The sequence below is a fragment of the Paraburkholderia sp. IMGN_8 genome (assembly GCF_038050405.1).
Classification (GTDB): domain Bacteria; phylum Pseudomonadota; class Gammaproteobacteria; order Burkholderiales; family Burkholderiaceae; genus Paraburkholderia.
Map to the genome: position 1 here is coordinate 3961978 of NZ_CP150900.1, position 230686 is coordinate 4192663.

Annotated in this window: 209 protein-coding genes, 1 tRNA gene and 4 pseudogenes (2 of these 214 running past the window's edge); 104 read left to right on the top strand and 110 right to left on the bottom strand. The window is 62.6% G+C overall.

Translation table 11 applies throughout. From position 1 onward, the window contains the following. Together WN982_RS17980 and queF are read left to right on the top strand one after the other, a co-directional pair. Positions 1-446, top strand: partial view of a 5'-nucleotidase gene (locus tag WN982_RS17980; protein WP_341313263.1) — the 3' portion only. 457 nt of this gene lie to the left of the window's left edge; only the last 446 of its 903 coding nucleotides appear in the window; the start codon falls outside the window, past its left edge; the stop codon is at positions 444-446. Further along, entirely contained in the window at positions 443-1267 is an 825-nt protein-coding gene (queF, locus tag WN982_RS17985; RefSeq protein WP_341313264.1) for an NADPH-dependent 7-cyano-7-deazaguanine reductase QueF, read from the top strand. The genes WN982_RS17980 and queF overlap by 4 nt, the downstream gene beginning before the upstream one ends. 937 nt (positions 1268-2204) lie before the next feature. On the opposite strand, the gene WN982_RS17990 is transcribed toward queF, so the two are convergent. From WN982_RS17990 to WN982_RS18000, 3 genes are all read right to left on the bottom strand, one after another. Continuing rightward, positions 2205-2591, bottom strand: coding sequence for a RidA family protein (locus tag WN982_RS17990; RefSeq protein ID WP_341313265.1), 387 nt, complete (start codon positions 2589-2591; stop codon positions 2205-2207). Positions 2592-2683: 92 nt separating this feature from the next. After that, positions 2684-4165, bottom strand: a complete 1482-nt coding sequence (locus tag WN982_RS17995) for a D-aminoacylase (protein WP_341313266.1) — start codon at positions 4163-4165, stop codon at positions 2684-2686. 3 nt (positions 4166-4168) lie between these two features. Further along, on the bottom strand, positions 4169-5059 hold the full coding sequence (locus tag WN982_RS18000) for a MurR/RpiR family transcriptional regulator (RefSeq protein WP_341313267.1): 891 nt from the start codon (positions 5057-5059) through the stop codon (positions 4169-4171). Between the two features lie 147 nt (positions 5060-5206). Between WN982_RS18000 and WN982_RS18005 the strand changes: the two genes are divergently transcribed. Then, entirely contained in the window at positions 5207-6484 is a 1278-nt protein-coding gene (locus tag WN982_RS18005; protein ID WP_341313268.1) for an amino acid deaminase, read from the top strand. 63 nt (positions 6485-6547) lie between these two features. On the opposite strand, the gene WN982_RS18010 is transcribed toward WN982_RS18005, so the two are convergent. Together WN982_RS18010 and WN982_RS18015 are read right to left on the bottom strand one after the other, a co-directional pair. Next, entirely contained in the window at positions 6548-7045 is a 498-nt protein-coding gene (locus WN982_RS18010; protein ID WP_341313269.1) for a MarR family winged helix-turn-helix transcriptional regulator, read from the bottom strand. Positions 7046-7076: 31 nt separating this feature from the next. Continuing rightward, positions 7077-8672 (bottom strand): MDR family MFS transporter, encoded by a 1596-nt coding sequence (locus tag WN982_RS18015; protein ID WP_341313270.1) that lies wholly within the window; start codon positions 8670-8672, stop codon positions 7077-7079. Between the two features lie 149 nt (positions 8673-8821). Between WN982_RS18015 and WN982_RS18020 the strand changes: the two genes are divergently transcribed. Beyond that, positions 8822-9664: an EcsC family protein gene (locus WN982_RS18020; RefSeq protein ID WP_341313271.1), complete on the top strand. Its 843-nt coding sequence runs from the start codon at positions 8822-8824 to the stop codon at positions 9662-9664. Here the strand turns inward: WN982_RS18020 and WN982_RS18025 are convergent. From WN982_RS18025 to WN982_RS18060, 8 genes are all read right to left on the bottom strand, one after another. Next, the gene (locus WN982_RS18025; RefSeq protein WP_341313272.1) at positions 9634-10608 is read right to left on the bottom strand and encodes an alpha/beta hydrolase; all 975 of its coding nucleotides are present in this window, start codon (positions 10606-10608) and stop codon (positions 9634-9636) included. The genes WN982_RS18020 and WN982_RS18025 overlap by 31 nt on opposite strands. Before the next feature lie 119 nt (positions 10609-10727). After that, complete coding sequence (locus tag WN982_RS18030) at positions 10728-11162, bottom strand: CHRD domain-containing protein (protein WP_341313273.1); 435 nt, start codon at positions 11160-11162, stop codon at positions 10728-10730. 505 nt (positions 11163-11667) lie between these two features. Further along, entirely contained in the window at positions 11668-16008 is a 4341-nt protein-coding gene (locus tag WN982_RS18035; protein ID WP_341315834.1) for a transporter substrate-binding domain-containing protein, read from the bottom strand. A 122-nt stretch (positions 16009-16130) separates the two neighbouring features. Further along, complete coding sequence (aqpZ, locus tag WN982_RS18040; protein ID WP_341315835.1) at positions 16131-16877, bottom strand: aquaporin Z; 747 nt, start codon at positions 16875-16877, stop codon at positions 16131-16133. A 250-nt stretch (positions 16878-17127) separates the two neighbouring features. Beyond that, positions 17128-17772: a response regulator transcription factor gene (locus WN982_RS18045; protein WP_341313274.1), complete on the bottom strand. Its 645-nt coding sequence runs from the start codon at positions 17770-17772 to the stop codon at positions 17128-17130. Between the two features lie 112 nt (positions 17773-17884). After that, positions 17885-18577: a response regulator transcription factor gene (locus WN982_RS18050; RefSeq protein ID WP_341313275.1), complete on the bottom strand. Its 693-nt coding sequence runs from the start codon at positions 18575-18577 to the stop codon at positions 17885-17887. Positions 18578-18728: 151 nt separating this feature from the next. Then, entirely contained in the window at positions 18729-19382 is a 654-nt protein-coding gene (locus WN982_RS18055) for a response regulator transcription factor (protein ID WP_341313276.1), read from the bottom strand. Between the two features lie 350 nt (positions 19383-19732). After that, on the bottom strand, positions 19733-21037 hold the full coding sequence (locus tag WN982_RS18060) for an MFS transporter (RefSeq protein ID WP_341313277.1): 1305 nt from the start codon (positions 21035-21037) through the stop codon (positions 19733-19735). Positions 21038-21134: 97 nt separating this feature from the next. Here WN982_RS18060 and WN982_RS18065 point away from each other — a divergent pair, with 97 nt between their 5' ends. From WN982_RS18065 to WN982_RS18095, 7 genes are all read left to right on the top strand, one after another. After that, positions 21135-22034 (top strand): LysR family transcriptional regulator, encoded by a 900-nt coding sequence (locus WN982_RS18065; protein WP_341313278.1) that lies wholly within the window; start codon positions 21135-21137, stop codon positions 22032-22034. A gap of 481 nt (positions 22035-22515) precedes the next feature. After that, a complete protein-coding gene (locus WN982_RS18070) occupies positions 22516-23232 on the top strand; it encodes a c-type cytochrome (protein WP_341313279.1) in 717 nt (238 codons plus the stop codon). Positions 23233-23312: 80 nt separating this feature from the next. After that, on the top strand, positions 23313-24596 hold the full coding sequence (locus tag WN982_RS18075; RefSeq protein ID WP_341315836.1) for a cytochrome c: 1284 nt from the start codon (positions 23313-23315) through the stop codon (positions 24594-24596). Positions 24597-24766: 170 nt separating this feature from the next. Next, positions 24767-24943: a hypothetical protein gene (locus tag WN982_RS18080; protein ID WP_341313280.1), complete on the top strand. Its 177-nt coding sequence runs from the start codon at positions 24767-24769 to the stop codon at positions 24941-24943. Between the two features lie 2 nt (positions 24944-24945). Beyond that, on the top strand, positions 24946-25518 hold the full coding sequence (locus WN982_RS18085) for a cytochrome C oxidase subunit II (protein WP_341313281.1): 573 nt from the start codon (positions 24946-24948) through the stop codon (positions 25516-25518). Beyond that, complete coding sequence (locus WN982_RS18090; protein WP_341313282.1) at positions 25505-27130, top strand: b(o/a)3-type cytochrome-c oxidase subunit 1; 1626 nt, start codon at positions 25505-25507, stop codon at positions 27128-27130. The genes WN982_RS18085 and WN982_RS18090 overlap by 14 nt, the downstream gene beginning before the upstream one ends. Continuing rightward, positions 27127-27939, top strand: a complete 813-nt coding sequence (locus WN982_RS18095; protein ID WP_341313283.1) for a c-type cytochrome — start codon at positions 27127-27129, stop codon at positions 27937-27939. The genes WN982_RS18090 and WN982_RS18095 overlap by 4 nt, the downstream gene beginning before the upstream one ends. Positions 27940-28877: 938 nt before the next feature. Here the strand turns inward: WN982_RS18095 and WN982_RS18100 are convergent. Beyond that, on the bottom strand, positions 28878-30527 hold the full coding sequence (locus WN982_RS18100; RefSeq protein WP_341313284.1) for a methyl-accepting chemotaxis protein: 1650 nt from the start codon (positions 30525-30527) through the stop codon (positions 28878-28880). A gap of 232 nt (positions 30528-30759) precedes the next feature. On the opposite strand from WN982_RS18100, the pseudogene WN982_RS18105 reads away from it, so the two are divergent. Beyond that, a pseudogene (locus WN982_RS18105) lies at positions 30760-30971 on the top strand (hypothetical protein); the annotation flags it as partial. Positions 30972-31140: 169 nt separating this feature from the next. Here the strand turns inward: WN982_RS18105 and WN982_RS18110 are convergent. Beyond that, positions 31141-31671, bottom strand: a complete 531-nt coding sequence (locus WN982_RS18110) for a single-stranded DNA-binding protein (protein ID WP_341313285.1) — start codon at positions 31669-31671, stop codon at positions 31141-31143. Positions 31672-31804: 133 nt separating this feature from the next. Further along, positions 31805-32992, bottom strand: a complete 1188-nt coding sequence (locus tag WN982_RS18115) for an MFS transporter (protein WP_341313286.1) — start codon at positions 32990-32992, stop codon at positions 31805-31807. A gap of 331 nt (positions 32993-33323) precedes the next feature. Between WN982_RS18115 and uvrA the strand changes: the two genes are divergently transcribed. The 3 genes from uvrA to WN982_RS18130 all read left to right on the top strand — a co-directional run bounded on the left by uvrA (position 33324) and on the right by WN982_RS18130 (position 38777). Then, entirely contained in the window at positions 33324-36197 is a 2874-nt protein-coding gene (uvrA, locus tag WN982_RS18120; protein ID WP_341313287.1) for an excinuclease ABC subunit UvrA, read from the top strand. A gap of 35 nt (positions 36198-36232) precedes the next feature. Further along, positions 36233-37318 (top strand): AI-2E family transporter, encoded by a 1086-nt coding sequence (locus WN982_RS18125; protein ID WP_341313288.1) that lies wholly within the window; start codon positions 36233-36235, stop codon positions 37316-37318. A 223-nt stretch (positions 37319-37541) separates the two neighbouring features. Next, positions 37542-38777 carry a PepSY-associated TM helix domain-containing protein gene (locus tag WN982_RS18130; RefSeq protein WP_341313289.1) on the top strand — a complete coding sequence of 412 codons (1236 nt, stop codon included), beginning with the start codon at positions 37542-37544 and terminating at the stop codon, positions 38775-38777. Between the two features lie 91 nt (positions 38778-38868). On the opposite strand, the gene purU is transcribed toward WN982_RS18130, so the two are convergent. The 5 genes from purU to WN982_RS18155 all read right to left on the bottom strand — a co-directional run bounded on the left by purU (position 38869) and on the right by WN982_RS18155 (position 44042). After that, positions 38869-39738, bottom strand: a complete 870-nt coding sequence (gene purU, locus WN982_RS18135) for a formyltetrahydrofolate deformylase (RefSeq protein ID WP_341313290.1) — start codon at positions 39736-39738, stop codon at positions 38869-38871. Between the two features lie 119 nt (positions 39739-39857). After that, a complete protein-coding gene (locus tag WN982_RS18140) occupies positions 39858-40706 on the bottom strand; it encodes a DUF4743 domain-containing protein (protein WP_341313291.1) in 849 nt (282 codons plus the stop codon). 33 nt (positions 40707-40739) lie between these two features. Beyond that, positions 40740-41354, bottom strand: a complete 615-nt coding sequence (locus WN982_RS18145) for a LysE family translocator (protein WP_341313292.1) — start codon at positions 41352-41354, stop codon at positions 40740-40742. Positions 41355-41399: 45 nt separating this feature from the next. Next, positions 41400-41966, bottom strand: a complete 567-nt coding sequence (locus tag WN982_RS18150; protein ID WP_341313293.1) for an adenine phosphoribosyltransferase — start codon at positions 41964-41966, stop codon at positions 41400-41402. Between the two features lie 72 nt (positions 41967-42038). Further along, positions 42039-44042: a cation:proton antiporter gene (locus WN982_RS18155; RefSeq protein WP_341315837.1), complete on the bottom strand. Its 2004-nt coding sequence runs from the start codon at positions 44040-44042 to the stop codon at positions 42039-42041. Between the two features lie 149 nt (positions 44043-44191). On the opposite strand from WN982_RS18155, the gene kdsD reads away from it, so the two are divergent. The 11 genes from kdsD (at position 44192) to WN982_RS18210 (ending at position 53641) form a co-directional block, all read left to right on the top strand. After that, complete coding sequence (gene kdsD / locus WN982_RS18160; RefSeq protein ID WP_341313294.1) at positions 44192-45175, top strand: arabinose 5-phosphate isomerase KdsD; 984 nt, start codon at positions 44192-44194, stop codon at positions 45173-45175. Then, positions 45175-45735, top strand: a complete 561-nt coding sequence (locus tag WN982_RS18165) for an HAD family hydrolase (RefSeq protein ID WP_341313295.1) — start codon at positions 45175-45177, stop codon at positions 45733-45735. Before kdsD ends, WN982_RS18165 begins: the two co-directional genes overlap by 1 nt. Then, positions 45732-46340 (top strand): LPS export ABC transporter periplasmic protein LptC, encoded by a 609-nt coding sequence (gene lptC / locus WN982_RS18170; protein WP_341313296.1) that lies wholly within the window; start codon positions 45732-45734, stop codon positions 46338-46340. The genes WN982_RS18165 and lptC overlap by 4 nt, the downstream gene beginning before the upstream one ends. Before the next feature lie 20 nt (positions 46341-46360). Further along, complete coding sequence (gene lptA / locus WN982_RS18175) at positions 46361-47032, top strand: lipopolysaccharide transport periplasmic protein LptA (protein ID WP_341313297.1); 672 nt, start codon at positions 46361-46363, stop codon at positions 47030-47032. Then, positions 47029-47814 carry an LPS export ABC transporter ATP-binding protein gene (gene lptB, locus WN982_RS18180; protein ID WP_341313298.1) on the top strand — a complete coding sequence of 262 codons (786 nt, stop codon included), beginning with the start codon at positions 47029-47031 and terminating at the stop codon, positions 47812-47814. Before lptA ends, lptB begins: the two co-directional genes overlap by 4 nt. Before the next feature lie 188 nt (positions 47815-48002). Further along, complete coding sequence (locus tag WN982_RS18185; protein ID WP_341313299.1) at positions 48003-49520, top strand: RNA polymerase factor sigma-54; 1518 nt, start codon at positions 48003-48005, stop codon at positions 49518-49520. 169 nt (positions 49521-49689) lie between these two features. Next, on the top strand, positions 49690-50049 hold the full coding sequence (raiA, locus tag WN982_RS18190; protein ID WP_115099572.1) for a ribosome-associated translation inhibitor RaiA: 360 nt from the start codon (positions 49690-49692) through the stop codon (positions 50047-50049). A gap of 313 nt (positions 50050-50362) precedes the next feature. Next, a complete protein-coding gene (locus WN982_RS18195; RefSeq protein WP_341313300.1) occupies positions 50363-50878 on the top strand; it encodes a PTS sugar transporter subunit IIA in 516 nt (171 codons plus the stop codon). A gap of 126 nt (positions 50879-51004) precedes the next feature. Beyond that, the gene (gene hprK, locus WN982_RS18200) at positions 51005-51973 is read left to right on the top strand and encodes an HPr(Ser) kinase/phosphatase (protein ID WP_007179412.1); all 969 of its coding nucleotides are present in this window, start codon (positions 51005-51007) and stop codon (positions 51971-51973) included. Between the two features lie 99 nt (positions 51974-52072). Continuing rightward, positions 52073-52966, top strand: coding sequence for an RNase adapter RapZ (rapZ, locus tag WN982_RS18205; protein WP_341313301.1), 894 nt, complete (start codon positions 52073-52075; stop codon positions 52964-52966). A 39-nt stretch (positions 52967-53005) separates the two neighbouring features. Further along, complete coding sequence (locus WN982_RS18210; RefSeq protein WP_341313302.1) at positions 53006-53641, top strand: LON peptidase substrate-binding domain-containing protein; 636 nt, start codon at positions 53006-53008, stop codon at positions 53639-53641. Positions 53642-53653: 12 nt separating this feature from the next. On the opposite strand, the gene mutY is transcribed toward WN982_RS18210, so the two are convergent. After that, positions 53654-54769 carry an A/G-specific adenine glycosylase gene (gene mutY, locus WN982_RS18215; protein WP_341313303.1) on the bottom strand — a complete coding sequence of 372 codons (1116 nt, stop codon included), beginning with the start codon at positions 54767-54769 and terminating at the stop codon, positions 53654-53656. Between the two features lie 7 nt (positions 54770-54776). After that, on the bottom strand, positions 54777-55607 hold the full coding sequence (mutM, locus tag WN982_RS18220; RefSeq protein ID WP_341313304.1) for a bifunctional DNA-formamidopyrimidine glycosylase/DNA-(apurinic or apyrimidinic site) lyase: 831 nt from the start codon (positions 55605-55607) through the stop codon (positions 54777-54779). 87 nt (positions 55608-55694) lie between these two features. Between mutM and WN982_RS18225 the strand changes: the two genes are divergently transcribed. The 8 genes from WN982_RS18225 (at position 55695) to hisC (ending at position 62915) form a co-directional block, all read left to right on the top strand. After that, positions 55695-57536, top strand: coding sequence for a tetratricopeptide repeat protein (locus WN982_RS18225; RefSeq protein ID WP_341313305.1), 1842 nt, complete (start codon positions 55695-55697; stop codon positions 57534-57536). Then, positions 57536-58168: a lipoprotein insertase outer membrane protein LolB gene (gene lolB / locus WN982_RS18230; RefSeq protein WP_341313306.1), complete on the top strand. Its 633-nt coding sequence runs from the start codon at positions 57536-57538 to the stop codon at positions 58166-58168. Before WN982_RS18225 ends, lolB begins: the two co-directional genes overlap by 1 nt. Positions 58169-58232: 64 nt before the next feature. Next, entirely contained in the window at positions 58233-59114 is an 882-nt protein-coding gene (gene ispE / locus WN982_RS18235) for a 4-(cytidine 5'-diphospho)-2-C-methyl-D-erythritol kinase (protein ID WP_341313307.1), read from the top strand. A 52-nt stretch (positions 59115-59166) separates the two neighbouring features. Next, a tRNA-Gln gene (locus WN982_RS18240) sits at positions 59167-59243 on the top strand. A 46-nt stretch (positions 59244-59289) separates the two neighbouring features. Beyond that, positions 59290-60246 carry a ribose-phosphate pyrophosphokinase gene (locus tag WN982_RS18245; protein ID WP_006048037.1) on the top strand — a complete coding sequence of 319 codons (957 nt, stop codon included), beginning with the start codon at positions 59290-59292 and terminating at the stop codon, positions 60244-60246. A gap of 161 nt (positions 60247-60407) precedes the next feature. Beyond that, on the top strand, positions 60408-61028 hold the full coding sequence (locus WN982_RS18250; protein ID WP_341313308.1) for a 50S ribosomal protein L25/general stress protein Ctc: 621 nt from the start codon (positions 60408-60410) through the stop codon (positions 61026-61028). A 141-nt stretch (positions 61029-61169) separates the two neighbouring features. Beyond that, positions 61170-61772: an aminoacyl-tRNA hydrolase gene (gene pth / locus WN982_RS18255; RefSeq protein ID WP_341313309.1), complete on the top strand. Its 603-nt coding sequence runs from the start codon at positions 61170-61172 to the stop codon at positions 61770-61772. Between the two features lie 63 nt (positions 61773-61835). Continuing rightward, positions 61836-62915, top strand: coding sequence for a histidinol-phosphate transaminase (hisC, locus tag WN982_RS18260; RefSeq protein WP_341313310.1), 1080 nt, complete (start codon positions 61836-61838; stop codon positions 62913-62915). Between the two features lie 83 nt (positions 62916-62998). Here the strand turns inward: hisC and WN982_RS18265 are convergent, their stop codons facing one another. From WN982_RS18265 to rsmD, 3 genes are all read right to left on the bottom strand, one after another. Continuing rightward, positions 62999-63256, bottom strand: a complete 258-nt coding sequence (locus WN982_RS18265; RefSeq protein ID WP_341313311.1) for a YfhL family 4Fe-4S dicluster ferredoxin — start codon at positions 63254-63256, stop codon at positions 62999-63001. A 63-nt stretch (positions 63257-63319) separates the two neighbouring features. After that, positions 63320-63835, bottom strand: a complete 516-nt coding sequence (coaD, locus tag WN982_RS18270; RefSeq protein WP_341313312.1) for a pantetheine-phosphate adenylyltransferase — start codon at positions 63833-63835, stop codon at positions 63320-63322. Positions 63836-63947: 112 nt separating this feature from the next. Then, positions 63948-64562: a 16S rRNA (guanine(966)-N(2))-methyltransferase RsmD gene (rsmD, locus tag WN982_RS18275; protein WP_341313313.1), complete on the bottom strand. Its 615-nt coding sequence runs from the start codon at positions 64560-64562 to the stop codon at positions 63948-63950. A 240-nt stretch (positions 64563-64802) separates the two neighbouring features. On the opposite strand from rsmD, the gene ftsY reads away from it, so the two are divergent. Next, complete coding sequence (gene ftsY / locus WN982_RS18280; protein WP_341313314.1) at positions 64803-65927, top strand: signal recognition particle-docking protein FtsY; 1125 nt, start codon at positions 64803-64805, stop codon at positions 65925-65927. A 67-nt stretch (positions 65928-65994) separates the two neighbouring features. Here the strand turns inward: ftsY and maiA are convergent, their stop codons facing one another. Both maiA and WN982_RS18290 read right to left on the bottom strand, forming a co-directional pair. Beyond that, positions 65995-66639 (bottom strand): maleylacetoacetate isomerase, encoded by a 645-nt coding sequence (maiA, locus tag WN982_RS18285; protein WP_341313315.1) that lies wholly within the window; start codon positions 66637-66639, stop codon positions 65995-65997. Positions 66640-66663: 24 nt separating this feature from the next. After that, positions 66664-67362 (bottom strand): fumarylacetoacetate hydrolase family protein, encoded by a 699-nt coding sequence (locus WN982_RS18290; RefSeq protein WP_341313316.1) that lies wholly within the window; start codon positions 67360-67362, stop codon positions 66664-66666. Positions 67363-67579: 217 nt separating this feature from the next. Here WN982_RS18290 and ybiB point away from each other — a divergent pair, with 217 nt between their 5' ends. Then, positions 67580-68551 (top strand): DNA-binding protein YbiB, encoded by a 972-nt coding sequence (gene ybiB, locus WN982_RS18295; protein WP_341315838.1) that lies wholly within the window; start codon positions 67580-67582, stop codon positions 68549-68551. 512 nt (positions 68552-69063) lie between these two features. Then, a pseudogene (locus WN982_RS18300) lies at positions 69064-70047 on the top strand (2-isopropylmalate synthase); the annotation flags it as partial. A 216-nt stretch (positions 70048-70263) separates the two neighbouring features. Here the strand turns inward: WN982_RS18300 and WN982_RS18305 are convergent. Together WN982_RS18305 and WN982_RS18310 are read right to left on the bottom strand one after the other, a co-directional pair. Continuing rightward, entirely contained in the window at positions 70264-70647 is a 384-nt protein-coding gene (locus tag WN982_RS18305) for a nuclear transport factor 2 family protein (RefSeq protein ID WP_341313317.1), read from the bottom strand. A gap of 43 nt (positions 70648-70690) precedes the next feature. Further along, positions 70691-71254 carry an acyloxyacyl hydrolase gene (locus tag WN982_RS18310; protein WP_341313318.1) on the bottom strand — a complete coding sequence of 188 codons (564 nt, stop codon included), beginning with the start codon at positions 71252-71254 and terminating at the stop codon, positions 70691-70693. 365 nt (positions 71255-71619) lie between these two features. On the opposite strand from WN982_RS18310, the gene rpoH reads away from it, so the two are divergent. The 5 genes from rpoH (at position 71620) to cydX (ending at position 76051) form a co-directional block, all read left to right on the top strand. Further along, positions 71620-72555 carry an RNA polymerase sigma factor RpoH gene (rpoH, locus tag WN982_RS18315; RefSeq protein ID WP_341313319.1) on the top strand — a complete coding sequence of 312 codons (936 nt, stop codon included), beginning with the start codon at positions 71620-71622 and terminating at the stop codon, positions 72553-72555. Positions 72556-72889: 334 nt separating this feature from the next. After that, positions 72890-73150: a cytochrome oxidase putative small subunit CydP gene (gene cydP, locus WN982_RS18320; protein ID WP_341313320.1), complete on the top strand. Its 261-nt coding sequence runs from the start codon at positions 72890-72892 to the stop codon at positions 73148-73150. Continuing rightward, on the top strand, positions 73140-74732 hold the full coding sequence (locus WN982_RS18325; protein ID WP_341313321.1) for a cytochrome ubiquinol oxidase subunit I: 1593 nt from the start codon (positions 73140-73142) through the stop codon (positions 74730-74732). The genes cydP and WN982_RS18325 overlap by 11 nt, the downstream gene beginning before the upstream one ends. Before the next feature lie 37 nt (positions 74733-74769). Further along, entirely contained in the window at positions 74770-75906 is a 1137-nt protein-coding gene (gene cydB / locus WN982_RS18330; protein ID WP_341313322.1) for a cytochrome d ubiquinol oxidase subunit II, read from the top strand. Between the two features lie 28 nt (positions 75907-75934). Continuing rightward, positions 75935-76051: a cytochrome bd-I oxidase subunit CydX gene (gene cydX, locus WN982_RS18335; protein WP_341313323.1), complete on the top strand. Its 117-nt coding sequence runs from the start codon at positions 75935-75937 to the stop codon at positions 76049-76051. A 117-nt stretch (positions 76052-76168) separates the two neighbouring features. Here the strand turns inward: cydX and nagE are convergent, their stop codons facing one another. The 5 genes from nagE to WN982_RS18360 all read right to left on the bottom strand — a co-directional run bounded on the left by nagE (position 76169) and on the right by WN982_RS18360 (position 83584). After that, the gene (nagE, locus tag WN982_RS18340; RefSeq protein WP_341313324.1) at positions 76169-77950 is read right to left on the bottom strand and encodes an N-acetylglucosamine-specific PTS transporter subunit IIBC; all 1782 of its coding nucleotides are present in this window, start codon (positions 77948-77950) and stop codon (positions 76169-76171) included. Positions 77951-78043: 93 nt separating this feature from the next. Then, positions 78044-80608, bottom strand: a complete 2565-nt coding sequence (gene ptsP / locus WN982_RS18345) for a phosphoenolpyruvate--protein phosphotransferase (protein ID WP_341313325.1) — start codon at positions 80606-80608, stop codon at positions 78044-78046. 39 nt (positions 80609-80647) lie between these two features. Beyond that, positions 80648-81655 (bottom strand): SIS domain-containing protein, encoded by a 1008-nt coding sequence (locus WN982_RS18350; protein ID WP_341315839.1) that lies wholly within the window; start codon positions 81653-81655, stop codon positions 80648-80650. Then, positions 81648-82751 carry an N-acetylglucosamine-6-phosphate deacetylase gene (nagA, locus tag WN982_RS18355; RefSeq protein WP_341313326.1) on the bottom strand — a complete coding sequence of 368 codons (1104 nt, stop codon included), beginning with the start codon at positions 82749-82751 and terminating at the stop codon, positions 81648-81650. The genes WN982_RS18350 and nagA overlap by 8 nt, the downstream gene beginning before the upstream one ends. Before the next feature lie 98 nt (positions 82752-82849). Further along, the gene (locus WN982_RS18360) at positions 82850-83584 is read right to left on the bottom strand and encodes a GntR family transcriptional regulator (RefSeq protein ID WP_341313327.1); all 735 of its coding nucleotides are present in this window, start codon (positions 83582-83584) and stop codon (positions 82850-82852) included. 375 nt (positions 83585-83959) lie between these two features. Here WN982_RS18360 and WN982_RS18365 point away from each other — a divergent pair, with 375 nt between their 5' ends. Continuing rightward, positions 83960-84886: a bifunctional helix-turn-helix transcriptional regulator/GNAT family N-acetyltransferase gene (locus WN982_RS18365; protein WP_341313328.1), complete on the top strand. Its 927-nt coding sequence runs from the start codon at positions 83960-83962 to the stop codon at positions 84884-84886. 110 nt (positions 84887-84996) lie between these two features. Here WN982_RS18365 and WN982_RS18370 read toward each other — a convergent pair whose 3' ends face one another. Both WN982_RS18370 and WN982_RS18375 read right to left on the bottom strand, forming a co-directional pair. Continuing rightward, entirely contained in the window at positions 84997-85809 is an 813-nt protein-coding gene (locus WN982_RS18370; protein ID WP_341313329.1) for a MetQ/NlpA family lipoprotein, read from the bottom strand. Between the two features lie 122 nt (positions 85810-85931). Next, the gene (locus tag WN982_RS18375; protein ID WP_341313330.1) at positions 85932-87512 is read right to left on the bottom strand and encodes a methyl-accepting chemotaxis protein; all 1581 of its coding nucleotides are present in this window, start codon (positions 87510-87512) and stop codon (positions 85932-85934) included. A 260-nt stretch (positions 87513-87772) separates the two neighbouring features. On the opposite strand from WN982_RS18375, the gene WN982_RS18380 reads away from it, so the two are divergent. Next, entirely contained in the window at positions 87773-88063 is a 291-nt protein-coding gene (locus WN982_RS18380; RefSeq protein ID WP_341313331.1) for a YciI family protein, read from the top strand. A 66-nt stretch (positions 88064-88129) separates the two neighbouring features. Here WN982_RS18380 and WN982_RS18385 read toward each other — a convergent pair whose 3' ends face one another. The 5 genes from WN982_RS18385 to WN982_RS18405 all read right to left on the bottom strand — a co-directional run bounded on the left by WN982_RS18385 (position 88130) and on the right by WN982_RS18405 (position 92242). Beyond that, positions 88130-88747, bottom strand: coding sequence for an SCO family protein (locus WN982_RS18385; RefSeq protein WP_341313332.1), 618 nt, complete (start codon positions 88745-88747; stop codon positions 88130-88132). A gap of 4 nt (positions 88748-88751) precedes the next feature. After that, on the bottom strand, positions 88752-89657 hold the full coding sequence (gene cyoE / locus WN982_RS18390; protein ID WP_341313333.1) for a heme o synthase: 906 nt from the start codon (positions 89655-89657) through the stop codon (positions 88752-88754). A 6-nt stretch (positions 89658-89663) separates the two neighbouring features. Continuing rightward, positions 89664-90773: a COX15/CtaA family protein gene (locus WN982_RS18395; protein ID WP_341313334.1), complete on the bottom strand. Its 1110-nt coding sequence runs from the start codon at positions 90771-90773 to the stop codon at positions 89664-89666. Positions 90774-90795: 22 nt separating this feature from the next. Continuing rightward, positions 90796-91458 carry a cytochrome C oxidase subunit I gene (locus tag WN982_RS18400; protein WP_341313335.1) on the bottom strand — a complete coding sequence of 221 codons (663 nt, stop codon included), beginning with the start codon at positions 91456-91458 and terminating at the stop codon, positions 90796-90798. Positions 91459-91525: 67 nt separating this feature from the next. Then, entirely contained in the window at positions 91526-92242 is a 717-nt protein-coding gene (locus WN982_RS18405; RefSeq protein WP_341313336.1) for an SURF1 family protein, read from the bottom strand. A 111-nt stretch (positions 92243-92353) separates the two neighbouring features. On the opposite strand from WN982_RS18405, the gene WN982_RS18410 reads away from it, so the two are divergent. Continuing rightward, complete coding sequence (locus WN982_RS18410) at positions 92354-92563, top strand: twin transmembrane helix small protein (RefSeq protein ID WP_007179452.1); 210 nt, start codon at positions 92354-92356, stop codon at positions 92561-92563. Between the two features lie 177 nt (positions 92564-92740). Here WN982_RS18410 and WN982_RS18415 read toward each other — a convergent pair whose 3' ends face one another. The 8 genes from WN982_RS18415 to WN982_RS18450 form a co-directional block, all read right to left on the bottom strand. Then, positions 92741-93598 (bottom strand): cytochrome c oxidase subunit 3, encoded by an 858-nt coding sequence (locus WN982_RS18415; RefSeq protein WP_341313337.1) that lies wholly within the window; start codon positions 93596-93598, stop codon positions 92741-92743. A 131-nt stretch (positions 93599-93729) separates the two neighbouring features. After that, complete coding sequence (locus WN982_RS18420; RefSeq protein ID WP_341313338.1) at positions 93730-93939, bottom strand: DUF2970 domain-containing protein; 210 nt, start codon at positions 93937-93939, stop codon at positions 93730-93732. 34 nt (positions 93940-93973) lie between these two features. After that, positions 93974-94588, bottom strand: coding sequence for a cytochrome c oxidase assembly protein (locus WN982_RS18425; RefSeq protein WP_341313339.1), 615 nt, complete (start codon positions 94586-94588; stop codon positions 93974-93976). Between the two features lie 43 nt (positions 94589-94631). Next, on the bottom strand, positions 94632-94766 hold the full coding sequence (locus WN982_RS18430) for a cytochrome oxidase small assembly protein (RefSeq protein WP_341313340.1): 135 nt from the start codon (positions 94764-94766) through the stop codon (positions 94632-94634). A 108-nt stretch (positions 94767-94874) separates the two neighbouring features. Further along, positions 94875-96488, bottom strand: coding sequence for a cytochrome c oxidase subunit I (gene ctaD / locus WN982_RS18435; protein ID WP_341313341.1), 1614 nt, complete (start codon positions 96486-96488; stop codon positions 94875-94877). A gap of 44 nt (positions 96489-96532) precedes the next feature. Next, positions 96533-98149 (bottom strand): cytochrome c oxidase subunit II, encoded by a 1617-nt coding sequence (gene coxB / locus WN982_RS18440; protein WP_341313342.1) that lies wholly within the window; start codon positions 98147-98149, stop codon positions 96533-96535. A gap of 66 nt (positions 98150-98215) precedes the next feature. After that, positions 98216-98689: a DUF2244 domain-containing protein gene (locus tag WN982_RS18445; protein WP_341313343.1), complete on the bottom strand. Its 474-nt coding sequence runs from the start codon at positions 98687-98689 to the stop codon at positions 98216-98218. Positions 98690-98981: 292 nt separating this feature from the next. Continuing rightward, the gene (locus WN982_RS18450; protein WP_341313344.1) at positions 98982-99947 is read right to left on the bottom strand and encodes a methyltransferase domain-containing protein; all 966 of its coding nucleotides are present in this window, start codon (positions 99945-99947) and stop codon (positions 98982-98984) included. 84 nt (positions 99948-100031) lie between these two features. On the opposite strand from WN982_RS18450, the gene WN982_RS18455 reads away from it, so the two are divergent. Together WN982_RS18455 and trmL are read left to right on the top strand one after the other, a co-directional pair. Then, positions 100032-100826, top strand: coding sequence for a ComF family protein (locus tag WN982_RS18455; RefSeq protein ID WP_341313345.1), 795 nt, complete (start codon positions 100032-100034; stop codon positions 100824-100826). An 18-nt stretch (positions 100827-100844) separates the two neighbouring features. Then, complete coding sequence (trmL, locus tag WN982_RS18460) at positions 100845-101315, top strand: tRNA (uridine(34)/cytosine(34)/5-carboxymethylaminomethyluridine(34)-2'-O)-methyltransferase TrmL (RefSeq protein ID WP_341313346.1); 471 nt, start codon at positions 100845-100847, stop codon at positions 101313-101315. On the opposite strand, the gene WN982_RS18465 is transcribed toward trmL, so the two are convergent. From WN982_RS18465 to WN982_RS18485, 5 genes are all read right to left on the bottom strand, one after another. Then, a complete protein-coding gene (locus tag WN982_RS18465) occupies positions 101288-101848 on the bottom strand; it encodes an O-acetyl-ADP-ribose deacetylase (RefSeq protein ID WP_341313347.1) in 561 nt (186 codons plus the stop codon). The two genes, trmL and WN982_RS18465, sit on opposite strands and share 28 nt — an antisense overlap. A gap of 96 nt (positions 101849-101944) precedes the next feature. After that, on the bottom strand, positions 101945-102943 hold the full coding sequence (locus WN982_RS18470; RefSeq protein ID WP_341313348.1) for an NAD(P)H-dependent glycerol-3-phosphate dehydrogenase: 999 nt from the start codon (positions 102941-102943) through the stop codon (positions 101945-101947). Between the two features lie 22 nt (positions 102944-102965). Beyond that, the gene (gene secB / locus WN982_RS18475; protein ID WP_341313349.1) at positions 102966-103436 is read right to left on the bottom strand and encodes a protein-export chaperone SecB; all 471 of its coding nucleotides are present in this window, start codon (positions 103434-103436) and stop codon (positions 102966-102968) included. Between the two features lie 159 nt (positions 103437-103595). After that, positions 103596-103859: a glutaredoxin 3 gene (grxC, locus tag WN982_RS18480; RefSeq protein WP_341313350.1), complete on the bottom strand. Its 264-nt coding sequence runs from the start codon at positions 103857-103859 to the stop codon at positions 103596-103598. Continuing rightward, on the bottom strand, positions 103856-104281 hold the full coding sequence (locus tag WN982_RS18485; protein ID WP_341313351.1) for a rhodanese-like domain-containing protein: 426 nt from the start codon (positions 104279-104281) through the stop codon (positions 103856-103858). Before WN982_RS18485 ends, grxC begins: the two co-directional genes overlap by 4 nt. A gap of 137 nt (positions 104282-104418) precedes the next feature. Between WN982_RS18485 and gpmA the strand changes: the two genes are divergently transcribed. The 3 genes from gpmA (at position 104419) to moeB (ending at position 107942) form a co-directional block, all read left to right on the top strand. Then, a complete protein-coding gene (gpmA, locus tag WN982_RS18490; protein ID WP_341313352.1) occupies positions 104419-105165 on the top strand; it encodes a 2,3-diphosphoglycerate-dependent phosphoglycerate mutase in 747 nt (248 codons plus the stop codon). A gap of 300 nt (positions 105166-105465) precedes the next feature. Then, positions 105466-107043, top strand: a complete 1578-nt coding sequence (locus WN982_RS18495; protein ID WP_341313353.1) for a S41 family peptidase — start codon at positions 105466-105468, stop codon at positions 107041-107043. Between the two features lie 140 nt (positions 107044-107183). Beyond that, positions 107184-107942 carry a molybdopterin-synthase adenylyltransferase MoeB gene (gene moeB / locus WN982_RS18500; protein WP_341313354.1) on the top strand — a complete coding sequence of 253 codons (759 nt, stop codon included), beginning with the start codon at positions 107184-107186 and terminating at the stop codon, positions 107940-107942. Positions 107943-107994: 52 nt separating this feature from the next. On the opposite strand, the gene ptsP (WN982_RS18505) is transcribed toward moeB, so the two are convergent. From ptsP (WN982_RS18505) to WN982_RS18535, 7 genes are all read right to left on the bottom strand, one after another. Further along, positions 107995-109743: a phosphoenolpyruvate--protein phosphotransferase gene (gene ptsP, locus WN982_RS18505; RefSeq protein WP_341313355.1), complete on the bottom strand. Its 1749-nt coding sequence runs from the start codon at positions 109741-109743 to the stop codon at positions 107995-107997. Between the two features lie 234 nt (positions 109744-109977). Beyond that, positions 109978-110247, bottom strand: a complete 270-nt coding sequence (locus tag WN982_RS18510) for an HPr family phosphocarrier protein (protein WP_341313356.1) — start codon at positions 110245-110247, stop codon at positions 109978-109980. An 84-nt stretch (positions 110248-110331) separates the two neighbouring features. Next, on the bottom strand, positions 110332-110820 hold the full coding sequence (locus WN982_RS18515; protein ID WP_341313357.1) for a PTS mannose transporter subunit IIA: 489 nt from the start codon (positions 110818-110820) through the stop codon (positions 110332-110334). Between the two features lie 334 nt (positions 110821-111154). Continuing rightward, positions 111155-112111, bottom strand: coding sequence for a glutathione synthase (gene gshB, locus WN982_RS18520; protein WP_341313358.1), 957 nt, complete (start codon positions 112109-112111; stop codon positions 111155-111157). 90 nt (positions 112112-112201) lie between these two features. Continuing rightward, positions 112202-113491, bottom strand: coding sequence for a glutamate--cysteine ligase (gene gshA / locus WN982_RS18525; protein ID WP_341313359.1), 1290 nt, complete (start codon positions 113489-113491; stop codon positions 112202-112204). A gap of 231 nt (positions 113492-113722) precedes the next feature. After that, positions 113723-115240 (bottom strand): ammonium transporter, encoded by a 1518-nt coding sequence (locus WN982_RS18530; protein ID WP_341313360.1) that lies wholly within the window; start codon positions 115238-115240, stop codon positions 113723-113725. Between the two features lie 44 nt (positions 115241-115284). Next, positions 115285-115623: a P-II family nitrogen regulator gene (locus WN982_RS18535; protein ID WP_006048089.1), complete on the bottom strand. Its 339-nt coding sequence runs from the start codon at positions 115621-115623 to the stop codon at positions 115285-115287. Positions 115624-116019: 396 nt separating this feature from the next. Between WN982_RS18535 and WN982_RS18540 the strand changes: the two genes are divergently transcribed. After that, on the top strand, positions 116020-116277 hold the full coding sequence (locus tag WN982_RS18540) for an accessory factor UbiK family protein (RefSeq protein ID WP_154564624.1): 258 nt from the start codon (positions 116020-116022) through the stop codon (positions 116275-116277). A gap of 123 nt (positions 116278-116400) precedes the next feature. Further along, a complete protein-coding gene (locus tag WN982_RS18545; RefSeq protein WP_341313361.1) occupies positions 116401-117984 on the top strand; it encodes a YifB family Mg chelatase-like AAA ATPase in 1584 nt (527 codons plus the stop codon). 332 nt (positions 117985-118316) lie between these two features. Here the strand turns inward: WN982_RS18545 and WN982_RS18550 are convergent, their stop codons facing one another. Further along, positions 118317-118976 (bottom strand): hypothetical protein, encoded by a 660-nt coding sequence (locus tag WN982_RS18550; RefSeq protein WP_341315840.1) that lies wholly within the window; start codon positions 118974-118976, stop codon positions 118317-118319. Positions 118977-119146: 170 nt separating this feature from the next. Here WN982_RS18550 and WN982_RS18555 point away from each other — a divergent pair, with 170 nt between their 5' ends. Then, complete coding sequence (locus WN982_RS18555; protein WP_341313362.1) at positions 119147-119677, top strand: TlpA disulfide reductase family protein; 531 nt, start codon at positions 119147-119149, stop codon at positions 119675-119677. 75 nt (positions 119678-119752) lie between these two features. On the opposite strand, the gene WN982_RS18560 is transcribed toward WN982_RS18555, so the two are convergent. From WN982_RS18560 to ugpQ, 8 genes are all read right to left on the bottom strand, one after another. Further along, positions 119753-121105 (bottom strand): sigma-54 dependent transcriptional regulator, encoded by a 1353-nt coding sequence (locus WN982_RS18560; protein ID WP_341313363.1) that lies wholly within the window; start codon positions 121103-121105, stop codon positions 119753-119755. A gap of 16 nt (positions 121106-121121) precedes the next feature. Next, on the bottom strand, positions 121122-123134 hold the full coding sequence (locus WN982_RS18565) for an ATP-binding protein (RefSeq protein ID WP_341313364.1): 2013 nt from the start codon (positions 123132-123134) through the stop codon (positions 121122-121124). 28 nt (positions 123135-123162) lie between these two features. Next, on the bottom strand, positions 123163-124443 hold the full coding sequence (locus tag WN982_RS18570) for a dicarboxylate/amino acid:cation symporter (RefSeq protein ID WP_341313365.1): 1281 nt from the start codon (positions 124441-124443) through the stop codon (positions 123163-123165). A gap of 407 nt (positions 124444-124850) precedes the next feature. After that, positions 124851-125921 carry an ABC transporter ATP-binding protein gene (locus WN982_RS18575; RefSeq protein ID WP_341313366.1) on the bottom strand — a complete coding sequence of 357 codons (1071 nt, stop codon included), beginning with the start codon at positions 125919-125921 and terminating at the stop codon, positions 124851-124853. A gap of 19 nt (positions 125922-125940) precedes the next feature. Further along, on the bottom strand, positions 125941-126732 hold the full coding sequence (locus WN982_RS18580) for an ABC transporter permease (RefSeq protein WP_341313367.1): 792 nt from the start codon (positions 126730-126732) through the stop codon (positions 125941-125943). Then, positions 126729-127667, bottom strand: a complete 939-nt coding sequence (locus WN982_RS18585; protein WP_341313368.1) for an ABC transporter permease subunit — start codon at positions 127665-127667, stop codon at positions 126729-126731. Before WN982_RS18585 ends, WN982_RS18580 begins: the two co-directional genes overlap by 4 nt. A gap of 104 nt (positions 127668-127771) precedes the next feature. Then, complete coding sequence (locus tag WN982_RS18590) at positions 127772-128884, bottom strand: ABC transporter substrate-binding protein (RefSeq protein ID WP_341313369.1); 1113 nt, start codon at positions 128882-128884, stop codon at positions 127772-127774. A 97-nt stretch (positions 128885-128981) separates the two neighbouring features. Further along, the gene (gene ugpQ / locus WN982_RS18595; protein WP_341313370.1) at positions 128982-129767 is read right to left on the bottom strand and encodes a glycerophosphodiester phosphodiesterase; all 786 of its coding nucleotides are present in this window, start codon (positions 129765-129767) and stop codon (positions 128982-128984) included. A 555-nt stretch (positions 129768-130322) separates the two neighbouring features. Between ugpQ and WN982_RS18600 the strand changes: the two genes are divergently transcribed. Further along, complete coding sequence (locus WN982_RS18600; protein ID WP_341313371.1) at positions 130323-131093, top strand: DeoR/GlpR family DNA-binding transcription regulator; 771 nt, start codon at positions 130323-130325, stop codon at positions 131091-131093. A gap of 66 nt (positions 131094-131159) precedes the next feature. Here the strand turns inward: WN982_RS18600 and WN982_RS18605 are convergent, their stop codons facing one another. After that, positions 131160-132827: a Na/Pi cotransporter family protein gene (locus WN982_RS18605; protein WP_341313372.1), complete on the bottom strand. Its 1668-nt coding sequence runs from the start codon at positions 132825-132827 to the stop codon at positions 131160-131162. Between the two features lie 212 nt (positions 132828-133039). Here WN982_RS18605 and WN982_RS18610 point away from each other — a divergent pair, with 212 nt between their 5' ends. Continuing rightward, a complete protein-coding gene (locus tag WN982_RS18610) occupies positions 133040-133723 on the top strand; it encodes an HAD family hydrolase (protein ID WP_341313373.1) in 684 nt (227 codons plus the stop codon). A gap of 34 nt (positions 133724-133757) precedes the next feature. Here WN982_RS18610 and WN982_RS18615 read toward each other — a convergent pair whose 3' ends face one another. Genes WN982_RS18615 through tauA form a run of 3 tightly spaced genes read right to left on the bottom strand, consistent with a single transcriptional unit; the run spans position 133758 to position 136494 of the window. Then, complete coding sequence (locus tag WN982_RS18615) at positions 133758-134627, bottom strand: ABC transporter permease subunit (RefSeq protein ID WP_341313374.1); 870 nt, start codon at positions 134625-134627, stop codon at positions 133758-133760. After that, complete coding sequence (locus WN982_RS18620; protein ID WP_341313375.1) at positions 134624-135430, bottom strand: ABC transporter ATP-binding protein; 807 nt, start codon at positions 135428-135430, stop codon at positions 134624-134626. Before WN982_RS18620 ends, WN982_RS18615 begins: the two co-directional genes overlap by 4 nt. Before the next feature lie 41 nt (positions 135431-135471). Beyond that, a complete protein-coding gene (gene tauA / locus WN982_RS18625; protein WP_341313376.1) occupies positions 135472-136494 on the bottom strand; it encodes a taurine ABC transporter substrate-binding protein in 1023 nt (340 codons plus the stop codon). Between the two features lie 276 nt (positions 136495-136770). On the opposite strand from tauA, the gene WN982_RS18630 reads away from it, so the two are divergent. Then, positions 136771-137214: a hypothetical protein gene (locus tag WN982_RS18630; protein ID WP_341313377.1), complete on the top strand. Its 444-nt coding sequence runs from the start codon at positions 136771-136773 to the stop codon at positions 137212-137214. A gap of 56 nt (positions 137215-137270) precedes the next feature. Continuing rightward, positions 137271-137405 (top strand): hypothetical protein, encoded by a 135-nt coding sequence (locus tag WN982_RS18635; RefSeq protein ID WP_341313378.1) that lies wholly within the window; start codon positions 137271-137273, stop codon positions 137403-137405. Between the two features lie 121 nt (positions 137406-137526). Here WN982_RS18635 and lipA read toward each other — a convergent pair whose 3' ends face one another. The 3 genes from lipA to WN982_RS18650 form a co-directional block, all read right to left on the bottom strand. Then, a complete protein-coding gene (gene lipA, locus WN982_RS18640; protein ID WP_341313379.1) occupies positions 137527-138540 on the bottom strand; it encodes a lipoyl synthase in 1014 nt (337 codons plus the stop codon). 13 nt (positions 138541-138553) lie between these two features. Next, positions 138554-139279 (bottom strand): lipoyl(octanoyl) transferase LipB, encoded by a 726-nt coding sequence (gene lipB, locus WN982_RS18645; RefSeq protein WP_341313380.1) that lies wholly within the window; start codon positions 139277-139279, stop codon positions 138554-138556. An 83-nt stretch (positions 139280-139362) separates the two neighbouring features. Then, positions 139363-139689 (bottom strand): DUF2917 domain-containing protein, encoded by a 327-nt coding sequence (locus tag WN982_RS18650; protein WP_341313381.1) that lies wholly within the window; start codon positions 139687-139689, stop codon positions 139363-139365. Positions 139690-139787: 98 nt separating this feature from the next. On the opposite strand from WN982_RS18650, the gene WN982_RS18655 reads away from it, so the two are divergent. Beyond that, a complete protein-coding gene (locus WN982_RS18655) occupies positions 139788-140756 on the top strand; it encodes a transcriptional regulator GcvA (RefSeq protein ID WP_341313382.1) in 969 nt (322 codons plus the stop codon). A gap of 22 nt (positions 140757-140778) precedes the next feature. On the opposite strand, the gene WN982_RS18660 is transcribed toward WN982_RS18655, so the two are convergent. From WN982_RS18660 to WN982_RS18705, 10 genes are all read right to left on the bottom strand, one after another. Beyond that, positions 140779-141048, bottom strand: a complete 270-nt coding sequence (locus WN982_RS18660) for a DUF493 family protein (protein ID WP_341313383.1) — start codon at positions 141046-141048, stop codon at positions 140779-140781. Next, the gene (locus tag WN982_RS18665; RefSeq protein WP_341313384.1) at positions 141020-141976 is read right to left on the bottom strand and encodes a D-amino acid aminotransferase; all 957 of its coding nucleotides are present in this window, start codon (positions 141974-141976) and stop codon (positions 141020-141022) included. Before WN982_RS18665 ends, WN982_RS18660 begins: the two co-directional genes overlap by 29 nt. Positions 141977-141989: 13 nt before the next feature. Then, a complete protein-coding gene (locus WN982_RS18670) occupies positions 141990-143219 on the bottom strand; it encodes a D-alanyl-D-alanine carboxypeptidase family protein (protein ID WP_341313385.1) in 1230 nt (409 codons plus the stop codon). Between the two features lie 321 nt (positions 143220-143540). Continuing rightward, positions 143541-144185, bottom strand: coding sequence for an alpha/beta hydrolase (locus tag WN982_RS18675; RefSeq protein ID WP_341313386.1), 645 nt, complete (start codon positions 144183-144185; stop codon positions 143541-143543). Between the two features lie 8 nt (positions 144186-144193). Beyond that, on the bottom strand, positions 144194-144517 hold the full coding sequence (locus WN982_RS18680; RefSeq protein ID WP_115099488.1) for a ferredoxin: 324 nt from the start codon (positions 144515-144517) through the stop codon (positions 144194-144196). Positions 144518-144699: 182 nt separating this feature from the next. Continuing rightward, positions 144700-145860, bottom strand: coding sequence for a VanZ family protein (locus WN982_RS18685; RefSeq protein WP_341313387.1), 1161 nt, complete (start codon positions 145858-145860; stop codon positions 144700-144702). Positions 145861-145891: 31 nt separating this feature from the next. After that, complete coding sequence (locus WN982_RS18690) at positions 145892-146518, bottom strand: ABC-type transport auxiliary lipoprotein family protein (RefSeq protein ID WP_341313388.1); 627 nt, start codon at positions 146516-146518, stop codon at positions 145892-145894. A gap of 29 nt (positions 146519-146547) precedes the next feature. After that, positions 146548-147522, bottom strand: a complete 975-nt coding sequence (locus tag WN982_RS18695; protein WP_341313389.1) for an MlaD family protein — start codon at positions 147520-147522, stop codon at positions 146548-146550. 16 nt (positions 147523-147538) lie between these two features. Next, positions 147539-148417, bottom strand: coding sequence for an ATP-binding cassette domain-containing protein (locus WN982_RS18700; protein ID WP_341313390.1), 879 nt, complete (start codon positions 148415-148417; stop codon positions 147539-147541). Further along, the gene (locus WN982_RS18705) at positions 148414-149547 is read right to left on the bottom strand and encodes an ABC transporter permease (protein WP_341313391.1); all 1134 of its coding nucleotides are present in this window, start codon (positions 149545-149547) and stop codon (positions 148414-148416) included. Before WN982_RS18705 ends, WN982_RS18700 begins: the two co-directional genes overlap by 4 nt. A 105-nt stretch (positions 149548-149652) precedes the next feature. On the opposite strand from WN982_RS18705, the gene WN982_RS18710 reads away from it, so the two are divergent. The 3 genes from WN982_RS18710 to WN982_RS18720 are packed head-to-tail and all read left to right on the top strand — an operon-like array spanning position 149653 to position 151664. Beyond that, on the top strand, positions 149653-150558 hold the full coding sequence (locus WN982_RS18710; protein ID WP_341313392.1) for a biotin--[acetyl-CoA-carboxylase] ligase: 906 nt from the start codon (positions 149653-149655) through the stop codon (positions 150556-150558). Next, positions 150555-151370 (top strand): type III pantothenate kinase, encoded by an 816-nt coding sequence (locus WN982_RS18715; RefSeq protein WP_341313393.1) that lies wholly within the window; start codon positions 150555-150557, stop codon positions 151368-151370. Before WN982_RS18710 ends, WN982_RS18715 begins: the two co-directional genes overlap by 4 nt. Before the next feature lie 54 nt (positions 151371-151424). Next, positions 151425-151664, top strand: a complete 240-nt coding sequence (locus WN982_RS18720; RefSeq protein WP_341313394.1) for a hypothetical protein — start codon at positions 151425-151427, stop codon at positions 151662-151664. 447 nt (positions 151665-152111) lie between these two features. Here WN982_RS18720 and rfaE2 read toward each other — a convergent pair whose 3' ends face one another. From rfaE2 to WN982_RS18750, 6 genes are all read right to left on the bottom strand, one after another. Further along, positions 152112-152594, bottom strand: a complete 483-nt coding sequence (gene rfaE2 / locus WN982_RS18725; protein WP_341315841.1) for a D-glycero-beta-D-manno-heptose 1-phosphate adenylyltransferase — start codon at positions 152592-152594, stop codon at positions 152112-152114. Positions 152595-152742: 148 nt separating this feature from the next. Then, a complete protein-coding gene (locus WN982_RS18730) occupies positions 152743-153615 on the bottom strand; it encodes a ferritin-like domain-containing protein (RefSeq protein WP_172171086.1) in 873 nt (290 codons plus the stop codon). 554 nt (positions 153616-154169) lie between these two features. Continuing rightward, on the bottom strand, positions 154170-154955 hold the full coding sequence (locus WN982_RS18735) for a PhaM family polyhydroxyalkanoate granule multifunctional regulatory protein (RefSeq protein ID WP_341313395.1): 786 nt from the start codon (positions 154953-154955) through the stop codon (positions 154170-154172). A 214-nt stretch (positions 154956-155169) separates the two neighbouring features. Next, positions 155170-156066, bottom strand: coding sequence for an enoyl-CoA hydratase/isomerase family protein (locus WN982_RS18740; protein ID WP_341313396.1), 897 nt, complete (start codon positions 156064-156066; stop codon positions 155170-155172). 58 nt (positions 156067-156124) lie between these two features. Continuing rightward, entirely contained in the window at positions 156125-157345 is a 1221-nt protein-coding gene (locus WN982_RS18745; protein WP_341313397.1) for an ABC transporter substrate-binding protein, read from the bottom strand. Positions 157346-157584: 239 nt separating this feature from the next. Then, the gene (locus tag WN982_RS18750) at positions 157585-158568 is read right to left on the bottom strand and encodes a fumarylacetoacetate hydrolase family protein (protein ID WP_341313398.1); all 984 of its coding nucleotides are present in this window, start codon (positions 158566-158568) and stop codon (positions 157585-157587) included. 155 nt (positions 158569-158723) lie between these two features. On the opposite strand from WN982_RS18750, the gene WN982_RS18755 reads away from it, so the two are divergent. The 7 genes and pseudogenes from WN982_RS18755 to WN982_RS18785 all read left to right on the top strand — a co-directional run bounded on the left by WN982_RS18755 (position 158724) and on the right by WN982_RS18785 (position 166167). Beyond that, positions 158724-159623, top strand: a complete 900-nt coding sequence (locus WN982_RS18755) for an IclR family transcriptional regulator (protein ID WP_341313399.1) — start codon at positions 158724-158726, stop codon at positions 159621-159623. A gap of 41 nt (positions 159624-159664) precedes the next feature. Continuing rightward, positions 159665-160933 (top strand): DUF3108 domain-containing protein, encoded by a 1269-nt coding sequence (locus WN982_RS18760; RefSeq protein ID WP_341313400.1) that lies wholly within the window; start codon positions 159665-159667, stop codon positions 160931-160933. 13 nt (positions 160934-160946) lie between these two features. After that, a pseudogene (locus WN982_RS18765) lies at positions 160947-161246 on the top strand (3-oxoadipate enol-lactonase); the annotation flags it as partial. 118 nt (positions 161247-161364) lie between these two features. Then, entirely contained in the window at positions 161365-161622 is a 258-nt protein-coding gene (locus tag WN982_RS18770; RefSeq protein ID WP_007179533.1) for a DUF3567 domain-containing protein, read from the top strand. Between the two features lie 304 nt (positions 161623-161926). Continuing rightward, positions 161927-162997 carry a homocysteine S-methyltransferase family protein gene (locus WN982_RS18775; protein WP_341313401.1) on the top strand — a complete coding sequence of 357 codons (1071 nt, stop codon included), beginning with the start codon at positions 161927-161929 and terminating at the stop codon, positions 162995-162997. Positions 162998-163082: 85 nt separating this feature from the next. Continuing rightward, entirely contained in the window at positions 163083-165800 is a 2718-nt protein-coding gene (gene metH / locus WN982_RS18780) for a methionine synthase (protein ID WP_341313402.1), read from the top strand. A 157-nt stretch (positions 165801-165957) separates the two neighbouring features. Beyond that, a complete protein-coding gene (locus WN982_RS18785; protein WP_341313403.1) occupies positions 165958-166167 on the top strand; it encodes an acid-shock protein in 210 nt (69 codons plus the stop codon). A 153-nt stretch (positions 166168-166320) separates the two neighbouring features. On the opposite strand, the gene WN982_RS18790 is transcribed toward WN982_RS18785, so the two are convergent. Then, entirely contained in the window at positions 166321-166647 is a 327-nt protein-coding gene (locus tag WN982_RS18790) for a DUF1840 domain-containing protein (protein ID WP_341313404.1), read from the bottom strand. A 430-nt stretch (positions 166648-167077) separates the two neighbouring features. Between WN982_RS18790 and argS the strand changes: the two genes are divergently transcribed. The 6 genes from argS (at position 167078) to WN982_RS18820 (ending at position 174041) form a co-directional block, all read left to right on the top strand. Further along, entirely contained in the window at positions 167078-168868 is a 1791-nt protein-coding gene (gene argS / locus WN982_RS18795; RefSeq protein ID WP_341313405.1) for an arginine--tRNA ligase, read from the top strand. Between the two features lie 71 nt (positions 168869-168939). Then, the gene (locus tag WN982_RS18800; RefSeq protein ID WP_341313406.1) at positions 168940-169752 is read left to right on the top strand and encodes an SPOR domain-containing protein; all 813 of its coding nucleotides are present in this window, start codon (positions 168940-168942) and stop codon (positions 169750-169752) included. A 160-nt stretch (positions 169753-169912) separates the two neighbouring features. Further along, positions 169913-170551 (top strand): thiol:disulfide interchange protein DsbA/DsbL, encoded by a 639-nt coding sequence (locus WN982_RS18805; protein WP_341313407.1) that lies wholly within the window; start codon positions 169913-169915, stop codon positions 170549-170551. Positions 170552-170567: 16 nt separating this feature from the next. Next, positions 170568-171341: an SDR family oxidoreductase gene (locus WN982_RS18810; protein WP_341313408.1), complete on the top strand. Its 774-nt coding sequence runs from the start codon at positions 170568-170570 to the stop codon at positions 171339-171341. Between the two features lie 3 nt (positions 171342-171344). Next, positions 171345-172163: a cobalamin-binding protein gene (locus WN982_RS18815; protein WP_341313409.1), complete on the top strand. Its 819-nt coding sequence runs from the start codon at positions 171345-171347 to the stop codon at positions 172161-172163. Between the two features lie 291 nt (positions 172164-172454). After that, positions 172455-174041 (top strand): ABC transporter substrate-binding protein, encoded by a 1587-nt coding sequence (locus WN982_RS18820; RefSeq protein ID WP_341313410.1) that lies wholly within the window; start codon positions 172455-172457, stop codon positions 174039-174041. A gap of 72 nt (positions 174042-174113) precedes the next feature. Here the strand turns inward: WN982_RS18820 and WN982_RS18825 are convergent, their stop codons facing one another. After that, positions 174114-175184, bottom strand: coding sequence for an MBL fold metallo-hydrolase (locus WN982_RS18825; RefSeq protein ID WP_341313411.1), 1071 nt, complete (start codon positions 175182-175184; stop codon positions 174114-174116). A 167-nt stretch (positions 175185-175351) separates the two neighbouring features. On the opposite strand from WN982_RS18825, the gene WN982_RS18830 reads away from it, so the two are divergent. The 12 genes from WN982_RS18830 (at position 175352) to bioB (ending at position 189575) form a co-directional block, all read left to right on the top strand. Then, positions 175352-175756, top strand: a complete 405-nt coding sequence (locus tag WN982_RS18830) for a MerR family DNA-binding transcriptional regulator (RefSeq protein ID WP_341313412.1) — start codon at positions 175352-175354, stop codon at positions 175754-175756. A gap of 212 nt (positions 175757-175968) precedes the next feature. After that, positions 175969-177816, top strand: a complete 1848-nt coding sequence (aceK, locus tag WN982_RS18835; protein ID WP_341313413.1) for a bifunctional isocitrate dehydrogenase kinase/phosphatase — start codon at positions 175969-175971, stop codon at positions 177814-177816. Positions 177817-177910: 94 nt separating this feature from the next. Continuing rightward, positions 177911-178687 carry a carbonate dehydratase gene (gene can / locus WN982_RS18840; RefSeq protein ID WP_341313414.1) on the top strand — a complete coding sequence of 259 codons (777 nt, stop codon included), beginning with the start codon at positions 177911-177913 and terminating at the stop codon, positions 178685-178687. Beyond that, positions 178680-179888, top strand: coding sequence for an acetyl-CoA C-acetyltransferase (locus WN982_RS18845; protein WP_341313415.1), 1209 nt, complete (start codon positions 178680-178682; stop codon positions 179886-179888). The genes can and WN982_RS18845 overlap by 8 nt, the downstream gene beginning before the upstream one ends. Positions 179889-179925: 37 nt before the next feature. Then, positions 179926-180603, top strand: coding sequence for an SDR family oxidoreductase (locus WN982_RS18850; RefSeq protein WP_341313416.1), 678 nt, complete (start codon positions 179926-179928; stop codon positions 180601-180603). A 12-nt stretch (positions 180604-180615) separates the two neighbouring features. Beyond that, positions 180616-181746: an acyl-CoA dehydrogenase family protein gene (locus WN982_RS18855; protein WP_341313417.1), complete on the top strand. Its 1131-nt coding sequence runs from the start codon at positions 180616-180618 to the stop codon at positions 181744-181746. Positions 181747-181753: 7 nt separating this feature from the next. Beyond that, entirely contained in the window at positions 181754-182203 is a 450-nt protein-coding gene (locus tag WN982_RS18860; RefSeq protein WP_341313418.1) for a YchJ family protein, read from the top strand. A 621-nt stretch (positions 182204-182824) separates the two neighbouring features. Beyond that, a complete protein-coding gene (locus tag WN982_RS18865) occupies positions 182825-184108 on the top strand; it encodes a CocE/NonD family hydrolase (RefSeq protein ID WP_341313419.1) in 1284 nt (427 codons plus the stop codon). Positions 184109-185204: 1096 nt separating this feature from the next. Then, positions 185205-186560 (top strand): adenosylmethionine--8-amino-7-oxononanoate transaminase, encoded by a 1356-nt coding sequence (gene bioA / locus WN982_RS18870; RefSeq protein WP_341313420.1) that lies wholly within the window; start codon positions 185205-185207, stop codon positions 186558-186560. Next, on the top strand, positions 186560-187744 hold the full coding sequence (bioF, locus tag WN982_RS18875; protein WP_341313421.1) for an 8-amino-7-oxononanoate synthase: 1185 nt from the start codon (positions 186560-186562) through the stop codon (positions 187742-187744). Before bioA ends, bioF begins: the two co-directional genes overlap by 1 nt. Further along, entirely contained in the window at positions 187741-188460 is a 720-nt protein-coding gene (gene bioD / locus WN982_RS18880) for a dethiobiotin synthase (RefSeq protein WP_341313422.1), read from the top strand. Before bioF ends, bioD begins: the two co-directional genes overlap by 4 nt. 35 nt (positions 188461-188495) lie before the next feature. Beyond that, entirely contained in the window at positions 188496-189575 is a 1080-nt protein-coding gene (bioB, locus tag WN982_RS18885; protein WP_341313423.1) for a biotin synthase BioB, read from the top strand. A 73-nt stretch (positions 189576-189648) separates the two neighbouring features. On the opposite strand, the gene WN982_RS18890 is transcribed toward bioB, so the two are convergent. Together WN982_RS18890 and WN982_RS18895 are read right to left on the bottom strand one after the other, a co-directional pair. Continuing rightward, positions 189649-190674, bottom strand: a complete 1026-nt coding sequence (locus WN982_RS18890; RefSeq protein ID WP_341313424.1) for a sulfate ABC transporter substrate-binding protein — start codon at positions 190672-190674, stop codon at positions 189649-189651. Between the two features lie 136 nt (positions 190675-190810). Next, positions 190811-191413, bottom strand: a complete 603-nt coding sequence (locus tag WN982_RS18895) for an alpha/beta hydrolase (protein ID WP_341313425.1) — start codon at positions 191411-191413, stop codon at positions 190811-190813. Between the two features lie 327 nt (positions 191414-191740). Here WN982_RS18895 and WN982_RS18900 point away from each other — a divergent pair, with 327 nt between their 5' ends. The 6 genes and pseudogenes from WN982_RS18900 to WN982_RS18925 all read left to right on the top strand — a co-directional run bounded on the left by WN982_RS18900 (position 191741) and on the right by WN982_RS18925 (position 195618). Further along, entirely contained in the window at positions 191741-192682 is a 942-nt protein-coding gene (locus WN982_RS18900) for a glyoxylate/hydroxypyruvate reductase A (RefSeq protein WP_341313426.1), read from the top strand. A 68-nt stretch (positions 192683-192750) separates the two neighbouring features. Continuing rightward, positions 192751-193677 (top strand): hydroxymethylglutaryl-CoA lyase, encoded by a 927-nt coding sequence (locus WN982_RS18905; RefSeq protein WP_341313427.1) that lies wholly within the window; start codon positions 192751-192753, stop codon positions 193675-193677. Between the two features lie 28 nt (positions 193678-193705). Continuing rightward, positions 193706-194227, top strand: coding sequence for a YbaK/EbsC family protein (locus WN982_RS18910; RefSeq protein WP_341313428.1), 522 nt, complete (start codon positions 193706-193708; stop codon positions 194225-194227). 4 nt (positions 194228-194231) lie between these two features. After that, complete coding sequence (locus tag WN982_RS18915) at positions 194232-194459, top strand: DUF1289 domain-containing protein (RefSeq protein ID WP_341313429.1); 228 nt, start codon at positions 194232-194234, stop codon at positions 194457-194459. A gap of 8 nt (positions 194460-194467) precedes the next feature. Then, positions 194468-194701 (top strand): annotated as a pseudogene (locus tag WN982_RS18920) (acyl dehydratase); the annotation flags it as partial. Then, positions 194698-195618: an MBL fold metallo-hydrolase gene (locus WN982_RS18925; RefSeq protein WP_341313430.1), complete on the top strand. Its 921-nt coding sequence runs from the start codon at positions 194698-194700 to the stop codon at positions 195616-195618. The pseudogene WN982_RS18920 and the gene WN982_RS18925, both read left to right, overlap by 4 nt. 335 nt (positions 195619-195953) lie before the next feature. Here WN982_RS18925 and WN982_RS18930 read toward each other — a convergent pair whose 3' ends face one another. Then, positions 195954-196853, bottom strand: coding sequence for a DMT family transporter (locus WN982_RS18930; RefSeq protein ID WP_341313431.1), 900 nt, complete (start codon positions 196851-196853; stop codon positions 195954-195956). A 114-nt stretch (positions 196854-196967) separates the two neighbouring features. On the opposite strand from WN982_RS18930, the gene WN982_RS18935 reads away from it, so the two are divergent. Then, positions 196968-197438, top strand: a complete 471-nt coding sequence (locus tag WN982_RS18935; protein WP_341313432.1) for an Lrp/AsnC family transcriptional regulator — start codon at positions 196968-196970, stop codon at positions 197436-197438. A gap of 31 nt (positions 197439-197469) precedes the next feature. Here WN982_RS18935 and WN982_RS18940 read toward each other — a convergent pair whose 3' ends face one another. Continuing rightward, a complete protein-coding gene (locus tag WN982_RS18940; protein ID WP_341313433.1) occupies positions 197470-198360 on the bottom strand; it encodes an alpha/beta hydrolase in 891 nt (296 codons plus the stop codon). A 335-nt stretch (positions 198361-198695) separates the two neighbouring features. Between WN982_RS18940 and WN982_RS18945 the strand changes: the two genes are divergently transcribed. Beyond that, positions 198696-199655 carry a nitronate monooxygenase family protein gene (locus tag WN982_RS18945; protein WP_341313434.1) on the top strand — a complete coding sequence of 320 codons (960 nt, stop codon included), beginning with the start codon at positions 198696-198698 and terminating at the stop codon, positions 199653-199655. 77 nt (positions 199656-199732) lie between these two features. Here WN982_RS18945 and icmF read toward each other — a convergent pair whose 3' ends face one another. From icmF to WN982_RS18965, 4 genes are all read right to left on the bottom strand, one after another. Continuing rightward, entirely contained in the window at positions 199733-203236 is a 3504-nt protein-coding gene (icmF, locus tag WN982_RS18950) for a fused isobutyryl-CoA mutase/GTPase IcmF (RefSeq protein ID WP_341313435.1), read from the bottom strand. An 83-nt stretch (positions 203237-203319) separates the two neighbouring features. Continuing rightward, on the bottom strand, positions 203320-204252 hold the full coding sequence (locus tag WN982_RS18955) for a LysR family transcriptional regulator (RefSeq protein ID WP_341313436.1): 933 nt from the start codon (positions 204250-204252) through the stop codon (positions 203320-203322). 157 nt (positions 204253-204409) lie between these two features. Continuing rightward, the gene (locus WN982_RS18960; RefSeq protein ID WP_341313437.1) at positions 204410-205498 is read right to left on the bottom strand and encodes a porin; all 1089 of its coding nucleotides are present in this window, start codon (positions 205496-205498) and stop codon (positions 204410-204412) included. A gap of 629 nt (positions 205499-206127) precedes the next feature. Further along, positions 206128-206685: a hypothetical protein gene (locus tag WN982_RS18965; RefSeq protein WP_341313438.1), complete on the bottom strand. Its 558-nt coding sequence runs from the start codon at positions 206683-206685 to the stop codon at positions 206128-206130. 561 nt (positions 206686-207246) lie between these two features. On the opposite strand from WN982_RS18965, the gene WN982_RS18970 reads away from it, so the two are divergent. The 9 genes from WN982_RS18970 (at position 207247) to WN982_RS19010 (ending at position 220459) form a co-directional block, all read left to right on the top strand. Then, positions 207247-208272, top strand: a complete 1026-nt coding sequence (locus tag WN982_RS18970; protein WP_341313439.1) for a bile acid:sodium symporter family protein — start codon at positions 207247-207249, stop codon at positions 208270-208272. 267 nt (positions 208273-208539) lie between these two features. Beyond that, positions 208540-210390, top strand: a complete 1851-nt coding sequence (locus WN982_RS18975; RefSeq protein WP_341313440.1) for a phosphodiesterase — start codon at positions 208540-208542, stop codon at positions 210388-210390. 202 nt (positions 210391-210592) lie between these two features. Further along, positions 210593-211579, top strand: coding sequence for a LacI family DNA-binding transcriptional regulator (locus WN982_RS18980; protein WP_341313441.1), 987 nt, complete (start codon positions 210593-210595; stop codon positions 211577-211579). Continuing rightward, positions 211576-212874, top strand: a complete 1299-nt coding sequence (locus WN982_RS18985; protein WP_341313442.1) for an AGE family epimerase/isomerase — start codon at positions 211576-211578, stop codon at positions 212872-212874. Before WN982_RS18980 ends, WN982_RS18985 begins: the two co-directional genes overlap by 4 nt. 5 nt (positions 212875-212879) lie before the next feature. After that, a complete protein-coding gene (locus tag WN982_RS18990; RefSeq protein WP_341313443.1) occupies positions 212880-213788 on the top strand; it encodes a carbohydrate kinase in 909 nt (302 codons plus the stop codon). A gap of 980 nt (positions 213789-214768) precedes the next feature. Continuing rightward, positions 214769-214999 carry a hypothetical protein gene (locus WN982_RS18995; RefSeq protein WP_341313444.1) on the top strand — a complete coding sequence of 77 codons (231 nt, stop codon included), beginning with the start codon at positions 214769-214771 and terminating at the stop codon, positions 214997-214999. 61 nt (positions 215000-215060) lie between these two features. Then, positions 215061-215306, top strand: coding sequence for a hypothetical protein (locus WN982_RS19000; RefSeq protein ID WP_341313445.1), 246 nt, complete (start codon positions 215061-215063; stop codon positions 215304-215306). 196 nt (positions 215307-215502) lie between these two features. Then, positions 215503-216471 (top strand): ion channel, encoded by a 969-nt coding sequence (locus tag WN982_RS19005; RefSeq protein WP_341313446.1) that lies wholly within the window; start codon positions 215503-215505, stop codon positions 216469-216471. A 400-nt stretch (positions 216472-216871) separates the two neighbouring features. Further along, positions 216872-220459 carry an indolepyruvate ferredoxin oxidoreductase family protein gene (locus WN982_RS19010; protein WP_341313447.1) on the top strand — a complete coding sequence of 1196 codons (3588 nt, stop codon included), beginning with the start codon at positions 216872-216874 and terminating at the stop codon, positions 220457-220459. A 67-nt stretch (positions 220460-220526) separates the two neighbouring features. On the opposite strand, the gene WN982_RS19015 is transcribed toward WN982_RS19010, so the two are convergent. Next, positions 220527-221228 (bottom strand): copper homeostasis protein CutC, encoded by a 702-nt coding sequence (locus WN982_RS19015; RefSeq protein WP_341313448.1) that lies wholly within the window; start codon positions 221226-221228, stop codon positions 220527-220529. A gap of 35 nt (positions 221229-221263) precedes the next feature. Next, complete coding sequence (locus WN982_RS19020; RefSeq protein ID WP_341313449.1) at positions 221264-222541, bottom strand: EAL domain-containing protein; 1278 nt, start codon at positions 222539-222541, stop codon at positions 221264-221266. 393 nt (positions 222542-222934) lie between these two features. On the opposite strand from WN982_RS19020, the gene WN982_RS19025 reads away from it, so the two are divergent. Continuing rightward, the gene (locus WN982_RS19025) at positions 222935-224590 is read left to right on the top strand and encodes a Na+/H+ antiporter (protein WP_341313450.1); all 1656 of its coding nucleotides are present in this window, start codon (positions 222935-222937) and stop codon (positions 224588-224590) included. 835 nt (positions 224591-225425) lie between these two features. Here WN982_RS19025 and WN982_RS19030 read toward each other — a convergent pair. From WN982_RS19030 to WN982_RS19045, 4 genes are all read right to left on the bottom strand, one after another. Further along, the gene (locus WN982_RS19030) at positions 225426-226733 is read right to left on the bottom strand and encodes a solute carrier family 23 protein (protein WP_341313451.1); all 1308 of its coding nucleotides are present in this window, start codon (positions 226731-226733) and stop codon (positions 225426-225428) included. 176 nt (positions 226734-226909) lie between these two features. Continuing rightward, complete coding sequence (locus tag WN982_RS19035) at positions 226910-228475, bottom strand: methyl-accepting chemotaxis protein (protein ID WP_341313452.1); 1566 nt, start codon at positions 228473-228475, stop codon at positions 226910-226912. A gap of 443 nt (positions 228476-228918) precedes the next feature. Then, positions 228919-229536: a DUF2239 family protein gene (locus WN982_RS19040; RefSeq protein WP_341313453.1), complete on the bottom strand. Its 618-nt coding sequence runs from the start codon at positions 229534-229536 to the stop codon at positions 228919-228921. A gap of 110 nt (positions 229537-229646) precedes the next feature. After that, positions 229647-230686, bottom strand: partial view of a sensor domain-containing diguanylate cyclase gene (locus tag WN982_RS19045; protein ID WP_341313454.1) — the 3' portion only. It continues 472 nt past the right edge of the window; only the last 1040 of its 1512 coding nucleotides appear in the window; its start codon lies off the right edge, out of view; the stop codon is at positions 229647-229649.

Consider the following 230686-nt stretch of genomic DNA (forward strand, 5'->3'; position numbering starts at 1 on the left):
CGGACGAAATCCGGATCGCATTCGACGGCGACGCCGTGTTGTTTTCCGACGAAGCCGAGCGCGTGTTTCAAAAGGATGGCCTGCGAGCGTTCGTCGGCCATGAGATTCACAACAAGGATTTGCCGCTGGCGGATGGGCCTTTGAAGCCGTTGCTCGAAGCGCTGCACCGGCTGCAGAAACTCGCGGACGAAGCCGCGCCGATGCATATTCGTACGGCATTGGTGACGGCGCGTTCCGCGCCCGCGCATGAACGCGCGATCCGCACATTGATGGCGTGGAACATCGAAATCGACGAAGCGATGTTCCTCGGCGGCCTCGACAAGAGCGCATTTCTGCGCGAGTTCGAGCCGGACTTTTTCTTCGACGACCAAATTGGCCATTGCGAATCGGCTCGCGTCGTGACGGCGACGGGGCACGTGCTGAGTGGCATTGTGAACGCATCATGACACCCGAACAATCACCGCTGGGTAAGCCTTCTGCTTACACCGAACAATATGACGCTTCGCTGCTCTTTCCGATTGCGCGCAAGAATGCGCGCGAAGCGATTGGGATTGGCGCGCAATTGCCGTTTTTCGGCACGGACATCTGGAATGCTTACGAGCTTTCCTGGCTGAACGCGCGCGGCAAGCCGCAGATTGCTGTGGCTACTTTTTATGTACCGGCTGATTCGCCGAATATTGTCGAGTCGAAGTCGTTCAAGCTGTATTTGGGGTCGTTTGCGCAGACGGCTTTTGAGTCGATGGACGTTGTGCGGGAGACGATCAAACGGGATGTTTCCGCTTCTTGCGGCGCTTCTGTTTCTGTTCATCTGGCTGCGCCGCATGAGTTCGGCAAGTTGCAGATGGAAGAGTTTGAAGGGCTGTCGCTGGACCGGCTCGATCTGGATACCGATGTTTATCGGCCTGACGCTTCATTGCTGAAGGCGGCGCTCGATGAGGCGCCGGTTGAGGAGACCTTGGTTTCTAATTTATTGAAGTCGAATTGTCCGGTGACTGGGCAGCCTGACTGGGGTAGCGTGCAGATTCATTACGTTGGACCGCAGATTGATCATGCGGGCTTGCTGAGGTACATCATTTCCTATCGGAATCACACCGGGTTTCATGAGCAGTGTGTCGAGAAGATTTTTATTGATGTTCTCAAGGCCTGCCGGCCGGTTAAGCTCGCTGTTTATGCGCGGTATACCCGCCGCGGTGGACTGGATATTAATCCGTTTCGGACGAATTTTAATTTGCCCATGCCAGACAATATGCGGCTGGCTCGGCAGTAGCTTTTGTTTGGTCGCCGTAGGCGGTGATTGGGGGTTTTGTTTGCCTTTCGCGGCGCTTTTTGTCTGTGTGCCTACGGCGTTGGCCTTTCCTTGTTTTCTTAGTGGTTTATTAGCTTCGCCCCTGTGCGGGGCGGGCACTTACTTTCTTTGCCGCCGCAAAGAAAGTAAGCAAAGAAAGCGGCTTCACACCGCTAATTCTTAAGCGGGTCCCCTGGCTTGGAGGAGGCAGTGGAGCATCTGGAATCGGTGTTCTCGCGCACTCCGCGCTGGTGACAAGGCAGTCATTCTTCCGGCGGCGCTGCGCGCGCCGTGGCGGTACTTCACAAAACCGCCTGGCGGTTTTAGCGCCTGCGCCTGGTTCGGCGCGGTGGCTCGTCCTTGTGTCCCCGATGCCTGGCTAAGGCAATAGCGCCTCACTCGGAGTGGTGACCGCACTCGCACCCCCAGGCACTTCGCCTCGGCGAGGCGCCGAAGTGATTTGCGGCTTGCGCTTTATGGATTGCTGGAAAAGTAACGCGCAGCAGTTTATTCGGCGGGACGCAGAAGATTGCTTCGGCTTGAAAAATGCCGCCGCGGTTGCTTCAACGCGGAGCGGAAACGACCAGAAGGTTTTGTGAAGCACCGCCACGGCGCGCGTAGCGCCGCCGGAAGTATGACTGCCTTGTCACCAGCGCCGAATGTGCGAGAACACTGATTCCAGATGCTCCACTGCCTCCTCCAAGCCAGGGGACCCGCTTAAGAATTAGCGGTGTGAAGCCGCTTTCTTTGCTTACTTTCTTTGCGGCGGCAAAGAAAGTAAGTGCCTGCCCCGCACAGGGGCGACGCTAATAGACCACTAAGAAATCAAGGAAAGGCCAACGCCGTAGGCACACAGACAAATACCGCCGCGAAAGGCAAACAAAACCCCCAATCACCGCCTACGGCGAATAAAAAAACCTCAACCCGCAGGTTTCTTATAAGCAACGCAATCAACCTCAACCCGACAATCAATCACCATAGAAGACACCACACAAGCTCTCGCCGGCGGATTCTCCCCAAAATACTCCCGAAAAACCTTATTAAAAGAAGCAAAATCTCGCGGATCATCGAGCCAAACCCCACAGCGGACGACATGCTCCGCCCCATACCCGGCTTCTTTCAGAATAGCGAAAACATTCTGAATCGCCTTGTGCGATTGCTCAACAATCCCGCCATTGATGACCTCGCCATTTTCCATCGGCGTCTGTCCGGAAACGAACAACCAGCCATCCGCTTCGACAGCCCGAGCAAAGGGCATATGCTGACCACCGGTTCCTTTCCCACCTTCAACGCCATATCGCTTCATCATCAAACTCCTTAAAAAGCCCAGCATGCACGAGCAACGCCACTACCGCATGCCGGATCAATCAGAAAACAGAAAACGAAAAAACCAAAAAATCAAAACGCGCCGTGCGCATCACCCTTCGACGCCGCGCCACGCGCCACAAAATGACCCGCGCGCTCGCCGGTCACGGCTCCATCGCGGTAAGACAACACGCCATTCACCCACACCGCATCAATGCCATCCGCCGCTTGCTGCGGCTTCTCAAACGTCGCGGCATCGCGAACCCGCGCCGGGTCGAACAACACCAGATCCGCGTGATAGCCGATATGCACCTCGCCACGCTGCGCCAAACCAAACCGCCGCGCCGACAAGCTGGTCATCTTGCGCACCGCCTCTTCCAGCGGCAACAAACCGGCATCGCGCACGTAATGCCCCAGCACGCGCGGAAACGCGCCCCATAACCGCGGATGCGGCAACGGATCGTTCGGTAAACCATCAGACCCGACCATCGTCGCGGGATGCGACAGAATCCGCCGCACGTCGTCCTCGGACATGTTGTGATACACCGCGCCAGCTGGCTGCAAGCGCTTGCCCGCCTCCTGCTGCGTGACGCCCCACTCGGCGGCAATCTCCTTCACCAGCTTGCCCGCCATCTCGGGATGCGGCTCGGACCACGTAATCGTGATGTCGATGTCGCCCGTCACCTGCTTCAGATCGAGCGTCGACGAACTGCGGTTATACGGATAACAGTCGCAACCAATCGGCTGCATGCGCCGCGCGCCCTCCAGCGAGTTCAGCACCTCCTCGCTACGCCCCCAATTCGACGGCCCCGCGCACTTCAGATGCGATATCACCACCGGCACATGGGCGTGACGGCCGACCCGATACGCTTCGTCCATTGCGTCGAGAATCGCGTCGAACTCGGTGCGCATGTGCGTCGTGTACAGCGCGCCGGCGGCAGCGAGCGGCTCGGCCAGCGCCATCACTTCCTCGGTCGGCGCGGAAAACGCGGAACCGTATGCGAGCCCCGAGCTCAGGCCCAACGCGCCATTCGACAAAGCCTCTTCGAGTTGCGCGCGCATGCCTTCGATTTCCTGCGGTGTCGCCGCGCGATCCAGCCGGTCCATCTGGTTGCTGCGCAATGCCGTATGCCCAATCAGCGCGCTGACATTCACCGCGGGCCGCGCGGCGTTGACCGCTTTTACGTATTCAGCAAAGGTCGGATACTGGAACGCGTCGCGCTCGCCGAGCAGGTTCATCGGATCGGGCGGATCGCCCTTCAACGCGACCGGCGACGCACTGATCCCGCAGTTGCCGACGATCACCGTCGTCACGCCCTGAGTGATCTTTGGCAGCATTTGCGGCGAACGGATCACGTGCGTGTCGTCATGCGTATGAACGTCGATGAAACCCGGCGCCAACGCGCGGCCATTGGCCTCGACCACCTCTTCGGCAAGCCAGTTCGACAGATTGCCGATCGCCGCGATGCGGCCGTCGCGAATCGCGACGTCGCGTTCGACCGGCGGTGCGCCCGTGCCGTCATATAGTTGCGCGCCGACGATCAGCGTATCGGCGGCTTCGGGATGCGAATGCATGGATCAGTCTCCTAACGGTTGTCGATCGCCACCGCCACGGTGCGCGTCGAGCGCGTGCTTCATGCGGCGGAGCAATTCTCGGCTCTCCTCACCCTGACTGACGGCAAGTTCGGTGACGAGTACATCGAGCGCCATCATCATCGCGTAGCGCGACGACGACGGCTTGTAAATGAAATCGGTCTCAAACGCGACGATCGGGATCACCCAATCGGCCAGTTTTGCGAGCGGTGAAGCCGGTGCAGTCAGCGCAATCACGGTCGCGCCGTAGCTGCGCGCGATCCGGCAATTCTCGACCATCTCCGGCACACGGCCCGTCGTCGACAGCGTGATCACGACGCACTCGCGCGATACCGTGCTCGCCACCATGCGCTGCAACAGGCCGTCCTGATAGGTCGCAACGGGCCGGCCAAGGCGGACCAGCCTGAAACGCATCTCGTCGGCGAGCGCGGTCGAGCCGCCGCCCATGCCGAACACGTAGATCATCCGCGCAGCGCGTAATGCGGCTGCGGCTTCGGTGAGCGGTGCCTGGCGCAGCAATTGATGGTTATGGGTAAGCGCGGTCTGCACTTCGTCGAACACGCGGGTGGCGATCGGCTCAGGAGCATCCGTGGGACCGCCCGCTTTCAGAAAGCGCTGGCCGACCGCGGCCGCCTGGGCGAGCCGCAGTTTCAGCTCCCGCACGTCGCGGCAACCCACGGCCTTGGCAAAGCGCGTCACGGTCGCCACGCTCACCTCCGCTTGCTGCGCGAGCGCACCGATGCTGGCGCGCGACGCGCCGGTCAGATCGTCGAGAATCAGCGCGGCGACCTTACGCTCGGCCGAGCGCAATTCCGGCGCGCATTCGGCAATGCGCGCGACGATGTCGAAAGCCAGCGGTTCAGCAGTAGAGTTCATTGCAGACGGTGGGATGCCCGCACAGCCGCCCGTGAGCATGGCCGAGCAAGCCGTGGTACTAAATAACATTTCTGCACCCATCGTACTTTCGGTAACATAGTAAAGTCAACTTTGATTCAATTTAACTGGACGATGGAGCAGGGAGACATGAAAGTTACAAACTATCAGGGCGCAACGATTGATCCTTATAGCAAGGGCTTGGGCATGGTTCCAGGCACCAGCATCCAATTGACGGATGCCGCGCGCCTCGAGTGGAATCTGCTGAACGAAGACGTGAGTCTGCCCGCCGCGGTGCTGTACGCGGACCGTGTAGAACACAACTTGAAGTGGATGCAGGCATTCGTCGCCGAGTACGGCGTCAAGCTCGCGCCGCACGGCAAAACGACAATGTCGCCGCAGCTCTTTCGCCGTCAGCTCGAAACCGGCGCATGGGGCATCACGCTCGCCACGGCGCATCAGGTGCGCGCGGCATATCACGGCGGCGTTTCGCGGGTGTTGATGGCCAACCAGTTGGTCGGCCGCCACAACATGATGATGGTCGCCGAGTTGCTGAGCGATCCCGATTTCGAGTTCTTTTGCCTCGTCGATTCGGTCGAAGGTGTCGAGCAGTTGGGCAAGTTCTTCACGTCGGTGCGCAAATCGCTGCAGGTGCTACTCGAACTCGGCGTGCCGGGCGGCCGCACCGGCGTACGCGACGATGCACAGCGCAACGCGGTGCTCGATGCGATCGCGCGCTATCCGGGCGTTTTGAAACTGGCGGGCGTCGAGTTGTATGAGGGCGTGCTGAAAGAAGAACACGAAGTGCGCGAGTTTCTGCAAAGCGCTGTTGCCGTCACGCGCGCGCTCGTCGACGAAGGGCGTTTTGCCCGCACGCCGGCCGTTCTGTCGGGCGCGGGCTCGGCCTGGTATGACGTGGTCGCGGAAGAATTCGTGAAGGCGTCGGAAACCGGCAAGGTCGAAGTCGTGCTGCGCCCCGGCTGCTATCTGACACATGACGTCGGCATCTACCGCAAAGCGCAGACGGACATCTTTGCGCGCAATCCGGTCGCGAAGAAAATGGGCGAAGGCTTGCTGCCGGCACTGCAACTGTGGGCGTATGTGCAATCGATTCCGGAACCGGATCGCGCGATCATCGGTCTCGGCAAGCGCGATTCCGCGTTCGACGCGGGCATGCCGGAACCGGCGCGCCACTATCGTCCGGGCAGCGAGGCGCCGCGCGATGTCGCGGCCAGCGAAGGCTGGGAGATTTTCGGCTTGATGGATCAGCACGCGTATTTGCGGATTCCCGCCGGCGCCGACCTGAAGGTGGGCGACATGATCGCGTTCGACATCTCCCACCCCTGTCTGACGTTCGATAAGTGGCGTCAGGTGCTGGTGGTCGACCCGTCGTATCGCGTCACCGAGGTGATCGAAACGTTCTTCTGACGACGTTGAAAACGGCGCGCTCAACACAAGGTGGCGCGCCGCTCGTCACGGCGGCGTACTCGCTTAAACCTGGCGCTCGGGGTCGGCGCCCACCGCTTCGGGCGCTTGCGTAGCGGCGGCACTGCTGGCCGTGGCCGCCACTTCGCCGATCCGCACTTCGAGCAGCTTCAACGCGCCCGACAGCGCCGCCAGCGCGTCGTCCGGCAACCCGGCCATCGTGTCGTGCAGAAATGCATTACGACGCGGCATGCTGGCTTCGGTCGCCGACAGCCCCGCTTCGGTCAGGCGCACGTTGGTCACGCGGTTATCGCGCGTATCCATACTGCGGGCGATCCAGCCGAGCCCTTCCAGCGTTTTCAATTGCCGCGTGAGCGCGCCCGGATCGACACGCAAGCGCTCGACCAGCCGCTTCTGCGACGACTCCCCAGCCTGTTCGTGCAGCGCCAGCAGAATGCGCCAGCGCGGCAACGGATGGCCGACGTGCGCCTCGAATGCCGACATGAACGCCCGATAAGTGCGGCCGAATTGCTGCACGACGGCGACGCGGTCCTGTTCTTCCATGACGTGTCAGTAAAACGGTAAGTCGAAAAATTCAGTCCGCGTGAATCACCGGCTCGAGCTTGCGCTGGAGCTTGACCGGCGGCACACGGCGGCTTTGCCACACCGACAACACAGCGATGATCGCCGCCAGCGCCAGACCCAGATGAATCGCCGCGACCAGCGCCTCGCGCGCGGTTTCCAGCAGCATCGCACCGTTGTGGCCGGCATGCGTCAACTGACCGAGCAAGGTGGTTTGCGCATCGCGATTGATCAGGATTTGCGGGTCGCCCAGATCGGCGAACCACTGGGTCGCATGATCGTTTTCCAGCGCGCTGCGCACGCCGCTCGCGTACATGTGGGTGACCAGCGTGCCGGTGAGCGCCGTGCCGATCATCCCGCCGATCATCCGCAGCGACTGTAGCAGCGCCGTGGCGATGCCGAGGTGCTCGCGGCCGGCCGTCTGCTGCGCGAAGATCGTCAGGTTCGGCATCACGAAACCGAGACCAAGGCCGCCGAGAACCATGAACGACATCAGCATCCATTGCGGCATCGAACGCGTGGCGACGACCGCGCCGAGGCACGAAAGCGCCACTAGCGCGAAGCCAACGTACAGCATCAGATTCGGATTACGCACGCGCGAGACGATCCGCCCGTTCGCAATACTGCCGACCGTGATGAACACGACGAGCGGCGTAATGACGAGCCCCGCTTCTTTCGGCGACATGCCGAAGCCGCCCTGGAACAGTAACGGCGCGTAGAACAGCAGCGAGAACATCGTGAAGCCGCCGAGCACCGCCAGCGTGAACAGCGCGGCGAGACTGCGGTTGCGGAACATATCGACCGGCAGAATCGCAGTCGGGCAGCGCTTTTCCCACTGCCACAGCGCGTACGCCGACGCGACGCTCAACGCCAGCAGCGCGAACGCGCCGAAGGTGACGCCATGTTTCGGCAACAACTCGACGAACAATTGCAATGAGCCGAGCGACACCGCAATCAGCAACGCGCCGGGCCAGTCGAGCCGCATCTTGCCTTCGTGCTCGACGTGCCGCAGATGCGGCAGGAAGCGCCAGACGAAAAACAGCGACAGCAAGCCGACCGGCAGATTCACATAGAACACCGAGCGCCAGCCGTAGTACTGCGTGAGAAAACCGCCGAGCGACGGACCCACCGCATTCGCAATGCCGAACGCCGAACTCATCAGCACCTGCCAGCGCAGACGCACGACCGAATCGGGAAAGAGATCGGGAATGCTGGCGAACGCGGTGCCGACCAGCATGCCGCCGCCGACGCCCTGCAGACCGCGCGCGAGCACGAGAAACAGCATGTTGTTGGCGGCGCCGCATAACACCGACGCCGCGGTGAACACGATGATCGATGCGATCACGAACGGTTTGCGCCCGTAATAATCGCCGAGCCGGCCGAAGATCGGCACAGTGATCACCGAGGTAAGCAAGTACGACGTGGCGACCCACGCGTACAGCTCGAAACCTTTCAGCTCCGACACGATGGTGGGCAAAGCGGTGCCCACCACGGTCTGGTCGAGCGCGACCAGCATCGTGACGAAGGAAATGCCGAGCATCGCCAGCAACGATTCACGGAAGGGTAAAACTTGCCCACTCGAGTGGTGAGCAGCGGTATGGACAGCCATTTTTGATAGCGCAACAGTTGACTCGTCAATCAATGGGGAATCATACCATGGTGCGACGTTCTAAACTGGGACGTTGGCGAGGTTCAGCGCGCCGCCAAATCGATTCAAATCGACTGAAGAACGGGAAACACATGACGCCAGGGAGGCACATGGAGCCGAGTTCGCTCGCGGCACTTGCTTTATCGAACGAAGATCTGATCGCGCTGCGGCGCGCGAAACACCAACTGGAAAGCCCCGCTCTGGCGATGAAACTGGCCAGCATCGTCGGTTCGCCGTTGGAGAAACTGATGTCGCGGATGCCGGCTTTCGCCAACAAAAAGGTCACGGATGCAACGGAACTGGCGTTGCGCAAGTGCCTGTCGATCGCGCTGCGCACGCTTGGACGGCAGGACGGCGCAGCGCCGCTGAGCGTGCCCGACAAGCCGAGCAACCTGCTGCATAAATTCGCCGTAGCGACCACCGGCGCGGCCGGCGGCGCATTCGGACTGTTCGCGCTGCCAGTCGAGTTGCCGGTGACGACCACGCTGATGTTCCGCTCGATCTGCGACATCGCGCGCAGCGAGGGCGAGGATCTGTCGTCGATCGACACGCAGCTGCAGTGCCTGACGGTGCTGGGCATGGGCGGCACATCGAAAGCCGATGACGACGCCGACTTCGGCTACTTCATCATGCGCGGCGCGCTGGCGCAGGCGGTTTCGAAAGCTTCATCCGAAATCGCGACGAAGGGCTTCACCGCGCATGGGTCCGCCGCGTTGCTGCGCCTGCTCAACACGATTGCCGCGCGCTTCTCGGTGCAAGTGAGCGAGCAGATCGCTGCCAAATCGATTCCGGCAATCGGCGCTGTGCTCGGCGCGATGGTCAACACGGTGTTCATCGACCACTTCCAGCAGGTCGCGCATGGCCACTTCACCGTGCGGCGGCTGGAGCGGCAATACGGTCAGGAAACGGTCGAGGCCGCCTATCAGACAATCGACATCGCACTCGACGGTTGAGCAGCGGCGTCGCGCCCGCCCGCTTCACTGGTTACGCGCCGCACGAAAGCCGCGGCGCGGTCGAGCGCGCGGTTCGCTTCCGGGATGAACGGTGTGAACAGCGGCCACACATGCGGCATCTTCTTCCACACTTCGAGCTCGCAGACCACGCCAGCGGCGCGCGCGTTGTCGGCGACGCGTTGCGAGTCGTCCAGCAGCACCTCGGTGCTGCCCGCCATGATGAAGAGCGGCGGCAGGCCGTGCAGGTCGGCGTAGACCGGCGAAGCGTACGGATGCGTTGCGGCCGCGTCACCGAGATAAACCTGCGCCGCGAGAGCAATTGCGGGGCCGCTGAACATCGGATCGAGACCGTCATTGGTGCGGATGGTGGCGCCGGCAGCGGCCAGATCGGTCCAGGGCGAGAACAGCAGGCCTCCTGCCGGTAGAGGATCGCCGGCATCGCGCAACGCGACGAGCGTGGCTAGCGCGAGACCGCCGCCCGCTGAATCGCCCGAGATCACGATCGACTCCGGCGGCGTGCCGTCGGCGATCAACTGGCGATAGGCCGCGGTAGCATCATCGAGCGCCGCCGGGAAGCGATGCTCGGGCGCGAGCCGGTAGTCGAGCGAAAAGACCGGCGCATTGGCACGCGTCGCCAGACCAAACACAAGCGAGCGATGCGTACGCGGCGAACAGAAGTAATAGCCGCCGCCGTGGAAATACAGCACCGTCGGCTGGTTCCTGACGCTGGACGCGCCATCGATGCGTTCGATCCACTCGCCGTGCAACGGTTGATCGCCCGGCCCGTACATTTCGCGCAGATTCCAGCCGGCGGGCACACGTGGCGACCAGACACGCTTGGCCGTCAGCGCGCGCGCTTTCTCGACATTGATGCGCGGCTTGAGAGTTTGCGGTAGAAACTGTCTGCGCAGATACCAGCACGCGAGCGCACTTTGCCAGCTCATCGGGACACGCTCCTTCGATAGTGTCCCGTCATGGTACGTGCGTTCGCCAAAACGTCGGTGGACGGCGGCTTCTAATCTTGAAAACCGCCTGTTCTACCGAAAGTGGTGTACACAACGCCCTAGTTAGCCGGCAAAACCTGCCCGCGAATCTCGCCCATCGGGTTCTGTCCCGTGTGGACGTTGAAGTACCACTGCCCCGCCATCAGGTCCGTCACCTGCTGTTCGGTAAGCACGGCCGATCCTTTGATCGGGCTGGCAAGAGCGCCCTTCTCGATCGGCACCTGGGGTTTGGCGTTCTGCCCGACCGGCGCGGGACCGTGAAAATGCGCGGCGGTGGCCGGCCCGCTCAGTCCTTCATAGGTAATCGTCCATTGCAGGGTTTTGGTCGACGTATCGAACGTGGCGTTCAACATGCCGTGCCCGTGACTCACACGCGGCGGCACTTCGCTCGACGGCTCGAGGTCCGCCTTCAACGCCACCGTATCCGCGAAGGCGACGCCTGATGCCAACGCCCACAACACCACAGCGAGATTCAATTTTCGAAGTGCAATCATTGTCTTCTCCGGACTTGATACACCGCCGCACCGAAAACCCGGTCACGCGCGGAGCCACCACATACTAGTGCAAATCCTTCCAACATGTTTGCGCCTAGGCCGCGTGACTTGACGGTGTTGGCCGCGCGCATCCGACAACGAGAAAAGCACCGCGAGCGGTGCTTTTCTTCCCACGGTGACGCGCTTCGCTTTGGAAGCGGTAATGGATACCCCCGTCGTCACCATAACCTGGCTTCGAAACAACACGCTGTCGACGCTTTCATCGATATTTCCAAACAGTTAATTGCGCATTTCGTAATAAATCTTTTGCGTGAGCCCGGTTATGCTTCGGCTTGCGAGAAGTGACTCCTTCATCGAGGGATGTCTCCAAATCTTTAACGCGGCTTCGGCCGCGTTTTTTTTGCCCTCTCGTTCTGCTCCTCACCTTGCCGCCTCGTCTGCCGGCGCCGAAGCCACCGGCCGCGGACCGTGCGACGGTACAACCGGGTCGCCGCACAACGACACATCATGTGAGCGTTGCGGCTTGCGCCTCGATTCCATCCAGCATCGCATTGCATTTACGCACCAGCAGCAGTCCGTCGCTGCGCACGCGTTCCGGCGTCTTGATGGCGATGTCCCGGCGATAGTCTTCCAGTGCGTTGAGCAGTGGCGAATATTGCAGCACGCTCGCCGCCCCGGCCACCCGGTGATGCCACTCACACAGACGCTCGACGTCACTACGCTCGAGGAGCGGCTCCAACGCCAGCACGTCTTCACGCACCGACGAAACAAACGCGTCGAGCAAGGCCTTGACAGTCGATTCGCTGCTCCACAGTTGCGTCATGTGACTCAGGTCGACCGGAACGAACGGCTCGGCACCGCCGCGTGCATCCGGTTCGGCGATCGGCGGCGTACTGACGGTTTCAGCAGGTGAGGCTTGCCACGCGCTGTCGCTGCCGAACCAGCGGCTCAGGTAGTCACGCAGCGTAGCGAGCCGGGTCGGCTTGACGAGGCAGTCGTCCATACCGGCGTCACGGCATAGATTCAGGTCCTCGGGCGCGGTGTTCGCCGTAATCCCAAGGATCGGCAGGCGATACGCGCCGCCCTGCTCCCGCTCCCGGATGCGTCGCGTCAGTTCGTAGCCGGACAGGTTCGGCATGTGGCAGTCCGTGATCAGAAAACCGTAGCTGGTTTGTTCGAGCGCCGCCAGTGCTTCGGCGCCGTCGTTCGCCACGTCGCAGGCAAAGCCGAGCAGAGTCAGTTGATGACGAATCAGCTCCTGATTGACCGGATGATCCTCCGCCACGAGGATCAGCCGGCCACTGGCGATCGCGCGCTCGCGGTCCGGTGGTACGGCACCGCCCTCCGGCGTGCGCGGCATGCCCGCTGCACGCGGCGCCACCGACGGCAGGCCGGTCATCGCGGCGGCGCACGCCACACCGAGACCGCGCCACGAAATGGGATTGACGCTGACTCGCACGTTGTCGTCGAGAATCCGGTAGCCGGTCGGCTTTGGTTTCTCGCTGAGGCAGATGAGTCGCGAACTCGCCGGCATCCCTGCTGGCAATGGCAACGTCACATCTTCGCCAACAAAGATCAGGTCGACGTTCGCCAGCGTGTCGGGCTCGGCCAGCTCCGCCGCATCGGGCGATACAAGGCGCAACTCGAGTCCAAGCGCCTCGCCGAAATGCATGAGCGCATGCGCCACTCGCGTGCCGCCCGTTACCACCACGCCGCGCTTGCCGCGCAAGCCGTTCACCGAGTAACGCGGTGACTCGACAGGCATGGTGAGGCGCACCGTTATGCGGGTGCCGGCACCGGGCTCGCTGTGCAGCTCGAGTGCGCCGTTCATCAGATCGGTCAGCTTGCGGCAGATCGTCAGGCCCAGACCCGTGCCGCCGAAACGGCGGGTGGTCGACGACTCCGCCTGCACGAACGGCTCGAACAGCTGCGCCTGCACCTCCGGTGCGATGCCGATGCCGGTGTCCTCGACGGTCATTTCGAGCGTCTGAGCGCCGCCGCTCCGCCCGGCGACCGCGACCCGCACTTCGACCTCGCCCTCCAGCGTGAACTTGATGGCGTTGCCCAGCAGGTTGAACAGAATCTGCCGCAATCGCACACTGTCGCCTCGCAGCTTGGCGGCGACCTCAGGCGCAATATCCACGCGCACCTTCAGGCCCTTCTCATGAGCCTGGCCAGCCAGCAGACCGACCGCATAGTCGACCAGTTCGCGCATGTCGATGGGCTCGGCTTCGATCGTCAACTGCCCTGCTTCGATTTTCGAATAGTCGAGCAGGTCGTCCAGAATCTGCAGCAGCGCGCCAGCCGACTCGTGAATCATGCTGAGCATTTCCCCCTGATCCACATTGAGCGGCGTGCGCTCCAGCACTTCGACGAGGCCAAGCACACCGTTCATCGGCGTGCGGATTTCGTGACTCATCATGGCAAAAAAATCATCTTTGGCCCGCGACGCTGCTTCGGCCACATCGCGCGCTCGCGCCAGTTCTTCCGAGCGCGCGTGCTCCAGACTCGCGTCTACCCAGTAGCCGCTCCACACGACGCTGCCATCGTTCTCGCGGCGCGGCACCAACTCCGCGCGCGCCCATTTGAGGTCATGTTCGCCGCCGAAGCGAAACGCCATATGGACCGGTGTTTCGCAGCGAGCCGATCGTTCCAGCTCCGCCAGCACGAAAGGCCGGTCTTCCGCGCACACGCGTCGGAAATCGATCCCGTCGCCGCCCAGCAGATGCCACGTGTTGCCGCCGATATACGGGAACGAGTACGCACCGTCCGCTGTGCGCCGTAGTTGAAACACGACCGCCGGCAATGAACGCGTCACATCGAACAGACGACGTTCGGTTTCGCGCGCGAGCATTTCGGCGCGCCGGATGTCGGTAATGTCGACCACGGTTCCGAGCACGCAATTCGCCTTACCGTCAGCGCCGTGACAGATCCGGGTCCAGAACAAGCCATGCCGCGAGTCGCCGGCGCGGTCTTCGAACTGAAGCTCCACCTTCGCCAGCTCGCTACCTGTCAGCATGTTGCGCATCATGTCTTCCAGGACGCGGCTGTTTGTGCCGCCCCATGCCTGGACATCCGAAGCGGTGCGCCCGATGACCGCTTCGCGGCACACGCCGCACGCCTCCTCATACGCGCGGTTGATCGCGATGTAACGGCCATCCAGATCTTTGGCGACGAGCGGATAGGGGATCATCTCCATCATGGTTTCCTGAAAGTTCAGCTGTAACGCGAGTTCGCGTTCGGTCTGTTTGCGCAGCCGCACTTCGCGTTGCAGCAGCAGATAAGCCCGCAGCGTGACCAGCAGCACGACGCCGATGGCGATCAGCAATGGCAGCAGACGCACCGCAGTGACGCTCCAGGTTCCCTGCGCACCCGTGTTGCCGGTCACCCACTTCTGCCGGATGCGCTGCTTTTCGGCGGGCGGCATGGCTAACAAGGCGCGGTCGATCAAACCGGCGAGCGGAGCGAGATCGGGGCGAACGGCAAAGCCGAGCGCGTCGGATTCGCTGACCGTTCCGAGGATCTTGAGGACGCTGGCGTAACGTTGCTTGAGCAGAACATCGACGGCGGCCACGTTGCCGACCACCACGTCTGCCTGGCCGTTCGCGACCATCCTTAACGCTTCGTCGAGACTGGGCGCGGTGACGACATGGGTTGCCAGAATATTCTCGAAGAGCGGAATCGAACCGGCGATATGCGGCGAGACCACGATGCGGCGCGAGGCGAAATCGTTGAGTGCTCGTGCCGCCGGCTCATCTTCGCGTCCGACGATCACCAGCGGATAGCTTTCGTACGCACGCGTGTATTGCGCGTTCTTCAGACGCGGATCATGGCCGGAGGATGTGAGGATGGCCAGATCGCCACGCTGGAAGGCTTCGATGGTCGCGGGCCAGTCGGCCGTGTGGGCACGATTGAACACGATGCCCAACGTACGGCTCAGGTAATCCAGATACTCGGCCGCGATGCCGGCAGGATGACCGGATTCGTCCACATAGCTAAAAGGCGGCCAGCCGCTGTCGAACCCCACCTGCAACGGCGGCAGCGAACGCAGCCAGGCCTGCTCCTGCGATGTCAGCAGAGGGCGCCGCGCAGCGGAGGCCGCTTGCGCGTCGAAGCTGCTGGATAGCCAGCGCATGCGGATCGCCGCATCGTCGGCCGGATTCATCGACGTGAGCGCCCGGTCGAGCTGGTCGCGCAGCGCGGCGCGATTGCGGGGCACCGCAAAGCGCAGGCCGGAGATTTTGCTGTTTTCCTTGAACGCGACGTGCAGGCTGCGAAACTCCTCGGTGGCCAACGCGTGCTGGACGGCCGGGGTAAAACCGAGATAGGCGTCGGCGTCGCCATGCGCGACCGCCGACAGCGCCGCATGGGTACTAGCGAAAGTTTCGATCTGCGCGCGCGGAAAGCGCTCGCGCAGCGATCTTTCGAGCGCGAAACCTTTCTCTATAGCAAGGTGGGCACCGGTCAGCTGGGCGGGACCCGCATACGCTTCGCGGTCCCGCCTGGCCACCACCGAGGTTGTTCCACGAAAATACGGTGCCGTGAAACTGAAGCAGCGTTCGCGCTCGGGCGTCCGGCCGACGCTCATCACGAGGTCGACGTTGCCGGCACAGGCCGCGGCCAGCAGTTGCGGCATGTCCGGAAACGCTTTGCCTTCGATAACGACGTTCGGGCCCACCAGTGCGCGCAGGTAGTCGGCGCTCAAGCCCGTCAGCTGGCCGTCTTCGAGAGCGTCTAACGGCATCCAGCCCTTAGCCAGCACGCCAACGGTCAATTTCGCAGGAAAAGCGCCGGCGACGTGCGGATGAGAGGAACCGGCAAACGACTGAGCGAACGCTGCCGACATCTGCGCGACAAAAAACGCGAACACGACAATCAGCCACCGCGATACGCGTCGTAGCGCCCGGCTCATGGCGACACCGTGTTGGAGCTTCATAGGGGATTCCAGGAAATGCTGTGACGCGGCGCTCACACGGTCTCGCCGTGCTCGCTGGAGGGCGCCGCGGGGCGGCCGGCCGACTTGCCCCGCAGAAGCGAGAACAGGGCACCTGCGGCGACGCCGCCAGACATAGGCGCGGCCCAGAACAACCAGAGCTGGTCGAGTGCCCAGTCGCCGACGAACAACGCCTGGCCGGTTGAGCGAGCGGGATTGATCGAGCCATTGGTGATCGGAATCGACACCATATAGACGAGCATCAGACATGCGCCGATGACGAGCGGCGCGATCGGTTTCAAGCTTCGCCGGTCGCTCACCATCAGACTTACACTGACGAAAACGAACGACAACGCAAGCTCGATTGCAAGCGCCGAGTGAAATTGATAGTCAGAAGGAGAGTGAGCGCCGAAACCATTCGCGCCGAACTCGCTCGCGGCCAGTTCGAAGCCGGGTCGGCCGCTCGCCACATAAGCCAATAGGGCTGCACCGGCAATCGCCCCGAGAATTTGGGCGGCAAGGTAGGGCAACAGATCCCGAATCGGGAAGCGTTGCGCGATCGCGAAGCCGACCGTGACAGCCGGGTTGAAATGCGCGCCGGAGATACCGCCGAACATGTAATTGGCCGTGGCCAACGCCAAACCGAACGCCAGCGACACATCGAGCACACCGTAACCCTGCTGGACGGCGCCGCTGTTCAATACGATGCTGCCGCAACCGACAAACACTAGCCAAGCCGTTCCGGCGCCCTCCACCAACAACCCCTTACCTAGCGCCACCATCCCGCCTCCCAGTCCGATCATTTGCCCACAAGGCAGGCGGCGCCGCGTTAGAACCACGAGCCTTCTGCTTAGATTGGTTAGCAGCTCAGTTCCGCTCAGCATGACGAAATGAAGCGTGTCGTCGGATGAGTGCGCAAGGAGCCGCCGTTAATCAGGAACTATGGAATGGCGAGGCCGCGCGACCAATCAGACGATTCCGAAATTCTTAAGAATTATCGGCAGAAACGTGTTGGTTGTTCTCACAAGCCTGTCAGGTCAGCCCTATCTGTCTCGCATATTCGATGAGGTCGTTTTCCGTTTCAAGGCCGAGCTTGCGCATCGCACTCCGCTTCTGCGTGCTGATGGTCTTGCCGCTGCGCTGCAGGCGCGCCGCGATCTCGTAGACCGCGAAGCCTTGCACATAGAGCTGGAAGACCTCCCATTCGCGCGCGCTCAGCACACCCATGCGAGGTTGCGGCGGAGTCTCGGCTGCTTCGATTGCGATGCGCGCTTGATCCGACAGATAGATGTCGCCGGCAACGACGGCGTTGATCGCGTCGATCAACGCCGTCGGGGTGTCACGTTTGTCGACGATGCCGGCCACACCGATATGCAACAGGCCCGAAAGCACGTGCGCGTGGCAGATCATCGTCAATACGACGACGCAGGGATAAGGCCGAACCCGCAATAGCCGGCGCAGGAACGACACAGCGTTGTTGCCACCATGAATGCCCGGCATGCCGATGTCCGACACGACGATGTCGCACGCATGCGCGTCGAGCAGTTCAGCCAAAGTTTCGGTATCGGCCGCCTCGCCGACTATCTCGACGTGCGGCACGGCTTGCAGCAGACGGATGACGCCAAGGCGAACGCAGGCATGATCGTCGGCCACGATGACGCGGATCTTCTGTGTCATTTTGTTGTTGTCATATCAGCTGGCACGCCCTGCACGCAATGTGCATCCCCAGGCGATACCAAGCGCATCTTTTGTTTGTCGCACTGCCTGCGCGGCACGACGCCTCACCGGCTCAGCGCCGGTTTTGCCCGCGATCGTCAGGCACTACGCCGTATTCGACGGCGAAGCGGAACAACTCCGCGTCGCTGTGGAGGTCGAGCTTGCGCATCGCAGTACATTTCTGCGCGCTGATCGTCTTGACGCTGCGCCCCACCCGCGCAGCGATCTCCGTTACGCCGAGTCCGGAGGCGTATTGGGTGAACACCTCCAGTTCGCGGCGCGACAATATCTGCCGGACAAAATCGCGCCGCTGCGCCACCGTCGCGTCGTCGATCAGCGAGCGAACCGCTGGCCCGAGATAGCAATCGCGCGCGAGAGCCGTGACCACTGCGACGTGAATCAGATCGATCCGGTCCCGCTTGCTCACCAGCCCATCCACGCCGAGCGCGATGACCTTTTTTAACGCGTCAGCATCAGTCTCCATGGTGAGTACGACGAGCGCGACACCGGGGTACCGCACCTTGAACTGTCTGACGGATTCCAGCCGGTCGCCGTAAAAGCCGCCTGGCATGTAAAGGTCCATCAGAACGAGGTCGCACGGAATTCGGTCGACTTCCATGAAAAGCTCCGTGGCGTCTGCCGCGCGACCGACGATCTGCATGTTCGGATAACCCGCCATCAGATTTTCGATCGCCAGCAGAACAAGCGGATGATCGTCTGCAATGATGGTACGAATAGGTTTACTTATGTCAACGTTGTCGTTCATCTTCTTTTTCTCCCCCGTACCTTGAATTCCCGTCGCTCTCTTCGGAGGAACGGGTCCTGTCGCGATCATTGAACGTTCCTCTGCCAATAGGAATAAGATCGCTCCGAATTAATCGATTTTTCTCAACCAGAGAATGGCTTAGATATACGATCTAACATTCATGCAACCCATGCGCCCGGACATAAGCAAACAGACCGGGGTCGTTGACGACACCAAGCTTGGCCATCGCGTCGCGCTTCTGTCGGCTAATGGTGCGGCGATGGCATCCGAGCGCTGCGGCAATCTCAGAGATCGACTGACCACGCACGAACATTCTTATGATTTCCGCCTGTCGTTGAGGCAAACGCAGAATCGGCGGCAGGTCGCACTCTTCGCGTTGGGGATGAGCAAGCGCTTCGACTATCGAGCGGCCGATGTGGATCTCACCGTTGCCACTCGCCCGAATCGCCTGCCACAGTTCATCCATTGCTTCCATTTTGCTTAGCGCGCTGACTGCGCCGTCTGACACGATGGCGCGCAAGATCGCGGTATTCGTCAGAGTCGTCATCACCACAATGCGCAGCGATGGCCAGCCATGCCGGATTCGCCTGATTAGCCGTAGGCCGTCTTCGACTGCACCGGATGCCTCGGGCATCGCGAAGTCGGTGACGAGCACATCGCATGGCGTACTCTGCAAAAGTTCGATCAAAGAAGTTGGCGTGGCAGCCTCACCTACAATTGTGACGCCGGGATGCATGTCCAGCGCAGCACGAACGCCGATCAGGACAAAGGGATGATCGTCCGCCAGAATGACTCGAAGGTTCACTATGATTTCTCCCGTTTGTTGTAGGTGTTTTCAGCACGCGCGTAGGCATAATGCAGATCGCGCCGCACATGCTTCCAGCGGCCCCTTAGCTTCAGACGGAGAGCCAGGGGCGGCCATAAAACCACCGCTACGAAATTGCGGAAATCGGAATGTTCCGAATCCGGGAGAAAATCTGATAGACCATGACGGTTCTATCAGAATAGGAATACATAATTTATGCGCAATGGATTTTCGAGCGCTTTTTAGACTGTACTTTTGGCTCGACGATCTGCGGATAAACGCCCGGCCTATTCACCGTCCTAGCAAAACCGAAGCCGGCGAAAAGTTCTATCTCGCCATTCTGCTGCATCTCAAGCCCGCGCCGTCCCCACCCTGGCAACACGAGCCGCGCGCGGAAACACTGGCAACGCAATCAGCGCACATACACTGGCGACCGCCCACACCATCGACCACGAGCCTACCGACAACAACGGTGGAATCGCCAGCGGCGTCAGGAATAGCGTGAGAAAGACGCAGGTATTGCCCATCGCCAGCGCGGTGCCGGCGCGACTCGTACGCGCGAGCGTCGCAAGTTCCGTGAAGGCGACGCCGTGCCATGCGGAAGCGCACACACCGCCCAGCGCGATCATCAGTGCGAACACCGCGGTCATCGCCGCGTGCTGCATGCCGGCTACCGCCGTCACCAGAGCGAGCGACGCGAACAACCCCGCGGTCAACACACTGCAAGCACGCATGTAAGCACGGCGATTGCCGCGCCGGTCGGTCCAGCCGCCGCTCCAGACCCGCGCGATCGCAGCGCCGGTTTGCACGGCAGCCATTGTCGCGCTGATCGCCAGCACGCCGGCACGGCTGAAATCGTGGAGAAAGACTGTCCCGAACGTCACGACAGCGATCTGCGGCACGCACAGCACACCGCTGCCGAGCGCTACGCGCCAGATGCCGATGTCGCGTAACGGAGAAACGCTCGCCGACGCTCCGCCCAAAACTGCTTTGCCATGAGGAGCGCCCGCGCCCTCCGCGTCGGCATACGATGGTTCATGCAGCCAGCGCCATGCAAACGCAGCGGTCATCGCACACGCCAAAGCGAGCACGGCGTACACGCTCGCAAAGCCGAACTTCGACGCGAGCGCGGGCAACATCAGCGCGCCGAGCCCGCCGCCCGCCGGCACTGCGGTCTGGCGAATACTCATCGCGAGGCCACGTTCACCCTCGCGAAACCAGGCCATCACTGCCCGGCCGCTCGAACCGTTGACGCTGCCGCCGAGCAAGCCGACCAGCAACAACCCGAGCGCGAGCATCGAAACGCCCGGCACGTGAGTGCCGGCCGGCACCACGAACAATGCCATCGCCGCCAGCGCTGCAGCCGTCGCACCGAGTCCGAGCAACAGCACGCGACGGTCGCCCCAACGATCGGTAAGCAATCCCCAAGGCAATTCGCTGACTGCGATGCCCAGCCCGAGCATCCCGAGCACCAGCCCGAGGCCACCGTTGTTCAGGTGATAGCCCGAGCGCAAAAATACGGCAGTCGTCGGAATGCCTGAAAACGCCGCCGAGAAACTCGCGTTCGCCGCAAAGCCGACCCCCAGCACCTTCCACCGATGACTCGCTGCGCGCTCGCCCGACGCCCGCCCGGATGCATCCGATTCGTTTTCCATGACATCCCTCCGCAAAATGAATTGGAGGTATCCTACGGCTGGGCTAACCATCGGAAAAGCCGGAAAATCAGATGACTTGTATCGGATATACCGAATCATGAGCCAACGTGGATTTGATCTGACCCAGTTGCGGACCTTCGTCGCCGTCGCTGAGTCGGGCAGCGTCTCGGCGGGCGCGGAGCGGGTGTTCCTGTCGCAGTCATCGGTGAGCGAGCAGTTGAAGAAACTGGAGGAGCGCGCCGGCCAGCCGCTCTTCGTGCGCAGCAAACAGGGCGTCACCGCTACACCAGCGGGCAGCCGCCTTCTCGATCACGCGCGCCGCATTCTCGCAATGAGCGAGGCAGCGTTCGAAGACCTCCAAGGCCGCTCGCTCGACGGCGAACTGCGCATCGCCATCACGGACTACTACCGTCCGCACGATATCGCGCGCATTCTCAAGACCTTTTCGGAGCAGCACCCGCGCCTGAAACTGCACGTCACCGTGCTGCCGAGCGCAGTAATCGACAGCAGCGCCGCAGACGACACGTCGTTCGACATCGGCCTGTCACTGCGGCTCGTTACGCCCGGCAACCGGCCCGCCCGACAGCGCGCCGGCGCCACCGCCAGTGCGCAAAGTACGGTCGTGCGCCGCGAGAAACTGTTGTGGGTCAGCGCCGCCGACGCCAGCCCGCGGCCGGCCGCGCCCTATCCGCTGGTGTTGCTGCCGTCGAGCTGCCAGTTGCAGCGCTTCGTCGTGAAGCTTCTCGACGAGCGCAAGGTGCCGTATCTGGTGTCGCATTCCGCTTCCGGGGTCGCGGGTTTGCAACTGGCGCTGAAGGCAGGGCTGGGCATTTCCTGCCTGAACGAATCGTCGATCGGTCCGGGCGTGGTAGCCTGTCCGCCGAGTGTCGGCCTGCCGCCACTGCCGGCGGTCGAGTTTCATCTGTTGCCGGGGCGAATCGGCGAAAGCGAACGTGTGAGCAACGCACGCACGGCGTTGATGCGGCTCTTCAGCTGACGCACACTGCGTTGCCACATGCGAGTCGACTCATACAGTTCGACTCCTGTACCTCGACGCAGGTCGCGAATCAGGTATCGATCGCATTTCACGATGTTGCCCAAACTCAAACCATGCGCAATGGCAGTGTTGAAAGCACTCCATGCGCCGCCTATGATGATCACGTACCCGACCGATTTGCCTTTCGTATTCTATTGACGCACCGGATAAATTCCCGCAACCTTTTACCTGCTGCCAGACGTAACAAACACTCAATCCCGCAGCCCGAAAACCGCCACCCACCGGCGTATTCAGGCAGATGATCGTTCTAATCAAGCAATTGCGTCGCCGTATCGGTTCAACACCGCGCCCCAAATAAGTCCGTTCCGATTTGCTGTTCATGCAGTCGTTATAAAAGAAGAATTGGCAGGGTTGTCATGCATTGGTCATCGAATGCATGAGAAATAAATCGAGAAAAACACGTTCCCCGACGAGGCTTGGCGTGCAGCGTAGAACTATCGGATCTTCGATTCTGTTTGTGTTTTACGTCATGTGGAGCGGCGCGGCGTTCGCGGCCACTGACGCGCCAGGCACCATGCCCTCGGCCATGGACGAGCGTGTGCGTGCCTGCACTTCGTGCCACGGCGTGCAAGGCCAGGGTCTGAACAACGATTACTTCCCGCGTATCGCCGGCAAACCGGCCGACTACCTGTTCAACCAGTTGAGCGCGTTTCGCGACGGCGGCCGCACCTATCCACCGATGGGCTATCTGCTCGCCTTTCTGCCGGACGATTACCTGCGCAAGATCAGCCAGTACTTCGCCGACCTGCAACCGCCCTATCCCAACTCCGACCACGCCGCAGTCGCGCCGGCGGTGCTCGCAGCCGGCCAGCGTCTCGTCACGCAGGGCGACCCGGCGCGTAAGATACCGGCCTGCATCGCGTGCCACGGCGCGCACATGACCGGCACGCAGCCGGGCATTCCGGGCCTGCTCGGCCTGCATGCGAGTTACATCGCCGGACAGATGGGCACGTGGCGCTCGGGCACGCGTCACGCGCTCGCGCCGGACTGCATGCATGCGATCGCCGTCAAGCTGACCGACAAGGACATCACCGCGGTGTCGAGCTGGCTCGCGCGCCAGCCGCGACCGGCCGACCCACGGCCCGCACCGGCGTCCGGTGAACGGCTGCCTCTCGCCTGCGGGAGCCAACCGCAATGAAGCCGATCCTCCGCGCCATTCACACCGTTTCGTGTGTCACGACGAAGGGCCGCCGCGCCGCCGCGTCGCTCATGACCGGCATGCTGGTAGCCGGCCTGATCGTGACCACAAGCGCCGCGTTTTCGATCGCGCCGTATTCACTGCTGATCGCTGAGGCCCGAGCTGCCGAAGCAACGCCCGCCGCTGGCGACAAATCAGACGCCCGCCCCGACATCGTCAAGCGCGGTGAGTACCTCGCGCGTGCCGGCGACTGCGTCGCCTGCCATACTGCGCCGCGCGGCAAACTGTTCGGCGGCGGTCTCGCGATGGAAACGCCGTTCGGCACGCTCTATTCGCCGAACATCAGCCCGGACGCGCAGTACGGTATCGGCACATGGAGCGAGGAAGCCTTCTTCAAGATGATGCGCACGGGCACGCTGCCGGACGGCAAGCTGCTCTACCCGGCCATGCCCATCGCGCAATACACCAAGGTCACGCGCGAGGACTCCAACGCGATCTTCGCGTATCTGAAAACCGTGCCGCCGGTGCGCGAGCCGAATCGCGCGCATCAGCTTAGATTCCCGTTCAATCAGCGCAAGCTGCTGCTTGGCTGGCGCACGCTGTATTTCCGCGAAGGCGAGTTCCAGCCGGATCCGACGAAGTCGGTCGAATGGAATCGTGGCGCGTATCTGGTCGAAGGGCTCGGGCACTGCACGATGTGTCACACGAAAATCAACATGCTCGGCGGCTCGTCGCAGCGTGAGCAGTTCGCCGGCGGCCTGATTCCGGTGCAGAACTGGTATGCGCCTTCGCTTACGTCCGACAAGGACGGCGGCCTCGGCGACTGGACCATCAAGGACATCGTCGACCTGCTGCAAGCAGGCATCTCCGATCGCGGCGCCGTGTACGGCCCAATGGCGGAGGTCACGTATCACAGCCTCCAGTACATGACGGACGACGACGTCAAGGCAATGGCCGTCTATCTGAAGACGCTGCCGGACAACGACCGCGGCCGCAAGTCCGGCCCGTCCGCGCCGACCAACACCAACGTGTTCGCGCTCGGCGAAGAAATTTACGCCGACAAGTGCGCGCTGTGCCATGGCGCCAAAGGCGAGGGCCAGTTGCAGCATTACCCGCCGCTGGCCGGCAACCAGTCGATCGAAATGGATTCAGCGGTCAACCCGATCCGCATCGTGCTGAACGGCGGCTTCCCGCCCGGCACCACGCGTAATCCGGAGCCGTACGGCATGCCGCCGTTCGGTCAGGAACTGAACGACACCGATGCCGCCGCCGTCGTCACGTATATCCGCACTGCGTGGGGTAATCACGGCAAACCGGTGACGTCCCGCGAGGTCAACGAGTTGCGTAAGGCGCCGCTGCATTGACGCTGTATTAACGCGGCTGCATTGAAGCTGCTGTGGCGGCCGCGTGTGCGTGCTTCGCCCTTTGTTTTTCGAGGCGCACTGCGTAGCAGCCTGGCTGATGCCGCGTCGTCGCCGCACGGCACCACACCGCACTACACGGCGCCTGAACCGCTGCACCGGAGAATCCTTAGATGGAAGCGAACGACACCCACAGCGCGGCCCCACCCACCGATGACGAGGTGGAACGCGTCGTTGCCGCCGGCCCGCATGGAGCGATCGCCGTGGCAGGCGTCGCTGCGCTGATCGTCATGGCGATCTGGTTCGGCTTCTACTTCCTTATCTTTTTGCCGCGCGGCGTCATTCACTGATCATGTCGACTGAGTCTCCTCACCAACCCGGCGGCGGCCACGCGGTCGCCCTACGCGCCGAGCGCCGCTGGGCGACCTTCGCCGTCGCGCTGATCGTGCTGATGCTGGCCGTCGTCGTGTTCTCCGGGCTGCATTGGGCGATGATGCCGCCGTCGCGGGTCGAAACAATCGATCCCTCGCGCCTGCAACTGTCCGGCGAATTCGTCGAAGACAATCTCGGCACCGCCGTCCAGGCGGACGGCTCGGTGGTCGTGCGCTTCATCGCGCAGCAGTATTCGTTCACGCCGCAATGTCTGCTGGTGCCCGCCGATACGCCGATCACGATGCGCACGACCAGCGCCGACGTCGTGCACGGCCTGCTCGTCACCGACACCAACATCAACACGATGGTCGTGCCCGGCTACGTCGCCACCCTGAACACCCGCTTCGACAAACCCGCCGATCACCTGATGCCGTGCCACGAGTTCTGCGGCTTCGGCCACCAGGCCATGTGGGCGCATGTGAAGGTGATCGACAAAGCCGCATTCTTCGAGCAAGCCCGACAATCACGGAGACTCAGCTGTGTTTCACGCTAAGCGACTTGTTCTCGCGCATTTCTGGCTCGCCTTCATCACCTTTCTGATCGCGCTGTTGCTCGGCGCCTGGCAAATGCTGGTACGCAGCCCGCTGCTGCCGTGGGTCGGCGACCCCGAACTCTATTATCGATCGGTGACCGCGCATGGCACGGTGATGGCCTACGTGCTGCCTACTTTGGTTTCGATGGGTTTCGGCTACGCGATCGTCGAACTCGCGCTCGCGCAGCGGCTCGTCGGCCTCAAATGGGCGTGGGCCGCGTTCATCATGCTGGCGGTCGGCGCCGTGATGGCGATGGTCCCGGTCGCGCTCGGCCAGGCCTCAGTGCTCTACACCTTCTATCCACCGATGATCGGCAGTCCGTTCTATTACCTCGGCGTGGTGCTGGTGGTGGTCGGCTCGTGGATCTGGGTCGCGTTGATGCATGTGAATCTGCGTGTCTGGAAACGCGCCAATCCCGGCAAACCCGTACCGCTCGCGATGTTCGCCAACGTCGCTGGCGCGTATCTATGGGCATGGACCGCGGTCGGCGCCGCACTCGAAATCCTCTTCCAGATCTTGCCGGTCGCGTTCGGTCTCACCAACACGATCGACGCCGGTCTCTCGCGCGTGCTGTTTTCATGGACGCTGCACGCGATCGTCTACTTCTGGCTGATCCCTGCCTACATCGCGTATTACACGCTGGTGCCGCGCGCGATCGGAGGGCGGCTTTATAGCGACTCGATGGCGCGCGTGTCGTTCATCCTGTTCCTCGTGTTCGCGATGCCGATCGGCATTCACCATCTGTTCGCCGACCCGCAGGTCGGCTCGGGCTTCAAGTTCCTGCATGCGGTGTTCACCGGCATGGTGTCGGTGCCGACGTTGCTGACGGTGTTCACGATCTGCGCGTCGGTGGAAATCGCGGGACGGCTGCGCGGCGGCACGGGTGCGTTCGGGTGGCTGACTGCATTGCCATGGCAGAACCCGATGATGCTGGTGATCGCGTTCTCGTTCATGATGCTGGGTCTCGGCGGCGCGGGCGGCCTGATCAACATGAGCTACCAGCTGAACTCGACGATACACAACACACAGTGGGTGACCGGGCACTTCCACCTGATTTTCGGTGGTGCGATTGTGATCATGTACTTCGCAATCGCGTATGAACTGTGGCCGCAATTGACCGGCCGCGCGATCGGCTCGGCGCGCCTGATTCGTACGCAATTGTGGCTGTGGTTCATCGGCATGATGGTGGTGACGCTGCCGTGGCATTACGTTGGCTTGCTGGGTGCGCCGCGCCGTATGGCGTATTACGACTACAACGCGCCGGGAATCGAATCGCAAGCGTTCTGGGTGGGGATGTCGGCGGTGGGTGGGCTGATCCTGGTCGTGTCCGGCGTGCTGTTCATCTATATCCTGGCGAAATCGCAATTCGGGCCGGCGGTGCAGCAGCAGAGCTTCCGCTTCGCGAGCGCCGTGCAGCCGGTGGAGCGCGTACCGGCCGCACTCAATAGTTTCGGCTTGTGGGTGGCGTTGATGATCGGGCTGACGGTTGTCAACTACAGTGTGCCGATCGTTCAGTTGCTCAAACTGCCGCAGACGTCGGTGCCGGCAGTTGTCGTCGGAGCGCAGCGATGAGTCAGGAACGCGTCTTCAGCTTGCGCAACCCGTGGTTCACGGTGAGTGTCGGCGGCACGCTTGCGATTGCCGTTGCCGGGATTCTGATTGGGTTTATCTGGTTGCCTTCAGCGAATAGCGCTTTCAGCGAACGCGGTTTGTGGGCGACGATTTGCAGCGCCGCTGGTGTGCCATCGAGTTGGTATGGTGGCGGCGGCAACGTTGGCGGAACCGCGCCTAGCGACGTGGTGGTGTTGCCACCATTGCGGAGCGTGCGTGCCGACGCGAATTCCATTGGCCGCGGCGCGACGATTGCGACGCAGAATTGCTCGATGTGTCATGGCGTGCAAGGCACGGTGCAGGTGACGGCGCCTGCGTTGGCCGGGCAGTACGCCGATGTGGCCTATAAGGAGTTGCGTGACTATCAGATGGGCCTGCGTCAGAACGCGGTCATGCAGCCGATTATTGCCGCTCGCAGCGAGCAGGATTTGCATGATCTGGCGGCGTATTATGCTTCGCTGCCGCGGGCTGGCGCTGCTGAGGTTTTGCCCTCTGGCGCGAAGCCGGACGCTACGGCGGTAAAGCTTGCTATGCAAGGGGATCCGCTGCGGAATATTGCCCCTTGTGCTGCTTGCCATGGGCAGTTGGATCGCAAGGGGGCAGCGCCCTGGCTTGGCGGGCAGTCGTCTGTTTATCTCGCTGCGCAGATGCGGGCGTTTGCTTCCGGAGCCCGGCATAACGATATCAATGAACAGATGCGGAATGTGGTCAGGCAGATGACGCCTGACGAGATTGATAGTTTGGCTAAGTATTATGCTGCCATGCAGTGAGGGGGTTGGTTTTTGCCCTTCCGGTGGGGTTGTCTGTTTGCCTATGGCATTGGGATTTTTTTGTTTTTTTTTGCCTACGTGGTGCTTTATGTCTGTTTGCCTGCGGCGGTGGCCTTTCTTTTCTTTTTGGTTTATTAGCGTTGCCCCTGTGCGGGGGGCCCCTACTTTTCTTTGCCTGCCGTGCCGCAAAGAAAAGTAGGCAAAAGAAAGCCGGGCTCAAACCACTAATTCTTAAGCGGGTCCCCTGGCTTGGAGGAGGCAGTGGAGCATCTGGAATCGGTGTTCTCGCACACTCCCCGCTGGTGACAAGGCAGTCATACTTCCGGCGGCGCTTCGCGCGCCGACGCGGTACTTCTCAACACCAACTGGCGGTATGCGCTTCCGGCATCATTCTTCCCGCCTCGCACTGCATGCTCGCCGGGACGGTCTGCGAGAGAAACCAGTGGGTGATTCTTCGTGCGGTGGGGGCCATCGGCTTCGCCTCGGCGACGTGCCTGAAATGTGGAAGTGCGGGCCACTTCGCCGAACGAAATGCGGCTGCAAGTTACGGCAGCGGAGCAAAGGAACGCAGTCGCGAGTGACGCTAGCGCAGCAAAGGCAAGCCGTTACACTTGATAACCGCCGGCACAAAAGCACCCGACGGTTTTGTGAAGTACCGCTACGGCGCGCGTAGCGCCGCCGGAAGGATGACTGCCTTGTCACCAGCGCGGAGTGTGCGAGAACACTGATTCCAGATGCACCACTATCCCCTCCAAGCCAGGGGGCCCACTTAAGAGCTAGCGGTTTGAGCCGCTTTCTTTTGCCTACTTTTCTTTGCGGCCGGCAAAGAAAAGTAGGTGCCGCCCCGCACAGGGGCAACGCTAATAAACCAATAAGAAAAGAAAAAACCAACACCGTAGGCACACAACCATAGCGCCGCGCAGGCAAAAAATCCAACTTCAACCCGCAATAACTTCACCAGACTCAAACTGCCCCGGCGCAGCCACAGAACCACCCCGCCGACCGGCGAAAGAAGAAGAGGAAGAAGAACCACTTCCTGTCTGAAAGACAGCCACCACCGAAGTCAACCTCCGAGCCTGCTCCTCAAGCGAACTAGCCGCCGCCGCGGCCTGCTCAACAAGCGCTGCATTCTGTTGCGTAACTTCATCCATCTGCGCGACAGCAAGATTAACCTGATCGATTCCAGTACTCTGCTCAATCGCGGCAGCGGCAATCTCACTCATAATCGAACTCACGCGAGCAATCGCGTCAACAATCTCGGTCATCGTCGACCCCGATCGTTCGACCAGTTGCGAGCCCGCCTGCACCCGCGCAGTCGATGCGTCGATCAACCCCTTGATCTCTTTGGCCGCCGCGGCACTTCGCTGCGCCAACGACCGCACCTCGCTCGCCACCACCGCAAACCCACGCCCCTGCTCGCCCGCGCGCGCCGCCTCAACCGCCGCGTTCAGCGCCAGAATATTGGTCTGGAAAGCGATCCCCTCGATCACGCCGACAATGTCGGCAATCCGCCGCGAGTCGTCGACGATGCCGTGCATCGTGCCCACCACCTGTTCCGTGAGGTCGCCGCCCTGAGCAGCCAGACTCGACGCACCTTGCGCCAGCGAACTCGCCTGCTTCGCGTTGTCGGCGGTCTGCTTGACCGTCGAGGTCAGTTGTTCGATGCTGGCCGCCGTCTCCTCCAGCGATGCGGCTTGCTCCTCGGTACGTTGCGACAAATCGGCATTGCCCGCGGCAATCTCGCTTACGCCCGTATCGATGGATTCAGTCCCCTGACGCACGGTGTTCACCGTGGCGATCAACGAGTCCTGCATCTTGGACAATGCCGCGGCCAGCCGCCCCATTTCGTTGTTGCTGGTCACGACGATCTGGCTCGTCAGGTCACCGTCAGCCATCCGCTGAAACTGTGAAATTGTCGCGTCGACGGGACTGACAATCGCACGCACCAGCACCGCACGTCCGACCCACGAACCCAGCAGCGACACCACCATACCGATCGCAACCGCAATACAGATTGCGTAGAACAGGTTCTGTGCATCCTGATAGCGCTGCGCGCCATGATCGAGTTGCAATTGTTCAAGCGCAAGCATCGCCTTTTCGTACGCGCTGTAGAGCGATGGCAGTTTGTGCGCCTGCAATTGCTGAAATGCGGTCCTGTCGCCGGACTTCAACGCGGTCAACGCCGGCTCGACGCCTTCGTGCAGGAACGTATCGCGTTTGTCCTGCATGTCATTGATGAGACGTTGCTCATCGGCATCCGAACTCGCGTGGCTCATATAGTGGGCGAGGCGTTCGTTGGATACTTTCTGGTACTGATCAAAGCGCTTGAGCACCACGTTCGCACCGTCCTGATCGTTCAGGTCGATCAGCGATGCGTATGTCGCCAGTGCCAGGCGCAGTCGCAGCAGTTGTCCGGCGCTGCCTTCCAGGTCGGCAACGGCCGGCGTGTCCACGGTGTACATCTGCTGCAGCGACGCGTTGCTCGAGCGCAACGACAGTAGCCCCGCGGCGGCGCCGACTAGCAGCACGACGAAAAAGAACACCACCATCACCGTGACGCAGGTACGAATCGACAGATTTTTCAGCATTTGGGCTTGTCTCCGTTGGGCTGCCTGGACGAATGCCCAGAAAAACAGCTTCGGCCACGCGTGCTGCGCCCAGGTCCATTCGGCCGGGTCCGCAACTGATTCGGCAAAAATTTAAGTGAACGCCACATAGATGGTCTACGGCGGGATTGCCTGAAACTTTATGGTCGATGGCACGTACGTTTGCGATACATCAACTTCCAGACAGCATTGGCAACAGGCCGCTCAAGGCCCATTGCAGGAATACGGGAGTGCTACGGATGAGCCTCGGCGATTGTTGCGCGTTTATACCGCTGCGGCGATCGCGTCGACTTGGCCTGGCGAGCCTGCTCCCGCCGGTGATTATCCGAAGGACATCGGGTCGTAGGATTCTGGTTGTGTGTGATTTTTCTTAGCGTTGGGTTGATTGCTCCTCGCAATGCCCTAGCGTTGGTCACAACCTCACCTTAGGCGGTGATGGGGTTTGTTTGGTCCGTTCGCCTTTGGCTGTGTGCCTGCGGTGGTGGCCTCGTTCTGTTTGCCTTCGCGGCGAATGAAAAAAAACCAACCTCAGCCCGCAATAAAAAAACCCCGCACAAAGGCGGGGTTGATCTTTACGATTTTCGGTTACGAGACCTCAGAACGGAATATCGTCATCCATCTCATCAAACCCACCACCAGCCGGCGCGCTCGGACGGCTCGAACCACCACCGCCGCTGCCGCCGCGCGAGGCACCACCGCCCGACGCCGCACGGCCACCGCCGCCGCTACGCTCCGACGGCTCGCCTCGACTGTAACCGCCTTCGTCACCACCGCCGCCGCCCATCGATCCGCCGCGGCCGCCCAGCATTTGCATCTGCTCGGCGATGATTTCCGTCGAGTAACGGTCGGTGCCGTCCTGCGCCTGCCACTTACGGGTGCGGATGCGCCCTTCCAGATACACCGACGAGCCCTTCTTCAGATATTCGGCCACGATTTCAGCAAGGCGGCCGAAAAACGACACGCGATGCCATTCGGTTGCTTCCTTGAATTCGCCGGACGCCTTGTCCTTGTACCGGTCCGTCGTCGCAAGGCGGATGTTCGCCACTGCGTCGCCGCTCGGAAGATAACGGACTTCCGGATCGGCTCCGAGGTTGCCGACGAGAATGACCTTGTTCACGGATGCCATGAGTTTCTCCTGTTGATTCCATTGCGGGCGGCGCGGCAACGCACGGTTCGCATCTCATGGCCGGCAGGCCCGAGACCAGAACTGCGCCTCAGCCCGCCGCCGGGTGAGTTCTGGGGTGAGTCCTTAGACCCTGCTACGCCTTGCGCGGCGGCTGTTTCATGTTTGCGGCGATTATAAGCCAGCACAAAACAAGCCCCGAACAAGTAAAGAAAACGGCGCTTTGCCCATCCACTTTCAGCAGCCAGCCGCCGATCATCCCGCCCAGTGCCAGACCGATCGACTGCGTGGTGTTGTACACGCCGGCAGCCGCGCCCTTGCGGGTTCCCGGCGCCAGTTTCGACACCAGCGAAGGCTGCGATGCTTCAAGAATATTGAAGCCGAGAAAGTAGACAAAAAGGATCGCCGCCACACTCAGAATCGTATGCGGTGCGACGCCCAACAACAACTGTCCGATCAGGATAAGACCGATGGCGGACAGCAGCACGATTTTCATTTTCCCGCGTTTTTCAGCAGCGATGATCGCCGGGACCATCATCACGAATGAGAGGCCCATTACCGGCAAATACACTTTCCAATGCGACGCGACCGGCAGGCCGCCGGCTTCGAGAATGCGCGGCACCACGAGGAACAACGCGGTTTGCGTCGCATGCAGCACCAGCACGCCGAAGTTCAGGCGCAGCAGTTCGACGTTGTGCAGCACTTCGGCGAACGGCGCGCGCACGTGCACCGGCTTGGGCGCATCGGGCACGACCCACAGCACCACGCCGACCGCCAGAATCGAGAAGATGCCGACCAGCGTAAACAGCCCGCTCATACCGAGCCACTGGAATACGATCGGCGCACCGACAATGGCTACCGCAAAGGAAACACCAATGCTGCCGCCGACCATCGCCATCGCCTTGGTGCGATGCTCTTCAGCGGTGAGGTCGGCGATAAAGGCGATCACCGCCGACGACACCGCACCCATCCCCTGAATCACCCGCCCGACGATGATCCACGTCATGTCGTGCGCGCCCGCCGCGATGAAGCTGCCGAGCGCGAAGATCAACAACCCGGTCGCAATGACCGGCTTGCGGCCAACCTTGTCGGAAACCCAGCCATAGAAGATGTACAGCATCGACTGCGTCACGCCGTACGCGCCCAGCGCGATGCCGACCAGCAGTACGTTGTCGCCGCCCGGGATGGTCTTCGCGTAGATCGAGAACACCGGCATGATCATGAAGAGACCGAGCATGCGCAGCGCGAAGATGGCGGCAAGCGACACGGTCGCGCGCAGTTCAGGCGCGCTCATGCGTGAGGATGTAGCGGATGGATTGGACATCGGGAGCGTTCTTTGAATGAGCTGGACTGCATACCGCAGGCGGCCCGCCCCGCGAGGCGGCTGCAGCCGGGCGGCGTACCGCAAGGCGGCGGAAAGCATGCGGCGCGGCGCTGGACCGGCGGCCTTGCTGCACTCCCGCCGGTGCCTCGCTGTGCCTTGTACTCGCGAAAAATGGCTCCAGTTAGAACCATCCCCGCAGCGCTGAACCGCAGCCTTACAGCTTGCCTCGCACCTTGTTCGGGCTGTCAGGAAGCCGTAACGGCGGTCTTGAAAAGTCGTTATAGTAGCAGGTTTAGCCTCTTCCTCTTTCCGCCAGGTCATGGAATAACGCGTGGAACAAATCCGTATCCGTGGGGCTCGTACCCACAACCTGAAGAACGTCAATCTCGACCTCCCACGTCACAAGCTTGTCGTGATAACGGGCCTATCCGGCTCGGGCAAATCGTCGCTTGCGTTCGACACGCTCTATGCGGAAGGACAGCGGCGTTACGTCGAAAGTCTCTCCGCCTACGCACGCCAATTCCTGCAATTGATGGAAAAGCCGGACGTCGATCTGATCGAAGGGCTGTCCCCAGCAATCTCGATCGAGCAGAAAGCGACCTCTCACAATCCGCGCTCCACGGTCGGCACCGTCACCGAAATTCACGACTATTTGCGGCTGCTGTTCGCACGGGTCGGCACGCCCTACTGTCCTGACCACGAAATTCCGCTGGAAGCGCAAAGCGTCTCGCAGATGGTCGACGCGGCGCTGGCGTTGCCGGAAGAGACCAAATTGATGATCCTCGCGCCCGTGGTGGCGAACCGCAAAGGCGAGCACGTCGAACTGTTCGAGGAAATGCAGGCGCAGGGCTTTATCCGCTTTCGCGTCCGCTCGGGCGGCGGCACCGCGAACGAAGGCGTCGCGAAAATCTATGAAGTCGACTCGCTGCCGAAGCTCAAGAAAAACGACAAGCACACGATCGATGTCGTAGTCGACCGTCTGAAGGTGCGCGGCGATATGAAGCAGCGTCTCGCCGAATCGTTCGAAACGGCGCTGCGTCTCGCCGACGGCCGCGCGATCGCACTCGAAATGGAGTCGGACAAGGAGCATCTGTTCAGCTCGAAGTTCGCCTGTCCGATCTGCTCGTATTCGCTGCAGGAGTTGGAGCCGCGCCTCTTCTCGTTCAACAACCCGATGGGCGCGTGCCCGGAGTGCGACGGCCTCGGCCAGATCACTTTCTTCGATCCGAAGCGGGTAGTCGCACATCCGTCGCTGTCGCTCGCGGCCGGCGCGGTGAAGGGCTGGGACCGGCGCAACCAGTTTTACTTCCAGATGCTGCAAAGTCTCGCGGCGTTCTACGAGTTCGACATCGACACGGCCGTCGAAGATCTGCAGGAAAAAGTCCGCAAAATCCTGCTGTTCGGTTCGGGCAAGCAGGAGATTCCGTTCTCGTACATCAACGAACGCGGCCGCACTTCGGTGCGCGAGCATGTCTTCGAAGGGATCATTCCGAATCTGGAACGGCGTTACCGCGAGACCGATTCGGTCGCGGTGCGCGAAGAACTCGCCAAGTACCAGAACAACCAGCCGTGTCCGGCCTGTGCCGGCACCCGGCTGCGCCGCGAAGCGCGTTTCGTGCGGATCGGCGCGGATGGCGACGCGCGCGGCATCTTCGAAATCAGCGGCTGGCCGCTGCGCGATGCGCTCGGCTATTTCCAGACGCTGCGGCTCGAAGGCTCGAAGCGCGAGATCGCTGACAAGGTCGTCAAGGAAATCGTCGCGCGGCTGATGTTCCTGAATAACGTCGGGCTCGATTATTTGTCGCTCGAACGCAGCGCGGAAACGCTGTCGGGCGGCGAGGCGCAGCGCATTCGCCTCGCCTCGCAGATCGGCTCGGGTTTGACCGGCGTGATGTACGTGCTGGACGAGCCATCGATCGGTCTGCATCAGCGCGACAACGACCGGCTGATCGCCACACTCAAGCATCTGCGCGATCTGGGCAACTCGGTGATCGTCGTCGAGCACGACGAAGACATGATCCGTATGGCCGATTACGTGGTCGACATGGGGCCGGGCGCGGGCGAACACGGCGGCATGGTGATCGCCGAAGGCACGCCAAGGCAGGTGGAGGCGAACGCGGCATCGATGACCGGACAGTACATGTCCGGCAGCCGCAACATCGAATTTCCGGACGAACGCAAGGAACCGGACGAGCGGCGTCTGCGCATCGTCGAGGCGTACGGCAACAATCTGCAGCACGTGTCGCTCGATCTGCCGATCGGTCTGCTGACCTGCGTGACCGGCGTGTCCGGTTCCGGCAAGTCGACGCTGATCAACGACACGCTGTATCACGCGGTCGCGCATCATCTGTACGGCTCGTCCACCGAGCCGGCGCCGTACGAATCGATCGAGGGCCTGGAGCACTTCGACAAGGTCATCAACGTCGACCAGTCGCCGATCGGCCGCACGCCGCGCTCGAATCCGGCCACGTACACGGGTCTCTTCACGCCGATCCGCGAACTGTTCTCGGGCGTGCCGGCGTCGAAGGAGCGCGGCTACGATCCGGGCCGCTTCTCGTTCAACGTGAAAGGCGGACGCTGCGAATCCTGCCAGGGCGACGGCGTGCTGAAAGTGGAGATGCACTTTTTGCCGGACGTGTACGTTCCCTGTGACGTCTGTCACGGCAAGCGCTACAACCGCGAAACGCTCGACGTGCAGTACAAGGGCAAGAACATCAGCGAAGTCCTCGATATGACAGTCGAGAACGCTTATGAGTTTTTCAAGCCGGTTCCGGTCGTCGCGCGCAAGCTGAAAACCTTGCTGGACGTGGGCTTGGGCTATATCCGGCTGGGCCAGTCGGCCACCACGTTATCGGGCGGCGAAGCGCAGCGCGTCAAACTATCTTTGGAACTGAGCAAGCGCGACACCGGTCGCACTCTCTATATTCTTGACGAGCCGACCACCGGCCTGCACTTTCACGATATCGCGCTGCTGCTGGAAGTTATTCATCGACTACGAGATCAGGGTAATACCGTCGTGATCATCGAGCATAATCTCGATGTAATCAAAACTGCCGACTGGGTCATCGATCTTGGCCCTGAAGGCGGAGCGGGCGGCGGTCAAATCATCGCGCAAGGTACGCCGGAGCAGGTTGCGAAGTCGAAGGCAAGTTTTACCGGTAAATATCTGGCGCCTTTGCTGGAACGCACTGCCAGTAAAAAGTAACGCTGCACAACACGGGTTGGGGACGGAAATAAGCCATGGCCAAGCGGAATCAGGCGCGCGACGACGGGGAGGTGCAGGACCTACGCCCACGCCCGGTCAGGCTGACGAGCGATATGAGCCTGCCGAAGCTGTCGGCAGTCGAAATCGGCAGTTATGTGCTGATGCTGATTGGAATGTGGGCGGTCATCGAACTGCGGCTGCTCGGCGCGCTGCTCGCGGGCTTGCTCGTGTTCCAGCTGGTGCATATGATCGCGCCGCGCATCGAACAGCATATGTCGAGTCAGCGCGCGCGCTGGCTCGCGGTGGTGCTGCTCTCGGTGGTGATCGTGGGTGCGCTGACGGGGCTGACGCTCGGGATCATCGAGCACTTCGAGAATGACGTGCCGAGCGTGCAGAAGCTGCTCGACCAGGCAATGCAGTTGATCGACCAGGCGCGCGGCCGGATTCCGCAATTCATCGCCAACTATCTGCCGGTCGATACCGAGCAGATGAAGACGAAGGCGACCGAGTTGATGCAAACGCACGCCAACATGCTGCAGCAAAGCGGCAAGACGGTGGCGCGCGGATTCACGCACATTCTGATCGGCATGATCATCGGCGCGATCATCGCGGTCGGCGCGCAGAAGCATATGCAGCGGCTGCCGCTGTCCACGGCCTTCGTCACGCGCGTGGCCCGTTTCGCCGACGCCTTCCGCCGCATCGTGTTCGCCCAGGTGAAGATTTCCGCGATCAATGCGACTTTCACCGGCATCTTCCTGCTGGCGGTGCTGCCGATCTTTCACGATCAGCTGCCGCTGTCGAAAACGCTGGTGCTCGTGACGTTCATCGTCGGCTTGTTGCCGGTGATCGGCAATCTGATCTCGAACACGATCATCGTCGCGGTGGCGCTGTCGGTGAGCTTTCCGGCAGCGGTCATGTCGCTGGTGTTCCTGATCCTGATTCACAAGCTGGAGTACTTCCTGAACGCGCGCATCGTCGGCGGACAGATCGAGGCGCGCGCCTGGGAACTGCTGATCGCCATGCTCGTGATGGAAGCGGCGTTCGGCCTCCCCGGCGTGGTGGCTGCACCGATTTTCTATGCGTATATCAAGCGGGAATTGATTTATCTGCGGCTGGTGTAATCGCCGGGCGCGTAAGCAGGCAAAAAAGCGGCACCTCGGTGCCGTTTTTTTTCGTCCGCCGTCTTCAGGCCTCACGCAGAGCCAGCGCTTCTGGCCATCGTCACACTTGCGGAAAACTTGCGGTAGAGTACGCGATTCCATAAGATGCGAATAATTCCCATTTGCATAACGCACCTTCTTTGATGCGCCGTTACATTCCCTTTGCTGTCCCGCCGGCTCGCGCATGAGGCCGTTTTTCGTTCGCCTGCACCGCTGGTTCGGCGTCGCCACCGCGCTGTTTCTATTCACCGCCGGCCTCACCGGCGCGATCATCGCGTGGGATCACGAGCTCGATGCGGCGCTGAACCCGTCCTTCTTCAAGGCGCGTACCTCCGGCACGGCGCTCTCGGGACTGGAACTGGCACGACGCGTCGAGGCCGCCGATCCGCGGCTCCAGGTGACGTATCTGCCGCTCGCCGTCGAACCCGGCCACACCTTGCAAATGATGGTGCTGCCGCGCACCGACCCCGCCACGCAGCAGCCCTACCCGCTCGACTTCAACCAGATCGCCGTCGATCCAGCGACCGGCGACATCCTGGGACGCCGCCAATGGGGCGCCGTGTCGCTCGCGCGCCTGAACCTGATTCCGTTCGTCTACAAGCTGCACTACACGCTGCAACTACCGTTTACCGGCGGCGTCGATATCGGCACCTGGCTGATGGGGATCGTTGGGATCGTGTGGCTGTTCGATAGCGCGATCGCGCTGTGGCTATCGTTTCCGAGCTTCAAGGCATGGCGCAAGTCGTTCGCGTTTCGCGTACGGCGCGGCGGCTATGCGCTCACCTTCGACCTGCACCGCTCGGGCGGTGTGTGGATCTGGGGCTTGCTGGCGATCGTCGCGCTGACGTCGGTCTCGATGAATCTTGCAGCGCCAGTGGTGCGGTCGATCGTATCGCTGTTTTCGCCGCTCACGCCGAATGCGGTCAACAACCCGGAAATCCTGCGCGCCCCGCAGCCCGGCGATCAGGTGCTGAGCCGCGAACGCATCGTGCAACTGGCTGACGACGCGGGTAAAGCGCAGAACCTGAAGGTGCCGCCCGGCGGCATCTACTACGCGGCGCTCCGGCACGCGTACGGGGTCGGCTTCTACGCCACCGGCAACGATCACGGCGATATCGGCCTCGGCAATCCGTGGATGTATTGGGACGCGGCCACCGGCAAGCCGCTCGACGTGCAAATCCCCGGCAAGGGAACGGCCGGCGATATCTTCATGCAGGTGCAATTCCCGCTGCACTCGGGACGCATCCTTGGTCCCGGCGGGCGGATTCTGATTAGCGCGGTGGGGATTGCAGTCGCCGTGCTGAGCGCGACAGGACTGCTGATCTGGCTGAAGAAGCTGAATGCGCGCCGCCGTTCGGCTCAAAACGCACAAAACGCACATAGAGCACGGGATGCGGCGAGGTCCGCGGTGCGGTCCTAGCCGGAGATTGCGCCGGACTCATCCGGCGCGCGCTTGCGGTTAGCTGCCGGCCCGTAGACCGGCCGGCCAACTGCAAGCGCATCATGCACTTCTAGCGAAACACCACCGTCTTGCTGCCGTTCAACACGACGCGATGCTCGACGTGCCACTTCACCGCGCGCGCAAGCGTCACGCATTCGACGTCGCGGCCGATCGCCGTCAATTGCTCCGGCGTCATGCTGTGATCGACCCGTTCCACTTCCTGCTCGATGATCGGACCTTCGTCGAGATCCGTCGTCACGTAGTGGGCAGTCGCGCCGATCAGCTTCACGCCGCGGTCGAACGCCTGGTAATACGGCTTCGCGCCCTTGAAGCTCGGCAGGAACGAGTGGTGAATATTGATCGCACGGCCCGCAAGCGCTTCGCACAGCTTCGGCGACAGAATCTGCATGTAGCGCGCAAGCACCACCAGATCCGCTTGATGCTCGTCGATCACTTCGAGTACGCGCGCTTCCTGTGCGGTCTTCGCGTCGGGCGTGCCGCCCATCAGCGGGAAGTGATGGAACGGAATGTCATAGCTGGCGGCGAGCTGGTAGAACTCCTTGTGGTTCGAGATGATCGCCGGAATCTCGATACCCAGCTGACCGGTGCGGTAGCGGAACAGCAGATCGTTCAGGCAATGGCCGATCTTCGACACCATGATCACGACGCGCGGCTTCACCGATGCATCGTGCAACTCCCAGCGCATACCGAACTGTTCGGCGAGCGCCGCGAACGACGTGCGCAACGCACTCAGACCCGGATCGCCGCCCACCTGCTGAAAATGCACGCGCATGAAGAACTCGCCGGTGCCGCTGTCGCCGAATTGCGCGGAGTCGAGAATATTGCTGCCACGCTCGAACAGGAAGCCCGAAACCGCGTGGACGATGCCGGGCCGGTCGGCGCACGACAGTTTGAGGATAAAGCTGTGATCGGTCGACATGACCTGGGTGACTCCCTTCTTCAATGCGTGATTTGTTCGCTTGGTTTCTTCGGTACGGCGTCTGACGCGACACGTAGCAGCGCGTTCGTTATACAAGCGGTAATGCGAGTTACATAAGGTTATACAAGCGCAGGCGGCGCAAACAACGTGTCGATACCCGGACACGCGTCTTCATCGATCCAGCGGCGGCGCAGCAGGCAATCCAACGTGGCGAGACTCGCGTCCACGGTCATCGCGCCTTCTTCGATCCAGCGCGCTACTTCGTCGATGCGCGCGAGCCGATGCTCACCCACTTCGCCATCCTGATTGCGCGGCGCGAAATCGGCCGGCAGCGCGAGGTCGTAGATGAAGATCTGTTCGGCCTGTGTGCCTTCCGGCAACGATTGCAGCACATGTGCGGTGCGGCCCGCCACGGCGCGCGCGGCGATCTCCTCGGGAATGCCGGCTTCTTCCCAGCACTCCTTGATGATTGTCGCGTCGATGCCGAAGCCCCAACCGATCCCTCCCGCCACGACGTTGTCGAGCATGCCCGGATCGGTCGCCTTGGCGTCGCTGCGGCGCGCGATCCACAATTGCGGGGCGCCATCCGCGTATTCTACGACGCCGTTCAGATGCACCGCGTAGGTCATCGTGCCGAAGAAGCGCGATGCCGCCCGTTCGATGTACGCGAGCGGCGGCGCATCGAACGCATTACGGATCGCGTAGGTCTCGTTGCGCCAGCCGGGAATCCGGCCTTCGGCGGCGAGCGCGCCGATCACGGAGCCGAGTGCCGCGCTGCGCAGATCGACTGTATTGAAGGCCGGGGCCAGCGTCACGCGTGTACTGTCGATTTCAAATACGTCGGGCCAACGCGTCAGCAGCGGCACATCGGTCGAACGGATCCAGCCGACCTGCTGGGCGTCGATCCAGAACGCCAGATGCGCGTGAACGTCGAAACGGCGCGCGGCGGTGATGCAAGGCAAAGTCATTTAAAGCTCCAAACTCTTCTTCAGCCGCCGTCTTCAGTCGCGCAACGCCACGCGAATCCCGATCGCGATGAACGTCGCACCGGCCAGCCGATCGAGCCACACGCCCACGCGCGGCCGGCGCTTCAACCAGCCGCCGATCATCCCCGCGCATACGCCGAACAGCGAGAACACCACCACCGTCTGCAGCATGAACAGCACACCAAGTTCGAGCATTTGCACCGTCACGCTCTGCGCGCCGTGCGGCTGCACGAACTGCGGCAGGAACACGACGAAGAACAGCGTCACCTTCGGATTCAGCAGATTGCCGAGCACGCTTTGGCGAAATACCGCCATCAACGGCTGCGGCGCGCGCTCATGCGCGGTCGCGAGACCCTGGCTACGCAGCGCCTTGATGCCGATCCAGACCAGATACGCGGCGCCGGCCAGCTTGATCACCTCGAACGCCACCGGTGACGAGCGCAACAATGCGGCGACGCCGAGCGCGGCCAATGTAGTGTGAAACGTGATACCGGCAGCAAAGCCGAGCGCGGCGACGAGGCCGGCCGCGCGGCCTTGCGAAATACCGCGCGCGAGCACCTGCAGATTGTCGGGACCGGGCGCCATCGTGATGGCAATCGATGTGGCGAGAAACAACAGGAAGTTGGGCATCGTTCTTACCTTCTTGGTGTGCAGGTAGAAATTCGCGTCCGGCGCTCAATGCTCGCCGAATTCAGTCACCGTATAGAGCGGCAGGCCCGCCTTGCGCAGCAACGCCGAGCCGCCCAGTTCGGGCAGATCGATAATCGCCGCGCCTTCGACCACCACCGCGCCGATCCGCTCGAGCAGAATCTTGCCGGCCATCATCGTGCCGCCGGTGGCGATCAGGTCGTCGATGATGACGATGCGATCGCCCGGCTTGCAGGCATCCTCGTGAATCTCGACTGTAGCGGTGCCGTATTCGAGTTCGTACGACTCCGACACGCGCTTGTACGGCAGCTTGCCCTGCTTGCGGATCGGGATGAAACCGAGGTTCAGCTCGTGCGCGATGATCGGCCCGATGATGAAACCGCGCGCATCCAGACCGGCGACATAGTCGAGCTTCGCGTCGATATAGCGCTGCACGAACAGGTCGATCAGCACGCGCAGCGACTTCGGGCATTGCAGTAGCGGCGTGATGTCGCGAAACTGCACGCCCGGCTGCGGCCAGTCGGGCACCGTGCGAATCTTGCTTTTGACGAACTCGGCCGCATCGAGCGGCGCGCCCGCGAGCGCGTTGGACATGATGACTCCGGATGGACCCCGCAGGTCCGATGAATCGGTAAATGAACTCGCCGAGGCCGGGCCCGGCGCATGTCAGGCCGCGGCCGCCCCGGCCCGGCGATGCTTCGAGAGCCGCTCCTCGGCTTCGGCCAGCTGCTCGGGCAGACCGCGCAGCACCACGATATCGCTTGCGCGCAGCTTGGTGGACGGGTCCGGCTCGACGCCGCGAATGCCGTGCCGGCGGATTGCCGTCACTTCGACGCCCACATCGAACAGCCCCAGTTCCGCTAGTGTGCGGCCCACCGCGTCCGAGTTTTCGTCGACCGGCACCGATTGTAGCCGCACCTGTTCGTGACCGTCGTCGTCTTCGACGTCGTCGGCGCCATGGAAATAGCCGCGCAGCAGCGCATAACGCTCGTCGCGCATTTCCTCGACCCGCCGCACCACCCGCCGCATCGGCACGCCCATGACCACCAGCGTGTGCGAGGCCAGCATCAGACTGCCTTCGACGATTTCCGGAATCACTTCGGTCGCGCCGGCGGCCAGCAGCTTTTCCAGATCGGCATCGTCGACGGTACGCACGATCACCGGCAGCGTCGGTTCCAGTTCGTGGATGTTATGCAGCACGCGCAGCGCCGACGGCGTGTTCGCGTAGGTGATCGCGATCGCGGCGGCGCGATGAATACCGGCGGCGAGCAGCGATTCGCGCCGCCCCGCATCGCCGAACACGACCGATTCGCCGGCGGCCGCAGCAGCAGCCACGCGGTCCGGGTCCAGGTCCAAAGCGACGTACGACAGACCTTCGTGTTCCAGCATCCGCGCCAGATTCTGCCCGGCCCGGCCGTAACCGCAGATGATCACGTGACCGCTTTGCTTCAGGCTCTGCGTCGCGATGCGCGTCATCTGCAACGATTGCATCATCCATTCAGTCGACGACAGCCGCAGCACGATACGGTCTGCGTTCTGGATCAGGAACGGCGCGGCCAGCATCGACAGCAGCATCGCCGCGAGAATCTCCTGGAGCAGCGTTGCGTCCACCAGATGCTTGTCGAGAATCAGATTCAGCAGCACGAAGCCGAATTCGCCGGCCTGCGCGAGGCCGATGCCGGTGCGCATCGCGACGCCCGGCGACGCGCCGAAGAGGCGCGACAACCCCGTCACCATCACCGCCTTCAGCAGGATCGGCCCGACCAGGAAGCCGAGCACGATGAACGGGTGTTCCCAGACCACGCGCGGGTTGAGCAGCATGCCGGTGGTCACGAAGAACAAACCCAGCAGTACGTCCCGAAACGGCTTGATGTCTTCTTCCACCTGATGCCGGTATGGCGTTTCGGCGATCAGCATGCCGGCGATAAACGCGCCGAGCGCCAGCGAGAGGCCGAATTTGTCCGTGATAAACGCGGCGCCGAGCGTCACCAGCAACAGATTGAGAATGAACAATTCCTGAGAACGGCGCCGTGCCACCACGTTGAACCAGCGCGTCATGAAGCGCTGACCCACGATCAACAGCAACGCCAACGCCACGACGATCTTGATCGCCGCCACCCCGAGCGCACTGACGAGGTCCTTCGAATCGCCGCCCAACGCCGAGATGACGATCAACAGCGGGACCACGGCCAGATCCTGGAACAGCAGCACGCCGAAGATGTTGCGGCCGTGCTCGGTTTCGATTTCGAGCCGCTCCGCGAGCAACTTGCTGACGATTGCCGTCGACGACATCGCCAGTGCGCCGCCCAGCGCCACGCTCGCCTGCCACGTGATGTGCACCCAGCGCTCCAGCACGAAGCCAAGCGACACCGCTACCGCGATCGTGCCGATCACCTGCAACAGGCCAAGGCCGAATACCAGCGTGCGCATCGAGCGCAGCTTGGACAGCGAAAACTCCAGCCCGATCGAGAACATCAGGAACACGACGCCGAATTCGGCGAGATTCTGCGCGCCGACCGAATCGGGAATCAGACCGAACGCGTGCGGACCCACGACAATGCCGACCGTCAGATAGCCGAGCATCGGCGGAAGATTCAGAAAGCGAAAGAGCACCACGCCCGCTACAGAAGCCAGCAGCAGGAACAGCGTCATTTCGAGCGGGGAAATCATCGGCAAAAACGCATGGGTAAAGCGTCCTCGTTCGTCAGCGGAACCGCGCACGCAAAGCGCCGTGCGACAAGGTTGAGGGGCCGGTAAAGGCAGCGGCTTGGCACAGCAGGCCCGGCGCGGCGAACAAGCGCCTTTGCTATACTCCGCGAATGATAGCGAAAATCAATGGCGACCGGGCACTCGCGCTCGCTCGTGACGTGCTCGACATCGAAGCGGACGCCGTGCGCGCGCTTCGCGATCAACTCGACGATGGCTTCGTCGGGGCGGTCGATTTCATCCTGGGTTGCCGTGGACGCGTAGTCGTTTCCGGCATCGGCAAATCGGGGCACGTGGCCCGCAAGCTGGCGGCCACGCTCGCCAGCACCGGCACACCGGCGTTCTTCGTCCACCCCGCGGAAGCCAGTCACGGCGACCTCGGCATGATCACCACCGACGACGTCTTCGTCGCGTTGTCGAATTCCGGCGAAACCGAAGAACTGGTGTCCATTCTGCCGCTGATCAAGCGCATGGGCGCAAAACTGATCGCGATGACGGGCCGTCCGTCGTCGAGTCTCGCACAACTGGCCGACGTGCACCTGAATTCCGGCGTGTCGAAAGAAGCGTGTCCGATGAATCTCGCGCCCACCGCCAGCACCACCGCCGCGCTCGCGCTCGGCGACGCGCTCGCGGTCGCGGTGCTGGATGCGCGCGGTTTCGGTCCGGACGACTTCGCCCGCTCGCATCCGGGCGGCGCGCTCGGCCGGCGCCTGCTCACTTACGTACGCGACGTGATGCGCACCGGCGACCAGGTGCCGAAGGTGACGCCCGAGGCGACCGTACGCGACGCGCTGTTCCAGTTGACCGCCAAGCGCATGGGCATGACGGCGATCGTCGATCACAACGATCACGTTACCGGCATCTTCACCGACGGCGACTTGCGCCGCGTGCTCGAACGCGACGGCGACTTCCGCGAACTATCGATTGCCTCGGTCATGACCGCCGGCCCGCGCACCATCGGTCCGGACCACCTCGCCGTCGAAGCCGTGGAACTGATGGAGCGCCACCGGATCAATCAGATGCTGGTCGTCGACGAAGCAGGCAAGCTGATCGGCGCACTCAACATGCACGACCTGTTCTCGAAGAAGGTGATCTGATGGCCGCCGTGCCCCTTACCGCCACCGAACGCGCAAGCCGCGTCAAACTGATGATTTTCGACGTCGACGGCGTGCTGACCGACGGCGGCCTGCTGTTTACGGCGGAAGGCGACACGATGAAGGCGTTCAACTCGATGGACGGCCACGGCATGAAGCTGCTGCGCGAAGCGGGCATCGAGACGGCGATCATCACCGGCCGCAAGTCGGGTATCGTCGCGGCGCGGGCGAAGGAAATGCACATCACCCATGTCTATCAGGGCGTGCAAGACAAACCCCAAGCGTTCGCGGACCTGCTGAAGCAAACCGGCGTGACGCCGGAAGAATGCGGCTACATGGGCGACGACTGGGTCGATCTCGGCGTGATGCTGAAGGTCGGTTTCGCCGCGGCGCCGGCCAATTCGCATCCTGAAGTGATCGCCCGCGCCCACTGGGTGAGCGAAGCGCGTGGCGGTCACGGCGCGGCGCGCGAAGTATGCGACACCTTGCTGCGCGCGCAGCACAAATACGAGGCGCTTCTCGCGGCCGCCTGCAGCGGCGAACAGCGAGGCCTCGTCGGATGAACCAGTTCCGCCTGACCTCACTGATTCCGCTCGTTGCAATGGCGGCGCTCGCCGGCATCACGTGGTGGCTGCTGCAAGCCACGATGCCGCGGCAAAACGAAGGCGTGGTGCGCCCGAAGGAGCATACGCCCGACTACTTCGCGGATAACTTCTCGGTTTCCGAACTCGACCAGTCGGGCTCGACGCAATACCGCCTGACCGCAACGCACCTGATCCATTACGAAGACGACGAACTGAGCGATCTGGTCAAGCCGGCCATGCGCGCCTTCCAGCCGGGCAAGCCGATCGTCACCGCGACCGGCGACACCGGCAAGGTGAACGGCGACGCCTCGATCGTGGATCTGTACGACAACGCGCGCATTCTGCGGGCGGCCGGCAACGGCGATCCGCAGATGCAAGCGGATTCGCGGCATTTCAGGGTGCTGGTCAACGACGATGTGATCGAGACCGAAAAGCCGGTTAAACTTCAGCGCGGCGTGTCTGTGATGACAGCCAGCGGCATGAACTACAACAACGTCACCCGGGTTATGCAGCTGTTCGGTAACGTGCGCGGCGCGATCGCCGCGTCCGAAGGCTCCGCCAGCTCGCCCAAGCAACCCGGGTAATCCATTCCAGGCGTGACTGCATGAACGAATCGTTCCCCCGTTTTGATACCGGCCGCTCGCGCACCCTGTCCGCGTGCCGCGCCGGACTCGCTGCGCTCTTTGTCGCGTTGCCGCTCGCCGGCTTCGCGCCGCTTGCGCACGCGGATCGCGCCGACAAGGACAAGCCGCTGAATATCGAAGCGGACAACATGACGTACGACGACCTGAAACAGGTCAACATCTTCACCGGCCACGTGGTTGCGACCAAAGGCACGATTGTGATCAAGGCCGATCGCGTCGAAGTCACGCAAGACCCGCAGGGCTATCAGTACGCCACCGGCACTTCGTCGGGCGGCAATCTGTCGTATTTCCGCCAGAAACGCGAAGGCCTCGACGAATACATTGAAGGCACGGCAATCCGCATCGACTACGACGGCAAGCAGGATCTGACCACGCTGACCACCAACGCCACCGTGAAGCGCCTGCAAGGTCTGTCCACGCTGATGGACCAGGTGCACGGCAGTGTCATCACGTATGACGGCCAGAACGACTTCTACACTGCGAAGGCGGGCAAGGACGTCGCCGGCCCGGGCAATCCGAACGGCCGCGTGCGCGCCATGCTGTCGCCGCGCAACGGCGGCGCAGCGCCGCTGAACGGCGCGTCGGCCACGCTCGCACCGTCCACCACGATCCAGGGAGCGCCGAACCAGTGAGCACCTCCGCGTCCCTCCCCAATCGCAAGCCGGCCGGCACCAGCAGTTCGCTGGCGGTCCGTAGCCTGAAAAAGCGCTACGGCTCGCGCACGGTCGTCAAAGATGTATCGCTCGACGTCAAAAGCGGCGAAGTGGTCGGTCTGCTTGGCCCCAACGGCGCCGGCAAGACCACCTCGTTCTATATGATCGTCGGCCTCGTGCCGCTCGATGCGGGCGAAATCGATCTGGACGGCAAATCGATCAGCTTGCTGCCGATTCATAAGCGCGCATCGCTGGGTTTGTCGTATCTGCCGCAGGAAGCGTCGGTGTTCCGCAAGCTCACCGTCGAAGAAAACATTCGCGCGGTGCTGGAATTGCAGCACGAAGACAACGGCAAGCGGCTCTCGAAAGACGCCATCACCAGCCGCACCGAAGCGTTGCTCGACGAACTGCAGATCGCTCACCTGCGCGAGAATCCGGCGTTGTCGCTGTCGGGCGGCGAGCGGCGCCGGGTTGAAATTGCGCGTGCACTGGCCACCAATCCGAGCTTCATTCTGCTCGACGAACCGTTCGCGGGCGTCGATCCGATTGCGGTTCTGGAAATCCAGAAGATCGTCAAGTTCCTGAAACAGCGCAATATCGGCGTGCTCATCACCGACCACAACGTGCGCGAAACGCTAGGCATCTGCGATCACGCATACATCATCAGCGACGGCAGCGTGCTGGCCGCCGGTGCGCCAAGCGACATCATCGAAAACGAAAGCGTGCGGCGCGTCTATCTAGGCGAACACTTCCGCATGTAAGTACACAAGGGATTGGCGGTGGAGCGAGCGCGCCTCACCCGCCGGCCCCTTTGCGGCAACCGCACATCAGCACTTTTGACCTGGGCCGTCCCGCGCCCAGCGCCGCCGAAAACCGGCGCACGCGTTATTGCGAATGCCGCAAGGTATCGCGGTCGTGGCAAACTCTCTACAATGAAAACCAACTTGCCATGAAAGCCAGCCTCCAACTCCGCCTATCGCAGCATCTTGCGCTGACCCCGCAACTGCAGCAGTCCATCCGGCTGCTTCAGCTGTCTACGCTCGAACTGCAGCAGGAAGTCGCAATGGCGATCTCGCAGAATCCGCTCCTCGAGAACGAGGATGACTGGATCGCGAGTCCCCTGCGCGTGGCGGCCGACGGCTCACTGATCGCCCAGGCGCCCAACTCCTCCGCGCCTCCCGACCAGATGGGCGGCAATACGTCGTCCTCGTCCACCAGCAGCAGCGAGCGCACCGAGAACGGCGAGCCGCAGGGCGTCGACGAATATAACAGCCTTGCGGGAGACAGCAACGGCGACGCGTCGCAATGGAATCTCGACGACTACGGCCGCTCCGGCAACGCGTCGGACGACGACGATCTGCCGCCGCTGCAAATCCACGAATCGAGCACCTCGCTGCGCGATCACCTGATGGCGCAATTGCGCGTTACCCAGGCGGGCCAGCGCGACCGCGCGCTGATCACCTTCCTGATCGAATCGCTCGACGACGACGGCTACCTCACCGCCACGCTGGACGAAGTGCTGGCCGACATGCCTGAAGAGCTCGAAGTCGACCTCGACGAATTGAACGCCGCGCTCGCGCTGCTGCATAGTTTCGACCCGGCAGGTGTCGGCGCGCGCTCCGCGTCCGAATGTCTCAAGCTGCAACTGCTGCGGCTCGACGGCTCGCCTACCCGCACGCTCGCGCTCGACATCGTTGCCCATCATCTGGAACTGCTCGCGGCGCGCGATTTCACACGCCTGCGCAAACATCTGAAGGCCAGCGACGACGACCTGCGCGATGCGCATCTGTTGATACGCTCGCTCGAGCCGTTTCCCGGCGCGGCTTACGGCAAGGCGGAAGCGGACTATGTCGTGCCGGACATCATGGTGCGCAAAACGGCACAGGGCTGGCAGGCAGAACTGAACCCGGAAGTCGTGCCGAAGCTGCGGATCAACCATCTTTACGCGAATATTCTGCGCAATAACCGGGGCGACCCGGGCAGCGGTTCGTTGCGCCAGCAACTGCAGGAAGCGCGCTGGCTGATCAAGAATATCCAGCAGCGGTTCGAGACGATCCTCAGGGTCGCGCAAGCTATTGTGGAGCGTCAAAAGAGCTTTTTTGTGCACGGCGAAATTGCCATGCGCCCCTTGGTTTTGCGGGAAATTGCTGATACGCTGGGCCTACACGAGTCGACTGTCTCGCGTGTGACAACCGGTAAATACATGCTGACCCCATTCGGGACGCTTGAATTTAAGTACTTCTTCGGATCACACGTCTCAACCGACACGGGCGGCGCGGCCTCCTCCACGGCGATTCGCGCGCTCATCAAGCAACTGATAGGAGCGGAAAACCCGAAATCTCCTCTTTCAGACAGCCGCATAGCCGAACTGCTGGCGGAACAGGGCTTCGTGGTCGCACGGCGTACCGTTGCGAAGTACCGCGAAGCGCTCAAGATTCCGGCAGTCAACCTGCGCAAGTCTCTGTAGCCCGTCGCCTCCTGCGGCGGGCATTTACCGGCCGCTCCGCAGTTGGCGGACAGGCCGGCCGATGCGACCTGCCAGAAGTCAGTCACCGGGGGGCGACTCAGGCAAGCCGACGATCGACCGGACCTACGTCATTGTGCGGAACAAGCGGCATCTAGCTTGGAGAAGCACTATGAATCTGCAGATCAGTGGACACCACCTCGAAGTAACGCCTGCGTTGCGCGAATACGTGATCACCAAACTGGATAGGGTGCTAAGACATTTTGATCAGGTCATCGACGGCAGTGTGGTCCTCTCGGTCGACAACCACAAGGAAAAGGAAAAGCGGCAAAAGGTTGAAATCAACCTGCATTTGAAGGGCAAAGATATTTTTGTCGAGAGTTGTGACAGCGACCTCTACGCTGCGATCGATCTGATGATCGACAAGCTCGACCGGCAAGTGATACGCCATAAAGATCGTCTGCAGGGCCATCAGCACGAGGCGATCAAGTACCAGCCGCTGGCGCCGCAAGTTGACGTGCCGCCGCAATAAGGGAAATTGGAAGGTTTTCCTTACCCAGCTAAACCGCCCGAAACCGGGCGGTTTTTCGTTTCTGGGCCGTTCCGGGGTTGATCTTGGGCCGCTTTTGAACCGCATGCAAGCCCCGTCTCGGGCTCCGGCGCCGCGACCGTTGTACCCATCGAACAAACCCATCACGCATCGATGGCGCGCCGCACCATCCGTGCCTACCCTGTTCTATAATGTTCCGGTTACCATCGGGGTCAAGCGAGCTCAAACGGAAGTTGGTCGGCCGGAGTCCTGCGCTTTCGGACTCCAATGCACATCGCCGTGAGCATCAAAACGAATGGAACACCACTCAAACGCCCCAGCGAGGAGAACCCAGGCCACGTTTTCGCCTGTCAACATGAATCGTTTAGCCAAATTTCTTCCCCTCGAGAACGTCGTCGTCGGACTATCGGTCACCAGCAAGAAACGCGTGTTCGAGCAAGCGGGCCTGATCTTCGAGAACCAGAACGGCATCGCCCGTAGCACGGTCACTGACAATCTGTTTGCGCGCGAGCGCCTCGGATCGACGGGGCTTGGTGAAGGCGTCGCGATTCCGCATGGCCGGATCAAAGGCTTGAAGCAGCCGCTCGCCGCGTTCGTCCGCCTCGCCGAAGCCATTCCCTTCGAATCGCCCGACGGTCAGCCGGTTTCGCTGCTGATCTTCCTGCTGGTGCCTGAACAGGCCACCCAGCAGCACCTCGAGATTCTTTCGGAGATCGCCCAGTTGCTGTCCGATCGCGAAGCCCGCGAGCGGCTGCACACGGAAGAAAATCGCGAAGCGTTGCATCGCCTGCTCACTCAGTGGCAACCTTGATGCATCGGCGGTTATCCGCACGCCGGTTCCCCGCGAGCTTGCGGGTTCGGCCCTGTATGGTGCGCGGTCCGCGTTAGCGCGGCCACACCTCGCCGGGCAAGCGGCCCACACTGGAGTCACTGACTCATGGATACGTCCAGCATCAACGCCCAGAGCATTTTCGACGACAACGCCGCCACGCTGAAGCTGAGCTGGCTGACGGGGCATGAAGGCTGGGAGCGCGGCTTTTCTTCGGAATCGGTCGCCAATGCCACGTCGAGCGCCGATCTTGTCGGCCACTTGAACCTGATCCACCCGAACCGGATTCAGGTGCTCGGCGACGCCGAAATCGACTACTACAAGCGCCAAACCGACGAAGACCGCTCGCGCCATATGGCCGAGCTGATCGCGCTGGAGCCGCCGTTTCTCGTGGTGGCGGGCGGCGTCGCCGCGCCGCCGGAACTGGTGCTGCGATGCACGCGTTCGTCGACGCCGCTCTTCACCACGCCGATGTCCGCCGCCGCGGTGATCGACAGCCTGCGCCTCTACATGTCGCGCATTCTGGCGCCGCGCGCCACGCTGCACGGCGTATTCCTCGACATCCTCGGCATGGGCGTGTTGCTTACCGGCGATTCGGGCCTCGGCAAGAGCGAACTCGGGCTGGAACTGATCAGCCGCGGCCACGGCCTCGTGGCCGACGACGCGGTGGATTTCGTGCGCCTCGGCCCGGATTTCGTCGAAGGGCGCTGCCCACCGCTGCTGCAAAACCTGCTCGAAGTGCGTGGCCTCGGGCTGCTCGACATCAAGACAATCTTCGGTGAAACCGCGGTACGCCGCAAAATGAAGCTGAAGCTGATCGTGCAACTGGTGCGCCGTCCTGACGGCGAATTCCAGCGGTTGCCGCTCGAAAGCCAAACCGTCGACGTGCTCGGCCTGCCGATCAGCAAAGTCACGATTCAGGTGGCGGCCGGCCGCAACCTCGCGGTGCTGGTCGAAGCGGCGGTGCGCAACACGATCCTGCAACTGCGCGGCATCGATACGTTGCGCGACTTCATGGACCGCCAGCGTCTGGCGATGCAGGATCCCGATAGCCAGTTTCCCGGCAAATTGATCTGAGTCCGTGTCACCGCGCCTCGCTTCGCGGCCAACGGCGGGCTGCGGGGCGCGCGCACGGAGACCAGATGCTATGATGAAATGTACGGATTTCACGACTCCATGCGCATAATCCTGATCACCGGTATTTCCGGCTCCGGCAAGTCAGTTGCCCTGAACGCGCTTGAAGACGCAGGCTATTACTGCGTCGACAATTTGCCGCCGCGTTTTCTGCCGCAATTGGCCAATTACCTTGCCGAGGACGGGCAAGACCGCCTCGCGGTCGCTATCGATGCGCGCTCGAGCGCTTCGCTCGACGAAATGCCCGCGATGATCCGCGACTTGTCGCGCGCCCACGACGTGCGCGTCCTGTTCCTCAACGCAAGCACGCAATCGCTGATTCAGCGCTTCTCCGAAACACGCCGCCGGCATCCGTTGTCAGGCTCGACCGCGCACGACGCGGACGTCGGCCTGCTGACGTCGCTCGCCGAAGCGATCGAACGCGAACGCGAACTTGTGGCGGGCCTCGCCGAATTCGGCCACCAGATCGACACCAGCAATCTGCGCGCGAACGTGCTGCGCGCGTGGGTCAAACGCTTCATCGAGCAGGAGCATTCGGGTCTCGTGCTGATGTTCGAGTCGTTCGGCTTCAAACGCGGCGTGCCGCTCGATGCCGATTTCGTTTTCGACGTACGCACGCTGCCGAACCCGTACTACGATCATGAATTGCGACCGCTTACGGGCCTCGATAAGCCTGTGATTGATTTTCTCAATGCGCTGCCGGTCGTCCACGAAATGATCGAAGACATCGAGAAGTTTCTCGCCAAATGGCTGCCGCATTTCCGCGACGACAACCGCAGTTATCTGACCGTCGCAATCGGTTGCACGGGCGGCCAGCACCGCTCGGTGTTCATTGCTGAGACGCTCGCCGCGCGTCTCGCAAGTCAGGCGAATGTGATTGTGCGGCACCGCGATGCGCCGGTCGACATCGGCGAATCATCGAAGTTAGTGGCTTAACCGGCCGCATCGCGCGGCCTCAACTCGAAGCGTTGCGCCATGTCTTCTACTTCTACTGTGCTTGCCGATGTGCCGCTGTTTCCGCTGCATACGGTACTGTTCCCTGACGGGCTGCTGCCCCTGAAAATCTTCGAGGCGCGCTACCTCGATATGGCGCGCGACTGTCTGCGTGACAAAACGCCGTTCGGCGTGTGCCTGCTGAAAAGCGGCGCCGAAGTGGCGCGCGCCGAAGAGCCTTCGGTGCCCGAAGCAATCGGCTGTCTCGCCGAAATCGAAGAGTGCGATGTCGAAGCCTTCGGCATGCTGCTGATCCGCGCGCGCGGCACCAAGCGCTTCCGCCTCCTGTCGCATCGCGTGGAGAATAGCGGCTTGCTGGTCGGCATGGCCGAGCCGCTCGGCGACGACATGCCGCTCGAAGGCAATCAGCATCTGGCCAAATTCGGCGCGTGCGCGGAAGTGCTTGAACGAATCATCGCGACGATTCGCGAACGCGATCCGGATAGCTTGCCGTTCGCCGAACCGTTCAGGCTCGAAGATCCGTCGTGGGTGTCGAACCGTCTCGCCGAAGTGCTGCCGATCGCGCTGCGCGCCCGCCAGAAGCTGATGGAATTGCAGGACGCCGGCGCGCGGATCGACGTGGTTCATCACTACATGCAGCAGCATCAACTGCTGTAGAAGCCGCCGCCTCTAAAGCAGCGAACCTTGCAAACCATCCAGCAATTTGCGCACCGGCGCGGGCACGCCAAACGAATCGAGATCGCTTAGCGCAACCCACGCGGTGTCCGCGTCGCCTAACGTGGCCAACGCGCCTACAGCGCGGTCCAGGTCCGCAAGCCGCGGCTCGATATCCAGCCTGAAATGCGTAAATACGTGCGTGAGCGGCGCGAGCGGCGAGACCGCGCCATCGCTACCGAAGGCACGCGCACGCTCCGCCAGCGCGGCTTCGTCAGCAGCTTCGGGCAAGCTCCACAAGCCGCCCCAGATGCCCGACGGCGGGCGCTTTTCCAGCATCACGGCGTTGCCGTCGCGCAGCACCAGCATCCATGTGCGGCGCGTCGGCACCGTTTTCCTGGGCCGCGCAGTGGGCAGCTCGCGCTGCCGTCCCGTCACGTTCGCCACGCAATCTACCGCGAACGGGCAGCGTAAGCAGTTCGGCTTGCCGCGCACGCACAGCGTCGCCCCGAGGTCCATCAGACCTTGCGTGTAGGCGCTGACATCGTCGTCAGATGCATTCGACGGCAGCAGCGATTCCGCCAGCGTCCACATCGCGTTCTCAACCTTCTTCTCGCCGGGAAAACCTTCGACGCCGAATACGCGCGCCAGGACGCGCTTCACGTTGCCGTCGAGAATCGTCGCGCGCGCGCCGAACGCGAACGACGCGATCGCCGCCGCCGTCGAACGGCCGATGCCAGGCAATTCAGCGAGTTCATCGACCGACGCCGGAAACGCGCCGCCATGCTGCTCGACCACCGCTTGCGCGCAGCGATGCAGATTGCGCGCGCGCGAGTAGTAGCCGAGGCCGGCCCATAACGCCATTACGTCGTCGAGCGGCGCGGCGGCGAGCGCGGCGACGTCCGGAAAACGCGCCAGAAACTTCGCGTAGTACGGAATCACCGTCGACACCTGGGTCTGTTGCAGCATGATTTCCGACAACCAGATGCGATAGGGGTCGCGGGTGTTCTGCCACGGCAGGTCGTGACGGCCATGCTGGCGCTGCCAGCCAATCAGGCGGGCGGAGAAATCGGACAAGGCCGGATAACTTGACGCGGCAGGCGCGGCGGACGGGGTTAAGCGAGAGGGCATTGAAAAATTAGCGCTGGCAGGTCGGACAGAAGTAGGTCGAACGCTGCCCCTGCACGATTTGTTTGATTGGCGTTCCACACACGCGGCATGGCAGCCCCGCGCGATCATAGACGAAATAGTCGAGCTGGAAGTAACCGCTTTCACCATCGCTGCCGACGAAATCGCGCAACGTGCTGCCCCCCTTCTCGATCGCGGCGGCGAGCGTCACGCGCACCGCGTCCGCCAGCAAATCGTATCGAACCAGCGAGACACGGCCTGCCGCGGTAGTGGGGCGGATGCCGGCGCGAAACAGACTCTCGGACGCGTAAATATTGCCCACGCCGACCACGATTTCACCCGCCAGCAAAGCCTGCTTCACCGACACCTTGCGCTCACGCGTCAGCCGATGCATCAGCGCGCCGGTGAACGCCGGTGAAAACGGCTCCACGCCGAGGCTCGCGAGCAGCGGATGCTCGAGCACGTCGCCGGCTTCGCGCGGATGCCACAGCACCGCGCCGAAGCGGCGCGGATCACGGTAGCGCAGAATAAACTCGTCGAAAATCCAGTCGATGTGATCGTGTTTCGCCGCGGCCGGCGGGCGCGGCACGTGGCGCAGCACACGCAGCGTGCCAGTCATGCCCAGGTGCACAATGAACCATCCGGCGTCGATTTCGAACAGCAGGTACTTGCCGCGCCGCTCGACCTTGCGCACCACGCTGCCACGCAAGGTTTTCGCAAGGTCCGCCGGAATCGGCCAACGCAGTGCGGGCGTGCGCACATCGACGCGTTCAACCTTGCGCCCGGACACATACGGTTCGATTCCCCGTCGGGTAACCTCAACTTCTGGCAACTCTGGCATGTCTAACTGGTCTGCAACTTGCGTGAGTGGTTGTGCGCGTATTGTAGCGAGCGCGTTACAATCGTCCGAAACATTGAACGGATTTCCATGAACTTGTCCTTCGTGAAGCTGTTTTCGAAGCGCCCGGCAAACGCATCGCGCGTGCCGCACGCTGTCTCCGCTCGCCGGCTGCTCGGCGCCGCCGCGCTCGCCGTTTGGGCGCTGGCTGCCGTGCCCGCGCACGCGCAGGACCCCTCGCCAGACTCGGATGACACCTCCGTCACCCTGCCGGACCCGCTCGGCCCTGCGTCGGCAGAAGACCAGAAGTCTTTGCCGAACATCGCACTGTCGAGCCAGATCGTATTCCAGGTGCTCGCCGCCGAAGTCGCGTTGCAACGCGACCAGCCGGCACCCGCCTACCAGACCTACCTCGCGCTCGCGCGCGACACGCACGATCCGCGCATGGCGCAACGCGCCACTGAAATCGCGCTGGCCGCGCAGAGCCCGTCGGATGCCTTAGCCGCCGCGCAATTGTGGCAGCAGTATGCGCCGAGTTCGGAACGCGCCGCGCAACTCGATGCGTCGCTGCTCGTGCTGTCCGGCAAACCTGACGACGCCGCGCCGCTCCTCGCGAACGAACTGGCAAAGGTGCCAGCCGAGAATCGCGGCAGCGCGATCCTCGCGCTGCAACTGCTGATCTCGCGCGGTCCGAACCGGATCGGCGGCTTGCATGTGCTGCAGGATCTGCTGAAGAACGACATGAACCGGCCCGAAGCTCAACTGGCCATCGCGCGTCAGCAGCTCGTTTCGGACGACGCGCCGGGCGCGCGCAAGTCGCTCGAACAGGCGCTTACGCTCAAGCCCGACTATCTGCCGGCGGCGCTGATGCTGTCGCAGATGGGCCCGGAGGAGCGCAAGGAAGGCATCGCGTCGCTCGAAAAGTACGTGCAGCAGAATCCGAAATCGCACGACGCGCGTCTCGCGCTCGCGCAGATGTATCTCGCGAGCGACCGTCTGGACGACGCGCAGAAGCAGTTCGAGATCATGCACAAGAACAACGCGAAGGACCTCACGCCGCTAATGGCGCTCGCGCTGATCAAGATCCAGCAAAAGAATTTGACCGAGGCGCAAACGTACCTCACCCAGTACGCGCAGCAAGCCGACAAAACGCCGGGCGCCGATCCGGGCCAGGCGTACATCTACCTTGCGCAACTGTCGCTCGAACAGAAGAACGAAGCGGCGGCGAGCGACTGGCTGAACAAGATTTCCCCGTCGAGCCAGCAGTACATGCCGGCGCAGATCACGCGTGCGCAATTGCTCGCCAAGCAGGGTAAGACCGAAGACGCGCGCAACCTGCTGGCCGGCCTGCAGGCGCCCGATCCGCGTGACCAGGCGCTGATCGCGCGTACTGATGCGGCAATTCTGTTCGACGCGAAACGCTATCCCGAGGCGGAAGCGAGCCTGCAAAAAGCCACCGCGAATTTCCCGGACGATCCCGATCTGACCTACGACTACGCGATGGCCGCCGAAAAGACCGGCCATTACGACATCATGGAAGCGCAGTTGCGCAAGCTGATCCAGACGCAGCCGGACAATCCTCAGGCGTATAACGCGCTCGGCTATTCGCTGGCCGATCGCAATCAGCGCCTGGCGGAAGCGAACAGGCTGGTCGAGAAGGCTTCGTCGCTGGCGCCGAACGACGCGTTCATCATGGACAGCGTCGGCTGGGTCAAATACCGGATGGGCAATACGTCGGACGCGATCAAGCTGCTGCGCAAAGCCTACGACATCCAGCCGAATGCCGAAATCGGCGCGCACCTCGGTGAAGTGTTGTGGAAAACGGGTGCGCAGGATCAGGCACGCGCCGCTTTCCGCGATGCTCGCAAGCTCGAACCGGACAACGACACGCTTGTTAAAACACTGCAACGTCTCCAGGTAAACGATCTTTGATGCGTCTTTCCTGCTTGTTTTCTTATCCCCGGGCGCCGCGTGGCGCGGTGCTCGGACTTGCAGCGGCGGCTGTCGTCGTGTTGGCTGGTTGTGCATCGGTGAAGCCGCAAGGGCCGTCCATGTCGAATGCCGCGACATCCGTCACTGCGCAAACGAGCCGCGCTTATCAAGGGCGGTTCTCGATCCAGTACAACGATCAGAACGGCCAGCAGCGCAACGCGTACGGCAACTTCGCCTGGCAGGAAACCGGCGACACCGTCACTTTGCAATTGCGCAATCCGCTCGGCCAGACGCTCGCGATCGTGACTTCATCGCCGGCTTCGGCCACGCTCGAGTTACCGAACCGCCAGCCGCTCACCGCCGACAACGTCTCCACGCTGATGCAGAATGCGCTCGGTTTCGCGCTGCCGGTCGAAGGACTGCGCTATTGGCTGCAGCCGTCGCCTGCGCCGACTTCGCGTGCGAGCACCGAGAAGGATCCTGAACAGCCGTCGCGCCTGAAACAGATTACGCAGGACGGCTGGACGATCGACTACCTGGCGTACGCCGACGCGCCGGCCACTGGCGTGAAACGCGTCAACCTGAGCCGCTCGGAACCGCCGCTCGACATCAAGCTCGTGCTGGATCAGTAGCCTCGCCTGTTCGCGCAACCTTGACGCTTCTTTGGCGCCGCTTTGGCGCATGTAGCCCAGACTCATGATCGAAACGACCGACGCGCTGCGCGATTGCCTCGCGCCAGCGAAGCTGAACCTCTTCCTGCACATCACCGGCCGACGCCCGGACGGTTATCACACGCTGCAAACGGTCTTCCAGTTACTCGACTGGGGCGACACACTCCATTTCACCCGGCGCAACGACGGCCTCGTCACACGCAGCACCGAGATCGCTGACGTCCCACCAGAGCACGACCTCACTGTTCGCGCAGCAACACTCCTGAAAGCGCATACGGGCTCGCCGGAAGGCGTCGACATCGAAATCGAGAAGCGCCTGCCGATGGGTGCGGGCCTGGGTGGCGGCAGCTCCGACGCGGCCACCACACTGCTTGCGCTGAACCGCCTGTGGAAGCTCCATCTCCCGCGCCTTGAGTTGCAGGAGCTGGCGCTGAAGCTCGGCGCCGACGTGCCATTTTTTATTTTTGGGAAAAATGCGTTCGCACAGGGTGTCGGAGAAGCATTAGACGTTGTACAATTGCCGCCGCGCCATTTCCTGGTAGTGACGCCGAGGGTTCATGTTCCGACTGCAGCGATTTTTTCCGAAAAAGCGTTGACAAGAGATTCAAAACCCCTCACAATTACGGACTTTCCTGCAGAACTTAGCTGCAACACTGAATGGCCGGAAAGCTTCGGCCGGAATGACATGCAGCAGGTTGTCGTAGGGAAGTACGCGGAAGTAGCGCGGGTGCTGCGGTGGTTTGAAAACATCGCGCCAGCGCGGATGTCTGGATCAGGTGCAAGTGTATTTGCAGCGTTTCGTAGTAAAGCTGAAGCAGAAGCGGCGCAAGCCAAGCTGCCAGCCGAATGGAACAGCGCAGTGACTGCCGGCCTCGATCAGCATCCACTCTTTGCTTTCGCGTCATAAGTTTTGCATCGTCGAACGAAACTCCACGTTCGGCGGAGCTTAAAGTTAGTGTAGGGGAGTCGCCAAGCTGGTTAAGGCACCGGATTTTGATTCCGGCATGCAAAGGTTCGAATCCTTTCTCCCCTGCCAAAAATTCTCGCATTTCCCCTCGCCCCCAGCCTGAAGTAGGTGCACGATGAGCAGCCATGACGGCCTGATGGTTTTTACTGGCAACGCAAATCCCGCGCTTGCACAGGAAGTCGTCAAAATCCTCGGTATTCCCCTCGGCAAAGCAATGGTTAGCCGTTTCTCGGACGGTGAAATCCAGGTCGAGATTCAGGAAAACGTGCGTGGCAAGGATGTCTTCGTCCTGCAGTCCACCTGCGCGCCGGCGAATGACAATCTGATGGAACTGATGATCATGGTCGATGCGCTCAAGCGCGCATCCGCTGGCCGGATCACCGCGGCCATCCCCTACTTCGGTTATGCCCGCCAAGATCGACGCCCGCGTTCGGCGCGCGTCGCCATCTCGGCGAAGATCGTGGCGAATATGCTGGAAATCGCCGGCGTCGAGCGGATCATCACGATGGATCTGCACGCCGACCAGATTCAAGGCTTCTTCGACATCCCGGTCGACAACATCTACGCTACGCCCGTGCTGCTCGGCGATCTGCGCAAGCAGAACTATGAGAACCTGCTGGTCGTGTCGCCGGACGTCGGCGGCGTGGTGCGTGCCCGGGCATTGGCCAAGCAACTGAATTGCGATCTCGCGATCATCGACAAGCGCCGCCCCAAGGCGAACGTTGCCGAAGTGATGAACATCATCGGTGAAGTCGAAGGCCGTACCTGCGTGATCATGGACGACATGGTCGACACCGCCGGCACGCTCTGCAAGGCAGCTCAGGTTTTGAAGGAACGCGGTGCGAAGCAGGTGTTCGCTTACGCTACCCACCCGGTTCTGTCGGGCGGTGCAGGCGAGCGTATCGCAGCTTCGGCACTCGACGAACTCGTTGTCACCGACACGATCCCCCTCGGTGAAGAAGCCCGCTCGTGCGCCAAGATCCGTTCGTTGACCAGCGCCGGCCTGCTTGCCGAAACGTTCTCGCGGATTCGCCGCGGCGATTCGGTGATGTCGCTGTTCGCTGAAAGTTAAGTATTTGCGAGGGCGCAGCGCGTTGCACTATCGCACGCTGCGCTTTTGCACAATCGGCATGAACGAACGAAGGTTCGTGCCGCCGTTCTGGGGCCTCAGCCATAATGGCTTGCGGGCCCCGTTTTTACTGCCTGGTCGCGGGCAGTGCATTGGAGATTCAAATGAAAGTAGTCGCTTTCGAGCGTAACCTGCAAGGTACGGGTGCGAGCCGCCGCCTGCGTAACTCGGGCAAGACCCCGGGTATCGTATATGGCGCTGGTGCTGAAACGCAATTGGTCGAACTGGACCACAACGCGCTGTGGCACGCGCTGAAGAAAGAAGTTTTCCACTCGTCGATTCTCGACCTGGAAGTCGGTGGCAAGTCGCAACAGGTTCTGCTGCGCGACGTGCAATACCACCCGTTCCGTCAGCTCGTGCTGCACGTGGACTTCCAACGTGTCGACGCGAAGAAGAAGCTGCACACCAAGGTGCCGCTGCACTTCATGAACCAGGAAACCAACCCGGCAGTGAAGCTGTCGAGCGCGGTGATCTCGCACGTCCTCAACGACATCGAAATCGAGTGCCTGCCGTCGGCACTGCCGGAATTCCTCGAAGTCGACCTCGCGAAGATCGAAGCCGGTCAATCGCTGCACGCGAAGGACATCGTCCTGCCGGCAGGCGTCGCGCTGGTTGCTCACGTTGAAGCAGAAAACCCGGTCGTCGCTGCTGCAACGATCCCGGCTGGTGCAATCGCTGAAGGCGACGCCGCTGCTGCAAGCGAAGGCGAAACGCCGGCTGCTTAAGCTGCGCTGAGCGAGCAATCCTCTCGATCCGTTTCAATGAAACGGTCGATGTGACCCGCCGAGGTTCGCCCCGGCGGGTTTTTTTTCGTTTTTTTCAGCCCGGTTGCGTTCGGCATCCGGGCCAGATGGACCCACGCAATCATGATCAAGCTGATCGTCGGGCTCGGCAATCCGGGCGCCGAATACACTGCGACGCGTCACAATGCCGGCTTCTGGCTGGTCGATCAACTGGCGCGCGAAGCACGCACGACGCTGCGCGACGAGCGGCGCTTCCACGGCTTCTACGCGAAAGCGAGGCTTCATGGCGAAGAAGTGCATCTGCTGGAACCGCAGACGTTTATGAACCGCTCGGGTCAGTCGGTCGTTGCGCTCGCACAGTTCTTCAAGATCCTCCCTGACGAGATTCTGGTCGCCCACGACGAACTCGATATGCCGCCAGGCGGCGTCAAACTGAAGCTTGGCGGCGGCAGTGGCGGTCACAATGGGCTGAAAGACATCACCGCCCATCTGTCGTCGCAACAGTATTGGCGGCTGCGGATCGGCATCGGTCATCCGCGCGATCTGATTCCCGAAAGCGCGCGCGCCGGCGCGAAGCCGGATGTCGCCAATTACGTGCTGAAACCGCCGCGGCGGGAGGAACAGGACGCGCTCGATGCGTCGATCGAACGGGCGCTTGCCGTGATGCCGCAGATTATCAAAGGCGAACTCGAACGCGCGATGATGCAGCTGCATCGCAATTCCTAAGGCCCTCACCTACACGCACCTGCACCCGCCGCAACGCCGCATAGCTACCGACAGGAGATTCGCTTGAGCCGCTATTGGAGTGACATCGTTCACCGTCTGACGCCGTATGCGCCGGGCGAGCAGCCCGCGCTCGCGCATCCGGTGAAACTGAACACCAACGAGAACCCGTATCCGCCGTCGCCGCGCGTGGTCGAAGCGATCCGCCAGGAACTAGGCGATGCGGGCGAGTCGCTAAGGCGCTATCCCGATCCGACCGCACGCAAGCTCCGCGAAACAGTTGCCGCGTATCACGGTATTCGCCCGGAGCAGGTGTTCGCGGGCAACGGCTCGGACGAAGTGCTGGCGCTCACCTTTCAGGCGTTGCTGAAGCACGATGAGCCGCTGCTGTTTCCGGATATCACGTACAGCTTCTATCCGACGTACGCGCGGCTGTTTGAGGTCAACTATCGGACTGTCGCGCTCGACGACGCCTTCGCGATCAATGTCGACGATTACGCGGCGCCTAACGGCGGCGTGTTGTTCCCGAATCCGAATGCACCGACGGGACGTCCTCTGCCGCTCGCCGATATCGAGCGTCTGGTGGCGAGAAACACCGATTCGGTCGTGGTGATCGACGAGGCCTATGTCGATTTCGGCGCCGAATCGGCCATCAAGCTGATTGACCGCTATCCGCATCTACTGGTGGTTCAAACGGTATCGAAGTCGCGTTCGCTCGCCGGGATGCGTGTCGGCTTCGCGTTCGGCAATCCGGAGTTGATCGACGCGCTAAACCGCGTGAAGGACAGCTTCAACTCGTATCCGCTCGACCGACTGGCACAAGTTGCGGCGATCGCCGCGTACGAAGACTACGCCTGGTTCCGCCGCAATTGCGCCAAGGTGGTTGCGAGCCGTGAGCGGCTGGCCGCAGGGTTGACGGCGCTGGGCTTCGAGGTGGTGCCGTCGGCGGCGAATCTGCTGTTCGCGCGCCACAAAGGCTACGACGCAGCGACGCTCACGGCACGGCTAAGGAAAAAGGAAATTTTCGTGCGCCATTTCAAGGCGCCGCGAATCGACCAGCATTTGCGGATCTCGGTCGGCACCGACGCCGAATGCGACATCCTGCTGAACGCGTTGCGCGACATTTTCAGCGCTTACGTCGGGTAACAACGCGCCGCCCGAACAAGGGCGAAGGGCGAAGGGCAAAGCGCGACGCAAAAACCGCGGCGAGGCGAGCGCCTCGCCGTTCATCACGCGCCCTTCGCGGCCTGCAACGCGTGGTACTTCGCCATCAACCCTTGCGGCGTTTCCAGGTGCTGCGGGTCGCGCGGAATGCACTCGACCGGACACACCTGAATACACTGCGGCTCGTCGAAATGGCCAACACACTCGGTGCATTTCTTCGGGTCGATCACGTAGATTTCCGGGCCCATCGAAATCGCGTCGTTCGGGCACTCGGGCTCGCACACGTCGCAATTGATGCACTCGTCGGTAATCATCAAGGCCATGCTTCTCTCACTTCGCGCCGGCCGGAGCCGACTTTCATCCGTCGAACCGATAGTTTACGCCGGTTACGGTTGCGCGGCCGAAGCGCCGTTATCCTGATCCAGCGCAGCAACCTTTTCCTTCAGCCATTTTTCGACCGACGGGAACACGAATTTGCTGACATCGCCGCCCAGTTGCGCGATTTCACGCACGATCGTGCCCGAGATGAACTGGTATTGATCGGACGGGGTCATGAACATGGTTTCGACGTCCGGCAACAGATAACGATTCATGCCGGCCATCTGGAACTCGTATTCGAAATCCGACACCGCGCGCAGGCCGCGCACGATCACCCGTGCGTTATTGCTTCGGACGAAATCCTTTAGCAGGCCCTTGAAGCTCATCACCTGAACATTCGGGTAGTGGCCGAGCACTTCATGGGCAATGTCGAGGCGCTCTTCGAGCGTGAAGAACGGCTTTTTGTTACGGCTGTCGGCAACGCCCACCACCAGCGTGTCGAAAATACTCGACGCGCGTCGAACGAGGTCTTCGTGACCGCGCGTCAGCGGGTCGAACGTGCCCGGGTACACGGCGACTACCATGAGACTTCTCCTCTCTTCAGACAAATGGGCACGTCAAAGCGTCCACGCGACGCATTTGGCACCGACCGCGCGCGTGACGGCAAACTGTCCGGCGCTTGTTATGGAACGCGCATTATTCCTCATTTTCGCGCTGCAGCAAATGAAAGTGGACAGCACCCGCTTTGCCTTGCCGCACGATTTCCCATCCGGCGAGCGCCTTGTTCCCATCGAGCTCGAGCGCGGCGCCCGCTTCGACATACAGAAAGCCATGCGCGCTCAGCAACGGCACGGCCAACGCGAGCGCCTGGTCGAGCAGATCGTCGCCGAACGGCGGATCGAGAAATACTACGTCGAACGATCCGGGTGCGAGACTCGCGGCAAGCCGCAAGCCGTCTGCCTCCGCGATTTCGATCGTGCGCGCCGACAGGCGCTCCTGGTTCGCGCGCAGCTGGCTCGCAGCCCGCGCATTGCGCTCGACCATCAACACCCGTGCCGCGCCGCGCGAGGCCGCCTCGAAGCCCAGCGCGCCGCTACCGGCGAACAGATCGAGGCAACGCTGGCCGTCCAGACGTTGACCGAGCCAGTTGAACAGCGTTTCGCGCACGCGGTCGGGCGTAGGCCGCAGACCGTCGAGGTCGAGTACGGGCAGCGGCGTGCGCTTCCAGTCGCCGCCGATGATACGGATAGCGTGCGCTTTGCCGCCTTTGGATGAAGCGCCGTGGGCGCGTGAAGGTGCGGAACGGGGCATGCAGTTTCGATAACGTAAAAAAGCGCCCGCCACGTCGATGCGGGCGGGCCGGAGCGCCAACGTTACCACAGGGACGCGCAGCGTCCAGCCTGGCCGTTCGGCCTATACGACGCGTAGCGGCGCGCCTGATAAAATGTGCGGCTTCCAGCGCCTTGCATCCCGCATCGCAACGCTGCCTGCCGCTCCTGCCGGTCTTGTGCCGGCTGCGCGCATCGGCGCGCGCTCTCACCACGCCAGATCATGTTCAGCTTTTTCAAACGATTCAAGGGTTCGAAAGAGTCCGATAACGCGCCAGAAGAATCGCAGACGGCGCCGGAAGGCTTAGCGCCCGAGACCGCCGTAGAGGCGCCGGCAGCGCCCGCGGTGCAGCCGGCAGCCACTGCGCCGGCAAACGAGCCGCAGCCTGACGAGCTCACGCCGGAAACCGTCGAAATCGTCCCGCCGCCGGTACAGGACGCGGGTGCGAAGCGATCCTGGCTGACGCGCCTGAAAACCGGCCTGTCGAAGACGAGTTCGAGCCTGACCGGTATTTTCGTCGGCACGAAGATCGACGAGGACCTGTACGAAGAACTGGAAACCGCGCTGCTGATGTCGGATGCGGGCGTCGACGCTACCGAATTCCTGCTTGAATCGTTGCGTGAGAAAGTGCGCGCCGAGCGCCTCACCGACCCGCAACAGGTGAAAACGGCGCTGCGCACGCTGCTGGTCGGTCTTCTCAAGCCGCTGGAAAGCTCGCTGATGCTCGGCCGCGCGCAACCGCTCGTGATGATGATCGCCGGCGTGAACGGCGCGGGCAAGACCACCAGCATCGGCAAACTCGCCAAGCATCTGCAGAGCTTCGATCAATCGGTGCTGTTGGCCGCGGGCGATACCTTCCGCGCCGCCGCGCGCGAGCAACTGGCTATCTGGGGACAGCGCAACAACGTGACGGTGGTGTCGCAGGAAAGCGGCGATCCGGCAGCGGTGATCTTCGACGCGGTCGGCGCCGCCCGTGCGCGCAAGATCGACGTGCTGATGGCCGACACCGCCGGCCGTCTGCCGACCCAACTGCACCTCATGGAAGAACTGCGCAAGGTGAAGCGCGTGATCGGCAAGGCGCAAGACGGCGCGCCGCACGAAGTGCTGCTGGTGATCGACGCGAACACCGGCCAGAACGCGCTCGCCCAGGTGAAAGCGTTTGACGATGCGCTCGGCCTCACCGGCCTGATCGTGACCAAGCTCGACGGCACGGCCAAGGGCGGCATTCTTGCGGCGATCGCGCGGCAGCGTCCGATTCCGGTGTACTTCATCGGCGTCGGCGAAAAGGTTGAGGATTTGCAGCCGTTTAGCGCGGAAGAGTTTTCGGACGCGTTGCTGGGCGCTTGAGCAACCGGGCAGCGCAAACCAAAAAGGGCGCTCCGCGGAGCGCCCTTTATTCATTCAAGCAACAACCTCATTCCGCGTCCGGCTGCGCACCGGGCGCCGCACGCGCGAACGCATCGAGTTGCATCGCGTGATCGTAGATGCGCTGAATCGTCGGGAACCGCGCGGTGTCGATCTTGAAGCGCTGCGCGTTGAACACCTGCGGGATCAGGCAGGCGTCGGCCAACGTCGGCTGATCGCCGAAGCACAGTTTGCCGGTGCGCGAATCGCCCGCCAGATGCGCATCGAGCGTCGTAAAACCCGCCTCGACCCAATGCCGGTACCACGCGTCCTTCGCGTCGTCGTCGAGGCAGAGCGTGTGCTTCAGGTACTTCAGCACGCGCAGGTTGTTCAGCGGATGAATCTCGCACGCGACCTGCAACGCCACCGAGCGCACATACGCGCGATCGGCCGGCGCCGCCGGCAGCAGCGGCGGCTCGGGATGCGTTTCCTCCAGATACTCGATGATCGCCAGCGACTGCGGGATCACTTCGTTGCCGTCGACGAACGTCGGCACGATACCGTCCACATTCACCTTGCGATACTCGGGCTTCAACTGCTCGCCGCCGTCGCGCACGAGGTGCACGGGCACGTAGTCGTACGCCAGGTTCTTCACGTTCAGCGCGATGCGCACGCGATAGGACGCCGAGCTACGGAAATAGCTGTAAAGCTTCATGTTGTGTGTCTCCTCCGCCCGTATTCAGACCACGCGTACGCTGAACTCGCCAATTCCGTCCACGCCACCCTTCATCAGGTCGCCCTGCACCACCGCGCCGACGCCTTCCGGCGTGCCGGTGAAAATCAGATCGCCCGGTTGCAGTTCAAACAGCGTCGACAGATACGCGATCGTCTCGCCCACCGACCAGATCAACTGCGACACGTCCGAGCTTTGTTTTTCGTCGCCGTTCACCGACAACCAGATCGCGCCCTTGTCGACATGTCCGACTGCGGCCACCGGATGAATCGGACCGATTGGCGCCGAATGATCGAAGCCCTTCGCGATATCCCACGGACGACCCAGCTTCTTCGCCTCGGCCTGCAGATCGCGGCGCGTCATGTCGAGCCCCAGCGCATAGCCATAGACGTGGTCGAGCGCGCTCTCGGCGGGAATGTTCTTGCCGCCCTTGCCGATCGCCGCCACCAGTTCCATCTCGAAGTGCACGTTCTTCGATTGTGACGGATAGGGGAATTCGCCGGTCGCGCCAGGCGCCACGTACAGCACGGCATCGGCCGGCTTGGTGAAGAAGAACGGCGGTTCGCGGTCGGGGTCATGTCCCATCTCACGCGCGTGCGCCTCGTAGTTGCGGCCCACACAGTAGATGCGACGTACCGCGAACTGCTCGCTGGACCCCACGACCGGCACCGCAACCACCGGTGCGGGTGCAAATACGTAACTCATCCCGTTCTCCGTTTTTTGAATTGTGCCGCCAGCGCAGCGATAAAATATTAAGTGTAACGCGCTGGCAAGCACGACGCGCATTGAGACGCACGGCCGGCTGCGCCGGCGCATCGTCTCGCGAGATCGCCATAGATGCGATACTCACGCTGAATAGTGTCCTTTGAATACGGTGGCCGACCGCTCTGAAGCGGCACGCCGCCCCGTCACACTGCGCCCGATGACTGACTCCGCCGATACCGCCATCCCCTTCCCCTGTGCCCGCTTCATCAAGGAAATCGGCCGCGGCCCGAACGGCGCCCGCGCACTGAGCGCCGAGGATACCCGCGCGCTCTATGGCGCAATGCTCGACGGCCGCGTGTCCGACCTCGAACTCGGCGCGGTGCTGCTCGCCTATCGCGTAAAGGGCGAAACAGCAGACGAACTCGCCGCGATGCTGGCCGGCGCGCACGCGTCGTTCGAACCGATTCATTTGCCGCACGGCGCGTTCCGGCCCGTTTCGATCCCGAGTTACAACGGTGCGCGCAAACAGCCGAATCTCGTGCCGCTGCTGGCGTTGCTGCTGGCGCGCGAAGGCGTGCCGGTGCTGGTGCACGGCATCACCGAAGATCCGGGCCGAGTAACGAGCGCTGAAATCTTCACGCATCTGCAAATTCCGCACGCGCAAAACCACGCGGATATCGAAGACGGTCTCGCGGAGCGGCGTCTCGCATTCGCGCCGATCGGCGTGCTCGCACCCAGGCTGGCGCGGCTCCTCGCTTTGCGTCGCCGTATGGGCGTGCGCAATTCGACGCATACGCTCGTAAAGATCTTGCAACCGTTCGCGCCCGCCGGCCTGCGACTCGTGAACTACACGCATCCGCCGTATCGGGACAGTCTTACGCAACTGTTCAACACGCATCCGGACGCCGCGGCAGGCGGCGCCCTGCTTGCGCGCGGCACCGAAGGCGAAGCGGTAGCCGACACGCGGCGTCAGGTACAGGTCGACTGGCTGCACGACGGCATCTGCGAAACGCGCGTGCCGCACGAGCGTTCGTCGCCCGATGCGCCTGACGTCGAGTTGCCCGAAGCACGCGACGCTCCCACCACGGCCGCGTGGATCGACGCCGTGCTGCGTGGCGAAGCGCCAGTGCCGAGCGCAATTTCGCGGCAAGTCGAACTGATCGTGGACGTCGCGAAAACGCCTGTGTGACGGGCGTTGCGCGACCATGATGCGATCTTTACAGCAACGCTCGCCGCGCAAAACGTAAAGACAGCCGGTTGACACGGCGGCGCCCGCTGTCATACATTCAACCCATGCGTTCCCTTCCGAACACCCCCCGAATTACCTCCGGCCGCCTGGCGCGGCCCCTATCGCTACGTCTAGCGTAAGTCAGACGTAGCGCCGCGCGTTGGCAGCTCAGGTTGCTCTAAGCGCGGTCTTCAAGGCAGTTCCTCGCAGTTACCGTTTCACTCCCGACCGTAGTTCTTCACAACCTGTAGTCGTTTGCATTCGTCCGTTTACCGCTCGGACGAATCGCGAGGGTCAAATGCACGTTGCATGGGCATCATCCACGTCCGTTTTCGTCGTCGCCATGACGTTTTTTGTTCGCGCCCGTTCGTTGTTGCCGCTAGCAATCGGCCGGCGGACCGTGCACCTGTGGCAGCCCGCCAACCGCTCGACGCCACACCCTTTCGCTTACGACAAATCGAACGAGGCTCATCATGTTGCGCAATCCCGCTGAAAAATACCGTCCCTTTCCCGCCGTGCGCCTGACCGGCCGAAAATGGCCGGGCCGCACGATCAACCAGGCGCCGATCTGGATGAGCACCGATCTGCGCGATGGCAATCAATCGCTGATCGAATCGATGAACGCCGCGCAGAAGCTCGAATTCTTCGAAATGCTGGTGGCGATCGGCTTCAAGGAAATCGAAGTCGGCTTTCCGTCGGCCTCGCAAACCGACTTCGATTTCGTGCGCAAGCTGATCGACGAGCACCGCATTCCCGACGATGTGACCATCGAAGTATTCGTGCCGGCACGCGCCGAGTTGATCGCGCGGACTTTCGACTCGCTCGAGGGCGCACCACGCGCCATCGTGCATCTGTACAACGCGATCTGTCCGTCGTTTCGCAAGATCGTCTTCAACCAGTCGAAGGACGAAATCAAGGCGCTGGCCGTCGAAGGCACGCTCGTCATCAAAGAGCACGCGCAGGCGCGGCCCGCCACGCGCTGGACGTTCCAGTATTCGCCGGAAACCTTCAACATGGCCGAGCTCGCCTTCGCGCGCGAAGTGTGCGACGCGGTTGCGCAGACGTGGCGGCCCACGCGCGATCACAAGATGATCGTCAACCTGCCCGCGAGCGTCGAGGCCGCGACGCCGAACGTGTTTGCCGATCAGATCGAATGGATGGACCGCAACCTCAGCTACCGCGACAGCATCGTGCTGTCAGTGCATCCGCATAACGATCGGGGCACCGCGGTGGCCGCGGCGGAACTCGCGCTGCTGGCGGGTGCGGACCGCATCGAAGGGTGTTTGTTCGGCAACGGCGAGCGCACCGGCAACGTAGATCTTGTGACGCTCGCAATGAACCTCGATACGCGAGGCATCGACCCGGGCCTCGATTTCTCCGATATCGATGCAGTGCGGCGCATGGTCGAGCGCTGCAACCAGATTCCGGTGCATCCACGCCATCCGTATGCGGGCGATCAGTCAGGAAAAGCTGTCATGGCGGGAGGCACGCCGGCCGTGCCCGATGCCGTGGACCAGGATCACGTGTTATCGATGGAAATGGACCACCGCGTGGTGGCCTGACACGGCCTGACGTTGCGTCAGGCGCGGCACACCCCGCCCGCGCCCCGCTGCTGGCCGCTCACAAAGCGCAACCGGCGAAACGCGGCGAGCTCACGAGGCTCGCCCAACGGCTCACTCGATCGCGCAACGCGTCGCCTGCCAGGCGATCAGGCGCCATTGCCCATCTTCCTGCGTATGGATCGCCGTGTATGCAATCGGAAACAGCAACGCCCCGTTATTCGCTTCCATCTCGATCAGCGCCCGCCCGGTGACGACGCAGGTCTCTCGCCCGACCGGCAGCACCTCTTGCGACTGCACCTCGATCTGCCGATAGCGGCGGCGCCCCGCTGTAATGCCGTCGATGAACTGCCGCTTCGTTTCGCGCTTGCCGTTCGTGTGGACATAGCTCACGTTCTCCGCGAGCAGCGTATCGAGCGACGGCCCGTCGCCGTCTACCATCGCGCGAAAGCGCTCGCGCTCGAGCCCGCGAATCGCTTCGATCATTTTTGCCGCCATTGCTCAGCCCCTCGCACCGATGAGCCGAACGCGGCCACGGTCGTCAGAAGTTATATTGCAAATATAGCTGGCTGAAATTTATACCAGGATTCGGCTCTTTGATACCGCCATTGGAAATATGCTGGAACCGGTAGCCCGCCAGATACTGCTGGTGGCTGCCGAATTGCACGCCGACGCCCGCCGTCTCGGCGAACTGGAAAGCCGTCCCGAGGCTGAACGACGTAGAAATTCTGGGACTCGACAGCAGCCGGATGCCCGCACCCGCTTCAATATAAGGGCGGATCGAGCCTGAACCCTTGATGAAACGGATGATCGGCGTCACGCCGATTTCGCCGATGTTGCTGTGTACGTCCCCTTCGTTCGTATGCCACCAGGCCAGGTGCGCTTCGCCGATCAGCGAGAAGTGCCAGTCGCCGATCTGCCACCACGTCAGATTCGGATCCCAGACGAAGCCGAGATCGAACTTTTTCACATGGTGATCCGCCACGCCCGCGGCGACTTGCACCCCGAACTGATCGGCCGCGGCCAATCCCGATATCCCAAACAACGCAGCCGCAGAAGCGACTTTTAGAGCCAGACCACGCAAAGCCTTTTTTTTGTTCTTCATCGAACACCCAAAGCTATGGTCAAACGTTGATGATGTTTTACAGTCTCGCCTATTCTAAATACAAATCGGATCTGGCGCTTCGTATGAAGAAACCAAAATTTTTGCAATTAGTCACTTCAATTTTAGAAAATATCGGTCACTTATAAGTATGAAGATGACTTGCCAGGGTAAATCCTACGGCTTGCACACAGCCGGCAGCAGGAGCGTATCATGGCTATTGAATTCAGAATTTCAATAGCAAAAGACGGAACCTGGATGACCCTACGCCCTCTAAGTATTAGCACTCGGGAAATCAGAGTGCTAACATCCAACGCTGGAGTCGATCCCTGACCACGCTTTTGTCTGATTCCAAAGGAGTTTCCTACGTGAGCCATGCAATGACCCTTCCGAATACTCTGAGCCCGTTGTCGGCTAAGGCCGCTTCGGCAGGTGCGCTGGCGCTCTCGCATTCCTCGCTGCTGCCCGGTCAACTGGGCAATATCGACGCCTACATCCAGGCCGTAAATCGGATTCCGATGCTGACGCCGGCGGAAGAGCGCCAGTTCGCCACCGAATTTCGCGAGCAGGACAATCTCGAGTCCGCGCGCCGTCTCGTCCTGTCGCATCTGCGGCTGGTCGTGTCGATCGCGCGCAACTATCTCGGTTATGGCCTGCCGCATGCCGACCTGATCCAGGAAGGCAATATCGGCCTGATGAAGGCCGTGAAGCGCTTCGACCCGGAGCAGAACGTGCGCCTCGTGTCGTACGCCATGCACTGGATCAAGGCTGAGATCCACGAGTACATTCTGCGCAACTGGCGCATGGTGAAGGTCGCCACCACCAAAGCGCAGCGCAAGCTGTTCTTCAACCTGCGCAGCCACAAGCAGGGCTTGGGCGCATTCACGCCGGACGAGATCGAAGGTCTCGCCAAAGAGCTGAACGTGAAGCGCGAAGAAGTGGCCGAGATGGAAACGCGGCTGTCCGGCGGCGATATCGCGCTGGAAGGTCAGGTCGAAGACGGTGAAGAGTCGTACGCGCCGATCGCCTATCTGGCCGACTCGCATAGCGAGCCGACCGCCGTGCTGGCTTCGCGTCAGCGCGACAAGCTGCAAAGCGACGGCATCGCCAGCGCGCTGGAATCACTGGACGCCCGTAGCCGCCGCATCATCGAGGCACGCTGGCTGCATGTGGAAGACGACGGCTCGGGTGGCTCGACGCTGCACGAACTGGCTGACGAATTTGGCGTGTCGGCGGAACGTATTCGCCAGATCGAGGCGAGCGCAATGAAGAAGATGCGCAGCGCATTGGCCGAATATTCGTAACACATAAAGACATTCAGAACGCCGGCTTGCCCGGCGCGATGTTTAGTCGCAAAGCCCTGCCCTCGCAAGACGGCAGGGTTTTTTTCTGCTCGCGCACCGGAACGCTCGTCCACGCGCAAACTCACAACGAACACGCCCACCGAGTGTGCTTTTCTTGACGTACCACAAACTTCATCGCAATACTGCTCAACGGGGCGATGCTCGCGACCCAATGCCGCAGCGCCAATTCACGCGTGCAAGGTCACTGCTCCTAAAATCGGGATGCACTCGCCAGACCGCAGAAGCGGCCTGGTTCCAGCCGGAATCACCGGCGTGAAGTCGCCTTCGACCGATCATGACCATAGCCCTCAATCGCAATAACAGCCCCCGTCCGGGCCTGCGCAAGCGGCTCGCCGGCTGGGTGCGCGGTCCGACGCTGGCGCGGGATATCGCCATCGTCCTCGCCATCAAATTCGCATTGCTGATGGCGCTCAAATACACGTTCTTCAGTCATCCGCAGGCGGAGCATATGTCGCTGCCGCCTGAGCAAGTCGCGCAGGCGCTGCTGTCCGTGCCTGCCTCGCATCCGTCCCAAGGTGATCAACATGCCCGTTAGCGAAGTCGTAGAACTGTCGCGCCTCCAGTTCGCCATCACGGCGCTTTATCACTTTCTGTTCGTACCGCTCACGCTCGGCCTGTCCTGGCTGCTGGTGATCATGGAATCGGTCTATGTGATGACCGGCAAGCAGATCTACAAGGACATGACCCAGTTCTGGGGCAAGCTCTTCGGCATCAACTTTGCGATGGGCGTCACCACGGGCCTGACGCTCGAATTCCAGTTCGGCACCAACTGGTCGTACTACTCGCACTACGTCGGCGATATTTTCGGCGTGCCGTTGGCTGTCGAAGGCCTGATGGCATTCTTCCTCGAGTCGACGTTCGTCGGGCTGTTCTTTTTCGGCTGGAAGCGGCTCTCGAAAGTGCAGCACGTGACCGTCACATTCCTCGTCGCACTCGGCTCGAACCTGTCCGCGCTGTGGATTCTGGTGGCCAACGGCTGGATGAACAATCCGGTCGGCGCCGAATTCAACTATCAGACGATGCGCATGGAACTCGACAGCATCTTCTCGGTGCTGTTCAACCCGGTCGCGCAGGTCAAGTTCGTGCACACCGTATCGGCCGGCTATGTGACGGCGTCGATGTTCGTGCTCGGCGTGTCGTCGTGGTATCTGCTCAAACGCCGCGACACCGAATTCGCCTTACGCTCGTTCGCGATCGCCGCGGGCTTTGGCCTCGCGTCGACGCTGTGCGTGATCGTACTCGGCGACGAATCCGGCTACCGTACCGGCGAAGTTCAGCAAGTGAAGCTGGCCGCGATCGAATCCGAATGGGAGACGGCGCCCGCCCCCGCACCGTTCACGATCTTCGGCATTCCGAACCAAAAGGAAGAACGCACCGACTACGCTATCCGGATTCCGTATGCGCTCGGCCTCATCGCAACGCGCTCGATCGACGAACCGGTGGTCGGCCTGAAAGAGCTGATGGCGCAGAACGAAGTGCGCATCAAGAACGGCATGCTGGCCTACGCCGCGCTGCAAAAGCTGAAACAAGGCGACGCAACCGACGATGCCAAAGCCGCCTTCGACGCGCACAAGAAAGACCTCGGCTACGGACTGATGCTCAAGCAGTTCACCGCCAACGTCACCGATGCAACGCCGGATCAGATTGTCCAGGCCGCCAAGAAGACGATCCCGCCGGTGGCGCCCGTGTTCTTCTCGTTCCGCCTGATGGTCGGCCTCGGCATTCTGTTCCTCGCGACCTTTGTGCTGGCGTTCTGGTTCTGCGCGCAGCGCTCGCTGCTGCTGGACAAGCGCCGCTGGTTCCTGCGCTGGGCTGTATGGGCGATTCCGCTGCCGTGGCTCGCCGCTGAATTCGGCTGGATCGTCGCGGAAGTCGGCCGTCAACCGTGGACCATCGCCGGCATTCTGCCGACTGCATTGTCCGCGTCGAGCCTGACGCCGACCGATCTGTATCTGAGTATCGCCGGCTTCGTGGTGTTCTACACGGTGCTATTCATCATCGAAATCATGCTGATGTTCAAGTACGCGCGGCTCGGGCCTTCGTCGCTGCATACCGGGCGCTATCACCACGAACAACAGCCGCTGAATCAGCCGCTGCCGACCAACACGGCCGCATGATTCGCCGCCAAGCCGTTTTAAGGGAAAAATCATCATCATGGATTACGCAACCCTCAAACTGATCTGGTGGGTGCTGATCGGCGTACTGCTGATCGGCTTCGCGCTCACCGATGGCTTCGACATGGGCGCGGCGATTCTGCTGCCGTTCATCGGCAAGACCGACGCCGAGCGGCGCATCGTCGTGAACACGGTCGGCGCGACGTGGGAAGGCAATCAGGTGTGGTTCATCACGGCGGGCGGCGCGATGTTCGCCGCGTGGCCGCTGGTGTATGCAGCGTCGTTCTCCGGCTTCTACTTCGCGATGCTGCTGGTGCTGTTCTCGCTGTTCTTCCGGCCGGTCGGATTCGACTACCGCAGCAAACGCGAAGACCCGCGCTGGCGCAGCGCGTGGGACTGGGCGCTGTTCGTCGGCGGTTTTGTGCCGGCGCTGGTGTTCGGCGTCGCGTTCGGCAACCTGCTGCAAGGCGTGCCGTTCTCGTTCGACACCGATCTGCGCGTCACGTATCACGGCGGTTTCTTCGCGCTGCTCAACCCGTTTGCGGTGTTGTGCGGGCTCGTCAGCGTGTCGATGCTGGCCGCGCACGGCGCGGCGTTCGTGAAGATGAAGGCGGACGGCATCGTTGCGCAGCGCGCGTCGGTGGCGCTGCGGATTGCCTCGCTCGTCTGCGTGGTGTTGTTCCTGATCGCCGGCGCACTGATCGCGACGATGATCGGCGGCTATCAGATCGTCGACGCGGCGCCGTTCGATACGGTCGCCAATCCGCTGCTGAAAAACGTGCTCGGCGCACCGGGTTTGTGGCTCACCAACTACGCGACCTATCCGTGGATGGCGATTGCGCCGGTGGCGGGTGTGGTCGGCGGCGCGCTGGCGTTGCTGCTGGCGCGCTCGCGCTTCGAAAAGAGCGCCTTCCTGTCGACCTCGCTGATGATTATCGGCGTGATTCTCACGGCCGGCTTCTCGATGTTCCCGTTCATCATGCCCTCCTCGCTCGACGGCCGCAGCAGTCTGACGGTATGGGATTCGACCTCGAGCCGCATGACGCTGCAGATCATGCTGATCGCCGTGGTCGTCTTCCTGCCGCTCATCCTGATCTATACGAGCTGGGTATATCGCGTGATGCGCGGCAAGGTGACCGCCGCGGCGCTCGAAGAGAATAAACATTCGATGTATTGAACAGGAATACGATTAACAGGAGTTTGTGATGTGGTATTTCAGCTGGATTCTCGGTATTGGTGTGGCGCTCGCGTTCGGTGTCGTCAACGTGATGTGGCTCGAATCGCGCCGGCCTTTGGAAACGGGAAAACACAAGACGCACTAATATCCCTGCAATACGGGCATCGGTAAACGCAAAAGCGGCACCTTGATTCAAGATGCCGCTTTTTTATTGCAGCGTTACCGGAAGGAAAGCGCCGCAGGCCGCTCCCTTAGCCCGGCATCACGCCGGCAAAGGCGTCGCACCGCCCACTGCCGGCAGACGCGTCGCCAACTGTTCGGCATAACGCGATGCAGCGTCGCCGACTACGATGTGGAACGTGTCGGCCGAGACCCATGCGGTATCGAGCGCAGCCAGACGCTGACGATCGACCGCCGACGGATCGCGCACCACGACACGCAGACGCGTCGCCGCCACGGCGTCCAGCGACACCACATTGCCCGCACCGCCGAACACAGCGAGCCAACGCAACGGATCGGGGTCGAGCGGACCGCCTTGAGCGCCCGTTGCTGCCGTCACAGGCGCGGCAGAGGCAGCCGGTGCAGCAGATGCAACAGCGGCAGCCGGCTTCACGGCATCACCGCCACCTTGCGCGATCACTGTACGAATCTCATCGGCGATGATGTCCGCCTCCGGTCCGATGATCACCTGCACGTTAGTCGAGCCGCGCTTGAGCACACCACGCGCGCCGATCGTCTTCAGGTCGCTTTCCGAGACCTTGTTGGAATCGACCACAGACAGACGCAGACGCGTCGTGCAGGCATCCACCAGCGACAGGTTCGATGCGCCGCCCAGCGCAGCGATATAACGCTGTGCGCGCGGCACGACCGCGCCGGCAGCCGGCGAGACGTAACCGCCGGTCGTGAACGATTCGACCTGTTCATCGGCGGCTGCGGGTTCGCGGCCCGGCGTCGCCATATTGAACTTGCGGATGAAGAAGCGGAACAGACCGTAGTACGCCACCGCATACGCGAGGCCGATAGGAATCGCCCACCAGCCCTTGGTCGACAGGCCATAGTTCAGCACGTAGTCGATCGCGCCTGCGGAGAACGTGAAGCCGAGGTGAATCCCGAGCGCCGAGCAGATCGCGAGCGACAGGCCGGTCAGCAATGCGTGGATTACATACAGCACCGGCGCGAGGAACATGAAGCTGAATTCGATCGGCTCGGTCACGCCCGTCAGGAACGACGTGAGTGCCATCGAGAACAGCAAGCCGCCGACCACCGCGCGGCGTTCCTTCGGCGCTTCATGGAGCATCGCCAGACACGCAGCCGGCAGGCCGAACATCATGACCGGGAAGAAGCCCGTCATGAACGTGCCCGCGGTCGGGTCGCCAGCGAAGAAGCGATGCAGGTCGCCCGTCACAGCGGCGCCGCCCGGCGGCGTGAAGTTGCCGAACACAAACCACGTCAGCGAGTTCAGGATGTGATGCAGCCCCGTCACGAGCAGCAAGCGGTTCAGCACGCCGAACACGAATGCACCGATCGCGCCTGCGGTCGTTAGCCAGTGTCCGGCGAGGTCGATGGCGGCCTGCACAGGCTGCCAGACATAGCCGAGCACGATACCTATCGCCAGACACGCGACGCCCGTGACAATCGACACGAAGCGTTTCCCTCCGAAGAATGCGAGGTAGTCGGGCAGCTTGATGTCCTTATACCTGTTGTACAGCAAGCCCGCGACGATACCTGCCAAGATCCCGGACAACACGCCCATGTTGAGCTTGTCGTTGATGTCCTTCATCACCGCGATTTCGATCAGGTAACCGATCGCGCCCGCGAGCGCCGCCACGCCGTTGTTGTCTTTCGCGAAACCGACCGCCACACCGATCGCGAATAGCAACGGCAGGTTGTCGAAAATCGCGCCACCGGCGTCGGCGATCATCTTGATGTTGAACACATCGGGTTGGCCCAGTCGCAGTAGCAGGCCGGCAACCGGCAGCACCGCGATCGGCAGCATCAGCGCGCGTCCCAGGCGCTGAATCTTCAGAAACGGATTCCCATCCATTGATACCTCCAATCCTTTGTCTCGTCGTCGATCGTCGTCGAGTTCTAGCTTGACGTGTTTATGTTGCGAAGCTGGTTGCGGACCGTGTGGGGTTCAGTCCAGAGGCCAGGTTTCGCGGCTCACTGCTCTTACCGCCTGTGCCGACTCGAGCGCCAGCGCATCCTGCGCGCGTTGACGGCACAGCTGATAATCGAGATTGCGCACCCGCGCCTTGATGCCCGGCACCGACACCGGATCCACCGAGAGTTCGGTCACGCCGAGGCCGACAAGCAGCGGCATCGCAAGCGGATCGCCCGCCAGTGCGCCGCAGACGCCGACCCATTTGCCATGCTTGCCGGCGCCCTGCACGGTCGCCGCGATCAGCCGCAGCACCGCCGGATGCAAGCCGTCGGCTTGCGCCGCGAGATCGGCCTGGCAGCGGTCCATGGCGAGCGTGTATTGCGTCAGATCGTTGGTGCCGATCGACAGGAAGTCCGCGTGTTGCGACAGTTGATCGGCGAGCAAGGCCGCCGACGGCACTTCGATCATCACGCCGACTTCGATCGGCTCGGTACGGCCCAATTCGCGTGCGAATTCGTCGATACGTTTGCGGATGCGGATCAGTTCGCCGACATCGGTCACCATCGGCAGCAGGATGCGCACGGCGCCGAGCGGTTGCACAGCGAGCAGGCCGCGCAGTTGGTCGTCGAGCAGGTCCGGGCGCACTTGCGCGAGGCGGATGCCGCGCAGCCCAAGCGCCGGATTCGGTTCAGGCGGGAGCGTCAGGTAATCGACTTCCTTGTCGGCGCCGACGTCGAGCGTGCGAATGATCGCGGTGCGGCCGCTCAACGCGTCGACGATTGCCTGGTAGCTCTGACGATGTTCGTCGATAGTCGGCGCCTGCGCGCGGTGAATGAACAGCAGTTCGGTACGCAGCAAGCCGACGGAATCGGCGCCGTTGTCGACGGCGGTTTTCGCGTCGTCGAGCGTGGCGATGTTGGCGGCGACTTCGATCGCGCGGCCATCGGATGTGACGGCGGCTTGTTGCGAAGTGCGGCGGTTCGCTTCGCGCACACCGGCAAGGCGGCTACGCTCCAGACGTGCACGTTCGACGTCGAGTTCGGTCGGTGCGAACTCAAGGCGGCCGTTGGTGGCGTTCACCACCACTTGCGTGCCCTCGGGAATGGCGCGCAATGCGTCGCCGACTGCCACCAGCGCAGGAATGCCTGCTTGACGCGCGAGAATCGCCGCATGCGAAGTCGCGCCGCCACGCGCCATCACCAGCGCGGTGACGCGCGAGCGATCCAGCGACGACAGATCCGACGGCGTAAATTCCTCGGCTGCCAGCACGGCTTCTTCGGGCAACGTGCGCGCCGCCGCGTTTGAATAACCCAACGCGCGCAGCACGCGCTTTTCGATGTCACGCAGATCGGCGGCACGTTCGGCGAGCAACGCGTCTTCGATCTTCATCAGGATGACGATCTGTGCGCGGATCGCTTCGCGCCATGCAAAGCCGGCGCTCTTGCCGAGGCTGATCAGATCGCGCGCGGCGTCGAGCAAGGTGGGGTCTTCGAGCAGCACGCGATGCACCGCGAAAATCCCCGCCTCGCCGACCGCGCCGCGTTGCGACGCGTCGCGCACGGTCGTGCCGAGATCCGCATCGACAGTGGCGATGGCCTTGTCGAGCAGACGGCTCTCAGCCGCAGACGTGCCGTTCGCTTTTTCCGGCGGATCGATATCCCCGTCGTCCCAACGCACCAGCTTGCCCACCGCAACGCCCGGCGCCGCGCACACGCCCGCGAGCGTATTCGGCGCCAGCGGTTCGCCCACTGCGCGCACGACCTGTTGCGGCGCCGGCGAGCTCTGGCGCGCCGGTTTTTCTTCGACTTCGCCGTGCGCTTCGCGCGTCAATTCGTGGGCAATCGCTTCGACTGCGGCTGCCGCTTGCGGACCTACGCCAAGCAACTCGACAGTCGCGCCTTCACCCGCACCCAGACCGAGCAAACCGACCACGCTCTCGATCGCTGCTTTGCGCCCTTCGTAACGCACTTCGACGCGCGCATCGAAACCGCGCGCCGCTTCACGAGCACGCGCAGCCGGCCGTGCATGCAAACCGCCCGCGTGGACCAGCGTGACTTGCTGACGCGCTTCTTCTGTCACGTTGGTGGCGCTCGCCTGCCGCGCGGCCTCAGCCGCCATGCCGCCGCGCGCGCGCAGCACCAGCAGCGGCGTTTCGCCCGCCTTCAGCATACCGCCTTCGACGCGTTCGACGATCTCGAACGCATCCGAATTGGCAATTGCGATCACCGACACGAGACTCGGCGCATTCAACGCGACCTGGTCCTGATCGAACTCGATCAACACGTCGCCAGTACGCACGTGCGCGCCTTGCGCGACCATCGGTGCAAAACCCTTGCCGTTCAGTTCGACCGTATCGATACCGATGTGCAGCAAAATTTCCACGCCCTCAGCGGTGGCCAGCGTCACAGCGTGACCGGTGCGCGCGAGATGGGTGACGGTGCCGTCGCACGGCGCGACGAGCCGGCCCTCGAGCGGATCGACGCCGATGCCGTCGCCGAACATGCCGCCCGCAAACACAGGGTCGGGTACGTTCGCCAGCGGCACGACAGGACCGGTCATCGGCGCGAGCAAAACAATATGGCCTTCAGAATGGCTCATCAAGCGGGACTCCTCGACACGTCGCATCTGATTTCTCGATCAGTGAGTTTCGGTGACTTTGTTGAGATGGCGTGGCGCATCGGGATTGCGCCCGCGCGCGGCGGCTAGCCCCGCGGCCATCACATAAAAGGACAGGATCGCGGCGATCGGATCGAGCGCCGCATGAGCGGTGGTGGCAAGCGGCAAGCTTGCTTCGGGCACGTCGTCCGGCGCGGCGAGCAACACACGGGCGCCGCGCGCCTGCATGTCGCGTGCGAGTTGCAGCAAGCCGGCTTGTTCCGGTCCGCGCGGTGCGAATACCAGTAGCGGATAGTCGCGGTCGATCAGCTCCATCGGACCATGACGCACTTCGGCGCTCGAAAATGCTTCCGCCTGGATGCCGGAGGTTTCCTTCAATTTCAGCGCGGCTTCCTGTGCAATCGCGAGACCCAGACCACGGCCGATCACGATCATCCGTTCGATGCCGCGCAATTCGTCGATCGCTTTCGACCAGTCGAGCTTGCCCGCCGTCCGCAACGCATCGGGCAAGGTGCGCAGCGCGCCGAGCAACGCTTCGTCCTGCTGCCAGTGCGCGACCAGTTGTGCGGAAATCGACAGCATCGCGATATAGCTCTTGGTGGCCGCGACGCTCAGTTCAGGACCGGCGACGAGCGGCAGATGCCATTCGCACGCATCGGCCAACGGCGAGCTGGGGGCATTCACCGCGGCGACGGTCAACGCGCCGGCATTGCGCAGCGCTTGCATCGTGCCGACCAGATCTGGGCTCTTGCCTGACTGCGAGAACGCCAGCGCGAGCTGATCGCGCACCCGCAGCGGCGCTTGCTGGAGCGTCGCAACCGACATCGGCAGCGACGCCACCGGCACGCCGATGCGGCTCATCGTCAGGCTTGCGAAGTAACTCGCTGCATGGTCCGAGCTGCCGCGCGCGACCGTCAGCGCAACATGACGCGGCTGCTCCGCGAGCCTGGCCGCCAACGCCTCGACGCGCGAGGTATCCGTGAGTTGCGCGGCGACCGTTTCAGCGGACGCGAGCGCTTCGTTAAGCATATTCGACAATCGATTCCCCTTCGACGTAAGTCGCGGTCAACGCCAGTTCACGGTCGAATACGACCACATCGGCCCACGCGCCACGCGCGATGCGGCCGCGGTCTTCGATGCCGAGGTAGTCGGCGGCATAGCGCGACAAACGATTTGACACATCGGCGATCGGCAAGCCGATCGACACAAGATTGCGCAGCGCCTGATCCATCGTCAGGGTGCTGCCGGCGAGCGTGCCATCGGCGAGACGTACGCCGCCGAGACACTTCGTCACATGCTGGCTGCCGAGGCGATATTCGCCGTCCGGCATGCCGGTGGCCGAGGTGCTGTCCGTGACCACATACAAACGCGGAATCGCGCGCAACGCAGCGCGGATCGCACCCGGATGGACGTGCAGCAAATCGGGAATGATTTCGGCGAACTCGGCGTGCGCGAGCGCTGCGCCGACGAGGCCGGGGTTACGGTGATGCAGCGGCGACATCGCGTTGAACAGATGCGTGAAGCCACATGCGCCGTGCTTGAGCGCAGCGACGGCGTCGTCGTACGTGCCGAGCGAATGACCAAGTTGCACGCGCACACCACGCGCCGCCATCTCGGAGATGATCTCCATGTGGCCGGCAATTTCAGGCGCCAGCGTGACCACGCGAATCGGCGCGATCGACAGATACTTCAGCACTTCGTCCATCACCGCCGAAACCGCGGCGTCCGGTTGCGCGCCGAGCTTGCCGGGATTGATGTACGGCCCTTCCAGATGCACGCCGAGCACGCGCGAACCGCCCGGCGTGCGGATACGCGCCACGTCGCCGAGGCCCGCGACCACGCGCATCAGTTCGTCGCGCGGCGCAGTCATCGTGGTGGCGAGCAGGCTGGTCGTGCCGTAATGCGCATGCGTGCGGGTAATGGTCTCGATCGCATCGCCGTCTTCCATCACGTCTGCGCCGCCACCGCCGTGCACGTGCAGATCGATGAAGCCGGGCAGGATGTACGGCGCGTCGTTCGTCGACGGATCGACGCGTTCGCCGGTCAGCGCCGTGATGCGGCCGTTTTCATATTCGAGCGTGCCGTGAATCCACCCATCGGTGGTGAGTATGTTTCCGGTCAGCATGAGTCTCTCTGGTGAGGCGTGATACGGGGTGTGACAGAATCGCGGGGCCTGGCGCCGCGCCCTTGGCGGCCTGGCCGCGCCCAGACCGCATGGCCCGCTCAGGTGCGCAATTCAGCGACAAAATCGTAGTAGTCGTCGCGGCAATAGGTGTCGGTCAGTTCGATCGCGCGCTGGTCGGCGCTATAGCCGATACGGGTAATGACCAGCAGCGCCGAGCGCGGTTCGATGTCCATCAGCGAGGCGATCTCGCTCGACGCGTTGACGGCGCGAAAGTGCTGCAACGCGCGCACGACGGCGGCGCCGCGTTGTTCGAGATAGCTGTATAGCGACACGCCGATCGCCAGCGGGTCGGGCACGACGGCCACCGGTAACGCGGAATGCTCGACTGCCATTACGATGCCGTCCGCGCGCCGCAGGCGCCGCAGGCTCGCGACCGCCGCGCCGGGAGACAGGCCGAGGTGCACCAGCTCGTCACGGTTGGCGGCGCGGATATCGCGCTCGAGCCACACCGAATCCGGCCGGAAACCGCGTTGCTGCATTTTCTTCGTGAAGCCGGTGAGCCGCGACAGCGGATCTTCGACGCGCGGCGTAATGAAACTGCCCGCGCCGCGTGCGCGCCGGATCAGCCCTTGCTCGACCAGCAGTTCGATCGCCTTGCGCGCGGTGATGCGCGACACGCCGATCGCGTCCGACAGCGTGCGCTCCGAAGGCAGCGCCTCTCCCGCCGACCACACGCCGCAGTGGATCGCCGTCGCAAGATTGCGCGCGAGCTGCAAATAGAGCGGCGTGACGTTGCGGGCGTCAGGCATCAGTGCGGACCAGCGAGTTTCCATGGGGCTCCGGCGGTCGTCTTAAGGAGTGCGGCCTACGAAAATGAGAGCCCATTATATAACCAACATAATACCAGTCAATCGACTGGTCCCATGCTGGTCCGCAGCGCCGGAAAGCCTTGCTGGAGAGGCGTTAGACGGCGGTTTTGGGCCTTTTGGACGTGGGTTTCGGGGATCGGGATTTACCCGTATTCGAAATGCCGGAAGGTGCCGAAGCGGTCCGCACTGGTTCTCATCCCGGATGACGAAATCATCGGAAATCAATACCTTTCTGATACCAGTTTGACGCGCACCGCTTGCCGGAGCAGCTTTTTTAATAGCAGACGTTCCCATATAGTTCTGTGTACCAAGCCAGAAAAAATCCCCGGGGAGCCGCATTTGACAGATTCCGAGGCGCTGCGGCGTGCTCAGGCCGTCCGCCATTTCAATCGCTTCTACGCCCAGCACATTGGCGCGCTGCATGAGCGCTTGCAAAAGAGTGCCTTCTCGCTGACGGAAGTACGTGTACTGCACGAGCTATCCCGCGGACGTGCACAGACGGCCTCGGTGCTCGGGCGCAATCTCGGACTCGACAGCGGTTATCTGAGCCGCCTTCTGACCAGCTTCGAACGACGCAACCTGATTACGCGGCGGCCGTCCGACACGGACGCGCGTCAATCGTTGATCGCCCTCACCGACGGTGGGCACGCCGCATACGCGCCACTCGACACGGCGGCAATCGAAGAGGTGTCGGCGGTGCTGAACGGCCTCACATGGCTCTCCCAAGAGCAGTTGATCGCCGCGATGAAGCTGATCGAGCGGCTGCTCGATCGCAGACCGCAGCACGAACTCGTGATCCTGCGCCAGCCGCGCGCAGGCGAATGCGGTTGGCTCGTGCACCGGCAGGCACAGTGGTTCGCTGCGGAATATGGCTGGGACCAATCGTTCGAAGGCTTGCTCGCGCGCGTCGTCGCCGATTACTCGCAACGTCACGATCCGGTACGCGAGATGTGCTGGATTGCCGACCAGGACGGCATGGTGGTCGGTTCTGCGTGCATCGTCGGGGTCTCGACGACGGTAGCGGGCGTGCGGCTTTTGTGGGTCGAGCCGGACGTGCAGCGTCTGGGCATCGGCACGCAGCTGATGAGCGAATGCGTGCGGTTCGCCAGACGCGCGGGTTACACCAAGCTCACGCTGACCACCGCCAGCACACTGAAGGAGCCGCGGCGGCTCTGCGAGCGCGCTGGTTTTCGCCTCGCCGGCACGAGCGCGGAGCGGCGTTTCGGCAAGGATCTGACGATCGAGCGATGGGAACTGGAGTTGTAGCCCCGGGCTCGCCGGCGTATGCGACGCACGAACGCGCGAAGTTTCGGATGAAAAAAACGCCACGGTTTCCGTGGCGTTTTTACCTGGCAGCGCAGGTTACGCGCAGTCGCTTAGAACGACGGCACCACCGAACCCTTGAACTGCGTCTTGATGAACTGACGCACGTCTTCCGACTGGTAAGCCGCGACCAGCTTCTTGACCCACGGCTTGTCCTTGTCCTGCGCGCGCACGGCGATCAGGTTCGCGTACGGGCTGCGGATGTCTTCGAGCACGACCGCGTCTTTGGTCGGTTGCAGACCGGCGGCCAAAGCGAAGTTCGTGTTGATCGCGGCAGCGTCGACGTCCGACAGCGAGCGCGGCAGTTGCGCAGCGTCGAGTTCGACCAGCTTGATCTTCTTCGGATTTTCAGCGACATCCAGCGCGGTCGCGTTATTGCCGTTCGTGCCTGCGCCGGCCTTCAGCTTGATCGCGCCTTGCGCCTGCAACAGCAGCAGCGCGCGATTCTCGTTCGACGGATCGTTCGGCACCGCGACCTTCGCGCCTTGCGGCAGGTCCTTCAGCGACTTCAGCTTCTTCGAGTAGATACCGAGCGGCGAAATGTACGTGAGACCGGCATTGACGATCTTGTAGCCGCGTTGCTTGACCTGGCTGTCGAGGTACGGCTGATGCTGGAAGCTGTTGGCGTCGAGGTCGCCCGCGTCGAGTGCGGCATTCGGCTGCACGTAATCGTTGAATTCGACGACCTTCACGTTCAGGCCTTCGCGCTTCGCCACTTTGGTGACGACTTCCCAGATTTGCGCATCCGGGCCGCCGATGGTGCCGACCTTGATGACTTTATCGTCGGCGTGCGCGCCGAAGCTGGTGACGATCGCCGCGCTGGCGACCACTGCCGAGAGGGCTTTAAGGATGTTTCCGCGCTGCATGTGATTCTCGCTTTCTCTGATCGATGTCAGATTCGGGTGGAAGCCGGCGGCCGGTGTCCTGATTTCGCTGCGCCGCCAACTGGACCGCAAATGGTCTCATACGTCCCGCGAGATGGGAAATATCACGATTGCATATGGTTATGCACTGCATCGGCGCTGTTCACGCGAAACGCGCTCACCGTGTCGCGCAGACGCCCCGCCTGATCCTGCAACGAAGCCGCCGCGGCCGCCGCCTGTTCGACCAGCGCGGCATTCTGCTGCGTCACTTCGTCCATCTGCGTGACCGCGCGGCCGACCTGTGAAATGCCACCGCTCTGCTCTTCCGACGCCGCGGCGATCTCGCCCATGATGTCGGTCACGCGCTGCACGGCCTGCAGGATCTCGCCCATCGTCGTGCCGGCCTGCTGCACCAGCGTCGAACCGGTGTTCACACGCTCCACCGACGCGCCGATCAACTGCTTGATCTCCTTGGCCGCGGTCCCCGAGCGCTGCGCGAGGCTGCGCACTTCGCCCGCCACGACCGCGAAGCCGCGGCCCTGCTCGCCGGCGCGGGCCGCCTCGACCGCCGCGTTCAACGCGAGGATGTTGGTCTGGAATGCAATCCCTTCGATCACGCCGATGATGTCGGCAATCTGCCGCGAGCTCTCGTTGATCTCACCCATCGTGCCGATCACGCGGTTCACCACGTCGTTGCCGCGCGTCGCGATTTCCGATGCATTGTGCGCAAGGCCACTCGCCTGACGCGCGTTGTCAGCGTTCTGCTTGACCGTCGCGGTGAGCTGTTCCATGCTCGCCGCAGTCTCCTGCAACGAGGCCGCCTGCTGCTCGGTGCGTTGCGACAGATCGCCGTTGCCGGCGGCAATCTGCTGCGTCGCCGACGCAATCGATTCCGCCGAGTGGCGAATCTCGCCGATGGTCCGTTGCAAACGGTTCTGCATGTCGTGCATGGCCGCCATCATGCTGGTGGAGTCGTGCGGACGAACCTCGACGACTTGCGTCAGATCGCCCTTTGCGATGCTCGCCGCGAGCCTCGCCGCCTGATCCGGCTCGCCGCCGAGACTCGCGCGCACATTGCGGATGATCAGTACCATCGCCAGCGAAATGACCGCGCCGATCACCAGCACGACGGCCAGGTGGCCAAGCAGCGTTTCGTAGTAGACCGTGTCGATATCCTTGATGAACACGCCGCTCGTGATGTTCCAGTCCCACGGCGCGAAACGCACCACGTAGCTAATTTTCGGCACCGCGGTTTCGCTGTGCGGCAAGCGTCCGCGATACTGCGCGAAGCCACGCCCGTTCGCTTTGGCGGCGTCGACGATTGACACGTACAGCAGCTTGCCGTCCGGGTCCTTGAAATCGCCGACCGGCTTGCCGTCCATTTGCGGCAGCGTCGGATGCATCAGCACGACCGGCTTCGAATCCATCACGAACAGATAGCCGGATTCGCCGTAGCGCATCGTCGCGAGGCGAGCGAGTGCTTCGCGCTGCGCGTCTGCCTCGCTGATCTTGCCGCCCTGCGACAACGTGTAATAGCCGTTCACGACGCCCTGCGCCGCGTCGACGAGGTTCACCATGCCCGCCTTGCGCTCGGCCAGCATCGTGCTGCGCGTCTCGACCGCGCTCCACAGCCCGACGCCGAGCAACCCCAGCCATACGAGCGCGAGCGACAGCCATAGTTTGCGATTCAAACTCATCCTGCTCATTGTTGTGGTCTCTTTCGTGTGGTTTGTTTCCTGTTCGCGGTCGGGCCGCGAGCGCGCTTCCGGCCTGATACGCAAACGATTGCCACAGTTATATCGGCATGACAAGCGTGCAACTTGAGAAAGCGGTAAGGAATCCGGTGACCTGGCGAGAAGGCCTTGCGCACGAATTGACCCCGCGCAACAAATCGTCCGCTGACCGATAATTGAAAGCCGTTGGCCGCAAGCACAGGCGGCCGCCTCAATCGTTCACGAGACCGCTCATGTACGTCATCAATCTTATCTACACCGCGCCGCTCGAGCGCATCGACGACGCGCTGGAAGCACACCGCGCGTTTCTGACCAAACAGTTCGAAGCAGGCGTGTTCGTGGCCGCCGGCCCGAAGGTACCGCGCAATGGCGGCATCATTCTGGCGGTGCGCATCGAGCGCGATAAGCTGGATGAGATTCTCGCCAGCGACCCGTTCGCCGAGCAGAAACTCGCACGCTACGAGGTGACGGAGTTCAAGGCGACGCGGCTCGCGCCGGGGGTGAATTTGCCGATTTCGGGTTGAGGGTTATAGCGGCAGAGTTTCGAAACGGGCGCGCGGCTGATGCGTGCGCCCGAGTACATCAAAGTATCAACCCAGCAGCAGCTTGATATCGTGGATCCACGGCGTCGCGCCCTGGCCGTCGCGTGCGAAAAGTCGCAGCTTGCCGGCCGGGTCGAACACATAGCTCGCCGCGGTGTGATCCATGGTGTAGCTGTCCGGTGTCTTGCCCGGCACCTTCGCGTAATAGACGCGGAAGTCCTTCGTGATTTTGGTGAGTTGCGCCTGATCGGCAGGACGCAAACCGACGAACGTCGGGTTGAACGCCGGCACGTACTGCGCCAGCAAGGCCGACGTGTCACGCTCCGGATCGATGGTGACAAACAGCACCTGCACGCGTTTCGCGTCTTCGGGGCCGAGTTCCTTGAGCGCTTGCGAGAGCTCGGCCATCGTCGTCGGGCAAACGTCCGGACAGTGCGTGTAGCCGAAGAACAGCACCACGACTTTGCCCTTGTAATCCGCCATCGTGCGGATTTTGCCGTCCGTGTCGGGCAGCGAGAAGTTACTGGCGAATTGGCTATTGCCGGTGATATCGACGTTCTGGAACGCCGGCGGCTGCTTGTCGCAGCCGGCTACCAGCAGCGCGCCGCCAAGCGCGCAAGCAATCATGGCAGCACGCGCCGTGCGCGCGAAGCGGTCTTTGAGCATGGTGTTACGCGCCGATCACGACGCGCGCATAGTGGTCGATCAACAGCGCGGCGAACAGCAGCGACAGATAAACGATCGAGTAACGGAAGGTTTTACGCGCCAGGTCGTCGGAATATTCGCGATAAATCTTCCACGCATAGGCGAGGAACACGGCGCCAAGCAGCACCGCTGCCGCGAGGTACACCACGCCGCTCATGCCGGAGATAAACGGCATCATCGTGACCGCGAACAGGATCACGGTGTACAGCAGAATATGCAGCCGCGTGTACTTCTCGCCGTGCGTGTTCGGCAGCATCGGCAGACCGGCGTTTTCGTAGTCTTTGCGGCGATACAGCGCGAGCGCCCAGAAGTGCGGCGGCGTCCACACGAAGATGATCAGCACGAGAATCCATGCGTCGCCCGGTACGTGACCAGTGACTGCGGCCCAGCCGAGCGCCGGCGGCATCGCGCCCGACGCCCCGCCGATCACGATGTTCTGCGGCGTGGCCGGCTTCAGCAACAGTGTGTAGATGACCGCATAGCCGACGAAAGTCGCAAGCGTGAGCCACATGGTCAGCGGATTGGCGAACGTGTAGAGCGTCCACATGCCAAGCCCGCCGAGCACGGCCGAAAACAGCAGGATCTGCGTGGTGGTGATTTCGCCGCGCGCGGAAGGCCGCCACGAGGTGCGACGCATCTTCGCGTCGATTTTCTGTTCGACCAGGCAATTGATGGCGAACGCCGCACCGGCCAGCAGCCAGATGCCGGCGGTGCCGCCGATCAGCACGGTCCACGGCACCATGCCCGGTGTCGCGAGGAACATGCCGATCACTGCGCAGAACACAGCGAGCTGCGTGACGCGCGGCTTCGTCAGGGCGATGTACTGGGAGACCCGGCTACCGGGCGTTTGGGAGAGTGTTGTGCTGTCCATGTGGGGTCACGCTGGCGCGGCATCGCGCGCAGGCAACACGGCGCGGCCGGGACGGCTATAAGCGATTCGAAAGTTTAACATAACGAGCAGAAGCAGCAGGATCGCGGCGCCACCGTTATGCGCGACCGCAATGGGCAACGGCCATTGCAGGACGATGTTCGACAAGCCGGTGATAAATTGAATCAGCACGACCAGCAGCACGCCGTTCGCCGGCCGCCGCAGCGACTCGAAACGGCGCAGTTTCAGCGCGAACCACACCAAATAGGCGACCACCACGATCGCGAACGTGCGATGGGTCCAGTGGATCGCCACCAGCGCGTCTTGCGTGATCATGTCGCCGTCGCCGGTCATACCGAGCGCGCGCCACAGGTGGAAGCCGTGCGCGAAGTCCATCGGCGGGAACCATTGGCCGTTGCAGGTTGGGAAATCCGTGCATGCGAGCACCGCGTAGTTAGTGCTGACCCAGCCGCCCAATGCGATCTGCACGATCAGCAGCACGAGGCCCGCGATCGCCGCCGCACGCCAGCGCGCTGCTTCGGGTTCGTAAGCGGGCAGCGGCGTCTGCCGGGCGGCCAGCCAGCCGAGCGTGCCGAGCAGCGCGAGACCGAGCAGCAAGTGGGTGGTCACGATGACCGGTTGCAACTTCATGGTCACGGTCCACGCGCCGAACGCACCCTGCACGAGGATCAGCAGCAATAGCGAAGTCGGCCACCAGGGCGAAACATGCAGCGGGCGGCGCTTGATGCGTGCGGTCCATGCGATCAGCGTCTGCGCAATGATCAGAACGCCGATCGCCATTGCGAAGTAACGGTGGATCATCTCGATCCAGGCCTTCGTCATGCTGACCGGCCCGGTGGGCATCGCCTGCTGCGCGGCGGTAATTGCCGCATGTGCGATGAACGGCGATGAAGTGCCGTAACAGCCCGGCCAGTCCGGGCAGCCGAGGCCGGAATCGGTGAGGCGGGTGAAGCCGCCGAACATCACCAGATCGAGTGTCAGGAAGGTGGTGAGCCAGACCAGCTTGCGGAATTTGTTGTCGTCGGCCTTGACCCATACATAGGAAAGCGGCAACAACGCGATACACAGGCCGATCAGAGCCAGTTGCAGTACAAACATCTCTCTTACCCTTGTTGCGGCATCAGCCGATGCTCGACCATTTGAGCAGCTTCGTCACGTCGCCCTTGATCTTGCTCGGGTTCGGATCTTTCGGGAAACGCATCATCAGGTTGCCGTTAGGATCGACCATGTAGATGTGGTCGCTGATTTTGGTGCCGTTGTCGGTGGGCAGCCACGCGGACACCTGCGCCGGGTCGGCGATCAGCATGTCGGTGTCGGGATAGGCCTTTTGTATCACGTCGGCAACGTTGCCTGCATCGGTGCGCAACCACACCTCGACGACGCGCTCGCGCTCGGGACCCTGGGCTGCGCGGATTTGTCGCATGAAGTACAGCTTGGTGACACACGCTTTGTCGCACGCGCTGCCGTCGACCGAAATCAGCAGCCAGCGGCCGCGAAGCGAAGCGAGCTTGAGCGGCTTGCCGTCTTCGCCGGTCACGACGAACGACTCGGGGATCGGCCGCTGCGGCTCGACCAGCGTGCCGTAGCTCGTGCTGCCGCCGGCCGGCTTGATCACGTAGTACGTGAAATACGACACGACGATCGGCGCGGCGCAGATGATCGCCAGCAGCAGCAGCATCCAGCGGCCGCGCTTCCACGATCCCTCGCCATTCGGTTGGCCGGGAATCACTTTCGGAGCAGCGGGTTTGCCGGCTTGCGGCGAACGGGGAGATTGCGTCGACACTACAGGACCTCTTTCAATGATTGCGCGGTTTCGGCGGCGCATAGGCCGGGCAACCGCGTGCGATGCATTACACGCTCGGCGCGTGCTCTTTCTTTGCTGCACGGCGCGCAGCGTACAGACCAAAAACCAGGGCCGCGACCGCCATGCCCCACCACTGGAACATATAGCCGTAGTTGCGCTCGACGCCGCTCGTCGGCGCCGGCCAGTCGCGCACCAGCTTGTCGCCGTCGTCGCTCAATTGCTGGATCACGAACGATTGCAGCGGCAAACCGGTTTCCGCGGCGTAGGCGGCGGTATCCAGATTCTGGCGGATCAGTTGATGCGCGGCCGAACCGCCCTGCCCCAACTCGAATGCGCGCGAGGCATCGGCACGCGCAATGCCTTCGATTTCGATTTCGCCTTGCGGCGTGGTGTACGGCGCGATGGTCTCGCGATTGTTCACGTTACGCGGCAGCCAGCCGCGATTGACCAGCACATATCCGCCGCCGGCCAGTTTAAAAGGCATCACGACATAAAAGCCCGGCTGATCGTTATACGGACGATTATCGAGGTAGACGACTTTGTCCGCGACAAAGCTGCCGCGCGCCTTCACGCGATGGAATTCGATGTCCTTCAGTTCGACCGGCGCGGCGCCGACCGGCTGCGCGGGTGCGTTTTCGAATTGCGTGATGTGCGCTTCGAGTGCTTCCTTCTGATGCGCGCGGTCGCGCTGCCAGAAACCGAGCCGCACCGTCACCGCAATGACCAGCAGAATCAATAACGCGGGAATCCAGCGGATCTTCATCGAAAGCACCCCGCCACAGCTTGCGGCACCGCCTGGAACACACGGCAGACGTTGGCGCGCGGTGCGATAATAACCGTCTTGCCTCTGCGCTTTCCGGTTTCAGTTGGTTCCATGCACATTCTCGTTCCCATCGCCTTCGTCCTGATCATCGCCAGCATGGTGTCGGCGCTGTACTTCATGATGCATGACAAGGGCAAAACCAAACGGATGGTTTGGTCGCTCGCCACGCGGGTGGGCCTGTCGATCTCGCTGTTCCTGTTCATCCTGTTCGCACACTGGATGGGCTGGATTCAGTCGACCGGTATTCCTTATGGGCGTTGAGCGCTGCGCAAATAATCTGCTTCATCAAGCAAAACGCCGCCCTGACAGGGTCGAGGGCGGCGCTGCATAGTCTTGCATACTGCTCGTGCGCAGCGCCCCTGAAGAGCTTTGCGCGAACGGCCTGCACATTCCGGGTAACCGATTCCGGCTAACCGGTACGGCGCAGGCCAGACTGCGTTACAGCCAGTACACGACGACGTACAACCCGAGCCACACAACGTCCACAAAGTGCCAGTACCAGGCAGCGCCTTCGAACGCGAAGTGATGCTCTGCTGTGAAGTGGCCGCGGATCATCCGCACCAGCACCACCGCCAGCATCGTGCCGCCGAGGAACACGTGGAAACCGTGGAAGCCCGTCAGCAGGAAGAACGTCGAACCATACACACCCGAGGACAGTGTCAGGTTGAGCTCGTTGTACGCGTGGAAGTATTCGAAGCCTTGCAGGAACAGGAAGCAGACGCCGAGCACGAGCGTGGCAGCCAGCCAGCCGATCGCTTTCTTGCGCTGATCTTCGCGCAGCGCATGGTGCGAAACCGTCAGCGTGGCGCCCGACGACAGCAGCAACGCCGTGTTGATGGTCGGCACCGGCCACGGCTGCATCGACTTGAAGGTCGACACCAGCGCTGCCGGACCGTTGTTCGGCCAGACCGCGGAGAAATCCGGCCAGATCAGCTTGTAGTCGAGGCTGCCGAGCTGATGCAGGGCGATCTCACGGGCATAGAACAGTGCACCGAAGAATGCGCCGAAGAACATCACTTCGGAGAAGATGAACCAGCTCATGCTCCAGCGGTACGACTTGTCGACATTCTTGCCGTACATGCCGCCTTCCGATTCCGCGATCGCGTCGCCGAACCAGTGCCACAACGTATAGAGCAGCCACAGCAGACCCACGACGACGCCGATCGGCGCCAGGGTATGGTCGTTAATCCAGGCCGCAAGCGATCCGAGCATGACCAGCAATCCGACCGCGGCGCTGATCGGATGCCGCGACGGATGCGGTACGAAATAGTACGGGCTCTCGTTTTGACCGCTCATTCTTGATTCTCCACTTCAGTCCAGTTGTTCCGGAATCTCCGGCTGTATCTTCGGCGGCGCGTCGATACCGCACCGCTTCACTCTAATTCGTGGGCTTTGCTCCGCCCTGCACTACTCGCCTGCCAGCAGCCTCAACCCACTACGGCGTGCACGATCAGAATCAGCACGCCGATCAGGATGGCTACGCTGATCAGCGCTGCTGCAACCACATGCAGCGGGTTCAGCTGCGTCGCATCCGCTTCCAGATCGCGCCGCTTGCGCACCCCGAAAAACGACCAGAACACGGCTTTCATCGACTGGCCGAAACTGCTCTTGCGCGGGCCGCCGCTGTTATCGCTCATACGTCTTGTATTCCTTCGCCCGCGGCAAACGCCGTCAGGCGGGATTGGCGGCGGTGGCCGCCGTCTTGGGCGCGGGTGCCGCGGTACCGGCCGCCGCCGGCGCCGGCGTGTTCAATTCAAAGAACGTGTACGACAACGTGATCGTTTTCACGTCCTTCGGCAACTTCGGATCGACCACGAACACCACTGGCATCCGCTTCGTCTGATTTGCCGTCAAAGTCTGCTGCGTAAAGCAAAAACATTCGATCTTCCTGAAGTACTCGGTCGCCTGCTTCGGCGCGTAGCTCGGAATGGCCTGCGCCTGAATCGTGCGCGCCTGTTCGTTGCTGACCTCGTACATCACCGTTGTCACTTCGCCCGGATGCACGTCCAGACTACGCTGCTCCGGCTTGAAACCCAGCGGACCGCGCGCGTTCGCATCGAATTCGATCGAAATCGTGCGGCTCATGTCGACCTGCGTGTTCTTCGCCTCGCGCGCCGTTGCATCACGCTGCACAAGGTTGTTGATGCCGGTGATCTGGCAGATCGCGCGGTACATCGGCACCAGTGCAAAACCAAACCCGAACATCATCAGCGCGACGACGAAGAGCTTGATCAGCATCGAACGGTTAAAAGAGCGGTCGGCCTGAGCCGGCGGTTGCGTCGACATCTCAATCCTCAACAATCCTGCACACCAGACTCGAGCGGCCGCGTCAGGAGAACCACCACTGCTTGATGATGACGCTCGCGAAAAAGACAGCAGCAATGGCGAGCATCACAAAACCTATCCGCTTGTTGCTCGCGCGAATCTGTTCCGGCGTACGTCTTTCCTGTGGATTGCGCGTCATGCTCGACTTTCTGAATACTTTCGTGACTACCGGGTTGCAGCCACCGCTGGGGCAGCTGTCCGGTTCCGGCGCTCTGCTGCAGGAACCGGACACTTCACCGAATGCTGATTACTCGACGGTTGGCGGGTTTTCGAACGTGTGGAACGGAGCCGGGCTCGGCACAGTCCATTCGAGGCCCGTTGCGCCATCCCACGGCTTGTCGCCCGCTTTTTCAAGCTCACCACCGCCACGATAGGCCGGCAGCGCGACCGCGAACAGGAAGTAGACCTGTGCGAGACCGAAGCCGAATGCACCGATCGTGATGACCTGATTCCAGTCGGTGAACTGTGCCGGATAGTCAGCATAACGACGCGGCATACCTGCGAGACCGACAAAGTGCATCGGCAGGAACGCGAGGTTGAAGAAGAACATCGACGCCCAGAAGTGGATCTTGCCGCGCGTTTCGTTGTACATCCAGCCGGTCCACTTCGGCGCCCAGTAATACCAACCGGAGAACAGCGCGAACAGTGAACCCGCAACAAGCACGTAGTGGAAGTGCGCCACCACGAAATAAGTACCGTGATACTGGATATCGAGCGGCGCCATCGCGAGCATCAGGCCCGAGAGACCACCGAACGTGAACACCAGCAGGAAGCCGACCGCGAACAGCATAGGCGTTTCGAAGGACAGCGAACCGCGCCACATCGTTGCGACCCAGTTGAACACCTTCACGCCCGTCGGCACTGCAATCAGCATCGTCGCGTACATGAAGAACAGCTGGCCCGTCACCGGCATGCCGGTGGCGAACATGTGGTGCGCCCAGACCATGAACGACAGAATCGCGATCGACGACGTTGCGTACACCATCGAGCTATAGCCGAACAACGGCTTGCGCGAGAACGCCGGGATCACCTGCGAAACGATCCCGAACGCCGGCAAGATCATGATGTACACCTCGGGGTGCCCGAAGAACCAGAAGATATGCTGGTACATCACCGGGTCGCCGCCGCCTGCCGCGTTGAAGAACGACGTGCCGAAGTGGCGATCGAACAGCACCATCGTGATCGCGCCTGCCAGAACCGGCATCACGGCGATCAGCAGGTAAGCGGTGATGAGCCATGTCCAGACAAACATCGGCATCTTCATCAGCGTGAGGCCAGGCGCGCGCATGTTCAGGATCGTCACGACGATGTTGATCCCACCCATGATCGACGAAGCACCCATCAAGTGGACCGCGAAAATCGCGAAGTCCATGCCCGGGCCCATCTGCGTCGACAGCGGTGCGTACAGCGTCCAGCCCGCGGCGGTCGCGCCGCCCGGCGAGAAGAACGAACCGACCAGCAGAACAGCAGCCACCGGCAACAGCCAGAAGCTGAAGTTGTTCATCCGCGCGAAAGCCATGTCCGATGCGCCGATCTGCAGCGGCACCATCCAGTTCGCGAAGCCGACGAACGCCGGCATGATCGCGCCGAACACCATGATCAGGCCGTGCATGGTGGTCAACTGGTTGAAGAACTCGGGACGCATGATCTGCAGACCCGGCTCGAACAGCTCGGCACGGATCATCAGCGCCATCACGCCCCCGGAGAGGAACATGGTGAACGAGAAGATCAGGTACAGCGTACCGATGTCCTTGTGATTGGTTGCGAACAGCCAACGACGCCAGCCATGCGGCGTTTCGTGGGCATGCTCGCCGTGCACGTGCTCGTGGCCCGCGACTACATCGTGTCCGATGCTAGACATGACAATCTCCTAAAGCGAATACTGCGGTGCTGACCATGAACACGTCAGGCAGCCGGGCTGATCTGAACACGCCGGGCTTCTTTCGCGTCGGTGCCGCCCGTGATCGTTTCCGGCTTCTTCAAAATGATGTGGTCTTCGGCGATGCCGGCTGCTTTCAACGCGTCGCGCACGGCTTCGGCGCGGCTCTTCGCGAGCTTCGCGTTGATGTCGGCCGAACCGGTGACATCGGTGAAACCCGACAGCGTGAATTTCGCGTCCGGATGCGCCTTCGCGTAGGCCGCGGCTGCGTCGACGGCTGCTTTCGCGTCGGCCGGCAGCGTGCTCTTGCCGGTCTCGAAGTAGACGTTTGCCGGCAATGCCGTGGCGTTGTCCGAACCGGCCGAAGCCGTGTCAGCACCCGAGGCTGCCGCCGCACCCGAAGCTGCGGCCGCGCCGCTAGCCGCAGCGCCCGCCTCGGCCAGATGGTTGCCGCCTTCCGGCAGCTTGCCGTTACGAGCGTCCAGCACCTGCTTCGGCTGGAGAAGGTCGCCGGTGTGGTTGCCCCACGAATTACGTTCGTACGTGATGACCGAGGCGATCTCGACGTCGTTCAGCGTCGGCGCCCACGAAGGCATGGCGTTCTTGCCCTTCAGCACCATGCTCACGTGCTCGGCGAGCGGGCCGTTGGCGATCTTGCTGCCGTCGATCGCCGGGAATGCGCCTGCGCCCTTGCCGGTCGGCTGGTGACAGACCGCGCAGTTGGCTGCATACACCTTGCCGCCGCGCTCCATCAATTCTGCGAGCGTATAGGTCTTGTTCGGATCGTCCTGGCCGGCGGCCATTTTCTTCTTCTGCGTGTCGACCCACTTCGCGTAGTCGTCAGCGGACAGCACCTCGACCACCACCGGCATGAACGCGTGTTCCTTGCCGCACAGTTCGGTACAGAAGCCGCGGAACGTGCCGACCTTGTCAGCCTTGAACCACGTGTCGCGCACGAAGCCCGGAATCGCGTCCTGCTTCACGCCGAAAGCCGGCACGTACCAGGAGTGAACCACGTCGTTCGCGGTGGTGATGATGCGGATTTTCTTGTCGACCGGGACGACGAGCGGATTGTCGACTTCCTGCAGGTACGTGGTGGAAATCGGCTGGCGGCCATCGGTTTCCGCACGCGGCGTGGACAGCGTGGACAGGAAGTTGATGCCCTCGCCCGGGCCCTTCACGTAGTCGTAACCCCATTTCCACTGGTAGCCCGTCACCTTGATGGTGACGTCGGCGTTGGTGGTGTCCTTCATCGCGACGACGGTCTTGGTGGCGGGGAGCGCCATCAGCACGACGATGACGAACGGCACGATCGTCCAGATGATTTCGACGGTGGTGCTTTCGTGGAAGTTGGCAGCCTTGTGACCCTTCGATTTGCGGTGGGCAAAGATCGAATAGAACATCACAGCGAACACGCCGATGAAGATCACCGTGCAGAGAATCAGCATGAACGTGTGAAGGCTGTAGAGCTCCTCAGCGATTTTCGTCACAGGCGGCTGGAGATTGATCTCGTTGACGGCGGGGCCGCCCGGAACATCGCCCACTGCCAGGGCAGCACCGGCGAAAAGCAGTCCGCTCATCGCCAGCACACCCATGAGGGCTCGCTTGATTGTTTTCATAGCTTCCTTACCCAAAATTTCCATTCAAACCCTCGACCCCGCTGGCAGGCTGCCCCGCGCTCCCCGTGAACGCCGCGCGCCTCGACGCGTCTAACAACGCGAGAGCCACATACGCAATTCGCCTGCGAACTGCGCGCGCCGATACTGCGCGAGATGTTGCCCGATCATGATCGTCTGGCCGCGCGAGACCAGTTTGATCTGGTCACGCGGCGTTGCGCCCGCCTCGATCCGCACCCAGCGCGGATTGAATTCGAACTGCGTGAGCCGCTCCGCGCTGACCTGCTCGATGACGAGCCGGTTCTGAAACAACCGGATGCGCTCGTAATCGACAGCATGGCGCGCATAGATGGCAAACGCGATGCCCACCGCCAGCAATTCAATACCGGTGAACGGCAACACCAGCCAGGCGCCGACCAGAACCAGCATGAAAGCAATTGCCAGCGAGAACAATGCCAGCGACACGTAGAAACATACGAATTGCCGCGGCGATATCGAACAGTTGCGTTTCATCGTCCAGTCTTTGAGGACCGGTTTTGAATCCGCCAGCAGATCTGATGCATCCATCGCTGCCTCCCGCGAATCGCCGCCCGCGGCCACGCTTGCGACCACTGCTTCCGGCCACTCAATAACCGCCGCGTCACCTCATACTGCAGCCCTGCGCCTCGGGCCTGTCGCCCCAAATGTGGGAACTCCGGGCGACAAACTGACGCATTATAGGCGCGATCCATAGCATCCACAAGCAAGCCTCTATTGGCTCACAAGCCAGGCGCGACAAGCCTCCGCGCCGTTTTGACGCACCATCCGGGCGTCTTTTGAAGCGGTAATTTCAGACATAACAGATGTCCTCTTTACCACTTCAACGATTCTTCGACGAACCTCGTCCGATATCCTCGATCCGCACAATCCCATGACCCTCCGCTGTGGTACGCGGCACAGCTTTCCATGCGTGCCCATAGATCACTTCGAAGGTCAGCGCGATCGTGCCGTCGGCTCGCCGCCGGGCTTCGAGCGCCGCCAGCAAAGCCCTGTGCAGCCGGCGCGCAGACGAATTCGACGGCGCTTCGCGCTCGAACGGATACGCGCCCCAACGGCGCACGTCCGCGAGCAGCGACTCGGGCGACTTATAAGTAATAGTCAGTGTTTCCTGGTCCATCACGGGGATTTCGAAACCGCTCTCGACCAGCATGTCGCCGAGATCGTGCATGTCGACGAAGTCAATCACATGCGCGCGCGAGCTCACACCGTGCGCGGCCTCGACCTCAGCGTATGCGCCACGCAACTCTTTCAGCGTGTCGGGGCCGAGCGTGCTGAACATCAGCAGGCCGTTCACTTTCAGCACGCGCTGCCACTCAGGAAACACGAGATCCGGCCGCGAGTGCCAGTGCAGCGCGAGATTGGACCAGATGAATTCGAAGGCGCCGGCAGCGAACGGCAGCACGGAAAAGTCGGCCTGCGCAAATCGCGGACCGCGCGCGCCGAGCGCCTTGCCAAGCGTTGCCGGTAGAAAGCGGCGCCAGCTCGTGTCGCCGGAATCGTGCCGCAGCGCGCGGCTGAGCATGGCATGCGACAGATCGGTGCCGAACACGGGTGCCTCTGGGAAGCGTGCGCGCAACGAGGGAATGTCTTCGCCCGCGCCGCAGCCCGCGTCGAGCACGCTCGCCGGCGTGACCTTGATGTAGTCGAGACGCTCGCGCATGCGCTGCGCGATTTCGCGCGGCAGGAAGGCGACTTCGTCGAAGGTCGCTGCACGGCGGTCGAAAATCCGCCTGAGGCGCCGGGAATCATAGGCCGGACGGCCAGATTGAGCGGGAGTTGGGGACATGGGTGTCGTACTGGCGAAGAGCCCGAAGTATACTCGCTCGCTTCCTTCCCTTCAGCGTGGAAGGCCTTCGCGGCCGGTCCAGTCATGCCATTTCGCATTTTTTCTTCGTCTTCCGGCGGCCCGACCGCACGTTTCGCACGTTTCGCGTGCGGCTTGCATTCGGCATGGCCTCACGTGGTGCACGCCACGCTGCCGAACCTGTGCGCACTATGCGGCAATTTGTCGCATAAGACGCTGTGCGCCGGTTGCGACGAGGCGTACTGGAATGAAAGCAGGTTGCGTTGCACAGTGTGCGCCGTTCCGTTGCCTGGAACGCGGCACGCGGGTCGCGCGCACTATCGGTGTGCGGATTGCGTCGGTGAGCCGCCGCCGTTCGACGCTACCTTCGCGCTCGCCGACTACCGCGCGCCGCTCGACGCCCTCGCGCTCGGTCTGAAATTTCGCGCTCGGCTCATGCTGGCGCGCGAATTTGCGCAACGCCTTGCGCGTCTTGCGGAGGACTCGCTAACCGATGCGTCGGCATGGCCCGACGTGATCGCGCCCGTGCCGCTCGCGAACAAACGCCTGGCCGAACGCGGCTACAACCAGGCTTGGCAAATCGCCAAACCGCTGGCCCGCGCGCTGAACGTGCGCAGCGATGCAACCCTGCTGCATCGGCTCGTTCACACCGCGCCGCAATCGCGGCTCGACCTCGACGCGCGTCGACTCAACGTCGGCCGCGCATTCCACGTGGCAAAACCGGTGCAGGGTCTGCACGTCGGCATCGTCGACGATGTGATGACGACCGGCGCGACGCTCGAAGCGCTGGCGCGCACACTGAAGGCTGCCGGTGCGCGGCGCGTCACCAACTTCGTCGCGTTGCGCACGCCGAAAAACTAGTCTCCATCTGAAACCATCATGTTCAATGTCGTTCTCGTCGAACCGGAAATTCCGCCGAACACCGGCAACGTCATCCGCCTGTGCGCCAACACCGGCGCGCGGCTGCATCTGATCGAGCCGCTCGGCTTTCCACTCGACGACGCCAAACTGCGCCGCGCCGGCCTCGACTATCACGAGTACGCGCAAATGAATGTGCACGCCGATTGGGCAGCGTTTATCGCCAAGGAGTCGCCCGATCCGGCGCGCATGTTCGCGTTCACCACACGCGGCTCCGGCCGCTTTCACGAGCACGCATTTCAATCCGGCGACTGGTTCGTCTTCGGCGCGGAAACGCGCGGCCTGCCCGACACGGTGCTCGATCAATTCGCCAACGAGCAGCGAGTGCGTCTGCCGATGCGGCCGGACAACCGCAGCTTGAATCTCTCGAACACGGTCGCGATCGTGGTGTTCGAAGCGTGGCGTCAGACCGGCTTCGAAGGCGGCGTCTGAGGGCGCTTCAATTCGCGCTTCAATTCGATTTCGTAGCGCGCGAGCATCGCGCCGTCGAAACAGGCGAACACCACGTGTTCGATGCCGGGCGTGCGCGGCAACGTTTCGAGCACGGTGCCGACCGCGATCTGCACGGCTTCGTTAGCGGGAAAATGGTAGATGCCGCAACTAATCGCGGGAAACGCAATGCTCGTGCACTGCGCCTGATGCGCCACTTCGAGCGAGCGCTGATAGCACGAGGCAAGCAGGTCTGCCTCGCCGCGCGCACCGCCCTGCCAGACCGGACCGACCGCGTGAATCACGTGCCTGGCCGGCAATTGATAGCCGCGGGTGATTTTGGCGTCGCCGGTCGCGCAGCCGCCGAGCATCTTGCATTCGCGCAACAATTCCTGGCCGGCCGCGCGATGAATCGCGCCATCCACGCCACCTCCGCCCAGCAACGACGTATTGGCGGCGTTAACGATCGCATCGACGGCGAGCGTCGTGATGTCCACCACACGCGCCTCTAACGTGCAACGATTGAAAGTGAGCATGGGAACCTCGCTGGCCCGAAGCGTCGATAAGACGTGGACAGCAACGGTGGGCAGCCGTTCAGCGCGTTTGCGCGCCAAACGGCTGAAAGACAGAACTTATTCGGCTTTCGAATCACGCCGCAGCAGGGCGCTGACGGCGTCACGCGGGGCGACGCCGTCGAACAGCACGGCACAGACTGCCTGCGTGATCGGCATCTCGATCGCATGCGCGCGAGCAATCGCCAGGACGGCTTGCGCACAACGCACACCTTCGGCCACGTGACCGAGGCCGCCGAGAATATCGTCGAGCGTGCGGCCCGCGGCGAGTTGCACACCGACCGTGCGATTGCGCGACAGATCGCCCGTCGCGGTCAGAATCAGATCGCCCAGCCCGGTCAAACCGGTGAACGTCTCCGCCCGTCCGCCGAGCGTCACGCCCAGACGCGACATTTCAGCCAGGCCGCGCGTGATCAGCGCCGCGCGCGCGTTCAGACCGAGGCCAAGGCCGTCGGCAATACCCGTCGCGATCGCCAGCACGTTCTTCACCGCGCCGCCCACTTCCACGCCGACGACGTCGTCGCCGGTATAGATGCGCATGGCGCCGTGATGGAACGCGGCGACCGTGCGCTCGCGGCAAGCCGCCGACGCACTCGCGATCGTCAACGCGACCGGCAGGCCCTGCCCGACTTCGCGCGCGAAACTCGGACCGGACAGCACGCCGTTGCTGCCGTGCCCCGGCAGTTCGGCGGCGACCACCTGATGCGGCAACAACTGCGAGTCGGCCTCGAAACCTTTGCACAACCACACCACATGCGCCGGCACTTTGCCCGCGTCGTGCATCGCCCGGAACAGACCGCGCAGACCGGCCACGGGCGTCGCCACGACGCACAGGGCGTCGTCGGCCAGCGCGTGATCGAGCGCAGTGCTCAAGTCCGCTTCATAGCGCAACGCAGGCGGCAAAGCAACGCCCGCCAGATAGCGGGCGTTTTCATGCGAAGCCGAGAGATCGGCGACGAGCGCGGGTTCGCGCGCCCACAACACCGTGTCGTGCCGCGCGGCCAGATGGCCGGCGAGGGCTGTGCCCCAAGCGCCGGCGCCGAGAACGGCGACCTTCATAGCCGGCACCGCGTGCGACGCGTTAATGCGTGACGCCGTGTTGCGCCGCGCCGTCCTGGCCGCCCATCTGCGCGAGCCGTTGCTCGTACAGGGCCTGGAAGTTGATTTCGGCGAGGTGGATCGGCGGGAAACCGGCGCGGGTGATCGCGTCGGCGATGTTCGAGCGCAGATACGGGAACAGGATCGTCGGGCAAGCAATGCCGACCAGCGGATCGATCTGCTCAGCCGGGATGTTGCGGATGTCGAAAATGCCGGCTTGCTTGGCTTCGATCAGGAACGCAACCTTGTCCGACACCTTGGCCGTCACGGTGCCCGTAACGAGGATTTCGAACACGGTGTCAGCGAGGCGCTCAGCCTTCACGTCGACTTCGACTTCGACCGACGGCATTTCCTGCTCGAGGAAAATGCCCGGCGAATTCGGCTGCTCGAGCGACATGTCCTTCAGGTAGATGCGCTGGATATTGAAGAACGGCTGGTTATTCTCGTCTGACATGATTGGATGATTCCCTGATTTATATACATGGCGGCGGCCCATTCACTCACGGACCGCCAGATCGTTGCAGCGCATCGCCCCCTTGCAGGGACGCCGATGCGCCGGCTTGTTTCTTTCCACCCTACTTACGCGCCGGCCGGCACGCGAGTTCAGGCGGCTTCAGGCAGCAGCTTCGAGCAGCGGCATCAAACCGCCCGCGCGATCGAGCGCGGACAGATCATCGTACCCGCCGACATGCTTCTCGCCGATGTACACCTGCGGGACCGTGCGACGGCCGGTCCGGCTCATCATTTCTTCGCGACGGGCCGGATCCTTGTCGATCAGTACCTTTTCGACGTGCTCGACGCCGCGCGACTTTAAAAGACGTTCGGCCATCTGGCAATACGGGCACACCTGGGTGCTGTACATGATCACTTTGTTCACTTCGCTGCTCCTTGTTTCACCACCGGCATGCCGGCCTTCTGCCAGGCGTCGACACCGCCTTCGAGAACGTGGACTTCGGCGAACCCTGCATCCTGAACGATACGCGCCGCCTTGTTCGACTGCTGGCCGGTCTGGCATACCAGCAGCACGGGGTTGCTCTTATTCTTCACGAGTTGCGCGACTTTCGCCTGCAACTCCGCAAATTCAAGATGCCGTGCCGCGGGCAGATGGCCCTTGGCAAAATCAGCCGACGGACGCAGATCGATGACCGCCGCATTGCGGCGGTTGATCAGTTGGGTAGCTTCAGCGGCCGACAGGCCGCCGCGGCCACGCCGGCTGATCGTCGGCCACAGCAGCAACCCACCGGAGATGAGGACGATCGCGATCAGTACAAGGTTTGTGTAATCAGTGAAAAACTTCACGGAAAATCCGCCGAAAAAGAGAGAAATCGAAAAGGGCAATCCACCCATTATAAAATAACCGTTTGACGCGATGGCGGCGCTCCTCAAGACGGGCCTCGCAGCGCTTTACCGCTTCCTTACTACCGACCGGCAATCTCATGTACAAACTCGTTCTCATCCGCCACGGCGAATCGACGTGGAACAAGGAAAACCGCTTCACGGGCTGGGTCGACGTCGACCTGACCGAGCAGGGCAATCGCGAAGCGCAGCAAGCCGGCCTGCTGCTGAAGGAATCCGGCTACACGTTCGATATCGCCTATACGTCGGTGCTCAAGCGCGCGATCCGCACCTTGTGGCACGTGCAGGACCAGATGGATCTGATGTATCTGCCGGTGGTGCATTCATGGCGTCTGAACGAACGCCACTACGGCGCGCTGTCGGGACTGAACAAGGCTGAAACCGCCGCGAAGTTCGGCGACGAACAGGTGCTGGTCTGGCGCCGCAGCTACGACACGCCGCCGCCCGCGCTGGATCCGTCGGACGAACGCGCGCCCTATAACGATCCGCGCTACGCGAAAGTGCCGCGCGAGCAATTGCCGCTCACGGAGTGCCTGAAAGACACCGTTGCGCGCGTTCTGCCTTTGTGGAACGAGTCGATCGCGCCGGCCATCAAGTCGGGCCGCAAGGTGGTGATCGCCGCACACGGCAACTCTATCCGCGCGCTGGTGAAGTACCTCGACAACATTTCGGACAACGACATCGTCGGCCTGAACATTCCGAACGGCGTGCCGCTCGTTTATGAACTCGACGACAACCTGAAGCCGATCGAGCGCTACTATCTGGGAGACCAGGAAGAAATCGCGAAGGCGCAAGCCGCTGTCGCAAGCCAAGGCAAGGCGGGCTGATTCCGAGCGGCCGCAGCCCTGCACTGAATAATGCAGCAAGGCGCGGCAAACGGGCGGCGCCGGCTGGCAACACACACCGGTAAGCGCGGCCCGTATCATCTCAAGCGCGCTTGCGGCCGCGATCCGCCTGTTACGGCACATTACTTCAGCATCGCAGCCCCAAACGCCCGAACCAGGCCGGGCCGGCGCTGTCGAATCACGATTGCCTGCGTCGCGCCCTGACTGGGCTGGTGTGCAGTTATACTTGTCCGTCCCCATCTCTATCGACGCTGCCACGCGCTTCCGACCGCAACAGACTCTATGCGAAAGAACCTGAAAAATATCGGCCTGATCGCCGCGGGCCTTGCTACCGGCGTATTTGCCACGCTGCAACTTTCCGCCTCGGCCCAGCAACCCGCCAGCACCAGCACGGCCACGCCGCTGCCGCTGGACCAGCTCCGGCTCTTCGCCGAAGTCTTCGGGCAAATCAAGCATGAGTACGTCGAACCGGTCGACGACAAGAAGCTGCTCACCGCAGCGATCAAGGGTATGGTGTCGAGCCTCGACCCGCACTCGTCGTACCTCGACAAGACCGATTACGAAGAACTGCAGGAGCAGACCAAGGGTCGCTTCGCGGGTCTGGGGATCGAAATTTCGTCTGAAGACGGCCTGATCAAGGTGATCTCGCCGATCGAAGACACCCCGGCGTTCCGCGCCGGCATCCGTCCGGGCGACCTGATCACCCGCATCAACGACAAACCCGTGCGCGGCATGACGCTCGACCAGGCGGTCAAGCAGATGCGCGGCGAACCGGGTACCAAGGTCACGCTGACCATCTTCCGTAAGACCGACGACCGCACCTTCCCGCTGACGGTAACGCGCGCGATCATCAAGGTCCAGTCGGTCAAGATGAAGATTCTCGCGCCGGGCTACGCATACGTGCGCATCACCAGCTTCCAGGAGCGCACCACGCCTGATCTGGCCGCGAAACTGCAGGACATCGCACGTCAACAGCCGAACCTGAAGGGCCTCGTGCTCGACCTGCGCAACAACGGCGGCGGCCTGCTGCAAAGCGCGGTCGGCGTCGCGGGCGCGTTCCTGCCGCCGAACTCGGTGGTGGTGTCCACCAACGGCCAGATCCCGGATTCGAAACAGGTCTATCGCGATACGTACGATAACTACCGTCTGCAGTCTTTCGACGGCGATCCGCTGAAGGACGAAGCGCCGATCTTCAAGACGGTGCCGATGATCGTGCTGACCAACGCCTACTCGGCTTCGGCCTCGGAAATCGTCGCGGGAGCGCTGCAGGATCAGCGTCGTGCGCTGATTGTCGGCAAGACCACGTTCGGCAAGGGTTCGGTGCAAACCGTCCGGCCGATGACGGCCGAAACCGCGCTGCGCCTGACCACGGCGTACTACTACACGCCGAGCGGCCGTTCGATCCAGAACAAGGGCATCCGTCCTGACGTCGCAGTGGATCAATACGCGGAAGGCGATCCGGACGACGCACTCGTGACCCGCGAAGTCGACTACTCGAATCACCTGGCGAACACGCAGGATCCGAACGAGAAGAAGGAAGCGGAAAAGCGCGAACAGGAGCGCATGGACCAGCTGCGTCAGCTTGAAGAGCAGAACGACAAGAAGACGCCGGAACAGCGCCAGAAGGATCGTGAGCGCAAGCCGGTCGAATTCGGTTCGACCGACGACTTCATGCTGCAACAGGCGTTGAACAAGCTGGAAGGCAAGCCGGTGCAGGAATCGAAGTCGCTGACCGAGCGGCGTCTGGCGCAGAACAAGCCGGCCGCGTCGGCCTCCGCGCCGGTCGCGGTGAAGTCGACGCAACCGGTGCCGGGCGCATCGGCGCCGGCCGGGGCTGCGGTGCCTGCCCCGACCAAGTAAGCACCAAACCCGACGTGTCTTCGCAGCGCTGAATGCTGCGAAGACACGCTCCCCGCGCGATTAAAATAACCACAACGAAAACGCGCGCTGCAGGCCATCGGTCCTGCCTCCCCTCGCGCGATCCACCTCACGCGCCCGCCATGAACGACGATCAACTCCTCCGCTATTCCCGCCATATCCTCGTCGACGAAATCGGCATCGAGGCGCAGCAGCGCTTTCTCGACGCGCACGCGATCGTTGTCGGCGCGGGCGGGCTAGGTTCGCCGGCCGCGATGTACCTGGCGGCCGCAGGCGTCGGCCGCTTGACGCTGGTCGATGCCGACACGGTCGATCTGACCAATCTGCAACGGCAGATTCTGCATGTGACGGCCTCGGTCGGGCGCAAAAAGGTCGATTCCGGGCGCGATGCGATCGCGCAGATCAACCCTGACGTGGTGGTGAACGCGGTGGCCGAACGTGTCGACGATGCGTGGCTCGACCGCGAAGTGCCGCACGCCGCCGTCGTGCTCGATTGCACCGATAACTTCGCGACGCGCCACGCGATCAACCGCGCCTGTGTGAAGCACGGCGTGCCGCTGGTGTCGGGCGCGGCATTGCGCTTCGACGGCCAGATCAGCACCTTCGATTTCCGCGACCAAACGTCGCCCTGCTACGCGTGCGTGTTCCCGGAAGACCAGCCGTTCGAGGAAGTCGCGTGCTCGACGATGGGCGTGTTCGCGCCGACGGTCGGCATCATCGGATCGATGCAGGCCGCCGAGGCGCTACGGGTGATCGGGGGAATCGGTACGCCGCTGGTGGGCCGCCTGATGATGCTCGATTCGCTGCGGATGGAATGGAACACGATGCGCATTGCGCGCCAGCCGGATTGCCCGGTGTGCGGGGAAAAGCACCCGAACTGAATGAAATTGACGAAAGCGCCGCGACCGCGCGGCGCTTCCTTTGCAACACCGCTTAGGCCAGCGCCACGCGCTTGAGCGCCGCCTGCACTTCCTCCGGTTCGAACGACGCCAGCACGTCGGCCACCGGCTTCTCCAGCGTCTTCAGATGCGAGCGCAGGACTTCCTGCTTGACGACCAGCAACTGACTCGGATGCATCGAAAACTCGGTGAGGCCCATGCCGAGCAAGAGGCGCGTCAACGCCGGATCGCCCGCCATTTCGCCGCATACCGAGACCGGCACCCCTGCCCGCTTCGCCTCGCGCAGCGTAAACGCGATCAGATGCAGCACCGCCGGATGCAGCGGGTCGTACAGATGCGCGACGGCGTTATCCGCGCGATCGATCGCCAGCGTGTACTGGATCAGATCGTTGGTACCGATCGACAGGAAATCGAGCCGCTTCAAAAAGAGCGGCAGCGCGATCGCGGCAGCCGGGATCTCAATCATCGCGCCGACCTGCACGTTCGGATCGTAGGCGATTCCAGCGTCATCCAGCTGGCGCTTGGCTTCGCGAATCAGATCGAGCGTCTGATCGATCTCCTGCGCGTGCGCGAGCATCGGAATCAGAACCTTCACCGTGCCGAAAGCCGATGCGCGCAGAATCGCTCGCAACTGCGTCAGGAACATCTGCGGCTCCGAGAGGCTCCAGCGGATCGCCCGCAGGCCCAAGGCGGGGTTCGCGGCGGTTTCATAGCCATCACCGCCTCCCATCGAATCGAGCGGCTTGTCGGCGCCGACGTCGATCGTGCGGATCGTTACCGGCAAGCCGTTCATTAGCTCGACCGCGCGCCGGTAGGCACCGAATTGCTCCTCCTCTTCCGGCATCCGGTCCTTGTGATTCATGAACAGGAACTCGGTACGAAACAGGCCGACCCCGGTCGCACCGGCATCGATCGCCGCGCGCGCATCGTCCGGCAACTCGATGTTCGCGCACAGCTCGATGCGTGTGCCACACAGCGTTTGCGTCGGCGAGAATTTGAGGCGTTGCAGCTTGCGCTGCTCGAGCTCTTTTTCGCTTTGACGGTATGAATACTCTTCAAGCACGATCGGCGCCGGATCGACGATCACGATGCCATGATCGCCGTCGACAATAATCAGGTCGTCCTGGCGGATCAGCGAGCTTGCGTGCTGCACGCCGACCGCAGCCGGAATGCCCAGACTGCGCGCGACAATCGCCGTATGCGAAGTGCGGCCACCGAGATCCGTGACGAAACCCTGAAACGTTTGCGTTTTGAACTGCATCATGTCGGCCGGCGCGATGTCGTGCGCGACCACGATCATCTCGTCGCAAGCGCCGTGCACGCCGTCCACCAGCGCAACCGAGGCGCCGGCGAGCGCCTTCAGCACGCGCTCCACCACCTGCTGGATGTCGGCTTTGCGCTCCCGCAGGTATTCGTCTTCGATATCGTCGAAATGGCGCGACAGGCGCTCGAGTTGTTCGGTCAGCGCCCACTCGACGTTGTAGCGGCGCGTACGGATCAGGTCGATGGTCTCCTGCACGAGCATCGCATCGTTCAGGATCATTGAATGAACGTTGATGAACGCACCCATTTCGCTGGGCGCGTCCGCGGCGAGATCGGCGCGCAGCGCGTCGAGCTCGTGATGCACGAGTTGCTGGGCCGAGCGGAAACGCTCGACCTCCCCTTCGATCTGAGCGGGTTCGATCAGATAGTGGTCTACGTCAAGTGCAGCCGGGGCGATCAGATAAGCCCGCCCGATGGCGATACCGCGTGACACGGGAATTCCATGCAGCGTGAATGACACGCGCACCTCCTCTAGTTGTGTAATGCCGCGGCAAACCGCTGCAATGCTCTCAGACTCTCTTGGCCATTATAAATTCCGCGCTCTTAACAGGTACGACAGCACTGTGTGCAGCGCAGCACGAATTACCGTAAGCGACGGCGCCAAATAATCCACCGATCGTCAATTGTCACGCGCTAAAAAAAACGCCGCGGACAGCCGCGGCGTTTTGCTCCCAAGTAACGTGAACGCGCGAACTCACTGACCCTCGCCGAATTTATCGGCAATCAGTTTCAACAATGCGTCCATCGCATCTTTTTCGTCGGCGCCTTCCGTTTCGATCATCACGGTGCTGCCGATACCCGCGGCCAGCATCATCACGCCCATGATGCTCTTGGCATTGATGCGGCGGCCATTACGGCTCATCCAGATTTCCGCCTGGTAGTTGCCTGCGAGTTGCGTCAACTTGGCCGACGCGCGCGCGTGCAGCCCCAGCTTGTTCACGATAGTCGTTTCCTGTTGCAGCATGTGATGGTCCGAAAGCGCGGGTAAATGTTGGTGTGAAAGGTGAAACTGCAAACCAGCTAAATCGTTTGAAGCCGCTCGCGGTGCTTACAACCCGGTCGAGCCGGCCTTCTGCGTCGGGCAAGCCGCGGGCGGCACGGCGGGCAAACAGTCGCCGGAACCTGCAGTTGGCGCGACCGGCGCCGGCGTGGCGGGCCCGATTGCATGCACGCCTTTGGTCGCGCCGTCGAGCGCTTTGTCGACCAGCGTGTCGAGCGGCGTGGCGCGGTAACAGACCGCGCGCACCAGCATCGGCAAATTGACGCCACACAGTACGCGCACATTCGGCACCGAAGCGAGACGCCCGGCGATATTCGCCGGCGTCGCACCGAACATGTCGGTGAGCACGAGCGCGCCGTTTTCCTCCTTGAGCCGCTCGATTTCGGCGTGCGCGAACGCGACCATCTGTGCGGGATCGCAATCCGGCGATACGTCGATCACGCCGATGCGAGCCGGCAAGCCACCGTAGATGTGCGAAATACAATCGCGCAACGCGGTGGCGAACGGAGCGTGCGCAATGATCAGAATGCCTGCCATGTCAGCCTTGCAGCAAAAAAACGGCCCCGAACCGTGAACCGGAACACACTGCCCGATTCGCAAGCGCCCCCGACCGGCCGTGGGTCGTGAGGGCCGGAACGCACCATTCGACCAGCGGCACGCAGCGCCTGAAGCACTGTGAGCAACTGCTCGCTCACTGTCCGCGATCCATGCCCATGGCGTCCTGACGACACCGTGCAATCGGCCTGGACAGACTTGGATCGGAAGAGCAGGCATTGTAGCAGGGCCATTTTCGCGCTAAAGCCATCGTCTCGCTTGATGCGGATTTACTACACAGTTTGGGGACGCTGGCAGCCATTCAAGAGCCGCGCTGTCACCCTGCCGCGCGCTCCAATGCGTCGATGAACATTGCGGCAACGTCGAATCCGGTCTGATCCATGATTTCGCGGAAGCAGGTCGGGCTGGTCACGTTGACTTCGGTGAGCCAGTCGCCGATCGCGTCCAGCCCGACCAGCAGCAGGCCGCGCGCGGCGAGCACCGGTGCGAGCGTGTTGGCGATCTTGCGGTCGTGCTCGGTGAGCGGTCGCGCCACACCCAGGCCGCCCGCGGCCAGATTGCCGCGCACTTCATTGCCCTGAGGAATCCGCGCAAGCGAAAACGGCACCGCCTCGCCACCAATCAGCAGAATGCGCTTGTCACCGTCCTTGATGTCCGGGATGAATTTTTGCGCCATCACCGAGCGAGCGCCATCGTGGCTCAGCATCTCGATGATTGCGCCGAGATTCATGCCGTCGGCCTTCACGCGGAACACGCCCATGCCGCCCATGCCGTCGAGCGGCTTGAGGATCACGTCGCCGTGTTCTTCATGGAACGCTCGCAAGCGGGTAGCGTCGCGTGTGACCAGCGTGGGCGTGACGAACTGCGCGAACTCGCCGATCGCCAGCTTTTCCGAGTGATCGCGAATCGCCTGCGGCTTGTTGAAGATGCGCGCGCCGCCACGTTCGGCCAGTTCCAGAAGCCACGTCGACGTCACGTATTCCATGTCGAACGGCGGGTCCTTGCGCATCACCACCGCGCTGAAGCGCTTAAGCGTTCGCGGCGCTGCCGCTTCGGCCGCGTACCACGTGTCGCGATGCAGGTCCGCCCCGTCGCCGACAATCGCAAAGCGCTGCACGTTCGCCTCGACGTCGCCGCCCGTCCACGCCAGATGCTTCGGCTCGCACGTGTACAGCGTGTGACCGCGGCGCGCGGCTTCAGCCATCATCGCGTAAGTCGAGTCTTTGTAGATCTTGAACTGCGTGAGCGGATCGGCGATGAAAAGAATGTCCATTGGAATTCCGGTGCGCCCTTACGGGCTTGGCGTTGATCGTTGAAAGAGACGCGGCGGCATCCGTGCTGGGGTCTGAACGGCCGCAGCCGCTCAGACCTGAATCGCTTCCGGATCGGTCTTTTCCAGTTCGACCGATGCGGCCAGCAACCCCAGCCGCGCCACCACGCCGTACATATAGAAGCGGTTCGGCGGCGCCGCGCCAGGCTTGGCGTGCGCGTCCGGCAGCGCCGTATGCTCGAAGCCGAGCGGCACGAAGTGCATGCCGGGCGCGTTCAGATTCTGATCGCGCTCACGGCTGCCGTGCACGCGGTAGAAGCCGCCCACCACATAGCGGTCGATCATATACACGACCGGCTCGGCGACTTCTTCGCCGATGCGCTCGAAGGTGTACACGCCTTCCTGCACGATGACGTCGTGCACTTCGAGGCCGTCTTTGGTGGTCGCCATCTTGGCGCGTTCGCGCTTGGTGAGCGCGGCCACTTCCGACGCATCGTGCACGGTCATCACACCCATGCCATAGGTGCCCGCATCCGACTTGATGACGACATACGGTTTTTCGGAGATGCCGTACTCGCGATACTTCCTGGCGATCTTCTTCAGTACGCCGTCGATCGCGTCTGCCAGCGCTTCTTCACCGGTGCGTTCCTGGAAGTCGACGCCTTCGACGTGCGCGAAGTACGGATTGATCATCCACGGGTCGATCTCGACCATCTTTGCGAATTTCTTCGCGACGTCGTCATAGCAGGAGAAATGCGTCGATTTGCGGCGCACCGCCCAGCCCGCGTGCAGCGGCGGCAACAGATACTGTTCGTGCAGATTTTCCAGCACGGGCGGAATCCCGCCCGACAGATCATTGTTCAGCAGAATCGAGCAAGGGTCGAAGTTCTTCAGACCGAGGCGGCGCGGCGTGCGCTCGAGCGGTTCGAGTACGAGCTTCTGCCCGTCCGACAGCGCGATCGTGACCGGCCCGACGATGCTTTCGTCGAGCGTGCCGAAACGCACGTTCAAACCCGCCTGGCGCATGATCGCTGCCAAACGGGCGACGTTCTCAAGATAAAACGCGTTGCGCGTATGGCGCTCGGGAATCACCAGCAGATTCTTCGCGTCCGGGCAGATCTTCTCGATCGATGCCATCGCGGCCTGCACGGCGAGCGGCAACACTTCCTGCGGCAGGTTGTTGAACGCGCCGGGAAACAGATTGGTATCGACCGGTGCGAGCTTGAAACCCGCGTTACGCAGATCGACAGAACAGTAGAACGGCGGCGTGTGCTCCTGCCATTCGAGCCGGAACCAGCGTTCGATGGCGGGTGTGGCGTCGAGGATCTTCCGCTCGAGGTCGAGCAGCGGGCCGTTTAACGCCGTAACTAGGTGCGGAACCATTGATCACTCGCAGACTGGAGAAAAAAGATTGTAGAGCAAATGCTTTGTCCATTTGGGGACGGTTTCTCCATTCGCAAGCGGATGCGAATGCATTCTCGCTATCGCCATGATAGGCGCGAAAATCTGCGGTTAACAAGATACGCGGCAAGAAAAAAGCCCGCCATAAAGGCGGGCCAAAGTCGCTGCGCTTGATTCTGTGATCCGTCAAGCCCTGGAGCTTGTATTCGATCCTTATTCGACGTGTTCGCCGTGTAGCGTCACGTCCAGACCTTCGCGTTCCTGTTCTTCCGTCACGCGCAGGCCGATCACCATGTCGATGATCTTCAGCAGGATGAAGCTCACCACGCCGCTGTAGATCAGCGTCGTCAACACGCCCTTCGCCTGCAGAACGATGCTGCCGTCCGCGCCGCCGATGTCCTTGACCGCGAACACACCGGTCAGAAGCGCACCCACGATACCGCCGATGCAGTGCACGCCGAACGCGTCGAGCGAGTCGTCGTAACCGAGCTTGTGCTTGAGCCACGTAGCCGACCAGAAGCAGATCACGCCTGCCGCGATGCCGATCACGAGTGAACCCGTCATACCGACGAAGCCCGAAGCCGGCGTAATCGCCACCAGACCTGCCACGGCACCCGACACGATACCGAGCACCGACGGCTTACCCTTGGCGGCCCATTCAGCGAACATCCAGGCGAGCGCTGCCGCTGCGGTTGCCACTTGCGTTGCGAACATCGCGAAGCCGGCACGGCCGTCAGCCGCCACTGCCGAACCCGCGTTGAAGCCGAACCAGCCTACCCACAGCATGGCGCCGCCGATCAGCGTGAGCGTCAGGTTGTGCGGCGCCATCGCTTCCTTGCCGTAGCCGACACGCTTGCCGAGCACCAGAGCGCAGACCAGCGCCGCGATACCGGCGTTGATGTGCACCACCGTGCCGCCCGCGAAGTCGAGGATGCCCGCGCTAGCCAGCCAGCCGCTCGGTTCCCAGACCATATGCGCGATCGGCGAGTAGACGATGATCGACCACAGCGTCATGAACACCAGCATCGCCGAAAACTTCATGCGATCGGCAAACGCGCCCGTGATCAGTGCCGGGGTAATGATCGCGAACGTCATCTGATAGACGCAGTAGACCGTTTCCGGAATCGTCGGTGCAAGGTGGCTGACGGTCAGCGTCGTCGCCTTGTCGCCGTGGATGTAGTTCATGCCCGCCATGAAGAAGCGTGACAAGCCACCGATGAACGAACCGCCCGGGGTGAAGGCGAGGCTGTAGCCCACCACGACCCAGATGATCGACACAAGGCAGGTGATCGCGAAGCTTTGCATCAGGATCGCGAGCACGCTCTTCTTGCGGACCATGCCGCCGTAGAACAGCGCCAGACCCGGGATCGTCATGAACAGCACGAGCGCGGTGGAGGTCAGCATCCAGGCGGTGTCGCCCGAATTGATCTTCGACGAATCGACCGAGAACGGCGCGGTCGGGGCTGCCGGCGCGGCGGCAGCGGATGCGGCCGATGCATCAGGTGCGGCTGCGGCGCTGGCAGCCGGTGCAGCGGACGCTTCCGCGGCCGGTGCCGAAGCCGCGGCAGCGGCAGGTGCCGCCGAAGCCTCAGGCGCCGGCGCGCTCGCCGCCGTATCGGAAGCAGCGGCCGAAGCGGCTGCGGGGGCGGAAGCGTCGTCCGCAAGGGCGGCGCCGATACCGCCCGCGAGCAGCGAACCGGCCATCAGCAAGGACATCAATAATTTGCGCATCTTTCGTTTCCTCTTGTCGCTATCTGTGTCGCTATCTTTTGGTATTACAGAGCGTCCGCGCCGGTCTCCCCGGTGCGGATCCGAATCACTTGCTCGATCGGCGTGACAAAAATCTTGCCGTCGCCGATCTTGCCGGTGCGCGCCGCGCGTTCGAGCGCTTCGATCGCCTGGTCGACGATGTCGTCCGAGACAGCTGCCTCGATCTTCACCTTCGGCAGGAAATCGACCACATATTCGGCGCCCCGATACAGCTCCGTGTGGCCCTTCTGACGGCCAAAGCCTTTGACTTCCGTCACCGTGATGCCCGAGACGCCGATGGCCGACAAGGCTTCGCGCGCCTCATCGAGCTTGAACGGCTTGATGATTGCGGTAATGAGTTTCATGAAATGCCTCGCTAAGTTGCGTAACCCGTTGCGTAACCTGTTTGCGTACCCGTAACCCGTTCGCGTGGTCTCGTTCCGCTGCCGGAAAACAGCTCCCGACAGTGCGCGCGGGGCAGTAACAGCAACTCGCATGCCAGTTGTGTCAGACTTCGCTCGCGGCGCGCTGCAAAAGGGGCGCAAGCGGCCCTGGCCGGATGGCCAACGTGGGCGGGGCACGCTGGCGCGGCACATGGATCGTTGCTAGAGTGTTCGCAGGCTTCGACTACACGGCCGCGCACCAAAGGGGCTCATGCGGCGGCGGCAGGCGGCCGGCCATGCACCAATAGCGATCATTCGCTGTGACAAAGCACAGACGTAACGAAATATGCACATTATTTGTGCACCAAGGGGAACACCATGAAACAACCGAACGATGTCTTTAACGATTTCCAGGCACGCATGAGCGAGCTGTTCAAGAACTCGCCGGCCAAAGATGTCGAACGCAACGTCAAAGCCATGCTGTCGCAGGGTTTTTCGAAGCTCGACCTGGTCACGCGTGAGGAATTCGATACGCAAACCCAGGTGCTGGTGCGCACCCGCGCGCGCCTCGAGGAGCTGGAGCGCCGCGTCGCCGAACTCGAGCAGAAGCTGCCGGTGACGACGCAAACGCCGTAAGGCGAGGAACGAGCCGGTCTATCGGCTGCATCTTTGCTGCACATCACTGGCAAGCGAGCCGTGACGTCATCAGCGTTTTAGGGGACCGGTGCGCTTTTAGCGCGCTGTCCGACGGGAGAAAACATGTCGCTTGCCGTGGTGCGCAGTCGCGCGCCGGCCTCTGGCCGCGCGCCTGAAGTAACCGTCGAGGTTCACCTCGCGAACGGATTACCCTCCTTTTCGATCGTCGGCCTTCCTGATCTGGAAGTGCGCGAAAGCCGCGAGCGCGTGCGCGCGGCGCTGCAGAACTGCGGCTTCGATTTCCCTGTCCGGCGCATCACAGTCAATCTCGCTCCCGCCGATTTGCCGAAAGAGTCCGGCCGCTTCGACCTGCCGATCGCGCTGGGCATTCTGGCGGCAAGCGGGCAGATTCCGGCGGAATCGTTACTGCACCGTGAATTTGCCGGCGAACTGTCGCTGACCGGCGCGCTGCGACCCATGCGCGGCGCTTTCGCGATGGCCTGCGGGACGGCGCGCAGCGGCGCTTCTAACGGCGCCTCTATTACTGCGGGCGAGCAGTCGGCGGCAGGGACGCCAGCTCGGCACGCCGCGCAGCTTTATCTTCCAGCCGCCAGCGCCGCGGAAGCCGCGCTTGTACCCGGCGTCGATGTCTACGGCGCCGCCGATCTGCCGTCGCTGTGCGCCCATCTGGCCGAAGCACCCGACGCCCGGCTCTATCCTGTCACCGCGCCCGACCTTACCGAGAGCGCGCCCGTGGTGGTCCCCGACATGGCCGACGTGATCGGCCAGCGCGGCGCGCGCCGCGCACTCGAGGTCGCCGCCGCCGGCGGTCATCACGTCCTGATGGTGGGACCGCCCGGCGCGGGCAAATCGATGCTTGCCGCGCGCCTGCCAAGCCTGCTCCCGCCGATGACCGACGATGAGGCGCTCAGCTCCGCCGCCTTGCTGTCAGCCAGCCGGTCCGGCTTTACGCCTTCCCAGTGGCGGCAACGGCCATTTCGCGCGCCGCATCACTCATCGAGCGCGGCTGCGCTGGTCGGCGGACGCAATCCACCGCAACCCGGCGAAATCACGCTGGCACATCTGGGCGTGCTGTTCCTCGACGAACTGCCGGAATTCGACCGTCATGTGCTGGAAACGCTGCGTGAGCCGCTCGAAGCGGGCCGCATCACGATTTCGCGCGCGGCGTTGCAAGCGGATTTCCCGGCGGCCTGCCAATTGATAGCCGCCATGAATCCCTGTCCGTGCGGATGGCGCGGCGACCCCAACGGCCGTTGCCGTTGCACGCCGGAGATTGCGGCGCGCTATCTGCGCAAGCTGTCTGGGCCGCTGGTCGACCGGATCGATATCCAGATCGAGATTCCCGCGCTTGGCGCCGCAGAACTGTCCGCGCGCAAGACAGTCAGCGCAGAAGCGAGCGCGGCGATAGCGGAAAGGGTAGGCGCGGCGCGAGCGCGGCAACTGGCACGCCAGGGCAAAACCAATCGCGAACTGGGGGGGCGTGAAGTAGACGACGTTTGCCGCCCCGACACAGCCGGTGAAGCATTGTTGCGCGAAGCAGGCGAGCGCTTCAGATGGTCAGCGCGCGCTTACTACCGGGTCCTGAAGGTGGCCCGGACCATCGCCGACCTTGCAGGGGAAGCTACGCCAAGTGCTGCGCAGATCGGCGAAGCGATCCAATATCGGCGGGCTTTTGGCTCCGTATAAGGCGAAAAATCCGCTGTCAAGACTTGACTTATGCACATTCGCGCGCTCCAGATAGATTTGGATACATCTGAAAGGCGCTTGTGAGCCGAAGCGAAAAAGGCTTTGATTTTATTGTGCTTTTTTGAATGACCCATGCGCGGGCAAACTGACAGAATGCCCACGGAATGGGCATCTTCGACAATTAGCACAGAGTTCTCAACAGAGTTATCCACAGCACCTGTGGGTAACTGGAAAACCTCCATGTAAACCGGCAATTAGCGCGCGAAGCTGCGAAGAAACTTTCACTGTGTCCAGCCAGACTTCGCGCGCCGGATCGGCCCAAACCACCGCTGTCAATAAAGCTGGAACGACGAAAAAAACTGGTCGACCTGTTCCTGTGGCAGTGGCCTGGAAGCGATGATCGCCGCCTGATAGACGTGCCGGCCGCGCGCCACCAGCCGTGCGTAGACCGTGCGCGCTTCGTGTTGCGAACCGGCTTCGCCGCTCAGTTTCATTTCCAGACCGAGCACCTTGCCGCCTGCGGCGAGCGGAATCTGTACGGCGTGCGCATCGGGCGCGGCACCCACGTTGCGGGCAAGGCCGGTGCGCAAGAATTCGAGCGCGGCGCGTTGCGTCTCCTGATCGTCGTTCGGCAGCATCACGGTGCCAACCGCGAACACGGCGTCGCCGGCTTCGGCCGTCTGCATCGCCATCTGCATCGGCGTGCCGGCGATCTGCACCGAGCGCTGATCGTTGCCGGGCTTGGCCGGCAAGTCGACGGTATAACCGTTGTCGTTGTTCATGATGGTGCGCCAGTCGAAAGTCGGCGAACACGCTGTCAGCGCGCCGCCCAGCGCCAGCGCGCAGACCGCAGCGCCAAGCGCTGCGAGCGCATGCTGCGAGCGCGGAACTGCAGCGACTGGGCGGCCAGCCATCATGTGCTGGCCAGAGGGACGGCTATCGGAACGGCAAAGCGGACGGCGGGCGAGAAAACGAAAGGCGGTTCGGAGCATGGAACAGAAGATCGGACTGACGAGAACGGAAAGCTCCATTATCCGCTCCCGGCCCGCGTCCTGCCGCGCCCCCGGATTGGGGCTACAATAGCGGCACCAAGCAATTCGGGCTTAAAACCCAAGCCGACGCACTGTCCCGCGCGTTCTGCGCGACTCTCGAGGTTCCGTTCATGAGCTCCACCCCGTCCACTGCCGCCCGCCGCGCGAGTCCGCTTCGTTACATCATCATGGCCGTCGTAGCCGCCGCGATCGCCATTGCCGGCTATTTCGCCTTTGCCGGCCAGCAACGCGTGCCCGATGCGACCTTCACTTTGCTGTCCGGCCAGAAAGTCTCGACCGCCGATCTGAAGGGCAAGGTCTACCTGGTCAACTTCTGGGCGACCAGCTGCGACACCTGCATGAAGGAAATGCCGCAGATGGTCCAGACCTATAACCGCTTCAAGGGCAAAGGGCTGGAATTCGTCGCGGTCGCGATGAACTACGACGCGCCGATGTACGTGACGAACTACACGCAAACGCGCCAGTTGCCGTTCAAGGTTGCAATGGACGACGGCTCGGCCGCCAAGCAGTTCGGCAACGTCCAGCTCACGCCGACCACCTTCGTGGTCGACAAGGACGGCAAGATTCTCAAGCGTTATGTCGGTGAGCCGCAATTCGCGGAACTCGACCAGCTGTTGGAAAAAGCGCTGAACGCGGCCTGACTGCGTGGCGCTTCCCGATCCGGATCGATCCAGACGCGCCGGCGCGCATCGCCTCGCCGCCGGCGCTTCAAACCCTCACCGCTCCCCTTCCCCTTTGGCCGCCAGGCCATATCGTTTGATCTTCTCGTAAAGCGTCGCTTTCCCAAGCTGCAACTTGTCTGCCGCGACCGCGACCACTCCGCCGACCTGCTCCAACGCCTCCGCGATCACCGCCCGCTCGAATTGCTCGACACGCTCTTTGAGCGGTTGCGCCGCTGCATCTTCGTCGCCGAACGACATCACGGGATCGTCGGCGATGCCGAGCACGAAGCGGTCGGCGGCATTGCGCAGCTCCCGCACATTGCCCGGCCAGTCACGCTGCATCAAACTCGCGCGCTGCCGGTCGGTGAGAATCGGCGCGGGACGTTGGTAACGCACCGCCGCGTCCAGCAAGAAGTGCTCGAACAGCGGCACGATGTCCTCGCGCCGCTCCCCTAACGGCGGCAGCGCGATCGTCACCACATTCAGCCGATACAGCAAGTCGCGCCGGAACGAGCCGTCCGCGACATGCTCGGCCATATCGCCCTTCGCGGCGGCAACCACGCGGCAATCCACGCGGATCGGCTGATTGGACCCGAGCCGTTCCAGCACGCCGTCCTGCAGAACACGCAGCAGCTTGACCTGCAAAGCGAGCGGCATGCTCTCGATTTCGTCGAGGAACAATGTGCCGCCCGACGCGTGTTCGAGCTTGCCGATGCGCCGTTTTGCCGCGCCCGTAAACGCACCCGGTTCGTAGCCGAACATTTCCGACTCGAACATCGGCTCCGGCAACGCACCGCAATTGACCGCGATAAATGGCTTGTCGCGACGCGGCGACAGTTCGTGCAGGCTGCGCGCAATCAACTCTTTGCCCGCGCCGGTGTCGCCGTTGATCAGCACCGACGCATCGGTCGGCGCAACGTTCGCAATCAGCCGCCGCACCTGCTCGATCGCCGGACTGCGGCCGATGATGCGCGGCGCCACCGTGTTCTGTTCCGCCAGTTCACGACGCAGCGCGAGGTTTTCCAGCACCAGCGTGCGGCGCTCCAAAGCCCGTCGCACGGTCTCGATCAAACGCTCGGACGCGAACGGCTTCTCGATGAAGTCATACGCGCCGTCGCGCATGGCCTGCACGGCCATCGAAATGTCGCCGTGGCCGGTGACCAGAATCACCGGCACGTCCGGCGCCCGCTCATGGCATTGCGCGAGCAGATCGAGACCGCTCGCGCCCGGCAAGCGGATATCGCTGACGATCACGCCGGAGAAATCCGCGCTGATCATCCTGGCCGCGGATTCCGCCGACGCATGGCCGATCACGTCGAACCCCGCCAGTTGCAGGCTCTGCACGCTGGCGCGGCGCACCAGTTCGTCGTCCTCGATATACAGCACTTGCAAGCCGTGGTTCAGCATGTCGTTCTCGTCTGATTCAGGAACCCGTCGTGAGCGGGTCCGATGTTTGACTCGTCTGCACGCGCACGCGGCGCAGCGTCAACACGAATAGTGCACCGCCGTCGGACGCATTGCGCGCGACCAGCGTGCCGCCGCAATCGCGCGCAATCGACGATGAAATCGCAAGGCCCAGCCCAAGCCCCTGGCCCATTTCCTTGGTCGTGAAGAACGGTTCGAACAGGCGCGGCAGCACGTCTTCGGGGATGCCTGGACCGTTGTCGCGCACGGCGAACGACAAGGTCTTATCCGCGACTTCGACCTCTATCGAAATGCGCGGCGGCGTCATGCCTGCCGTTGCGTCGAGCGCGTTGCCGAGCAGGTTGATCAGCACCTGCTCGAGCCGCAGATCGTCGCAATTCGCGATCAGCTGCGGGTGATCGTCGGCGAGATTCAAAAGCGTGCGCGTGCCGGTCCCGGCATCGAGCAAAGCGAACTCGACTTCGACGCCCTGCAAACGCTGTTGCAGCAGCGCGATGACGTTGCGCAACGCCCGCACGATCGGCGCGCGCGCATTGCGGGGCCGTGCCCGGCCGACGAACAGCTTCAACTGATTGGTGATCTTGCCCATGCGCTCGGTGAGCGCCGCGATCGCCTCGAGATTTTCGCGCGCCGACGCCTGATCGCCGCGTTCGAGCAGCACGCGCGTATTGTCCGAGAAACCGCGCAACGCCGCGAGCGGTTGATTCAATTCGTGCGTGATGCCGGCCGCCATCTGACCGAGCGCGGCGAGCTTGCTGGCCTGAATCAGCTCATCGTGCGCGGCGCGCAGCTCCTGCTCGGCACGCGTGCGTTCGGCCACCTCCTTCTGCAACTGCTCGTTCGCCTGCGACAGATCCGCGGTGCGCTCAGCCACACGCCGGTTCAACTCCGCGTAGGCTTTCTGCAGCAGCGCACGGCTGCGCATGACCTCGCGCACGCGGGCGCGGCGCATTCTCCAGTAGAACGCGAGCAGCACCAGCGATACATAACCGAATCCGGTAACGATAGTCGCGTTGCGCGCGTCGGCGTCGACCGGATCGACTGGCGACATTGTGATCAAATGCCAGTCGGGTTCACCCATGCCACGCCGCGACGCGAGATAGCGTGGCGCATAGCGGCCACCCCCGATGCGCACGATCTGCGCATTACCTTCGAGCGTGCGCTCGATCGTCACCGGCAGCGGCGCGATCGGCTGCTGCGCATACTGACGCGCCTGATAAATCGAGTCGGCCACTTGTCCGGACAGCGGCCGTATCGTGTGATATTTCCACGCCGGCACCGACGACAGAAAGATCACGCCGTGATCGTCGGTGACGACGAGCGGCTCGGACGCATCCGCGCCCTGAAACCATTCGAGATCGAGTTTGACCACCGCCACGCCGACGATCTCGCCCGCGCGCCGCACCGGCTGCGAGATGTAGTAGCCCGGCGCCTGCGAGATCGTACCGATGCCGAAGAAGCGGCCCACGCCGCCCTTGATCGCATCGAGAAAATACGGCCGGAATTGATAGCCCGCGCCGATGAAGCTGCCCGGCCCGTGCCAGTTGCTCGCGGCGACGCAATAGCCGTCAAGAGGAATGATGTAGGTGACCGTGGCCCGCGCGTGGAGGTTGAGGTCTTCGAGGTACAGATTGGCGCGCGCGACGTTGGCTGGCGTGGGATTGACCAGCACGTCCTGCACGATCGGATGTTCGGCAAGCAGATAAGGCAGCGACTCGTAGCGCTCCAGCGTGCTCTTCAGCGCGCTGGCAGTGCGATCGACGCGCACCGCGGCGTTGTGCCGTAAATTGTCGATCCCACGCTGCCACGCAATGCTGTAGGTGAGCCCGCACGCCGCCACGAGCCCGGCGACGAGCGCGAAGAGGATCAGCAGGCGGCGCGTCACGTTGGCAAATTCCGATCGATGATGATCGGTTATTGTGGCATAAGGCGAGGTGGCATAAGGCGACGCGCCGTCGGCGGGAGGTTCGGCCGACGGCGCGGTGTGCCGGCGCGCGACCGCCGGCTTCATACGTTGGCGGTCGCGGCCATGACCCGGCTTAAACGCCAGCCGGCTCTTTGACCACTACTTCGCCGCGCAGCGCGGCGTTCAGCTTCGAGCGATCCAGTTCCTTTTCCCACGCCGACACCACCACCGTCGCCACGCCGTTGCCGACGATATTGGTCAGCGCGCGGCATTCGCTCATGAAGCGGTCGATGCCGAGAATCAGCACCATGCCCGACAGCGGAATGGTCGGCACCACAGCGAGTGTTGCCGCCAGCGTGATGAAACCCGCGCCGGTCACGCCGCTCGCGCCCTTCGAGGTCAGCATCGTCACCGCCAGCAGCGTGAGCTGCTGCGTCCACGTAAGGTCGATGTTGGTGGCCTGGGCGATGAACAGCACGGCCATCGTCATATAGATGTTGGTGCCGTCGAGGTTGAACGAATAACCGGTCGGCACCACGAGGCCCACCACCGAGCGCGAGCAGCCGAGCTTTTCGAGCTTGAGCATCAGTTGCGGCAGTGCGGCTTCCGACGAGCTCGTGCCGAGCACGATCAGCATCTCTTCCTTGATGTACGAGACAAAGCGCAGGATGTTGAAGCCCACCGCGCGCGCGATGAGGCCGAGCACGACCACCACGAACACGATCGAAGTCAGATAGAACGTGCCGATCAGCTTGAGCATCGGCAACAGAGAGCCGATGCCGTACTTGCCGATCGTGAAGGCCATCGCGCCGAACGCGCCGATCGGCGCCAGCTTCGTGATGATGCGCACGATGCCGAACAGCACGTGCGAGAGGCCGTCGATGAAGTTCGTCACGACCTTGCCCTTCTCACCCGCCGTTGCCAGCACCGCGCCGAACAGCAGCGCGACCAGCAGGATCTGCAGGATCTCGCCTTGCGCGAACGCCGACGAGATCGTGTCAGGAATGATGTGCATCAGGAAATCGACCGTGGTCTGGCCGTGCGCCTTGGCGGCGTACGAAGCGACCGCCTTGCCGTCGAGCGTGGCCGGATCGATGTTGAAGCCGACACCCGGCTTGAGCACGTGCGTGGCGATCAGGCCGAGCACCAGCGCGAAGGTCGAAACGATTTCGAAGTACAGCAGCGCCTTGCCGCCGACGCGCCCGACCTTCTTCATGTCTTCCATGCCGGCGATGCCCGTCACCACCGTACAGAAGATGATCGGCCCGATCACCATCTTGATCAGCTTGATGAAGCCGTCGCCGAGCGGCTTCATGTCGACGGCGAGGTTCGGGTAGTAGTGTCCGAGCGCGATACCGATGATGATCGCCACGATCACCTGGACGTACAGCACTTTGTGGATAGGTTTCTTCACGATGTTTCCTGCGATGTGGATGAGCTCATGGCCTGCCACGCTGCGCATCATGCGAACGAATGATCGTCACGCCTGTGCACGGCATTAGGCCGCGACAAGACGACGAATTCAGAGATACCGGGAAGGGAAATCAGACATCGTTGTCTCCTTGCTTTAGTTGTCGGACCGTTGCGGCCGCGTGATCTATTTCGCAAGGTCGATGCCAGCTTGATGCGAAGCGAATCGCCTTGATTTTTATAGGTTTTTTGGTGTGTTACGACGCGCGCCGTCCGGGATTCCGGAAATCCGGACGCGGGGCGTCGGGGAATCCGGAATCCATACAGGCGGCGAATCCGGGAAAACCCTGATGGCTTTTCAGCAGCGCCCGTCGCTCGAGAAGAGCGCCGTTTGCTGGTGTTTGCAGATTCTTATGCGCCGCCTTCTTCGAGCACCAGCAGGTTCTCGTGCGAGAAACCCAGCGACACCGGCTGACCCCGTTCCGGCAAGCCGCGATTCGGGTCGTTGAACACGTCGAGCGAAACGACCGCGTCCTTCACGCGTGCTCGGATGCGCACCACGGCGCCGAGGAAATTGACCTCTTCGACGGTTGCATTCAGCGTGTTGCGGCCGGGCGCGGCCGGCTCTAGCACGATCGCCTCGGGCCGCAGCGCGAGCAGACGCTTTTTGCCGGCGTCGTCCGGCGGCAGTTCCTGCGTGGTCGTCAGCTCCTGGCCGTCGACGGCCATCTTGCCGGTGGCCGGATCCACGACGTGTCCCGCCAGGATGTTCAGCGTGCCGACGAACGAAGCAACAAAGCGCGTACGCGGATAGTTATAGATCTCCGAAGGCGAGCCGATCTGTTCGACGCGGCCTTCGTTCATCACGACGATGCGGTCGGAAATCGACAGCGCCTCTTCCTGATCGTGCGTGACGAAAATCGATGTGATGCCGAGTTCGCGCTGCAGCGCGCGAATGTCCTGCCGCAGCGAAATGCGGATCTTCGCGTCGAGCGCGGAGAGCGGCTCGTCGAGCAGCAGCACTTGCGGCTTGCCGGCCAGCGCGCGCGCCAATGCCACGCGCTGCTGCTGACCGCCCGACAATTGCCATGGATAACGCTCGCCGAGATGCGGCAGCTTGATCAGCTGCAGCATTTCTTCGACGCGCTTTTTGATCTCCGCCTGCGGACGATGCGTGATCTTCAGCCCGAAGCCGATGTTGTCGGCCACCGTCATGTTCGGGAACAGCGCATACGACTGAAACACCATGCCGACCTTGCGCTGCCGCGTACGCAGATGCGTGACGTCCTTGTTGTCCAACCGGATGATGCCGCGCGTCGGCGTTTCGAAGCCGGCGATCATCCGCAATACTGTGGTCTTGCCGCAACCGGACGGTCCGAGAAAGGTGATGAACTCGCCGCGTTCGATCTTCATGTCGAAGTGATGCAGCGCCGTGTTCGCCCCGAACGACTTATGCAGATTTTCGATCTCAAGAAAAGCCATGATTCGCTGCCTCAGTCCGTCAAATTTTCTGGCCGCTAAGCGCGCGGGCCGAGCCGAATACCTGGATCAAACCCATCGATGCCCACGTAATCACGAACGCGATGATCGCGAGCGCCGACGGCTCATACGCGCGGTTCGCGCCGATCAATTGCAGATACGGTCCGAACGCGGGCCGGTCGAGCAGACTCGCCAGCGTGAACTCGCCGATCACCACGGCAAAGGTAAGAAACGCGCCGGACAGAATGCCGGAGCGGATATTCGGAAAAATCACCTTGAAGAGAATCGTCGGCCAGTTCGCACCGAGACACTCCGCGGCCTCGGTCAGCGAACGCACGTCGACCGCGCGCAAACCGGCATCCACCGCGCGGTACATGTACGGCAGCGATAACGTCACGTAGCCGAGCACCAGCAATAAGTCGGTCGCGCGTTCGTTGCTGGTGAGCGGCAGAATCGAACTGCTGTTATAGATGCGCAGATACCCGAACACGATCACGATCGCCGGAACCACCAGCGGCAACAGCGTGATGAACTCGACCACCGGGCGCAGCTTCGGCAGCCGCAATTGCACCCAGTATGCGGTCGGCACCACCAGCAGCACGCCGACGATGATCGTCAGCACCGCCATCAGGATCGAATAGCCGAACGAGGCCTGAAACCGCGGATCGGCCAGCACGACGCTGTACGCCTCGAAGCTATACGCGCCGCGCTTCATCCGCAGGCTGAATTCGAACGTCGCGATCAACGGAATCAGGAAGTACAGCGAACCGACGATCATTGCGGTCCACGCGCCCACACGCGATTGGCTTTTCATCGACGCCCCCTTTCCGCGCGTGAACGCAACCAGATATAGCCGCCGTTCGACAGTCCGGTCACGAGAACCATGCCGAGCGCGAGCGCGTAGCCGAGGTTCTGGTTGTGCATCACGTCGCCGCGAATCTGCGCGTACAGCAGGATCGTGACGATGTTCAACGAACTGCCGGTCAGCGCATAAGCGGTGGCGACCGCGCCGAACGAATTGGCGAACAGCAGCAAGGTGGCGCCGAGCACGCTCGGCCACAGCACCGGCAACGCAACGTAGCGCCAGTATTGATACGACGTGCCACCGAGACAGTCGCAGGCTTCGCGCCATTCGCGCTTCAGGCCGTCGAGCGCGGGCGTGACGATCAGCACCATTAACGGAATCTGGAAGTACAGGTAGGTCAGTGTCAAACCGGAGAAGCTCAACACGCTGAAGCCCGTCGAATACAGATTGAAGCCGAGGTATTTCTTCAGCAGCACGGTGACGAGACCGACGCGCCCCAATGTGCAGATGAAGGCGAACGCGAGCGGCACGCCGGCAAAATTCGACGCGACGCCGGAGAACGTCATCAAGGTCGGACGAATCCAGCCGGGCAGTTTGCCTTGCACCGCCGCCCACGCGAGCAGCGAACCGATCACCGCGCCGCCGAGCGCGGAAGCGGCGCTCACCTTGAAGCTGATCCAGTAAGCGTCGAGTATGCCCGGCTGGAGCAGGTCGCGAAAATTGGCGAGCGTGAAGTGGCCTTGCGAATCCTGAAATGCGCCGACCATCAGAAAGCCGGTCGGCAAAATCAGGAACAACAGCGCGAAGGTAAAGAACGGCACCACGCCGATCCAGTTCAGGAACTGCGACGCGCGGCCCGGACCGTCGACGCGAGGCGTTGGCGTGGGCACAGGCGGAACCAGCAATTCCGGCTGCACCGATCCAGCATCCGATGAAGCGCTCATGGCTTACCCTTAGGCAATCTGGCTAACGCCGGGCGCGCCGCTCAACTGGAGCGGCGCGCCGCCGGCAAAACTGCACGCTGCGCTTTGAAGTAGCGTTGCCTCGCTTACTTCACGTTCGCGCCGACCGCTTCGTCCCAATGCTTCGTGATGGTGTCCTTGTAGGCGTCCTGTTGGGACAGCGTCGGGAACACCACATTCTTGTAGGCCGTAGGCGGCGGCAGTTTGTCGAGCAGCGCTTGCGGGACCTTCTTCGCCGCGACCATTTCGTTATAGCGCATCGGGTGGCAATAGCCGGTCAGCCAGCCGATCTGGCCTTCGTCCGAATACAGATATTCCATCCACAGCTTGGCCGCGTTCGGATGCGGCGCATAGGCGCTGATCGCCTGCACGTAGACACCGGCGACGACGCCCGTTTTCGGAATCACCACCTGCACCTTCGGATTGCCCTTCAGCGTATCGCGGTCAGCCAGTGCGTTGTAGTCCCAGCGCACGACGATCGGCGTGGTGCCCTGCGCGAGCGACGCGGCCTTGCCGATGACCGGCACGAAGTTGCCGCTCTTGTTCAGATCGGCAAAGAATTTGAGGCCGGCTTTGTCGGCGTTGCTCACATCGCCCTTGCTCTGAGAGAGGCCCGCGGCGAACACGCCCTGGATCGCCTGGTTGGCCGAGCGCGGGTCGCCTGCCAGCGATACGGCGTTCTTATAGTCTGACTTGAGCAGATCGCTCCAGTCGGCCGGCACCTTGTCGATCATGTCGGCATTCACTTCAAAAGACAGCACGCCGTAGTAATCGCCGTACCAGTAGCCGTCGGCATCTTTCGAGTCATTGGGAATCGACTTCCACGTCGCAACCTTGTACGGCTGCAGCAGACCTGCCGCCTTCGCGCTCGGACCGAAAGACAAACCCACGTCGATCACGTCAGGCGCTTGCGGACCTTTATTGCCCTTGTTCGCCTTGATGGCTTCGATTTCGTCGCCCGAACCCGCATCCGGATTCAGCTCGTTAACCTTGATGCCGTATTTCTTCTGAAAGCCGGCGACCAGCTGACCGTAGTTGCACCAGTCGTGCGGCAAGGCGATCACGGTCAGTTGACCTTCCTGCTTGGCAGCTGCGATCAGTGTGTCGAGCGGCGCGGCCGAAGCGCTGCTCACGCCGGCTGCGGCAACACCCGCAGCGGCCGACATCGAAAGTAAACGTGCTAACGCGGTGCGGTTCATAGTCTTCCCCATCCTCTGCCGAAATTGCTACGTTTGGAAAATTTCTAATTCGAGTTCTGTGAGCGCGCGCTTGTGCTCCTGCTCGCTCGCCCCATGCTCAGCCCGGGTTCGCCGGTGCGGACAACATGTCGTGTTCCAGTCTATCGATGCGATCGGTACAAATCATGTCGACGCCCCACTGCGCGAGCAACCGCGCGCGCTTCGGGTCGTTCACCGTGTAGACCAGCACGCGCAATCCGGCCGCATGGATCTCGGCGACCAACGGTTCGGTCAGATGCCGGTGACTCGCGTGCAACGACACGCAGTCCAGTTCACGCACGATGCGCAGCCAGTCCGCCGGCACCTCCTCGAACAGCATGCCGCGCCGCAATGAAGGCGCCGCATCGCGCGCAGCGGCTAGCGCATCGAACGAAAACGATGAAAGCAGTGGCGGCGTCTGCGCTTGCCAAAGCGTCAGCGCGCCGCTTGCCACCAGACGCCCGGTGACCTCGTCGCGGCCCGGACACGGTTTGATTTCGATGTTTGCGGCGATGCCGTCGCGCGCACAACGCTCGGCCGCTTCGGCGAGCGTCGGCAGGCGCGTGCCCGCGAATTGCGGCCCGTACCAGCCGCCCGCGTCGAGCCCAGCCAGTGAGTGCCACGTATGTTCTGCCGCGGCGCCGTGGCCGTTGGTGGTGCGCTCCAGCGTGTCGTCATGCAACAGAAAGAGCTGGTTGTCGGCGGAGAGCTTGGCGTCGAATTCAACCATCCGGTAGCCGTAGCGTACGCACGCGTCGAAACCGGCGAGCGTGTTCTCCGGCGCCAGCGTGCCGCCGCAGCGATGCGCGATCAGCCTCGGATACGGCCAGTCTGCGGATATAGCGCGATTAATCCCGTTTCCCACGTCTCGTTACCTTCATGATAGAGCGCGTTAATTTGCTCTCGACACGCTTTTAACTGCCACGACCGCCATAACGAACGCCGTTTCGTGCAGCCCTCACTCTCGAGCCCCGCGCGTAGTATCGCGCTAACGGGTGACGTTGCGATAGCCGGCTGCACGACCAATACTTCAATGGCGCCGGCACCCGCACTCATCGTCAGGATGACGAACCGTACAGCGTTCCAGCAACGCCACGCGCAGCGGCGAATCGTTCGTCCGAGGAATGCCACGATCCATTATGGCAACGAGGGCGGGTCAATCAAATTGCCAAAAAACGCCGCAAAATGCTCGAAACAGGACATTTCAGTTCCCTCTCGAACATTTCGTGTTCGAAACAGGCGCGGGTGTCCGATCTGCGAAGGCTAAGATTAAATACACAAATTTGCAAGCTACCAAAAAAATACAACACAATTCGGCTAAAGTAGTACGCTTGACATCGTCCAGTCACACATCCGTGTCAACGATGTTGTAGTTAAAACAAAGCCATGTGAACGCGCGTTCGCATCCAAGGAAAAATGCATGTGGCAGGAAGACCGTCATCAGAGAATTCGCGCGTTGCTGTCGACGCTTCAACGCGTGTCGACCGAACGCATCATGGCGGACCTCGGCGTGTCGCGCGAAACAGTGCGGCGCGACCTGCTCGATCTGGAAGCACTCGGTGAGTTGCGGCGCGTGCACGGCGGCGCGATCAAACCTGCGAACGAAGCGCCGATCGCCGAGCGTGCGCACATGCGCGTCAAATCGAAGACAGCGATCGCCAAGGCGGCCACCGGGTTGATTACCAGTGGCCAGACGCTTTTTATCGACGCAGGCACCACCACCGCGGCGCTAGCCGAGGAGCTGGCGAAACTGGCGAACCTGACGATCGTCACCAATTCGATCGACGTCGCACTGAAAATGCGCGGCGCCGTCGAGCAAACCGAAGCGGCCAACGAAGTCATCCTGCTGGGCGGTTCGATCAGCGATCGCGCGATGGCGACCACCGGCGCCACCACGGTGCTCGACATCCAGCGCTATCGTGCGGACATGGCGCTGCTCTCGCCGGTAGGAATCGATCACCGGCACGGCGCGACCAACTACGATCACGGCGAAACCGAAGTGGCGCGCGCCATGGTCGCCAACGCGGACCGCGTCGTGATCCTCGCCGACTACAGCAAGATCGGCCAACGCAGCCGGATTTCGTACTGTCCGGTCGATCGCATAGATGTGCTGATCACCAACAAAAGGGCGACCGAAGCCGCAGACTTCACATCGCTGAAGAGGAAGCTGGAAGAGATCGTTCTGGCTTAGTGCTTCGTGTAAGTTGCGTGTGGTTTGCTCATAAACGGCGCTTGCGACCCATAGCCGGGTAGCCGCCTATTCCTTCACGTGCATCGTGTCGAGCACGCGTTTGCGCAAGCGCGTGTCGCGCAACGCGCCGGCTGCGTCGAGTACCGGATAGGCCGTCGCGCAGAACAGCGAATTGAGCCGCTTCATGTCGCTGATCAAATCCAGATGCAGCGCGCTGGTCTCGATGCTGCGCAAGCTTTGCCCCGCGAGCCGGTCCAGATGCTTGTATGAATACGCGCGCTCCAGATCGCGAAAACGTTCCTTCTCCGCCAGCAAGCGCTCCGCGCAACGCAGATCGTTGTTCAGAAACACGGATAGCCCGAGTTGCAGATTGGCGGCAAGACGCGTCTGCAAATCGTCCAGTTCGCCGAGCCCTTCCTCGGAGAACGACAAACGATGCGCGATCTTCTTCTCCTCGATATCGCTCACGATCCGCTCGATGATGTCGCCCGCATGCTCCAGGTTGATCGTCAGCGAAATGATGTCGGTCCAGCGGCGGCTATCGGCCTCGTCGAGCTGCTCGCGGGAGATGAGAGTGAGATAGGCTTTGACCGCGGCGTAGAGTTCGTCCACGTCGTCGTCCATGCGGACTGTTTCGCGCGCTGTGTCCAGATTGTTGTGATGGATCAGCTCCGCGACGTTGTTGAGCATGGCGCTCACGATGTCACCGATGCGCAGCACCTCGCGCGCGGCATGCGCGAGCGCGAGAGTCGGCGTGGAAAGTGCGGCGGCATCCAGATGCAGCGGCCGCAGTTCGCCGTTCGGCTGCGGCCGGTCCGGCAACATGCGCGTGCAAATGCGCGCCACCGGATCGATCAGCGACAGGCACGCACAGCAACGCAGCGTGTTGTAGATCAGGTGAAAGCCGACCACCGCTTCGCGCGGATTCGCGATCAGCACCGGCAGAGCGCGCGCGAGCAGCGGTGCGAACGGCAGGATCAGCAGCGCGCCGGCAAGCTTGAACGCAAGACTGCCCAACGCCAGACGCCGCGCCGGCGCGTTCTGCGCGACAGTACCGATCAGCGCCAGCAAACCGCTGCCGAGGTTCGCGCCGATCACAAGACACAACGCCACCTTCAACGAGATCACACCGGACGACGCGAGCGTCGCCGTCAGCAATACCGCCGCGAGGCTCGAATAGGAGAGCATCGCGAATGCCACACCGACCAGCGCATCGAGCATCGTGTCGCCGGTCAGCGCGCCGAACATCACCCGCACGCCGGCGGCTTGCATCATTGGCTGGGCGGCTTCGACGATCAGATGCAGCGCCAGCAGGATCAAGCCAAGCCCGATTAGCGTGCGGCCGACCTGACCGAGTCGGGTCTGCTTGCGCGATAGAAAGAGTGGCACACCGAACAGAATCAGGATCGGCGACAGCCATGACAGATCGAGTGTCAGCACCCGCGCCATCAAGGCGGTGCCGACGTCGGCGCCGAGCATGATCGCGAGGCCGCTGGTAAGCGGCAAGAGACCCTGCGCCGCAAACGACGTGACGATCACCGCGGTTGCATTGCTGCTCTGCACGAGGCTCGTTACGCCGACACCGGAGAGGAAGGCCCGCCAGCGGCTGCTGGTGCTGCGCCCGAGCATGCTGCGCAGGTCAGCGCCGAGTACCCGCAGGATGCCTGTGCGGACGATGTGCGACCCCCATACGAGCAGCGCCACACCGGCCAGAAGGTTAAGGAGAATCAGCATAAGGCACTACGCATTCCGTTCCTGCTGCCATGACCCGAACCGCATGCCGCTCGAACCGGCACCCGGGGCGTATGACCGTAGTGTTGCATAATTTTGCCTTATTGTAATTTTGTGCTTTTAAATATACGCTCACACAAAGCTGTGGACTGCTGTGCGCCGACCGGGTCGTTAACGCAGCAGTCTGCTGGACAACCTGATGCTGAGGAATCTCGATGAGCCGCAACCTTGCGCTGTTCGACCTGGACCACACGCTGCTGCCGCTCGACAGCGATCAGGCGTGGGCGCACTTCATCGCTGGATTGGGCATAGAAGGCGCTACGCGGCATGCCGAGGAAATCGACGGCTACTACCAGCAATATGTGGCTGGCACGCTCGATATGGCCGCCTATCTGAACTACACACTGGCGCCGCTCGCCCGCCATTCGCGCGAACAGCTCGACGCGTGGCATGCCCAGTTCATGCAGGATGTGATTACGCCGGCAATCCTGCCGGCAGCGCGCGAGCTGGTGCAACGTCATGTCGAAGCAGGCGACTTGTGCTGCATCGTCACCGCAACCAACGTGTTCATCACAACGCCGATCGGCAAGGCGCTCGGCTTCGAACATCTGCTCGGGATCGAACTCGGCACTGAAGGTGACGATCCTCTGGCGCGCTATACGGGGACCGCAGTCGGCGTACCCACTTTCCGCGAAGGCAAGATCACGCGCACCGAGAATTGGCTGGCCTCGCTCGGCCATCGCTTGCAGGATTTTCCGCAAAGTTACTTCTATAGCGATTCGATCAACGACATACCCTTGATGGAATGTGTCACGCATCCGGTCGCGACCAATCCCGACGCGCGCTTGCGCGCCATCGCCACGGAACGGGGCTGGCCGGTGATCGAACTGTTTGCCTAAGGTTTCCGTGGGCCGCGCTTAGTCCACGCTACGGTTAAACGCGCCCTTTCCACGGCACCAGCCGCCGCTCCAGCGCCCGCATGCCGAGATCGAACAGCCACGCGATCAGTCCGATCAGCACGATGCCCATCACCACCACGTCGGTACGCAGAAAGCTCGATGCGTTGAGCACCATCTGACCGAGTCCCGCAGTGGCGGCGACCATCTCGGCAGCAACCAAGGTGGTCCAGCCGAAGCCGATCGCGATACGCAGGCCGGTCAGAATCTCCGGCAACGCCGCCGGCAAGACCACGTAGCGCACGATCTGCGCGAAGCGGCCACCGAGAGAATACGCCGCATGAATCTGCTCGATGGTCGCACTGCGCACACCGGCACGCGCGGCCATCGCGATCGGCGCGAAGCAGGCGAGATAGATCACGACGATCTTCGCCGTCTCGTCGATCCCGAACCAGATCACCACCAGCGGCAGATACGCGAGCGGCGGCAGCGGCCGGTAGAATTCCAGCGGCGGATCGAGCAAGCCGCGCGCGACCCGGCTCACGCCCATCACGATACCGATCGGCACTGCGGTGAACGCAGCCAGTGCGAACGCGCCGAACACGCGCAGTGCGCTCCATGCGAGGTGCTGGGAGAGCGGCAAGCCGCCTTGAATGCGTCCGTGCCACGCGTCCAGAAACGCGGCCCAAACGGCCTCCGGCGTCGGCAGGAACAACGGCGGCAGCCAGTGCAGATGCGTGGCAAGCCACCACAGCGCCGCGAACGTGGTCACGGAAACTGCGCTCAACGCCGCGGTTGGGCCTTCGCCCGGCAAGCGCCAGCCGCGTACCGGCCGCGCCCTTTTCCGTGGCGGCTCATCCGCCTGGGCCAGCGGCAGATTGCCTAATGATTCCCGCGAAGCTGTCATGACGCCACCTCTTCCTGATTCTGCTCGCTCCGGTCGTGCAGGCGTCGCACTAGCCGCTCCCGCCATTCGATGAAATCCGGCGACGACTTCACCGCGCGGGCATCGCGTGTCTCGAGAAAACGTTGCGCGAACGGCAGGTCGTAGCTGTCGGCGATGCGTCCTGGGCCTGGCGTCATCACGACGAGACGGGTCGCCAGAAACAGCGCCTCTTCGACGCTGTGCGTAATGAAAAACACCGTCTTACGCGTGCGCCCCCAGACGTCCAGCACGAGCTCCTGCATCGACTCGCGCGTCATTGCGTCGAGTGCGCCCATCGGCTCATCCATCAACAGTACTTGTGGATCGCTCGCCAGCGCGCGTGCAATGCCGACGCGCTGCTGCATACCGCCGGACAGTGCGTAGACCCGCGAGCGAGCGTGCTGTTCGAGCCCGACAAGCGCCAGCATCCGCCGTGCAATGCGCTCGCGCTCCGCCTTCGGTACGCGCTGAAAGCGCAATCCGAGTGCCACGTTGTCGAGCACATCGAGCCACGGCATCAACGCGTACTTCTGGAATACGACACCGCGATCCGCACCCGGCCCGCGCACCGGTTCGCCGTTCAGCCACACTTCGCCCCCGGTCGGCTGAATAAAGCCAGCGATGCAGTTCAGCAAGGTCGTCTTGCCGCATCCCGATGCACCCAGCGCGACGACGAACTCGCCCGGTTCGATGCGCAGATCGACATCGGAGAGCGCGACGTTCGGCGCCGCACCGCGCGCACCTTCGTAGGCGACCTGCAATCGCCGGATCTCAAGACCGCTCATCGCCGAACCTCATGATGCTGGTGGAAGACCTTGCGAAGCGATCAATGTGCTGCAGACTGCACGAACTGCGGATCGACACCGGTCGAGTAATCGGTCAGCACGTTCTGAATCGTGCCTTGCGTCTTCAGAAACGCAGCGGTGGCAGCCAGCGATTTCGCCGCGCCGGATTGCGCGCCGCCACCCAGCCATGCATTCGAAGCCTGCTGCGCCGGCGTCGGGAACGCGTACAGCGCGAGGCTCGCCGGCACCTCCTGCGCGGTGGCGCCGGACTCCTTCGCAACGGCTTCGACCTGCGGCGAAGTCGCGGTCCATGCCGACGTGTGATCGCGGTAGCTCGCATCGGTCGCGGCCAGCACCTTCACGAAACGCGCGACGAACTCTGCGTTCTGACTAGCGAACTTACGGTCGACGACGAAGCCGTCGAAGGTCGCCTTGCCGGTTTGCTGTGCAACCTGCCCCGACGTGATCAGTACCTTGCCGTTCTTCTTCACCTTCGCCAGCACCGGGTCCCAGATGTAGGTCGCGTCGATGTCGCCGCGCTCCCACGCTGCCGCGACTTCAGGCGGGCGCAAGTTGACGATCTTCACGTCGGACGGATTCACGCCGGCGCTCTGCAGCGCGACCAGTGTATGAAAGTGCGAGGTCGACACGAACGGCACGCCGATCTTCTTGCCCTTCAGACCTGCGACGCTCGTCACGTTGGAACCGTCGCGCGCGACCAGCGCTTCGGCGTCGTTGATGTTGTCGAGAATCCAGAACAGCGAAATATCGACGCCTTGCGACAGCCCTGCCGCGATCGGGCTCGACCCAGCCTCGCCGAGTTGCACCGAACCGGAGGCCAGGGCGCGGATCACGTCGGCGCCGCTGCCGAGCTTGCGATAGGTGACCTTATAGCCAGTGGCTTTCTCGACTTCGCCGGTGGCCTGCGCATAGCGCCAGGGCACGACCATGTCCTGATACGCGATCACGACTTCTTTGGTATCGGCATGTGCGGTGCCGGCAAACGGCGCGGACAGTGCGAGCAGCGCAGCGAATGCGGCGAGCGGACGGAGGAAGCGATTCATCGGGAAGCCCCTTTAGTGTGTGTTGTCTGGGAGGCTTTCGACTATAGGGAGTTTGTGTGCGCGCTGTTCTAATTAATCCGCAATTGCTAATCACGCTGTTCGAGCATTGCTTTTCGGGTTGCGTTGGATAGGTGCGACTGTTGCTGCGTGCAGCGGATTGGCTCTAGCGGATGATGGCGGATTGAGCTGCCTGAGCGCAAGCTGGCCGTTCGGCGGATTGACCGCGGTTCGGCGCGGACTGGATGATCTCTGGATTGTTCTTCAGTTCGCGTTCCTATGATCGAATTTCTTCATCGCTTGGGCTGGTTGTTTTTCAATGTCGGCGTGCCTGTCTTTGCGCCAATTGCTTTGTTGCCTCTATTGGGCTTCTCGCGCTTCTATCGGCAGGCCTCGAGAGGCATCGCCATAAAAGCGATCCAAGACGGGCAACTGCTGTGGGTCGTCATTTCGATGTGCGCGAGCGCGTGCTATGAGATTGGAGGTGCGCTCGGAGACGCATCGACAGACAACGCTCGATCTTTCATGCTGGCAGGACCGCTCTGGCATGTTCTGTTCATTGTGGTGGCTTGCCTGATCGTATCGTTCGGCGCCGCCGATTCCATACCGCACCCCGAATATCGTTACGTCGACGCACCTGATCGAGGACTCATGTGGATTTCACTGTTCATGACGGCGATCATTGCGGCATTGTTTTCGATATCTCATTATTCGCTAACCTAACTAATCAAGAGCGACCAAGCTATACTCCTGACAAATAATCCACAGGGAGGACCGCAATGCCCAATGTCATCGACTACATTATCGAGAACCGCGCGCTGCGCAATCGCATTATCGATTTCATGTATCCCTTCGTCGGCATCGGAGGAATACTGGCCTCGATTTCCATGCTGCTTGCTCGCTACTACCGCTAGCGACTTCGAGTCAATTTCGTGGTGCAACTCCTGCGCCCCAACCCGGCACCTCGCCCTAAATAAACAAAGCCCGCAACAAGTGCGGGCTTTGCATTTTCAAACTACCAGCTAGCCAAACCGTTCAGACCACCCCAGCTCCATGTGCCTGCAAATCAGCGTGGTAGCTCGAGCGAACCATCGCGCCAACGGCGGCATGCGTAAAGCCCATCTTGTACGCTTCTTCCTCGTACATCTTGAACGTATCCGGATGCACGTACGAGCGAACCGGCAGATGATGCTCCGACGGTTGCAGATATTGGCCGATCGTCAGCATATCCACGTCGTGCTCGCGCAGATCGCGCATCACTTGCAAAATTTCTTCTTCGGTTTCACCAAGGCCGACCATCAAACCGGACTTCGTTGCAACGTTCGGATGAAGCGCCTTGAAGTCCTTCAGCAGCTTCAGCGAATGCGCGTAATCCGAACCCGGACGCGCCTCCTTGTACAGACGCGGCACCGTTTCGAGGTTGTGATTCATCACATCGGGCGGTGCGGCGTTCAGAATGCCGATCGCGCGATCCAGACGGCCGCGGAAATCCGGCGTCAGAATTTCGATGCGCGTCTCCGGCGACAGCTCGCGCGTCTGACGGATACATTCCACGAAGTGAGCCGCGCCGCCGTCGCGCAGATCGTCACGGTCCACGCTCGTGATCACCACATACTTCAGCTTCAACGCTGCGATGGTGCGTGCGAGGTTGCCCGGTTCTTCCACATCGAGCGGATCGGGGCGGCCGTGGCCGACGTCGCAGAACGGACAGCGGCGCGTGCACTTGTCGCCCATGATCATGAAGGTCGCGGTGCCCTTGCCGAAACATTCACCGATATTCGGGCAGCTCGCTTCTTCACACACCGTGTGCAGGTTGTGCTCGCGCAAAATCTGCTTGATCTCGTAGAAGCGCGAATTGCCGGTGGCCGCTTTGACGCGGATCCAGTCCGGTTTTTTCAGCTTTTCGATCGGGACGATCTTGATCGGAATACGGGCGGTTTTGGCTTGCGCCTTCTGCTTGGCAGTAGCGTCGTAAGCCGTGGCAGCGGCGGCAGCCGGCACGGCATCAGGAGCGGGAGAGGCTGCGAGGTTCGCGGTAACGTCAGTCATTCGTTCGGTCCAGTCAGGCGGTAAGAGCACCGGCCTGCGGTTGGGCGACGGCCGCGGGACTGCCGTCGAGGTTTGCGGTGAGGCATGCAGCAAAGGTTCGGGCCACTTCGTCCCAGCCGGCAGCGACGCCCAGCGTCGCCATATCGACTGTTTCGAGCCCCGCGTAGCCGCATGGATTGATGGCCAGAAACGGCCGCAGATCCATCTTCACATTCAGGCTCACGCCGTGATAGCTGCAGCCGTTGCGGATTTTCAGACCCAGCGCGGCGATCTTGGCGCCAGCGTGCAGCCCGGCGTCCGGCCCGGGCGCCACATAGATGCCAGGGGCGCCCGCCTTGCGTTCTCCGGCGAGATTATACGCCGCGAGGGTGTCGATCACGGCCTGCTCGATCCGCGTGACCATCTCGCGCACCATCAGCTTGCGGCGGCGCAGATCGAGCAGCAGATAGGCAACCACCTGCCCGGGCCCGTGATACGTGATCTGCCCGCCGCGATCGACTTTGACAAGCGGAATGCCGCTGTCGGCGGCCAGCAGATGCGCCGGGTCGCCGGCCTGGCCGAGCGTGAAGACGGGGGGGTGTTCGACCAGCCAGATTTCGTCGGGGGTGTCGGCGATGCGCTCGTCGGTGAACGCGCGCATCGCGTCGAAACTGGCTTCATAAGATTCGCTGCCCCGCCAGCGCAGCATGAGCGGCGCCGTGGCGAGCAGTGGAGACGGGGAAACCGGGGTGGCACACATGATGGCGCCAGTTTACCGAAATCTGGCCATCCCCGCCGGAAGCGCTCACGGCGCCGTGCCCGCCGCCGTGGCGCCGCCTATGCTCAAACTGTGCGCCAGCTGCCGCGCATCCGCGCCGCCAGCCGTTCGCCGACCCGCGCGAACCAGTTCAGCGCCCGCTCGTCGCAACGCGTCGGCACCGAAAACGCCACCCTCGCCTGCGTGTTGCCTTCGGCGCTCAGCCACAGGCGCTCGCCGCGCCGCAGCCGCAGCGTGTGGCCGGGCTGCAGCCAGTAGTCTTCGGTGTCGTCGCTGCGTGTCACCCATACGGCGCCGCCGTGCACGACCAGCCTGGTGCTGCGGGCCACTTTCATCGGAACAGTTTCGCCGGTGCGGATTTCAAACGCGATGCTAGAGGAAATTTCTCGCATGATGCCCTCGCCAAAATTCGTTTCGTGGCTACAATCGTAGGCGTACCAAGGGTTTACGCAAAACGATCTATTTTCACCTCTATGTGAGAAATATTGCGATGGACCTCCGGCAATTGCCCCCACTGAACGCCATCAAGGCTTTCGAAGCCGCCGCCCGCCACGAGAGCTTCTCGCGCGCGGCCGACGAACTGTTCGTCACGCACGGCGCCGTCAGCCACCAGATCCGGGCGCTGGAAGCGGAGCTGGGCGTCACGCTGTTCGCCCGCGACGGCAAACGCGTGCGGCTCACCGAGACTGGCCGGCGCTATGCGACGCACGTCCGCGCCGCGCTGATGGCGCTCGTCGACGCCACCCGCGAAATCCGCGCCGGCGACCGCGAGCGGCGCCTGGTCGTGTCGATGCTGTCGTCGTTCGCGGCGCGCTGGGTGACGCCGCGGATCGGCAGCTTTATCGAGGCGCATCCGCAGTGGGACCTCGAACTGCTGTCCACCAACGCACTGACGGACTTCGCGCGCGACGACGTCGACGTGGCGATCCGCTTCGGCTTCGGCAAATATTCAGGGTTGCACGCGGAGTTACTGCTGGAGGAGATCTTCTTTCCGGCCTGCGCGCCGAATTTCAACGGCGGCAAGCTGCCGCAAACTCCCGCCGATCTGGCCAAAGTCCCGCTGCTGCGTTCCGACGACGAACTCTGGCGCCCCTGGTTCGACGCTGCCGGCCTCACCGACTGGCCGGAGCCGAAGCGCGGGGTGTTGTACCAGGATTCGTCGAATTTGCTGCAGGCTGCCATCGACGGCCAAGGGGTCGCGCTCACGCGCCGCTCGCTGGCGATGCACGAGATCGCAGCGGGCCGCCTCGTGCGGCTATTCGATGTGGATGGACCGAGCCCGTGGCAGTACTACTTCATCTGCCCGCCGCAAATGCTCGAAACCGCGCGTGTCAAAGCATTCCGCGATTGGGTATTCGACGAAGTGGGACGGTTCAAACAGCTTTTCGACCGGGCTTGCGCGGCGGGACCCGCGGCAAGCTCCGATCACGCGGCGGACGCATTGCGCGCCACGCCTTGAGTGCAATCAAAATCGCCTGACGTCAAAGCACCACTTTCACCATCGGATGCCCGGTGAGGGCGCGATAGATGTCGTCGAGATGCGCGCGGCTCGTTGCACGCACCGTTACCGTCAAACCGGTGTAATTGCCGCCGCTGGACGGCCGCGTTTCGACCCGCGTGCCGTCGACTTCGCTATCGAACTGCCGAACCACCGAGACAATCGTTTCGGCGAACTCGGGATGCGATTTGCCCATGACCTTGATCGGGAAATCGCAGGGAAACTCAAACAGTGACTCGTTCTCGGGACTCATTCTCTACTCCTTGCTGCGCCTCTTGCGCTTCCTTCGCCTTGGCACGCTGATAGGCCGCGTATAGCGCCGCATACACCGCGCCCGGCTTGCCGTCGCCAACCGGCTGACCATCGAGTTGCGTGACCGGCAGCACTTCCTTGGTGGCTGAGCTGGCCAGAATCTCGTCGGCCGCGCGCAGTTCGGCTTCGGCGATCTCGCGAGGCTCGAAGCGGATGCCGCATTCGCTCGTCAATTCCTCGATCAAGCCGTAGCGAATACCTTCGAGAATCTTGTGGCTGCGCGGCGGGGCGGACAACACGCCGTCCTTCACCATCCAGATATTCGACGACGAACCTTCAGTCAGCATGCCGTCACGAAACTGGATCGTTTCGAACGCGCCATTTTCAGCCGCGTACTGCGCCATCAGCACATTGCCGAGCAGCGACACCGATTTGATGTCGCAATTCAGCCAGCGACGGTCTTCGGCGCTCACGCAACGCACGCCTTGCGCGCGCTGCGCGGCGTCCGGCAAGTTCAGCGGACTGACCATCACGAATACGGTCGGCTGGATGCCGGCCGGAAATGCATGACCGCGTTTCGCGACCCCGCGCGTCACCTGAACGTAAGCGATCGCGTCCTGATCCGCGCGCAAGCCGGCGTCAGCTTCATTGGCCGCGACCACGCGCTCGATCAGCGCACGCCAGCCGGCGTCGTCGAACGGATTGACGATACCGATCTTGTCGAGCGAACGCGCGAGACGCGCCAGATGCTGCGCGAAGCGAAACGGCGTGCGGCCGCCGGCGTGCGCATACAGCGGCGCGACTTCGTAAATGCCGTCGCCGAAGATAAATCCGCGGTCGAGAACCGGCACGCGTGCCTCGGCTACCGGCACCAGCTCGCCGTTCAGATAGACAATCGGGTCGAGCGGAACATCGGAAACAGCGGTCATCTGGGTCAGGCTCTTACTTCTTCTTGTTGAACATCAACATCAACGAATCCCACACGCGGCCCACCACGCCGGCTTGCGGCACGGCTTGCAATGCGACCACCGGGAATTGCGCCAGCACCTTGCCGTCGGCGACCAGCTTCACGGTGCCGACCTGCTGACCGTTAGCGATCGGTGCGATCAGCGGATCGATCTGCTCGACCTGCGGCTTCACCTTGTCGCCCATGCCCTTCGGCACGGTGATGTACTGATCGCCCTTCACGCCGATCTGCACGGTGTCCTGCGCGCCCTTGTAGACACGCGGCGTGCCGACTACCTGTGCCGCCTTGTACAGACGCACCGTGTCATACGCGGTGTAGCCGTAGTTCAGCATCTTCAGGCTGTCCTGCACGCGGTCGTGTTCCTTGACCTCGCCCATCATCACCGAAACGAGACGGCGCGACGCGTCGTTCGCGCCCGGCAGCGGACGCCTGGCGCTCGCGATCAGGCAGTAACCGGCGGCTTGCGTGTGACCGGTCTTCAGACCGTCCACCGACGGATCGATCCACAGCAGACGATTGCGGTTCGGCTGCTTGATCTTGTTGTACGTGAATTCCTTGACCGAGAAGATGTTGTAGTAGTCGGGGAAATCACGAATCAGACGTGCCGACAGGATCGCGAGGTCGCCCGCGGTCGTGTAGTGCTGCGGGTCGGGCATGCCGTTCACGTCGGCGAAATGCGTGTTCTTCATGCCCAGGCGCTGGGCTTCGGTGTTCATCATGTTGACGAACTGCGCCTCGCTGCCGCCGACCAGTTCGGCCAGCGCGATCGCCGCGTCGTTGCCCGACTGGACGATCATGCCGTAGACCAGATCGTGCACGGTCACCGGCTTGTTCGCTTCGATGAACATGCGCGATTCGTCCGTGCGCACGCGGCGCACCCCTTCGCTCGGCATCACCGTCTGTTCCATCGTGATCTTCTTCGTCTGCAGTGCTTCGAAGACGAGATACGCGGTCATCAGCTTGGTCAGCGATGCCGGTTCGACGCGCTCGTCGGCATTGCCGGACGCGAGCACCTGATTGCTGGTCGCGTCGACGAGCACCCACGAACGCGCGTTCACCGCCGGCGACGGCACTTGCGCGAACGCCGTGCCGGCAACGAGCGTTGCCGGCAACACGATGCCGAGGGTCACAGCACGGCTAAGCGTATGGGGAACGAAGGAAGCAACTGTGGGGAATAACGTGCGGCCGGAGGTGGAAAAACGCATAGGGTCGATTCGTGCAGAAAAATGCATCGCGCGCAGGGCGCGTAGTTTGGAAGAGCCGGTCGGCGAGCGTCTGGCCGTGTAAAACACGGCGCGGCGCCCGTTGGACCTCCGGCCACGCGATCGGTTCGCGCAGCACGCCCGCATCCGGCACCGCTGCGCGCGCATGGTGCTACGCGTCGCGCGAACTGCCGGGTGAGCTGTGCTGCGCCCAAAAAAGAGCGCTCATTATACGCGCGCTATCCTGGTAACTTTGCCCAATGGGCGGCGATTAATTTCCGTTTGCGCGTACCTGTACCCCGGAAAACACGCGCCGCGCACCACTCATCGCCACGCGTCGACGATGATCCGCTTCAGAATATGCAGCTTGCGATGCAGAAAATGCTCCGCTCCCGGAATCACGACAACCGGCAACTCCTGTGGCCGCGCCCAGTCGTAGACCGATTGAATGGGAACCGTCTCATCGGTTTCGCCGTGAATTACAAGCGTGTTTTCCGGCACGGGCGCGACTTCCCAACGGCTCGCCGCGGTGCCGACGAACACCATCCGCTCGATCTCCTGACCTTCTTCGCGCAGCTTCGCAGCCACATGCGACAACACGAAGGTGCCGAACGAGAAGCCCGCGAGTACAAGGGGCAGATCGCCCTGCCCCGCTTCAGCGCGCATATGGTCGAGCACCGCGCGCAGATCGTCGCGCTCGCCAATGCCGTTGTCATGCTCGCCTTGCGTTTCGCCCACGCCGCGAAAATTCGAGCGATAGGTCACGTAGTTCAACTGCACAAGCGTGCGCGCCAGCGTTTGCGCGACCTTGTTGTCCATCGTGCCGCCGAACAGCGGATGCGGGTGCGCAACCAGCGCGATCCCGCGCGGCGCGGCGCCGTTCTCGCGGGTTTCGTCGGGCAGGTCCAGCGCGACCTCGATTTTGCCGACCGGGCCGTCGATCAGATATTTCTTCGTATGTACGTTCATGGCGCGGCTTATTGATCGATCTTCAGACGCTCGACAATCTTGCCGTTCGCAAGATGCGAATCGACGATTTCGTCGATGTCGCTCTCGTCGACATACGTGTACCAGACGCCTTCCGGATAAACGACGACTGTCGGACCGAGCTCGCAGCGATCCAGACAGCCTGCCTTGTTGATCCGCACCTGGCCGGGGCCGGCGAGGCCGAGTTGCTTTACTCGCTTTTTCGCATGCTCCTGCATCGCCTGCGCGTTGCAGTTCGCACAGCTCGGGCGCTCCGCGCCGGGTTCGCGCTGATTGAGGCAGAAGAAGACGTGGTACTTGTAGAAGGAGTCCATGGTGTCCGGGGGCGAGGCTTTAAGAGTGGGGAACGGCGCTGGGCGCGCTGCGGCGCGCCTGTTGTGCGGTCGATTATAGCGAGCGGGGCTCGGGGTCGCTCATCGGCGGCCGCTCAGCGGCTCACCGGTTGAATGGCGCGTTCGGGGTATTGGTCACCTCGCCTCACCCACGGCGCATCGCATCACTGCCTAAGGCTCAAGCGCCGCTTGAGCCACACACGCTCGACCAGAAACGCCAGCCACACCAGCGCCGCATACGGCCAGACCCACGCAAGCCATTGCGCAAGGCCATTGAAGTGCAGATAACGCCCCTGCCGCCAGTCGGCCAGCACCACATCGAAATACGGATTCACCGGCAGCAGATTGACGAACACCAGCACGATCGTCAGCGCACAGGCCGCGAGCGCCGCGCGCGTGCGGCGCCGCAGCCGCAGTGCGAGCAGCGCCGCGGCCGTGCCGCATGCGAGACCCGCTAGCGCGCCGGGTGTCGCCCAGTTGAACGCGAGGCCCGATTGCGATTGCAGAAACGTCGCGCCAGCCTTGACGCACAAGGTCGTAACGACAAATGCGGTCAACAGGCGCACGCGCGGCGCGTGGCGGAGGATCGACAGCGACGCCAGCACGAGCGCGGCGAACAGATTGAGCGTCGTGATGACGGCTTCCCAGCCGTCGTCGGGTAGCCAGGCGGCGGCCATCATCGGCCACGCGCCGACGTGCCAGCCGGGCGGCGTCCATGCGCGCAACGCATCTTGAGTGGTCGAATCGAAGCTCAGCCACAGCGCGCGCGGCCAGTTGCCGAACCCGAAGAGGCGCGGTGCCGGGTACATCGTCGCGAACGGCCACAACGCGACGAGACACGCGAGCGCGGCGCTATCGCGCTCGAACCACAGCAGCCGCGCGCGGCGCAGCAAGCCGCGATCGAGCAACGCGCCGGTGGCCGGCGACACTATCGCCGCGCCGAGCAGCGCGCCGAGCGCATTGGCGGCCAGATCGAGGTTGGAGGCGACGCGCGTCGGCAGATAGGTCTGGACGGCTTCCATCACGCCTGACAGCAAGCCGCCGAGCACAAACGCGAGCCCGACCGCCAACGTGCCGCGCCAGCGCGGATAGAGCGCGAGCACCACCAGCGCGCCGAACGGCATGTAGCCGAGCACGTTGGTGACGACGTCGAACGCCGTCAGATACTGCGGCATGGGATCGAACAGATAGTCGAACGGACCGAGGCCGAGCGAACGCCAGCCGGAAAACGGGTACCACGAACCGTAGACGATCAGCGCCGCGTACAGCCCCAGCGCCTGCCGGGCGAGCGCCGACGGACGGCGCGCCCAGGGTTTTATGCTCATGCAGCGCTCCGTCGCGTGCGCTGCAAGCCCGTCATTGCGCGGCGACCAGCGCCTGCACGCCGAGCCATGCGCTGATCTGCGCGACGAGGTCGTCGCTGGCGGTGGCGAGCGCCTGCGCGCCGCCGGCGGCGTCGGCCGAACTGGACGGCGCGCGCGCAATAAATGTGCGCTGGCCGATCACCTTGCCGCTTTGGGTCAGCGTAGCGCGCGCGGTGACCGCGGCGTGACTTTCCGACTGGCTATCGAAGACCTGCTCGAACTCGCTCAAATCGACCTTCAGTACCGGCGCGCGCACGCCGTCCGCTCCCGTCAGCACGGTGCCGCGCGAACTGAGCGCGCTGCGCAGACGCTGAGTGAGCAACTGTGACGGCGCCATGGTCCAGTGACTATTCGCGTACGACGCCGTCTGCCGCGCATCGGCGTAGCTGAGCCGGTAGATCAGCTTGTCCGACTCGAGCGTGTCGGGCGCGCTCACATCGAGGACTTTTACCGGCGGCAGCGTGCCGGCCGAAACAGCCGGGTTCGGCGGCCCGAGGTCGTAGCGGATATCCGCGATCGCCGCGGGCGTGCCCGCGCAGCCCGCAGCCAGCACACCGAACGCGAGCAGCACCGCAAGCGCGGCGCGCGAGGAAAACAATCGGTGAATCGAGCGTGACATAACCATCTTCCTTCTTCAAAACCTTCAATTCATTTGGCGGCGGGCACAGCGGCGCGGGCAGCGGGCCACGCAAAACCGGCTTCGCCTGGACCGGGCGCCGCCTGCGGAGCGCCGAACAGCACGCTGCGTGGGTTGGTGCTGAACGTCTCAGCCGCGCGGTCCACCGAACGCGCTGCGGAGCGCACGTCTTCGGCGAGAGAATTGACGCGCGGCAGCGTGTCGTAACCGACGCGCGCCGACAACTCCTGTATCGAACTGTCCATCGACACCAGCGCGTCACCCGCTTGCTGCGCCGCCGCTCCGACCTTGTTCAGATTGGTCTCGAACGGGCCGTCCGGGCGATTCAGACTGGTGATCAGCTGATTCGTCGACGCCAGCGTGCGATCCAGCTGGTTGATCGTGGCGGGCAGCTTGCCGGCCGCCGGCGCCATCTGCTGCGTCAGCGTGGCGACGCCGTCGGCGGCCTTCTGAATGCTGGCCGCAGTGCCTTGCAACTGGCTGACCATTTCCGGCGACAACAGATTGTCGACGTCGTCGGTGACTTTTTCGAGTTTGCGTATCAGCACGTCGCCGCGTTGCTGCAACTGATCGAGCAAGCCCGGGTGCATCGGCAATTGCGCCACCTGCTTGGGCGACGACGACAGCGGCGACGGATCACGCCCGCTGTCGTCCAGCTGGATGAACGCAATACCCGTGACGCCCTGGAGGCCCAGGCTGCCGAAAGTCGAATGGGTAATCGGCGCGTGCTTGTCGACGAGGATGCGGATCAGGATCTGACCCGGATGCGCCGGATCGAATTTGATCGACTGCACCTTGCCGACGTCGAGCCCGCGATAACGCACCGCGGCGTCCGTGTAGAGCCCGGTCACGTTGGTACGCGCAATCAGATCGTACGGCACCCGCACCGAACGGTCGACGTTGAACAAAAAAGCCGCCAACCCTATGGCACCCAGCAAGATCACTGTGAAGAGCCCTGCCCAGAAGGCATATGATTTGTTTTCCATTCTCAGGTTCCCTGGTTCACAGCGGCAATTCGGACGATGCCGGTTCGAGCGCCGCGCGCGGCAGCTTCGCGCGGCGTTCCGGCGGCAGCGCCTGCAGCGCGCGACGCCCGCGCAGGCCGAGGAAATATTCGCGGATAAACGGATGATCGACGCCTGCCGCTTCTTCGACCGGCGCGGCGACCAGCACCTTGCGATCGGCCAGCACGGCCACACGGGTGGACAGCGCGACCATCGTGTCGAGATCGTGCGTGACCATCACCACCGTCAGTCCGAGCGCGCGATGCAGCGCGGCGATCAGTTCGACGAATTCATCGGACGCCTGCGGATCGAGACCGGCGGTCGGCTCGTCGAGGAACAGCAGTTCGGGTTCGAGCGCGATCGCGCGCGCAATGCCCACCCGCTTGATCATCCCGCCCGACAGCGCCGACGGCATCTTCGACGCGTGCTTGCACGGCAGGCCGACCATCTCGAGCTTGAGCATCACGATGTCGCGCAGCAGGTCTTCGGGCACCTTGCCGAGCTCGCGCAACGGCTGCGCGATGTTGTCGAACACCGATAGTGACGAGAACAGCGCGCCGCGCTGAAACAGCATGCCGGAGCGGCTGCGCATCAGGAGCGCGGTTTCGGGAGAAATCGTCGCGAGGTCTTCGCCGAACAGTTTGATCGTGCCGGACGACGGTTTTTCGAGCCCGAGAATCTGCCGCACCAGTGTGGTCTTGCCCGAGCCCGATCCGCCGACAATCGACACGATCTCGCCGCGCCGCACGTCGAAGTTCAGATGCTGGTGCACGATGTTGCGGCCGTAGCGCTTGGTGATGTCGATGACCTCGATCACCGGCTCGGCGATCTCGGGCATCGGTTGGCCGCGCACGGCCTGGGTGAGTGGCGCGATCATCCGAGCCCCACGTTCTGGAAGAGGATCGCGAACACCGCGTCCGCGAGAATCACGATGGTGATCGAAGTCACCACCGAGGTCGTCGTGCCTTCGCCGAGACTCTGCGAATTGGCTTTGATGCGAAAACCGAAGTGACAGCCGACGATCGCGATCAGCATGCCGAACGCGACGCCCTTGCCGAGGCCGATCCACAAGTTCGCGACCGGCACCACGCTCGGCAATGCGCGCGCGAAGTAGTTCATGTCGATGCCTAGCACGATCTTCGCCGCGAGCGCGCCGCCGGTCAACGCGATGATGTTGGTCCACATCACGAGGAGCGGCATCGCCACGCCGAGCGCGACCACCCGCGGCAAGATCAGTCGCAGCCCGTGCGGGATGCCCATCACGCGCATCGCGTCGAGTTCTTCGGTGACACGCATCACGCCGATCTGCGCGGTGATCGCCGAGCCCGAGCGGCCCGCCACCAGAATCGCCGACAACACCGGCCCTAGTTCGCGAATCACCGACAAGCCAAGAATGTTGACGATGTACTGGTTCGCGCCAAAAAGCCGCAGTTGCTGTGCGGACAGATAGCTGAGCACGATGCCGATCAGGAACGCGACCAGCGCGGTGATCGGCAGTGCCTTGCTGCCGGCGTTGTAAACGTTCGCGGAAATTTCGGTCCACGGCGTGATCTTCGGATTGCGCAGGATCGCCAACAGATCCAGCACGACGCGCCCAAACATCGCGACGCCGCCGTACAGATGCTCGAAGAAGGAGAAGATCCCCAGACCGAGCCGCGTGAACGGATCGAACTTGACCACCGGCTCGGCCTTTTCGCGCGCGGTGTCGAGCAGGGCGATGCGTTCGAAGATGTCGCGTTGCGTATCGGTGAGCGTAGTGTCGGCGGGCATCTTGTGGCCCCACACGCGCCACAGCGCCTGGCCGCCGACGTGGTCCATCCGGTCGACGCGCGACAGGTCCCACTGGCGGATGCCTTCGGCGCCGATCAGCGAGCGCAACTGCGGAATCACGTGGCCGGTGGAGCGGTCGCGCGCGAGCGCAAGCGCCGTCCACTGGCCCGAGAGCCGGACGATCTTGCCTTGGCTGCCTGCCGCGACTTCAAGGCCGGGCGGAGTGTCGTAGTTCAAGGATCGCTGGAATCTGGTTATCGGATTAAGGGCCATTGTAGCGAAGGCGCGGACGATGGATCGTGCTCTTGGGCCCGCCGTGTTCGCTATCGCTACAATATGAACATGAACGCCTCCAAGACCCCACCCCAAGCCGCTGCAACACATGACTGGCGCATCGACCGTGAGCGCGCCGTCGCGTTGTTCGGCCCGCATGCGCACGACTGGCCGATCGAAATCGTCGAGGAAACCGGCTCGACCAACGCCGACCTCATGACGCGCGTCAAAGCGCTGCCGCGCAAAGCCGGCGCGCTGCCGCGGCCGATCGTGCGGGTCGCGTATCTGCAAACCGCCGGCCGCGGCCGCCGTGGCCGGCCCTGGTACGCCGAGCCGGGCAATGCGCTGCTGTTTTCAGTGGCGTGCGTGCTGCTGCGTCCGCTGGAAGGACTGGCGGGCTTGAGCCTTGCCGTTGGCGTGGCGCTGGTCGACGGGCTGCGCTCGCTGCCGGTAGCGGGCCCCGGCCAGATCGCGCTGAAGTGGCCCAACGACGTGCTGCTCGAAGGCGACAAGCTGGCCGGCATCCTGATCGAAACCGCGTGGAGCACCGACGAAGCGAGCGCGGTGGTGATCGGTATCGGCACCAACGTGAAAGGCGCTGATGAACTCGCCGCCAAGGTCGGCGCGCTGAACGCGGATGTGCCGCCCCAGGCGCGCGGCACGGTGCCGACCGCGCTGCAACGCGCGCTGCCTAACGCGAACCTCACCGACACGCTGGCCGCGGAACTGAACGCGCTCGAACCGGCGTTGCAGCGCTTCGGCGCCGAAGGCTTCGCACCGTTCCAGCCGCGCTGGAACGCGGTGCATGCTTACGCGGGCCGCGAAGTGGTGCTGCTCGAGCAGGGCGAAGAACTTGCGCGCGGTGTGGCGGCTGGCGTCGACGAACGCGGTCAGTTGCTGCTCGACACGGCTTCGGGCCGTCAGACCATCGCGACCGGCGACGTCTCGCTGCGTCTGGCCGACGGTGCTGCATGACGAGCGGCGCGCCTTATCTGTTGATCGACGCCGGCAATAGCCGCATCAAATGGGCGCTGGTGCAGCAGGACGGCACGCAGAGCGCGACCGGCGCCCTCGCGCATGGCGGCGCGGATCAACCCGACTGGTCGAATTTGCCGACGCCAGGCGGCGCATGGTTATCGAACGTCGCAGGCGAGACGGTGGCAGCGCGGATCGGCGCGTTGCTGGACGCTCATTGGCCGCAGCTGCCGCTTACAACGATCCGCGCGTGCGCGCAGCAATGCGGCGTGACCAATAGCTACACGACGCCACATGCGCTCGGCAGCGACCGCTGGGCCGGCCTGATTGGCGCGCATGCGGCATTTCCGGGCGAGCATCTGTTGATTGCGACTTTCGGCACGGCGACCACGCTGGAAGCGTTGCGTGCGGACGGCTGCTTTGTCGGCGGATTGATTGCACCGGGCTGGACGCTGATGATGCGTTCATTGGGCGAGCACACTGCGCAACTGCCGACGCTCGACGCCAACGCCGCGCGCGGCCTGCTCAACGATGGCGACGCGCCTGCCGGCGAGCGCCGCGGCCCGTTCTTCGAGACTGACACCCCGCGTTCGTTGTCTGCGGGCTGCACGTTGGCGCAAGCGGGATTGATCGAGCGGATGTGGCGCGACTTGCAGGACGAGTGGCGCGTGCCGGTGCGGCTGGTGGTTAGCGGAGGCGCGGCTGACGAAGTGGCAGGTGCGCTGAAAGTACCGCATACTCGCCACGATTCGCTGGTGCTATCTGGGCTTGCTCTGATTGCTGCCGAGAGCACGACGGTGCGGGACACCTGAACTGCGGCCAGAGAAATAAATGGCGGCTCAACTTCTGGACGGGGAATATTAACGATGCTGCGCTGGCTGATAGCCATATTGTTTCTTGCCAACATGCTCGCATTCGTCGCGATGCGCGGCGTATTCGGCCCGACGCCTACAGCCGGCGGACGCGAGCCGAACCACCTGAACCGCCAGATTCATCCGGAGTGGTTGAAGATAAAGCCCGTGACAGCAGCCGAAGCCGCCGACCAGGCGATCGTGGGCGGCCCGGCGCCCACGGCGCCGATTGCGGCGTCGGCGTTGCCGCAGTAAAGAACAGACACGGAGAAGCACTCACCAGGCGACGTGAGAAGCACCGCCCGCCGCGCGAGCGGCCGGAAGCAACGTCAGCGACGCGCAGCGAAAGAGCAGCCAAGAAAGACACGCCACATACGGTGTTGGAAGTACCGCTGCGGCGCGCGCAGCGCCGCCGGAAGAATGACTGCCTTGTCACCAGCGCGGAGTGCGCGAGAACACTGATTCCAGATGCACCACAACCGTGACTGCGCGAGGGACCCGCTTAGCATTAGCGGTGTAAAGCCGCTTTCTTTTGCCTACTTTTCTTTGCGGCAGGCGCCCCGAAGGAAGTCCACTTGGTGGACAAAGAAAAGTAGGTGCCGCCCCGCACAGGGGCAACACTAATAAACCAATAACAATTCAAGAAAAGGCCAACACCGCAGACAAACAACCAATGCGGCCGCCAAAGGCAAAAACCAAACCTCACTCTTTTGCCCGAACCTTCTTCAAAAGCGCGGTAGTCGACCGCTCATGCTCGAAGGGAATAGCCAAAGCCTTCCCACCCCATCCCCGAACAATCGCCGACTCCGGCAAAGCATCCATATCGTAATCACCGCCCTTAACGAGCACATCCGGCCGCAGCGCCGAAATCAACTCAACGGGCGTCTGCTCACCAAAGCAAACCACATAATCGACGCTCTCGAGGGCAGCGAGCAAGGCCATCCGATCAGCCTCATTATTGATAGGCCGATCATCTCCTTTCCCGAGCATGCGAACAGAAGCATCGCTGTTCACGCCAACGATGAGACAAGCGCCGAGAGCCTTAGCATCAGCGAGATAAGTCACATGTCCGCGATGCAGAATATCGAACACACCGTTGGTAAAAACAACCGGCGCCGGCATAGAAGTACGAAGCCCAACAAGCGCATCGCGCGTAAAAATTTTGCGTTCGAAAGTAGCAGCCATGACGGAGTCAGAAAGAAAAAAAGAAGTGTCGCCACGATACACGCCGAACGGCATGAAGCAAAACAGCCCAGCAAGCTCACGCCTGCCGGGCCGTTCTTAAAACCAACAAACCAGCCCGCGGCGTAAACGCCAACGAACCGGAATACCGTCAAGCCGGCTGTTCAGCCGACTTCTGATCAGCCTGCAACCTCGCGACCACTTCCTTGCGATAGCGATTCAATTCCTGCGCCGTATTGAACGTGCGCTCGAACAGAATCGACAGATTGTGCAGAATCCGTTCGACCACCTTCTTTTCCCAGCCGTCGTCGAAACGGATCTGCTCGTCGAGCCAGCGTTCCAGCCATTCCGGATCCGGCAGACGCGATTGAATCGTGTCGCGCGGGAACAGCGCCTGATTCACGTGCAGGTTGGTCGGGTGCAGCGGCTTTTCAGTGCGGCGCGCCGATGCCATCAAGACGCCGATCTTCGCGAACGCAGCACGCGCGATGTCGCCGGTTTGCGTCATCGCTTTCTTCATGTAGCGCAGATAGGCGCCGCCATGCCGCGCTTCGTCGCGCGAAATGGTTTCGTAGATGGCCTTGATGACGGGCTCGGTATGCCATTCGGCTGCGCGGCGATACCAGTGATTCAGGCGGATTTCGCCGCAGAAGTGCAGCATCAGCGTTTCGAGCGGCGGCGCCGGATCGAATTCGAAGCGCACGGCGTGCAGTTCTTCTTCGGTCGGGCACATTTCCGGCTTGAAACGGCGCAGATACTCCATCAGCACCAGCGAGTGCTTCTGTTCTTCGAAGAACCACACGCTCATGAATGCGGAGAAATCGCTGTCGTGATGATTGTCACGCAGGAACATTTCCGTGGCGGGCAACGCCGACCATTCGGTGATCGCATTCATCTTGATCGTCGCGGCCTGCTCGTCGGTCAATAGCGATGCATCGAACTTGTCCCAGGGAATGTCTTTCTCCATGTCCCATCGAACGGATTCGAGCGATTTATAAAGTTCCGGATAAAGCATGGTGTTCATAGTCCCACCCCTGTTCTGCGCATACTGTCTGTGTCTGTTACTACTTACGTGTAGCACTTTTGCTTACGACGAACGAAACGCACCGTTTGTCGGCCAAGCATTCAATTTTACGCGGTAATCGGCCGCCTAGATGCACCTGGCAGCAAAGAAGTCCTGGGCGTTTGCACAGCGGCGACAACCATAGGTTTTGCGCTGCGCGGCCAACCGTGGGTGAGGGATACCCTGTGCCTGAGGTCGAGCCAGTTCGCGATGAAAACCGCACCGTCCAGCCCTACGCCGGTTGTGCCGGCTGCGAATGGAGCAAGGGCGGCTGGATTGGTTGTTTTTCAGCGCACGCCCAAAAGCCAAATAAAGCTTACACAATGATAGCACGCTGACTTTACGGAACCCGCGCGGTTAGCGCCGCAATCCCAGTGCCAGATTGACCGGCCTCAATAAAACCGGCAATTAAGCGAGTGTGACCGGCGATCATGGTCAAAATCGTGACAGGCGGCGAATTCACGTTCGTTTGCGCCGCCTGTGTATGGCTCTCGTGCCGGCCCGTTTCATTCCTGCTAAATGGACTTTTTTGTCGCTCGCGGGCTGGCAGTCGAACTGCTTGCGCGCCTGGCGGACGACGGCGCCCGTTTCGCCGCGGGACGTTTTGCCGCAGCTTCGGCCTCGCCACCCGCTTTCGCCGACGCCGTTTGCTCGTTCGCTTCCGCTTCTTCCCGCGACGCCGCCGCGGTCCCGCTCGCCGCGCCCGCGCTTGCGGCGCCCGGTTGGGTCATCGCGAACTGGGCAATCTGGTTGAATTGCGATTGCAGCAGATCCCACCAGGCGGAGGTGTCGAAGGGCGGCGTTGCGGCGGTATCGGCAGTGTCGGTGCCGGATTCGGCGCTTTCCGACGAACCGGCGCTCGCTGCACCCGATGCGTTCGACGACTCCGAATCCGGCCAGCCTGTCGCCGGCGATGGACCCGGCGCAGCCGCCGCCGAAGCCGGCTGCGACATCGACGACTGAGCAAATGCGCCGAACGCACGCAGGGTAGCGAGCGTCGCGCGCTGCACTTCGAGCGCCTGAATGGCGGACTGCAGCATGCTCAGATTCAGCTTGAGCCATTGCTCGACCGCACGCATATCGGTGATGCGCTTGTCGAGTTCTTCGACGTTGGTGAGCGGCGCCATCATGTCGGACATCATCGACAGCGATGGCCCGAGGCCGCCGGCAGGCTGCGCGCCGGAGAAGGCCGAGCCGAACGGCGAAAGACGCATCATGCCCCACATGTGCTCGAGCATTTCAGCGGGCGGAAAACCGGGAAAGCCGGGAAAGGGTGGCGTGGAGCCAGGTGTATCGGTCATGCTTGTCGCCTCGCTGCAGAAAGGGAAGGAAGTAGCGCCATCCCGCGCTCGTCTGATTCGATCATATACCGCGCTTTGCGCTGCGCCCGCGCTTCGTTTAGGCCGTTGTCTGGCCGGTTTTGGTCTGTTGTCCAGCCTGTTGTTCGGCCCGTTCCACGCAGTACCTCGCGTGCTGACTGGCCTGGCCTCGTGCGATACGAGCCGACACCCGGCATCAGGAGTGCTCACCGCCCGATGTGCCGCCGCGCGGCGCCTGTGGCGAATGCCCGCTCCACGGATCCGCGCCACCGAAATCCGGCGCGCGCCGCTCACGCAGCGAGCTCACACCTTCACGCACATCCGGCCCGGCAAAGCCCATGAATTCCAACGCCAGCGACGTATCGAACGCCGGCCCTGCCGAGCGCAGCCAGTTGTTCAACGCGTACTTGGTCCAGCGAATCGCCGTTTGCGAACCACTGGCCAGTTTTTGCGCGACTTCGAATGCCTTCGGCCGCAGATCGTTTTCATCGACGGCCAGCGACACCAGCCCGATTCGCTCCGCCTCTGCGCCGCTCACCGGCTCGCACAGCAGCAGGTAATACTTCGCCTTCGCCATGCCGCACAACAGGGGCCAGACGATTGCTGCGTGATCGCCGGCGGCAACGCCCAACCGCGTATGGCCGTCGATGATGCGCGCCGTCCTGGTCGCGATCGAGATATCGGCGAGCAGGCCGGCCACGAGCCCGGCGCCAACCGCCGGTCCGTGCATCGCCGAGACGATCGGCTTGCTGCAATTGATCACGTTGTAGACCAGATCCCGCGCCTCGCGCCAGACCCGCGCGCGCACCTCGAAATCGGTCGCCATGTCTTCGACCAGTTGCAGGTCCCCACCCGCTGAAAAGCCTTTGCCCTCGCCGCGAATGATCGCGACGCGCGTGTTGGGGTCCCGATCGATGTCGCGCCAGATTTCGGCGAGTTCGAAGTGCATTCGCGCGTCGGCCGTCGCGAGCCCGCTCTTGTTCGCGCCCTCGCCGCTCATCACGATCTCCAGCACGCCGTGCGGATGGCGGTGCAATTGGAGCGACCGGTAGTGCGCATAAAAAGGATCGTTGCTGTGTGGTGCTTGAGACATGGTGAGCAATCCGTCTATCGGTATGTCTGTTAAAAAGCCGCGCTCGTAAAGCGCAACATCAGCGCGGCTGATAAACCCACTTGGCATTCAGGATCTCGACCATGACGCGCGCCCGCTGATCGAGCCCGAGGTGATCGGTTGCGCTCATGTTGACCACGCCGTTGGTGTTCGCGAGCGCGCGCGTGGCTTCGAGCGCATCGCGCAGCGCGCGGCGAAATTCCGGCGTGCCGGGCGCGGCCTGTGTCAGGGCGATCGGCACCGCGTTGCCGAGCAGCATGCCCGCGTCCCACGTATACGAGCCGAACGCCGACACGCTGCCCGCCCCGCGCAGTGCCTCGAAGCGCGCGATGTAATCGAGCGCGAGACGCTTGGCCGGATGGTCCGTCGGCAATTGCGCGGCGACCAGCACCGGACTGGCGGGCAGGAAAGTGCCGTTGCAATCGGCGCCGCACACGCGCAGGAAGTCGTTATTGCCGACGCCGTGATTGTGATAAATCAGTCCTTTGAAGCCGCGCTCCCTGAGCGTCTTCGGCGGCAACGCGGCGGGCGTGCCGGCCGCGCCCACCACCACTGCATCGGGTTTGGCCGCGAGGATCTTGAGGACCTGACCGGTGACGCTCGGATCGGTGCGATTGAAACGCTCGCTCGCCACCACGTTGACGTGGTGCAGTTGCGCGAATTTCGCGACCTCGGTGTAGAACGTCTCGCCGAGCGCGTCGGCCTGGCCGATAAATGCGATCGTTTTAACGCCGCGCGCGCTGGCATGTTCGGCAATCGCCGACGCCATCATCGCGTCGGTTTGCGGGGTCTTGAATACCCAGTGGCGTTTCGCATCGACCGGGTCGATGATTTTCGCCGACGACGCCAGTGAGATCATCGGCGTTTCGCCGTCAGCGACCACGTCGATCATCGCGAGCGAATTCGGCGTGATCGACGAACCAATGATCACGTCGACGTGATCTTCGGAAATCAGCTTCTTGGTGTCCTGCACGGCCTGTGTGGTGTCGGACGCATCGTCGAGCACGATGTATTCGACTTTCTGACCGCCGAGCTGTTTGGGCAGCAGCGTGGCCGTGTCGCGCGCGGGAATACCGAGCGAAGCGGCCGGCCCGGTCAGCGACAGCACAAGGCCGATCTTCACCTGCGCAAGTACGATGCCCGGCAACGCCGCGCCCAGCACGGCAGCAAGGCGGGCGAGCCGATGCTGCAGTTTCGTTGCACGCAAGCTCGATGCGCGAGCACGCCGGGTCGCCGGCTCAGTCGACTCAAATCGCGGCATGCTGCCTTCTCCCGTTGGTTTTTCGTTTTGACGCCCAGCAGACGTACTGCCGATGCGCTGCTTATCTGCTGCTCCGCGGCTGTCCTGCAATGGACCGGCGGCCGGCTACCCCCGGGCCGCCACCGCGCCAGTCAGTGTAGCGGCGCGCTCTTGCGGCGGCATCGGGCGAAACCCTTTCGTGTGCGGAGAACCTTGCGCGGATGGCGCCCCGACACCGCATTCCGCACAAATCCGGTGCGTCAATCCAGCGGTGCGATGCCCTGGTCGATCGCACCGAAAATCGACTTGCCCGCTTCGTCGAACATCTCGATCTTCACCGTATCGCCGTATTTCATGAACTCGGTCTGCGGCGCGCCGTGCTCGATGGTTTCGAGGCAGCGCTTCTCGGCGATGCAGCAATAGCCGCGCTTCGCGTCCTTGTTCGACACCGTGCCCGACCCGACGATCGCGCCGGCGCGCAGATTGCGCGTTTTCGCCGCGTGCGAGATCAACTGGCCGAAGTGGAACACCATGTCGGTGCCGGCGTCCGGCTGGCCGACCTTCTTGCCGTTCCAGTGGACGATCATCGGCCGGTGCACGCGGCCTTCGCGCCAGTGTTCGCCGAGTTCGTCGGGTGTCACGGCGACCGGCGCGAACGAGCTCGCCGGCTTGCTCTGGAAAAAGCCAAAACCCTTCGCGAGTTCGGCAGGGATCAGATTGCGCAGCGAGACGTCGTTGACCAGCGTGATCAGGCGCACGCCTTTGAGCGCCTGATCGGGCGTGGCGCCCATCGGCACGTCGGCGGTGATCACCGCGACTTCCGCTTCGAAGTCGATGCCGAATTCTTCCGATGCGCACAGCACGTCGTCTTTCGGGCCGATGAAGTCGTCGCTGCCGCCCTGGTACATCAGCGGATCGGTCCAGAATTCCGGCGGCATGTCCGCGCCGCGTGCGCGCCGCACCAGTTCGACGTGGTTCACGTACGACGAACCGTCGGCCCACTGGAATGCGCGCGGCAGCGGCGCCATGCATTCCTTCGCGTCGAACGGGAAGGTGTTGCGGGCGCGCCCCTGATTGAGCGAGTCGTACAGGTCCTGCAGTTGCGGCGCATAGAAGGCCCAGTCGTCGAGCGCGCGCTGCAGCGTGGGCGCGATCGCGTCGGCAATCGCCGCGGTGTGCAGGTCGCGGGACACGACGATCAGTTGGCCGTCGCGCGTGCCGTCCTTCAGCGTGGCAAGTTTCATAGGGGAATGAGCCGTGTTAGTGACGATAGAGGGAATCTATTCTACGATGGTGAATCGCCGCGGCCCAAGCGCCGCTGCCCGGCCGCCGCCGCGGCGGCCCTGCTGTCCTGCTCGTTTTCCGACTGTCTTTTGAACGCGCTCCGTGCGCCCTGCTCATGCATCCAATTGCCCGCCCCGGCGCGATCCATACCGACGCCGCCCCAGCTGAACCGCTCGACCACGCGGAATCCGCGGATTCCGCCGACGACGAAACCGTCGAGGCCGGCGAGGAAAAGCTGCGCTCTGGCATTCAGTCGATCGAAGTCGGTTTCAGGCTGCTCGACGTGCTGACCCACGAACCGCGCGCGATGATGCTACGCGATCTGGCGCAGCGCGCCGGCATGAGTCCGGCCAAGGCGCATCGCTATCTGGTGAGTTTTCTGCGCCTGGGCGTGGTCGCGCAGGATCCGCTTTCTGGCCGCTACGAACTGGGCGGTTTCGCATTGCAATTGGGACTCGCGCGGCTCGCGCGTGTCGACGGCGTGAAGCTGGCGCGCATTGCGCTTGCCGAACTGCGCGACCGGCTCGATCTGACGGTAGGCATCGCGGTGTGGGGCAATCAGGGGCCGACGATGGTTCACTGGATGGAATCGAGCCACCCGGCCAAGGCGTCGCTCAAGCTCGGCGACGTGATGCCGCTGCTCAGTTCCGCCACCGGCCTGCTGTTTGCCGCCTATCTGCCGCCCAGCAAGACCGCTGCGATGCTGGAGCGCGAGCTGGCCGATTCGCGCCGCTCGGCGCACACCAGCGGACCACGCACGCGGGAAGAAGTCGAACGGGTATTGGCTGACGTGCGGCAACACGGAGCGGCACGCGTCGAAGGCATGTTGCTGCCGACTATCCACGCATTCTGCATGCCGGTGTTCGACTCGACCGGCGATCTCGCGCTCGGCCTGATCGCGCTCGGCCATGAAGGTGCGTTCGATATCAGTTGGGGCGGCGAGATCGATACGGCGATGCGCGAGTGTGCGCAAAAGCTGTCGTACGAGCTGGGGTATAGTGCGGCGCCGCGCTGAGCCACTGCGGTCACCTCCCACCTGCCAAAACTCACTCGCCGATGTCCTCACCGTCCATCACACGCCGCTCCGATCGCACGCAGCCTGTCGCCGCGCGCCGCGGTGTGCGCACGTGGCGCTGGATTGCGGTACTGGTCGTGGTAGCCGTCCTGCACTGGATCGCCGCGCAGTGGGTCGAGCACAACAGCGCGATGCTGAATGCATCGGACAAGGAGCATATTCCCGTGCAGGTCGCGCTACTGACGCCCGAGCGCATCGAGCGCAAACCTGTCGGCGCCGCGCCGCAACCGCAGCCGGTAGCACCAGCGCATAAGGCCGCCGCCAGCAAGCCGCGCGAACATGTACTGACCGCTACGCAGCCCGGAACAGAAGCGCACGCTTCCCCTAAGGCTGCGTCGGAGGCTGCAGCGAGCGCATCGGCCGCGGCAAGTAGCGCCAATGCAAGCGCAGCCGGCACGGCCAGCGCGCCCGCCGCCGCCAATGCGCCCCAAGCTTCACCCGGCGTGAAATTCTCCGTCCCGCCTTCGGGCGAACTGCAATACGACACGTTTTACAACGGCGTGCGCAACCAGCCAGGCACGATCCACTGGACCAGCAACGCCCAGAGCTATGAAATGGTCGTATCTGTGCCGCTACCGTTCATTGGCACGTTTGTCTATTCGAGCCGCGGCCGCATTGACGCATTCGGCCTCGCCCCCGAGCAATATGTCGAGAAGCGCGGCCGCCGGCCCGAAGACGTGTCGATCTTCAATCGCGCCGCCAAACAGGTCGCGTTCACGCGCACCCCGGCGACGCTGCCGCTGCCCGACGGCGCGCAAGACCGCTTCAGCATGGTGATGCAGCTCGCCAGCCTGGTGCGCGGCGATCCCGGCGCGTATCAGCCTGGCGTGACGCGGCAGTTCTTCGTCGTCGATAGCGACAGCGGTGAGAACTGGCCGGTCGAGACCATCGGCGAGGAGACCATCCGCACCGCGCAGGGCTACCTCGATACGCGCCATTTCAAACGGCTGCCCCGCCACGACGGCGATCGGCGCCGCATCGACGTGTGGCTCGCGCCGTCGCTCGGCTGGTTGCCTGCGCGAATCATGCAGACCGAACCGAACGGCACGCAATTCGAACTGGTGTGGCGCGGCAAGCTCGACGCTACGAGCGTCGGCGGCTCAGCCGGCAACACGGACAACAGCAGCAACGGTTCGCCTGACAATTCGGCAAACCCCACGCCATCTTCTGCACCGGCGGATACGCCCGAAGCCCCGCCTACTTCGCCGATCAATTCGACCGATCCCAGCAACCCGCCCGAAAAGCCCTGAATGCCTGCAGGGTCCTGAAACGGTCGAGCACATTCGCGACGTGCTCACGCATACGTTGTCAGAAGGCGACGCTCTCGCGTGCGAAGCCCTGCGCGATTTCGATGTACGCAGTAAGCTGGGGGCGTTGCATCTTCCCACCCTCGCGGTGGCGGGCCGCCACGACACGGGCACGCCACCGGCTGCTATGCGGGCAATAGCAGACGCCATCGAGGGCGCACAGTTCGAACGGCTTGAAGCCGCTCATCTTGCGCCGATCGAGCAATCTCACCGTTTTGCCGCACTGCTTGAAACGTTTCTTGAAAGGCCGGTCTAACCGGTAGGTTCGGAACTTTTGCAAGCATCAATCCGGACCCACCCCTTGAATTCCACACCATACGCTCCACCTATGGCGCAGGAATGGCCAGGAGCCAACGGAAATAAGGAGTGTCGCCATGCAAATGATCTACAACAGCCCCAACTATTGTGTCGTCGAGTTTCCGCCGCAGGAAGGTCCGCTGGCCATGAAGTCCGGTGGCTACGAGATCGTCGACAAGAACATGCAGCGCGAAATCTACATTGACGGTGCAATGGCGGCGCGCTTTCGCGAGCACGTGCAAAAACTGATCGAAGAGGAGCCGTCGCTGGACGAAGTAGACGAATTCCTCGGCCAGTTCGACAGTCTGATGCATCAACCGGTGATTCTTCACTAACCTCAAGGTTTGGCGTAACGATTTGGCGACATACATCGACCGCGCCGTCAGGCCTACCCGGCGGCCTTAACAAGACGGTCAGCTTCGATAGAACGGCCCAGCAGGCTTTTGCCTCGCTGGGCCGTTTTCTTTCTTCGTATTGTTTCGTTTCCCTGTGTGTTCGGGCATGTTCATGCGTTCTGGTTGCCAGGCAGCCGAACCCGCCGCACCCAGTGCGGTTGCGCCGCCCGCGCCCGGCGGAACCGCGCCGTAGCGGCTACAATGACAGGTTTCCCGAAAAAGCCGGCGCAAGCCCACGTCCGCCATGAACCAGCCTGCTCAAACCGCCTCGCCAGTCCGTCCTGACGCCGCCTATACGCGCGGCACGGCGCTGCCCGCGCTGCTCAAGTCGCGCATCCTGATCCTGGACGGCGCGATGGGCACGATGATCCAGCGCTACAAGCTCGACGAAGCCCGCTACCGCGGCGAACGCTTCAAGGATTACGGCCGCGACATCAAGGGCAACAACGAGTTGCTGTCGATCACGCAGCCGCAGATCATCAGCGAGATCCACGAGCAATATCTCGCGGCGGGCGCGGACATCATCGAGACCAATACCTTCGGCGCCACCACGGTCGCGCAGGCCGACTACGGGATGGAAGACCTCGCGATCGAGATGAACCTCGAATCGGCGAAGCTGGCGCGCGCCGCCTGCGACAAGTATTCGACGCCGGACAAGCCACGCTTTGTCGCCGGCGCGATCGGACCGACGCCGAAAACAGCGAGCATTTCTCCTGATGTGAACGATCCCGGCGCGCGCAACGTGACTTTCGACGAACTGCGCGCGGCGTACTACGAACAGGCGAAAGCGCTGCTCGACGGCGGCGCCGATCTGTTTCTCGTCGAAACGATCTTCGACACGCTCAATGCGAAGGCCGCGCTGTTCGCGCTGGATGAACTCTTCGAAGACACCGGCGAACGTCTGCCGATCATGATCTCGGGCACCGTCACCGACGCATCGGGCCGCATTCTGTCGGGGCAGACTGTCGAAGCGTTCTGGAATTCGCTGCGTCACGCCAAGCCGCTCACATTCGGCCTGAACTGCGCGTTGGGCGCGGCGTTGATGCGTCCGTACATCGCCGAACTGGCGAAGCTATGCGACACCTACGTGTCGTGCTACCCGAACGCCGGTTTGCCGAATCCGATGAGCGACACAGGCTTCGACGAATTGCCGGCTGATACGTCGGGATTGCTGAAGGAGTTCGCACAGGCAGGTCTCGTGAATATCGCCGGCGGCTGCTGCGGCACGACGCCGGAGCATATTGCGGCGATTGCCAAGGCGCTGGCCGAAGTCAAGCCACGCCCATGGCCGACCCAGTATCGCGACGCCGCCTGAGTCCGGCGGCTCTACCCTGACTCGCCGCTCGTCCGCTACCGAAACAGACGCACCTAATCGCACGCAATCGAACCGCACACACGCCATGACCGATCACACCATGCGCCTTTCCGGCCTCGAGCCGTTCAACGTCACGTCCGGGACGCTCTTCATCAACGTCGGTGAACGCACCAACGTGACCGGCTCGAAGGCGTTCGCGCGAATGATCCTGAACAACCAGTTCGACGAGGCGCTCGCCGTCGCGCGCCAGCAGGTCGAGAACGGCGCGCAGGTCATCGACGTCAACATGGACGAGGCGATGCTCGATTCGAAAGCGGCGATGGTGCGCTTCATGAATCTGATCGCATCGGAGCCGGACATCGCGCGCGTGCCGATCATGATCGACTCGTCGAAGTGGGAAGTGATCGAAGCGGGCCTGAAGTGCGTGCAGGGCAAGGCGATCGTCAACTCGATCTCGCTGAAGGAAGGCGAAGAGGCGTTCCGCCGTCACGCGACCTTGATTCGCCGCTACGGCGCGGCAGCCGTGGTGATGGCGTTCGACGAACAAGGCCAGGCCGATACATTCGAACGCAAGACGCAGATCTGCAAGCGCTCCTACGATTTTCTCGTGAACGAAGTCGGCTTCCCGCCGGAAGACATCATCTTCGATCCGAATATCTTCGCCATTGCGACCGGCATCGAAGAACATAACAACTACGCAGTCGACTTCATCAACGCGACGCGCTGGATCAAGGAAAACCTGCCGTACGCGAAGATCAGCGGCGGCGTGTCGAACGTGTCGTTCTCGTTCCGCGGCAACGACCCGGTGCGCGAAGCGATTCACACCGTGTTCCTCTATCACGCGATCCAGGCGGGGATGGACATGGGCATCGTCAACGCGGGCCAGCTCGGCGTGTATGCCGATCTCGATCCGGAGCTGCGCGAGCGCGTCGAAGACGTGGTGTTGAATCGCCGCGAGGACGGCACCGACCGTCTGCTGGAAATCGCCGACAAGTTCAAGACCGGCGCCGCGAAGAAGGAAGAGAACCTCGAGTGGCGCAACCAGCCGGTCGAGAAGCGCCTGTCGCATGCACTGGTGCACGGCATCACGAACTTCATCGTTGAAGACACCGAGGAAGTGCGCGCGAAGATCGCCGCGGCCGGCGGCCGTCCGATCAACGTGATCGAAGGCCCGCTGATGGACGGCATGAACATCGTCGGCGACCTGTTCGGCCAGGGCAAGATGTTCCTGCCGCAAGTCGTGAAGTCGGCCCGCGTGATGAAGCAGGCGGTCGCGCATCTGATCCCGTACATCGAAGAAGAAAAGAAGCTGCTCGCCGAAGCCGGCGCCGACGTGCGCGCGAAGGGCAAGATCGTCATCGCCACAGTGAAGGGCGACGTGCACGACATCGGCAAGAACATCGTGTCGGTGGTGCTTCAGTGCAATAACTTCGAAGTGGTCAACATGGGCGTGATGGTCTCGTGTAACGACATTCTCGCGAAGGCGAAGGTCGAAGGCGCGGACATCATCGGCTTGTCCGGTCTGATTACGCCTAGCCTGGAAGAGATGGCCTACGTCGCGTCGGAAATGCAGCGCGACGACTACTTCCGCGTCAAGAAGATTCCGCTGCTGATCGGCGGCGCGACCACCTCGCGCGTGCACACCGCCGTGAAGATCGCGCCGCACTACGAAGGCCCGGTGGTGTACGTGCCGGACGCGTCGCGCTCGGTCTCCGTGGCGTCGAGCCTGCTGTCCGACGAAGGCGCGGCCAGGTACGTGGACGACCTGAAAGCCGACTACGACCGCATCCGCGACCAGCACGCGAACAAGAAAGCGCAGCCGATGGTCACGCTCGCCGAAGCCCGTGCGAACAAAACCAAGGTCGATTGGGCGAGCTACCAGCCGGTCAAGCCGAAGTTCATCGGCCGCCGCGTGTTCAGGAACTTCGATCTGAACGAATTGGCGAACTACATCGACTGGGGTCCGTTCTTCCAGACCTGGGATCTCGCCGGCCCCTATCCGGCGATTCTGAACGACGAGATCGTCGGCGAATCGGCGCGGCGCGTGTTTTCCGACGGCAAGTCGATGCTCGCGCGCCTGATCCAGGGCCGCTGGCTGCAGGCTAACGGCGTGATCGCGCTGTTGCCGGCCAACACGGTGAACGACGACGACATTGAAATCTATACCGACGAATCCCGCTCCGAAGTCGCACTGACATGGCGCAACCTGCGCCAGCAAAGCGTGCGGCCGGTGGTGGACGGCGTGATGCGGCCGAACCGGTCGCTTGCCGACTTCATCGCGCCGAAGGATTCGGGCGTGGCCGACTACATCGGCATGTTCGCGGTCACGGCGGGTCTGGGCGTCGACGTGAAGGAAAAGCAGTTCGAGAAAGATCACGACGACTACAGCGCGATCATGCTGAAGGCGCTCGCCGACCGCTTCGCCGAGGCCTTCGCCGAAGCGATGCATGCCCGCGTGCGGCGCGACCTGTGGGGCTACGCGAACACCGAAACCCTCTCCAACGACGACCTGATCGCCGAAAAGTACGCCGGCATCCGCCCGGCGCCGGGCTACCCGGCCTGCCCGGACCACCTGGTCAAGCGCGACATGTTCGACGTGCTGCAGGCCACTGAAATCGGCATGAGCGTGACCGAATCGCTGGCGATGCTGCCGGCGGCGAGCGTCTCCGGCTTCTATCTGGCGCACCCGGACAGCACCTATTTCTCGGTTGGCAAGATCGGCCAGGACCAGCTGGAAGACTACGCAAAACGCATGTCGCTATCGAAAACGGACGCCGAACGGGCGCTGGCGCCATTGCTGTAAGCCTTGCGTGGCGGGAAGCCCACTATATCGGGCGTGAAAGGCTGAATATTTGCGGCAGTGTAATTTTCGGCTTTGTAGACTGAAATAGCTTTACCCCGCCAGACGCGGCCAAAACGCGTCGGCTTATCCAATTGCAATCGTCAACGGAGAAAATCGTATGAAGAAGCTGACGCTGTTATTGACGGCTGTTTCGCTTGCCGCAGGCGCTTCTGTGGCGCTGGCTCAACCCGCCGCTCCGAACGGCTCCAGCGCGGTCAGTTCGTACTCGCCGCCCACGGAGAAGCACGTCAAGAAGCCCAAGAAGCAGAAAATGAAGAAGGGTGCGTCAGCGCCGATGGCTGCACCTGCGGACGCCGCCAGCCAGTAATCAGCACAGCTCGGACAGGCCGCCAGTTCAGACCTGTGAAAGACAAAGAGCCCGCACGAAGCGGGCTCTTTTTATTGGCACATAATTTATCGGCACATAAGGCTCTGTGGCACGAGGCGTGCCGCACGCCGCGACCGGCGGGCAGACTCGGACTCAAAGGCCCCAGACAATATCCGCGTTTTCCTTCTGTGCCGCGCGCAGCATGTCCAGGAACGGATACGCGCGCTGCGCGAGTCCCGGCGGAATCTCATGATGCTCATGGCCTTCTTCGCCTTCGTGAAAATGACCGTCGTGCTCGGCGCGCTCCTGTTTGTCCGTACTGATGGCCGATTCGAGTTTCGTGATCGCGGTACCCAGTTCGTCGTGGGTAATGACGCCACGCTCACCCAGGCGCTTGCCGACGATGCCGACGAGGTACTGCGCGAGATTCTCCAGCATCACCACGTCCGGAGCAGCGCGACATTTGAAAGTAATCAGCATGACTGTTCCCTTTTTCGTTATGTTGGATCGACACGCGAGCGGCCGTACGGCCACCGCCGGCGCGCGTTTCGTTGACTCGCCGATCAGGCACGGCCGCCACGGCCCTTAGCGGGCATCTCATTGAACATATTAGCACCTGCTAAAATCCGTCTGGACGGAAAAGCGCGCCGCCCCACGCCGCGCGCGGCTTGGCGGAAGTGGCATGGCCGGGTCTGCTGGCAGCGGTCTGCCTGCAGCCGCCGCATGTCGCCGCGCACCGCGCCAGCCGTGCCGCAGGCAATGAGCCTGATACCGCGCCCGACCGGCGTGCCCGACGTATCTTGGCGGGCGCGTCGCCGCTTTCCACGCTTCTGACGAATCGGCTGCGCCTGCCGCGGCGGCCGGCGCCTCTTCCGCATCACCGGATTGCCTCACTGGACTCGCAACAAGCATGCTGCCTGCACATAAACATACCCTCGAAACACTGCTCGCCGACACGGTGAAGCAAGTTGCGCAAGCGTCCCAAGGCGCGAGCGAAGCCACGTTCGTTGCGCCCGCGATCACGCTGGAGCGCCCCAAAGTCGCCGCGCACGGCGACGTCGCCTGCAACGTGGCGATGCAACTCGCGAAGCCGCTGCGCGCCAACCCGCGCCAGCTGGCCCAACAGATCGTCGACGCGCTGCTCGCGCAGCCGCAAGCCAAGGGGCTCGTGGAAGCCGCCGAAGTGGCCGGTCCCGGCTTCATCAACCTGCGCCTCGCAGCCGCTGCCAAGCAGGCGGTGATCGCCGCAGTGTTCGCCGAAAACAATGCGTTCGGCCGTTCGCAGCGCGATGCCGGCAAGCATGTGCTGATCGAATTCGTGTCGGCCAACCCGACCGGCCCGCTGCACGTCGGCCATGGCCGTCAGGCGGCGCTCGGCGATGCGCTTTCGAACGTGCTGGCCTCGCAAGGCTATGACGTGCACCGCGAGTTCTATTACAACGACGCCGGCGTGCAGATCAACACGCTCGCCGTGTCGACCCAGGCGCGCGCCCGCGGCCTCGCTCCCGGCGACGCCGGCTGGCCGGCATCGGCGTACAACGGCGAGTACATCGCCGAGATCGCGCAAGACTATCTGAACGGCGTCACCGTTGCCGCGAGCGACGGCGAGCCCGTTACGGGCGCTCGCGACATCGAAGACCTCGACGCGATCCGCCGCTTCGCGGTCGCGTACCTGCGCCGCGAGCAGGACATGGACTTGCAGGCATTCGGCGTGAAGTTCGACCAGTACTATCTGGAGTCTTCGCTGTACAAGGAAGGCCGCGTCGAGAAGACGGTCGAGGCGCTGATCGCCGCCGGCAAGACCTATGAACAGGAAGGCGCGCTGTGGCTGCGCACCACCGACGACGGCGACGACAAAGACCGCGTGATGCGCAAGACCGACGGCACCTACACGTACTTCGTGCCGGACGTCGCCTATCACGTCGCCAAGTGGGAACGCGGCTTCACCAAGGTCATCAATATCCAGGGCTCGGACCACCACGGCACGATCGCGCGGGTGCGCGCCGGCCTGCAAGGCCTCGGCATCGGCATTCCGAAGGGCTATCCGGACTACATCCTGCACAAGATGGTCACGGTGATGCGCAACGGCGAAGAAGTGAAGATCTCGAAGCGCGCCGGCAGCTATGTGACGGTGCGCGACCTGATCGAATGGTCGGGCGGCGCGACGCCGGGCTCGGAAGCCGCCGTCGATCTGATCGACGAAGAGACCATTCGCCGCGGCCGCGACGCCGTGCGCTTCTTCCTGATCTCGCGCAAGGCCGACACCGAATTCGTGTTCGACATCGACCTCGCGCTGAAGCAGAACGACGAAAATCCGGTGCATTACGTGCAGTATGCGCATGCGCGGATCTGCTCGGTCATCGCCGAGTGCAAGGCGCGCTACAACACCGACGAGAGCACGCTGGCCGGGGTGGACGTGTCGCCGCTCACCAGCGAACGCGCCATGGCCTTGCTGAACAAGCTCGCCGAGTTCCCGGACATGCTGCAGCATGCCGCCGACGAACTCGCGCCGCACGCGGTCGCGTTCTACTTGCGCGATCTCGCCGGGGAATTCCACTCGTTCTACAATGACAAAGCCGAGCGCGTGCTGGTCGACGATGCAGCCGAGCGCAATGCACGCGTCGCACTGCTTGCGGCCACGCGCCAGGTGCTGGCCAACGGTCTTGCAACGATCGGCGTCTCCGCTCCCGTCAAGATGTAAGTCCTCCGGCGCGTACCGACACGATTCGCACGCGGCCGTCGTTATAATCGACGGCCGTTCCAGGATTCTCTTTGCAGGTGATTTATACGATGGCAAAACCACGCCGCACAACAAAGCAATCGAAACAAACCGGGGGCACTTTTCTCGGCATCGTGCTGGGCCTGATCGTCGGCCTGGCGATCGCGGTAGTGGTGGCGCTGTATATCACCCGTGCGCCCACGCCGTTCGTCTCGAAGGTAGCGCCGCCCGCGGCATCCGATGCCGGCGCAAGCCAGCCGCAATACGATCCGAACCGTCCGCTGCAAGGCAAGACGCCGGGCCAGCCGGTGCCGCAAGCCGCGCAGCCGGCGCCGCCGAACACCGCGCCGGGCCAGACCACCTCGCAGACGCAGTCGGGCATGCTGGAAGAACCGCAGATCGTCGAGGTGCCGCCGTCGAACGGTAGCGCAAACGGCAATGCGAACGGCACCGCGGTCGCGCCGAAGCCCGCGCAGGAAAACGGCACCAACGCGCCGGCGAAGAAGGCGCAAGCCACCAGCGCGCCTCCCGCCACCGCGGCCACCTCGGCGCCGAAGAGCACCTCGTCGACGGCGGCTGCCAACGCCAAACCGGGTTCGAATGCGACGCCCGCGCCTGGCGATGCCAATACCGGCTACTTCCTGCAAGTGGGCGCGTACAAGACAGCGGCCGATGCCGAGCAGCAGCGCGCGCGCCTCGCCTTCCAGGGCTTCGAATCGAAGGTCACGCAGCGCGATGCGGGCGGCGTCACATACTTCCGCGTGCGCATCGGGCCGTTCTCGAAGTTCGAAGACATGAATTCGAGCCGCCAGCGCCTGTCTGACGCGGGTGTGGACACCGCCGTGATCCGCTTTACGAAACAATAATCGAACCGTGATTAGCTGTACCGCGCTGCCGCCGAACTATCGGCGCGCGGCGCGAGTCACAAGCAAAACAGACGACTGATACATCTAACGCCGAATTTGAAAGCAGTGGCGGGCATTTGCGTGGCGCCATCGCTTTACCGCCTACCTGGGTCAAACAAACATGAAAAAACTGCTGAGCATTCTGTTCCTCTCGCTGGGCCTCGTCGCCGCCACGGCATCCGCATCGCCAACCGCTCCGGTGTCCGGCAAAGACTTCACCGTGCTGTCGGCGCCGCAGACCACCGACGCGCCGGCCGGCAAGATCGAAGTCACCGAATTCTTTTGGTACGGCTGCCCGCACTGCAACGAGTTCGACCCGTACCTGGAAGCATGGGTCAAGAAGCAGGGTCCGGACGTCGTGTTCAAGCGCGTGCCGGTCGCTTTCCGCGACGACTTCATTCCGCACTCGAAGCTGTACCACGCTGTCGACGCACTCGGCCTCGCGCAACAGCTCACGCCGAAGATCTTCAACGAAATCCACGTCAACAAGAACTACCTGCTGACGCCGGAAGATCAGGCCAAATTCCTCGCGAAGAACGGCGTCGATTCGAAGAAGTTCATGGACGCGTATAACTCGTTCTCGACGCAAAGCGCGCTGCAAAAAGACAAGAAGCTGATGGAAGACTACAAGATCGACGGCGTACCGACCTTGGCTGTGCAAGGTAAGTATGAAACCGGTCCGGCCGCGACCAACAGCCTGCCGGGCACGATCCAGGTGCTCGACTACCTGGTGCAGCAAGTCCGCTCCAAGAAGATGTAACGTCAAAGGCGCCGGAATGAGTTCCCCTCTGAAGGTTTTCATTACCGGCGCATCGAGTGGCATCGGCCTCGCGCTCGCCGCCGAATATGCGCGGCGCGGCGCGATTCTCGGCCTCATTGCCCGTCGCGGCGACGCGCTCGCCGCCTTCAAGCAGTCTCATCCCCAGAACACCGTCTCCATCTATTCCGTCGACGTCCGCGACGCCGAGGCGCTCGCCGAAGCGGCTGAGCAGTTCATCGCGCAGCACGGTTTGCCGGACATCGTGATCGCCAATGCCGGCATCAGCCGCGGCGCCGTCACCGGCCACGGCGACCTGCGCACCTTCCGCGAAGTGATGGACATCAATTACTTCGGCATGGTTGCCACCTTCGAGCCGTTCGCCGCTGCGATGGTCGCGGCGAAGAAAGGCACGCTGGTCGGTATCGCCAGCGTGGCCGGCGTGCGCGGCTTGCCGGGGTCCGGCGCGTACAGCGCGTCGAAGTCGGCGGCGCTCAAGTATCTCGAGGCGTTGCGTGTCGAAATGCGGCCGTTGGGCGTCGGCGTGGTCACCATCGCGCCCGGCTACATCCGCACGCCGATGACCGAGCATAACCCGTACGCAATGCCGTTTCTGATGGATGCCGACCGCTTCGCGGTCAAGGTCGCGCAGGCGATCGAACGGCAAACCGCCTTCGCTGTGTTCCCGTGGCAGATGCGCATCGGGGCCATGCTGCTGCACGTACTGCCGCGCTGGCTCTACGACCGCGTCTTTGAACGCGCGCCGCGCAAGCCCCGCGCCGTCACCGAGTAATTCATGCAGCCGCGTGCGGTCGATGCAGCCGGCGTCGAGCACGAATTGGCCAGTGCCGACGCGCGCATCGTCTCGCTGGTGCCGAGCATCACCGAATTGCTGTTCGCGCTGGGGCTCGACAGGCAGATTGTCGGACGCACCGGCTTTTGCGTGCATCCGCACGACAAGGTGCGGCAGGTGCGCAAAGTCGGCGGCACCAAGGCCGTGAATATCGACGCGATTCGCGCGTTGCGTCCCACCCATCTGATCGTCAATATCGACGAAAACGAGCGCGATACCGTCGATGAGTTGCGCGCGTTCGTGCCGCATATCGTCGTCACCCATCCGCAGACGCCGCAAGACAATCTCTCGCTGTACACGCTGCTCGGCGCGATCTTCGACCGCGGGCAGGAAGCCCAGCGCTTGAGCGCGGCGCTCGAAGCGCGCCTGCGCGAAGCCGCGGCGCATGCGTTCCCCGCTCAGAACGTGCTGTATCTGATCTGGCGCGAACCATGGATGACGGTCGCGCGCGACACCTACATCGCCGCGATGCTGCGGCTCGTGAACTGGCGGACACTGCCTGACGTGCACGGCGGAACGGCAGGCGCCGCGCGCTACCCCACACTCGACTTCGACCGCGCGCCGTGGCTTGCAGAAGTCGACCGCATACTGCTTTCCAGCGAGCCGTATCGCTTCACGCAGGCCCATTGCGACACGCTGAAACGCGATCCGCGGCTGGCCGGCAAGCGCATCGAGTTGATCGATGGGGAACAGGTGTCGTGGTACGGCGTGCGCGCGATCGAAGGCATCGGCTATCTGCTGCGCCGCGCCGCTGCGGTATAAGGTGCGGCATTGAGGGCGCGCACGGAGCGGCGGCATGGCACGGCCGCGCTGAGGACCCGCACCCTAAGTCCATATGGATATGCGGATTAAGTTGTTGTCGCCGCAACCACCCTTCGATAAGCTTTCGCGAAGGCCGAGGCGCGCGGGGATTGACTGGTATTGCAGCACCCAAACCATGCGCCGGCGCCGGAAACGTATCACAATAAAGACGACAGCTGCCCGTCGCCCGTCACCGGAACATAACCACACAACCAGACGCACTGCCTGACTGCGCTCGTTATGGGAGATCCTATGCGCTTCAAACTGCTCGCAGCCGCCGTACTGTTCACGGCGCCCGCGCTCGTGCTCGCCAAACCGCTGACCGTCTGTACCGAGTCGAGCCCCGACGGCTTCGATGTCGTGCAGTTCAACTCGCTGGTGACGACCAATGCGTCGGCCGACGTGATCTTCAATTCATTGGTCTCGTACGACGAGGCCGCGAAGAAAGTGGTGCCGGCGCTCGCCGACAAATGGGACGTGAGCGCCGACGGTCTCACCTACACGTTCCACCTGCGCCCGAACGTGCAGTTCCAGACCACCGACTACTTCAAGCCCACCCGCGCACTGAACGCCGACGACGTCGTCTTCACGTTCGACCGCATGCTCAATGACAGCAATCCGTGGCACAAGGTGGCGGGCGCGAGCGGCTTCCCGCATGCGCAATCGATGGGTTTACCGAAGCTGATCAAGGCGATCAGCAAGGTCGACGACAACACCGTCAAATTCGAACTGAACGCGCCGGATGCAACCTTTGTGTCGATCCTGACGATGGGTTTCGCGTCGATCTATTCCGCCGAATACACCGACCAGTTGCTCAAGGCCGGCAAGCAGGCCGACCTGAACGCGAAGCCGGTCGGCACCGGTCCTTTCGAGCTGAAAAGCTATACGAAAGACGCCGTGATCCGCTACGACGTGAGTCCAACCTACTGGGGCCCGAAGCCGAAGATCGACCGCCTGATCTACGCGATCACGCCGGACGCCACCGTGCGCGCGCAAAAGGTAAAGGCGGGCGAATGCCAGATCGCGCTGTCGCCGAAACCGCAGGATCTCGCCGAAGCGAAGGGCGACAAATCGCTCGCCATCGTGCAGACGCCCGCCTTCATGACCGCGTTCGTCGCGCTGAATACGCAGAAGAAGCCGCTTGACAACCAGAAGGTCCGTGCCGCGCTGAACATGGCGTTCGACCGCACGACGTACCTGAAGGCGATCTTCGACAACACCGCGACGCCGGCCGTCAATCCGTATCCGCCGAACACGTGGAGCTACGACAAGGGCGTGAAGGCGTGGCCGTACGATCCCGCGAAGGCGAAGAAACTGCTCGCGGACGCGGGCTATCCGAACGGCTTCGAAACGACGATCTGGGTGCGTCCGAACGGCAGCGTGCTGAATCCGAATCCGAAGGCCGGCGCCGAACTGCTGCAAGCCGACTTCGCGAAGATCGGCGTGAAGGCCGACGTGAAGGTGATCGAATGGGGCGAGCTGATCAAGCAGGCAAAGCTTGGCCAGCATGACACGCTGTTCATGGGCTGGGCCGGCGACAACGGCGATCCGGATAACTACCTGTCGCCGCTCTTCAGCTGCAACGCGGTGAAGTCGGGCATTAACTTCGCGCGCTTCTGCGATCAGGATCTGGACAAGCTGATCGCCGACGGCAAGGCCACGCCGGATCAAGCCAAACGCGCGAAGGCGTATGAACAGGCGCAGCAGATCATTCACGATCAGGCGCTGTGGATTCCGCTGGGCTATCCGACCGCCGCGGCGATCACGCGTACGAGCGTAAGCGGTTATCACGTGAGTCCGTTTGGACGGCAAAGCTTTGCTACGGTGGCGGTGCAGTAAAGCGCCAGCCACACCACAAAAAAAGCCCGGTTGCGAAAGCACCGGGCTTTTTTTATCTACTGACGAACGTGATCACGCCGAAAACCGGATCACACCATCCGCATCATGCGTGCGCTTCAATTCACCCGCGAGCCACAGCAGATGCAAGTGAGCCAACGCCTCGCCCATCGCAAACGTCATCTGGTGAATATCGAGTTGGCGCTTGAACATCAGCGGCACGATGTCCGCCGCGCTCTGCGGCTTCTGCGCACACGCCTCGCGCACTTCGGCCAGACGCGCGTCGTGATGCTCGCGCAATTGCGTGATGCGCGTACGCACGCCGCGAAACGGCTTGCCGTGCGACGGCAGCACGAGCGTGTCCTCGGGCATCGTTTCATAGCGGTCGAGCGATTCGAGGTACAGCGCGAGCGGCGAGCCTTCCGGTTCCATGTCGAACACCGACACGTTGGTCGAAATGCGCGGCAGCACCATGTCGCCGGAAATCAGCACGCCCGTCTCTTCGCAGTACAGCGCGCAGTGTTCCGGCGCATGGCCATAACCGGTCACCACATGCCACGTTTTACCGCCGATCCTCACCGCATCCGCTTCGCGCAGCCGCCGATACTGGCTGGGAATCGCCGGCACGAGGCTCGCGTAGTAGCTCTTGCGATTGCGCAGCTTTTCGAGCGACGCCTCATCGTTCACGCCATGCCGCGCGAAGTGGCGCGCCGCGCCCTCGCCGCCCGCATTGGAGCCGTCGCCGGCCGCCATCACGCGGGCCTGCATGTATTCGCCAAGCGTCATCCACAGCCGCACGTCCCAGCGCTTCTTGTCGCCGCCTGCGCAGATCCAGTGCGCGAGGCCGATGTGATCCGGATGACAATGCGTGACGATCACGCGCAACACCGGCAGGCCGTCGAGCACCGAGTCGAACACTTTCTCCCAGTTCTCCTTGATCGCGTCCGACGCAATGCCGCAGTCGACCACGGTCCAGCCTTGCTGACCGTCGATTTCATCGCGTAGCAGCCAGAGGTTGATGTGGTCGAGCGCGAACGGCAACGGCATACGCAGCCAGAACACCCCTGGCGCGACTTCCATCGCGTGGCCCGCTTCGGGCAAGGTGTCTTTGAACGGATAGTCGAGTTGATGTTCGAGGGCATTCATTGTGGGTGTCTTCCTCCGTCGGCTGCCTGGCATGGCGAGGTATGCGATACCGGGCGGCGTGGTTGCGGCATGCTCGTGCCGTGGTTGCGTTTCGATCAAGTTGACGATAACGTAAACGTCGATTCTATCGTTCAATCCGATTTTCTGCCCGGCCACGGGATGCCCCGATGAATACGCAATACACGATCACCGACCTCGCGCGGGAATTCGACGTGACGCCGCGCGCGATCCGCTTCTATGAAGATCAGGGTTTACTCTCACCGAGCCGCGAGGGATCGAGCGGCTTGCGGCGCGTCTATTCGGGCCGCGACAGAACCCGCCTGAAGCTGACGTTGCGCGGCAAACGGCTCGGTTTCACGCTGTCGGAAATCCGCGATCTGCTGGATGTTTACGAATCGCCGACCGACACCGTGCCGCAATTGCACGCGTTCCTCGCAACGGTGGCCCGGCATCGCGAGATACTCGAACGTCAGCTTGAAGACCTGAACGCGACGCTCGAAGACCTCGCGCAATACGAAGCACAAGCGCGCGCACTACTCGAAAACGGCGCACGCCAGGCCAAGCCTGCATGAGCAGGCATAAGCCAAATATTTTTTGCCGAAAGTTAAGCCGGTTAAGGCATGCCAAACTGCAGCATTGAGCGGAGATAGTCTGAAAGTCGGCGAACGCCGGACAACGCGCGGGATGCGCGACGGCGCGAGCCGAGCGGCGCGATGCGTCGCAGGCCCACCCGGGCGATACAATCCCGGGTGTCTTCACGACATGGGACGAATGCACGGTCGACATGAATCACTTCCCCAAACTGCTGTCGTCGCAGATCGGCTTTGACGTTGCGCAGACGATGCTCGAAGGCTTCGATCGGCACTACCGGATCTTCCGCGACGCCGCGATCCATGCCAAGACACTCTTTGAAGCCGCCGACTGGCACGGCCTGCAAAAGCTGGCGCGCGAGCGCATCACCTCGTATGACGAACGCGTCGAGGAGTGCGTCGAACGGCTCGAAGACGAATACGATGCGGAAAACATCGACAACGAAATCTGGCAGCAGATCAAGCTGCACTACATCGGCCTCCTGACCACGCACCGGCAACCCGAGTGCGCGGAGACGTTTTTCAATTCGGTGTGCTGCAAGATTCTGCACCGCTCGTATTTCAACAACGACTTCATTTTCGTGCGCCCGGCGATCTCGACCGAATACCTCGAGAACGACGAGCCGGCCGCGAAGCCGACCTATCGCGCCTATTACCCCGGCAAGGACGGTCTTGCCGCGACGCTCGAGCGCATCGTCACGAACTTCCAGCTGGAGCCGCCGTTCGAAGACCTGACGCGCGACGTCGGTTGCGTGATGCAGGCGATCCACGACGCGTTCGGCGCCTTCGACGAAGCGCCCAACTTCCAGATTCATGTGCTGTCGTCGCTGTTCTATCGGAACAAGTCGGCGTATATCGTCGGACGGATCATCAACGGCGACTTGCTGCTGCCGTTCGCGGTGCCGCTGCGTCACGTGAAGCCGGGCTTGCTTGCACTCGATACGGTACTGCTCAAGTGCGACCAGTTGCTGATCATCTTCAGCTTCTCGCATTCGTACTTCCTCGTGGATATGGAAGTGCCGTCCGCGTACGTCGAGTTTCTCGGCACGATCATGCAGGGCAAACCGAAGGCGGAAATCTACACGTCGGTCGGCTTGCAGAAACAGGGCAAGAATCTGTTCTATCGCGATCTGCTGCACCATCTGTCGCATTCGAGCGATCAGTTCATCATCGCGCCCGGCATCAAGGGGCTCGTGATGCTGGTGTTCACGCTGCCGTCCTTTCCGTACGTGTTCAAGCTGATCAAAGACAGCTTCCCGCCGCCGAAGGAAACCACCCGCGCGCAGATCAAGGAAAAGTATCAGCTCGTCAAACGACACGACCGCCTGGGCCGCATGGCCGACACGCTCGAATATTCGAGCGTCGCGTTGCCGGTCTCGCGCCTCGATGAGGCGCTGGTGCGCGAACTCGAAAAGGAAGTGCCCTCGCTGATCGAATACGACGGCGGCAATCTGGTGATTCGCCATTTGTATATCGAACGCCGGATGGTGCCGCTCAATCTGTTTCTGCAAAACGGCACCGAGGAAGACATCGATCACGGCATCAAGGAATACGGCAACGCGGTGAAGGAACTGATGCAGGCGAACATCTTTCCCGGCGACATGCTGTACAAGAACTTCGGCGTGACGCGTCACGGGCGCGTCGTGTTCTACGACTACGATGAAATCGAATATCTGACCGACTGCAACGTGCGCGCGGTGCCGGCGCCACGTAACGAGGAAGACGAAATGTCGGGCGAGCCGTGGTACTCGATCGGCCCGCACGACATCTTCCCGGAAACGTACGGCACGTTTTTGCTCGGCGACCCACGCGTGCGCCATTCCTTCATGCGGCATCACGCGGACTTTTTCGATCCTGCGTTGTGGCAACGGCACAAGGATCATCTACTGAAAGGCGAACTGCCCGACTTTTTCCCGTACGAAAGCAGCGTGCGCTTTTGCATCCGCTATCCGGAACGCTTCGCCGATGCGGTTACCGCACTATCGGTTACGTCGGATACCCCGGGTACGCAAGCAGATCGGCGCACCGTGCGCGTGGCGTGAACATCACGCGCCGCGAGCATCTTTGAATGCATCGTCCGAACCTTATGTAACGACACCGACCGGTCAATCGGTCGAGCAACGGCCCAGACGCACCATGAATACAAACGCTTCTCCCCTTCCCAATCCGCTCGCGCATCTGTTCGACAACAACGACGCGTGGGTGGCCCGCAAGCTGTCCGAAGACCCGGAGTACTTTTCGCGTCTCGCGCACCAGCAGACGCCCGAATACCTGTGGATCGGCTGCTCCGATTCGCGCGTGCCGGCCAATCAGATCATCGGCCTGCCGCCGGGCGAAGTGTTCGTGCACAGAAACATCGCCAACGTGGTGGTGCATACGGATCTGAACTGCCTGTCGGTGATCCAGTTCGCCGTCGACCTGCTGAAGGTCAAGCACATCATGGTGGTCGGCCACTACGGCTGCTCCGGCGTGGGCGCGGCGCTGCACGGCCGTCGCGTGGGTCTGGCCGACAACTGGCTGCATCACGTGCAGGACGTGCGCACCAAGCATGCCGCGCTGCTCGAAGAATGGCCGCTCGGCGAAGCGCGCCATCGGCGTCTGGTCGAGCTGAACACGATCGAGCAGGTGGTCAACGTGTGCCGCACCACCATCGTCAACGACGCATGGGCGCGCGGCCAGGAGCTAACCGTGCACGGTTGGGTGTATGGCGTGCACGACGGCAAGGTACGCAATCTCGGCATGACGATCGGCGAACCGGGTGCGCTCGATCCGACCTATCAGAATTGCGTCGCGGCAGTGTCGGCAAGCGGCGCGCACAAAGCGGACAACGACGTGGTCGCGGCCGACGCGGCCCAGCTCGGCGATGTGCCGGCGATCGTCGAAGGTGTGATCAAGGAGTTTAGAAATGAGTGAGATAAACATGAGCGAGACAAAGTCCGATCCGATCGTGATAGTTTCCGCAGCGCGCACGCCGATGGCTGCATTTCAAGGCGATTTCGCTTCGCTGACGGCGCCGCAGTTGGGTGCGGTCGCGATCGAAGCCGCGGTGCAACGCGCGGGCCTGAAGCCCGAGCAGATCGACGAAGTAGTGATGGGCTGCGTGCTGCCCGCCGGTCTCGGCCAGGCACCCGCGCGTCAGGCCGCATTGGGCGCCGGCTTGCCGTTGGGCACCGGCAGCACCACCGTCAACAAGATGTGTGGTTCCGGCATGCGCGCGGCGATGTTCGCGCACGACATGCTGGCCGCGGGTTCGGTCGACGTGATCGTCGCCGGCGGCATGGAGAGCATGACGAACGCGCCGTACCTGCTGCCGAAAGCGCGCGGCGGCATGCGCATGGGCCACGGCCAGGTGATCGACCACATGTTCTACGACGGCCTCGAAGATGCGTACGAGAAAGGCCGCTTGATGGGCACCTTCGCTGAAGAATGCGCGGCATCGTTCGATTTCACGCGTGAAGCGCAGGACGCGTTCGCCGTCGAGTCATTGAATCGTGCGAAGCGCGCGAACGAAGACGGCTCGTTCGCGTGGGAAATCGCACCGGTGAAAATCGAAAGCCGCAAAGGCGAAGTCACCATCGATCACGACGAGCAACCGTTCAAAGCGAATCTCGAGAAGATTCCCACGCTCAAGCCCGCGTTCAGCAAAACCGGCACAGTGACGGCGGCGAATTCGTCGTCGATTTCGGACGGCGCCGCGGCGCTCGTGATGATGCGCGAATCGACGGCGAAACGTCTGGGCGTCGAGCCGATCGCGCGCGTGGTCGGCCATTCGACCTTCGCGCAGGAGCCGGCGAAGTTCACCACTGCGCCGGTCGGCGCGATCCGCAAGCTGTTCGAGAAGAACGGCTGGCGCGCGGACGAAGTCGATCTGTACGAGGTCAACGAAGCGTTCGCGGTGGTGACGATGGCCGCGATGAAAGAACACCATTTACCGCACGACAAGGTCAACGTGAACGGCGGCGCATGTGCGCTCGGCCATCCGATCGGCGCATCGGGCGCGCGGATTCTCGTCACGCTGATCGGCGCGCTGAAAAAGCGCGGCGGCAAGCGCGGCGTCGCCACGCTGTGCATCGGCGGTGGCGAAGCGACCGCAATGGGTATCGAACTGGTTTGACGCGTTGCCGGACACGATGAAGGCTTGAGGTGATTCGATGAAGACAGTGTTGATCGTCGGTGCGTCGCGCGGCATCGGCCGGGAATTTGTGCGGCAGTACAAGAAGAGTGGCTGGCGCGTGCTGGCCACCGCGCGCGATGGCGCCGCGCTCGACGCGCTAGCCGAGCTCGGCGCGGAAACCTTCCCGGTCGACGTTACCGCACCTGAAGAGATCGCCGCACTCGGCTGGAAGCTCGACGGCGAGCGGCTCGACGCGGCGGTGCTGGTCTCGGGCGTGTACGGCCCGCGCACTGAAGGCGTCGAGACGATCACCGCCGAGGACTTCGATCACGTGATGAGTACCAACGTGCGCGGTCCGATGCAATTGATGCCGATCCTCTTGCCGCTCGTCGAAGAGGCCGGCGGCGTGCTCGCGGTGGTCTCGAGCAAGATGGGCAGCATCAGCGATGCAAGCGCCACGAGCGGCTGGCTGTATCGCGCGAGCAAGGCGGCGCTGAACGACGCGCTGAAGATCGCGTCGCTGGAAGCGAAGCGCGCAACCTGTATCTCACTGCATCCAGGTTGGGTACGTACCGACATGGGCGGCGCGCAGGCCGCAATCGATCCGGCGCGCAGCGTGACCGGCATGCGTGAAGTGCTCGCGCAGGCTGCCGCTGCGCACGAATCGTTCAACGGCCGCTTCTACCAATACGACGGCACACTACTCGACTGGTGAGGAGACAAAACGATGGTGCTTGATCAGGACCACCTGATGGTCCGCGACGCGGTACGCACTTTCGTGCGCGACGCGGTGACGCCGCACGCGGCGCTGTGGGACCGCGAGCGCACCTTCCCGAAGGACGTGCATCGCCAGCTCGCCGAACTGGGCGCGTACGGCGTGCTGGTGCCCGAGGCGTACGGCGGTGCCGGCATGGACGCGCTGGCGCTCGCGTTGATCCTCGAAGAAATCGCCGCGGGCGACGGAGGCACGTCGACGGCGATCTCCGTCAACAACTGTCCGGTGTGCAGCATCCTGCTGACCTACGGCAACGAGGCGCAGAAGCGCGACTGGCTCACGCCGCTCGCACGCGGCGAGATGCTCGGCGCGTTTTGTCTGACCGAACCGCAAGCGGGTTCGGACGCGTCCGCGCTGCGCACCACGGCCACCCGCGACGGCGACGCATACGTGCTGAACGGCGTCAAACAGTTCATCACGAGCGGCAAGAACGGCAACGTCGCGATCGTGATGGCGGTGACCGACAAGGCGGCGGGCAAACGTGGCATCAGCGCGTTTATCGTGCCGACCGATACCAAGGGTTACGTCGTCGCGCGCGTCGAAGAAAAGCTCGGCCAGCATTCGTCGGACACCGCGCAAATCATCTTCGAAGATTGCCGTGTGCCGGCGGCGAACCTGATCGGCGCGGAAGGCGAAGGCTATCGGATTGCGCTGTCGGGGCTCGAAGGCGGGCGCATCGGCATCGCCGCGCAAAGCGTCGGTATGGCGCGCGCCGCGTTCGAAGCGGCGTTGAGCTATGCGAAGGAACGCGAAAGCTTCGGCCAGCCGCTGTTTTCGCACCAGGCCGTGCAGTTCCGTCTCGCCGATATGGCAACACAACTCGAAGCGGCGCGCCAGTTGATCTGGCACGCGGCTTCCCTGAAAGACGCCGGTCTGCCGTGTTTGACCGAAGCCGCCATGGCCAAACTGTTCGCGTCGGAAGCAGCCGAGCGTATCTGTTCGGCGGCGCTGCAGATTCACGGCGGCTATGGCTATCTGAGCGATTTCCCTGTGGAACGTATTTACCGCGATGTGCGCGTGTGCCAGATCTACGAAGGCACCAGCGACATCCAGAAAATCCTGATCGCACGCGGTCTTGACTGAACGTCTGATGAATAAGCCATTGTTGTCGGTACAACGACCTTCCGACTGTCCCTGCGGCGGCGCTGTGCCCGATCAGCGCAGCACGCCTAAGGCGCCCCGCTTCGCAGAATGCTGTGGCCGGTACATCGACGGCGGCGAAGCGGCGCCGCGCGCGCTCGAACTGATGCGCTCGCGTTACAGCGCCTATGTAGTGGGCGCCACGGATTACCTGCGCGCGACCTGGGCGCCGCACACCTGCCCGGCCGACCTCGACACCGACCCTGCCGCGCCCGACGCGCCGCGTTGGCTCGGACTCCAGATCAAGGCGTTCGCCGAAAGCGATGCTGAGCACGCCACAGTGGAATTTGTCGCACGCTATAAGGTGGGTGGCCGCGCGCATCGGCTGCACGAGCTGAGCCGCTTTGTACGAGGCGAAGACGGACGCTGGCGTTATGTCGATGGCGACGTCAGCGAATAGCACAATCCTTTCTGCGCCTTACAGCGCAACATGAAGACCAGCGCGACGGACGTCCTGAAGTACATTACGGTGGACTGAATAGCGACGTCACATATGGCCCTCAAACTAAGGCCCTTTTTCATGTTGGCTCTACGCGACAGCGCGTTCATGTGCCGAGTGGCGCAGCGATTCCTTCGTGGAGCCAATCACCGGCGGAGCGCCGGTTCCGCGGCCCCATCCCCCCCGCTTCCCACACGGCAATTATTTCGTCGCGGGTTCTCCTTTATTGCACAAAACAAAATTGTCGTGCCAGGATGAGGCCGTAGGTTTGTGACGCCACGTTGCGAGGGCCGGCCAATATCGGTTCCGCAACATGCGCAGGCGCCCTGCCGATAACCCGGTGTCCCGGTTCGGCGGCGGTTCCAGGCAGCATGATGTGGCGCTCATCATCGGCGCGTGGGGTCGCGTCGGCCGTTTGGGTTCATCCCGTGCGATCTCGATTAGCGTGCGTGCGCTTGGCGCACTCCGTACGCGAGTGTGTTTTTGTCTGTCGAAAATGTCGACGAAAGGTAAATGTCGGCAATGGCTTTCGACAGACAGACACCACGGTGTTCAGGGCAGATTTTTGATGCAGGTGCGTTAATGGTGTTCAGCAAGGTTCTGACGAAGTGTGCGGTGATCTGTGCGACGGCGACGTGCGCTGTCGCACTCGCGCATGCCGACCCGCTCGCCGACACCCAGGCGGGACCGCTGACCCGCGCTCACGTACCGCGTATTGCTCTGGACGACGACATCTATCTGCCGAGCGCCAGCCTCAACGAACAGATTGTGCGAGTACCGGTCAACGCTGCCGGCTCGATCACGCTCGAAACGACGATCTACAAACCGGACGGCGCAGGCCCGTTCCCGATGATCGTCTTCAACCACGGGAAGATTCCTGGCGACCCGCGCACGCAGGAACGCAGCGACCCGCGGCCGTTCGCGCGTGAATTCGTGCGGCGCGGCTACGTGGTGGTGGCGCCGAACCGCCAGGGCTTCGGCCATTCGGACGGCGCCTATCAGCAGGATGGCTGCGACGTCGAGCGCAACGGCATCAGCCAGGCCGGTGACGTGGCCGCGACGATCGACTACATGTCGAAGCAGCCGTACGTGGATGCGACACACATCGTGGTGGCCGGAACCTCGCACGGCGGGCTGGCGACGATGGCTTACGGCACCGAGGCTGCACCGGGCGTTCGGGCATTGATCAATTTCTCCGGCGGTTTGCGGCAGGACGCGTGCACCGACTGGCAGGGCAACTTGACGCGCGCCTTCGGCGCATATGGTGAGAAGACCAGGGTGCCGTCGCTGTGGTTGTACGGCGAAAACGATTCGATCTGGACGCAGTCTTTGGTGGCCGGCATGTATGCCGCTTTTGCCGAGCATGGTGCGAGCGCCAGGATGGTGGATTTCGGCAACTACAAGAATGACGCGCATCGGCTGGTTGGCGATCGCGATGGCGTGCAGGTTTGGTGGCCTGCTGTCGAGGCCTTCCTGGCGCGGGCGGGGATGCCTACCGGCGTGCAATATCGCGTGTCTGATCCTTCTTTGCCGAAGGCTAGCGGGTTTGCTGCTGTCGATGCGGTCGATGCCGTGCCGTTTGTCGATGAAGCTGGACGTAATGGGTATCGGAATTTCCTGCATCAGTATCCTAGCCGGGCTTTTGCGGTTTCGGATTCGGGGGCCTGGTCCTGGGCCGAGGGCGGCGATGATCCTATGACGGTGGCAATTGCTAATTGCCAGAAGCAGAGTTCGGCGCCTTGCAGGTTATATGCGGTGAATAACTCCGTTGTGTGGGGGGCTCAGTCTTCGCAGACGGCTAGTGGTGGTGATGGGTCTTCTTCTGGTGCTGCCGAGGGGCGTAGGGCTCTTGCTAGCCGGGAGTAGGGGTTTTTTAGTGCCTGCTCGGCGGTATTTGTCTGTGTGCCTGCGGGGTTGGCCTTTCCTTGATTTCTTAGTGGTCTATTAGCTTCGCCCCTGTGCTGTTTGCCTGCTCGGCGCTTTGGGTTGTACGCCTGCGGCGTTGGCCTTTCCTTGATTTCTTATTGGTTTATTAGCGTCGCCCCTGTGCGGGGCAGGCACTTACTTTCTTTGCCGCCGCAAAGAAAGTAAGCAAAGAAAGCGGCTCACACCGCTAATGCTAAGCGGGTTCCTCGCGCAGTCACGGTAGTGGAGCATCTGGAATCTGCGCTCTCGCACACTCCGCCCTGGTGACAAAGCAGTCATTCTTCCGGCGGCGCTGCGCGCGCCGACGCGGTACTTCTCAAAACCGCCAGGCACCGCTGGCGTCTTGTTGCCGCATCTTCCCCGCATGCAACTCCCCTGCGCCGAGGCGCAGCCGACGATCCCCACCCCACCCAAAAAACGCTACTGCTTTCCGCGCACCCCGTCCCCGCGTGTGGTGCTGTGGCCCAAACCCGACTAATGGTTTTCGGAAGCACACTTCGGCGCGCGCAGCGCCGCCGGAAGTATGACTGCCTTGTCACTAGGGCGGAGTGTGCGAGAGCACTGATTCCAGATGCTCCACTGCCTCCTCCAAGCCAGGGGACCCGCTTAAGAATTAGCGGTGTGAAGCCGCTTTCTTTGCTTACTTTCTTTGCGGCGGCAAAGAAAGTAAGTGCCTGCCCCGCACAGGGGCGACGCTAATAAACCAATATCAAATCAAGGAAAGGCCACCGCCGTAAGCGAACAACCAAAGCGCCGCGCAGGCAAAAACCCCCAATCCCCGCCTACAACAACCCATTACTTTGCCGTCGCTAACTGCACCGATCAGCAATCTTCACAAACAAACTGAAACCAGCTGCATCGAACAGCCCCGAACCCCAAGCGCCGCAGGCAAAACCCCCATCCAACCCCTAATGCAGAACAATAAATAAAGCGCTAATCTCGACCCCGCGAAACCGCCAGGGCCGCGCCCAGCGCAAACAAACCTGCAAAGAAAAGCCAGCCCGCAGCGGCAAAAAAGCACCCTCGGAGTACCCCTTTGGAAAAAAAGTCAGCAGCAACACCTGAAGACTGGATCACCCGCAGCCTGCGTGCCGTCTGGCACCCCTGCACCCAGATGAAGCACCACGAGCGCCTGCCGCTGATCCCGGTAGCGCGCGGTCAAGGCGCGTGGCTCTACGACCGTGCCAACCGTCGTTATCTGGACGCGATCAGTTCCTGGTGGGTCAACCTGTTCGGTCACGCCAACCCGCGCATCAATGCGGCATTGAAAGACCAGCTCGACACGCTCGAGCACGCGATGCTCGCCGGCTGCACGCACGAGCCCGCGATCGAACTCGCCGAACGCCTCGGTGCGCTCACCCACAACACGCTCGGCCACGCGTTCTTCGCGTCCGACGGCGCATCCGCCGTCGAAATCGCGCTGAAGATGAGCTTCCACTCGTGGCGCAATCGCGGCTTCGCCGACAAGCAGGAATTCGTCTGCATCGCCAACAGCTATCACGGCGAAACCATCGGCGCGCTCGGCGTCACCGATGTCGCGCTCTTCAAAGACGCCTACGATCCGCTGATCCGCAACGCGCATGTCGTTGCATCGCCCGATGCGCGCCTCGCGCAACCAGGCGAAACCGCAGCCGATGTCGCGCGCCGTGCGCTCGATCACGTTCGCGCGCTGTTCGAAGCCCGCGCCACCAAAATCTCCGCGCTGATCGTCGAGCCGCTCGTGCAGTGCGCCGCCGGCATGGCGATGCACGACACGTCGTATATCGCCGGATTGCGCGCGCTGTGCGACCAGTACGGCGTGCATCTGATCGCCGATGAAATCGCTGTCGGTTGCGGACGTACCGGCACTTTCTTCGCTTGCGAACAGGCCGGTATCTGGCCGGATTTCCTGTGTCTTTCGAAGGGCATCAGCGGCGGCTATCTGCCGTTGTCGATCGTGTTGTCGCGCGATGAAATCTTCAACGCGTTCTATCACGACGATACCGCGCGCGGCTTCCTGCACTCACACTCGTACACCGGCAATCCGCTCGCGTGCCGTGCGGCGCTCGCCACGCTCGATCTGTTCGCGAGCGACAACGTACTCGCCGTCAACGCGCAGAAGTCCGCGAAGCTGAAGGCCGCGCTCGCGCCGCTCTCAGAACATAAGCACGTGCGCAATCTGCGCCAGTGCGGCACGATCTTCGCGTTCGATGCAGTGATCGACGACCCTCAGCATGCCAAAACATTCTCGCGCCGTTTTTTCGAAAACGCGTTGCGGCGCGAACTGCTGCTGCGCCCGATTTCGACCACGGTGTATCTGATGCCCCCCTACATCCTCGACGACGAAGAACTCGCGCTGCTCGCCTCGCGCACCCGCGAAACCTTCGAAGCGACGCTCGCGGAGACCCGCTAATGCAATTGCTCGACACACTCGCCCAAGGGCTCAAGGAAATCGACGAACGCGGCCTGCGCCGTCGTCGTCGCACCGCCGATACGCCGTGCGCCGCGCATATGACCGTCGATGGCCGCGAGATCATCGGCTTCGCCAGTAACGACTACCTCGGTCTCGCCGCGCATCCGCTATTGATTGCCGCGATCGCCGAAGGCGCGCAGCGCTACGGCGCGGGCAGCGGCGGCTCGCATCTGCTCGGTGGCCACTCGCGCTCGCACGCTCAACTCGAAGATGATCTCGCTGAATTCACCGGCGGCTTTGTCGATACGCCCCGCGCGCTCTACTTCAGCACCGGCTACATGGCGAATCTCGCGACACTCACCGCGCTCGCGGGCCGCGGCACGACGCTCTTCTCCGATGCGCTGAATCACGCATCCCTGATCGACGGCGCGCGCCTGTCGCGCGCGGACGTGCAGATCTATCCGCACTGCGATACGGAAGCGTTGAGCGCGATGCTCGACGCGTCGAACGCCGACGTCAAAGTCATCGTCTCCGATACCGTGTTCAGCATGGACGGTGATATCGCGCCCCTGGCGCGTTTGCTCGAACTCGCGGAACAGCATGGCGCCTGGCTGATCGTCGACGATGCGCATGGCTTCGGCGTACTCGGTCCGCAAGGTCGTGGCGCGGTTGCGGAAGCCGCATTGCGCTCGCCAAATCTGATTTCGATCGGCACGCTCGGCAAGGCCGCGGGTGTGTCGGGCGCGTTCGTCGTCGCGCATGAGACCGTGATCGAATGGCTCGTGCAGCGCGCGCGTCCGTACATTTTCACAACCGCGTCGGTGCCCGCTGCGGCGCACGCGGTGTCGGCGAGTCTGCGCATCATCGCTGGCGAAGAAGGCGATGCGCGGCGCGCGCATTTGCAGCAACTGATCGCACGCACGCGCGCGATGCTGAAGGCGACGCCGTGGTTGCCGGTCGACTCGCATACCGCCGTGCAACCACTGATCATCGGTGGGAACGACGCGACGCTGGATATCGCGGCCACGCTCGATCGTGCCGGTCTTTGGGTACCGGCGATCCGCCCGCCGACCGTGCCCGCTGGGACCTCGCGTTTGCGCATTTCATTGTCCGCCGCGCATTCGCACGCGGATCTGGACCGGCTTGAAGCAGGCTTGCAACAGCTCAGGGTGAAAGCTGCATGAGCGCCCCGTTATCCCTCTTCGTCACCGGCACCGATACGGAAATCGGCAAGACCTTCGTGTCCACTGCGCTGCTATGCGGCTTCGTTCGCGAAGGCCTGCAAGCTGCCGCCATGAAGCCGATTGCCGCCGGCGCATTCGAATCGAATGGCGTGCTGCACAACGAAGACGCGGACCAACTCGATGCCGCATCGAACGTCTTGCTGCCGCCCGAGATACGCACGCCGTATCTGCTGAAAGAGCCGGCCGCGCCGCACATCGCCGCCGCGCTGGAAAACGTCACGTTCGATATCGCGCACATCGTCGATTGCCATGCGCGGGCTTTGAAACGCGCAGACATCGTGGTGGTGGAAGGCGTGGGCGGCTTTCGCGTGCCGCTTACGGCAACGCAAGACACCGCCGATCTCGCCGTCGCGTTGAAGCTGCCGGTCGTGCTGGTGGTCGGCATGCGGCTCGGCTGCATCAGCCATGCGTTGCTCACCGCCGAAGCGATCGCCGCACGCGGGCTGACGCTCGCCGGCTGGGTCGCGAACCGCGTCGATCCGGACATGACGTTCCCTGACGAAAACATCGCTTCGATCCGTGAGCACCTCGCGCGTGAACACGATGCACCGTTGCTCGGTATCGTGCCGCATTTGAGCCCGGCTTTGCCGGAACGCGCGGCGGATCAACTCGACATCAACCGACTCCTGCAGACGCTGCGTCACGCGCAGCGCTGATAAACCCATCACATCCATCCATGAGGATTGACGACATGACGCAACTGAACCTCGCTCCGACGCCAGCCGACACGGCCACTGCCAGCAACAACGCCGCTGCAGGCGCAAAATCGGTCGCACGCTGGCGCGTCGCCGACATCGTCGCGCTGTACGAACTGCCGTTCAACGACCTGATGTTCCGCGCGCAGCAAACGCATCGCGAGCACTTCGACGCCAATACCGTGCAACTGTCGACGCTGCTGTCGATCAAGACCGGCGGCTGCGAAGAGGATTGCGCGTACTGTCCGCAGTCGGTGCATCACGATACCGGTCTGCAAGCCGACAAGCTGATGCCGGTCGATGAAGTGCTGGCCGCCGCGCGCGTCGCCAAAGAAAACGGCGCGACGCGTTTCTGCATGGGCGCCGCATGGCGCAATCCGAAAGACCGTCACCTCGAACCGATCAAGGACATGATCCGCGGCGTGAAGGCGATGGGCCTCGAAACCTGCGTGACGCTCGGCATGCTCGAAACCCACCAGGCACAAGGTCTGCGCGAAGCGGGCCTCGACTACTACAATCACAATCTCGACACGTCGCCGGAGTTCTACGGTCAGATCATTTCGACGCGTACGTACCAGGACCGTCTCGACACGCTCGAACGCGTGCGCGATGCGGGCATCAACGTGTGCTGCGGCGGCATCGTCGGACTCGGCGAATCGCGCCGCGAACGCGCCGGTCTGATTGCGCAACTCGCTAACATGGATCCGTATCCCGAATCGGTGCCGATCAACAATCTGGTGCAAGTAGAAGGCACGCCGCTGACCGGCACCGAAGCGATCGATCCGTTCGAGTTCGTGCGCACGATCGCGATTGCACGCATCACGATGCCGCGCGCGATGGTGCGTCTGTCGGCGGGCCGCGAGCAGATGAACGAAGCGTTGCAGGCCATGTGTTTCCTCGCCGGCGCGAATTCGATTTTCTACGGCGATCAATTGCTGACCACCAGCAATCCGCAAGCGGAAGCGGACCGCAAGCTGCTCGAACGCCTCGGCATTCGCGCTGAAGCGGCGCAGCAGATGCCGCTGGATCAGAGCGGCTGCGAGCATGGCTGCGATAAACATGCTGCGGCGAACTAAGCCCAACAACCGCGTGCAATAAAAAGGCCGCCTCTTGAACGAGGCGGCCTTTTTACATGATCAAGCCAAAGATTTACTTCTTGTCCACGATGATCTGATCGAACGTCCCGCCATCGGAGAAATGCGTCTGCTGCGCTTTCTGCCAGCTGCCGAACATCTCTTCGACGGTGAAGGTCTTGATCGGCTTGAATTCAGCCGCATGCCTGGCCAGCACGTTCTTGTCGCGCGGACGCAGATGGTGCTGCGCGATGATTTCCTGCGCGGCCGGCGACCACAGATAGTCGAGATACGCCTGGGCTTCCTTGCGCGTACCGCGCTTGTCGACCACCTTATCGACGATCGACACGGGCGGCGCAGCCAGCAAGCTGACCGACGGATACACCGCTTCGAAATTGCCCGCCCCCACGCCGCTATCGATCAGCGACACTTCGTTCTCGAACGTCACCAGCACGTCACCGATACCGCGTTGCGTGAACGTGGTCGTCGCGCCGCGACCGCCCGTGTCGAGCACCGGCACGTTCCTGAAGATCGCCTTTTCGAAGTCGAGCGCCTGGGCATCGGTACCGCCGTGCTGCTTGCGATAACCCCACGCCGCGAGGTACGTGTAGCGGCCGTTACCTGAGGTCTTCGGATTGGCGATCACCACTTGCACGCCGGGCCTGGCGAGATCGTCCCAGTCCTTGATGTGCTTCGGGTTGCCCTTGCGCACGAGGAACACCATCGTCGTAGTGTATGGAGCGCTGTCGTCCGGCAGACGCGCGTGCCAGTTGGCGGGCACCAGTTGGCCCTTTTCCGCGAGCAGGTCGATGTCGTTCGGCTGGTTCATCGTCACGACGTCAGCCTGCAGCCCTTGCAGCACCGACAGCGCCTGCGCGCTCGATGCGCCATGCGACTGACGGATCGACACCGTCTCGCCGCTCTTCTGCTTGTACGCCGTGATAAAGCCGGCGTTGATGTCCTTGTATAACTCGCGCGTCACGTCGTATGACACGTTGAGCAGCGATGTGTCCGCGTACGCGGTCGAAACGCCGCCGAGCGCGAGCGTCATTGCCGTCATGCCGGCTGCCAGCCAGCGCGATATCCCCGTCTTGCCTGCCATCCTGCCCCCGCCTATCGATAACGAAACCTGTGGCCGCACGAAGGTGCAGCGTGAAGCGGGATTCTAACGGATCGCTTACTTGTTCACCGGCTCGTCCATGCACCCGGCTATCGATGCTCAAACGCCAAACGAAAACTCAAACGAACGCGTGTTGCGCGGCCTCGAACGCCTCCTCGCGAAAGCGCAGCGGCGCCGCGCAATGCACCAGCGTGTCGACGAAATATTTCGCGCGAGGCCACGGGCCGAATCCCGCCGCGGTGTTGATATGCCCCGCGTCGCCGAGATTGACGAAGGCGCTGCCGAAACGCTGCGCGAGATCGCGCGAACCCGCCAGCGACATCCACGGGTCGGTCGCACTGCCGATCAGAATCGACGGCACGCCTAAGCGCCGCGCGTCGAACGGACCGGCGAACGCGAATTTCTCCGGGCTCGCCGGCGCGACGAACAGCACGCCGACCACATCGGCAACATACGACGCCTGTTGCAACGCGTGCGCGGTCGCGAGGCAACCGAAGCTATGCGCGGCCAGCACAAACGGCCCGCGCTCGCGTGCCAGCAAGTCGCGCAGCGACCGCGCCCACACAGCGACGTCCGGCGCGTCCCAGTCTGTCTGTTCGACGCGCAGCGAGCGCGCGAATTGGCGTTCGAGCCATGTTTGCCAGTGCGCGCCTTCGCTGCCGTGCAAGCCTGGAACCGTGACGAGCCGTGGCGGCCATGTCGATTTGGTGCATGAAAGCATGTCTGTCCCTCGCTGCCGGAATCGGGGAAGTTATTGTCCCGCCGGGCGCCGCGAGGGCGAACCAAGTTTTTGTGCTTTGTTTATCGGACAAAATGGGCCGGTGGATACCTACGCCCTGCCCGCGCCCGACCCAGCCACGCGCGTGCTTCAAACCGCACGTCCGTACGCAAACGCGCGCGATTCGCGTCGAAAAAGTAGAATGAAGCCTATCTATAAAAGGAGAGGCCCCATGTCGCAAGCGTCGTCTGCCAGGCTATCTGCGTTGCAGCCGTTGCGCGTGGCCTTTTCCGTCACCGGACTCGACAACGCGCACACCTTCCGGACCGTATGAAAATCCTCTTCTACATGCCGCATGCGGACGCCGCCTCGTGGCTGCACGATTTTGCCCGAGCGCTGCCCAATGCCGAACTGCGCGAATGGCAAGCGGGCGACACCGCCCCGGCCGATTTCGCGGTCGTGTGGCGGCCGCCGCGCGACATGCTCGCCGGCCGCGACGATCTGCGCGCGATCTTCAACCTCGGCGCGGGTGTCGATGCGATTCTCGCGCTCGAGCGTGAGCATCCCGGCACGCTGCCACGCAACGCGAAGCTGGTGCGGCTCGAGGACACCGGCATGGCACCGCAAATGGCCGAGTACGTGACGCATGCGGTGCTGCGTTATATGCGCCGCTTCGACGAATACCAGACGCTGCAAACCGGACGCCGCTGGCAAGAGCTCGACGCGCATCCGCGCGAGAGCTTCACGGTCGGCGTGCTCGGGCTCGGCGTGCTCGGTGCGCATGTTGCGCAGACGGTCGCGGCGTTCGGCATGCCGGTGCGCGGTTATAGCCGCAGCACGCGCCAGATCGACGGCGTCACGACCTTCGCCGGCGAAGCGCAGTTCGAAGCGTTTCTCGACGGCGTGAAAGTGCTGGTGAATCTGCTGCCGCATACACCGGATACGGGCGACGTGCTGAACGCGCGCACTTTTTCGAAGCTCGCGCGCGGCGCGTATTTGATCAACGTCGCACGCGGCGGGCATCTGGTCGAGCAGGATCTGCTCGAAGCGCTTGCGAGCGGCCAGCTCGCCGCCGCGACGCTCGACGTGTTCCGCGACGAACCGTTGCCGCCCGATCATCTGTTCTGGCGCGAACCGCGCATTACGATCACGCCGCATATCTCTGCGGTCACCTTGCGCGAAGAGAGCGTCGTGCAGGTCGCGCAGAAAATTACCGCGCTACTGCGCGGCGAAACGATCGGCGGCGTGGTGGATATCAATCGCGGATACTGAGCACTGAGTGAACACATCGGAACATCAATGAAGGAGCGCCGCCACGCGCGGTAACACGGAGACACATCATGGCCTTGCCCCAACAAGTCAAAATCGTCGAAGTCGGTCCGCGTGACGGACTGCAGAACGAGAAAGAATTCGTTGCCACCGCGATCAAGATCGACTTGATCAATCGCCTGTCGGCAGCGGGTTTTCGTAACGTCGAAGCGGCGTCGTTCGTGTCGCCGAAATGGGTGCCGCAAATGGCCGACGGCGCCGACGTGATGGCCAGCATCGAGCGCCGCCCGGGCACGATCTACTCGGTGCTGACGCCGAACCTGCGCGGCTTCGAAGGCGCGCTCGCCGCGCGGGCCGACGAGATCGTGATTTTCGGTGCGGCCAGCGAGGCGTTCTCGCAGAAGAACATCAATTGCAGCATCGCGGAAAGCATCGACCGTTTCGCGCCGGTCGCGCAGGCGGCGAAAGAGCACGGCTTGCGGATTCGCGGCAGCGTGTCGTGTTCGCTTGGTTGCCCGTATCAGGGCGAGGTGCCGGTGGCGTCGGTGGTCGATGTGGTCGAGCGTTTTGCGGCACTCGGCTGCGACGAGATCGATATTGCCGATACGATCGGCGTCGGCACGCCGAAGCGCACGCGCGAAGTGTTCGAAGCGGTCACCAAGGTGTTTCCGCGCGAACGTCTGTCGGGCCACTTCCACGACACCTATGGCCAGGCGCTCGCGAATATCTACGCGGCGCTGCAGGAAGGTATCGAGATTTATCACGCGTCGGTGGCGGGGCTCGGCGGCTGTCCGTATGCGAAGGGCGCGACCGGCAACGTCGCGACCGAGGACGTGCTGTATCTGATGAACGGCCTCGGCATCGAGACCGGCATCGATCTCGCTCAAGTCGTCGCGATCGGCGATTTCATTTCGACGTCGATTGGCCGGCCCAATGTGTCGCGCGCCGGCAAAGCGCTGCTTGCCAAAGCGCGCAGCGAACAAGCCAACTGTGTTTGACTTCTGCACTCAGGAAGGAAATAGAACGATGACGGACCACGCTTCTCTCGAATCCGACGATCTCGCAGCGCTGCCCGATTCGGCACGCCGCGTCGCGCTGTTGTTGCGCGAACGCGGTCACGCGGGCCGGATCGTGATGCTGCCGGAAACCGGCAAGACTTCCGCCGAGGCTGCCGCCGGCCTCGGCTGCTCGGTCGCGCAGATCGCCAAGTCGATTCTGTTTCGCCGCCGTGAAGACGACGCGCCGGTGCTGGTGGTCGCGAGCGGCGCGAACCGCGTCGATGAAAAGAAGGTCGCCGCGCAGGTCGGCGAGATCGGTCGGGCGGATGCAAAGTTCGTCCGCGAAAAAACCGGCTATGCGATCGGCGGCGTCTGCCCGATCGGCCACGCCACGGAACCGGTCACGCTGATCGATGCGGATCTGCTCGAACTCGACAGCTTGTGGGCCGCCGCCGGCCATCCGCATGCAGTGTTCAACCTGAGCGCCCAGGAACTGGTGGCGTTGACGGGCGCGCCGGTGATCGACGTGGCGCTGCGCGAAACGGCATGACGACATGACATCAGGCATCGACAACGAACACAACGACGCGGCCGTGCCGTCGCCCTGCATCAGCGTGTGCAAGATGGACGCGTCGACCGGTTGGTGCGAAGGGTGTCTGCGCACGATAGATGAAATCGCCGGCTGGTCGTCGTTCGACGACGACGCAAAGCTCGCGATCTGGGACGCGATCGAGGAACGCCACGCGGAGTTCATGGCGAGGCAAGCGCAGGTGCGGCGATGAACGCCGAGCAGCCGCTCGGACTCGAGTTCGATATCAAGCTGAAAAAAGCCGCCCATGCGAACGACACGCTGACGATCACCTGGCGCGTGCGCGATGCTTACTGGAAGCCGAGTTTGCACGGCGATCTGACGCATCTCGAAGGTACGGTCGTGAATCAACGCGGGGAAACCACGTTGATCGGCAGCTCGACGATTCTCGTGATGCCGAAACCCGAAGCGCATTTGAACGCCAACACGCGATGATCACGCTGCCTGAATCGATCCGAGTCTTCGAGCGTGGCTGGCTTTCGTCGAACAACGTGCTGCTGACCGACGACACGTGTGCCGCGCTCGTCGACACCGGTTACGCGACGCACGCGCCGCAAACGCTCACACTTGTGCAGCACGCGCTCGGCACGCGGCCGCTCGATCTGATCGTCAACACGCATCTGCATTCGGATCACTGCGGCGGCAACGCGTTATTGCAAGCGACGTGGCCGTGCCGCACCGCGATTCCCGCATCCGAGGCCGATGCAGTGCGCGACTGGGACGAAGCGCGCCTGACGTTTCGCGCCACCGGCCAAACCTGCGAGCGCTTCACCTTCACCGAGACGATCGCGCCCGGTGCGCATCTGACGCTCGGCGCGCTCGATTGGCAAGTGCTCGGCGCACCCGGCCACGATCCGCATTCGCTGATGCTGTACTGCGCGGACGAGCGCATCCTGATCAGCGCGGACGCGCTATGGGAAAACGGCTTTGGCGTGATCTTTCCCGAGCTGGAAGGTGAAAGCGGATTCGCCGAAGAACAGGCGGTGCTCGAAACCATCGCAAAGCTCGATGTGCGGCTGGTGATCCCCGGCCATGGCTCGCCGTTCACGAATGTCGAACAGGCGCTTGAACGGGCGTTTTCGCGCGTCGCGTGGCTGCGCGCCGATCCCGCCCGCAATGCAAAGAATGCGCTGAAGGTGCTGATCGTGTTCAAGCTGCTCGAAGTACGCGCGATGCGCTTCGACACGGTGCTGCAGATGCTCGGCGACGCCGCCGCGATGCGCGCCGCCGCGTCGATGCTCAAGCCGCGCGGCGAATGGTCCACGCTGGTGCAGACGATTGTCGAGGAACTGGCCGGCAAGAATGGGCCGCTGGAAATCGATGGTGAGCGCATCGTCGCGCGCCAGGCCTGACGCGCTGTCCGCGCACGAAACGGAAACCCGCAAAAACCGTCGCCACAAAAAGAAAAGCCGCTCGGCCATTGAGGCGAGCGGCGGAAATTCTGTCGGACGTGATCAGCGTCAGGACGAATGATACGCGCGCCGGTTTTTCGATCGCATCAGTGATTTCCCTACAGAAGCTTGACGCCCTCTTTTAAACCCGCATACACACGACGCTACGAAGCCTCGTAGTGACGCGAGTCAAGGCTGATTAGTCCGTCCATATGAACAATTTGATTGCCCATTGATCCGGAATCCGTATCATTGCCGACCGCTGTTTCGGCCCGGCCACGATCAGGCCGAAGCAATCAGGTCGAAGACAGGCGCTTCTGCGGCACGATCCGCCAGCCGAGATTAACGCCGGCCGCCGCCAGCAGGATCAGCACCGCGCCGAGCACCTGAATCCACGCGAGCGTCTGCCCGAACGCGACGCGATCCACGATGATGGCGACCACCGGATAGATGAACGACAACGCGCCGGTCATCGAGGTCGGCAGCTTCTGAATCGCGCCGTAAAGCAGCACGTACATGATTCCCGTGTTGACGACGCCGAGTACGATCAGTTCGAGCCAATGCATGCCGGTGGTCGGCAGTGCGTCGAAGCGTACGAACGGTGCGAGCATCACGACACCGAGCGCGACCTGGATCAGCGCGATCAGATGCGGCGGCGTGCCCTTCAGCCGCTTCGTGATGATCGACGACACCGCATACATCGCCGCCGCGCCCACCGCATACGCGACGCCGACCAGATACTGTCCCGGCACCGCCAGCACCGCCGGCTCGACCTTCACGACAAACACGAGGCCGATGAACGCGACCACCAGCCACGCAACCGTCGACGCGCCGATACGCTCGCGAAACACCAGCGCACCCAGCGCGACCAGCATGAAAGGCTGCGTGTTGTAGACGGCCGTCGCCATCGAAATCGACGCGCGTGAATAGGCCGCGAACAGCAGCACCCAGTTGATAACGATCGCCGCGCCGCCGAGCAACGCGAGTGCGAGCATCTGCCACGAGAAGAGCTTACGTTTGAACAGGCCGAGCACGGCGCACACCAGTGCCAGAGTCGCGCCGCCGAAAATGCAGCGGAAGAACACCACGTTGAACGCGCTCTGCTGCGACGACACCACCAGCCAGCCGATGGTGCCGGACATCAGCATCGCCATCGTCATTTCAGCCGTGCCGCGGCGGGTTTCATTTGACGCCATGATTCGATCCTCGAATGGATTCCTGCATGAGAAGCAGTGTAATTAATCCGATCACGCGAATACATGGTTAAACTTAAGCATTGTCGCGCTGACACCTAAAAATCGAAGGCAATTATGACAAAACGCCTTACTCCTGCTCCGCTCGCAGCCCTCGACGACACCGACCGCGCGCTGCTCGCCGCGCTCGCCGAAGATGCACGCCAGCCGGTCAGCGAACTGGCGCGGCGCGTCGGCTTGTCCGCGCCGAGCACGGCCGAGCGCGTACGCCGGCTCGAAGCGCAAGGCGTGATCGAGCGCTTCACCGTGCAGATCGATCCGCGCGCGCTCGGCTTCACGCTGCAGGCGATCGTGCGCGTGAAGCCGTTGCCGGGCCAGTTGCATCTGGTGGAGGAAGTGATCCGGCGCATTCCGGAGTTTGTCGAATGCGACAAGGTGACGGGCGACGATTGCTTCATCTGCCGCCTGTACCTGCATTCGATCGAGCAGCTCGACGAGATCCTTGCGAAAGTCACCGAGCGCGCGGAGACCAGCACCGCGATCGTCAAATCGACGCCGGTCGCGCGCAGACTGCCGCCGCTCGGTTGAGCGGGAGCGCGCGGCGTTGGGCAAGAAGGGTTTACCGTTCGACCGCTTCGAAGAACGACAGCATTTCCGCCACCAGTTCGTCCGATGCCTCTTCAGGAATGTAATGCCCGCAAGACAGTGAACGGCCACTGACGTCGCGCGCGACGTGACGCCATTCTGCGAGCGCGTCGAAGCACTTCTCGATCACGCCTTTGTCGCCCCACAGCACGCGCAGCGGGCAGCCGATCTTGTGACCGCGTTCGATATCGGCGCGGTCGTGTTCGAGATCGATGCTCGCCGATGCGCGGTAGTCCTCGCACATCGCATGTACCGCGCCGGGTTGCGCGAGCGCCAGGCGATAGGCGTCGAGCGCGTCGGGTTCGAACGGCGCGAGGCCCGCGTGACGGCTGCCCATCACCGCATCGACGTAGGCGGCCGGATTCGCGCCGATCAGCGTCTCAGGCAGCGGTTCCGGCTGGATCAGGAAGAACCAATGGAAGTAATGGGTGGCGAAGGCGCGGTCGGTGGCTTCGTACATCGCGAGCGTCGGCGCGATATCCAGCAGCATCAAACGCTCGACGGCATCCGCATGATCGAGCGCCATCCGGTGCGCGACGCGCGCGCCGCGATCGTGCGCGCAAACCAGGAAACGTTCGAAGCCGAAGTGGCGCATCACGGCGACCTGATCGGCGGCCATCGCGCGCTTCGAATAGGGCGTGTGCGCGGCGTCGCTCGGCGGTTTGCCCGATGCGCCGTAGCCACGCAAATCGGTGGCGATCACGGTGAAGTGTGCGGCCAGTTGCGCGGCGCAGCGCCGCCAGATCAGATGCGACTGCGGATGACCGTGCAGCAACAGAAGCGGCGGCCCGGCTCCGCCCTTCACTCCGAAAATATCGACATCGCCCACGGCGATGCGAAAGGGCGCGAAATCTTCGAAGGCCATAGCGGGTCTCTTGTCGTTTATGAGTCAGTGCATTGTAGGAGGGCAATGTGTCGATGCGGGGTGGGATAGCCCACGCAAACATAGAACCTGAACACTCCTTCCAACTGTTCTAAACGAACGCGCCGGACGCGGTTCATCCGTTTCGCCTATAATCGAACGATCGTTCTTAAATCTGGAGCGTCATTTTGAACGCCAATGTGGCAGATGCGCGGCGACGCTGTGATGACAGCGTGACGCTAGCCCGCTTCAGCGCAGCGCGCGCCATGTGCCGTTAAACTCAATGAATCACCGGGCGTTCAACGACGCACCGGCCCGCTTATCAGGAGACTCGCACCATGGCATTGCCCGCCGTCCTGCAAAAACTCGCGCTGCCCGTCGTCGCCTCGCCGATGTTCATCGTCAGCTATCCCGAACTCGTACTGGCTCAATGTAAGGCCGGTATCGTCGGCTCGTTCCCGGCGCTCAATGCGCGCCCGGCCGAATTGCTCGACGAATGGCTGACGCAGATTCAAGGGTCGCTCGCCGAGCACAAGGCGGCCAACCCCGATGCGATCATCGGGCCGATCGCCGTGAACCAGATCGTCCATCAATCGAATTCCCGGCTCGAGCACGACGTGCGCGTGTGCGTCGAACACAAAGTGCCGATCTTCATCACCAGCCTGCGTGCGCCGGCACGCGAGATCGTCGACGCGGTGCATAGCTACGGCGGCATCGTGCTGCACGACGTGATCAATCTGCGGCATGCGCAGAAGGCACTGGAAGCGGGTGTCGACGGCTTGATCCTGGTGGCGTCGGGCGCCGGCGGCCATGCGGGCACGACCTCGCCGTTCGCGCTGGTCGGCGAAGTGCGGCGCATCTTCGACGGCCCGATCGTGCTGTCGGGCTCGATCGCCAACGGCGGCTCGATTCTCGCCGCGCAGGCGATGGGCGCGGACCTCGCGTACATGGGCACGCGCTTCATCGCGACCAAAGAGGCGCACGCAGTCGACAGCTACAAGCAGGCGATCATCAACTCCACCGCGTCGGACATCATCTATACGAATCTGTTTACCGGCGTGCACGGCAACTACATCCGCGAAAGCATCGTGAATGCGGGCCTGGACCCGGACGCGCTGCCGGAATCGGACAAGTCCGCGATGAACTTCGGCGGCGACAAGGCGAAGGCGTGGAAGGACATCTGGGGCGCGGGCCAGGGCGTCGGCTTGATGGACGACGTGCCGAGCGTCGGCGAACTGGTCGAGCGGCTGTCGAATGAATATAACGACGCGAAGGCGCGGCTGGGGATTGCGCGCTAAGGTGCTTTCCCGTCCCATGAGCTGGTGACGGCGTTGCTGTGGCTCCGCGTCAAGCAGAGCCGCAGCAAGTGCAGGCTTCACATATTGCGGCGGTACTGTCCGCCCACTTCAAACAACGCGTGCGTGATTTGCCCGAGCGAGCAAACGCGCACGACGTCCATCAGCACTGCGAACACGTTCTCGTCAGCAATCACCGCGCGCTTCAGGCGTTCAAGCGCCGCAGGTGTCTCATCGCGATACCGTTCCTGGAAATCGCGCAGGCGTTTCAACTGGCTCTGCTTCTCGTCGTCGGTGGAACGGGCGAGCGCGATCGGCTGCGGCGCTTCATGCGGATGCGAACTCAAGAACGTATTCACGCCGACAATCGGATACGAGCCGTCGTGCTTGCGATGCTCGTACAGCATCGACTCGTCCTGAATGCGCCCACGCTGGTAGCCGGTTTCCATCGCGCCGAGCACGCCGCCGCGTTCGGTGAGGCGGTCGAACTCCGCCAGCACCGCTTCTTCGACCAGATCGGTCAGCTCCTCGATCACAAAGCTGCCCTGATTCGGGTTCTGGTTCTTCGCCAGCCCCCATTCACGGTTGATGATCAACTGGATCGCGACTGCGCGGCGCACCGAATCCTCGGTGGGCGTGGTGATCGCCTCGTCGAAGGCGTTGGTGTGCAGCGAGTTGCAGTTGTCGTAGATCGCGATCAGCGCCTGCAGTGTGGTGCGGATATCGTTGAAGTCGATTTCCTGCGCATGCAGGCTGCGCCCTGAGGTCTGCACGTGATACTTGAGCTTCTGGCTGCGTTCGTTCGCGCCGTAACGTTCTCGCATGGCGATAGCCCAGATGCGTCGCGCGACACGGCCGAGCACCGTGTATTCCGGGTCCATACCGTTCGAAAAGAAGAATGACAGGTTCGGCGCAAAATCGTCGATCGACATGCCGCGAGCGAGATACGCCTCGACGTACGTGAAGCCGTTCGCCAGCGTGTACGCGAGTTGCGAGATCGGGTTCGCGCCCGCTTCGGCGATGTGATAGCCCGAGATCGACACCGAATAGAAATTGCGCACGCGGTGCTCGACGAAGTACGCCTGAATATCGCCCATCACTTTCAGGCTGAACTCGGTCGAGAAGATGCAGGTGTTCTGGCCTTGGTCTTCCTTCAGGATGTCCGCCTGAACGGTGCCGCGCACGTTTTCCAGCGCGTGGCGGCGGGCGGTGGCGAGCTCTTCGCCGGTGGGCTTGCGTCCTTCCTGTTGCAGCCTTTCGTTTAGACGCGCGATCTGCTGATCGATCGCGACGTTGAAGAACATCGCGAGGATCGTCGGCGCCGGTCCGTTGATCGTCATCGAGACGGACGTTTCCGGCGCGCACAGATCGAAGCCGTCGTAGAGCGCTTTCATGTCGTCGAGGGTCGCGATGGAGACACCCGAATTGCCCACCTTGCCGTAGATGTCCGGCCGCTCGTGCGGCTCTTCGCCGTATAGCGTGACCGAATCGAACGCTGTCGAAAGACGTTTGGCCGGCATCCCTTCGGAGAGCAGTTTGAAACGCCGGTTGGTGCGGAACGGATCGCCTTCACCGGCGAACATTCGCGTCGGATCTTCGTTCTCGCGGCGGAACGGAAACACGCCCGCGGTGAACGGAAAGTGGCCGGGCAGATTGTCGAGCATCAGCCAGCGCAGGATTTCGCCGTGGTCGACAAACTTGGGCAGCGCGACTTTGCGGACCGCCGAGCCTGACAGCGTCGTGACAGTGAGCGCGGTGTGAATTTCGCGGTCGCGAATCCGGACGATGTGTTCGTCGCCGGAATAAGCCGCTACGGTTTGCGGCCATGCTTCCAGCAGCTTGCGTTCGCGCTCGCCGAGCTCGGCGGTGTGCTGGTCGATTAGCTTGTCCAGTTGGGTCTGGGGTTGGTTCGCTGCTTCTGCATCTGCATCTGCGTTGGCGTTGGCGTTGGTGTTCGCTTCGCCGAGCATCCGGCGCGCTTCGGTGAGCTGCCAGCGTTCGCGCGCCACGCGCGCTTGCACGTCGGCTCGATTGCGATAGGCGTGAACTGTCTGCGCAACATCCGCCAGATAGCGCACGCGCGCCGGCGGCACGATCGCGTTGCGTCCACTCGAAAAGCGTACGTCTTCGAGCGTCGGCAGATGGCCGCCGCCGACGCGCAAACCATGCGCACGTAATGCCTCGGCAACGTGCTGATACAACGCGGTCACGCCGTCGTCGTTAAAGCGCGAGGCGATGGTGCCGAACACCGGCATCGCGTCCGGCGCCTTTGCGAAGTCGCCGCGATTGCGCTGCACCTGCTTCGCGACGTCGCGCAACGCATCCGGCGCGCCTTTGCGATCGAACTTGTTGATCGCAACAAAGTTGGCGAAGTCGAGCATGTCGATCTTTTCCAACTGGCTCGCCGCGCCGAACTCCGGCGTCATCACGTACAGCGATTCGTCGACGAACGGCACGATCGCCGCGTTGCCCTGGCCGATCCCGGACGTCTCGACGATGATCAGGTCGAAGCCCGCCGCTTTGCATAACATCAGCGCGTCGGGCAGCGCATCGGAGATTTCGCTCGACGCTTCGCGCGTCGCCATCGAGCGCATGAACACGCGCGGGCCGCCGCCCCAATCGCCGATTGCGTTCATGCGGATGCGGTCGCCGAGCAACGCGCCGCCGGACTTGCGGCGCGACGGGTCGATCGCGAGTACGGCTATGGTGAGGGCATCGCCGTAGTCGAGACGGAAACGGCGAATCAGTTCGTCGGTCAGCGAGGATTTGCCGGCGCCGCCGGTGCCGGTCACGCCGAGTATCGGGACCTCGACCGACTCCGCGAGATACGCCAGCGCTTCCTGGTCGGCCGAGTTGATGCGGCCGGCTTCGAACGCGCTGATCAGTTGCGCGAGGCGGCGGAATGTGAACGACGCGGGGTCCGGGTTTTCGACGGCGTGGATGGTCTGGTCGGCGTGGGCCGCCCCGCCCGTTTTGTGTGCTTTGGCGGAAGGATCACGCACGCTGGCTTGGTCGCCGGCACGCGTCTCGACGCGTCGATCGAAGCGCGGCAGGCCACACGCCGACAGATCGGCCACCCATTCGCTTACCGTGCTCTGCCGCGTGGCTGCGCCATGGCGCGCGGCTTGGGCACAGCGCGCGATCATGTCGTCGATCATGCCTTGCAGGCCGAGCCGCTGGCCGTCGTGCGGCGAATAGATCTTCTCGACGCCGTAATGTTCGAGCTCGGCGATTTCGTCGGGGACGATCACACCGCCGCCGCCGCCGAACACCTTGATACGCTCGCCGCCGCGCGCGCGCAGCAGGTCGACGAGATAGCGGAAGTATTCGTTATGGCCGCCCTGGTAGCTGGACACGGCGACGCCGTCGGCGTCTTCCTGCAGCGCGGCGGTGGCGACTTCATCGACCGAGCGGTTGTGGCCGAGGTGGATCACCTCGACGCCGCTCGCTTGCAGGATGCGCCGCATGATGTTGATCGACGCGTCGTGGCCGTCGAACAGGGCGGCCGCTGTGACGAAACGCAGGCGCCGGCCCGCGGGCAGCTTGTGGCTGTCGGCGCGCTGCGGCGTGGACAGATCGGTCATGTCTCCCCCAGATCGTTACGCGTATGGCTGCTGGCAACCAGTATAGCGAAACGGCTTGCAGCGCCTCGGCTGCCCCGGCAGGCCTAGCGCACCGCCAGTGCCTTGATCTGCTCGAGCGACGGCCACAGCGCTTCGTTCGCGAAACGCCCGGCAAGGAAATCGACAAACGAGCGCACCTTGGCCGACAGATGCCGGCGGCTCGCGTACACCACATGGATCGGCAACTCGCGCGGCGGCACTTCGTCGACCAGCAGCGGCACAAGGCGCCCCGCTGCCAGATCGTCGCCGATCACCTCGGTGCCGAGCAGCGCGATACCCGCGCCTTGCAGCACGATCACGCGTTGCGCCTCCAGGTGGTTGACGATCAGGTTGCCTGACAGGCGCACCCGAGACGTGGCGTCGCCGGTCGCGATTTCGAGGGCCGATACGCCCGCGTATTGCAGATAGTTGTGGCGCGCGAGGTCGGCGACGGTCTTCGGCGTGCCGTGCCGGCGCAGATAAGCGGGCGATGCGCACAGCACCAGGTGGGCCGTCGCAATCTGCCGGGCGATCAGCGACGACGATTTGAGGCCGCTCGGCGAGGCCCGGATCGCGACGTCGAAGCCTTCGTCGATCAGTTCGACCACGCGGTCGGACAGCGTAATGTCGACGGTGACCTGCGGATGCTGCGCGGCGTAGTCGGCCACCGCGGCCATCACGTGGCTCAAGCCGAACGCCGACAACGACGACACCCGCAAGCGCCCTTGCGGCACGACGCTCGCCGCGCCGACCGCCTGCTCGGCTTCTTCAAGTTCGGTCAGCACCTGGGAGAGTCGCTCGTAATATTCGCGGCCCGCCTCGGTAGGCGCGACGCGTCGCGTGGTGCGGTTCAGCAAACGCGCGCCGAGTTGCTGTTCGAGGTGCATCACGTGCTTGCTCGCCATCGCCGCCGACATCTCCATCCGGTCGGCCGCACCGACAAAACTGCCGACTTCGACCACATGCCGGAACACTTTCATGCTGACGAGGGTATCCATCTCAATCGCTCGCTTCAGGAATCAATCGACGTCATTTTGCCGGGTTTATCAAAGGTTGGTCGGCAAATCGGCATATGAAGCGCCCCAGAAGCAATAAACCCCGCCTTCCTGACGGAAGGCGGGGTTTTGCGAATACGCATCAAGCGTGGAACCGTACTTAGAACTTCGCGCGCATCCCAACGCCGTACGTGTTGCCGCTCGACTGGTTGCTGATCTTGTCGTACATATAAGCCGCGTAGAGGTCCGTGCGCTTGGACAGCGGATAGTCGTAGCCGATTGCTGCCGTCTGACGGGTCTGGTCGAAACCGCCGCCGTCGCGCGAATACGCGTACGACGCCATCACCGTGCCCGGGCCAGCCGGCACAGACACGCCGCCTTGAGCCGTGTTCACGTGCCAGCTCGTGATGGTCTGGTCGTTATACGTGTACATGTACTGGCCGAAGAACTTCACATACTTCATGTCGTACGACATGCCGACCTGCGCAACGCTCTGGCTCTTCAGGCCGGCAATGCCCGACGCACCAGCGCTGCCGAGGTCGCCCGGGGCGTTGTTGAAGTTCACGTACTGATACACCGCGGTCGCCGCGAACGGGCCGTGGAAGTACAGCACCTGGCCGCTCCACTTCTTCGAGCCGTTCTGGCCCGCCGTGTTGCCGAGTGCATACATCGCCGTCGCGGAGAGGCCGTTGAAGTTCGGCGACGAGTACGACACCGCGTTATTCCAGCCCGAATCGCCCGTCACGCCCTGATCGGTCGAGTAGGTCGGGAACGTGCCAAGGCCGAGGTACACGTGGTACACCATCGGCGAGAACACGTAAGAGTCGATGAACGGGTTGAACAGGATCGTCGACACGAACAGCGGCGTCGTCAGACGGCCGGCGGTCACCGTGCCGTACGGCGATTCGATACCGACGTACGCGTTACGCGAGAACATCGTGTCGCCGGTGAAGCGGCCGAACGCGCCGTTCTGTGCACGGAAGAAGCCTTCCAGCGTGAAGATGGCCTTGTAGCCGCCGCCCAGATCCTCTGCCCCCTTCAAGCCCCAGTAGGACGTGGACATCCCGCCGCCGGACACCTGCACTGCAGTCTTGCCGCCCGGGAATTTCTGCGCGCCGACCCATTCGTCGACCTGGCCGTAGAGTTGTACGCTCGATTGCGCAAAAGCCGACGATGCACTGGCCAGCAGGGCGGCACACGCGGTTGCCTTGAGGGTGGTCTTCAGCGCGCGGCTGATGCTTGTTTTCATGGATTCTCCTGTCTTTGTCGAAAAGGGTGAGGCTGTGCGAAAGGGGTAGCTCGCGCGAACCATTGTTGTTGTCCGTTCGATCGTCGAGCCAATCTGGGCGGGACCATCTTTGCGGACCATTTTTATGGACAAAAATATCTCTGGTTATTGCGGGTATAGCGATCTGATTAGTTTTGTCACTTATCGGCCTGATAACGCCTTGGCCGCACACGTCATAACCGCTTCGCCGCATGCCGCACGGCGCACCGCAAAGCGATGCTGACATTGCGCCCGACCGGCTGATAACGGCCGAGATGTCATGCGGATGACGCGCCGCTGCAGAAACGATCAAATTTGACGACGGGAGACCCTTTATCGCCGAGCGTTTTCAAAAAAGTGTGGCGTCTACACGTCACCTTGACAGAGGCTTTTTGGACGGCGGCAGAGCGGAAAGACGCGGCAAATCGGTTTGAAAGCCGGAATATTTGATCTGAAGGAAAGTGGCAGCGGATTTCAGCCGCGATTTGGAGCGAGGTTTATCCGCGCCAGGTTAATGCGGCGAGGATGACTGCAGAGGGGTAACAGAAGCGGTTGCGCTGACGGGCGCTTCAAAGCACTAACCGGCGACGACCGCGTTTTCGGCGCGGTGCCTAATTACGGTAAGGAGAGCCTTCTGGCTGACGCGGATAATCCGCTTGACGCGGCATTGCGCGCGACGAGCCGCGCTCTTCGTTGTAGCGGGCGACATCGGCACGTATCGAGCCGGCGCGAACCGGCGCATTGGGCGGCGGACGCGGCACTGGGCGCGATTCGGCGCTGACTGGGGTAATTGCACCGGCGTACTGGATGCCGCCGCGATGATCACCGCGATGATCGCCGGGATATCCGGCGGGTCCGGCTACACGAGGCATTGCCGTGTTGTAGCCGCCAAAGCCGTTAGCGTAGTTACCGCCATTGAGATTCGCGCCGCCGTGCGGCAAGCGCGCGTGGCGCTCGGCCAGATTGTTGCGGGACACGCTGACTTTGGTGGCGCCATAATAACGGCCCGCGTTGCGAGCATCGCCGCGCGTTGCGTGGTCCACAGCAGCGCGCGAGTAACCGCTGCCGCCACCGTGCGACGTGCCCGGCATTTTTGCATAGACGAACGAGCACAGCGCGGCGATAACCGCACCCAACACCCAGAGCCTCGTTCTCGACAACCCGTCCACCAGTGACTCACCTGCCCGAAGACTTGCCTGAAGCCCATCGTTCGAGCTGCGACGGGCTTGTTCTGGGACCGGCTCGAGCGTCGCGGATCTGTCGCGGCGCGGGGCATCCCGATGGCCTTTGAGCAGTAATTTATGGGCATGGCTAAAGGGTGTCGAGCCAAAAAGTGTTAGGCCTCCACCGCTGTTGTAACACCTTGTTACTGCGACGTTTTTCCGCGACAGTGCCCTTGCACGTAAGCGCGGAAACAGCTTGCTGGAGCGGCTTTAACGAGACATCGGGAGCGTCTTGACGCATGACGAATGGCGGCGCCATTTCCCACCGGATTGTCAAAACGGCAGTGGACCAATCACGCGCCGTCGCCAATACTGAGACGGAGCAGCGGGCAGTGCTTCAATGCTCCACACAGCGCTTTGATGCGTGATGCTCATTAATCGATTCGGTAAATGAATTTGCATTTTCAATCGCTTTTCAACAACAATAGTCGTTTCCCATAGCCTGCGACGCAGCCTTCGTGCGCGCGTCCTTTGCTCTTTCCGCATCACCGAATCGAGATTTCGACAATGGCTCGCCCGAAACTGCTTCCCGACAATTTCACCTTGTGCCTCGTGGGCACCGTGATCCTTGCCAGCCTGCTGCCGGTGCACGGGCAGGCCGCCGTCGGCTTCAACTGGGTGACGAACGTTGCGGTCGGCCTGCTGTTTTTCCTGCACGGCGCCAAACTGTCACGCGAAGCGATCATTGCGGGTGCGACGCACTGGCGGCTGCATCTTGTAGTGCTGCTCAGCACGTTCGCGTTGTTTCCGCTGCTCGGCCTCACGCTTAAACCGCTCCTTTCTCCACTTGTCACGCCGGCGCTCTATGCGGGGATCCTCTTCCTCTGCACGCTGCCGTCGACGGTTCAGTCGTCCATCGCGTTCACGTCCATTGCTAAAGGCAATGTGCCGGCCGCCGTCTGCAGCGCGTCGGCGTCGAGCCTGCTGGGCATCTTCGTCACCCCCGCACTCGTCAGCCTCGTCGTTACCAATCAGGCGACGGGCGGCAGCTCGCCGTGGCATACGGTGGGCAACATCGTGCTGCAACTGCTGGTGCCGTTCGTGGCCGGCCAGTTGTTGCGCCCGTTGATCGGCAAGTGGATCGAGCACAATCGCGGCGTGCTGAAGTTTGTCGACCAGGGCTCGATCCTGCTGGTGGTGTACGGCGCGTTCAGCGAGGCCGTCAACGAGGGCCTGTGGCACCAGATTCCGCTGTCCGCCCTCGGTGGCTTGTTGCTCATCAACGTGGTGCTGCTCGCGCTGGCGCTGGCCGTGACGATGTTCGTCAGCAAGCGGCTCGGTTTCAACCGCGCGGATCAGATCACGATCATCTTCTGCGGTTCGAAGAAAAGCCTCGCCGCCGGCGTGCCGATGGCCAAGGTCATTTTCGCCTCGCATGCGGTGGGCGCCGTGGTCTTGCCGCTGATGCTGTTCCACCAGATCCAACTGATGGTGTGCGCCGCGCTCGCGCAGCGCTGGGGGGCCCGCGACACCAGCGGCGAAACCCGCGCCGCCTCGCGCGAGCGGCCCGCCGCCGCCGTTGCCCGCCGTTGAATATGCACGCAATGCAAACAGGACATTCATTAGCGCCCTCCCTGAGCGTTATTTGAAGAAAGCCGCCTCGTGCGGCTTTTTTTTGTTATTTCACGCGGAAACGCCGCCGGTGTCGCCTCAGCCGGATGGCATAGGCGGATTCCTGGCGGGCACAACGTCACAGGAACACGTGACGCACCATTTCAGTGCAACGATTCATCAAAAGTTCATTTAATCTCAAGCAATGTGGGCCGATAAACCGAGGGTCGATCGCTACGCCTGACTGCCATGCAACTTCGCTCGCCCTCCCGATCCGCTGCGCCGCGCGTCGAGGAATTGATTGCCAGGCGCGAGCTGTCCGCTGTGTTCCAGCCGATCATCGATTTCGACAACCGCGCGATCCTCGGCTACGAGGGCCTGATCCGCGGACCGGCCGGCACGTCCCTCGAAACGCCGTTCGCGCTGTTTTCGCAGGCGCTGGCCGAGGGCTGCGCGATCGAACTCGAACGCGCGGCCGCGCGCACCTGCATCAGAGCGTTCATGCAGTTGGAGTGCGAAGGCAAGCTGTTCCTCAATTTCAGCGCGGACGCGATCCGCCAGCTGGCCGATGCGCACGACGGCTCGCTGGCGCTGCTGCGCCATTGCGGCGTCGATCCGCAACGGATCGTGATCGAGCTGACCGAGCAAAGCTCGATTCCGGACGTCGGCAGCTTCTTGCCGGTCATTACGGCGCTGCGCACGGCCGGCGCGCAATTCGCACTCGACGATTACGGCACCGCGAACGCCAGCATGAATCTGTGGGTACGGCTGCAACCGGACGTCGTGAAGATCGACCGTTTCTTCATCCACGACATCGCCTGCGATCCGCTCAAGTTCGAAGCTGTGCGCGCGATGCAGTACTTCGCCAACGCGAGCGGCGCGCGGCTGGTCGCCGAGGGCATCGAGAACGAAGCGGATCTGATCGTGGTGCGCGACATGGGGATCGGCTGCGGGCAAGGCTATTTCTTCGGCCGGCCCAACGCGCAACCGGCCCGCAGTGTCACCGACGACGCCCGCGACGCGCTGAGCGCCGGTCACATCGCCGTGTTTCCCGAAACCACGCGTACGGTCAGCAGCGCGTCGCCGTCGGGCGGCATGGCGTCGGCGAAAATGCTGGTGCACGCGCCCGCGCTGCCGCGCGAGGCCACCAACAACGACGTGCTCGAACTGTTCAATCGCCTGCCCGATCTGCACGCGGTGGCGGTGGTCGAGCACGACGAACCGCTCGCGCTGATCAACCGGCGCAGCTTCATGGACCACTACGCGCTGCCGTACCACCGCGAGTTGTTCGGCAAGCGCCCGTGTCTGCTGTTTGCGAACGCGTCGCCGGTGATCATCGAGAAATCGATGACCGTCGAGCAGATGGCCCAACTCCTCGCCAGCGACGACCAACGCTATCTTGCCGACGGCTTCGTCATCACCGACAACGGCAAATACGTCGGCCTCGGCACCGGCGAGAACCTCGTGCGCGCGGTGACCGAAGTGCGCATAGAAGCCGCGCGCTACGCGAACCCGCTGACCTTTCTGCCGGGCAACATCCCGATCAGTTCGCACATCGCGCGCCTGCTCGGCAACGACGCCGGCTTCTACGCGTGCTATGTCGATCTGAACCACTTCAAGCCCTTCAACGATCAGTACGGCTACTGGCAAGGCGACGAAGTGCTGAAGTTCGCCGCCGCCGTGCTGGTCGACGTCTGCGACCCGACCCGCGACTTTCTCGGCCACGTGGGCGGCGACGATTTCCTGATCCTGTTCCAGAGCGACGACTGGAAGGAGCGTGTGCTGCGCGCGATTCACGTGTTCAACGAAGGCGCGCAGCGCTTCTACGCACCGGCCGACCGGCTGGCCGGCGGCATCCACGGGGAAGACCGGCGTGGCAATCCGACCTTCTTCGGCTTCGTGACGATGGCGATCGGCTGCGTGCACGTCGAGTCAGACGGCGGCCCGTCGTTTTATAGCAGCGAGGAGATTGCTTCCGTGGCGGCGGTGGCGAAGCGGCGCGCCAAGCACGAGACGAGCGGTTTCGTGCTGATCGATGCAAGCGAGAGCGTCGCACTGCTGCGCGGACAAACGGAGGTCGCGCACGCTGCTTTCGACTAAGCCCGCGGGCTTTGCCGAGCCGCTCAAAACAGGTGCTGTTTAGCAGCTTTTACTAAACACAATATTCATGGAAATATCCATATATACGGGTATTTCCCGGTATCGATCGCGTGTTTTCGGGGCTGTTTTAGGCGGGTTTTACTATACAATCGCCCGAACTTAAACACCGTACGGCCGCCCTCCGTTGCGGCCGCTTCATTCGATGGCCACAACCATCCGCGACGTCGCCCGGGCAGCCAGCGTGTCGATCGGCACCGTCTCACGCGCACTGAAGAACCAGCCGGGCCTCTCCGAGGCCACTCGCGTGCGCGTCGTCGAAGCCGCGCGGCAGCTCGGCTATGACGCCGCCCAGTTGCGCCCGCGCATCCGCCGCCTCACTTTCCTGCTGCATCGGCAGCACAACAACTTCGCGGTCAGCCCGTTCTTTTCGCACGTGCTGCACGGCGTCGAAGACGCGTGCCGTGAACGCGGCATCGTCCCGTCCGTACTGACTGCAGGCCCGACTGAAGACGTGATCCAGCAGATGCGCCTGCACGCGCCGGATGCGGTGGCGATCGCCGGTTTCGTCGAACCCGAAACGCTGACCATGCTGGTTGCGATGCAGCGCCCGCTCGTGCTGATCGATCTGTGGGCGCCCGGCTTGCGCTCGGTGAATCTGGAGAACGCCGCGGGCGCCACGCTCGCCATGCGCCATCTGTTCGAACAGAAACGCACGCGCGTCGCGTTCATCGGCGGGTCGCTCGCGCACTTCAGCATTGCACAGCGCGCGCTCGGTTACCGGCGCGCGTTTTTCGAAGCGGGTTTGCTGTTCGACCCGTCGCTGGAAGTGACCATCGACGCCGGCCTCGATCCCGACAGCGGCGCCGCACGCGCGATGCACCAGTTGCTCGACGCACCCGGCGCACGACCCGACGCCGTGTTTGCCTATAACGACGCCGCCGCGCTCGCCGCGCTGCGCGCGTGTCTCGCGCGCGGCCTGCGCGTGCCCGAGGACATCGCGATCATCGGTTTCGACGATATTCCCGCCGCCGCCCACGCCACGCCGCCGCTGTCGACCATTTCGGTCGACAAGGAAGCGCTCGGCCGGCGCGGCGTCGAGCTGCTGCTTGAAGACGCACCCGCCAAACTGGAAGTCCGCTTGCCCGTCCATCTCATTGCCCGTGCCAGTACTTTGGTGAAACAGCCATGATGCAATCCGATCCGCTTCACTCCGCAGCAAACGGCGCGGCCCATGCCAATGCCGTTCCCGCTGCGGTGCCGCCCGTCGACAACTTCCGCGGCCGCGATTTTCTGCTCGCGCATGTGCAGGACACGCTGCGCTTTTACGCACCGAACGTGCTCGACCCAAGCGGCGGCTTCTTCCATTTTTTCCGCGACGACGGTTCGGTCTACGACAAGACCACGCGCCATCTGGTGAGCAGTTGCCGCTACGTCTTCAACTACGCGATGGCGTATCGCCAGTTCGGCGACCCGCAGCATCTCGAGTACGCGCGTCACGGTTTGCGTTTTCTGCGCGAAGCGCACTGGGACGCCGAGCACGAAGGCTACGACTGGGAGCTCGAATGGCGCGACGGCAAGAAGCGCACGCTCGACGCGACGCGTCACTGCTACGGCCTCGCGTTCGTGCTGCTCGCGTATTCACATGCGGCGCTGGCCGGCATCGACGAAGCCAGGCCGATGATCGGCGCAACCTTCGAGTTGATGGACCACCGCTTCTGGGACGCCGCCGCGGGCCTCTACGCCGACGAAGCGACGCCCGACTGGCGCGTCAGTTCGTACCGCGGCCAGAACGCGAACATGCACACCACCGAGGCGTTGCTCGCCGCGCACGAAGCGACCGGCCACCTCGTCTATCTGGATCGGGCGGAACGGGTGGCGTCGAACATCACGCTGCGTCAGGCGAAGCTGTCGCAGGGGCTGGTGTGGGAGCACTTTCACGCGGACTGGTCGATCGACTGGCATTACAACGAAGAAGACAGCTCGAACATTTTCCGTCCGTGGGGGTTTCAGCCGGGGCATCAGACCGAGTGGGCGAAGCTGCTGCTGATTCTCGAACGATATCGTCCGCTGCCGTGGCTGCTGCCGCGCGCCATCGAGCTGTTCGACGCCGCCATGATGCACGCGTGGGACGAAGACCACGGCGGCCTCTATTACGGCTTCGGTCCGGACGGCACCGTTTGCGACCACGACAAGTATTTCTGGGTGCAGGCTGAAACGTTCGCGACTGCTGCGCTGCTCGGCAAGCGCACGGGCAACGAACGCTTCTGGGACTGGTACGACGAGATCTGGCGCTACAGCTGGGCGCATTTCGTCGATCACAAGTATGGCGCGTGGTATCGCATCCTCACCTGCGATAACCGCAAGTACAGCGACGAAAAGAGTCCTGCCGGCAAGACCGACTATCACACAATGGGCGCATGCTACGAAGTGCTGGCGCATGCGCTGCCTTCCGGCGAGGCTGAGACGCCTGAATCCGCGGAGTGAACAAAATGAGCGCGAACACCGAATTTCCCTTCTTCGTTTCTGCCGGCGACATCCTCACCGATCTCGTGCGGACTGGCGCATCGCAATGGCTGTCGCGTCCTGGCGGCGCCGGCTGGAATGTCGCGCGTTGCGTGGCGCGGCTTGGTTTACCGACTGCGTGCGCCGGTTCACTGGGCGTCGACAACTTCTCCGACGACCTCTGGAACGCGAGCGTCGCCGCGGGCCTCGACATGCGCTTCATGCAGCGCGTGGAGCGCCCTCCTTTGCTGGCGATCGTTCACCAGACGCATCCGCCTGCGTATTTCTTCATGGGCGAGAACGGCGCCGATCTCGCGTTCGATCCGGCGCGCTTGCCGGCTGGCTGGATGGAGCAGGTGAAGTGGGCGCATTTTGGTTGCATTAGCCTTGTGCGGCAGCCGCTGGGCGACACGCTTGCCGGGCTGGCGGCTGAGTTGCGCTCGCGCGGTGTGAAGATCAGTTTTGATCCGAACTATCGGAACCTGATGGAGCATGGGTATGAGCCGACTTTGCGGAAGATGGCTGCGCTGGCTGATTTGATCAAGGTGTCGGATGAGGATTTGCGATTGCTGTTCAAGTCCGCCGATGAGGCGGGCGCGTTGGCGCAATTGCGGGAGATGAATCCTTCTGCCACGGTGCTCGTGACGCGTGGGTCGGAGACGGCAATGTTGATCGATGGCGCCAAGGTGGTTGAGGCTCGGCCGCCTCGGGTTGAGGTTGTCGATACTGTTGGGGCTGGGGATGCTTCTATTGGCGGTTTGCTGTTTAGCTTGATGACTGCTCCGCAGAGGTCCTGGTCAGAGCATCTGGCTTTTTCTTTGGCCGCTGGCGCGGCGGCGTGTAGGCATGCTGGGGCGCATGCGCCTTCTTTAGATGAGGTTGTAGCTCTGTTGTAGTTGTTTTTTTGCCTTTGGCGGCGGCATTGTTGGTGTGCCTATGGCGTTGGCCTTTCCTTGTTTTGTTAGTGGTCTATTAGCGTCGCCCCTGTGCGGGGCAGGCACTTACTTTCTTTGCCGCCGCAAAGAAAGTAAGCAAAGAAAGCGGCTTCACACCGCTAATTCTTAAGCGGGTCCCCTGGCTTGGAGGAGGCAGTGGAGCATCTGGAATCGGTGCCCTCGCGCACTCCGCGCTGGTGACAAGGCAGTCATTCTTCCGGCGGCGCTGCGCGCGCCGCAGCGGTACTTCATCAAACCACCGGGCGTTTTGGCGCAGCGGTACTTCATCAAGCCGCCTGGCGGTTTGGGCGCCTGCGCCTGGTTCGGCGCGGTGGCTCGCACTCCCTTCCCCAATGCCTCGCCTAGGCGCTAGTGTTTCGCCCTCGCGTTCCCCATATCCGGCGAAGGCGATAGCGTCTCGCTCGCGGTGGCGGCCCGTACTCGCACACCTCGGCGCCGCGCCGAGGCGAAGCCGATGGCACCCACCGCGCACAAGCGAAGCCCCTGGTTTCCCTTGCAGACCGTTTCGACGAGCACGCAGTGCGAGGCGGGAAGGATGACACCGGAGGCGCAAATCCGCGATCGGTTTTGAGAAGTACCGCCACGGCGCGCGCAGCGCCGCCGGAAGAATGACTGCCTTGTCACCAGCGCGGAGTGTGCGAGAACACTGATTCCAGATGCTCCACTACCCCCTCCAAGCCAGGAGACCCGCTTAAGAGTTAGCGGTGTGAAGCCGCTTTCTTTGCTTACTTTCTTTGCGGCGGCAAAGAAAGTAAGTGCCCGCCCCGCACAGGGGCGACGCTAATAGACCACTAAGAAAACAAGGAAAGGCCAACGCCGTAGGCACACAGAAGAATGCCGCCGCGAAGGCAAAAGCCAAAAGGCAAAAACCAAAACCACGTGCTACGATGAACTTTAACCCCCTGGAAGGAGAGCCCCCAATGGAAGACATCACCTACACCAAGGGCATCTACACAGCCACCGCCTCGGTACGAGAACTAAAAAGAGACGAATTCCAGGGCGTGGTAGCCCTCTCGCGCGACGAAGGCGACGAAACCGCCGACCCAGAAACCACGGTCTACCAAGTCGAAGCCACGTCATTAACGCCAGAAGAAGCACTCGAGGAAGCCAAAGCCCTCGCCCACCGAATCCTCGGTGAAATCGAACTTTAGGCATCACGGCGCCGTGCCGATCACACTGCGCCATCCCTGAACCAACCGGCCGGAGGCGATCATGGATGAACAGCTCTTCCTCCACGGCGTCTACTCGATTCATGTCCGCCCACTCGAACTGGACGGCGCACGCTGGGACGCGGAATACGAAATCCGTCATCGTGAAAAAGCCGTCAAGTCGTGGACGACCGTCGGCGACGATGACGGCTACGCGGACGAAGCCGAAGCAATCGCCGCAGCGCATCAACAAGCCGTCGACGATATAGAACACGGCGCCGGTGTTCCAAAGCCACGCGCATTTCCATAGACATGGAAGAGCCGGAGCAAGCGCGCCGATCACGCCCCACAGTAAGCAAGCGCACCAGCCGGACAAGCATCCCAGCGCTCGCCAGAATCGCCGTAGAGGCGCCGCTTTCACCATCCGCGCAGCACCCTCGAAAATCACCTTCCGTGCACCGATCGTCGTGCTACGCTTTGCGCGTTTTCCTCTCCCCGAGCACGTGATGGCTACCGAACCGTCAGACCGCTTTCCCGGCATCGGCGACGCCGAAGCACGCGCGCAACGACGTCGCGCGCGCGGCAGCCGCGAGATGCGCCTGGACGATCGCGTGGTCGTCGCGCACGGTATGCCGACGCCGCTCTGGCAGGATCTCTATCACCGCGCACTAGTGGTCCGCTGGCCGACGTTTTTCGTGTCGCTCGCTGTGCTGTTTCTGCTGCTCAACACGGTGTTCGCCACGCTCTACATGCTCGGCGCGGCGTCGATCGCCAATCAGTTTCCGGCAGGTTTCGGCGGCGCATTCTTCTTCAGCGTCGAAACGCTCGCCACAGTCGGCTACGGCGACATGCATCCGCAAACCGTCTACGCACACTGGATCGCGACGCTGGAAATCTTTGTCGGCATGTCCAGCATCGCGTTGGCGACAGGGCTGATCTTCGCGCGTTTTTCGCGCCCGCATGCAAAGATCATGTTTGCCCGCTACGCGATCGTGCGGCCGCTAGAAGGCCGCATGACGCTGATGGTGCGCGCCGCCAACGCCCGTCAGAACGTCATCGCCGAAGCACGCGCAAGGCTGCGCATCATGCGGCAGGAAACGACCGTCGAAGGCTATACGCTGCGCAAGCTCTATGACCTGACCCTGGTGCGCGATCAGCATCCCGTGTTCAAACTGGGCTGGAGCCTGATGCACGTCATCGACGAAAGCAGCCCGTTGTTCGGTGAAACCGCCGAAACACTCAAGGGCCGCGACACGTCCCTGTTGCTCACGCTCGAAGGGGTCGACGAATCGACTTCCCAGACCATGCAGGCACGCCACCTGTGGACTTGCGATCAGATCTACTGGCATTACCGCTTCGTAGACATCATGCGCGAGGAAGACGGCGTGAGTCACATCGATTACTCGCATTTCAACGAGATCGTGCCACTCGACTCGGCGCCCGTCGCGGTCATGGAGAAGGCGCCGGCGCCATAAACCTCGCAGCCAGTTCGACAGCGAGAATCGTATGGTCATGAGGGCCACCAGGCGCTTGTGCCTAGGCTACTTTTTCCTGAACACCACGCACCAGGGCATACCCGAATCCACCCGATGCGTGGCAAATCCATCTCAAAACTTCATTAAATCGCGCGGACCTTCGCGCCTATTCGCTGTTCGCCGATCAAACTAGCAAAAATCCACTCTAATCGGCGCTAAAAAATAGAGTCTCTTTCGCTGCGTCACTTTTGTGGTCCCCACCACGCGCGCGGATGCAAAACAGCAACCATCTTGCATGGGATCGGAGTAAGTGCTTTGCATGGGACCAAAGTAAGCGCTAAAGCGCTAACTCTGGTCAACAGCTAAAGCGCTAACTCCGATCGACAACGGAGACTCACCCATGACCGCTCGCCTGCCCGTCGACGGCACGCCCGCTCTCGCCGACTACAAGCTGTCCGATAACCTTACCGCGACGCGCGGCCGCATCTTCCTCACCGGCACGCAGGCGCTGGTGCGCCTCACGTTGATGCAGCGCGCGGCCGACAAGGCGCGCGGCATGAACACCGCCGGTTTCATCAGCGGCTATCGCGGTTCGCCGCTCGGTATGGTCGACCAGCAGTTGTGGAAGGCGAGCAAACTGCTCACGGCGAGCGATATCCGCTTTCTGCCGGCGATCAACGAAGAACTCGGCGGCACCGCGGTGCTCGGCACGCAGCGCGTGGAGTCGGACCCGGAGCGCACCGTCGAAGGCGTGTTCGCGATGTGGTACGGCAAGGGCCCAGGCGTGGATCGCGCGGGCGATGCGCTGAAGCACGGCAACGCGTACGGCTCGTCGCCGCACGGCGGCGTGCTGGTGGTGGCGGGCGACGACCACGGCTGCGTGTCGTCGTCGATGCCGCATCAGAGCGACTTCGCGTTGATGGCCTGGCACATGCCGATCGTGAATCCGTCGAACATCGCCGACATGCTCGAATTCGGACTGTACGGCTGGGCGCTGTCGCGCTTCTCGGGCGCGTGGGTCGGCTACAAGGCGATCTCCGAAACGGTCGAATCCGGCTCGACCGTGGACCTCGACGCGCTGCAGACCGAATGGACGATTCCACAGGATTTCGAAGCACCCGCCGGCGGCCTGCACAACCGCTGGCCCGATCTGCCGAGCCTGACGATCGAATCGCGGATGCACGCGAAGCTCGACGCGGTGCGCCATTTCGCGCGTACCAACAGCATCGACAAATGGATCGCGCCGAGTCCGCACGCGAACGTCGGTATCGTGACGTGCGGGAAGGCCCATCTGGATCTGATGGAAACGCTGCGCCGGCTCGACTTGACGGTCGCGGATCTGGAAGCGGCCGGCGTACGGATCTACAAGGTCGGCTTGTCGTTTCCTTTGGAAATGACGCGCATCGACGCATTCGTTTCAGGCCTGTCCGAAGTGCTGGTGATCGAGGAGAAAGGCCCGGTCATCGAGCAGCAGATCAAAGACTATCTGTACAACCGCACTCAAGGCGCGCGTCCGATCGTGATCGGCAAGAACGCTGAAGACGGCGCCATGCTGCTGTCGTCGCTCGGTGAATTGCGGCCGTCGCGCATTCTGCCGGTATTCGCGAACTGGCTCGCGAAGCACAAGCCGGCGCTCGATCGCCGCGAACGCGTGGTCGATCTGGTGGCGCCGCAAATCCTCTCGAACGCCGCGGATGGCGTGAAGCGCACGCCGTATTTCTGTTCGGGCTGTCCGCACAACACCTCGACCAAGGTGCCCGAAGGTTCGATCGCGCAAGCGGGGATCGGCTGTCACTTCATGGCATCGTGGATGGAGCGCGACACCACCGGGTTGATCCAGATGGGCGGCGAAGGCGTCGACTGGGCCTCGCATTCGATGTTCACGAAAACGCGTCACGTGTTCCAGAATCTCGGCGACGGCACCTACTTTCACTCCGGCATTCTCGCGATCCGCCAGGCGGTGGCCGCGAAAGCCACCATTACGTACAAGATTCTCTATAACGACGCGGTCGCGATGACGGGCGGCCAACCGGTCGACGGCAGCATCTCGGTGCCGCAGATCGCGCGCCAGGTGGAAGCCGAAGGTGTGTCGCGCTTCGTCGTGGTCAGCGACGAACCCGAGAAATACGACGGTCATCACGATCTGTTTCCGAAGGGCACGACGTTCCACCATCGCAGCGAAATGGACACCGTGCAGCGCGAACTGCGCGATACCGACGGCGTCACCGTGCTGATCTACGACCAGACCTGTGCGGCGGAAAAACGGCGTCGCCGGAAAAAAGGCGAGTTTCCCGATCCGGACAAGCGCCTGTTCATCAACGAAGAAGTCTGCGAAGGCTGCGGCGATTGCGGCGTGCAGTCGAATTGTCTGTCGGTCGAGCCGGTGGAGACCGCGCTGGGCCGCAAGCGTCGCATCGATCAATCGTCGTGCAACAAAGACTATTCATGCGTGAACGGTTTCTGCCCGAGCTTCGTCACCGTCGAAGGCGGCAAGCTCAAGAAAGCCGCGGGCGCCGCGTTCGATCCTCAAGCGCTTGCTGCACACGTCGACGCATTGCCGATTCCCGCAACGCATCTCGACGCCGCGCCTTACGACATCCTCGTGACCGGTGTCGGCGGCACCGGCGTCGTGACGGTCGGCGCATTGATCAGCATGGCCGCCCATCTGGAAGGCAAGAGCGCGTCGGTGCTCGACTTCATGGGCTTCGCGCAAAAGGGCGGCTCGGTGTTGTCGTTCGTGCGCTTCGCCGCGCGCGACGAGTGGCTCAACCAGGTCCGCATCGACACGCAACAGGCCGATTTGCTGCTCGCCTGCGATATGGTGGTGGGCGCGAGCGCCGATGCGCTGCAAACGGTACGTCATGGCCGCACGCGCATCGTCGTCAACACGCACGCCATTCCGAACGCGACCTTTGTGCAGAACCCGGACGCGACGCTTCACGCGGACGCATTGCTCGACAAGATGCGTCACGCGGCGGGTCCGGAACGCATGTCCACTTGCGATGCGCAAGCGCTCGCCACGCGCTTTCTCGGCGACACCATCGGCGCGAACATTCTGATGCTCGGTTATGCCTGGCAACTCGGTTTGGTGCCCGTATCGTTCGCCGCGATGATGCGCGCGATCGAGTTGAACAACGTCGCGGTGCAGATGAACCAACTGGCGTTTTCGATCGGCCGTCTGGCTGCCGAAGATCCGGCTGCGCTCGAATCGCTGTGGCAAGCGCGGCACCTGGCGAAGCAGGCGGTGCGCGTCGATACGCTCGACGAACTGATCGCGCATCGCGAGGCACGTCTTCAAACGTACGGCGGCGCGCGCTATGTGAAGCGTTATCGCGCGCTGGTCGACGCGGCGCGGCGTGCGGAAGGTACGGTGGATGCGAAGAGCGAACGCATCACGCGCGCCGTGGCGACGACGTTCTATCGCCTGCTCGCAGTAAAGGACGAATACGAAGTGGCGCGTCTGCATACGGACAGCGCGTTCCGCGAAGCGCTCGAAGCACAATTCGAAGGGGTTGCCGGCAAGGACTTCGGCATCAATTTCAACCTCGCGCCGCCAACGCTCGCGCGCCCGAAGCCCGGTGTCAATCCGACCAAGAAGACCTTCGGTCAATGGATGTGGCCGGTGCTCGGCATGCTGGCGAAATGGCGCGGTCTGCGCGGCACGATGCTCGATCCGTTCGGCCACACGCTCGAGCGCAAGATGGAGCGCGAACTCGCCGACAACTACGAAACGACGCTGCAACGCGCTTTCGCGAAGCTCAATGCAAACAATGCCGAAGACGTCGCGAAGCTGGCCGACCTGCATGCTCGCGTGCGCGGTTATGGTCACGTGAAGCTGGCGAATCTGGCGGGCGTGAAGCGTGGCGAGCGCGATCTGGCTGCAAGCTTGCAGATCGAAGCGGCGACGGGTGCGTCGGTGAAGAAGTCGTTGGAAGAGGTGAAGGGCGCCGGGCAGTTGCGCGGAATTCCGGTGGTCGTGGCGAAGTAATGTCGCACATGAACGAAAAATGCCGCTTCGAGGTGAATCTCGAAGCGGCATTTTTTTGCCTGATGATTTAGCTACGCACGGCGTCCAGTAGCGCTCTGACTCGCGCGACTTTTGCCGCATCGACTGGCGTGAGGCCATTGCCGCCAACGCGCACGCCGGAACCGAAGTGCACCGCCTCAACCTGGGTGGCGTGCACAAATCCGGCGACTGCGTCGACGGTCAAGCCCGCGCCCGCCAGCACCGTGCAATGCGAACCTGACGCTTGCCGCACCAGTGCTCGTATCGTTTCTTCAGCTTGCAGCACCGACGGCTTGCCACCCGAAGTCAGCACGTTCCCAATCGCGTCGAAACCGAGCAGCACGTCGAACGCTTTTTGCAGATCGCGCGTTTCATCGAACGCGCGATGGAAGGTGATCGCGAGGCCATCCGCCGCATCGATCGCGCGCGCGAGCCCGTCGCGGTCGATCTCACCGTCAGCGGTCAGCATGCCGATCACCACGCCGTTGGCGCCTGCCGCCGCAATCGCCCGCACGTCGCGCAGCATCACGGCGTAGTCATCGGCGTCGAACACGAACGAGCGGCTGTGCGGACGCACGATCACGTTCACTGGAATCCCGGCCGCCGCAACCACCGCTTCGATCAAACCGATGCTCGGCGTCAGGCCGCCCTCGCCCATCGCGGTGACGAGTTCGATGCGGTTGGCGCCGGCTTGCGCGGCAAGCCGCGCGTCGGCGACGGTGGTGGCGATGACTTCAAGTAAAACGGACATGAGAGCGGCTGAGCGTCGTTAAAAACGACATGATCTCAGAACCGCTCTTCGTCGACCCAGTCAATATCGCCGCACAGCACGCAAATCCGCTCGCCGACACGCGTCGCCACCGACAGCGTCACGCACGGCAACGCCTCATTGATCGACAGATACGGACGCGTCACATGCACGCGTTCCGGCGCATTGATCGCCGCACGGAAATACGGACGACGCAGCCAGTTCGCCCCTTGCGCGTCGGCGAGCGGCAGGAAGCGCGTTTCGTGCGCCGCTCGATCGGCGCGCAGCACGACGTTGCGGCCCGCCTGCCTGCCTTTCGCGTCGAGCAGGAAACAGCGCGCGGCATGATCGAGTGCGAGAAAATTCCAGCACACTTCCTCGAGCGGCTCGCCGGCGGCCAGCCGTTCCGCGGTGCGCTCGAACGCGCGCAAATACGGCGCGAGCCGGCTCGTGTTGCGGCGTTCGCGCGCCTCGGTCTGATCGCGGTAGCGATCGGTGAGCTCGCCGATGCATGCCGCCGCATGCGGCGCGTCGGCTGCGCCCGGATTCGGACGGCCGAAGAAAAACCCCTGCACGAAGTCGGCATCGCAAGCGAGCGCCATCTGCGCTTCGTGTTCGGTTTCGACGCCTTCGATCAGCACCAGTTTGCCCGCCTCGTGCAACAGCGCGACCAGCCCCGGCAGAATCGTCGCCATATCGGAACGGTGCGCGGCGTGCGACAGCATGATGCGGTCGAGCTTCACGATATCGGGATTCAACTGCCAGATCCGCTCGACATTCGAATGGCCCGCGCCGAAATCGTCGAGCGCGATCAGGAAGCCGCGCTCGCGGAACTGGCGCACCGCGTCGGCAAGACGTTCAAGGTCGTCCGCGCGCTGTTCGAGCACTTCGAGCACGATGCGCCGCGGCGGCAAATCGAGCCGGCGCAGATTGGCCAGCAACGCGGCGGAGTGATACGGATCGGTGAGCGCGCCGGGATGGACGTTCAGGAACAGCCACTCCCGCTCGGCGCCGAGCACCTTGAAGTTTTCCAGATGCAGCGTCTGGGCCAGCCGGTCCAATTGAAGAATGTCGCCCAGCCGCGCCGCCTCGCCGAATACGTCGAGCGGCGACACGGGCCGGTCCAGCGCGTCGTGCGCGCGCAGCAAGCCCTCGTAACCGACCGCCCGCATATGCGACAGGCTGAAAATCGGTTGAAACACGCTGGTCAATGTCAGTTCGCCGTGCTGCACGGAGAAGCGTTCGAGCCCCGAGGTCACTTCGACCTCGAAGCCATGCGGCGCGGCGGCCGTTCTTTCCTGTTGCGCAATCGTCATGCAATCCTCTCACGCGAGAGCCGGGCCGGTCCGAACGCGGAAGCGAACAACCACGGCGCCGTTTCTCAAAATGTGCGTCATCGATATTGCTTAAGCAAGCTCCGTGCGCACGCTGGCGCACATTCGAATGAAATTCGCATGAAAGATTGCACCGACAGAATGGTCCATGCGTCGGGTGTGGGCGCGGCGCGCACCGTTGCGGTGCATTGCCTTCCATAGGCGCTTGTTGCCGGGATGCACAGTGCCTTGCCCGCCGGACGATGGTGACAAGCGTTGTCGGGATAAACTTCAGCCTTACGTTTTCCTTTTACACCCTTGCTCCTCGTGACTGAACCGCGGCGACATCGTCGATGATGACAGAGGAAACGCCGTTATATCTCCAGAAATAGACCGATGGAAATTGTCTTTACCGTATTGATTCTTTTGCTTGCAGTCGCCGCTTCCGGCGTCGCGACCCGGCTGCTTCCGTTTGCGTTACCGCTGCCGCTCGTACAGATTGCGATCGGTTCGTTGCTCGCATGGCCGAGGCTCGAACTGCACGTCACCTTCGACCCGGAAATTTTCATGATGCTGTTCATTCCGCCGCTGCTGTTCGCGGACGGATGGCGCATACCCAAGCGCGAGTTGTTCATGGCGCGCCGCGCCATCCTGATGCTCGCGCTCGGGCTGGTGTTCATGACGGTGCTGGCGGTCGGCTATTTCGTGCATGCGCTGGTGCCCTCGATCTCGTTGCCGGTCGCGTTCGCGCTCGCCGCCGTGCTCTCGCCGACTGACGCGGTGGCGCTCAGCGGCATCGTCGGCAAGGGCAGGATTCCGGGGCGGCTGATGCACATCCTCGAAGGCGAAGCGTTGATGAACGACGCGTCGGGCCTTGTTGCGTTGAAGTTTGCGATTGCGGCGGCGTTGACCGGCGTATTTTCGCTGCGCGACGCGTCGATCAGCTTCGTGATTATCGCGGTGGGCGGTCTCGCGATCGGCGCGGCGGTGAGCTGGTTGTTCAGCATCGTATCGGCGCGCTTTCTGATCGTCACCGAAGAAGGCGACCCGGCGCCGGGCGTTGTGATGACGCTGCTGATTCCGTTCGCCGCGTATCTGATCGCCGAGCGCTTCGAATTGTCGGGCATTCTGGCCGCGGTTGCAGCCGGCATGATGATGAATTACGCGGGCGTTGCTCACGCCGGACCGGTGGCGTCGCGTGTTCGCGCTGCCAGCACGTGGACGATGATCGAGTTTGTCTTCAACGGCATGGTGTTCATTCTGTTGGGGCTGCAGCTTCCGCACATTCTTGGCCGGGCGTTGCTCGACGCGCACGAGACCAGCAACACGCAGGTGTGGCTGCTGATCGGCTACATCGCCGCGGTGGCCGCGGCGCTCTACGCGATGCGTTTCGTCTGGGTGTGGCTGCTGCGCTGGTTCGCGAGCCGCGGCGCGGCGAAGCACGGCATGACGAATGCGGTGCCGGGACTACGCACGGTGACCGTGACGACGGTGGCGGGCGTGCGCGGCGCGGTGACGCTGGCGGGCGTGTTGTCGTTGCCGGAAGTGTTGCCGGGAGGCACGCCGCTGCCGGGACGGGACCTGGCGATTTTCATCGCGTCGGGGGTGATTCTGACGTCGCTGTTGGTGGCGGTGGTGGCATTGCCGTTGTTGCTGCGAGGCTGGCGGAGGGGGAAGGATCCGCATGCTGCGGAGGAAACGCTGGCGAGGACGCATGCGGCGCAGGCCGCGATTCGCGCGGTTGATGCATTGCATGACGCTGAGTGTGCGGATCTTGATGAATCGGCATCGGCATATGCGGCGGATGTCACCGCCAGGGTGATGGATTTGTATCGGCGAAGGCTCGCTACGCTTGGAGATGAGCAGGAACCGCGGGAGTTGGCGCGGCGTTCCGATGCGCTTGAATTTCGGATGAAGTTGGCGGCGATGAGAGCAGAGAGGAAGGCGCTGCTTGCGCTGCGGAATACGCAGAAGATTAATGATGAGACTTTGAATAAGTTAATGAGGGAAGTGGATTTGTTCGAGACTGCGCTTACTAGTCGAAGTAGGTAAGCGTAAGTGGTTTTTTTGCCTTCGCGGCGCTTGTGTCTGTGTGCCTGCGGTGTTGGCCTTTCCTTGATTTCTTAGTGGTCTATTAGCTTCGCCCCTGTGCGGGGCAGGCACTTACTTTCTTTGCCGCCGCAAAGAAAGTAAGCAAAGAAAGCGGCTTCACACCGCTAACCCTTAAGCGGGTCCCCTGGCTTGGAGGAGGCAGTGGAGCATCTGGAATCAGTGTTCTCGCACACTCCGCCCTCGTGACAAGGCAGTCATTCTTCCGGCGGCGCTGCGCGCGCCGTGGCGGTACTTCTCAAAACCGATAGCGAATTGGCGTCTCCGGTGTCATCCTTCCCGCCTCGCACTACGTGCTCGTCGGAACGGTCTGCAAGGGAAACCAGGGGCTTAGTTTGTGCGCGGTGGGGCCATCGGCTGCACCACGGCGGTACGCCATCGAGCTATCACGGTGGAGTGAGCGCCGACAAGCATTTCGAATGCGCATGAATCTCCCCATTGCAGCGATGCGCGCATTACCGCGGCGGCAAAACGTGGCGAGCGGTTTTGTGAAGTACCGCCACGGCGCGCGCAGCGCCGCCGGAAGAATGACTGCCTTGTCACGAGGGCGGAGTGTGCGAGAACACCGATTCCAGATGCTCCACTACCTCCTCCAAGCCAGGGGACCCGCTTAAGAGTTAGCGGTGTGAAGCCGCTTTCTTTGCTTACTTTCTTTGCGGCGGCAAAGAAAGTAAGTGCCTGCCCCGCACAGGGGCGACGCTAATCGACCACTAAGAAATCAAGGAAAGGCCAACGCCGCAGGCACACAGACATAAGCGCCGCGTAGGCAAAAAAACCCTTAAACCAAAGCCCCCTTCACAGCCTTCCGCCGAAGAAGAGCATACAAAATGATCGCTCCAAAGGTAGCGGTACCGATACCACCTAACCCAAATCCACCGAGCTTCAGCGAAAAATCCCCTGCCCCAAGCACCAACGTCACCGCCGCAACAATCAAATTCCGATTATCGGAAAAATCAACCTTATTAACGACCCAAATCCTGGCGCCGGTAACGGCAATCAACCCAAACACAACAATCGACACCCCACCCAGCACCGGCCCGGGAATCGTCTGAATCACTGCCCCGAACTTCGGCGAAAAGCCCAGAACCAAAGCAATGAGTGCAGCAACAACAAACACCAGCGTCGAATAAATCTTGGTCACAGCCATCACACCGATGTTCTCGGCATAAGTCGTCACCCCCGTGCCACCCGCGGCGCCAGAAACAATCGTCGCGAGTCCGTCGCCAAGAAAAGCACGCCCCACATAACGGTCAAGGTTCTGACCGGTCATCGCACTCACCGCCTTGATATGCCCAAGATTCTCAGCAACAAGAATCACGGCGATCGGCGCGAGCAACGTCATCGCCTGCACGTTGAAAACAGGCGCGGTGAAATGCGGCATGCCGAACCACGCAGCATTCGCGACAATCGAGAAGTCAATCGGCTTACCCATGCCGAGCCCGTTCGTCACGATCGCGTAAATCACGTACGCCATCAGCAGACCAACCAGAATCAACAGGCGCTGCAACATGCCGCGCGCAAACACCGCCACCGCGCCGACACAAAGCACCGTAACCAGCGCCATCCACGAATCGAAGTTGCTGCCGCTCACGCCATGTACCGCGATCGGCGCAAGATTCAACCCGATCACGCAGACGATCGCCCCCGTCACGACCGGCGGCATCAGCGTTTCAATCCATCGGGTGCCCACCGCCGACACGATCAGCCCGATAACCGCGTACACCGCCCCGCACGCGATGATCCCGCCCAGCGCAACCGGAATGTTCATATTGGGCCCATGTCCGCCGTACCCCGTCACCGCGATCACCAGTCCGATGAACGAGAAACTCGAACCGAGATAGCTCGGCACGCGGCCACCCACCAGCACGAAGAACAGCAACGTGCCGATCCCCGACATGAAAATGCACAGATTCGGATCGAAACCCATCAGCAGCGGCGCGAGCACGGTCGAGCCGAACATCGCGACGACGTGCTGGACGCCCATCGCGAACATCTGCGGCCACGCGAGCCGCTCGTCAGTGCCGACGATCCGGCCTTCGGCGGCGTTCGGCTGGGCGCGCCAGCGGGGAAAGTAGGAATCGGCCATGGCGGGGGTTCTCCTCTGTCGGCGTTATGGTGGAGGGCGCCGGAAAACGGCGCCGTCTTTGAATTACGCGCGAGTGTACGGAGTGCCAATAGCCCTGGCAAGCGCGGCGAAAAGCACGGCAACACCCGCGCTGACAGACGCAGTGAACAGCATGTCCACCCAAATCACGGACGCAATCACCACTGCCGCGCTTCCAGCGAGAACACCGTGACGGCCGACTTCAACTGCCTTGCCTGGTCCGCCATCGACGCCGCCGCCGCCGCGGCCTGCTCGACCAGCGCGGCATTCTGTTGGGTCACGTCGTCCATCTGCGCGACCGCGCGGTTCACTTCCTCGATGCCGGTGCTTTGCTCCTGCGACGCCGACGAAATCTCGCCCATGATGTCGGTCACGCGTTTGACCGCATGTGTGACTTCGGCCATCGTCTGACCGGCGCGCTCGGCCAGTTCGGCGCCGCTTCCCACACGCGCCGTGGAGCGCTCGATCAACTCCTTGATCTCCTTGGCCGATACCGCGCTGCGCTGCGCGAGCGAACGCACTTCGCCGGCTACCACCGCAAAGCCGCGCCCCTGTTCGCCAGCACGCGCCGCCTCCACCGCCGCGTTCAGCGCGAGGATGTTGGTCTGGAACGCGATGCCTTCGATCACCGCAATGATGTCGGTCATCCGCTTCGAACCCGCAGCCAGTTCACGCATCGTTTCGACCACGTCGCCGACCAGGCTGCTGCCACGCGCCGCCACTTCCGACGCGCCATGCGCTACACCACCCGCCTGCTGCGCGTTCTCGGCGTTCATCTTCACCGTCGAGGTCAGTTGCTGCATGCTCGACGCGGTTTCCTGCAGCGCGGCGGCCTGCTCTTCGGTGCGTTGCGACAAATCAGTGTTGCCCTGCGCGATCTCGCCCGATGCCAGCAGGATCGATTCGCTCGACTCGCTGATGCCGGACACGATGCCCGCGAGGCGCTCACGCATGTTGCGCAACGCGAACAGCATGCTGGAGGTGTCGCCGGTGCGAGTGTCGACACGCACGCTCAGGTCTCCATCCGCGATACGGTTGGCGATATGCATCGCGTAATCGGGCTCGCCGCCAAGCTGACGCGACAGGCGCCCCGCGATCACCGCCGCGAGCAACGTACCTGCCACGATCGCGCCCAGCACCAACGCGAGCATCGCGACGCGCATGTGCCGATACCCGGCAGTGGCGTCCTGCTGCGCTTCATTGGCTTGCTGACGGCGATAGTCGATCAGCGCCGTGATGCGATCGCGCAGCGCCTCGCTCGACGCAATCGCGCGGCGCACGAGTTCATTGTTATCGACGCCGGCCGGGACCGGTTCGAGGCCGATCTGCTGATGCACGATGCCCTCCCACACCGCCGACTTGCGCAGCACCTCGTCGAACATTTCCTGACCCTTGCTGGTCGCGATCGTCGCGCGGTACTGGTCGTACGCGCCGTGCATGCTCTTGAGCGAACCGACAATGCCGTCCTTCAACTTTTGACGGCCGGCGTCGTCGCTGGCGTAGCCGAGATTCGCCGCGGCAAGATCGGAGTCGATCTTGTGGCGGTTCGCTTCTTCCATCCAGTAAAGCCCGTTCATGTGCTGATCGCAGATGGCATCAGTAATGCCATGCATCGACGACAGCGTCGTCAGCGAAGTCCCGCCGATCACGACGCAGAACCCGATCACAACGGCAAACGCCAGCAGCAGCTTCTTGAATACGGTCATGCGGTCGAACCACTTCATTTCACATCCTTCAAAAGTCCTGACGGGACGCGCGCCGCTGCGCGATGGCGAGACAGTTCGCGACTTTTCACGTTTTTCAAATACGCAGCGGCGCGTCCATCTCTTTTACGGCGGCCAAAAGAGAGACCTGAAGCGAGAAATGCCGGGAATAACTGGGACAGGATGCTGTAAGCAATGCTCGACGCGCGGGGCCAGTTCGGAGAAACCGACGGTCGCTCGCTGTGCCGCAGAGGCGACGCTGGCGCGGTGTGTGGGGATTGGGAGTTGTCTGATATATCCGCGGCAGCCGGACTCTTAAACTTTCTTTTGCTGCGTTCACCTCCATGAGTAAGCGCATGCGATGTTGTTGTAACTCTCCGACTTTCCGCTCACGCTTCCCCGGTGTGAGCGGTTTTTTTGCCTATCCGTTTTTGTCGCCGACGGGCTCGGACTGTTGTTCGGCGCTAGGCAAGCGTGACGAAGACGTTGGCGGCAAGCCGCAGCGTGTGATCGCGCACATCAGTGGGCCAAGCCGCGACGATGTCTTCAAAGCGAGACCGATCGTCAGCGTACAAGGCGCGTGTGGCGTCTTCATAACCAGGCAGATTGCCGGCTAGCGCGGTCATGAAGCGATAAACCGCTTCCTGCACCGCACGTTTGCGGTCCTTGTCCTCGCTGGCCGACCGGGCCGCATCGACCAGTTTGCGCAGCGCAACCGAAGCGCCGCCTGACTGGCCGTTCAGCCAATCCCAATGACGCGGCAACAACGTGACTTCTCTTGCCACCACGCCGAGTTTGGGCCGGCCACGGCCTCGCGGGGAGGTGTCGTCTTCCGTGGTGTCGGCGGCTTGTGTGGACGGGTCGCCGGACTCATGCGTGGCCAGCCTCGCCAGAATCTCTTCAGGCGTGCCGCGCAAATCGAACTCGACCGCGCGGCTCGTCACGTCGTCGAAAATCAGAACCGGCGCCTGTTCGCCGCGTTCGAGCAACGCTCGCACCGCCAGCGCCACGTCAGGCAAGGCGCCTGAGGCAATGCGGCGGAGCCCTTCGAAGGCGGTGCAGGTGGCGATAGCGGTCGTCATGACAAACTCCAGTAAGGAAGAATTTGCCAAATTATATCCGGGTATAATTTAAACGCAATATATTACCCGGATGAAATTCAGAAGACTGCTCACGCGTCCCGCCACCCGGTTCATCGTTCGGGGTGCGTCGCCAGCGTGCCAGTCGCCGCGCGTGACGCCACCGGATAGCACAGCACGCGATTTCGGCCCGCGTCCTTGGCTTCGTAGAGCGCTTCGTCAGCGGCGTCCATCAGCGCGCGACTCGTCGCGAATGCCTGGCCTTTGGTGCAGGCAATGCCGATGCTGACGGTCAGCACATGGTGCGCGCTGGCTACGTGCCGTTTTTGGAGCGCCTGCACTGCGGCACGAATCTGCTCGGCGATGCGCGCTGCGCCGAGTTCGTCAGTATTGGGCAGCAGCACGGAGAACTCTTCGCCGCCGTAGCGGGCTGCCGTGTCACCCGGGCGCCGCACGTTCTGCGCAATGCAGCGTGCCACGCCGATCAACGCATCGTCGCCCGCCGAATGGCCGTAGAGATCATTGAAGCCTTTGAAACTGTCCACATCGATCAGCAGCGCCGACAGCGGCCATCCGTTGCGCTGCGCGCGGCGCCACTCCTCTTCCGCATGTTCCTCGAAGTTGCGGCGATTGTTCAGGCCGGTCAGCCCGTCGGTGCGCGCCAGCACACGCAACTCTTCTTCGGCCGCGAGGCGCCGTCGCAGTTGATGCGAGAACAGCACGGCCAGCGCGATGATCGTCAGATTGAGCGCGGCGATCAGCGTGCCGATGATCCACGCGCGACGCCGCCATTCCACGTAGATATCGTGCGTGGACAACGCGACATCGAGAATCAGCGGATAGATGTCGATATGGCGGAACGCATACCAGCGCTCGACCCCGTCGATCGCCGCCGTGCCGAAGAATTCCCCGCTCGGCTGCAGCGTGAAGCGAGTGTAGTTCGCGGTGCCGGTGAGACTGCGGCCGATGATTTTCGGATCGTACGGACGCCGCATCAGCATCGTGCCGTCGCTCAGCATCAACGCCATCGAGCCACCCGAGCCGAGGTTCATGCCGGTGAACAGACGCTGAAAGTAAGTGAGGCGCATCGTTCCGACCACCACACCGCCAAAGCTGCCGTCCGGTCGCGAGATGCGCCGGCTCAACGCGATGC

Excerpts from the sequence above, each read along its gene's own strand:
- queF (WP_341313264.1), top strand. The coding sequence starts at position 443 with ATGACACCCGAACAATCACCGCTGGGTAAGCCTTCTGCTTACACCGAA.
- WN982_RS18060 (WP_341313277.1), bottom strand. The coding sequence starts at position 21,037 with ATGGAAAACGAATCGGATGCATCCGGGCGGGCGTCGGGCGAGCGCGCA.
- WN982_RS18955 (WP_341313436.1), bottom strand. The coding sequence starts at position 204,252 with ATGGATACCCTCGTCAGCATGAAAGTGTTCCGGCATGTGGTCGAAGTC.
- WN982_RS18465 (WP_341313347.1), bottom strand. The coding sequence starts at position 101,848 with ATGCTCACTTTCAATCGTTGCACGTTAGAGGCGCGTGTGGTGGACATC.
- WN982_RS18410 (WP_007179452.1), top strand. The coding sequence starts at position 92,354 with ATGCACATTCTCGTTCCCATCGCCTTCGTCCTGATCATCGCCAGCATG.
- WN982_RS18945 (WP_341313434.1), top strand. The coding sequence starts at position 198,696 with ATGGCATTGCCCGCCGTCCTGCAAAAACTCGCGCTGCCCGTCGTCGCC.
- moeB (WP_341313354.1), top strand. The coding sequence starts at position 107,184 with ATGAACGACGATCAACTCCTCCGCTATTCCCGCCATATCCTCGTCGAC.
- WN982_RS18250 (WP_341313308.1), top strand. The coding sequence starts at position 60,408 with ATGAAAGTAGTCGCTTTCGAGCGTAACCTGCAAGGTACGGGTGCGAGC.
- WN982_RS18735 (WP_341313395.1), bottom strand. The coding sequence starts at position 154,955 with ATGACCGATACACCTGGCTCCACGCCACCCTTTCCCGGCTTTCCCGGT.
- WN982_RS18810 (WP_341313408.1), top strand. The coding sequence starts at position 170,568 with ATGAGTTCCCCTCTGAAGGTTTTCATTACCGGCGCATCGAGTGGCATC.
- WN982_RS18905 (WP_341313427.1), top strand. The coding sequence starts at position 192,751 with ATGGCCTTGCCCCAACAAGTCAAAATCGTCGAAGTCGGTCCGCGTGAC.
- WN982_RS19020 (WP_341313449.1), bottom strand. The coding sequence starts at position 222,541 with ATGACGATTGCGCAACAGGAAAGAACGGCCGCCGCGCCGCATGGCTTC.
- rapZ (WP_341313301.1), top strand. The coding sequence starts at position 52,073 with ATGCGCATAATCCTGATCACCGGTATTTCCGGCTCCGGCAAGTCAGTT.
- WN982_RS18450 (WP_341313344.1), bottom strand. The coding sequence starts at position 99,947 with ATGTCCCCAACTCCCGCTCAATCTGGCCGTCCGGCCTATGATTCCCGG.
- WN982_RS18850 (WP_341313416.1), top strand. The coding sequence starts at position 179,926 with ATGAAGACAGTGTTGATCGTCGGTGCGTCGCGCGGCATCGGCCGGGAA.
- coaD (WP_341313312.1), bottom strand. The coding sequence starts at position 63,835 with ATGGTAGTCGCCGTGTACCCGGGCACGTTCGACCCGCTGACGCGCGGT.
- aqpZ (WP_341315835.1), bottom strand. The coding sequence starts at position 16,877 with ATGGTGGCGCTAGGTAAGGGGTTGTTGGTGGAGGGCGCCGGAACGGCT.
- WN982_RS19000 (WP_341313445.1), top strand. The coding sequence starts at position 215,061 with ATGGATGAACAGCTCTTCCTCCACGGCGTCTACTCGATTCATGTCCGC.
- WN982_RS19040 (WP_341313453.1), bottom strand. The coding sequence starts at position 229,536 with ATGACGACCGCTATCGCCACCTGCACCGCCTTCGAAGGGCTCCGCCGC.
- WN982_RS18510 (WP_341313356.1), bottom strand. The coding sequence starts at position 110,247 with ATGCTGCAACAGGAAACGACTATCGTGAACAAGCTGGGGCTGCACGCG.
- ptsP (WP_341313325.1), bottom strand. The coding sequence starts at position 80,608 with ATGAGCCATTCTGAAGGCCATATTGTTTTGCTCGCGCCGATGACCGGT.
- WN982_RS18690 (WP_341313388.1), bottom strand. The coding sequence starts at position 146,518 with ATGTCACGCTCGATTCACCGATTGTTTTCCTCGCGCGCCGCGCTTGCG.
- lipB (WP_341313380.1), bottom strand. The coding sequence starts at position 139,279 with ATGTGTGCCACCCCGGTTTCCCCGTCTCCACTGCTCGCCACGGCGCCG.
- WN982_RS18025 (WP_341313272.1), bottom strand. The coding sequence starts at position 10,608 with ATGAGCTGGCAAAGTGCGCTCGCGTGCTGGTATCTGCGCAGACAGTTT.
- cydB (WP_341313322.1), top strand. The coding sequence starts at position 74,770 with ATGGATTACGCAACCCTCAAACTGATCTGGTGGGTGCTGATCGGCGTA.
- WN982_RS18555 (WP_341313362.1), top strand. The coding sequence starts at position 119,147 with ATGAGCTCCACCCCGTCCACTGCCGCCCGCCGCGCGAGTCCGCTTCGT.
- WN982_RS18655 (WP_341313382.1), top strand. The coding sequence starts at position 139,788 with ATGGACCTCCGGCAATTGCCCCCACTGAACGCCATCAAGGCTTTCGAA.
- ispE (WP_341313307.1), top strand. The coding sequence starts at position 58,233 with ATGATCGAAACGACCGACGCGCTGCGCGATTGCCTCGCGCCAGCGAAG.
- WN982_RS19030 (WP_341313451.1), bottom strand. The coding sequence starts at position 226,733 with ATGGCCGATTCCTACTTTCCCCGCTGGCGCGCCCAGCCGAACGCCGCC.
- WN982_RS18080 (WP_341313280.1), top strand. The coding sequence starts at position 24,767 with ATGGAAGCGAACGACACCCACAGCGCGGCCCCACCCACCGATGACGAG.
- WN982_RS18530 (WP_341313360.1), bottom strand. The coding sequence starts at position 115,240 with ATGCGCAAATTATTGATGTCCTTGCTGATGGCCGGTTCGCTGCTCGCG.
- cydX (WP_341313323.1), top strand. The coding sequence starts at position 75,935 with ATGTGGTATTTCAGCTGGATTCTCGGTATTGGTGTGGCGCTCGCGTTC.
- WN982_RS18310 (WP_341313318.1), bottom strand. The coding sequence starts at position 71,254 with ATGAAGAACAAAAAAAAGGCTTTGCGTGGTCTGGCTCTAAAAGTCGCT.
- WN982_RS18680 (WP_115099488.1), bottom strand. The coding sequence starts at position 144,517 with ATGGACTCCTTCTACAAGTACCACGTCTTCTTCTGCCTCAATCAGCGC.
- WN982_RS18660 (WP_341313383.1), bottom strand. The coding sequence starts at position 141,048 with ATGAGTCCCGAGAACGAGTCACTGTTTGAGTTTCCCTGCGATTTCCCG.
- WN982_RS18970 (WP_341313439.1), top strand. The coding sequence starts at position 207,247 with ATGGCTCGCCCGAAACTGCTTCCCGACAATTTCACCTTGTGCCTCGTG.
- raiA (WP_115099572.1), top strand. The coding sequence starts at position 49,690 with ATGAATCTGCAGATCAGTGGACACCACCTCGAAGTAACGCCTGCGTTG.
- WN982_RS18815 (WP_341313409.1), top strand. The coding sequence starts at position 171,345 with ATGCAGCCGCGTGCGGTCGATGCAGCCGGCGTCGAGCACGAATTGGCC.
- WN982_RS18605 (WP_341313372.1), bottom strand. The coding sequence starts at position 132,827 with ATGCTGATTCTCCTTAACCTTCTGGCCGGTGTGGCGCTGCTCGTATGG.
- WN982_RS18495 (WP_341313353.1), top strand. The coding sequence starts at position 105,466 with ATGCGAAAGAACCTGAAAAATATCGGCCTGATCGCCGCGGGCCTTGCT.
- WN982_RS18915 (WP_341313429.1), top strand. The coding sequence starts at position 194,232 with ATGACATCAGGCATCGACAACGAACACAACGACGCGGCCGTGCCGTCG.
- WN982_RS18195 (WP_341313300.1), top strand. The coding sequence starts at position 50,363 with ATGGAACACCACTCAAACGCCCCAGCGAGGAGAACCCAGGCCACGTTT.
- WN982_RS17995 (WP_341313266.1), bottom strand. The coding sequence starts at position 4,165 with ATGCATTCGCATCCCGAAGCCGCCGATACGCTGATCGTCGGCGCGCAA.
- WN982_RS19010 (WP_341313447.1), top strand. The coding sequence starts at position 216,872 with ATGACCGCTCGCCTGCCCGTCGACGGCACGCCCGCTCTCGCCGACTAC.
- gshB (WP_341313358.1), bottom strand. The coding sequence starts at position 112,111 with ATGGACATTCTTTTCATCGCCGATCCGCTCACGCAGTTCAAGATCTAC.
- WN982_RS18730 (WP_172171086.1), bottom strand. The coding sequence starts at position 153,615 with ATGAACACCATGCTTTATCCGGAACTTTATAAATCGCTCGAATCCGTT.
- WN982_RS18695 (WP_341313389.1), bottom strand. The coding sequence starts at position 147,522 with ATGGAAAACAAATCATATGCCTTCTGGGCAGGGCTCTTCACAGTGATC.
- WN982_RS18585 (WP_341313368.1), bottom strand. The coding sequence starts at position 127,667 with ATGAGCGCTTCATCGGATGCTGGATCGGTGCAGCCGGAATTGCTGGTT.
- WN982_RS18930 (WP_341313431.1), bottom strand. The coding sequence starts at position 196,853 with ATGGCGTCAAATGAAACCCGCCGCGGCACGGCTGAAATGACGATGGCG.
- gpmA (WP_341313352.1), top strand. The coding sequence starts at position 104,419 with ATGTACAAACTCGTTCTCATCCGCCACGGCGAATCGACGTGGAACAAG.
- WN982_RS18325 (WP_341313321.1), top strand. The coding sequence starts at position 73,140 with ATGCCCGTTAGCGAAGTCGTAGAACTGTCGCGCCTCCAGTTCGCCATC.
- WN982_RS18755 (WP_341313399.1), top strand. The coding sequence starts at position 158,724 with ATGCATCCAATTGCCCGCCCCGGCGCGATCCATACCGACGCCGCCCCA.
- WN982_RS18715 (WP_341313393.1), top strand. The coding sequence starts at position 150,555 with ATGACGAGCGGCGCGCCTTATCTGTTGATCGACGCCGGCAATAGCCGC.
- WN982_RS18130 (WP_341313289.1), top strand. The coding sequence starts at position 37,542 with ATGAGGCCGTTTTTCGTTCGCCTGCACCGCTGGTTCGGCGTCGCCACC.
- WN982_RS18650 (WP_341313381.1), bottom strand. The coding sequence starts at position 139,689 with ATGCGAGAAATTTCCTCTAGCATCGCGTTTGAAATCCGCACCGGCGAA.
- WN982_RS18165 (WP_341313295.1), top strand. The coding sequence starts at position 45,175 with ATGGCCGCCGTGCCCCTTACCGCCACCGAACGCGCAAGCCGCGTCAAA.
- WN982_RS17990 (WP_341313265.1), bottom strand. The coding sequence starts at position 2,591 with ATGAAGCGATATGGCGTTGAAGGTGGGAAAGGAACCGGTGGTCAGCAT.
- WN982_RS18535 (WP_006048089.1), bottom strand. The coding sequence starts at position 115,623 with ATGAAACTCATTACCGCAATCATCAAGCCGTTCAAGCTCGATGAGGCG.
- WN982_RS18430 (WP_341313340.1), bottom strand. The coding sequence starts at position 94,766 with ATGACGCGCAATCCACAGGAAAGACGTACGCCGGAACAGATTCGCGCG.
- hprK (WP_007179412.1), top strand. The coding sequence starts at position 51,005 with ATGGATACGTCCAGCATCAACGCCCAGAGCATTTTCGACGACAACGCC.
- WN982_RS19035 (WP_341313452.1), bottom strand. The coding sequence starts at position 228,475 with ATGAAGTGGTTCGACCGCATGACCGTATTCAAGAAGCTGCTGCTGGCG.
- WN982_RS18610 (WP_341313373.1), top strand. The coding sequence starts at position 133,040 with ATGAGCCGCAACCTTGCGCTGTTCGACCTGGACCACACGCTGCTGCCG.
- WN982_RS18855 (WP_341313417.1), top strand. The coding sequence starts at position 180,616 with ATGGTGCTTGATCAGGACCACCTGATGGTCCGCGACGCGGTACGCACT.
- WN982_RS18225 (WP_341313305.1), top strand. The coding sequence starts at position 55,695 with ATGAACTTGTCCTTCGTGAAGCTGTTTTCGAAGCGCCCGGCAAACGCA.
- WN982_RS18830 (WP_341313412.1), top strand. The coding sequence starts at position 175,352 with ATGAATACGCAATACACGATCACCGACCTCGCGCGGGAATTCGACGTG.
- nagE (WP_341313324.1), bottom strand. The coding sequence starts at position 77,950 with ATGGATGGGAATCCGTTTCTGAAGATTCAGCGCCTGGGACGCGCGCTG.
- WN982_RS18990 (WP_341313443.1), top strand. The coding sequence starts at position 212,880 with ATGAGCGCGAACACCGAATTTCCCTTCTTCGTTTCTGCCGGCGACATC.
- rsmD (WP_341313313.1), bottom strand. The coding sequence starts at position 64,562 with ATGCCCCGTTCCGCACCTTCACGCGCCCACGGCGCTTCATCCAAAGGC.
- nagA (WP_341313326.1), bottom strand. The coding sequence starts at position 82,751 with ATGCTGACCGGAAACATACTCACCACCGATGGGTGGATTCACGGCACG.
- ctaD (WP_341313341.1), bottom strand. The coding sequence starts at position 96,488 with ATGTCTAGCATCGGACACGATGTAGTCGCGGGCCACGAGCACGTGCAC.
- WN982_RS18125 (WP_341313288.1), top strand. The coding sequence starts at position 36,233 with ATGGCCAAGCGGAATCAGGCGCGCGACGACGGGGAGGTGCAGGACCTA.
- WN982_RS18710 (WP_341313392.1), top strand. The coding sequence starts at position 149,653 with ATGAACGCCTCCAAGACCCCACCCCAAGCCGCTGCAACACATGACTGG.
- WN982_RS18760 (WP_341313400.1), top strand. The coding sequence starts at position 159,665 with ATGTCCTCACCGTCCATCACACGCCGCTCCGATCGCACGCAGCCTGTC.
- WN982_RS18380 (WP_341313331.1), top strand. The coding sequence starts at position 87,773 with ATGTACGTCATCAATCTTATCTACACCGCGCCGCTCGAGCGCATCGAC.
- WN982_RS18995 (WP_341313444.1), top strand. The coding sequence starts at position 214,769 with ATGGAAGACATCACCTACACCAAGGGCATCTACACAGCCACCGCCTCG.
- WN982_RS18290 (WP_341313316.1), bottom strand. The coding sequence starts at position 67,362 with ATGAGTTACGTATTTGCACCCGCACCGGTGGTTGCGGTGCCGGTCGTG.
- WN982_RS19015 (WP_341313448.1), bottom strand. The coding sequence starts at position 221,228 with ATGTCCGTTTTACTTGAAGTCATCGCCACCACCGTCGCCGACGCGCGG.
- icmF (WP_341313435.1), bottom strand. The coding sequence starts at position 203,236 with ATGACCGATCTGTCCACGCCGCAGCGCGCCGACAGCCACAAGCTGCCC.
- ybiB (WP_341315838.1), top strand. The coding sequence starts at position 67,580 with ATGACTGACTCCGCCGATACCGCCATCCCCTTCCCCTGTGCCCGCTTC.
- WN982_RS18825 (WP_341313411.1), bottom strand. The coding sequence starts at position 175,184 with ATGAATGCCCTCGAACATCAACTCGACTATCCGTTCAAAGACACCTTG.
- WN982_RS18050 (WP_341313275.1), bottom strand. The coding sequence starts at position 18,577 with ATGAACGACAACGTTGACATAAGTAAACCTATTCGTACCATCATTGCA.
- WN982_RS18635 (WP_341313378.1), top strand. The coding sequence starts at position 137,271 with ATGCCCAATGTCATCGACTACATTATCGAGAACCGCGCGCTGCGCAAT.
- WN982_RS18565 (WP_341313364.1), bottom strand. The coding sequence starts at position 123,134 with ATGAAGCCGGCGGTCGCGCGCCGGCACACCGCGCCGTCGGCCGAACCT.
- WN982_RS18030 (WP_341313273.1), bottom strand. The coding sequence starts at position 11,162 with ATGATTGCACTTCGAAAATTGAATCTCGCTGTGGTGTTGTGGGCGTTG.
- WN982_RS18350 (WP_341315839.1), bottom strand. The coding sequence starts at position 81,655 with ATGCTTAACGAAGCGCTCGCGTCCGCTGAAACGGTCGCCGCGCAACTC.
- WN982_RS18960 (WP_341313437.1), bottom strand. The coding sequence starts at position 205,498 with ATGAAAACAAGCATCAGCCGCGCGCTGAAGACCACCCTCAAGGCAACC.
- WN982_RS18415 (WP_341313337.1), bottom strand. The coding sequence starts at position 93,598 with ATGAGCGGTCAAAACGAGAGCCCGTACTATTTCGTACCGCATCCGTCG.
- WN982_RS18245 (WP_006048037.1), top strand. The coding sequence starts at position 59,290 with ATGAGCAGCCATGACGGCCTGATGGTTTTTACTGGCAACGCAAATCCC.
- WN982_RS18545 (WP_341313361.1), top strand. The coding sequence starts at position 116,401 with ATGTCGCTTGCCGTGGTGCGCAGTCGCGCGCCGGCCTCTGGCCGCGCG.
- WN982_RS18155 (WP_341315837.1), bottom strand. The coding sequence starts at position 44,042 with ATGATTTCCCCGCTCGAAATGACGCTGTTCCTGCTGCTGGCTTCTGTA.
- WN982_RS18985 (WP_341313442.1), top strand. The coding sequence starts at position 211,576 with ATGATGCAATCCGATCCGCTTCACTCCGCAGCAAACGGCGCGGCCCAT.
- WN982_RS18020 (WP_341313271.1), top strand. The coding sequence starts at position 8,822 with ATGGAGCCGAGTTCGCTCGCGGCACTTGCTTTATCGAACGAAGATCTG.
- WN982_RS18775 (WP_341313401.1), top strand. The coding sequence starts at position 161,927 with ATGAACCAGCCTGCTCAAACCGCCTCGCCAGTCCGTCCTGACGCCGCC.
- mutY (WP_341313303.1), bottom strand. The coding sequence starts at position 54,769 with ATGCCCTCTCGCTTAACCCCGTCCGCCGCGCCTGCCGCGTCAAGTTAT.
- trmL (WP_341313346.1), top strand. The coding sequence starts at position 100,845 with ATGTTCAATGTCGTTCTCGTCGAACCGGAAATTCCGCCGAACACCGGC.
- rfaE2 (WP_341315841.1), bottom strand. The coding sequence starts at position 152,594 with ATGGCTGCTACTTTCGAACGCAAAATTTTTACGCGCGATGCGCTTGTT.
- WN982_RS18445 (WP_341313343.1), bottom strand. The coding sequence starts at position 98,689 with ATGGATGCATCAGATCTGCTGGCGGATTCAAAACCGGTCCTCAAAGAC.
- bioB (WP_341313423.1), top strand. The coding sequence starts at position 188,496 with ATGACGCAACTGAACCTCGCTCCGACGCCAGCCGACACGGCCACTGCC.
- WN982_RS18265 (WP_341313311.1), bottom strand. The coding sequence starts at position 63,256 with ATGGCCTTGATGATTACCGACGAGTGCATCAATTGCGACGTGTGCGAG.
- WN982_RS18405 (WP_341313336.1), bottom strand. The coding sequence starts at position 92,242 with ATGAAGATCCGCTGGATTCCCGCGTTATTGATTCTGCTGGTCATTGCG.
- WN982_RS18560 (WP_341313363.1), bottom strand. The coding sequence starts at position 121,105 with ATGCTGAACCACGGCTTGCAAGTGCTGTATATCGAGGACGACGAACTG.
- WN982_RS18005 (WP_341313268.1), top strand. The coding sequence starts at position 5,207 with ATGAAAGTTACAAACTATCAGGGCGCAACGATTGATCCTTATAGCAAG.
- coxB (WP_341313342.1), bottom strand. The coding sequence starts at position 98,149 with ATGGAAATTTTGGGTAAGGAAGCTATGAAAACAATCAAGCGAGCCCTC.
- WN982_RS18425 (WP_341313339.1), bottom strand. The coding sequence starts at position 94,588 with ATGTCGACGCAACCGCCGGCTCAGGCCGACCGCTCTTTTAACCGTTCG.
- lipA (WP_341313379.1), bottom strand. The coding sequence starts at position 138,540 with ATGACTGACGTTACCGCGAACCTCGCAGCCTCTCCCGCTCCTGATGCC.
- lptC (WP_341313296.1), top strand. The coding sequence starts at position 45,732 with ATGAACCAGTTCCGCCTGACCTCACTGATTCCGCTCGTTGCAATGGCG.
- lolB (WP_341313306.1), top strand. The coding sequence starts at position 57,536 with ATGCGTCTTTCCTGCTTGTTTTCTTATCCCCGGGCGCCGCGTGGCGCG.
- metH (WP_341313402.1), top strand. The coding sequence starts at position 163,083 with ATGACCGATCACACCATGCGCCTTTCCGGCCTCGAGCCGTTCAACGTC.
- bioF (WP_341313421.1), top strand. The coding sequence starts at position 186,560 with ATGCAATTGCTCGACACACTCGCCCAAGGGCTCAAGGAAATCGACGAA.
- WN982_RS18000 (WP_341313267.1), bottom strand. The coding sequence starts at position 5,059 with ATGAACTCTACTGCTGAACCGCTGGCTTTCGACATCGTCGCGCGCATT.
- WN982_RS18360 (WP_341313327.1), bottom strand. The coding sequence starts at position 83,584 with ATGGAAACTCGCTGGTCCGCACTGATGCCTGACGCCCGCAACGTCACG.
- WN982_RS19005 (WP_341313446.1), top strand. The coding sequence starts at position 215,503 with ATGGCTACCGAACCGTCAGACCGCTTTCCCGGCATCGGCGACGCCGAA.
- WN982_RS18935 (WP_341313432.1), top strand. The coding sequence starts at position 196,968 with ATGACAAAACGCCTTACTCCTGCTCCGCTCGCAGCCCTCGACGACACC.
- WN982_RS18395 (WP_341313334.1), bottom strand. The coding sequence starts at position 90,773 with ATGTTTGTACTGCAACTGGCTCTGATCGGCCTGTGTATCGCGTTGTTG.
- WN982_RS18720 (WP_341313394.1), top strand. The coding sequence starts at position 151,425 with ATGCTGCGCTGGCTGATAGCCATATTGTTTCTTGCCAACATGCTCGCA.
- secB (WP_341313349.1), bottom strand. The coding sequence starts at position 103,436 with ATGTCAGACGAGAATAACCAGCCGTTCTTCAATATCCAGCGCATCTAC.
- WN982_RS18975 (WP_341313440.1), top strand. The coding sequence starts at position 208,540 with ATGCAACTTCGCTCGCCCTCCCGATCCGCTGCGCCGCGCGTCGAGGAA.
- WN982_RS18820 (WP_341313410.1), top strand. The coding sequence starts at position 172,455 with ATGCGCTTCAAACTGCTCGCAGCCGCCGTACTGTTCACGGCGCCCGCG.
- WN982_RS18895 (WP_341313425.1), bottom strand. The coding sequence starts at position 191,413 with ATGCTTTCATGCACCAAATCGACATGGCCGCCACGGCTCGTCACGGTT.
- WN982_RS18045 (WP_341313274.1), bottom strand. The coding sequence starts at position 17,772 with ATGACACAGAAGATCCGCGTCATCGTGGCCGACGATCATGCCTGCGTT.
- WN982_RS18700 (WP_341313390.1), bottom strand. The coding sequence starts at position 148,417 with ATGATCGCGCCACTCACCCAGGCCGTGCGCGGCCAACCGATGCCCGAG.
- WN982_RS18630 (WP_341313377.1), top strand. The coding sequence starts at position 136,771 with ATGATCGAATTTCTTCATCGCTTGGGCTGGTTGTTTTTCAATGTCGGC.
- WN982_RS18790 (WP_341313404.1), bottom strand. The coding sequence starts at position 166,647 with ATGCTGATTACTTTCAAATGTCGCGCTGCTCCGGACGTGGTGATGCTG.
- WN982_RS19025 (WP_341313450.1), top strand. The coding sequence starts at position 222,935 with ATGGAAATTGTCTTTACCGTATTGATTCTTTTGCTTGCAGTCGCCGCT.
- lptA (WP_341313297.1), top strand. The coding sequence starts at position 46,361 with ATGAACGAATCGTTCCCCCGTTTTGATACCGGCCGCTCGCGCACCCTG.
- WN982_RS18675 (WP_341313386.1), bottom strand. The coding sequence starts at position 144,185 with ATGAACGTACATACGAAGAAATATCTGATCGACGGCCCGGTCGGCAAA.
- WN982_RS18375 (WP_341313330.1), bottom strand. The coding sequence starts at position 87,512 with ATGAGCAGGATGAGTTTGAATCGCAAACTATGGCTGTCGCTCGCGCTC.
- purU (WP_341313290.1), bottom strand. The coding sequence starts at position 39,738 with ATGTCGACCGATCACAGCTTTATCCTCAAACTGTCGTGCGCCGACCGG.
- WN982_RS18590 (WP_341313369.1), bottom strand. The coding sequence starts at position 128,884 with ATGAACCGCACCGCGTTAGCACGTTTACTTTCGATGTCGGCCGCTGCG.
- WN982_RS18370 (WP_341313329.1), bottom strand. The coding sequence starts at position 85,809 with ATGCAGCGCGGAAACATCCTTAAAGCCCTCTCGGCAGTGGTCGCCAGC.
- WN982_RS18455 (WP_341313345.1), top strand. The coding sequence starts at position 100,032 with ATGCCATTTCGCATTTTTTCTTCGTCTTCCGGCGGCCCGACCGCACGT.
- WN982_RS18140 (WP_341313291.1), bottom strand. The coding sequence starts at position 40,706 with ATGACTTTGCCTTGCATCACCGCCGCGCGCCGTTTCGACGTTCACGCG.
- WN982_RS18210 (WP_341313302.1), top strand. The coding sequence starts at position 53,006 with ATGTCTTCTACTTCTACTGTGCTTGCCGATGTGCCGCTGTTTCCGCTG.
- WN982_RS18620 (WP_341313375.1), bottom strand. The coding sequence starts at position 135,430 with ATGAGCGGTCTTGAGATCCGGCGATTGCAGGTCGCCTACGAAGGTGCG.
- WN982_RS18515 (WP_341313357.1), bottom strand. The coding sequence starts at position 110,820 with ATGGCAGGCATTCTGATCATTGCGCACGCTCCGTTCGCCACCGCGTTG.
- WN982_RS18665 (WP_341313384.1), bottom strand. The coding sequence starts at position 141,976 with ATGACCGCTGTTTCCGATGTTCCGCTCGACCCGATTGTCTATCTGAAC.
- WN982_RS18015 (WP_341313270.1), bottom strand. The coding sequence starts at position 8,672 with ATGGCTGTCCATACCGCTGCTCACCACTCGAGTGGGCAAGTTTTACCC.
- WN982_RS18550 (WP_341315840.1), bottom strand. The coding sequence starts at position 118,976 with ATGCTCCGAACCGCCTTTCGTTTTCTCGCCCGCCGTCCGCTTTGCCGT.
- WN982_RS18150 (WP_341313293.1), bottom strand. The coding sequence starts at position 41,966 with ATGTCCAACGCGCTCGCGGGCGCGCCGCTCGATGCGGCCGAGTTCGTC.
- cyoE (WP_341313333.1), bottom strand. The coding sequence starts at position 89,657 with ATGGACAGCACAACACTCTCCCAAACGCCCGGTAGCCGGGTCTCCCAG.
- WN982_RS18940 (WP_341313433.1), bottom strand. The coding sequence starts at position 198,360 with ATGGCCTTCGAAGATTTCGCGCCCTTTCGCATCGCCGTGGGCGATGTC.
- can (WP_341313414.1), top strand. The coding sequence starts at position 177,911 with ATGAATACAAACGCTTCTCCCCTTCCCAATCCGCTCGCGCATCTGTTC.
- WN982_RS18900 (WP_341313426.1), top strand. The coding sequence starts at position 191,741 with ATGAAAATCCTCTTCTACATGCCGCATGCGGACGCCGCCTCGTGGCTG.
- WN982_RS18075 (WP_341315836.1), top strand. The coding sequence starts at position 23,313 with ATGCTGGTAGCCGGCCTGATCGTGACCACAAGCGCCGCGTTTTCGATC.
- kdsD (WP_341313294.1), top strand. The coding sequence starts at position 44,192 with ATGATAGCGAAAATCAATGGCGACCGGGCACTCGCGCTCGCTCGTGAC.
- WN982_RS18890 (WP_341313424.1), bottom strand. The coding sequence starts at position 190,674 with ATGGCAGGCAAGACGGGGATATCGCGCTGGCTGGCAGCCGGCATGACG.
- WN982_RS18110 (WP_341313285.1), bottom strand. The coding sequence starts at position 31,671 with ATGGCATCCGTGAACAAGGTCATTCTCGTCGGCAACCTCGGAGCCGAT.
- WN982_RS18600 (WP_341313371.1), top strand. The coding sequence starts at position 130,323 with ATGTGGCAGGAAGACCGTCATCAGAGAATTCGCGCGTTGCTGTCGACG.
- WN982_RS18750 (WP_341313398.1), bottom strand. The coding sequence starts at position 158,568 with ATGAAACTTGCCACGCTGAAGGACGGCACGCGCGACGGCCAACTGATC.
- WN982_RS18010 (WP_341313269.1), bottom strand. The coding sequence starts at position 7,045 with ATGGAAGAACAGGACCGCGTCGCCGTCGTGCAGCAATTCGGCCGCACT.
- WN982_RS18065 (WP_341313278.1), top strand. The coding sequence starts at position 21,135 with ATGAGCCAACGTGGATTTGATCTGACCCAGTTGCGGACCTTCGTCGCC.
- WN982_RS18805 (WP_341313407.1), top strand. The coding sequence starts at position 169,913 with ATGAAAAAACTGCTGAGCATTCTGTTCCTCTCGCTGGGCCTCGTCGCC.
- bioD (WP_341313422.1), top strand. The coding sequence starts at position 187,741 with ATGAGCGCCCCGTTATCCCTCTTCGTCACCGGCACCGATACGGAAATC.
- aceK (WP_341313413.1), top strand. The coding sequence starts at position 175,969 with ATGAATCACTTCCCCAAACTGCTGTCGTCGCAGATCGGCTTTGACGTT.
- WN982_RS18100 (WP_341313284.1), bottom strand. The coding sequence starts at position 30,527 with ATGCTGAAAAATCTGTCGATTCGTACCTGCGTCACGGTGATGGTGGTG.
- WN982_RS18745 (WP_341313397.1), bottom strand. The coding sequence starts at position 157,345 with ATGCCGCGATTTGAGTCGACTGAGCCGGCGACCCGGCGTGCTCGCGCA.
- argS (WP_341313405.1), top strand. The coding sequence starts at position 167,078 with ATGCTGCCTGCACATAAACATACCCTCGAAACACTGCTCGCCGACACG.
- cydP (WP_341313320.1), top strand. The coding sequence starts at position 72,890 with ATGACCATAGCCCTCAATCGCAATAACAGCCCCCGTCCGGGCCTGCGC.
- WN982_RS18670 (WP_341313385.1), bottom strand. The coding sequence starts at position 143,219 with ATGCGTTTTTCCACCTCCGGCCGCACGTTATTCCCCACAGTTGCTTCC.
- WN982_RS18925 (WP_341313430.1), top strand. The coding sequence starts at position 194,698 with ATGATCACGCTGCCTGAATCGATCCGAGTCTTCGAGCGTGGCTGGCTT.
- WN982_RS18770 (WP_007179533.1), top strand. The coding sequence starts at position 161,365 with ATGCAAATGATCTACAACAGCCCCAACTATTGTGTCGTCGAGTTTCCG.
- WN982_RS18845 (WP_341313415.1), top strand. The coding sequence starts at position 178,680 with ATGAGTGAGATAAACATGAGCGAGACAAAGTCCGATCCGATCGTGATA.
- WN982_RS18540 (WP_154564624.1), top strand. The coding sequence starts at position 116,020 with ATGAAACAACCGAACGATGTCTTTAACGATTTCCAGGCACGCATGAGC.
- WN982_RS18785 (WP_341313403.1), top strand. The coding sequence starts at position 165,958 with ATGAAGAAGCTGACGCTGTTATTGACGGCTGTTTCGCTTGCCGCAGGC.
- WN982_RS18685 (WP_341313387.1), bottom strand. The coding sequence starts at position 145,860 with ATGAGCATAAAACCCTGGGCGCGCCGTCCGTCGGCGCTCGCCCGGCAG.
- WN982_RS18305 (WP_341313317.1), bottom strand. The coding sequence starts at position 70,647 with ATGGCGGCAAAAATGATCGAAGCGATTCGCGGGCTCGAGCGCGAGCGC.
- gshA (WP_341313359.1), bottom strand. The coding sequence starts at position 113,491 with ATGGTTCCGCACCTAGTTACGGCGTTAAACGGCCCGCTGCTCGACCTC.
- maiA (WP_341313315.1), bottom strand. The coding sequence starts at position 66,639 with ATGAAGCTTTACAGCTATTTCCGTAGCTCGGCGTCCTATCGCGTGCGC.
- WN982_RS18910 (WP_341313428.1), top strand. The coding sequence starts at position 193,706 with ATGACGGACCACGCTTCTCTCGAATCCGACGATCTCGCAGCGCTGCCC.
- WN982_RS18185 (WP_341313299.1), top strand. The coding sequence starts at position 48,003 with ATGAAAGCCAGCCTCCAACTCCGCCTATCGCAGCATCTTGCGCTGACC.
- WN982_RS18385 (WP_341313332.1), bottom strand. The coding sequence starts at position 88,747 with ATGCTCAAAGACCGCTTCGCGCGCACGGCGCGTGCTGCCATGATTGCT.
- WN982_RS18420 (WP_341313338.1), bottom strand. The coding sequence starts at position 93,939 with ATGAGCGATAACAGCGGCGGCCCGCGCAAGAGCAGTTTCGGCCAGTCG.
- WN982_RS18095 (WP_341313283.1), top strand. The coding sequence starts at position 27,127 with ATGAGTCAGGAACGCGTCTTCAGCTTGCGCAACCCGTGGTTCACGGTG.
- WN982_RS18145 (WP_341313292.1), bottom strand. The coding sequence starts at position 41,354 with ATGCCCAACTTCCTGTTGTTTCTCGCCACATCGATTGCCATCACGATG.
- WN982_RS18115 (WP_341313286.1), bottom strand. The coding sequence starts at position 32,992 with ATGTCCAATCCATCCGCTACATCCTCACGCATGAGCGCGCCTGAACTG.
- WN982_RS18470 (WP_341313348.1), bottom strand. The coding sequence starts at position 102,943 with ATGAAGGTCGCCGTTCTCGGCGCCGGCGCTTGGGGCACAGCCCTCGCC.
- mutM (WP_341313304.1), bottom strand. The coding sequence starts at position 55,607 with ATGCCAGAGTTGCCAGAAGTTGAGGTTACCCGACGGGGAATCGAACCG.
- WN982_RS18580 (WP_341313367.1), bottom strand. The coding sequence starts at position 126,732 with ATGAAAAGCCAATCGCGTGTGGGCGCGTGGACCGCAATGATCGTCGGT.
- WN982_RS18860 (WP_341313418.1), top strand. The coding sequence starts at position 181,754 with ATGAATAAGCCATTGTTGTCGGTACAACGACCTTCCGACTGTCCCTGC.
- WN982_RS18035 (WP_341315834.1), bottom strand. The coding sequence starts at position 16,008 with ATGTCGGCAGCGTTCGCTCAGTCGTTTGCCGGTTCCTCTCATCCGCAC.
- WN982_RS18575 (WP_341313366.1), bottom strand. The coding sequence starts at position 125,921 with ATGGCTTTTCTTGAGATCGAAAATCTGCATAAGTCGTTCGGGGCGAAC.
- WN982_RS18615 (WP_341313374.1), bottom strand. The coding sequence starts at position 134,627 with ATGACAGCTTCGCGGGAATCATTAGGCAATCTGCCGCTGGCCCAGGCG.
- WN982_RS18740 (WP_341313396.1), bottom strand. The coding sequence starts at position 156,066 with ATGTCTCAAGCACCACACAGCAACGATCCTTTTTATGCGCACTACCGG.
- ftsY (WP_341313314.1), top strand. The coding sequence starts at position 64,803 with ATGTTCAGCTTTTTCAAACGATTCAAGGGTTCGAAAGAGTCCGATAAC.
- WN982_RS18085 (WP_341313281.1), top strand. The coding sequence starts at position 24,946 with ATGTCGACTGAGTCTCCTCACCAACCCGGCGGCGGCCACGCGGTCGCC.
- pth (WP_341313309.1), top strand. The coding sequence starts at position 61,170 with ATGATCAAGCTGATCGTCGGGCTCGGCAATCCGGGCGCCGAATACACT.
- WN982_RS18980 (WP_341313441.1), top strand. The coding sequence starts at position 210,593 with ATGGCCACAACCATCCGCGACGTCGCCCGGGCAGCCAGCGTGTCGATC.
- WN982_RS18865 (WP_341313419.1), top strand. The coding sequence starts at position 182,825 with ATGGTGTTCAGCAAGGTTCTGACGAAGTGTGCGGTGATCTGTGCGACG.
- tauA (WP_341313376.1), bottom strand. The coding sequence starts at position 136,494 with ATGAATCGCTTCCTCCGTCCGCTCGCCGCATTCGCTGCGCTGCTCGCA.